Here is a 228,234-nt window from a genome sequence, read left to right as displayed (position 1 = left end):
TCTGCCGGCTCCAGCGCTCGGCAAAACGATGCAGCGGCAGGAAGGTCTCAAACAGCTCGCGCCCCAATGGCGTCAGCTCGTAGCCGCTGTCGCCCAGCACGATGAAGCCCGCCTCGCGCAGCTCGTCCAGCCGCGCCTGCAACACGGTCGGCGAGGCCTCGTCGCAGGCCGCGCGCAGCGCCCGGGAGGTCAGGGCGTCGTCGCGCAGCTCCCAGACGATGCGCAGGCACCAGCGCCGGCCCAACAGATCGAGCAGCGCCATGACCGGCCGGCCCGAGCGCGAGCCGCGCACCCGGCGCGGTTGAACGTCTTTCGGCACGAAAACTCTCCAACAGCTTGCCAAGCGCTACGGAAAGCGTAGCATACTGCTACAGTAAATGTAGCGCCGCACAGGAGGAACCGCCATGCCCCGGATCGCCCCGCTGCAGCCGCCCTACCCGGCCGACATCCAGGCGCAATTCGACCAGATCATGCGCGGGGCGCCGCCCTTGATGCTGTTCCGGGTGATGGCCGGCCATGCGCGCGCCTGGACCAAATTTCGCGGCGGCAGCCTGCTCGACCGCGGCCCGCTGTCCCTGCGTCAGCGCGAAATCGTCATCGATCGGACCTGCGCGCTGAATGCGTGCGAGTACGAATGGGGGGTGCACGTCCGCATCTTCGGCTCAGACGCCGGCCTGACGGCGCAGCAGATCGACGCCACCGTGAATGCACCGGCCGACGCGGCGTGCTGGTCGCCCCCCGAACAAGCCCTGATCGCTGCGGTCGATGCCTTGCACCAGCGGTCGACCTTGAGCGACGACGAATTCACCCGCCTCCGCCTGCATCACGATGAGGATCAGGTGCTGGAAATCATCCTGCTGTGCGGCTTCTATCGCACCGTGGCGTATGTCGCGAACGCACTGCAGCTGCCGCTGGAGGCCAATGCGGCACGATTCAACGCAGGCTGACCGGTCTTCCCAAGCGCGCGGCAGCCGGGCGCCCGCAAACGACGCTTCGAGCTAGGCCACCCCTGCCCGCAGCAGATCGTGCATGTGCAGGATGCCGACCGGCCTGGCGCCGTCGGTGACGATCAGCGTGGTGATCTTGGCGGAGTTCAGGATCTCCAGCGCCTCGGAGGCCAGCGCCTCGCGGCGCACGGTGCGCGGGTTCGCGGTCATGATCTCGTCGACCGATGCGGACAACAGATCGGCACGCATCTTCCGCCGGAGGTCGCCGTCGGTGATGATGCCGGCGACGTGGCCGCGAGCATCGACGATGACGACGCAGCCGAGTCCCTTGGCCGACATCTCGGCCAGCGCATCCGGCATGCCCGTGCCCAGCGGCTTCAGCGGCACCGCGTCGCCCGAGCGCATCAGGTCCGAGATGTGCTTGAGCATGGCGCCAAGCTTGCCGCCCGGATGGAAATTGGCGAATTCGAGCGCGGTGAAGCCGCGGCCTTCCAGCAGCGCGATCGCGAGCGCATCGCCGATCGCCGCCTGCATCAGCGTCGAGGTGGTCGGCGCCAGATTGTGCGGACAGGCCTCGCGCGCCTTCGGCAGCTCCAGCACGATGCGCGCCGCCTGCCCCAGCGACGATTGCGCATTGGAGGTGATCGCGATCAGCGGGATGGCGAAGCGCTTGGTGTAGTTGACCAGCGTCTTCATCTCCGGCTGCTCGCCGGACCACGACAGCGCGATGACGACGTCGTCGGAGGTGATCATGCCGAGATCACCATGGCCGGCCTCGGCGGAATGGACGAAGAAGGCGGGCGTTCCGGTCGAGGCGAGGGTCGCGGCCATCTTGCGGGCGACGTGGCCGGACTTGCCGAGACCGGTGAGGATCGCCCGGCCCTTGGCCTGGCGGATCAGCTCGACGGCGGCGGCGAAGGCCGGCCCCAGAGGACCGCGCAGTGCAGCGGAGATCGCGGCAATGCCATTGCTGCCGGCGTCGAGCGTGCGCAGCGCCGACTGGATATCTGCGTTTGCGGGAGCGGCTTCGGGCAACGGCTTCGATCTCGGCATGCGGACTTCCAGGGCTGAACAGTCAGGCGCCGCTCTTTAGCATGGGTAAGGCAGCAAGGCGCCATCAACAGCCCATTAACCATATTTGTTTTTACTCCCTTAACGAGGCGGTTTGCCGGCGGCGCGGGTGTCCCGACGACGCAATTGATTTTGTTGGAGTATTTTTCATCGTGGGATGGAGGCCTGACAGCGGCCGCGCAGGACGCGCGATAAGGCGCGCGATGTGGCGCGGCGCCTCCGCCGCATGCCTGCTGCTCCGCGCGCTCGGCCCCGATGCGGCCCATTCCCAGACCATCGACGCGTTCCGGCCGGTGCGCGACGGCTTCCTCGCCCCGCAGGACTCCCCGCTGCGGCGGACCGTGGTCAGCGGCCTGACCGATGCCGTACCGACGCCAGGGCTGCCCGCGACGCCTGCGCCGACCAGCTCGGCCGCACGACGAAATCTGGTTCCCCTGCCCGGTGTGCCCGCGGCGAGCGGCGCTGCCGAATTCGGCTATGATTCGCTGAACCGCAATCGGAAGAAGCCGAAATACTATCCCGCCCAGGCGCGGCCCAAGCCGCCGCCGGGCCCCGGCACGCGACCTTCCGGCGAGCTGACCGGGCAGTTGCGTCCGACTTTGCCGCCGTCGGCCACAGCCAACAGGCAGCCGGTCCCGGCCGCCATGGCGGGCACCGTGCCCGGCCAGCCGCCGCGCAAGCGTCTCAAGATCGATGACGACCCGTTCGGCGCAGTCGGCGATTACGCCGGCCCGTTCCTGATCAAGGGCGCGGTGGAGCTCTCGGCCGGGTATGACAGCAACCCGGCCCGCCTCGCCAGGCCGCGCGGCATGCCGGCTTGGATGATCGCGCCGGAATTTTTGGCGGTGTCGAACTGGGAGCGTCACGCCCTCGTCGCCGACCTGCGGGGCTCCTTCACCGGCTATGGCAGCACCCTGCCGGCTATCATGGATGGCGGCATCAATTCGGCGCCGACCACGCTCGACCGCCCCGACTTCACCGGCCATGTCGACGGCCGCCTCGACGTCAGCCGCGACACCTCGGTCGGCGCCCAGCTGCGGCTGCGTGCCGCGACCGACAATCCCGGCAGTCCCAGCGTGCAGGCCGGATTGGCGCGCTATCCGGTCTACACCACGCTCGGCACCACCGTCGGCATCGACCAGCGCTTCAACCGGCTGCAGATTTCGGCGGGCGCCACCGCCGACCGCACCAGCTATCAGCTGAGCAAGCTGACCGACGGCACGATGACGTCGAACGACGACCGCAACTACAACCAGTTCGGCGGCATCGGCCGGGTGTCCTACGAGGTCATGCCGGGCCTGAAGCCGTTCGCGGAGGTGCAGGGCGACAGCCGCGTGCACGACCAGCGGGTCGACCGTTCGGGCTATCAGCGCGACTCCTCGGGCGGCTACGCCAAGGCCGGCACCTCGTTCGAGTTCACCCGGCTTGTGACCGGCGAGGTTTCGCTCGGCTATGCCACGCGCAGCTATGTCGACCCGCGGCTGAACCGGCTGCAGGGCTTCCTCACCACGGCCTCGCTGGTGTGGTCGGCGACGCCGCTGACCACCGCGCGCTTTCTCTCCGACACGCAGCTCGCAGAGACCACGGTGGCCGGCGCCTCCGGCGTGCTGGTGCGCACCTACACGGTGCAGGTCGACCACGACTTCCGGCGCTGGCTGACCGGCATCGGCAAGTTCAGCCTCGGCACGCTCGACTATCAGGGCTACGGCCGCAGCGACCGCACCTATTCGGCCGAAGGCAACCTCGTCTACAAGATGTCGCGGAACGTCTGGGTCAAGGGCACGCTGCGCTACGACAAGCTCGACTCCAACATCACGGGTGCTGGGTCGTCCGGCACGGTGGTGATGCTGGGCGTAAGACTGCAGAATTGAGCAGGAATCGTAGGGTGGGCAAAGGCGCGCAGGCTCCGCTCTCTCCGCATATTCCCTATGAGTTGGCGCGACGTGCCCACCGTCTTGCGCGCGATGCAGATGGTGGGCACGGCACGACACGGCTATCGCCGCGTCGTTCCTTTGCCCACCCTACGGCACCTACGCCGCAGCCACCGTGAGCTGGGCGCCGTCGGCCTGCACGATGCGGACGCGGCTGCCGGCGGGGGTGTCGGGGCCCGCGACGCGCCACACCGTGTCGTCGATGCGGACGGTGCCATTGCCGCCGACGATCGGCTTCTCCAAGGTGAACTCGCGGCCGACCAGGGCCGCCGAGCGGCGGTTGAGGAACGGATTGTCCCGCGACGGCGCCGCACTCGCCCGCGCGAAGCGCCGCCACAGCGGCACGGCGGCGACCGCGAACAGCGCAAACAGCAGGATCTGCAGTTGCCATCCCGGCGCGAACGCAAACGACAGCAGCCCGACCAGCAGGGCGGCGAGGCCGAGCCAGAACAGGAAGATGCCCGGCGCGAGCAGCTCCAGCGCCATCAGGATGATGCCGAAGATCAGCCAGTTCCAGGTGCCGAGCGTCACGAACATGTCGCTCATCAGTGTCCTCCCCTGCGTCAAGCCTGCGGCGGCGTCGGCGGTTTCGGCGCCGTCCCCGCTGACGGCACCGAGCCGCCGCGGCGCGCGGCTGCCACGGCCGAAGCCGCGCTCTCGCCGAACGTCGCCTTGGCGATCTCACCGATGCCGACGAGCGAGGCCAGCATGCCCGTTGCCTCCAGCGGCAGCATGATCACCTTCTGGTTCGGCGAGTCGGCGAGCTGGCCGAACGCCTTGATGTATTTGTCGGCGATGAAGTAGTTGAGCGCGGCGACGTCGCCCTTGGAGATCGCGTCCGACACCATCTGCGTCGCCTTGGCCTCGGCCTCCGCGGCGCGCTCGCGCGCCTGGGCATCGAGGAAGGCCGACTCGCGGCGGCCCTCGGCCTGCAGGATCTGGCTCTGCTTGGCGCCCTCCGCGCGCAGGATCTCCGACTGCCGCTGGCCCTCGGCCTGCAGGATGTCGGCGCGCTTGACGCGCTCGGCCTTCATCTGCCGGCCCATCGCCTCGACCAGGTCGGCCGGCGGCACGATGTCCTTGATCTCGATGCGGTTGACCTTGAGGCCCCACGGCGACACCGCGGCGTCGACGACGCGCAGCAGCCGCTCGTTGATCTCGTCGCGATGCGACAGCACCTGGTCGAGATCCATCGCGCCCATCACCGAGCGGATGTTGGTCATGGTCAGCGTGACGATCGCCTGGTTGAGGTTCGACACCTCGTAGCTCGCCTTGGCGGCGTCGAACACCTGGTAGAAGGCGACGCCGTCGACCGTCACGGTGGCGTTGTCCTTGGTGATGACCTCCTGCTCGGGGATGTCGATCACCTGCTCCATCATGTTGATCTTGCGCCCGATGCGATCGAAGAAGGGCACGATGATGTTGAGGCCCGGCGACAAGGTGCGGGTGTATTTGCCGAACCGCTCGACGGTCCAGTCGAACCCCTGTGGCACGGTCTTCACGCCGGAATACAGCGTGAAGATGACCAGCAGCACCAGCGCTATGGCGAAAATGTCGAAACCGCTCATGGATCCTCCAAGGGAGGAGACGATCGTCCCCTCACCAGCCTCTGCAGCCATCACAATCTAGGGATTACTGCATGATTTTGTCGGGGATCCGCTAGGGGCGGTTCAGGAAAGTATTTTCGAGGCGCGGACGGTCGTCCGACTTGCGCCGGCGGGCGGCTCAACCTAGCGGGCCGGCAATACCGCCGACGGCTCAGAGCCAGCCTTTTACAACCAGCCCTGCAGCTCGCGCAGCACGAGCTGCCGCAGCACCTCCATGCCGGGCGCGCTGTCGTTCAGGCACGGCACGGCGGAGAATTCCTCGCCGCCATTGTGCTTGAAGATCTCGCAATTCTCGCCGGAGATCTCCTCCAGCGTCTCCAGGCAGTCGGCGGAGAAGCCCGGCATCACCACGGCGATGCGCTTGACTCCGTCCTTGGCGAGCTTCTCGATGGTCTTGTCGGTATAAGGCTGCAGCCACTCCGAGAAGCCGAAGCGCGACTGGAAGGTCAGCAGCAGCTTGGTGTCGTCCATGCCGAGCCGGCTGCGCAGCAGCTCGGTGGTGGCGACGCACTGCTCGCGATAGGGATCGCCCTTGTCGACATATTCCTTGGGCATGCCGTGGAACGAGGCCACGATCAGCTCGGGCTTGTACGCCAGCGTCTTCAGATGATCCTCGATCGAGACCGCCAGCGCCTCGATGTAGAAGTCGTCGTTGTAATAAGGCGGCGTCACCCGCAGCGTCGGCTGCGCGCGCAGCTCAGTCAGCACGCGGAACGCCTCGTCGCACACGGTCGCCGAGGTCGCGGCTGAATATTGCGGATAGAGCGGCACCACCAGGATGCGGTCGCAGCCCTTGGCCATGAGACCATCGACGCCAGCCTTGATCGACGGATTGCCGTAGCGCATTGCCCAGTCGACGATGACGTGGCTGCGATCGGCGATGCTGGCGGCGAGCTTCTCGCTCTGCGCGCGCGTGATCGTCTTCAGCGGCGATTCGTTCTTCTCGGTGTTCCAGATCGATTGGTAGTCTTTCGCCTTCTTGCGCGGCCGGACATTGAGGATGATCCCGTTGAGGATGATCTTCCACAACAGGCCCTGGTCCTCGATGACGCGGCGGTCGGACAGGAACTCCTTCAGATACACCCGCACGCCGGCGGCGTCCGCCGTATCCGGCGTCCCGAGATTGACCAGCAGCACGCCGACACGTGACGTGCTCGCGGCCGGCAACGGCCTGACGTCGACAGGCCTGGCATTGTCCAGAGAGATGGCGGCGGTCATGATGCCCGTGACTGCTGAAGGGCGTGGCTTGGCGGCTTGTTTCGACATTGTCAAGATAAGGGCCATTTCACCGATGTCATCGGGCTGGAGGAGCCATGACGATTGCCGAATTGTGCATTTTCGCCAGCGTGATGCTCTACCTCTTAACGATCCTGCCGGCGAAATGGATCAGCGTCGACGGTGCCGGGCGCTACGACAACGCCCGGCCGCGAGATCCCGCCTTCTATGCCGGCGGCATCCGCGAGCGGGCGCTGGGCGCCCATCAGAACGGCATCGAGGCGTTCCCGTTCTTTGCCGCGGCGGTGCTGCTGGCCGAGTTCCGCGGCGCGCCGCAGAACCTGATCAACGAGCTGTCGGTGCTGTTCGTGATCGTGCGCACCGCCTATGTGCTGACTTACGTCGGCAACCGGCCGTCGCTGCGCTCGATCCTGTGGACGATCGGGTTTCTGATCACCGTCGCGATCTTCTTCCTGCCCCTGCTGCGCCAATACCTGCCGGTTTGAGTGGGCCAGTTTCCGGACGTGAGACGCGTCACATCTCCGTGTCCGCCGGGATGCTAACCACAACGGCCATGGGGGCTCCGTCTGTACGCCTTTCGTTTCTCCTTTGATCCGGTCCGCTGCGGCCAGTTGATTGGATTTGACGGCGAAATTCCCTATAGGGCGGAGTGAATTCGACTGCCGCAGCGGCACTGTGAGGCCGCCAGAGGGATCGTGATGACTTTGACCAGCTCGGCCCCCGCGCGCGCGCCGCGCGACCCGGGAAATTACCAGACCGCCCTGCAATCGACGGTGCGGGCGGCAGCGGACTGGCTGATCGCCAACCAGAAGCCCGACGGTCATTGGGTCGGCCGCGCCGAATCCAACGCCTGCATGGAGGCGCAATGGTGCCTGGCGCTGTGGTTCATGGGGCTCGAGGAGCATCCGCTGCGCAAGCGCCTGGGCCAGTCGCTGCTCGACAGCCAGCGCCCGGACGGCGCCTGGCAGGTCTATTTCGGCGCCCCCAATGGTGACATCAACGCGACCGTCGAGGCCTATGCCGCGCTGCGCTCGCTCGGCTTCCGCGACGACGAGCCGCCGGTGCGCCGCGCCCGCGAATGGATCGAGGCCAAGGGGGGCTTGCGCAACATTCGCGTGTTCACGCGCTATTGGCTGGCGCTGATCGGCGAATGGCCGTGGGAGAAGACCCCCAACATCCCGCCCGAGGTGATCTGGTTTCCGCTCTGGTTTCCGTTCTCGATCTACAACTTCGCGCAATGGGCGCGCGCCACCCTGATGCCGATCGCGGTGCTGTCGGCGCGGCGGCCGAGCCGGCCGCTGCCGCCCGAGAACCGGCTGGACGCGCTGTTTCCGCATGGGCGCAGCGCGTTCGACTACGAGCTGCCGGTGAAGGCCAATGCCGGCGGCTGGGACAAGTTCTTCCGCGGCGCCGACAAGGTGCTGCATGCCCTGCAGAACCTCGGCAACAAGCTCAATCTCGGCCTGTTCCGGCCCGCGGCCACCAGCCGCGTACTCGAATGGATGATCCGCCACCAGGATTTCGACGGCGCCTGGGGCGGCATCCAGCCGCCCTGGATCTACGGCCTGATGGCGCTCTACGCCGAGGGCTATCCGCTCAATCACCCCGTTCTCGCCAAGGGCCTCGATGCCCTGAACGATCCCGGCTGGCGAGTCGATGCCGGCGACGCCACCTACATCCAGGCCACCAACAGCCCGGTGTGGGACACGATCCTGACCCTGCTCGCCTTCGACGATGCCGGCGTGCTCGGCGATTACCCCGAGGCCGTCGACAAGGCGGTCGACTGGGTGCTCGACCGCCAGGTCCGCATGCCCGGCGACTGGTCGATGAAGCTGCCGCACGTCAAGCCGGGCGGCTGGGCGTTCGAATACGCCAACAACTATTATCCCGACACGGACGACACCGCCGTGGCGCTGATCGCGTTGGCGCCGCTGCGCCGTGATCCGAAGTGGCAGGCCAAGGGCATCGACGAGGCGATTCAGCTCGGCGTCGACTGGCTGATCGGCATGCAGAGCGAGGGGGGCGGCTGGGGCGCGTTCGACAAGGACAACAACCAGAAGATCCTGACCAAGATTCCGTTCTGCGACTATGGCGAGGCGCTCGATCCGCCGTCGGTCGACGTCACCGCCCACATCGTCGAGGCGTTCGGCAAGCTTGGCATCTCGCGCAATCATCCGGCCATGGTGCGCGCGCTCGACTACATCCGACGGGAGCAGGAGCCGAGCGGCCCGTGGTTCGGCCGCTGGGGCGTCAACTACGTCTACGGCACCGGCGCGGTGCTGCCGGCGCTGGCGGCGATCGGCGAGGACATGACGCAACTCTATATCGGCCGCGCTTGCGACTGGCTCGTCGCGCATCAGCAGCCGGACGGCGGCTGGGGCGAGAGCTGCGCCTCCTACATGGATGTCAGCGCGGTCGGCCGCGGCACCACCACGGCGTCGCAGACCGCCTGGGCGCTGATGGCGCTGCTCGCCGTCAACCGCCCTGAGGACAAGGAGGCGATCGAGCGCGGCTGCATGTGGCTGGTCGAGCGCCAGTCGGCCGGCACCTGGGACGAGCCGGAATTCACCGGCACCGGCTTCCCCGGCTATGGCGTCGGCCAGACCATCAAGCTGACCGATCCCTCTTTGCAGGAGCGGCTGATGCAGGGCCCGGAGCTGTCCCGCGCCTTCATGCTCCGCTACGGCATGTACCGTCACTACTTCCCACTGATGGCCTTGGGCCGCGCGCTGCGGCCGCAGGGGCATGGCCACACTGCAGCTACGCCTTCGCCGCCGTTCCGGCCTCGTTGACGAAGGAGCCTGGCATGAGCGTTACGAACGATCGTGCCAGCCCGGCGCGTCGAAGCGCTGAAGCCAATTCTCTGGGAGATTCATCGTAACCTTCGTCGGTCAGACGAAACGTACCCCAGTGATGACCAACCGCTTGCCGCGCGCCGCACAGCCGGAACGCTTCGACCGCCTCGGCCGGGTTCATGTGTTGGTCTTTCATGAACCAGCGCGGCGCGTGGGCGCCGACGGGCAGCAATGCCAACCGCAACTGCGGATGCGCCCGGGCCACCTCTCTGAAGGTGCTTCCGTCACCGAAGCCCGTGTCGCCTACGAAGTAGGTACCCCCACCCGGCGCCTCAATCATACAGAGACGACGCTCGCGCGACGTTCGCCCCGATGGGCGGACGAACTGGCGAGCTTGGACTCAGGCTGCTGCATCGCGGCCAACCCTTCGTCCATGGTGATCCGGGGCGCATAGCCCAGCTCGGTCTGAGCCTTGCGGGTGCTGATAGTGAACGGCTTGCCGATAAGGCGCAGCATCTGGCGCGTGATCGGCGGCTCGCCCTTGAGGCGCATTGCACGCCACGCTGCCCCCATGAGGCCGGCCATGGTCCAGGCTATTCCGAAACGAACGGACTTGTCCGCAGCGATTATCCCACGAGTGGCAAGCAGAGACGAGATGAAGCTTTTCAAGGTGCTCTGCTCGGCATCGGCGATGAAATACGCTTCGCCCCCCCGGCCCCGATCTGCGGCGAGAATCAGCGCGTCGCACAAATTATCGACATGGCAGCTCGACATGGCCTGCGTGCCTCCAGCGACCCACTGCCACCGGCCTGCGTTCACGGTCTCTACCATGTGATCGAGAGTTGGCATTTTGCCTCCCCAGATAAATGGCGGCCGCAGCGCGATGGTCTCCAGGCCGGGACGCATGCCGTTAGCTGCCAGCAACACGCGCTCGCCTTCGGCCTTCGAAGATCCGTAGGGCGAGAAGGCACGGATCTGCAGCGGCAGGCTCTCGTCGACATTCAACATCGGTTCGGGATCGCCCATGACCACGGCCGCAGCGCTCACCGCAACCAAGCGGCGCACGCTGGCCGTCGCTGCGGCCGCGTTCACGACGGCGCGCGTGCCCTCGACGTTGATCCGGTCGAAAATCTCCTGGCTGCCCCAAAGCTTGAAGTGCGCGGCGACATGAAACACGACCTCGCATCCTGTCATCGCCTTTCGCAACGCTTGGTCGTCGTTGAGTTCGCCGCGTACGGGCGTTGCTCCGAGTGTCTTGACTTGTGCCTCGCTCTCCGCGCTTCGGGCCAGCGCCCGCACCTGCCAACCCCGCACGAGGAGATGCGTAATCAGGCGGCCGCCAACAAAGCCGGAGCCACCAGTCACGAGAGCGACGCGGTGCTGGTCGGATGGCGTGGCGGGAGAAGTCATGGCGAACCTCCTTGAGCTGGATGACCCAACCTTGTGGCCGCCCTGTTCAAAAGTCAACGAACATATTTCATAATCTGTTCGTTTGCATGCACCGGAGAGTTCTAGTATCCTCTCTGAACGATGAAATCGAAGACATCCATGCCCGCAACCCTCTCTCCTACCGAGGAAACTTCGTTTCGGGCGCAGATCCTCGACACCGCGCGCGCCCAAGTGCGCCGCCATGGTGAGGCCAAGACCAACGTGGTCGACATCGCCCGCGCTCTCGGCACTTCGCACACGACGATCTATCGCCACTTCCGCTCCAAGGCTGACATTTTCGATGCCCTGGTCGTCGAGGCGATGCGTGATGAGGAGGAGATGGCAAGCCGCTTCGTCGAGGCGGAAGGACCTTTCGCGGAGCGTCTGGAGGGCATGGTGCTCGCGCTGCATGCCCGCAAGCGGGAGCGGTTCACTGCGGATGCCGAGGTTTACGGCCTATACCGCCGAATTGTGGAAGAGCGGCCGGAGATCATCGCCGCTTACTCACGAGCAATGACTGCTCTTATCGCCCGCATTCTGGCTGATGCAAAGAAGCGCGGCGAGATTCGAGTTGATGATATCGAGGCTGCCGCGGGCGTTGTGCGCGACGCAGTCACCGTGTTTGTCCACCCCGCTCATGTGGCAGCCGCCGTCGCGGCCAATCTGCCAAGCGAAAAAATGGCCCGCAACGTCGTGCGCACGCTTTGCGCCGGCTTCCGCGCAGGAGCCGAATTGACCTGAAGCAGACCTTCGCGCGGGGCGTGTGTCAAACAGGCGCTGGCTTCTATCGCCTTTGACAATGCCGAGGTGGGCCTCATCTGCCCTGGGGACTACCTCCAATCGCCTATCAAACCCCGCGGCGGAAGGTATGGGTCCCGAGTCGACGCCACCACCGCGCTATCGCGCGCTCGTGGCTCGCCCGGGACGACACAATTGTTGCTGCGCGATCGCGGCCAACCTTCACCGCTGTCATGCCTCGCGCAAGCGGGGCATCCAGCACGCAGTGACCAATGCGTGGCCAGGAGCGGAGCCCGCGCCGCTCAGAAGCAGGTCGTGCGTTCCGCCGCGATGTAGCCCAGCAACAAGCCCGCGCCGAACAGCAGCACGAGGCCGGCGGCACCGAATTCGAGGCCGCGCATGATCAGTGCGCCGCCGCCCTCGCGGCCGGCACTGAGCCTGCGGGCGACGTCCTTGGCGGCGACGGCGAGCACCGCGATGGTCGCGACGGTCACCGCCGTGCCCATGCCCATCACGAAGGTCGCGGCGACGCCGGCCCAGAACATGCCCTGGGCCAGGGAGAACACCAGCACCAGGATCGCGCCCGAGCAGGGGCGGATGCCGGCGGCGAAGATTGCCTGGAAGCCGCGCTGCCAGCCGCCGGGGCCTGCGAGCTCGCTCGGCGCGGGCCCGTGGGAATGGCCGCAACCGCAATCATCGCCATGGACGTGATCGTGGTGGACGTGATCGTGGTGGGCATGAGCCGCCGCATGCGCATGATCGTGGTGATGATGATCGTGGCCGTGGTGGTCGTGGTCATGATGGTGATCGTGACCGTGATGCTCACGATGCTGGTGATCATGCGCGTGGCCATGATCATGGGCTGACGGCGCCACGGCAGCCGCGGGCGCACCGGCCAGCGCAAGAGCCGGCGCCGCCGGCTGCCAGGTGCGCAGGAACGCCGCGCCCTTGACCCAGACCAGGCGCGCGCCGAGCAGCGCGATCAGGCCGTAGCTCGCGATCTCCACCACCTTTTCGGCGCTGCACATCGTGGCCGCGGTGGCATTGAGCACCACCGCACCGATGCCGACGATGACGACCGCGACCAGCGCCTGCATCAGGCCCGAGGCGAACGACAGCACGATGCCGCGCTTCGCCGTTTCCTGGTTGGCGACGAGATAGGACGCGATCACCGCCTTGCCGTGGCCGGGGCCCGCAGCATGAAAGATGCCGTAGGCAAACGAGATCGCGAGCAGCCACCACACCGCCGAGCCATCTTGCTTGGCCGCGCGGATCGCCCCCGACATCTGGCGGTAGAACTCCGACTGCTTGGCGAGCAGCCAGCCGACGATGCCGCCGACCTGTGGCTCGGCCGGTGCGCCGAACGGCGGCTTGGCGAGCAGCGCATGCGAGGCGGCGTCGGCGGCCAAGAGCGCGGAAATGAGCGCAACGAGGATCGCGGCGCAGGTCAGGAGCGGTCGAGCGAAGCTGGGGCGAGGCGTCATGGACATTCCACTGAGATCTTGTTGGCGAAGTTCATTCCGAAATTGGCGTTCGCCCCGCCGCTCAGGAATGTCTGTTCGTTCATGGTCTGCGCGACGGATCCGCCGTCGCTCGGTCTCACCAGGCCGAATTTGCAGCCGGCCGGTGCGCTGACCAGGCTGACGGGATCCTTCTCCGCCATCTGGAAATCGATGAAATAGCTGGGATCGTAGACCTCGACCTGGAGCTGCTTCGTCTTCACCGGCGCCTTCAGCGGCAGGGTGAAGTGCAGGGTCAGCTTGGTGTCCTTGTATTCGAGATAGTAGTCGACGGGGTCCTCGAGCTTCTGCTTGCGCCCGTCGGCCTTGAGGAAGGTGAAGTAGGCATATTCCTTCAGCGACTCGGCGTTGGTCTGCGCCAGCGGCGCCAGCTCCTCGCGGGTGTAGACGCCCTTCTGCTTGGTCTCGAGGCCCTGCAGCGCGTAGGTCGCGAACATGTCGTCGAAGGTCCAGGCGTGGCGCACGCCGGTCACCGAGCCATCGGCCGCATAGAGCAGCTCGCTGGTCGCGGTGACCCAGACATGCGGGTGGGCGCTCGCCGCGCTCGCGCCGAATACGAGCGTCAGCGCAGCGAGGACGAACCGGACCAGTGCCATCCTCTTCACCTCAAGCCGCCTTGGCAACGTCGAGCAGACCGCGCCGGCGCAGCAGCGCGTCGGGCTCGGGCTCGCGGCCGCGGAAGGCGATGTAGGCCGCTTCCGGATCGAGCGAGCCGCCCGAGGCGTAGACATTGTCGTGGAGCCGCTTGGCGACCGCGGGATCGAAGATGTTGCCGGCTTCCTCGAAGGCACCGAAGGCATCCGCATCCATCACCTCCGACCACATGTAGCTGTAATAGCCCGCCGCATAATGGTCTCCCGAGAAGATATGGCCGAATTGAGTCGGCCTGTGGCGCAGCGCGATTTCGGGCGGCATGCCGATCTTCTCCATCTCGGCCTTTTCGAACGCACGCACGTCCTTCGACGCCGCCGCCGGCTGGGTGTGGAATTCGAGATCGATCAGCGCCGAGGACACGAACTCGACGGTGGCAAAGCCCTGGTTGAAGCGGCGCGCGGCCAGGAAGCGCTCGAGCAGGTCCTGCGGCAGCGGCTCGCCCGTCTGGTAGTGGCGCGCGAAGGTCTGCAGCACCTCGGGACGCTCCTGCCAGTGCTCGTAGAGCTGCGACGGCAGCTCGACGAAATCGGTGAAAACCGCAGTGCCCGACAGCGACGGATAGGTCACGTTGGACAGGATGCCGTGCAGGCCGTGGCCGAACTCGTGGAACAAGGTGCGAGCGTCGTCCGGCGACAGCAGCGACGGCTGGCCGTCGGCGCCTTTCGCAAAGTTGCAGACGTTGATGATCAAGGGCGCAGTGTCGCCGTCGAGCTTCTGCTGGTCGCGCAGCGAGGTCATCCAGGCGCCGGAGCGCTTCGACGAGCGGGCAAAGTAGTCGCCATAGAACAGCGCCTTGTGGCGGCCTCCCGCGTCCTTGATCTCCCAGACCCGGACGTCCGGATGCCAGACCGGGATGTCCTTGCGCTCGGCGAAGGTGATGCCGAACAGCCGCGTGGCGCAGTCGAAGGCGGCTGCGATCATGTTGTCGAGCGAAAGATACGGCTTGATCGCCGCGTCGTCGAAATTCGCCTTCGCCTGGCGCAGCTTCTCGGCGTAATAGCGCCAGTCCCAGGCCGCGAGCTTGAAGTTGCCGCCCTCCGCCGTGATCATCTCCTGCAGCTGGTCGCGGTCGGCCAGCGCCTTGGCGCGCGCCGGCCTCCAGACGCGCTCCAGCAGCCCGCGCACGGCCTCCGGCGTCTTCGCCATGGAATCCTCGAGGCGATAGGCGGCGAAGTTCGGAAAGCCCATGATCCTGGCGGCCTGCTCGCGCAAGGACAGGATCTCGCCGATGACGGCGTTGTTGTCGTTGGAATTGCCATTGTCGCCGCGCGCGGTGAAGGCCTTGAACACCTTCTCGCGCAGGTCGCGGCGGGCAGAGCTCTGCAGGAACGGCTCGACCGAGGAGCGTGACAGGGTCACGATCGCCTTGCCGGGCATGCCGCGCTCGTCCGCCGCTGCCTTGGCGGCAGCCACGAAGCTCTCGGACAGTCCGGCGCGATCGTCCTCGCCGAGCTCGAGGTACCAGTCCTGCTCGTCGCCGAGCACGTGGTGGCTGAAGGTGGTGCCGAGCTGGGCGAGCTTCTCGTTGATCTCGGCCATCCGCACCTTGTCATCGTCCGACAGGCCGGCGCCGGCACGGCGGAAGCGGGTGTAGGTGCGCTCCAGGAGCCGCTGCTCCTCACCGGTGAGCTTGAGGTCCTTGCGGTTGTCGTAGAGCAGCGCGATGCGGCCAAACAGCACGGCATTCATCATGATCGGGTTCCAGTGCCGCGCCATCCGCAGCGACACGTCCTTGTCGATCTCCAGAATCGCCGGGTTCGAATGCGCCGACACCAGATCGTAGAACACAGCCGCGACCTTCGACAGCAGCTTGCCCGACCGCTCCAGCGCCGTGATGGTGTTGGCGAAGTCCGGCTCGGCCGGATCATGGGTAATCGCGGTGATTTCGGCGGCGTGGTCGGCGAAGGCGCGCTCGAAGGCCGGCAGGAAGTGCTCGGGCCTGATCGCGTCGAACGGCGGTGTCTGGTGCGGGGTCTCCCAGGCCACGAGCAGCGGATTGGTCTGGGCGTCGATCACAGCGGTGGTGTCTGACATCGGCTGGGGTCCGTCCTCTCCCGGAAGTTCGATGCGCCCCTCATACCACGGAGCCGGCTCTTTTTGGGTCATTTCCCCTTGAAGGGCCGGGCCTTTTCGGAGAGATTGCGGCCCGCAACAGGACCCTGGACCATGAACGCAGAGACCACCTCCAAAGCCGGCCGCCAGATCGCCTGGCCGACCGTGATCACCGTCATCTCGGCGGCGATCCTGATCGGTGCCGAAGTGTTCGGTGCGGCCTTCGCCGGCGGCTGGGCGCTCGCGATTCTGTTCGGGCTCGGCGATGGCGGCGCGCACATCGTTCAGGCCGTGCTGTTCGCGATCGGCGTGTTCGTGATGATCGGCTTCATCCGTGGCGCGCAGCGCATCGAGCCGTTCACCAGGCGCGCGTGAGTCACGCGAAAACACTGTCCTGCAAGGGTGAACGCGTTACGAAACTTTAAGCTCGCTTAACGTTCGTTCAGACATCTGCGCAGCATGTGTGTCGCGTAAGCACAGATTAGGGAAATCTTTCCCGGCGCCCAAAAATTCCTTGCGAACGAAATTCAAAACGCTTATTTCCGCTTCTGCCCAATTTCGCACGTGCCTGTGGTCGTGTGTCAGTCGGTAGGTATCCGGACAAGAGGCCGGACAGCCGCCAAGGGATGAGGAACCGAGGGGCCCTCGGATCGTTGCGATCAAGATCACCATGATCGAGATCGTCATGCTCCAGAGCCCAGCATCTCTCTCAAGAGATGCCGCTGAAGGTCACCCCATCTCTTGCAACCGTGACTGGCAGCCGGAGGCGAACCGGCGCACCCCGCTCTCAACGGGGGACGCGACTTAAAGCAACGACGGATCGGGCTTTTTTGGTCTCTACCGGCAGTCCAAAGCCGGCGCGGGCTACTGAAAAGGCTTGTCCTTCATTGCCAGGTGTGCGGGCGGGAAATTCCCAACCAATCCACGGCAGCACAATTCGGCTACGGGTTCGAGGTTTTGTCGCCTTTCCATCGGGCGGCAACGCCAAGGCACCCGTGTCGGGATCATTTTGAACGGGTCTCGTCGCTGGGACCGTTTGGAGGGTGCTATGACCGAACGTATCCGGGAATTCCTGCGCAACCGCCGCGAGGAAGGTCTGGACCACGAGCCCTGTCTCGTCGTCGACCTCGACATCGTGCGCGACAACTACATGAACTTCGCTCGCGCGCTGCCGGACAGCCGCGTGTTCTACGCGGTCAAGGCCAACCCGGCGCCGGAAGTGCTGTCGCTGCTCGCCTCGCTGGGCTCGTCGTTCGACACGGCGACCGTCGCCGAGATCGAGATGGCGCTGGCCGCCGGTGCGACGCCGGACCGCATCTCCTATGGCAACACGATCAAGAAGGAGCGGGACATCGCGCGCGCCTATGCGCTCGGCATCCGCCTGTTCGCGGTCGACTGCGCCGCCGAGGTCGAGAAGATCGCGCGCGCAGCGCCCGGCGCCAAGGTGTTCTGCCGCATCCTGTACGATTGCGCCGGCGCCGAGTGGCCGCTGTCGCGCAAGTTCGGCTGTGATCCGGAGATGGCGGTCGACGTGCTGGACCTGGCCAAGCGGCTCGGCCTGGAGCCGTGCGGCATCTCGTTCCATGTCGGCTCGCAGCAGCGCAAGGTGAAGGCGTGGGACCGCGCGCTGGCGATGGCCTCGACGGTGTTCCGCGACTGCGCCGAGCGCGGCATCAACCTGACCATGGTGAACATGGGCGGGGGCTTCCCGACCAAGTACCTGAAGGACGTGCCGCCGGTCGTGCAGTACGGCCGCTCGATCTTCCGTGCGCTGCGCAAGCATTTCGGCAACCAGATCCCGGAGACGATCATCGAGCCGGGCCGCGGCATGGTCGGCAATGCCGGGATCATCGAGTCGGAAGTGGTGCTGATCTCGAAGAAGAGCGACGAGGACGAGCTGCGCTGGGTCTATCTCGACATCGGCAAGTTCGGCGGTCTCGCCGAGACGATGGACGAGTCGATCCGCTACGCCATCCGCACCCCGCATGAGGGCGCGGAGATGACCCCGTGCGTGCTCGCCGGCCCGACCTGCGATTCGGCCGACGTGATGTACGAGAAGCTGCCGTATCCGCTGCCGGTGACGCTCTCGATCGGCGACAAGGTGCTGATCGAGGGGACCGGAGCCTATACGTCGACCTACGCGTCGGTGGCCTTCAACGGCATCCCCCCGCTGAAGACCTATCACATCTGATCCGGCTTGCTTCGCCACCCGCTTGCGGGTGAGACGACGCGAAGCTTCGGGTGGGGCTGCCCCCACCCCGACCCTCCCCCGCAAGCGGGGGAGGGAGCGATAGACCGTCACCTTCAACCTGACATCACGTGTTTGCGCGCGGGCGGTGGCTCGCGGCGCAGGCCGGGGACTGACGTGCCATGACCGCTTTTCGCTCCGTTACCACTGCGCCCCATCGGACTGCCGCTTCGTTCGCGATCCGCAGCGAACGAGCCTCCGACGTCGCGGCGCGCGAGACGCTGCTCGACGTGTGCTTTGGCGAGAATCGCCATGAGCGCACCTGCCAGCGCCTGCGCGACGGGCGCGCGCCCGCCGCAGGCCTCGCCTTGTCGGCGGTGCGCGGCGGCGCGCTGGTGGGAACGCTGCGGTTGTGGCACGTCAGCGCCGGCGGACGCGATGCGCTGATGCTGGGACCGCTGGCGGTCGCCGCTGACGCGCGCAGCCTCGGCGTTGGCGCTGCGCTGATGAACGCCGCGCTGATGATCGCGGCGTCGCGCGGCCATGGCGCCGTGATCCTGCTCGGCGATGCGCCCTATTGCGCCCGCTTCGGCTTCTCGGTCGCGCAGACCGCTGAGCTGGAGCTGCCCGGCCCGTTCGCGCACGAGCGCCTGCTCGGGCTCGAGCTGGTCGACGGCGCGCTCGATGGCGCCGCAGGCCCGATCCTCGCCACCGGCGCCCGGGAGCGGAAGGCTCGCCGCAGCCGCAAGGAGCGGCAGGTATCATGCGCGGCGTAACCGCCCGCGACGGGCACGCGCCGCGGCGGCGGACATTGCTGCCGACGCTCCTGCTGATCCTGCTCGGGATCATGATCGTCCGCGACATCGTGGTGCGGCGCTGGAGCAGCACGCCGCCCGCCGGACCTGACGTCACCCGCCTGCGTTAGGCATGCCGGCAACGGACGCCGCAGCAGCCCCTCAGGGGTTGCGCAGGTGCAGCAAAAGCTCTTTAACCCCCGAAAATCCCACCACGAGGTCCGCCATGTCCCGCCGTCTGATCTCTACCGGATCACCGTTCGAGAAGAGCTTCGGCTACAGCCGCGCCGTCGTCGATGGCGACTTCGCCTTCGTCGCCGGCACCACCGGCTACGACTACACCACCATGACGATGCCGGCCGATGTCACGAGCCAGTCACGCAACTGCTTCAAGACCATCGCCGCCGCCCTGCAGGAGGGCGGCTTCGAGATGGCCGATATCGTCCGCGCGACCTACTACCTCACCGACGTCAACGACGCGGATGCCCATTTCGCGGTCTGCGGCGACGTGCTCGGCGACATCCGTCCGGCAGCCACGATGGTGGTCGTCGCAGGCCTGCTCAAGCCCGAGATGAAGGTCGAGATCGAGGTCACGGCCAAGCGGCGCAGCACCTAAAAGCGGCGCAGCGTCTGAAGGCGGCGCGCCGCCTGAATCCATCCATCCCACGCACCTTTCGCGGAGAACCATTCATGAGCTCGCAGATCCACGCGAAGATCACCGGCCCCATCGTGATGATTGGCTTCGGCTCGATCGGCAAGGGCACCCTGCCCCTGATCGAACGCCATTTCGACTACGACAAGAGCCGCTTCGTCATCATCGATCCGCATGACGACGGCGCGCTGGCGAAGAAGCATGGCGTCCGCTTCATCCAGCAGGGCGTGACCCGCGACAACTACCGCGATCTGCTGGTGCCGCTGCTCACCGAAGGCGGCGGCCAGGGCTTCTGCGTCAACCTGTCGGTCGACACCTCCTCGGTCGACCTCATGACGATGTGCCGGGAGATCGGTGCGCTCTACATCGACACCGTCGTCGAGCCGTGGGCCGGCTTCTATTTCGACAAGCAGATGGGAGTCGAGCAGCGCTCCAACTACGCGCTGCGCGAGACGCTGCTCGCCGCCCGGCGCAAGAACCCGGGCGGCACCACCGCCGTCTCCACCTGCGGCGCCAATCCCGGCATGGTCTCCTGGTTCGTCAAGCAGGCGCTGCTCGACATCGCCAAGGACACCAAGACCGAGATCGTCGAGCCGAAGAGCCGCGAGGGCTGGGCGCAGCTGATGCAGAAACTCGGCGTCAAGGGCGTCCACATCGCCGAGCGTGACACCCAGCGCTCCAGGAATCCGAAGCCGATGGACGTGTTCGTCAACACCTGGTCGGTCGAGGGCTTCGTCTCGGAGGGCATGCAGCCGGCCGAGCTCGGCTGGGGCACGCACGAGACATGGATGCCGGAGAACGGCCGCCGCCACACCGAGGGCTGCGGCGCCGCGATCTATCTGCTGCAGCCGGGCGCCAACACCCGCGTGCGCTCGTGGTGTCCGACGCCGGGCGCGCAATACGGCTTCCTGGTGACCCACAACGAGTCGATCTCGATCGCCGACTACTACACCGTGCGCGACGGCGACAAGGTCGTCTATCGCCCGACCTGCCACTACGCCTATCACCCGGCGAATGACGCCGTGCTGTCGCTGCACGAGATCTTCGGCGCCACCGGCAAGATGCAGGGGAAGTGGCACATCCTCGACGAGAACGAGATCGTCGACGGCATCGACGAGCTCGGCGTGCTGCTCTACGGCCACGGCAAGAACGCCTATTGGTACGGCTCGCAGCTCTCGATCGAGGAGACCCGCCGCATCGCGCCCTACCAGAACGCGACCGGCATGCAGGTCTCGTCAGCGGTGCTCGCCGGCATGGTGTGGGCGCTGGAAAACCCGACCGCCGGCATCGTCGAAGCCGACGAGATGGACTTCCGCCGCTGCCTCGAAATCCAGTCCCCCTATCTCGGCCCGGTGAAGGGCTACTACACCGACTGGACGCCGCTGAACGATCGCCCGGGCCTGTTCCCGGAGGATATCGACACGTCGGATCCGTGGCAGTTCCGCAACATCCTGGTGCGGTAAACCTCCACTATCGTCCCGGACAAGCCACGACGGCAACGCCGTCGTGGCGCCGACCCGGGACCCATACTCCCCGGCGGGTATGAGACGGGAGATGGAGCTAACAGCCTGCCTCGAACGACGTCCTGAGGTTATGGGTCCCGGCGTTCGCCGGGACGACAGCGGAATTTGTGGCCGCGTTTGGGCCTCTCCGGCTACTTCCGCTCCATCGTCGGCGCGATCTTCTCTGCCGGGGCTGGCGGCAGCGCCGGCTTCGCGCCTTCCTTTTGAGCTTCCACGTCAGGGCGCGCGGGCTCTGGCGCTGGCGTGGTCGGGCGGGTGCCGCCGGGCTTGGACTCGGCCGGTGTCGCTGACGGCTCAGGCGAGGCTGAGGGCGTCGCCTGCGCGATCTGGTCGAGATGATTGGCCTTGATCTCGGTCAGCGAGATGATGGCCACCAGCGCGCCCAGGCCGAGCAGGCTGCCTGCCAGCAGCAGGTCCCGGCGCAACGTCTGTTTGCTGTTGATCAAGGCCATGGCTTGTCATCCGCATCCTGTGATGTGCGGAACAACAATCCGAAGGCCGCGAGGTTCCCGATGGGGCCTGCGCCCCAGTGCCCCATCAGAGCCGCAGCAGGCCGGCCTCGCCGCTTTCGTCCGAGAATGCGAGCCACGTTCCCGCAGCATTCCAGCCCAGCGCCACGATCGGCGGCGTCTCGTTCCGCCGCACCAGGATCTCGGCGCCGTCCTGCATCCGCACCATCAGCACGGTGCCGTCCTCGTAGCCGCAGGCCAGGATGTCCTGCTTAGGATGGCAGGCGACCGCAGTGACCTTGGCCTTCATCGGCGCCAGCATTGCCGGCTCCTTGCCCATCGGGCCGTCCTTGCCGACGAACGGCCAGAGGATGACCATGTCGGCGCCGGAGGTCGCGAGAAAACGCCCGCCGCTGCCCCAGGACATCGACTTCACCCGCGACGGATAGCCGGTCATGCGCATGTGGCGGCTGTCGGCCAAGCGCCAGCCATGCAGCGCCGGCTCATGCATCGCGGTGACCAGGAACTTGTTGTCCGGGCTGAAAGTGACGGCGTGATGCGAGCCGGCCCATCCTAAAAATTCCGGCTCGCCCGCCATGTTGGGAAACCACAAGGTCGCGCCGTTGTAATGCGCGATCGCGAGCCGCAGGCCCTTCGGCGCAAACGCAAGTCCGCCCGCGGTCGACGGCACCTCGAGCGACTTCTCCTCGCCCTTGGGCTGACGCACGAACGCGGTCTTGCCGACCGACCAGGCGATCGCACCGTCCGGATGAAGCGCGACGTTGTCGATCCAGCGCCGCTTCGGATCGGTCACGAGCACACTGACGCTGCCCGCCTTGTCGAGCGAGGAAACCTTGCCGTCATCGCCGCCGATCACGATCCGCGATCCGTCCGACACCGCCGACAGGATGCCGCCGCCGGTGACATCCACCTTGCTGATCTCGCCGTCGCCGTCGACGACAGCGACGCTCTCCTCGGTGCCGACGAAGGCGGCACGATCGCCGAGATAGTGCACGGCCGTGACGGCCATGCCGAGCGAGACCGGCTTCACCTTGTCGGTGACGGACACGATCGATGCGGCCTCGCCGCCCTGGTCGAACGACGTCATCAGGTCACGATGCAGCGTTCGAAGCCTTCGCGGATGGCGTCTTCCGGCAGCTCGCGGCCGATGAAGACGACGCGGCTCTCGCGCGCCTCATCCGGCTTCCATTTCCGCTGATGATCGCCTTCGAGCATCATGTGCACGCCCTGGAAGACGTAGCGGTCGTCATCGTCCTGAAACGACAGGATGCCCTTGGAGCGCAGGATCTTGCCGCCCTCGGTCTGCACCAGGTTCTGCAGCCACGGCATGAACTTCGACGGATCGAGCGGCTTGTCGGAGCGCAGCGACAGCGACTGCATCTCCTCGTCGTGATAGTGCTTCAGGCCGTGATCGTGATGATGATGGTGATCATGGCCGTGGTCGTGATCATGGTGGTGATGATCGTGATCGTCGCCGGCTTCGAGGAATTGCGGCTCGATCTCCAGAATGCGGTCGAGATCGAACGCGCCGCGCTCCAGCACATCCGAGATCGCGATCTGGCAGCGCTCGGTGCGATGCAGCTTTGCGTAGGGGTTGATGGCGCGGATGCGCGCCTCGACCTCGGCGAGCTCCGGCTTGGTGACGAGATCGGTCTTGTTGAGCACGATGACGTCGGCAAACGCGATCTGGTTCTTGGCCTCGGGCGCGTCCTTGAGCCGGTCCGACAGCCACTTCGCGTCGGCCACCGTCACGACCGCGTCGAGCCGCGCGTTCTTCTGCACGTCCTCGTCGACGAAGAAGGTCTGCGCCACCGGCGCCGGATCGGCCAGCCCCGTGGTCTCGACGATGATGGCGTCGAACTTGCCCTTGCGCCGCATCAGGCCAGAGATGATGCGCACGAGATCGCCGCGCACGGTGCAGCAGATGCAGCCATTGTTCATCTCGAACACTTCCTCATCGGCGCCGACGATGAGGTCGTTATCGATGCCGATCTCGCCGAATTCGTTGACGATGACGGCGTATTTCTTGCCGTGGTCTTCCGAGAGGATGCGGTTCAGAAGCGTGGTCTTGCCGGCCCCGAGATAGCCGGTCAGGACCGTCACTGGTGTCTTGCTCGCGTCGGACATGCTCACTCCGAAAACCTCAGATCGCGTCGAAAATGGCTCAAAAGCGCACCGCCGCGAGGGCTCGAAAACCCTAACGGACCAGCGCGCTCGTCAGGGCCCTTATATTGTGCCTGACCATGGCAATGTAAGTGGGAACGGGGCCCTTTTCATCGCTCAGGGCGTCGGAATACAGCGTGCCGCCGATCTTCGCCCCGGTCTCGGCGGCGATCCGGCCGACCAGCCGGTCGTCGTTGAAATTCTCCAGGAAGACGGCCGGAATCCCCGCTTTTTTCACTTGGCGGATGATCTCGGCAACGTCGCGGGCCGACGGCTCGGTCTCGGTGGAGACGCCGAGCGGGGCGATGAACTGGATGCCATAGGCATCGGCGAAATAACCGAAGGCGTCATGGGTCGAGATCACCTTGCGCCGCTCGGCCGGGATCTTGTCGATCTCGGCGCGGACCTCGCGGTCGAGCGCATCGAGCTCGCCGAGATAGCGCTCCGCATTGGCCTTGAAGACCTCCGCGTCTGCGGGGGCGGCCGCGACCAGCGCATCGCGGATGTTCTTCACATAGGCCTTGGCATTGCCGACCGACTGCCAGGCATGCGGATCGGCATCCGAGCCGCGCTTGCGCGGGGTGATGCCCCGGGTGGCGACGACGATCGGCGCCTTGCTGCCGGAAGCCTGCTGCAGCCGCGGCAGCCAGCCCTCCAGCCCGAGGCCGTTGACGATCAGGAGCTGCGCGGCGCCGACATCCTTCGCATCATGCGGCGTCGGCGTGTAGACGTGCACGTCGCTGTCCGGCCCGACCAGCGAGGCGACATTGACCTTGTCGCCGCCGACCTGGCGGACGAAATCGGCGAGGATCGAGAAGCTGGTGACGACGTTCAGCCGGGTCTCGGCCGATGCGGGGACAATCAGAACAAGGCCGAAGAGCAGGCTCAGCGCGGACAGCAGGCGTTTCATGGGCATCGACTTCAAGCTTCGAGATGGCGTCCCGGAAACAGTTGCGGAAGCACGCCGCCCACGCGTCCGAACAGTACCGAGCCGAGATAGAGCAAGGACGCGACCAGGATGATCGCAGGCCCCGAGGGAATGCGGGTCTGGAACGACAGCACCAGACCGACATAGCCGGAGACGATCGCAGAGGCGACCGCGATGCAGATCATCGGCGTGACGTCGCGCGACCAGAACCGGGCGATCCCCGCCGGCAGGATCATCAGGCCGACCGCAAGCAAGGTGCCCAGCGCCTGGAATCCATTGACGAGATTGACCACGATCAGGCCGAGGAAGATCAGATGCGCCGGCGCACCGGCGCGGCTCACGGTGCGCAGGAACAAAGGATCGACGCTCTCCACCACCAGCGGGCGGTAGATCACGGCGAGCACGACGAGCGTGATGGTGGCGTTGGTCGCGACCATCAGCAGGGTCGGATCGTCCATCGCCAGGATGTTGCCGAACAGCACGTGCAAGAGATCGACGTTGGTGCCCTTGACCGAGACGATGGTGACGCCGATCGCGAGTGACGCCAGATAGAAGGTCGCGAGCGACGCGTCCTCCTTCAGCCCGGTCGAGCGCGACACGAGGCCCGATAGCAGCGCCACGGCGAAGCCGGCGATCAGGCCGCCGGTCGTCATCGCGAACAAATTGAGCCCCGACAGCAGGAAACCGATCGCCGCGCCGGGAAGAATCGCATGTGCCATGGCGTCGCCGACCAGGCTCATGCGCCTGAGCATCAGGAATACGCCGATCGGTCCGGAGCCGAGCGACAGCGCGATGACCGCGGCGAGCGCGCGGCGCATGAACTCGAAATCCGAGAACGGAGCGAACAGCACCTCGCGCAGCATCATGCCGCCTTGGAGGCTTGCGCGGGCACGCAGGGCGCGGCGGCATCGTCGAACGCCTCGCACATCCGACGCGCCTGCGACAGATTGTCGGCGGTCAGCACCTCCGCCGTCGGTCCCCAGGCCACGGCCTCGCGCGCCAGCAGCAGGGTCTGCGGGAAATGCGCGCGCACCATGTCCATGTCGTGCAGCGCCGCCAGCACGGTGCGCCGCTCGCCATGCCAGTGCTCGATCAGTTGCAACAGGTCGGCCGAGGTCTTCGTATCCATCGCATTGAACGGCTCGTCGAGCACGATCACCCGGGCATCCTGCAGCAGCACGCGCGCGAACAGCATGCGCTGCATCTGGCCGCCCGACAGCGTGCCGATGCCGCGCCCCTCGAAGCCGGTCAGCCCGACGGCTGCGATCGCCTGCGCGATCTTCTCGCGCGCGACCGCGCCGATGCCGCCGAACATGCCGGTGCTGCGCCACAGTCCGGTGCTGACGAAATCGAACACCGAGATCGGGAAGGAGCGGTCGATATCGGCAATCTGCGGCAGATAGGCGATCTCGCGCGGCTTTAGGCCGGCGGCCGTGATGGTACCGGCGAGCGGCTTGAGCAGGCCGACAAGGCCGCGGAACAGGGTCGACTTGCCGGCGCCGTTGGGACCGACCACGGCGAGCAGCGCGCCCGTCGCGACCTCACCGGTGAGGTGATGCACGGCGGGGTGGCGGTCGTAGCCCAGAGTCACGTCGCGGAATTGCAGCTGGACCATGGCCGTCATCACCGCATCGCCAGCCAGACGATCAGCCAGAGCACCGCGCTCGCCGCCAGCGCCGCGCCGAGCCGGGTGGTGACCGGCATGCGCAGGATCGACCACGGCGCCGGCTGCGCCGGATGCGGCGCCGCGGGACCGTGGCTGTGGGCATGGCTGTGGCCATGCCCGTGGGCATGGGAATGGCCGTGGCTATGGAGGGCAGGCTGCGTCATTTCGTCATGATGTTACATTATAACATCACCCCTGTCCACCGGCCGGCTGGGCGGTGTTTCTGAGGCCGAAGGTCATCGCCTCATCCGTCATTGCGAGCGCAGCGCGCTGCGCTCGCAATGACGGATGAGAGATCATGCCTCGCTCTGCCCGCCGATCCGTCAGCTCAGATACCGCATCAGAGCGAGGCCGCCGAACAGGCCGGCGATGGAGATGCCGACCGAGCCGAGCACATACAGTGCGGCCAGCCCAAGCGCGCCGCGCTCATAGAGCAGCGCGGTGTCGAGCGAGAACGCCGAGAACGTGGTGTAGCCGCCGAGGATGCCGGTCATCAGGAACAGCCGCCAATGCTGGGTCGCTTCGCCCTTGAAGGCGAGGTAGCCGGCGATCAGGCCCATCACGGTGGAGCCGGTGATATTGATGATGAAGGTGCCGTACGGGAAGTCCGTCCCGAATGCCCTGGCGCTGGCCATGTTGATCGCGTGCCGTAGCGAGGCGCCGCAGCCGCCGCCGAAGAAGACGAGAAAATATCCGACCAGCTGATTCACGGGACCTTACCTGCAGACCGCATCGAGAGAAGGGATGCCCTGCCCTCGTCGCGAATGGAGCAAAACTTTTGCCGCAAGGGCGCCGCTCTTGCAAGGATCGCCCTCGTCAAAAGCCCTTGCCATGAAAAAGGGCGGCGAGCCGAAGCCGCCGCCCGCACCTCGCATGCGAGGAATCAGATCGCCTTGCCGTAGAGCTCGTCGACGTAGTCCCAGTTGATCAGGTTCTCGACGAACGCCTTCAGATAGTCGGGACGGCGGTTGCGATAGTCGATGTAGTAGGAGTGCTCCCAGACGTCGCAGCCGAGGATCGGGGTCGCGCCATGCACCAGCGGGTTCTCGCCGTTCGGAGTCTTGGAGATTTCGAGCTTGCCGTTCTTGACCGAGAGCCAGCACCAGCCGGAGCCGAACTGGCCGACGCCGGCGGCGGCGAAGTCGGCCTTGAACTTCTCGAAGCCGCCGAGATCCTCCTCGATCTTCTTCTCGAGCCGGCCGGGCAGCTTGGAGCCGCCGCCGTTCGGCTTCATCCAGGACCAGAAATGGATGTGGTTGAAATGCTGGCCGGCATTGTTGAACACGGCGGGGTTCTTGCCGAACGAGCCCTTGACGATCTCCTCGAGGGACTTGCCTTCGAATTCGGTCCCCTTGATCGCATTGTTGCCGTTGGTCACATAGGCCTGATGATGCTTGTCGTGATGGTACTCGAGCGTCTCCTTGGACATGTAGGGTCCGAGGGCTTCATAGGCGTAAGGCAGGGGGGGAAGCGTAAAGGTCATGGGGGCGGTTCCGCAACTTGTGGAAGACGGGATTTAACGGGACCTTCTTATAGAAGGTTCCGACACCGTAAAACACCGTGAATTTGGAAAAAGCGAGCCGCTTTGATGAGCATCGAGATCGACATATTGAATGGTGACGCCGCCTGGCCGCTGGTCAAGCCGCTTTACGACGCGGTTTGGCCGCCGGAGGTGGTCGTCGGATTACCGTGGGCAGGTATCACATTTGCGCATGCCGACCTGCGGGTGCTGGTACAGGACGAGAGCGGCGAGGTGCTCTGCCATGTCGGCATCTATCGCCGACTCGTGAAATGGAACGGTCAGAACGTCAATGTCGGCGGCATCGGCGGCGTTTTGACGCGCGCCGACATGCGCAACCGCGGTCTCGCCACGGTGGGACTGAACGCGGCGATCCAGACTCTGCGGCACGAGGACTCGATCAACTACGCCGTCCTGTTCTGTGCGGCGGATCGCATCCCCTTCTATACGGCACGCGGCTTCATTCCGTTCGACGGCGACGTCTACGCCGAGCAGCCCGAGCAGGGCCGCATCCGCTTCGACACGCTGTCTGCGCTCGTGCACGACGTCAAGCGCACCGCGCCGACGCGCGGCACCATCGACCTCTGCGGCCTGCCGTGGTGAGGCCGCTCTCCCCTGTCGTCCCGGACAAGCGCGCGGCACGCGCGCGCAGATCCGGGACCCATACCCGCAGGGAGATGTTTGAGGCACGCTGGTCATTGGCGCTTTGCCCATGATGTCCGCTGCGGAGTATGGGTCCCGGCTCAAGGCCGGGACGACAGCGGAGCACATGGCAGTCTTCCGAAAAAAATAATCCTATTGCGCTTTTTAAGAAATCATGATTGTATCCCGGCATCCCGCCTCACCGCAGAGGGGCGTTGCGCGCGATCGTCACGACACGCGAGGTGGGGATGCGATGGCCGCGTTGCTGCCGCAGCATGCTTATCGGCGTGCGGACGAACGGCAGCTTGCGGACGTGAAGTCGCAGCGTCCTGATACCCCGATGCTGGTATCAACCTGGCGCAATGCGAACGCATTGCGCTGGGGATGGTGGCCAACAAGCCCGGCGCACCAGGGAGACTGCGTATAAGCGTGAAGACCGTCGCGCAGGGAATGCCGGAGTGTTCGGCTTTGCCTGTGGTACCTGCCGCCTGCATTTTTTCAGCAGGCGGGCCATGGGTGAGGCCTTCACCCGGCATTCCCTGCGCCCTCTGCATTTTTGCAGGGGCCACGATGATCGCAGACCTCGGGCGTGAAGGGCCGCGAGACTGCAAAGCTATGTCCATCGCTGTTTGAACCGTGAAACCGCCTCACCCGCCGTCGTCGTCCCGGACAAGCCGTGACGCGCGCCAGCGCAGCATGGCGCCGATCCGGGACCCATACGCCGCGGCGGACGTGAGATGCGAAAAGCCAATGGCCGGCGTGCCTCAAACCGCTCCCTGGGGGTATGGGTCCCGCTCAAGGGCCGGGACGACAGCGGAGTTTGTTGCGGCAGTCAAAACCATTTCCCGGCACATGCCATGAGACAATCGAACAACGGATTGAGACGGCCCGTCGGCAATGCACCTGATCGTGATGATCATGCCTTGGACAACCGCACCTCGACGATTGCAACTGCGCCGTTTGCTGTTATGGAAACGCGGCTTCAACGGGGGGTAAGATGATTTGGAAATTGCGTTTGGCTGGTCTTGCGCTGGCGACCGTCGTGATGGCGCAGCCCGCTTTGGCCGCCGATGATCCGACCGGCACCTGGCTGACCCAGGCGGGCGACGCCAGGATCAAGGTCGCCAAATGCGGCGCCAATCTCTGCGGCACCGTCGTGTGGCTGAAGGAGCCGATGGACACCGACACCGGCAAGCCGGCCGTCGACAACAAGAATCCGAATCGCTCGCTGGCCAACCGCCCGATCATCGGGCTGCAACTGTTCGAAGGCGTTCACCCGGAGGGGCCGAACAAATGGTCCGGCAAGATCTACAACGCCGATGACGGCCAGAGCTACACCAGCCACATCTCCGTTTCCGGCCCGGATACGCTGAAGGTGGAAGGCTGCGTCGGATCGCTCTGCGGCGGCGAGACCTGGACCCGTTCCCGCTGATCCGCGCTCAGGCGACCGCGGCTTTCAACGCGGTCGCAGCCGACGCGTAGCCGCCTCGTGCGCCGTCGATGAAGTGGACGTGATCGGGCCGGATCGCGGACGGCGTGAAGCAGGTCATCATCGCGGCATCCTGCCGATGCAGCCCGTAGCGGACGATGCCGCGCGAGGCCGCCGCGCCGAGCCGGCGCTCCAGCTCCTGCGCGAGCTCGTCGGTGCAGTCGAGGATCATGCGCAGCGCATCGTCATATTTGCGGAAGTCGGAATTCTCGACCACCTGCTGCTTGTAGAGATCCGGCACGAAGCCGCCGATGCTGATGTTGAACCGCATCACGGCATAGACGAACAGCGTACGTCCGAGCACGCGGGCCCAGCGCGAAAACAGCGGCCCGCGCGCGGCGCGGACCTCGTAGCCAAATCCCTGCGGCGGCCATCGCAACGCCGGCGCACCGGCTGGCACCGGCCGCCCGGCATCGGGGCTGCGCTCGGTGAGCGTGATGATCTCCTCGATCACCTTGCGATAGGCCTGCGCATCCGCGCCCGGGGCCGGCAGCACCAGCACCGACAGAATGACCCCACGCGCCGCCGGAATCTCCTCGAAGCGGCACGAGAGTCCGGACAGATCGGGCTGCGCACCGGACGGCGCCGGGGGAATCGCGAACTCGCCCCGCTTCATCGCGGCCTCGGCCCAGCCCAATCCGCCGCCCGCGAACATCGCGTAGGACAGATTGGCCGATGGACCGTAGCGCGCCACGCGGACGTCGAGCCCCTGCGCGCGGATGGCCGTCACGGGGACCAGCGCGACGCGCATCGCGAGAGCGAGATCCTCCCTGACCCAGGTCGCGGTGGAGGCGAGGGCCTCGCGCGCGGCCGCTTCGTCATCCGGGCTGACGGCGAAGCTGGCGCCGTCACCGCCGAACACGAACGGGAATTCGCGCCCCTCCAAGGCATTGGTGACTGCGGCGATGACCGCCGCCCCGGCCATGTTGACCGCCTTGTAGCGCTTGTCGGCGATCGCCTTGGTCGACTCGACGATGTCGGCCGTGCCGATCAGCCAATCATCCGGCACCGGCTGGTAGAGCTGCGGCTCCATCAGGCGCGCAAAGCCGCGAAACACCGGAATCGAGGCATAGTAGTCCGCAGCGCTGGTCTTCGACATCGAGAGGCATCCGTCCGGGGTGCGCGTCCAATGAGGAGCTACGTTCATTCCTGTCAAGCGGGTTCACGCAACGATATTCGGCAGCGGACGTGTCGCCAGGCTTGCGCCGCGTTATCGTTCTGTCGGGTTCGACGTGCTAGCCTTTCGCCATGATGGCCGACAGCTCCCCCGTTCCACAACTCGCCGCCCGCGCGCTCCAGATCGCGGACCGCATCAATACCGCCGGCTTCGAAGGCCAGGTGCTGTCGGCGACGCCGCTTGCGGTCCGCATCGGCGAGACGGGAGTCGCCGTGGTCTTCCGCTACGGCGTCGTCGTCTTCATCGGCCTGTCGGTGGCCGAGGAGATCAACTTCCTCGACCGGCTGAGCGCGCGGCTGTTCGGCCCGATCGCGCCGCACGAGGAAGAGACGGCCAGGGTCCAGGTCGCGCGCGAATCCGACGAGCCGATCCCGGTCGGCGGCCCGGTCCTGGTCAAGGAATTGTCGCTGGAGCGACTGCTCATCGTCGCCGATGCGCTGGCGAAAAGCGTCGTGCTCGGCCGCAGCGAGCGCGAGATCGCCAACGTGTTCGACACCATCGAGCCGTTCGCGCGCGAATTGGCTATGCTGGGGCGAACCTCGAAGAGCCGGGTAGCGATGCTCAAGCTGCTCGGCGAGGCGCTGCTGGTGCAGCACCGGGTCTCCGGCCGCGTGGCGGTCGGCGAGAAGCCGGACGTGTTGTGGGACCGGCCCGATCTGGAGCGGCTCTATGCGCGGCTCGAGGACGAGTATGAGCTGAAGGAGCGGGAGGAAACCCTCAACCGCAAGCTCGCGGTGATCGCCGAGACGGCGACCACGCTCGCCGACATCATCGACACCAAGCGCTCGCTGCGGCTCGAGGTGATCGTCGTCATCCTGATTGCCAGCGAGATCGTGCTCGGCTTCTACGAGATCTTCGCCCGCGGCGGGCACTGACGATGGAGCTGCCGCACGCCGGGCGACCGAGGGCGTTGCATTCAGCGATGGTTCAGGCGCGACATGGAACTTTCGCATGGGCGCGATGAGCGATGCGGGGGATGTCGAACCATGACGTGGGTGGGGAGCTTGCGACGACCGCCGGCGGCAGGCAGCCACGAGGTGTGGCGAGCGCCCCGCCGCCGGTGCGGCGATGCTGGTCGGCCAATGCCGTCACACCAGCGCTCTGACGTTCCAGGTCGCATGACGGACCCCGGCGAGCTTCGCCAGCTCGGACACGACGCGGTCGAGATCGACCGTATCGACCGCGAGCGGCACCAGCGTCGCGACGATCTCGACGATGTCCTCCGACCGATAGACGACCTCGGTCTCCCGCACCGGGTATTTGGCCGCCTCCAGCCGCTCGTCGAGCGCCTCGCGCAGCTCGGCGGCGCGCAGCCCGTCGGTGGTCAGGACGATCTCGTAGTGCGCCTCCGAGGTCTGCGCATTGAGCGGGATGCGATCGATCGCGTTGACCAGCGGCCGCAGCAGCGTGTTGCCGGCCAGCACGAACACGGTCAGCGCCACCGATTGCGCGATCAGGTCGGCGCCGGCGCAGGCGCCGACCGCGGCGGACGCCCACAGCGTCGCGGCGGTGTTGAGCCCGCGGACGTTCATACCCTCCTTCATGATCGTGCCGGCGCCGAGGAAGCCGATCCCCGACACCACATAGGCGATGATCCGCACCGCGCCGTCGGCGCCGGTGAGGCGGTTGCCGAGGTCGACGAAGGCGGCCGCGCCGACGGCCACCAGCACATTGGTGCGCAGCCCGGCGCTGCGCTGCCGGTATTGCCGCTCGGCGCCGATCAGCGTCCCCAGCACGAAAGCTGCGAACAGGCTGACGAGCGTGTCGAGGAAATCATAGACCTGGAAGGTGTGGAGGAATCGCATGGGCTTGCCGACTGTCTGCGGTATTGTGCTCCGTGGCCCGCCTGGCGGCAGCGACACGCGTGGCATCCGGCGGCGGAACCGCCGCGAGAAGCCGCTTTCTTAGGACGTCCTTGATCGAAATCAAATCCCAGTCCCTCCCGCATATTTTAGGCTAATATGATCAACAGGCAGATGACGTCCGGCAAACACATGACGCCATTCTCCGACGTCCGCAGGGATCACAGCCCGGCCGTCCGGCTGGGGCATGATGCGGTGAGTGCGGTGAAGCTGTCCCAGGAGCTCACCGCCGAGATCGACGCCTGGGCGGAGGCCCACCAGATGACACGCTCCGACGCCATCGGCCAATTGCTCACGATCGGCCTGCATGCATCGCGGCCGGCAGCAACAGGGCAGCTCACGTCGCAGGATCCTGTCGCCATCGAGCAGAATGCGATCCGGCTGATCGATCGGATGCTCGACCCGAACCTGTCGGCCGACGAGCGCCAGCGGCGGATTCGCCGCCTGATCGAAGGTCCTGCGGAATTTGCCAACGAGCGGATCGACCTGCCGCGACATCCGGGCTGACGCGAACGGCTCAGGCGGCCGAGCGCGCCACCACGGCCTCGTAGATGTCGTCCTCCTGCGCCGTGTGCATGCGCACCAGCGTCTCGATCGCCTCGATCACCCGTTGCGCATCGCGGATCAGATAGCGGTCCACATGCTCGGACGGCAGATCCTCGACCAGCCGGCCGAGCAGCCGCGCCAGATGCAGGATCTCGCGATGCGCCCGGCTCATCGCCGACAGGCCATGGCTCTCCTGCAGGAGCCGCGCGAGCTTCGGATAGACCGAGCCTTCGTCGTCGCGCTCATGCGCCACGACCTTGTCCTGCACCAGGCCGTTTGCCTCCATGATCAGCGCCACGGCGCCGTCGGGCGAGGCCTCGTCGAGCGCATCGACGATCGAGCGCAGGCGGTCGAGGCCGCGCAGCAGCGCCTGGTGATCATGCCTGAGCCCGCGGCCGTCTTCGGCCGTGATCCGGCCGGCCTTGCTGCGGCCAGCCGGGAACAAAGCGCGGAGCGCGTTCAGGATGACGGCGACGTCGATGGCCTCCTGGGCCAGGGCGGCAGGCACCGGCTGCAGCAGGCCGAAGGCGGCGGCCCCCATCGCGACAAACGACAGGCCCATGCCGACGAAGATGCTCTCCAGGGCGATGCGCCGGGCGCGATGCGCGATCACGATCGCCTCGCCGACCCGATCGAGCCGGTCGGCAAGAATGACCACGTCGGCTGCTTCCGACGAGGCGCTGGCACCACGGGCGCCGAGCGCGATGCCGACATCGGCGGAGGCCAGCGCAGGGGCATCGTTGATGCCGTCGCCGACCATGATCGTGGGATGCAGCCGCTGCTCGGTCTTGACCGCCTCCACCTTGTCGGAGGGGACACGGTCCGCCAGCACGGCGTCGAGGTCGAGCGCCGCACCGATCGCCTGCGCGGCCGCGGCGCGGTCCCCGGTCACCATGACCATGCGCGCGATGCCGGCCTCGCGCAGCCAGCGGATCGCCCGCGGCGTATCCGCACGCAGCTCGTCGGCCAGCAGCAGCGCCCCGATCGGGCGCCCCTCGACGGCAACGAAGACGATCAGGGCTGAACGCCATGACGCCCGGCGGATCGCGCGCGCCGCCCAAGCCGGCGGCGTGCGGCTGCCGAGCACGAGGTCGCGCGAGCCGGCCATCACAGGGCGGCCATCGATCAGCCCTTCGAGGCCCGAGCCCATGGTCTCCCTGACCTGTTCGGGCACCTTCAGCTTCAGCCCGCGGGCCTGGCCGGCCTGAACGATCGCGTGCGCCACCACGTGGTGCGAGGCCTGCTCGAGCGATGCGCAGAGCAGCAGTACCGCATCGGCGTCCTCGCCCGGTGCCGCGTCGACCGAGAGCAGCCGCGCGCCGCCGACGGTCAGCGTGCCCGTCTTGTCGAACAGCACGGTATGGGCACGCGCGAGCGCCTCCAGCTTGCCGCCGCCCTTGACCAGGATGCCGCTGCGCGCGGCCTGCGCGACCCCCGCGATGAAGGCCACGGGTGCGGCGAGGATCAACGGGCAGGGCGTCGCGGCGACCAGCACCGCGAGGCTCCGGATCAGATCGCCCGAGACGAACCAGGCGGCCGCCGCAATGGCGAGGCTGACGGGCAGAAAGATCAGGGCATAGCGGTCGGCAAGCCGCACGAACGGCGCCTTCGCGGTCTGGGCCGTCGTCACCAGCTTGACGATGCCGGCATAGGTGCTTTCTCCCGCGGTGGCCGTGACCACCATTTCGAACGTGTCGCCGGCGTTCACCGATCCCGAAAGGATCGCCATCCCGCGCGTCTTCGTCACCGGGATCGGCTCACCCGTGAGCGCCGACTCGTCGACGACGGCGATCGTCGCTTCGACCATGCCATCGACCGGGATGATTTCGCCGGCGCGGACCATCAGGCGATCACCGACCGCGACGCTGGCGATCGGAACGTTGTCGATGTCGTCGCCACGGCGGCGATGCGCCTCGCGCGGCGCGCGATCGACCAGCGCGCGCAGATCGTGCTCAGCGCGGGCGACGGCAATGTCTTCCAGCACGTTGCCGCCAGCATACATCAGCGCCACGACAGCGCCGGCCAGCGGCTCGCCGAGGATGATTGCCGCGCTCATCGACACCAGAGCAATCGCGTCGACGCCGATGCGGCCGGCCAGGAAATCGCGGACGATCGAGACGATCAGCCCGAGGATAACAGGAACGGTCGAGGCCGTGAACGCGATCCCGGCAAGATCGGGGCGACCGACCACATGCGCGAGCCCGCCCGCGGCGAGGCCCGCGATTGCGATTGCGACGAGGCTCCACCGCAGAATGCGCTCGAACATGGATACCGGTTCCGGATTGCGCCGGCACTATCGCTGCTGCCGCCCGTCGGACGCTTGAGCGAAATCAACGGCAAGAGCGACCGATCGCCGCAAATGGCCTCAGGCGGTATTGCCTGCGTCGACCGTCAGCACGGTGCCGGTGACATTGCGCCCGCCGTCGCCGAGCAGGAATTCAACCATCGCGGCCACGTCATCGGTTTCCGGCAGCCGCCGCAACGCGCTCCGGCCGGCGATGCGCCGCTGTTGCTCCTCGTCCATGCTCTGCGTCAGCTCGGTGGCGATGAAGCCCGGCGCGATCGCGTTCACGGTGATGCCGACCTTGCCGACCTCGCGCGCCAGCGAGCGCGTGAAGCCGTTGGCGGCCGCCTTGGTCGCGCCATAGACGGACAGGCCGTTGTAGCCGGTAGAGGCGATGATCGAGGAGATGTTGATCACCCGCCCTTCGCCCGCGGCCATCATGTGGCGAACGACGTATTTCGTCAGGATCATCGGCGCCAGCACGTTGAGCCGCACCAGCGCCTCGATCTCCGAATTGTGCATGGTCGCGAGCAGCCCTTCAGTGCCGAGACCGGCATTGTTGACGAGACCATAGAGCGGACCGAACTCGTCGCGGACCGACTTCACGAAGGCCGGAAGGTCGTCAACGACGCTGAGGTCGCAGGCGCGGAAATGAATGCCGGCGCTGCTGGCGCTGAACTCGGCCATCGCGGCGCGCAGTTCGTCGCTCTCCCGGCGGGCCACCGCGATGACGTCATAGCCCGCTCCCGCGAGCCTGCGCGCGATGGCGAGCCCGATGCCACGGCTGCCGCCGGTGACGAGAACATTATGCATCGGCGCGCGCCAGCTTGCCGGCCGGTGTGACGTCGAGCGCTGGCACGACGCGGATCATCGCCGGCACCTTGTGAGCCGCGAGACGCGCGCGACACGCGGCGAGGATCTCATTGCGAACCGTCTCACTCCGCGCCGGATCGGCATCCGCCGTCAGCACGACCTCGGCGACGACGATGCCGCCGGTGATCGGGCTGCGTCGCGACTTGGCGCGCGACATCCGCACCTCGGGATGGCCATTGATCACGGCTTCGATCTCTTCGGGATGGACCTTGAGCCCGCCGACATTGATGATGCCGTTGCGGCGCCCGACGAAGTAGTAGCGATCGCCGCGCAGCTCGACCATGTCGCCGGTGTCGACATAGCCGTCCGTATCGGTCAGGGCAGCCGCAGCGCGTCCGACATAGGCGTGCGCCGCGCGCCTGGAGCGGATGCGCAGCGAGCCGTCGACGACCTTCATGTCGACGGCACCGCGGCCTTCGCCGAGCAGCGTCGCAGGAAAACCCTCCAGCCCATCATTGACCGCGAAGCCGACGCCGGCCTCCGTCGAGGCGTAGGCATGACCGATCGAAGCGTCGGGAAATGCCTGCTTCAATCCGTCGAGCACGGCCTGGTCGGCGATCTCGCCTGAGAGACGCACATAGCGCGGCGCAAAGCCGTCGACCGATCCGCTCATCAGCAGCTTGCGCCAATGCGACGGCGTTCCGGACATGTGAGTGACGCCGCGTGCGTTGAGACGCGCGATGTGGTCCGTGAGCCCCTCGCCCGGATCCGACAGCACCATCGAGCCGCCGCCGACGATGGCACGCAGGAAGATCTGCAGGCCGCCATAGCGGCGAATGTCGTAGAAGGTCGCCCACACCGGCATCGCTTCGCCAGGACCTGGACGGTCGCCGATGATCGCGCCGCACAGGCCCTCGAGCGTATGCCCGACAATCTTCGGCACGCCCGATGTGCCTGATGTCAGCATCAGCCATTCGGTGGCGCGCACCGTCTGCACCACCTCGACAGAAGGTTGCGGCAGGGCGACCTCGATCACGAGATCCACGCCGCAGGCGTCGAAACGCTGGACCTCATCGGTCACGATGACGTCGATGTCCGCATCGGCGATGATGCTGGCGAGATGCTCGCCCTTGAGATCCGGCGGACACAACAGCAGGCGCCGCGCGACGCCGTCGATCTCGATCAGCGCGAGGCCGGCGAGCAACTGACCGGAGGTCGCCAGCAGAACCGAACGTCCGTTGAGCTCTTTGGTGCGGCCGCCGAGGCAGCTTCCACGCGAGAGCTCGGCGAGCGATAGGACGTGACGCGGATCGGAGATCGTCCGCTCGGTCAGCGCGGTCCCGAGATGGTCGCGAAGGGCGAAGATCTCACGCGGGGACATTCTCATAGGCCCCGATGAAGTCGCCTATCGTGTTGGGGAACGTCACGTCCTCGGACAGTGTGAATGGATCGACGCCGAGATCGTCCTCGAGACGGGCGACAAGGATGGCAAAAGCGAGCGAGTCGAAGCCGGTCTCGTGCAACGTCAGTTCGTCGGTCAGCGGCGGCAGCTTGACCTTCTGCTCGTCCGCAATCTGCTTGATCGCTGCAATGATTCTTAACCGTACCGACATGGGCCAATCCGCTCACTGTTCAAACGATGAAACCGACCATAGGACGAGAAGGTGAAGGAAGCCGGACTTCCCAGCCATCTTTCGGGACCGTTGGTAAATACCCATCACGGCCTATGATTAAAATCATCTACAAACGAACCTCGCCGGCGAGGATCCGCGCATGGAGATGCCGATCGAGCGGGCAATAGGCACCCGTCCCGGCGTCCCGCACGTAGAGCGGCTCGTGCACGATCGACGGATCGAAGCCGTCGCGCATCAGCTCCTGCTTCTTCTGCTTGAATGTTTCGGTCGACTGCAGCGACGACGTGATGCGGAGCGCCACCGGCCGCGCATAGGGCGGCAACCGGCGGGCAAGTTCTAAAGAGAGGCGATCGAGATCGAAGCTGTCGCCGACGACGAGCGCAGCCATGCCGGCACGTCCGTCCCTGCCGGGCACGACGACACCATAGGTCGATGCTTCCAACACGCCGGGACATTGCAGGATCGCCTCGTTCACCTCGCTGGTCGCGACGTTCTCGCCCTTCCAGCGGAAGGTGTCGCCGACGCGATCGACGAAATAGAAGAAGCCTTGGTCATCCTGGCGCATCAGGTCGCCGGTGCGGAACCAGGCATCGCCCTTCGCGAAGACGTCGCGCAGGATCTTCTTCTCCGTCTCGCCCGTGTCGGTATAGCCCTCGAAGCGGCCGCCTCCCTGGTCCGCCGTACCGATGCGGCCAATGGCCTCGCCGATCTCGCCGCGCGCGCAGACCAGGCACCGCCCATCGGGTCCGCGCAAGGGTGCGCGCTGGTCGGCGTCCAGCTTGATGATTTCGGCGGGGAAGCGATGCGCAAGCAGCGACGGCACGCGCCCGATCGATCCCACCCTGCCCTCGACATTGTAGAGTGAGAAGTTGCCTTCGGTCGCGGCATAGAATTCCAGCACCTGGGGGATGGCGAAGCGCGCCTGGAACGCCTCCCAGACGTCACCGCGCATTCCGTTGCCGCAGGCGAGCCGCAGCCGATGGGCGCGGTCGAAATCGGACGGCGCGGCGGCCAGCAGATAGCGGCAGAGCTCGCCGATATATTGCACCAGCGTGCAATCGTGACGAACGATGTCGCGCCAGAACTTGCTCGCCGAGAATTTCTCGGCGAGCACCGCCGCACCGCCGGCGCGCAGCATGCTGCAGGGCGCGACGATGCCGCCGACGGAATGATAGACAGGCAGACAGTCATAAAGGCGATCGTCGGGACCTGCACCGGTGAGGCCAGCAAACCAGCCGCCCCAGTTCATGATGCGGCGATGGCTGATGCTGGCGGCCTTGGGCAGGCCCGTCGTGCCGGAGGTGTAGATCAGCAGCGCGCGGTCGTTGATCGTCACGGCGCGGCGCTCAGTTGCGTCGAGCGCGTGCGTATCCATCGCGGCGACCGCGACGTCGAGATCGCCGCCGTCGGCAACCCAGACACGCGGCCCGCCCGCGATCACCGGCGCAACCTCCGTATAGGCTTCGTGGAAGTCCTTGGAGACGATCACATGGACTGGCCGAGCCACATTGATGCAATGCGCGAGCGACGGTCCGATGAGATTGGTGTTGATGAGGGCAACCACGCCGCCGACGCGGCTGACCCCAAGCCAGGCGGCCAGGTAGTCGGGCCGGCTCGGCATCATCAAAGCGACCGTGTGACCAGGCCCGATGCCGTTGGCCAGCGCCCAGCGGGCGTATTGGTTGATGCGCGCAGACAGGGCGGAATAGCCCAGCGTCTCGCGATCGGAGACGAGCGCCGGCCGCTCGGGCTGCTTCGCAGCCCAGTCGTCCACCACGTCGGCGAACAGCCGCGCCGGCTCTGCCTCGATGCGCGAGGTCAGCTCGATCGCCTTCAGCCAGATCTTTGCTGCCGACGGCCTTCGAGGGGACGTGCTGAGTTCCACAGACCGGTCCGCCCGCTCGGAGTTCATGACTGCCCCCACCTCAATCCGGGGCGCTTATAGGCCCACCGGCCTGACCAGCCGTTAACCGGGAGGGTTAACCGGCCGAGAGTGCGTCGCTGTTGATGCGAATGCGATCCTTTACGAAGTTCTCGGAAATGCCGGTTAGCGTACCGCTCCCAGAACATGCCAACGCGAAGGCCGGCATGCCCAAGGACACGATGACACGACGCGCATTGCTGCACTGCGCCGCCTGGAGCAGCGTTGCAGCCATGACTTCGACCACGGCGTTCGCCGGGGAGGATTCGCCCTACCCGACGCACCCTGTCACCTGGGTCATTCCGTTTGCCCCGGGTGGGGCCACCGGCCGGCTGTCGCTCTTGATCTGCGACCGGCTGACCCGCCGACTGGGCCAGCCCTTCGTGCTCGATCACCGGCCGGGTGCGGGCGGCGCGACCGCCACCAAGAACGTCGCGAGCGCCCCGCCGGACGGTTACACGATCCTTGCGACCTCGACCGCCAACGTCATCACGGCCTCGACCGACGGCCCGCCCGGCGCCGACGGCGATCTCATCCCCGTCGCCGGCATGGCGCGCATGCCGCTGCTGCTGTTGGTCAGCCGGCAGCTGCCGGTCAAGACGCTGCCCGAATTCCTGGCCTATGCCAAGGCCAACCCGGGCACGCTCAGCGTCGGCTCCGCCGGCCCCAGCACCGTGCAACTGCTGTCGGCCGAGCTGTTCCGGACCCTCGGCGGCATCACCTGGTCCACCGTGCACTATCGTGGCTCGGGGCCGGCCCTGACCGACCTCGCCTCCGGCCACATCCACGCGATGTTCGACAACGCCGCTTCCGCCGTCGACCTGTTGCGCAGCGGCAAGGTCCGGGCGCTGGCCGTCTCGACCCGCGAGCGCGCCGCCGCCTTCCCCGATCTGCCGCCGGTCGCCGACGTGCTGCCGGCGTTCGAAACCTCCGGCTTCTATGGCGTCGCAGTGCCGCACGGCACGCCGGAAGCCATCGTTGAGCTGCTCAACCGCGAGATCAACGCCGCGCTGTCCGATCCCGACATCAGCAGGCAGTTCGCGGAGGTCGGCGCCACGCCGCTCACCGGCGACGTCGGCGTCTATGCCGCGACCTACCGCGCCGAGATCATGCACTGGCGCAAGCTGGTCCCACAGGTGAGCGCGAAGAACTGACCTCCGCGCCCGGCGACCCGCCTGCCTCAGGCCGCCGCGACGCCCTGCAGCACCAGCCGGTTGAGCCGGGCCGCGAACGCGGCCGGATCCTCCGGCAGTTCGCCGTCGAGAATCTGCGCCTGCTCGAGCAGCAGGAACGACAGGTCGTCGACCTTGGCCTTGTCGGCGGCGGCCTTCGCGACCGCGACGACCAGCGGATGGCGCAGATTGATCTCCAGAATCGGCTTGGTGCGGGCGCCGCGCGCCTGCTGCGACAGGATGCGCTCCAGCTCGCGATCGGGACCATGGCTGCCGGCGACCAGACACGAGGCACTGGTGGTAAGCCGGGTCGAGACCTTCACGTCGGTGACGTGGTCGCCGAGGCTTGCCTTGATCAGCGCGATCGTGTTGGCCTCGTCGGCGGCCGGCTGTGCCTCGTCCTCGGGCTTCGGCTCGGTCACCGGGATCGGATCGAAGTTGATGTCGCCCTGGCTCAGCGACTTCAGTGGCTTGCCGTCGTACTCCAGCCGTGCCGAGGTCCAGAACGCATCGACCGGATCGGTGAGCAGCAGCACCTCGACGCCGCGCGCCTTGGCGGCCTCGAGCCGCGGATTGGACTTCAGCCGCTCGATGCTGTCACCAACCAGGAAATAGATCTCGGTCTGGTTCTCCTTGAGACCCTCGACATATTGCTTCAGCGATCGCCGCTCGCCCGATGTCGTGGTGAAGCGCGACAGCGCCAGCAGCTTGTCGCGGCGCTCGAAATCCTCGTACAGGCCTTCCTTGACGACGGCGCCGAACGAATCCCAGATCTTGTCGAAGTTCTCGGCGTCCTTGTCGGCGAGCTGCTCCAATTCGCTGATCACCCGCGTCGTCACCGCCTTGCGGATCTGGGCGAGCTGCGGATTGTTCTGCAGCATCTCGCGCGACAAATTGAGCGGCAGGTCCTCGCTGTCGATCACGCCGCGGATGAAGCGCAGATAGGCCGGCATCAGGTCGGCGTCGTCGGTGATGAAGACGCGCCGGACATAGAGCTTGACCTTGCCCTTGCGCGCCGGCTCGAACAGGTCGAACGGCTTGGTCGACGGCGCGAACAGCAGCACCGCATAGGAATAGCGGCCCTCGGCGCGGTAGTGCAGCGTCATTGCCGGCTCGTCGAACGCGTGCGCAATCGACTTGTAGGCCTTGCTGTAATCCTCGGACGTCAGCTCGGACTTCGAGCGCTGCCATAGGGCGCTGGCGGAGTTGATCTGGCGCGGCTCGCCCTCCTCCGGCACCAGCATGATCGGGAACTGGATGTTGTCGGAATAGGCGGTGACGATGCGCTCGATCTCATAAGCTTCGAGATACTTCCTGGCGTCGTCCTTGAGGTGCAACACGATCTCCGTGCCGCGCGCCACCCGCTTGGCGTCCTCCTCGGACGCGGGTGCGACCTCGAAGCCGGCGCCGCCGGAGGAGGTCCAGGTCCAGACGTCGTTCTCGCCGGCGCGCCGGCTGATGACGACGATGCGGTCGGCGACCATGAAGGCCGAGTAGAAGCCGACGCCGAACTGGCCGATCAGGCCGGTGCCGTCCTTGGCCTCGGCCAGCTTCTGCACGAACGCCTTGGTGCCGGAGCGGGCGATGGTGCCGAGATGGTCGATCAGTTCCTGGCGCTCCATGCCGATGCCGCTGTCGGCGATGGTCAGCGTATCCGCCGCCTTGTTCGGAATGATGCGGATCTGCGGCGGCTCGCCCTCGCCGATCAGGTCGGGCCTGGCGATCGCCTCGTAACGCAGCTTGTCACAGGCGTCGGAGGCGTTCGAAATCAGCTCGCGCAAGAAAATGTCGGTCTCGGAATAGACCGAATGCACCATCAGATGGAGCAGCTCGGAGACTTCGGCCTGGAAGGAATGGCTAACGGTCGCGGTGTCGGTCATCGTCGTGCGTTGGCCCATGCTATCAAGGGTGGAGAGAGACCGTCGATATAGCGCGGCGGCGGCACCGATCAAGCCTTCCGACCGGGGGGATCACCGGCCGATCGTTCGGCGGCCGCGAGCAGCTTGTCGATGACCGCGTCCAGGGTGGCGATCTCGGCGGCCGAAAGCACGCTCAGCAGATCGGCCTCGCGCGCCAGCGCATGGGGCACGATTCTGCGGTACAGCGCCCTGCCGGCGGCCGTCAGCGCTACGATCCGCTCCCGTCCATCCGCGAGATCGCGGCTGCGGCTGACGATGCCGCGTGCCTCCAGGCTCTGCATGGCGCGGCTGACGTTCATCTTGTCGAGCGTCGTCAGCCGGCCAATCTCCTTGGTCGGCAACCGCGGCTGCTCGCCGAGCGCCGCCAGGATCCGCCATTCCTGGCGCGACAGCGCGAAGCGGTCGGCATAGACCTCCGCCACCGCCAGCGACACCTGTTCGGCGAGCCGGGCCAGCCGGTAGGGAAAATAGCGCTGCAGCCGGAGCTCGCGCTCCGTGGCCGCTTCGCCTTGCTTGCGGTCGCGAATGTCGGTGACCGGCTTTGTCATTGCGTCCTCTGCCCCTCGTTCCTTCCAACGATCCCGGCGACCTCGATCCGATCCTGATCCGGTTGATCTGGATCAAAGCCAAACGATCGTATCATTCGTTACTATTCTGCCAACAACGATCATGGGAGGACAATCATGCAGATCGAGAAGATCCATCACGTCGCCTATCGCTGCGTCGACGCCAAGGCCACCGTCGAGTTCTACAAGAAGGTCCTCAACATGGACCTGCTCGGCGCCATCGCCGAGGACAAGGTGCCCTCCACCAAGGCGCCCGATCCGTACATGCACATCTTCCTGGATGCGGGAAACGGTAATATCCTCGCCTTCTTCGAGCTGCCGAACTCGCCGCCGATGGGACGCGATCCCAACACCCCGGAATGGACCCAGCACATCGCCTTCCAGGTCAAGGACATGGAGGAGCTCGAGGAAGCGAAGGCACGCGCGGAGGCCGCCGGCCTCGACGTCGTCGGGATCACCGACCACACCATCTTCAAGTCGATCTATTTCCACGATCCGAGCGGCCACCGGCTGGAGATCGCGGCCTGGACCGCGACGCCCGACCAGATCGCACGGATGAAGTCGGTCGCCCACGCCATGGTGGACGAATGGGCGACCACCAAGAAGCCGCCGCGGCACACCGCCTGGATGCACGAGAAGGAATTCGCAGGCAGCGACTGAGCGATTGCTCGTCCCGACAGTCCCGACCGCAACGCGCCAGGCGAGGCAGCCATGAGCAACTATGTCTATCCGCGATTTCCCTATGTCTGCTCGGCGGAGCAGCGCAGCGGCGAGACCCGCCGCCATCCGATCGTCGTGATCGGCGCCGGGCCGATCGGCCTGACGGCGGCGCTCGATCTCGCCGCCCGCGGCCAGCCCGTCGTCGTGCTCGATGACAACGATACCGTCAGCATCGGCTCCCGCGCCGTGTGCTACGCCAAACGCCCGCTCGAGATCTGGGATCGGCTCGGTTGCGCCGCGCCGATGGTCGAGAAGGGCGTCAGTTGGAACATCGGCAAGGTCTTCTTCCGCGACCAGCTCTCTTATCAATTCGATTTGCTGCCCGAGCCCGACCATCGCTGGCCGGCAATGATCAACCTGCAACAATACTATCTCGAGGAGATTCTGGTCGATGCCTGCAACAGGACTCCGCTGATCGATCTGCGCTGGAAGCATCGGCTGGTCAGCCTCAAGCAGACCGACGACTTCGCGCAGCTCGCGGTGGAGACGCCGGACGGCATCTTCACCATGGAGGCGCAATGGGTGATCGCCTGCGACGGCGCCAATTCTGACACCCGGCGCATGGTCGGCGCTGAGTTCAAGGGCCAGTTCTTCCAGGACCGCTTTTTGATCGCCGATGTCAGGATGAAGGCGGAGTATCCGACCGAGCGCTGGTTCTGGTTCGATCCGCCGTTCCATCCGGGACAGTCGGTGCTGCTGCATCGCCAGTCCGACAACATCTGGCGCATCGACTTCCAGCTCGGCTGGGACGCCAATCCGGACGAAGAGAAAAAGCCCGAGCGCGTGATCCCACGCATCCGGGCGATGCTCGGCGAGACCACCGAATTCGAGCTGGAATGGGTGTCGATCTATCAGTTCGCCTGCCGCCGGATCGACAATTTCCGTCACGGCCGCGTCCTCTTCGCCGGCGACGCGGCGCACCAGGTGTCGCCGTTCGGCGCCCGCGGCGCCAACACCGGCGTGCAGGACATCGACAACCTCGCCTGGAAGCTGGCGCTGGTGCTGCGCGGCGAGGCGCCGGAGAGCCTGATCGACAGCTATCACGAGGAGCGCGCCTTTGCCGCCGACGACAATATCCTGAACTCGACACGGGCAACCGACTTCATCACGCCGAAGACGCAAGCTAGCCGCCTTTATCGCGACGCCGTGCTCGACCTCGCACAGAACCACAGCTTTGCGCGGCCGCTGGTCAACAGCGGCCGGCTGTCGACGCCGACACCCTATGTCGCGTCGTTGCTGAACACGCCTGACGGCGGGAGCGTCCCCGGGGCGATGACGCCTGGCACCAATGCCGCCGATGCGCCGGTGACGATCGCGGGACAGCCCGGCTGGTTGCTGAACTGCCTCGGCTCGGGCTTCACGGTGGTCACCTTCGACAACGCCGTCACGGCCGAGCAGCTCAGCATCGACGGCATCACGGCGCGGGTGATCGTCGTCGGCCGCGACATCGCTGATGCCAAGAGCCTGCTCGCGGCACGATACGGTGCCTCGCCCGGCACGACCTATCTGTTCCGTCCCGATCAATATGTCACCGCCCGCTGGCCGCAGTTCGACGAGAACGCGATCACGGACGCGGTCCGGCGCGCCTGCGGCAGGCGCGGCGCGGTCCAGCAGGAGCTTGCGGCATGAGCCTGACCCTCACCCCGAATATCAGCGATCCCGACGACTTCTATGCCGAGCTGATCGGCGGCCAGCGCGACCTCAGCGAGGACGAAGCCCTGCGCATGAACGCCAGGTTGGTGCTGCTGCTCGCCAACCATATCGGTGACCGCGCGATCCTGAGCGAGGCGATCCGGCTGGCGAGGTCGCCCGCCGGCTGATGCAGGCCGCGACACGCCACATCGGCAGCCGGCTTTGATCCGGATCAAAGCCGTTTCTCCGCATTTTGCGGCAGACAGAGAGACCAGCCTGCGAGTCGTGCGCCGGCACAGAGTCCGCTCGCTTGCGCACATTGCGGCTCCCGATCCGCTCCCGGTCGGTTTCATTGTGACAACATCATAATGTCACGCCACCTTCACTGAAGGCCTCTACGTCTTCGCCTCGTTCCACAACGGCACGGGGATTCGCATGTCGCGCTACTACAAGACGCTGCAGACGCAGCGCTTCGACGACTATCGCTACTATCATCAGAGCCGGATCAATCAGACGCTGCACCTGATCAGCGCCGTGATCTTCCTCGTGTGCTATGCGCTGCTGTTCAAGGATCCGGCGATGGCCGGCCTGGTCGGCTGGCTCGCGATGCTGACGCGGCAGACCGGGCACTTCTTCTTCGAACCGAACGGCTATGACCACGTCAACGGCGTCAGCAACGACTACAAGGAGGCGGTCAAGGTCGGCTACAATCAGACTCGCAAGATCGTGCTGCTGACGGTGTGGGGCCTGGTGCCGGTGGCGCTGTTCGCGTTTCCGACGCTGTTCGGCCTGTTCGCCGAGCCGGCCGGCCGGATGGACTTCGTCCGCCACGTCGGCCTGCTCTGGCTTGCGGTCGGCATCGGCGGCGGTATGTTTCGCGTCATCCAGCTGTTTGCAATGCAGGATGTCTCGACGGGCCTGATCTGGGCCTTCAAGGTGCTGACCGACCCGTTCCACAACATCGCGCTGTATTGGAAGTCGCCGCTGGCGCTGCTGCGCGGCGAGCTCATCGATCCGACCATCAAGGACGCCTCGCATTGGGGCGCCGCCGAGGACGAGGCCGAAGAAGCTGCGCATCTCACCTGATCGCGAGTTCCCGCCGCCGGCCGGTCCTGCGGCGGGAGTTCTCGAACAGAGGGGCTGCAACAACATGGAACAACTCTCCTGCTACGCCGTTGCGGCCTCAGTGCTGGCGGCCTTCAGGAGCTCCCCATGTGTGACTACAGCCTCCATACTGTTGCTTCCCGCGATGCCAAAACTGCCGACGTGCTGGTCTCCTGTCGATTTCCCGGCACGGAGACCCGCGGCTTCTGCACCAAGGACGACCCGTTGACCGCCGTGTGCCTGCGGCCGGGCACGGAGCTCGCCTTCGAAGACGATGTCCGCATCAAGGGCTTCTTCTTCCGCCGCAAGGTCGGCGCCCATCTCGCCCGCTTCCGCCAGGTCGACACCAACAAGCCGACCGAACATCACGATGCGCTCGAATTCTCCAATGGCCGAATCGTCAAGGTCACCGACCTCGCCGCCGGCCAGCGCGCCCGCGTGCTGCAGATGCCGGCCGATCCGGCCGCCAAGCGCACGACGGCGCCGCTCACGATCGAGCTGCGCGCCACGCAGCTCTGAAGGCTTCGACATTGACTTCGACATGGACGATGTCGGCGCCGCGGCGCTGGCGTCGCCCATGGCCAATCGAAATGCTCGGCTCATCGAACGCGATGCGTTGCGGGAGTGAGGTCTTGCTGCGGATATCATCGACATGCGTCGTCGCGTTCCCGCGGCCCGTCGGACCCGAGTGATGCGGCAGTCGTCCCTCTGAAAATGAGAGGGCGCGGGGAAGGCTGGGTGCTGACCGCGGCCCATGGCCCGCCTGCAACAAGAAAAGCAGGCGGCAGTTACCACAGGTCGGGCCTGACAACCGGCCTCCCCCGCGCGATCGGTTTTAACGGTGTCCTTCGTGCTCTCCCTGGGGATCGGCGTTCTTGCCCCCATCGCCCGCGCGAGCCGTCACAGCATCGGCAGCGGACTTGACCTCAGCGTCGAGAGGCCAGGACCACACGACTTCGCCGTCCGCGCCGGACTGCGCTCGTCTGGCACAGCCGTCACGTCCATCGCAGCCCACCTCCACGTTCGTGACGACGCGTACGTCCCTCTGCACGAGGCGGGATGGGAGGAGATAAGCATTATTTCGGAAAAATAGCAAGAGCAATTTCGCGAAATCCGCAAGCGCCCCCCCCTCGAGCAGGGGCGGTGCGCTCCCCTTCCCCTTGCGGGGAGGGGAGCGCACGACGGGGCCGGCGCAGAAGGCGGAGGCTCGGGAAGCGCAGTCCGACGAATGCCTGGTTCAATCCGGCAGGTTCGTGAACCGCGGCCGCCAGACGCCGAGGATGACGTTCACGGTGGCGACGCCGAGCATGACCCAGATCGCGCCTTGCTCGGTGCCGAAGTTGGGCTGCAGCGTCGCCGGATCGATCTGGCCGGCGACGGCGCGCGCGGCCTCGTCGGCCGCTTCCTGCATCGGTCCCTGTACGGCGGCAAAGCCCCATTCGAAGACGAGGATAGCGAGCTTGGCGAGCGCCCAGCCGGCGCTCTCCGGCCTCAGGACGGTGAGGCCGTCCGCGGAGCAGGCTCCGGCTTCTGCACCGCCGTGGTGCCGGTGCCGCCCTGCCCGACGCGGAACAGTTGGATGTAGCTGCCGAGATAGAGCGGTGTGAGGCCGGCGACCGGCTGCTCAGGGAGCGGCGGGTCGAGCAGCAGAACGGCATCGAAGTGCGACCGCCAGCCGGCCAGATAGCGCGCGAGCTGCAACACGTCGGCCGACGGCGTGTCCGGCTGCAGCCAGCGCCACGCGGCGGGCTCGGCCAGCGGCTGCGCAAGGCGCGCGAAAGAGGGACGGACCGCCACGGGCTGCTGGCTCGGATGGGCGAACATCAGCGGCCAGAACGCCCGTCGCTCGATCACGAGCAGCGCCGCCATATGGGAATCGACATAGCGGAATCCGGGCAGGATCCGCTCGCGCCGGCTGGAGACGGGCTGCTCATGGCCATGCGCGGCGATGACGCGCGCGCCGGGCTGCACATGCGCGATCGCCGCGCGCAGTTCGGCGAGGTCGACCCTGTGATCGATCCATGCCGATGCGATGTCCACGGTACGAATCAGCGTCAGGCCCGCGAGGACGATGCCGACGAGCGCCGCCTTCCTGCCGGACACGACCGGCTGCAGGCCGGCGAACAGCAGCAGGCCGCACATCGCGGCAAAGCGCATATCGATGAACGTTCCGCCCAGCGCGCTCCATGGCGCCGCGACGAAGGCGACGAACAGCGCCGCCAGCGCCAGCGGCATGCCCGGCGCGACGACGATCTGGCGCCGGACGAGGATCAACACCGACAGCACCGCGACGGTCGTTATGACCGTCAGCTCGGCACTGGTGGTCAGGAACGGCGTCATGATGCGCCACAGCTTCGGCGGTCCGATCCAGGCGCCGAGTTGCAGCCCGCCCTCACCCAGCGGACAGAGCCCGTAGAGCAGCACGGCCGGGCTGAGCGTGATGCCGAGCGCGCAGGCGACGACCACCAGCTCCCGTGCAAGGCCGGGCGACCGGCGCAGCCGCCACAGCCGATCGGCCTCTCCAGCGCCGATCAGGACCGCGAAGAACAGCAGGCCGAAGATGTGGCAGAGGAAGGCGGCCGCCGCGGCGATGGCTCCCCACGCGATCGCGGGCAGCCAGCCGCGACGGCGCAGCGCCACCCAGCCGGCGGCGCCGCCGAGCGCGAGACCAAGCGAGAGCTGGAAATTCATGAAGCCGAGCAGGAAGACGCCGTCATAGGCGATGATGCCGGCCGCCAGCGGCCACAACGACAAGCGGCCGAACACCGCGCGGTGATAGGCGATCACGCCAAAGAGCGGCGCGAACAGGCTGAGCGCGAGCAGGATGCGGCCGCCGACATGAACGTCGGTGAAGCGCAGCAGCGCCACGCCGATCACATCCATGCCGAGATTGGGCAGGACGCGCCAGTTCGGCGCGTACATCTGCGACAGCACGGGATCGTCGGGATGCGCCAGCACGAACAGGCGCGCGAGGTGGTTCGGATAGTCGAGCACCGGCGGCACATCGACCAGCAGGAACGGCAGCGCGAGCACGATGGCGAGCACGAGCGCCAGCACGGCCCAGAGCCGCTGCATGTGGCTGGCGGTGGACGCGAACGCCGGATCGTGCAGACCCGGGAGAGTATCTGAATGCAGGATGAGGCCGGCCGGCGCGATGGCGCCGGTCATCGACGAGCACGATTGCGAACGCATTGAGGTACCCCACTCCGCCCGGGATACTTCGATACCATCCGACCAAAGACTGCAAGACGCTCAAATACAACCTTATGGTTGTGCCTAATGCCCCGTTACTTTACGGGGGTTCGTGGAACCAGCGGCTCAGGCGATCGCCTGGAGATAACGCCGCACCGAGCGATCGAACGCCGCCTTCGCATCGTCGCCGATGTTCTTCTGCCACCACGCGCCGTAGATGCGGTCGAAGGCGAGCGGCGCGACCGCATCGGCGATGCGGCGCACGGCGGCGGCGCCGAGCGGGATGTAGTTCGGATAGGAGTACATGAAGCTGACGTGGCGGCGATCCATCGCCACCATCGCGATGTCACCGGTCAACAGCGCGCCCTTGCCACCGGCACCTTTGCGCCAATGCAGGATGGTGGCGCCGGCGAAATGCCCGCCGGTCCGCAGCAGCACGACGTCATCCGAGATGGCGAGGCGATCGCCCGTCCATGGCACGATGGCCGGATGCGGCCGGGTGACGAAGGCGCGGTCGTCGCCATGGAGATAGACCGGCGCGTTGCCGAATGCCTCGCTCCAATCGGCGACCGCGCCATAGTAGTGCGGATGCGACACCGCGATGGCCTTCAGGCCGCCCAATGAGCGGACGCGGGCAATGGCTGCCTCCGTCGCCAAGGGAATGCAGTCCCACATCACGCAGCCGTCCGGCTCGGGAACGAGCAGCGCGCGCTGGCCGATCGCAAAGCTGGGATCCAAAGCGAGGCCGGTCAGGCCGTCATCCTCGCGCCAGATGACCTGATGCCGGCCAGCAAGGTCGTCGCGGCTGAGGAAGCTCTGTCCCTTCCAGTTCACATATTGCCGCTCGTCCTCGCAGACGACGCAATGGCCGGGCGGCGCCTTCGTATCGGGAAACTGCGCGCCGCATTGAAAGCAGGTCCAGAGAGGCATGGATCACCGGTCGTCGAGATGGGATTGCGGAGGATAGCACGCGGACCATCCCGGAACACCGTCGCGCGCGGCTTCGTGATTGCCTAGTGTCGCCGGACGCCCGACAGGAGTTCTCGACATGCCGACCACGCTGCGCCGCGCCTACGTTCACCGCCTGCCGATGCGCAGCCCGGACGATGTCGGCGCGCTCGAGGCCGGAATCGCGCAAGGCGCCATCGATCCCGCCGGCATCGTCGCCATTCTCGGCAAGACCGAGGGCAATGGCTGCGTCAACGACTTCACCCGCGCCTTCGCCGTGCGCTCGCTGGAGGCGCTGCTCGGCCGATATCTCGCGGCCGACGCCGTGCGGCAGATCGCGATGGTGATGTCCGGCGGCACCGAGGGCGCGCTGTCGCCGCACATGATCGTGTTCGAGGCACGCGACGGCGGCGACGCCGTGGCGCCGCGCGCTTTCCCGGCATCGCTGGCGCTCGGGCGCGCGCGCACGGCGGCGCTGGCGGGCGAGCATCTCGGCCGCATGCCGCAGGTCGAGCTCGTGGCGGCCGGCGTGCGCGCGGCGATGGCTGACGCCGGCATCAGCGATCCCGCCGACGTCCATTACGTGCAGGTGAAATGCCCGCTGCTGACGATGGAGCGGATCGAGGCGGTGGAGGCGCGGGGAGAGCGCACCGCCGTGCGCGATACGCTGAAGTCGATGGGCTTTTCCCGCGGCGCCTCGGCGCTCGGTGTCGCCGTCGCGCTCGGCGAGGTCGCCGCTGCCGATCTCTCCGATGCGACGATCTGCACGGATGTCTCGCGCTACAGCGAGCGCGCGGCGACATCGGGCGGCGTCGAGCTGCTCGACCACGAGATCATGGTCGCCGGCATGTCGGCCAAGTGGAGCGGGCCGCTGGCGATCGATCATGCGGTCATGGGCGATGCCATCGACATCGAGCCGGCGCGGCAGGCGCTCGCCCGACTCGGCCTGAACGTGCCGGGCCAGGTGCCGGCCGCCGATCGCAGCCGCATCGCCGCGGTGCTCGCCAAGGCGGAGGCGGCGCAGAGCGGCCGGCTGCGCGGCCAGCGGCATACCATGCTCGACGACAGCGACGTCTCTTCGACCCGCCACGCCCGCGCCTTCGTCGGCGGCGCGCTGGCCGGGCTGTTCGGCTTCACCGACCTGTTCGTCTCGGGCGGCGCCGAGCATCAGGGCCCCGACGGCGGCGGACCGGTCGCGATCATCGCCGAGCGCCGCTGAACTCACGGTCGAAATCCCGGGCCACGCGTTCTACCTGATCACCACGGCGAAGTTCTGAGCCGCACACGCGTCCCGATCAGGAAACAGATTCGCCAGAATCCCGCCGCATCTCGCGACGCGGCGGGGAGCAGCTCGAGCCGAAGATCGACCGAAGTGATCGTCAAGCGCACGATTCACCTCGCGAGACGACGTGAAAGACCATCAACTCTCTCATCAGCAATTGAATGACGGAGATCAGCTCAACCAGGAGGTTTCAACTGTTGCCGTGAGGCGACACTTTGCGAACAAGTCTCATTTTCAGAAATGGATGGAAACTTTTCGCATTCCAGCCTCCAGCGGAACCAGCTTTGGACCGCTTTCGCTCGCTTCTTGACTTGCATTCGCAACAGGCACGCGCCCGTTGCGGGCGTTCAAACGAACCCAAGTCAAAGTTTTGCGTAACGAATGGGGTGGTCGAGTATGGGTAAGGCAATCTTTCCAAGGAGCTTGCGAGGGGCAAGCGGGCACGAGTGGGATCCATCTCCCGAGATTTCCGGTGTGAAAGTCTCGGCGGTCGCGAGCCTGATCGCGGTTGCCTCGTTCTCCAGTGCCGAAGCCCAGCAGGCGCCGCTGCCGTCCGTCAACGTCGAAGCCCCGGTGGCGCGCCCCAAGCCGGCCGCCTCGCGCCCGACCGCGGACCAGGTCCGCGCCCGCGACGCAATGCGCCGCGCCGCCCGCCAGCAACAGCAGCAGCAGGCCGCGGCGCCGAAGAGCAATCTGCCGCCCGACCGCAACCCCTATTCCAGCCCCGCCTCCGACTACAAGGGCGAGCGGCTGCAGGCCTCCGGCAAGTTTCCGGAGAAGCTGCTCAACACGCCGAAGACCGTCACCGTCCTGAGCAAGGAGATCCTGGCGGACAAGAACTCCACCAGCCTCAAATCCGCGGTGCTCTCCACCGCCGGCGTGACGCTCGGCACCGGCGAAGGCGGCAACGCGTTCGGCGACCGCTTCTTCATCCGCGGCTTCGACGCCCGCAACGACGTCTTCATCGACGGCGTGCGTGACGCCGGCGTCTCCGTGCGCGAGAACTTCTTCACCGAGCAGGTCGAGATCCTGCGCGGCCCTGCGTCGTCATTCGCCGGCCGCGGCACCACCGGCGGCGCGATCAACATCGTGACCAAGCAGGCCACGACCGAGAACAGCTTCTACAACATGGACACCACGCTCGGCACCGACAGGACCAAGCGCGTGGTGATCGACGTCAACCAGAAGATCACGCCGACCTTCGCTGCCCGCGTCGGCGGCCTGTTCCAGGATGCCGGCGTTGCCGGCCGCGACTACGTCACCGACAACCGCAACGGCGGCTTCATCGCCACCAAGTGGACGCCGCTCGACACCGTCACCCTGTCCGCCAACTACATCCACAACGAGGTGACCGGCCGTCCGGACTTCGGCGTGCCGTATTATCGGCCGAGCACGCTCACCGCCGGCGCGCCGTTCCCCGAGGTCGGCTCGCCGCGCAACGCCTGGTACGGCTTCGTCAACCGCGACTTCTCGCGTGTCGGACAGGACATCGGCTCGTTCAATGCCGAGGTGAAGGTCACGCCCGACCTGACGATCTCCGACAAGGTCCGGGTGTCGCGCTCGACCTTGAACTACATCGGCACGCTGCCGGAAGGCCCGACCAACATCAATCCGCCGTCCGGCGCGCTCATCAGGGCCAACCCGCAGAGCCGCTTCCAGCAGACGGACGTGCTCGCCAACCAGCTCGAGGCGACCTACAAGTTCGACACCGGCAACTTCAGGCACACCGTGCTCGCCGGCCTCGAGGTCTCGCAGGAAAAGGCGCGCATCAACAGCTACACCGGCCTGACCTCCGAGCAGCAGGGCCTGGCGTTCGCGGGCAGCGGTTCGCTCTCGGGCGTGAGCGTGTTCAACCCGCAATTCACGAACCTGCCGTTCGGCATTCCGTCGCTGGGGCAATTCCCGACCAACGTGAAGATCGACTCGGCGAGCGTCTACGCTCTCGACAGCGTCAACTACCGCGATCTCGTCATCCTCAACGGCGGCGTGCGCTATGACAAATACGACGTCCGGGTCGACGGCTTCGGCACCGTCAACGGCGTCGCCAACACGCCGGGCTCGACGGCGGCCTCCAGCGGCATGCCGAACTTCAACGTCGGCATGACATTGAAGCCGGTGCCCTACGCCAGCTTCTATGCGGCCTACGCCACCTCGTCGAATCCGGTCGGCGCCGAGTTCGACGGTCTCAGCCCGCAATATGGCGGCCTCTCCGCGGTCACCAATGGCGGCGCAAACCAGATCTTCGGGCCCGAGAAGAACACCTCGATCGAGATCGGCACCAAATGGGAGCTGCTCGACGGTCGCCTGCTGGTCACGGGAGCCCTGTTCCAGACCGAGAAGGAGAATGCCCGCGAGTCGCGCAACATCACCAGCGCCGCGCAGGCCACCGCGGACTGCCCGTATCCGGCAGGCACCATCGGCTCCGTGCCGTGTCTCTCGGCCGGTGCCGCCTACCGCATCCGCGGCATCGACCTGCAGGCCGGCGGCAAGCTGACCGACAAATGGAGCATCTTCGGCGGCATCGTGCTGATGCAGTCCGAGGTGACGAAGTCGAACATCCCGCCGGCGAACACCGCGCTGTTCACCAGCAATGTCGGCCTGCAGCTCGCCAACACCGCGCACCAGTCGTTCAGCCTGCTGACGAAGTACCAGATCAACGACACCTGGGAGATCGGCGGCCAGGCCGTGTACCGCTCGAAGATCTTCGGCGGCACCTGGCTGGCGGCGAACCAGGGCACGGAGTTGCCGAGCTACTGGCGCTTCGATGCGTTCGCGGAAGCCAAGCTCGACAAGAACTGGACGGCAAAGGTGTTTGTTGCCAACATCTTCGACAAGCTCTACTACGACGCTCTCTATCAGAGTGCCACGCCGTTCGTGCTCGTCGGTCCGGGACGAAGCGCATCGATCGTCCTGTCCGGGCGGTTCTGATCGCAGACCACCCAGCCGGGGGCACACATCAAGTGATGAGTTCATGCTGATCTGTGTCCCCGGAATTCTGAGCAAAGATGATGTGGCGGAGTTTCGCCGCATCATGGACTCCAGCGACTGGGAGGACGGCCGCTCGACGGCCGGCGCCCAGTCCGCCATGGTCAAGCGCAACGAGCAGTTGCCGCCCGACAGCGAAGTGGCGCGCAAGCTCGGCCACCGCATCATTTCGGCGATGACCGCCAATCCGCGCTTTCTCGCCGCCGCCATCCCGCAGCAGATCTTCCCGCCGCTGTTCAACCGCTACAGCGCGGAGTCGGGTCATCATTTCGGCATCCACGTCGACAACGCCGTGCGCGGCGACAAGCTCACGGGCCTGCGCATCCGCACCGACCTCTCGGTCACGCTGTTTCTCTCCGAGCCGGAGGATTACGACGGCGGCGAGCTGGTGATCGAGGATCTCTACGGCTCGCACGAGGTGAAGCTGCCGGCCGGCGACCTCGTGCTGTATCCCTCCTCGAGCCTGCACATGGTCACCCCGGTGACGCGCGGCGTCCGCGTCGCCTCGTTCTTCTGGCTGCAGAGCATGATCCGCGATCCCCTCGCGCGCAGCATGATCTTCGATCTCGATACGACGATCCAGGGATTGTCGCAGCGGATGGGGCGCGACGATCCGGAAATGGTGCGGCTGACCGGCCTCTATCACAACCTGATCCGCTACTGGGCCGAGAACTAGAGGTTCTCCTTCGGTCGCAACGATCTGGTTGAGTTCGATCGTTTACGAGCCGGGTTGCACGCGATGCAGCCCGGCTCATTCGTTTTGGTGATGATCCCATCGTTCAGGCGCTTTCCCCAGCGCTCGCGATAGACCGCCATCCGTGCTCACATGCAGTCGGCTGGTCCGTTTCTCGGAGCTGTCGATCCATGTCTTTGACCGCTGGCGGATCGTCGTTGGCGAGCTCTGCGATTTTCCGTGGCGGTGAGCGCGTGCGCTTCGCGAGCCCCCATCGCGACCGCGATGGCCGTTGATCACGACGTGATCAGGGGCGTGCGGCGCGTGCTTCTTGAACGACGCCGATCTCATCGGCATTCTGATTCGGACATCGACGCCCTCAAGCTCCTTTCGGACGGCATCCCGTCCCGAAAGCCGCGCGGCATGCCCTCGTACCAGCCGAACAGGATCATCACGGCGGTGCCGACTAATTAGAATCGATGGAAGACCGAACGGAGGCAATTGCGTGACGCGCGGCCGCATCGGCGGCGTCATGCACGGCTAGCTCCGTCTCGCATCAGGACTTTCAGGGAGTTAGGACGTCACGTGCGGCATCGACGGCCGATGAACAGGCCGCACGATTCGATTTTTCATTTGGCATCGCACTCACCGGAGTGACTGCCGACCTTGATGTTCCCGCTTTGAGTCAACGGGCCGTCTCAAAACAGCCGGGTTACGACTAGAAACATTACAGAGAAGATAACTACCAAGGGGTATGCAGCAACATGTTCAGGATCGTTCTTCATGTAGGAGCGGTGATCGCAGCCGTTTCGGCCGGCGCCATGGCGCATGCCGAGCAGCCGGCCACATCGCCGAGACCTGGCCAGGCTGCAACCGCCCCGCAGACCACAGCACCAAATCCGGCGAATGCGACCGGAGCGAAATCCGTTCAGCCTCTGGCTACAGCGGCCGCCACGCAGGCGCCTGCCGTTGCGCCCGTCAACGCCGCCGCGGCCAGCGCGCCGGCTCCCGTTGCGCACGCAGCTCAAACTCAGAGCGCGGCGCCGAAGCCAGTGACCATCGGACAGGCGCAGACGGCCCCCGCTGTTGCCCAGCCCGCGCCGCAGACGGCCGCGCCTGCTCCCACGGCAACGGCTCCGGCCACCGGCGGCGCCGCCACGGCGGCCGCACCGGCACCGGCTGTCACCACGCCGCAGGCTGCCGCAACGAGCCAGGCGCCGGCAGCCGCAACGAACGACGCCCAGCCGTCGACCGCTGCCGAAACCGTTACTGACGCGTCGGTGGGCGACAAGGCGAAGGATCAGGCAGAGAAGCCGACGCAAGGCGGTGCGCAGGCGGCATCACACGTGCCGCACGATCTGTCGCCATGGTCGATGTTCCTGGCCGCCGACATTCTCGTGAAGTCGGTGATGATGGGGCTGGCGCTCGCCTCGCTTGCGACCTGGACCGTCTTCATCGCCAAGACCATCGAGTTCTCCATCCTGCGCCGGAAGCTGAGCAGCGCGCTGCGCAAGGTCGACGACGTACGCTGGCTGTCGGAAGCCAAGCTCGCGCTGGGATCACGCCAGAACGTGCTGACAGCACTGATCGATGCCGCCATGCACGAGATCAGGATGTCGTCCGAACTGCCGTCTCACGGCGTCAACGAGCGCGCGGCGTCGAGTTTCTCCGAGATCGTGCGTGCCGAAGGCCGGCGTTGCCGGACCGGCATGGGCCTGCTCGCCACGATCGGCTCGATCTCGCCCTTCGTCGGCCTGTTCGGCACGGTCTGGGGCATCATGAACAGCTTCATCGGCATCTCGAAGTCGCAGACCACGAACCTCGCCGTGGTCGCGCCCGGCATCGCCGAGGCGCTGCTCGCGACCGCCATCGGCCTCGTCGCCGCGATCCCGGCAGTAATCATCTACAATCACTTCACGCGGGTGACGAAGGGCTACATGGAGCTCGTCAACCGGTCCTCCGGCGCCACCGCCCGCATGCTGTCGCGCGATCTCGACCGCGGCCAGAGCCACCACAGCCATCACGGCGAGCGCTTCGAGCCGATCCACGTCCACTCCGCGCCTCCGATGGCGCTCGCAGCGGAGTAGGTCATGGCCGTTTCTCTGTCTGAAGGTGATGGTGACGACGATCTCGGCGAGACCAGCGACATCAACGTCACCCCGTTCATCGACGTGATCCTGGTGCTGCTGATCATCTTCATGGTCGCGGCACCGCTCTCCACGGTCGACGTGCCGGTCGATCTTCCGACCTCGACCGCCACGCCGCAGAAAAAGCCGGACAAGCCGATCTATGTCAGCATCAAGCCGGATCTGACGCTGTTCGTCGGCGAGGAGCAGGTGAAGCGGGCGAGCCTGGTCAGCACGCTCGAGCACATTCCCGAGGCCGCCAAGGACAAGTTCATCTTCCTGCGCGCCGACCGCGGCGTGGCCTATGGCGAGCTGATGGACGTGATGGAGCTGCTGCGGACCGGCGGCTATCCGAAGATCAAGCTCGTGACTGTCGAAGGCGTCTCACAGGCCGCCGCCCAGGCTGCACATTGAAACCAGTGAAACGACGGAAGTGAAGAATGGTCGAACACAAGTATCAAGGAGCGTCGCGCCGCTTGTGGATCTCAGCCGCGATTGGCGCCGTGATGTTGCACGGTGGCGGCGCCGCACTCGCGGTCGTCCATCTCAGCGGCAATGATGCGGAAGGTGGCCTCGGCGCCGCCGGCGCTGAATTCGCGCTCGAGATGGCCTCGCCCCAGGTCGAGGACAACGATCTTCCGCCGGGCCCCGACAGCGACGCGGCCGAAGCTGCGCCGGAGCAGATGCAGCAGACCGCCGAAGTCCAGGAGTCCGACGCCGTCAAGGACAAGCCGACCGAGACCGAGGAAGAGGCCGATCGGGTCGTCACGCAGAACGACCCCAAGAAGCCGGAGAAGGAGGAACAGCAGCAGGCGACCCAGCAGGCCGAGGCGTCGGTCGCGTCTGCCGCGCAGGAAGAATCGGCCCGCAAGGCGCTGGACGAGGCCGCGCCGCCGGCGGAGACGGCCAAGGCCCCCAATCCGGGAATGGGCAAGGACAAGCAGAAGCTGACCAACGATTGGGGTCGCAAGATCAGCGCCTATTTCGAGCTGCACAAGCGCTATCCGGAAGGCAAGAAGCACAATGGCACGGTCAAGGTCGCGCTGGTGCTGAGCCGGGCCGGCAAGGTGGTGTCTGCGTCCGTCATGCAGTCGTGCGGCGACTCGATGTTCGACGATGCCGCGCTTGCGATGATCCGTCGCTCCGACCCGGTGCCCGCGCCGCCGTCCGGACTGACGGACGATCAGTTCAGCTTCAGCCTCGACGTGAACTTCAACCAGAAGAAGTAGTCGTGGCCGAACTGACACGCAGATCCGGAGTTGGCAGCGCTCACCTCGTGGGCGCTGCATTTCGTTTTGGAGACTGGAGCCAGCCACTCCCGCCGCGCGTCCACCCGTCGCTGGGTGGCTATACTACATGGCGAAGCCGGCGCGAAACTCCAGCTTCCAGGCTTGCGGCCCTGCCCCGGAATGACTGTGGCCGCGTCACGACAGCAGGCGTGATCTCCAGGCACGCGCTCAGAAGACCGCAGATGCGGCGCGCGGGCGCCTGCCGGGCAGCCGATCAGTACTGTACCCGCGCGCCGACCTGCACCACGGTCGCCGACAGATTGTTTTCGCGGAAGTTGGAGCGCGTCTCCTCGCGCCGGACGCTGGCCCTGAGCTGCAGCAGGCGTGAGAACTTGTAGAGCATGCCGAGCTCGACCAGGTAGCGGTCGTCGACCCGCGTCGTGCCCGTGAAGGCGTCCTGACCAAAGCCGGCGAGGAAGGTGCCGATCAGCCACGGCTCGAACTGGTGCTCGACGCCGACCGTGACGTCGCGCTTGAGCACGCCGGAGATTCCGGGCTCGGTGATCTCCACGACCTGCGACTTGGCGCCGAACATCACCGCCGTCTCCTTGGCATACTGCCAGGTCAGGTTGGCGTCGGCGATGAAGCCGTTGACCGGTTTCAACATCGGATCCTGATAGCGGCGCGTGAGATAACCCACCGCAACATCGCCGGTCAGCTTGTCGGCATAGTTGAAGGTCACGCCCGCCTCGACCGCGGTGCCGGTGGAGTCGCGGCGAAAGCCCTCGGCATCGACCGCGATGTCGTGAACGCGGCGGTCGACGGCGACGTCGACGAAGGGCCGGATCTCCGGGGTCAGGTTGTAGGTCACGCGGCTCTGCGAGCCGTATTGGACGAAGTTGCGATCGGCGTTGCTGACGATCTGGCCGTCCATCAGCGGCGCGTTCTGGAAGGCGACACGGTCGATGGCGGCCTTGGTCGAGATTTCGACCTCCTCGAACCGCTTGGTGACGCCGGCCGAGCCGCCGACGGTGGAGGCCAGCGGAATCTTGGCGAACCGGCCGGCGAAGCGCGGCGTGCCGGGATCATCGGCATCGACGGCAACGTGCCCCTCGCCGTTGAGCGCAAACGTATCGGTGATGTCGTAGCGTCCATTCACCTTGGCGTCGACGGTAGGCCTGCTGAGCTGCCGGAGCTTCGCATAGTCGATGTAGCCGACGCGCACATCGGCGTTGAGCAGATGCCGCTCGAACTGAGAGCGCACGAGCAGGACCGGCGCAACGCTGACGAACGCCGAGCCCTTGCCTTGTGGTACACGGCCGGGATTGCTGTCGAAGCCTGATGACATTTCGAACGCAGGCTTCAGGATGAAGTTTCCCACCGTGATGCCCTTGGGCTCATAGGGGTCCTCCTCCATCATCGGCGGCTGCGCCGGCGGCTCCTGCGGCTTCTGCCCCTTGTTCACCGGCGGCAGCCGCATCTTCGGCTTATCGGCCAGAACGGGCGGAATCGGCTGCGCATCCTGTCGCGGAATCGGCGGCAGGTTGCGCGGCAGCACGCCACGGGTGGCCGGCGGCGGACTGACGGCGAAGGCCAGCGCATCCAGACAGCGATTGGGGACGTTCGTCGTCGACAGCCGGCCGGGCGTCGACAAGCAGCCGCCAACCAGGAGGCCGGCGGACGGAGCACCGAAAAAGCCGTTTCGAACCGGAGCCAGACGCGGCGCCGGTTCGCGGCGCGCGGCCTGAGGGAGCGCGCCCGCGCCGGCATCGATCGGAGACCGCGGCCGCGGCGGTGCAGCCCCATCCACCTGCGTTGCCGCCTTGGGCTCCGGCTCGACGCCGCCAGGCGAAACGATCACCTGCGGAATGACCAGCGGTCCATTGCCATTCGCGGGCCGCGCCGGCTGGCGGCGGCGGTTGGGCACGACCACCACCGGCCCACCCTCGGCGGCCCCGGGATCTGCATAGGCTCTGACCTGGCTCCCCGGAACGACGGTCTGACCGTAGGACGGCGCGGCTCCAAACAGCGTCACGAGCAGCACGGTGATCGCAACCGACTCCTCCTGGCACCATGAGACGTCGCGACCGATGCCACGTCTGGAAGCGACCGTCTCTCGTGCTGCCCGTTCCAAAAAGCCTCGTCTCCGTCGAGTTCGGCAACCTGCGAAGCGCGGCCCCCCCCCCGCGGCGTGACACGTTCCGGCATCACGGCGCCGCGGGGGCCGAAGGCCGGATCACTCGATGATCAGCGTGCCCTTGTTGCCCTGATGGAAGTCGTCGAAGAATTCGTAGCGTCCCGGCTTCTGCGCCTTGACCTTCACGACGCCTTCCATGTTCGGCTTGATCACCGTCTCGAACTCCAGGGGCTCGCTCTCGAACTCGACCGGCGCGCCATCCAGATTCTTGACCTTGAACACGATCGGCGTGTCGGCCGGCGCCTTCATCTCCGTCGGCTGAAACTTGTTGTCCTTGACCGATATCTCGATCGTGGTCTCCGCCGCGCCCGCCGGAAGCGCGAGCGCCGCGATCAACAGCGCGGCGGCTCCTGCTGCCTGTACCTTCCCAAAGAGATTCATGGTGTATGTCCCTGTCCCGAATTCACCCAAATGTGCCGGACGGCTTCCAGACGCTCGCCTGTTTCGACGAGTCTCCGACACTTCATAGAACGACTATAAAGTCCCGAATGCGGCAATTTGCCGTGTCCAAATTTGACAACATCGTTGTGTGCGACAAAGCGCGCGACTTTATTAGTTGCGTAGCGTCGCGGCGCCGCGCAGATGCATCGGCTTGAGCATCGCCGACGCGCGGCACCGAATGACAGCGACGAAAATCAGCGGTTTCTGCGGTCGAGAGCAGCATGATCGCCTTGGTTCGCATCGCGGCTGTGCTGATATGAGACACGACAGGTCATGCAGCGTGGTCGCACACCCCGCGAACCACACGAGACTCACGATCGACCGCGCGCGCTGCGCGCAGCACATGCATGATCCTCATGCGCCGGCTCGTCGAGGCGACTGCGAGCGAGATACACGCATAGGAACGCGCTCGCGCTGGTCCCGCGCGGCATGGGCCGAAATGTGCGTGCGCGTCCATCCAGCTCGAGCCGTGCGCGGACAAGCCTTGCGCGCACCAGAAATGAAATCAGACGCGAGCCCGCCCGCCCATATCGGCGGCGAGCGCACACGACCGATGCCCGCCGCCTCACCTGCCGACCCCCAGCCGCTTGTCGTGAATGCTGAGGGACCGCGGCATGCGTGCGGGCTTCGCGGCGCCAAGCGTCGGATTCACGCGCAGGGGCGGCAGATCGGGCACGACGGATACGTGCTCCTCGTTCGCCATCGGCTCGGGCTCCGGGTTCTGCCGTGCGACGCTGCGCGCCGCCGCCGCACGCACGATTCCGGGCACGCGCTTGCGTCCCGTGACCATCGCGCGCATCAGGTTCTCCCGCTGCAGCACGCTCATCCACACCGTGCCGAGCACATGCACGGCGATCAGGGCGATGATGGCATTGGACGACAGCGCATGCGCCTGTTCGATCCAGCCGACGCCGAAGAACCGGACCGAGACCTGCATGACGCCGCTGATGGTCGAGACGATCAGAAGCGCGAGCATCACGACCAGCATCGCGGCGCCTGCCGGGTTCAGCCCGAGATAGCGTCCCGTCTCTCCGCGCAGCATGCCCACGATGTATTGAGGCGCCGCCCGCAGCTTGAGGCTGATCCGCGCGAACAGCGAATGGCGGCTGCCGATCAATCCCCAGATCAGCCTGAAGGCGAGCAGACCGATGACGGCGTAGCCCGCCAGCCGATGCAGGCGGTCGAACGTGTTGGGCGTGACGCAGGCGACGAGCACGAAGGCCGCGAGCGACCAGTGCCAGACGCGCAGCGGAAAATCCCAGACCGCCACGGTCCCCGAACTTGAGTTCGCCGGCGTCTCGGAGGAGACGCTCCGCTGCGCCCGGCCTGCGTCACGCATGACCATCAGATCACTTCGCCTTCGTATGCTTCAGTGCGAGGTCCTCGGGGCTGTAGAACAGCTCATAGAGCTTGCCGCCCTTGACGCCGTAGACCTCGTAGCAGGTGCCCTCGATCTTGGTCTGGCGGACCTCGTAGCCGGCAGCCTTCGCCTTCGCTTCGGCCTCGGCCGTCGTCTTCCACGACGCCTTGTCGAGCTTGGTGCAATCCTTGTAGCCGTCGGCGAGCGCAGCGGAGCCCGACGCAAGACCCGCCGCCAATGCCACAACCATTATCTTGATGACCTTCATTATCAAATCCCTCCTCGAAGACTGCGCCATCGGCGCCAACAGCGCTCGATGCGCGGGCTACAAAGGGGAGGGAGATTTCAACGAAACTTGGACATCGCATTCCGCGGCGGACGGCCTCGAACACGCATGCGCGGCTCGAAACAATCCGCATCCGGCCGCAATGTCGCTGAGATGCGAACTCATATACGTTCCAGTCAGGATCGAACCGTGTCGGCAGGCTGCTGATCTTTTTCCGGAATCGGCAACGTGCGTAGTTCCCCGTACGTTGCAACTGATATTGATTCGCAAGGATGTAGCAGCACTGGCGCGAGGCGCACGCGCCTTCCTCGCGCATAAGGCGTCACTGGCGATGCGTGCGGGACCACACTCCTGCCCGATTGCGGCTGTGACCAGGGTGAGGCGAGAAAGGAACAGACAGCTACACGGCTGCGACCTTAAGCCTCAGAAAAAAATATTCTGAGCGCTGCGATCGTTCACTCGACCGGAGCGATATCGGTACCGGACGATGACAATGCGGCTGTGCGCACGCATCTACCAACCGTCAAGCGCACATGCGTGCGAACAGCGGTATACCGAAGAAGCGATCCTGATCTCAGGCGCGGGCGATGCCCTTGCCGACACGGACCACCGGCCAGGATGGCGGATCGCTGCAGGGAAACGACTTGTCGGATGCCTCGGCAACGACGTCCCAGCTCGCGTCGGGATCTGCCATGGAATCGCGCCCGGACGAGCGGCCACGGCCGGGTGAGCTGCCCTTGCTCTCGCCGCCGCTGCGGACCGCGACGTCGGCACGCCTCGCGAGCCTTGGCGCGAATTTCGACATGCTTCATTCCATCGCTGCGGCAGGCAGGATGATGATGGATCGCCCTTGCCGCTATGGAGCGACAAGCGCCGCCCTCGGCGATGGTTCCACAAGGAGCGACCGAGCTTGCGTCCCACGGTCGCGCGTAAGCCGACGCACATCAACGCGCTCGGCCACCGGGAATGGAGAGATCGTCACTTCGTCCCGGAGAAGACGCGGCTGATGAAGTCGGAGCTCTCGGGCGACTTCGTCGTCTCCGGCGGCGGCTCGGGCTGGGCCGGCGGCTCGGCTGGTACGGATCGGATCTGCGGTCTGTTTCGGGCGCTGGCGCTGCGCGTCGCACGCGCCTCCTGCTCGCCTCCGTTCGGCTTGCTCACCGTGATCATGATCTTCTCGGAGATCACCGGCGGATCGAAGTTGAGATGCCTGGTGTCGCCCAGCACGAGCTGCAGCGTGTGCTTGCCGGGCGACAATTCGATCCGCGCCTCCGTCTCCCCCGCTGCGTAATGAACGTGTTTCTTGTCACGCGGAATCTCCTCGCCGGCCTGCATCGTCTCGTCGACGTCGACCAGAAGATGATGATGGCCACTGCCGGCGAAATCGTCACCCGCATGGGTAACGCCCATGTTGCGAAGTCCGAAGCGAGCGATGACTGGCCCGGTCACCGTCTCCCCGTCCGCAGGGGAGATGAAATAGACGCGGGCATCCTTCGCAGCCTTCGTTCCCTTGGCCGGCGCCAATGACGGCGCGAGCACGAGCGATGCGGTCAGGATGAGGCAGAGTCGCGCAGACCTCGGCAGCATGCAAATCCCCTATGGTGAGAGCGCGACGCGGAAACCCAGGGTCGGATGCCGGATGCGGCCGTCATAGCGGTCGCGGCTGCCGGCCCGCGCATCGGCGGCGCCGTTCTTCCACGATCCCGAGCGGATGACGCGGGCATAGCTGCTCTCCTCGAGCCAGGCCGATCCGTCCGCCGGCGCGCCCTTGTAGTTCTTGTGCCAATTGTCGGCGACCCACTGGCCGACGCCGCCGCCCATGTCGAACAGGCCGTAAGGATTGGCCTGGACGCTGCCGATTTTCGGCGGCTGATCCGTCTCGGCCTCGCCGGCGCCGTTGCACCCCCTGCAACTGGCCATGCCCGGGCGCATGCGATCGCCCCACCAATAGCGGGTGCGCTGGCCGCCGCGCGCGGCGTATTCCCACTCGGCCTCGGTCGGCAGCCGGAACGACTTGCCGGTCGCCTTCGACAGCCAGCCGAGATAGGCCTGGGTGTCGTCGTAGCTCAGGTTGGTGACCGGACGATCATCCGCACCGGTCGCGATGTCGGCGCAGCTTGCCGCCGCGACACACTGCCTCCACTCGCCGATCGTGACGGGATACTTGCCGAGCGAGAACGGCCGCACGCTGACCTGATGCGCCGGCTGCTCGGACTCGTCGTCGCCACCCATCGCAAAACTGCCGCCGGCGATCGCGACCAGCTCAGGCACGCGCAACTTCGACTCGGCTTCCGGCGCGGGCCGCGAGATGGCTGCGGTGTCGGATGATCGCGCCAGCGTCGCCTCGAGGGGCGGAGCCGCCTGGCGCGGCGCGATGAAGGCGCTGGACGGCGATCGCGAGGCGTCCTGGGGCGCGCTGGCGGCTTCCAACAGGATCCGGCGCGGCGAAGGCAGCGGCGCGGCAGACTGCGCCTCCCGCTGCGAGCTCGACGATCCGGCCGACCCAGGCGGCGCCTGAATCAGCAGCCCGATCTCGCGTAGCGGCAGCAGCACGCCGCCGAGGAAGACGATGCCGAGGACCACGACGCCGAGCGCTCCACGGATCAGCTTCTTGCGAGCTCCTGCAGCCGGTGCGAACAGGGCCTTCAGCCGGCCGCCCTCACCCGTCTCCTCCTGATCATCGTCGCCGCCGTCGTCCCATCTGTCCGGAAGGGACGCCGCCGGCGCGAGCGACGGGCGCGGACGCACCGGAGAGATAGCTGCAGGTTCTCGTCGAGCCGCACTCTCCGGCTCTGCGATCTCCCATTCGGCGTCGAGCGACTGCTCGAGCGCGCCGCACATCATCAGCAGCAGCCCGCCTTCGCTCTTGCCGGTCCAGCGCTCCTGCACCTCGGGACACTCGACCTGATCCTCGACGCGCAGGAAGCTCGGCGGACGCATCGGGCTGAGCGAGACCTGCACCGTACGGCCGCAGCGCCGGCAGGCCACCGCGCGGGAATCCTCCGGCAGCGCATCCTCGGCAAGCTTGGGAGCCCGCAGCCATTGCAACGCTGAACTCTCGCTCATGCTGTCCTCGCTCGTGATGCCCGCCAACCCCGTCACTGACCCCAGCTGGCGAACACGTCCTTGAACACGCGGTCGCCGTCGGATCCCTTCTCGATCGACAGCAGCGCCCGGTTGCCGCCCTCGTAGACGATCGGAATGTCGAACCACTGCTTGCCCTTGAGAAGCATCAAATTGCGCTTGGTATCGACCTCGTTGGCAGACAGCGCGACCATGAAGTATTTCGGTGTCACCCTGGCGGTCTGGATCACCAGCGCCGTCCCGCGCTCGGCCTCCTCGCCCTTCAGGCCGATGCCCCTCAGGCTGTTGAGGCCGCTCACCGACTGATCCGGCCAGTCGAACTTGAGCTCCATGACGTGGCTCGCCGGCATCTCCATGTCGGCGTTCCGCCGCAGCGAGATCGTGGCCTTGGTGCCGTTCTCGATCTCGATCTCACCCTTGATCGCCGGCGCCGCATCGAGTCGCGGCCCCTTGCTCTGCTCGATCGACCAGGTGACCTTGCCCGGATAACGCTTGCCCTTCGGATCCTGCGGATCCTCATGATAGAGGAACGCCTGCGCCGGTATGCTAACCGGCACGCTCATGCCGACCGTGGCATGCTCCTCGGCCGCGGCGACAACCACCGGCTTGGCCTCCGGCGTGATCCGCTCTGCATTGACCTTATGGGCGCCCGGTTCGCTCGGCAGAGCCGACGCTGCCGTGGCACCGCTCAGGGACAGCTGGACCCATTCCGACGCGCGCTCCCAGGACACCGCCGCACCGACGACTGCAAGCAGTCCGGCCGCGGCAAATGCCATCACCCGCCGGCTCGGCCGACGGCGGCGTGGTGCCGCGGCGTTCTCCGTCGACTTGAACGCCATCTCGACGAGGGAGGGATGAATCTTGATCTCTGTCGCCGGCGCTGCAGAAGTCGCAGCAGAGGCTGGAGCCGCAGCAGCGGCGGCGGGCTCAGTGGTGGCAGAAGCCGCTGCCGCAGCGGGTATCGCAACGACGCCAGGCTTCACGGGCTCTGCCGGCGCGGCGCTCGTGGACTCCGCCTCGATCTCCGCCGTGACCACCTTCTTTTCGGCAGGGCGCTGCGGCACCGCAAACCGATCGGCGACAATGACCGGCGCTTCAGTGACGGCGGCCGCGCGCGGTTGGGTCTGCTCGGCCGTGGCCGGCTGCGCGACGGCCGGAAGCTCGGGCGGAGCCGGAGTCACAACCGGCGTCACCATGTCCGCGGCCGGCTCGCGCGGCGGACGCCGGCGCAGAACGCGAACCTCCGGCGAGGGCTTGGGCGCAGCCGCGCGGCTCTCGGCCCGCTGCGGTATCGCGGGCGCGCTGGGCTTGGCCGCGGCAGCCGTGACGATGTCCGTCCCCGAGCGGCGGGCCATCGACAGATATTTCGCGACGGTGGCGATCTCCTCTTCGAGCGAGTGCGTCGTGATGACCTGCCGTGGCTGCGGCCGCTGCTTCGGCGCCGGCGCGCGGGCCGGCCGCGGCAGCTCGGCGGCCGGTGCATCGGCCGGCCTGGACGTATCAGCGGGCAGCAGCGGAGCTGGGACCGAGGCTGCCCCGACGCCGGCAGGGCGCGCACGCAGCTCGATCCTGCGATCGGGAAAGAGGATCTCGGCGAGATCGCGCAGCGAGGCACCCGGCATCAGCAGCCGCCGCAGCGCCGGCGGAACGCGGCGCTGCGTGTTCGTCTCGGTGCGTTTGACAACAGTATCGTTGCGGCCGGCTTCGACCACGGCCCCGTCGTCGTGAAGCTCGTCGCTGATCAGAACCTTGCGGGCCCGCAGCATCGCCGTCAGTTCGCGCAGATCGGAGCGGGAGGCGTGGTCGATGACCAGAAGATCGAAGGTGCCGATCCGGGCCGGCAGCAACTCGGCGACACGCCAGGCCGGCATCACGTGACAGGGAATCTCCTCGAGCCAGCCGTCCAGAGACCTGCGCGCGGCAAACCGAAGTCGGCGCGCGGTCGGGCCGGAGCAGGCCGACGCCATCTTCTGCATCGAGTCCCTGAACCGCTTCACCGCTTGCCTGACGGCGCCGCCCGCATTCTGCGCGATGCCCAGCGACATGCGGGCGCCGATCACCGCTTCGAACAGGGCCAGCGACCGCGTCTCCAGCCGCGCGCGCTGAGCCGCGAGGTCATGCAGCAGCTGCCGCTCCTCCGCACTTTCGATCCGCATCAGCACGGCCCAATTCCAGGCCGCCACCCATTCCGCGAGCGTCGCCGCATCCTTCGCCTCGCCCGCGGCCGGCGCGGACCGCAGCCGCTGCGCCAGACTCGGCGCGCCCGCTGCAGTCGCCATCCGGCAGGCGGTCCTGACGAGTTCGTAGTCCGCGCTGGCCTCGCGGATCTTCTCCATGGTCGCGAGAATGCCTGTCCACCGCGTCTCGAGCTCCTCGGGCTCCGTCTCGGCGTCACCGACCCGCGACAGCACGTCATCCTGAACGGAGACGGCAAGCTCTCCCGCCCGGGCGAACAATTCGCCCAGCCGCGCAAGCTCGACCAGCGGTCCCGATACGCGCGTCATGACGGTCCGGATCGCCGCGCCGAACGCGGCCAGCCGCTGCGCATCCGCCAGCATCGCCCTGACCTCGCCGTCCGGCATCGACAGCTTGCAGCAGGCATCGGCCACGTTGCGGACGGCGAGCGCGGCCGTCACGATGGCGGCCTCGACGCTCTTGACGATGTGCTCGAGGTCATCGAACGTCCGCGCCGATTCCAATTGAAGCGCGGGTGCATCGATCTGCGCCGCGATCGACGTCCAGCGCGCGCGCAACGCATGCAGGTCGTGGCGCCACAGCAGGAAGCGCCCGACATATTGCCAGTCCGCCGGCTTCGACGGCGCGGCACCGTCCACCGTGATCGCTTCGACGGCGGCCTTCAGCGCGCGGCGCGAGGGCGAGAAGCGCGCGAACGGCTTCTCGCCGGCCGCAAGCCGCTCGACCACTCGGATCGCGTCCTTCCTGGTGAACGCCTCGACCGGCGCCTGCACCTGGCGCCTTGCGAATTCGGCGCTCCGCGACAGTTGGAACGAGGCATCACGCGCCCAACCCACGACCTTGTCGAGACCTGCGGGAGCGTCAGCCTTTGCGGCACCGAGCGGCGACAGCCGCGCGAGCCAGGTCTCCTCGGCGATGGCGCGATGGCCGGCTACCAGCGCATCGAGGTCGGCCGCCAGGCGGGTGGTTGCGTCAAGCCCGAAGGTCGCGATGGCGTCGAGCGCGAGATCCTCGTCGCGGCCTGCGTCCGACGTCAGCCCTGCCTGGTGCTGCAGCTCCGCGTGCAGACGCAGGATCGCGGCGGTATCGGGAAGCGCCGCGAGCTCCGGCAACTCGTCATCGATATGCTTGAGATCAGTGGCAAGCCGCAGCCGCGCTTCGCGCGCCTTGTCGACCGCCGTGACGAGCGGGTCCGTAGCCGCGAGCAGGCGCTTCGGCCGGTCGGTGAACCAGGCATGAATGGCCTGCTCGCCGATCAGCGCATCGAACAGATCGAACGGCAGCTCCGGCAAGCCGCCGCCGAGCCGCAGATTGCGCCCGACGATCTCGGCGATCTCGTCGTCCAGCGATGCGATCTGCGTGCGCTTCGAGATGATGTCGCGCTCGAGCCGGCCGATCTGACCGACATGGTCGCGCAGATTGGTCGCGTCCAGGATCGATTGCAGCCGGCCGGCCAGGGCTTCGGCCTTCCTGAGCACGTCCTTGTCGGAGCCCGTCGAGCTGACGGTCAGCTCGCGAATGGCCGGCGGCAGCTTCTGATGCAGCAGGGAAAGTGCAGCCTCGTCCCTGGACACGACGAGGACGCGCGAGCCGAGCGCGAGGTGATGGCAGACGACGTTGGCGAGCGCCGTGATCCGATCGTCCCGTGCGACGGACTGGACCATCAGGCCATCCGACCGGGACAGCTCGCGCACGATTTCGACATCCTCCACGACCGCCGGCAACGGGAAGAACAGATCTCCCTGCTCGATGGCGGCAGGCTTGGGCGCAGGCGCAAGGTCGATCGGGCCACCGACGACACTGGACAGATGCCGGCGCAAATTGGCGTGCCCTCGTCCATCCGGCTGCGACAGCAGCGCGCTCACGGCTTCCGACAGACAGCACTCGCTTTGCGGCGCATGCACGATCGCGTTCTTGAGGCAGTCGATGTCGCGCAGGGCGAGGCTCTCCGGCCGACGCCGCGCGGAGATGGCCCAGCGTCCCGACGTGAGCGTGGCCTCCGCGGCCTCCATCGCCGGCGCGCCGTCCGAAGGCACAGGATTGCGCGACGGCTTGTGACCGGATTGCACGCCTGCGGCGCTCAGGATCTGATCGAGGCCGATCGGCGTGAATGGCGACAGCTCTGCGCGCTGCTCCAGCACCTCGACCAGGCGGTCCGACCTGTCGCGCACGGCAAGCGCCGCGTCCGGTGCCACGGCATCGAGCGCCCTCAAATTGACGGTTGCGCCGACGAAGCGCGGCCGGACCCTGACCTCGGCATCCGGACGCGCGATGATCTCGATCTCGACCGCGCGCTCGAACAGCGGCAACTCGAATTCGCGCCCGCCCTGCCGCCACGATGACAGCGCGATGCCCCACAGGACCTCCATCGCCTGATCGGCGCGGATCGCGGCGGCCATGTCGCGCAGCTGCTGGTGGATCGCCATGGTACGGCGGCGCATGCGCTCGGTGTCGGCCCAGACGGTCCATGGCCCGCTGATATAGCGCTCGATCCGCTGCACGAGGTCAGGGCGCTGCTCCAGGCGCAGCCGTCCAGTCCAGGCGCCCAGCGCCGGGGCCGGCGAAAAATCCTCGGGCCGTGCGTGGCGGGCAAAGGTGAGGCGGTTCTTCTCGATCTCGTCGACCGTGACCAGGATGCTCTCGTGCTGCGATGGACGACGGTCGGGGTCGGACGACGGCTCGACCCAGGTTTTGAGATCGTCGTCGATGGCGGGCGACTCCGTCGCGGCGAGCGCCTCGACGGCGAGCCACACCGGGCCGTCGACATCGAAGGTATTGAGCACCACGCCCGGCAAACCCGCCAGCTCCTCCTGGTCGAGCGTGAAGCCGTGATCGTCGGCGAATGGATGATCCGGCTGCCGCTCCGCCGGGGAGCCCTCGGCACGAATGATCTCGGTCAGACTGCCGAGCACGTCCTGCAACGGCTCGACGGCCGATCCCGTGCCGAGCACTTCGCTCGTCGAGAACGCCCAGGCGTCGGTCGGCGACTGCGGCTCCAGGGCCGCCGCGCCGATAACACCAAGCAGCCGCATGCCGTGATCGGCTGCACTGTTCTGCGCCTTGCGATCGCCCGCGCCGGCCTCGTTGGGCCGCACATTCACCAGCTGGCTCATCGCGCAGATCCTTCTCTGAAGTCGGCCGCGACGTCGGCACGAGCGCGGCGAGAGGCTGACCGACAAGGATGGCCCTGCGCGTGATCACGGTGCGCCGGGCGATCGGAGAGTGGGTTCAGAGTGGACAAGCTTGCCTCGCTGCAACGTCGACGGAACTCCCGACTCGTTGCGGAGGGGTATGGCGAAGTGAGGTCACATCAATGACCCGACAGGTAGATGAATGTGACGATTCTCGCTCCCGTAGGAGAATCGGGAAAAAATCCCGGGTCGTTCGATGAGGAAAATCGTGCCTAAGAAGTTTGTTGGTCTTGGCTTTTCGTGTAGCGCGGCGCGTGTGGCCGGCAACAAGCTTGGGTTGCGGACGAATACGCTGGAATGTGTCTAAGAATACTTCTAACACTCAAGAAGAAATATCGGGACGCATGCCGAACGCCCGATCTTCCCGCCGCAGCGCGGCTGCGGTCCAGGTTCGGCCACTTGCCTGCCGCGCATGCGGCTCGCTTGCGAGACAGGCGCCACAAGCATCGGTGCCGGCGTGCATTGCACTGCGTCGCTCCCTCCGCAGGTACCGTGATCGCATCGACGGAAGCGGCGCGGACAGGACGCGCGCGATGGCCCGACGAAGTCCGGGGATGTCGCTGGGTCCTATGCGGCGGCTCCCGGCCGGCGCTGCTTGAAACACCCTCGAAGCTGAAGTAGCTGTTGTCGCAATGACATCGACGTCGTCCAGACGTTTCCCCGATCGATGGGCCGGGACTGCATGGTGAGGCAACGGACGAGAGCTGCGGCCGCATGCGGTGCCATGCTGTTCACGCTGGTTTCCCTGTCGTCGCGCGCGCAGGCGCAGTCTGACGGCGCGGCAGGCCGTGAACCGGCAACGGTCAGGCTTTCTGCAACGCAACAGAAGCAGATCGGACTCCAGACCGCCGTGCTGGCTGCGGAATCCCATCCCGAGCAGTTTCGCGCCTACGGCACGGTGCTGGACGTCGGCAGGCTGACCGACCTGACCAACAACTACGCCAATGCCCAGGCGCAGCTGCAGACTGCGCAAGCGAAACTCGACGTCGCAAGGCTCGCATTCGAGCGCGCCCGCGACCTCGTGCAATCGGCAGCAATGCCGCGCAAGGACGCCGAAGCGGCGGAGGGCACCTTCCGGACCGATCAGGCCACCCTGGCTGCCGCGGAATCGCAAGTGAAGACCCTGATGGCGACGGCGCGGCAGGAATGGGGCGCGGTCATCGGAAAGGGCATCATCGAGCGCTCGCCGCAGGTCGTGCAATTGATCGAACGCGAGCAGCTGCTGGTGCAGGTCACGCTGCCGCCCGGCGTGACCTTGGCCGGGCCGCCGCGCGGCGCGCTGGCGCAGGCGCCCACCCGCAGCGCCAACATCGATCTGCGCTATTTGTCGGCTGCGCCGCGAACGGATCCGCGCATCCAGGGCGTGAGCTATTACTTCGTCGCCGCCGGCGACAGCGGGCTGCTGCCGGGGATGAACACCACCGCCTACGTGCCCTCGGGCAAGTCGTTCGACGGCGTCTTCGTCGAGGACACCGCGATCGTGCAATGGCAGGGCCGCTCGTGGGTCTATCTGCGCGCCGGTCCCGAGCTCTTCAAGCGCCATCCGATCCGCACCGACCAGCCGGTGTCCGACGACGACTATGTCGTGCAGGACATTCCGTCGGGCTCCGAGATCGTCCTGCGCGGCGCGCAGGTGCTGTTGTCGGAGGAGGCCAAGAGCGAGCTTCGCGGCGGCGGCGATGATGATTGACGGCGTTCGCGGCGCCGCAGCCGGCCCCCAGGCGGCGCTGATCTCGTTTGCCATCCGCTTCCGCGGCATCGTGCTGGCGCTGGCCTGCACTGTTCTGGCGTATGGCATCTTCTCGCTGGGCGGCGCGAATTATGCGGTCTTTCCCGAATTCGCCCCGCCGCAGGTCTCGATCCAGACCGAGGCCCCCGGGCTCAGTCCGGAACAGGTCGAGGTGCTGGTCACGCAGCCGATCGAAATCGCGATCAACGGTCTCGCCGGCGTCGAGAGCATGAGGTCGTCGTCGATCCAGGGCCTGTCCGTCATCTCGGTCATTTTCCAGCCCGGCACCGAGGTCTTCCGGGCGCGGCAACTGGTAACCGAGCGGCTCGCGGTCGTCGCCGGCAGCCTGCCACAGGGCGTGCGGGCGCCATCGATGACGCCGCTGGTGCCGGCGGCCGGCACCGTGCTGGCGATCGGGCTGACCTCCGAGCAGCGCTCGCTGATGGATCTGCGCACGATCGCCGATTGGACCGTGAGCCGACGGCTGCTGGCCGTCGCGGGCGTGGCGCAGGTCACGACCTATGGCCGGGACATCCGATCGCTGCAGGTGCAGGTGCGGTCCGACGACCTTGTCCGCTTCGGCGTCGGCATGAACGACGTCGTCGCCGCCGCGCGCAAGGCCACCGGCGTGCGCGGTGCCGGCTTCGTCGACACCGCCAATCAACGGGTCATCCTGCAGACACAGGGCCAGTCGCTCACACCCGAGCAGCTGGCCCGGACGGTCCTGCTGCACCAGGGCGGCGCCAGCGTGGTGCTCGGCGACGTCGCGACGGTCGTGAACGCGCCGGAGCCGCCGATCGGGGGCGCGCTGATCAACGGCCAGCCCGGCATCATGATGATGATCAGCCAGCAGTTCGGCGCCAACACCCGCAACGTCGCGGCGCGCGTCGAGGCCGCGCTGCGGGAGCTGCGCCCGGCGCTCGACAGCGAGAAGGTCAGGCTGCACGCTGATCTGTTCCGCCCGGCGACCTTCATCGATGCAGCGACGCAGAACGTGCTGTACGCGCTGCTGATCGGCGGCGCCCTGGTCATCATCGTGCTGTTGCTGTTCCTCTACGACTGGCGCACCTCCGTCATCAGTTGCACCGCGATCCCGCTGTCGCTGTTCTCGGCCGTGCTGGCCCTGCAGTGGATGGGACAGAGCCTGGACACGATGACCCTCGGCGGCCTCGCCATCGCGATCGGCGAGGTGGTCGATGATGCCGTGATCGGCGTCGAGAACGTGGTCCGCCGGCTGCGCGAGAACCGCGGCCTGCCGTCGCCGCGCAGCGAAGCGCGCGTGGTCTACGATGCCATGCTCGAGGTACGCAGCGCGGTCGCCTATGCGACTTTCGCCGTGCTCCTGGTGTTCGTGCCGATCCTTGCGCTGCCGGGCCTCGCCGGCCGGCTGTTCGGGCCGCTCGGCATCGCCTACATCCTCGCCGTGGTGGCCTCGCTGATCGTCGCGCTGACGGTCACACCGGCGCTGTCGATGCTGCTGCTGGCCGGCCGGAAGCCGCGCGAGGAACGCGAGCCGCCGCTGGTGCGCTGGTCGCGCGGCTCCTACGAGACGCTGTTGCGGCGGCTCGGCCGCTTTCCCAAATCGGTCATGGCGACGGCCGTGCTGGTGACCGCCGCCGGCGCAAGCCTGGTGCCGTTCTTCGGCGGCACCTTCCTGCCGGACCTGAAGGAGGGTCATCTGATCCTCCATGTCTCGACGCTGCCAGGCACCTCACTCGACGAATCGCTGCGGCTGGGCACGCTGATCGCCGAGGCCCTGCAGGGCGTGCCGGAGGTCCGCAGCGTGGCGCAGCATGCCGGCCGCGCCGAAGCCGGCGTCGATACCGCGGGCACGCATTCGAGCGAGATCGAGGTCGACCTGAAGCCGGGCCTGTCCGGCGAACAGCAGGAGCTGGCGCAACAGCGCATCCGCGCCGCGCTCGCCAACTTCGCCGGTATCAACCTGTCGATCAAGACCTACCTGACCGAGCGCATCGAGGAGACCCTGTCCGGCTTCAACGCCGCCGTGGTCATCAACGTGTTCGGCCCCGATCTCGACGATCTCGAGCGCGCGGCGCGCGACATCGCGCGCGAGCTCGGCGAGGTCTGGGGCGCGATCGACATTCAGCAGCAGTCGCCGCCGGGCATGCCGCAGGTCAACGTGACCCTGCGCCCGACCGACCTGCAATCCTGGGGCCTGGATGCGGTGGAGGTGCTGGAATTGATCCGCACCGCCTATCAGGGCGACGTCGTCGGACAGGCCTATGAAGGCAACGTGGTCTTCAACGTCATCGTCAAGCTCGACCCCGATGCGAGCGCCCGCCCGACCGAGATCGGCAACATGCCGATCCGCGCGCCGAGCGGCGCCTACATTCTCCTGAAGCAGGTCGCGGACATCTACGGCACCGCGGGGCGCTACGTCGTGCTTCATCGCAATGGGCAGCGCGTTCAGACCGTGACCGCCAATGTCGCCGAGCGCGATCTCGAATCCTTCGTGGCCGCGGCCAAACGGAAGATCGCCAAGGAGGTCAAGCTGCCGCCGGGCGCGCATGTCGAGTTCACCGGCGCGGCCGAGGCGCAGGCCAAGTCGCGGCGCGACCTGCTGGTGAATTCGCTGCTGGCGACGATCGGCATCGTGCTGCTGCTGTCCTTCGTCACCGGGCACTGGCGCAACCTGGTGCTGGTGCTGATCAACCTGCCGTTCGCCTTCGTCGGCGGCGTCATCGCCGTCGCATTGACCGGCGGCGTGCTGTCGCTGGGCTCGATGGTGGGCTTCGTGACGCTGTTCGGGATCGCGCTGCGCAACTCGATCCTGATGATCTCGCATTACGAGCATCTGGTCGTCGCCGAAGGCCGCGCCTGGAATCTGGAGACCGCGATCACCGGGGCCGCCGACCGCCTGGTGCCGATCCTGATGACCTCGCTGGTGACCGGCCTCGGCCTGCTGCCGCTCGCCCTCGGCGCCGGCGAGCCGGGCCGCGAGATCGAGGGGCCGATGGCCGTGGTCATCCTCGGCGGACTCCTGACCTCGATGGCCCTCAACCTGCTGGTGCTGCCGACGCTGGCGCTGCGCTTCGGGCGGTTCGCGCGCGATCCGCACAGCGTCCTGAAGGAGGTTGCAGCAGGCTGAGCACAGCGGCTGTCAGGCGTTCAGCCTGTCGATGTGCACCTTGCCCGCCTTCATCACCAGCGGAATGTGCTCGCCCTGGCCGAGCAGACATGAGACGTCGCGCAGCGGATTGCCTGCGACCACGAGCAGATCGGCGAAGGCGCCGGGCACGATCCGGCCGAGCTTGCCCTCCATGCCCAGCACCTCGGCGCCGATCACGGTCGCGCTGGCGATGACCTCGCGGGGACCAAGGATCTCTGCGCGTATCCGGAATTCATCGCTCTGCAGGCGCTGCGATGGACCGAGCAGGTCGCTGCCGAAGCCCATCTTGACGCCGGCGTCGCGGTAGATGCCGAGCGAGCGCAGGCCGGCATCGCGCACATCGGCGATCTTGGCGACGCTCTCCGGCGGCAGGCCATACTGCGCGCCCTCATTGGCGAGCGCCTCATAGGTGACGAGCGTCGGGATGACATAGACGCCCTTCTCGGCCATCAGGCGCGCGGTCGGAAGGTCGACCAGATTGCCATGCTCGATGGTGCGCACGCCGCAATGGACGGCGCGGGCGATGGCTTCCGCCGTGTAGGCATGCGCCAGGACGTAGGTCTGCCGCGCGCGAGCCTCGGCGACGATGGCGCGGATCTCGTCCTCCGAGTAGCCGAACGCACCGACGGGATCGGTCGGCGAGGCCACGCCGCCGGACGCCATGATCTTGATCTGGTCGGCGCCCATCTGCAGCTCCTCGCGCACCGCCTTGCGCACCGCATCGACGCCATCCGCCACCCGGGCCAACGCACCGACGCGCACGCAGCAGGGACAGGGTGCGTTGTCGGACAGGAAATCCGTCCGCGACCGCATGTCGCCATGGCCGCCGGTCTGGCTGAGCGCCCGGCCGGAGACGAACAGCCGCGGACCTTCGGTGAGGCCGGTATCGACCGCCTGCTTCAGCGGATAGCCCGCGCCGCCGGCATCACGCACCGTGGTAAAACCCCGCCGCAGCATGCCCTTCAGCAGCAGCGCCGAGCGCAGGGTGACCAGCACGTTCGGCATCTGCACCTGTTGTGCGAGATTGAGCTCGACCGCGATCGCATGCACGTGCAGATCGATCAGGCCCGGCATCAGCGTCTTGCCGTCGAGATCGATGGTCTGATCGGCGCTCGCCCGTAGCGGCCGGTCCGACACCTCCTTGATCAGATTGTCCTCGACCAGCACGTCATGGCCCTCGCGCAAGTCGGGCTGCAGCGGGTCGAGCAGCGCGGCATTCTTGAACAGGATGGTCGACATCAAGGTGTCCTCGATCAGAACGAACAGGGCATCAGCAGAGCTGAGCTCTTCATCCCCTATCCTGTCCCGCGGCCCTGAGCCAGCTCAAGACGGAATAGCTGCGTCCGCTCATCCGATCGACATCAGGCTGGCATTGCCGCCGGCCGCCGCCGTGTTGGTCGAGAGGCTGCTCTCCGTCACCAGCCGATCGATGTCGTAGCCCCCGTCCGCGGCGCGCCTGGCGACGAGCGGGATGATCGGCCCGGCGCGCGCCGCCAGCTCCCTTGCAAGTGCGATGAGCTCCGGCGCATCGCCGTCGGAGAGAACTGCGTCGAGAGCCTCGACCGCCCGCCAGCTCTCCACGACTGCGATGCGGCCGCGCGCCTGATCGGCGAGACCATCCAGAGCGGCGCGCGCGGGGTTCGATGCCTCGATGATCGCCTGGTTGCCTGTGGCCAGAATGGCGCCGAGCTGGATCAGCAGCGCATCCTCCGTGCGCGCCAGCGCGGCCGCTGCACCGCGCGGCCTGATGCAGTAGATGTTCTGCTCGCCGACCGGACCCGCCAGCTCGATTTCGACGCCGGCGAGCGTGCGTGACAGATGGGCCTCGCAATCACGCGCCGCGTTCGCATGCCCCCTTGCGCGCAACCACCCGAGATAGGCGCGCACGGCCTCGTCGGGGCGACCGGACAATCCGGGCGTCTGGCGCGGCGGCGACGCAAACAGCCGTCGAAGATACAGCGGACCGCCCGCCTTCGGCCCCGTCCCGGACAGGCCGGAGCCGCCGAACGGCTGCACGCCGACCACCGCCCCGATGACGTTGCGGTTGACATAGATGTTGCCGGCCGCAATGCGGCTCGAGGCGCGGGCAATCGTCTCCGCGATGCGCGAATGGACGCCGAAGGTCAGTCCGTAGCCGGTTGCATTGATTGCATCGATGAGCTCGGTGAGTCGCTCCCGCCGGTAGCGCAGGACATGGAGCACGGGCCCGAACACCTCGCGTTCGACATCGGAGATCCTGGCGATCTCGATGATGGTCGGAGCAACGAAGGTCCCGTGAGCGGCCTGCGGCGGCAGGGGCAGCTGCTCCACGGCATGACCGCGGGCGCGCATCGCCGCCACGTGGGCGGAGAGGGTGTCGCGCGCCTCCTCGCTGATCACCGGTCCGACGTCGACCGACAGCAAAGCCGGGTTGCCCAGCTCGAGCTCGCGCATGGCGCCGCGCAGCATCGACAGGATGCGATCGACGACATCGTCCTGCAGGCACAGGATGCGCAGCGCCGAGCAGCGCTGGCCTGCGGAGTCGAAGGCCGAGGCGATGACGTCGCCGACGACCTGCTCGGCAAGCGCGGAGGAATCCACGACGAGCGCGTTCTGGCCCCCGGTCTCCGCGATCAGCGGCACGGGCTGTCCATGCACCGTCAGGCGTTCGGCGAGCTGCTTCTGGATCAGCCGCGCGACGGCGGTCGATCCCGTGAACATCACGGCCTGCACGCTGTGATCGCCGACCAGCGCGGCGCCGACGCGGCCGTCGCCCGGCAGCAATTGCAGGACATCCGCCGGCACGCCCGCCTCGTTGATGATGCGAACCGCTTGGGCGGCGATCAGCGGCGTCTCCTCGGCAGGTTTCGCCAGCACCGGATTGCCGGCCGCGAGTGCGGCTGCGACCTGGCCGGTGAAGATCGCGAGCGGAAAATTCCACGGGCTGATGCAGACCACGGGACCGAGCGGCCTGGGAATGTCCCCGTCGGGCAGCGCTTCGATCTCGCTCGCATAATAGCGCAGGAAATCGACGGCTTCGCGCACCTCGCCGACGGCGTTTGCAAAGGTCTTGCCGGCCTCGCGGACGATCAAGCCGATGAGGACGAGACGACGCGCCTCCATCGCCTCGGCCGCGGCACGCAGGCATGCGGCGCGCGCGTGGGGGCTGGTCGCGGCCCAGGCCGGCGCGGCGTTCGCCGCACGCGACAGCGCCGCCTCGATCTCGGCAGGCGCGGCATCCCTGACCGCGCCGACGACGTCACGGCGGTCGGCGGGATTGCGAATGCGGCGCGCGCCTTCGCTGGTCGTCGCTCCCGGCGCCGCAGCCGTCCAATCGAGGCTCGCGCTCGTGACCAGACCTTCGCCGAGACGCGCCAGCGCGCGCTGATCGGAGAGATCGAATCCGGCCGAGTTCACGCGGCCCGGGCCAAACAGCTCAGGCGGACGCCTGATCTTGTCGTGCGGCGAGCCCATGCGTTCCGACATGCGAACGACGGCGACCGGATCTGCGATCAGATCGTCGACGGACACGGCCGGATCGGCGATGCGGTTGACGAAGGAGGTGTTGGCGCCGTTCTCCAGCAGCCGGCGCACCAGATAGGCCAGCAGCGTCTCATGCGAGCCGACGGGGGCGTAGATGCGGCACGGGCGGCCGAGCCGTGCCGGCCCGACGACCTCCTCATAGAGCGGCTCGCCCATGCCGTGCAGGCACTGGAATTCGTACTGGCCGCGCTCGTAGGTGGGGCCGGCCATCTCCACGATCGATGCCAGCGTTCGCGCATTATGCGTCGCAAACTGTGGGAACACGGCGTCCGGCGCGCGCAACAGCTTGCGGGCGCAGGCGAGGTACGACACGTCGGTATGGTGCTTGCGCGTGAAGACCGGAAAGTCCTCCAGGCCATCGACCTGGGCGCGCTTGATCTCGCTGTCCCAATAGGCGCCCTTGACGAGGCGCACCATCAGCCGGCGCTGCGAGCGCCGCGCGAGGTCGATGAGCCAATCGACGACGAAGGCGCAGCGCTTCTGATAGGCCTGGATGACGAAGCCGATGCCGTTCCAGCCGGCGAGATCCGGATCGAGGCAGAGCGCCTCGAGCAGATCGAGCGACAGGTCGAGACGGTCCGCTTCCTCGGCGTCGATGTTGAGGCCGATGTCGTAGCGCCGCGCGAGCAGCACCAGCTGCTTCAGTCGCGGCAGCAGCTCGCCCATGACGCGGCCGCGCTTGATGCTGACATAGCGCGGATGCAGCGCCGAGAGCTTGATCGAGATGCCCGGTCCTTCGTAGATGCCGGCACCGGCCGAATGACGCCCGATCGCATGGATCGCCGTCTCGTAGGCCGCGAAGTAGCGCGCGGCGTCGTCCGCCGTCGTCGCCGCCTCCCCGAGCATGTCGTAGGAGTAGCGGAAGCCCAGCGCTTCCCACGGCCGGCCGTTGGACAACGCCGCGTCGATGGTCTGCCCGGCAACGAACTGCTCGCCCATCAGGCGCATGGCGAGCGTCACGCCCTTGCGGATGATCGGCTCGCCGCCGCGGGCGATGAGCCGCGTGACGGCCGAGGCCAGGCTATCCTCACTTGCCGCGGCCGTCAGCCTGCCGGTGACGATCAGGCCCCAGGTCGCGGCGTTCACCAGCAGCGACGGGCTGTGCCCGATATGGGCGCGCCAATCGCCGGTCGCGATCTTGTCGCGGATCAGCGCATCGCGCGTCGCGGTGTCCGGAATCCGCAGCAGCGCCTCGGCCAGGCACATCAGGGCGACGCCCTCCTGGCTCGACAGCGAATATTCGTGGATCAGTCCCTCGACGCCGCCGGATTGCGCCTTCCCGCGCAGACGCAGGACGAGATCGCGCGCGAGATCGGCCGCTCGCGCCGACGATTCCTCCGGAAGCGCGGCGAGATCGAGCAGCGGCCCGATGCACTCCGGCTCGGCGCGGCGATAGGCCGAGGTGATCGCAGCGCGCAGCCCGTTCTGGCGCTGGACCCGGGTAACGAACGCGGCGAACGGTCGTGGCGGCGACTGCGACATGACCCGTCTCCTCTGAAGCGATCCCCGTCACTCGCCATGCCTGCGCGGCGTTGGCGCACGTCGCGAGCGACGGATAGCGCTACCGCCCGATCAACTGATCGGCGTAGTAGCCGATGGTCTTGCGGTAGATCACCGCCCTGTTCCACTCGCGCATCGCCTCGAAATTGGCCGAGCCCTCGTCATAGGGCGCGCCCATCTTGAAGCCGTTGCTGTGCAGCAGGTTCGCGGTCGAGGCCAGCACGTCGGCGGTGGAGTGGCGCAGATCGACGCGGCCGTCGCCATCGAAATCGACGCCGTATTTGATGTAGGACGACGGCAGGAACTGGGTCTGCCCGATCTCGCCGGCGAACGCGCCGACGAGGTCGCGCAGAGTGAGATCGCCGCGCTGGACGATCTTCAGCGCCGCCAGCAACTCGCCCTGGAACAATTCGGTGCGGCGGCAGTCATGCGCCAAGGTCGCGAGCGTGCGGATCACCGGCAGCTTGCCCATGTCGCCCTTGCCGAAATCAGTCTCCAGCCCCCAGATCGCGACCAGGATCTGGCGCGGCACGCCATATTGCTGCTCGATGCGCGACAGCAGCGCGGCGTGCCGCTGCAGCATGGCACGGCCGCCATTGATACGGCCCGCGCCGACGCGGGTCGAGACGTACTGCTCGAAGCTCTTGTTGAAGGTGTAGCGCTGGCGGCGGTCAAAGGCGAGCACGGCCGGATCGAGCGTCACGCCCGACAGTGCCTGGCTGATCGTGCCGCCCGAGACACCAGCGCTCTGCGCCTCCGCCGAGACGCCCGCGATGAAGGTATTGAAATCGCCACCGCAGCGCGCCGCGTGCGCGGTGCTTGCCGCTGAGAGGGCCGAGAACGAGGCCGCGAGCAGCACGGCAAGACGACGCAAGAGCATGCGGGATCCTTCGTCAGTTCAGAGCTTCGTGATTCCAGGTGCAGCGCGATCATGGCACGGGCGAAATGCTCGCGTCAAAACTGCGGCGGCGTGCCGCAAAGCGCCGATCACGGAGCCGGTGCGCTCCCTCTCCCGCCTGCGGGGGAGGGTTGGGGTGGGGCAGCCGCAACGGCGGTGCACGCGGAGGGAAATCCCCCACCCGCATTGCATCTTCCGATGCGATGCGACCTCCCCACAAGCGGGGAGGCGTACACTGCGCACGCGGCAAGATGCATGATCACCCCCTGCCTGCAGCTTCCATCGCCCCCGCTTGATCCTCGTCAACACCGCGCCATCATGCCTCCCTAAGATCCACGGCCGGAATGGAGACGACGCCATGATCGGGATTACGCTGTCTGCCGACCAGATCCGCTCGGCGCCACCGGAGGTGCGGCGCTGGATCGAGCATCAGGTGCTGTCGGGCCTCGGGCTCGGCCCGGAGGCGCCGCCGACGCCTGCCCTCCCCGCCCAGAGCACGCATCTCGTCGCCTGCAGCGTCGAGGATGCGGCGAAGGTCCTGGCGCAGATCCAGAGCGCGCTGCCGGCGGTGAACGTGTTCTTCGAGTTCGGCCGGCCGGGCATTGCGATGGGCCAGCCGCCGATCATGATGTTCCGCCTGATCGACATCCTGCATCACACGCGGCTGCAGAACATCGGCCAGGTGATGGCGTCGCTGGAGATGATCAACAAGGCGCTGATCGAGGTGAGGCACGATCCCTCGGTGCGCCTCTGCGGCTTCGACAATGAGGGCCACTGCCTGATCGCCCCGGAGACGCAACGTGCCATCGCCAGCGTCTGGCAGAGCGTGATCGCCAGGCAGCATGGCGTGGCGGAGGGCGAGGCGGCGTGAGGGCTGCGGTGGGCCGAGGTTTACGCGACAGAGGCGGCCGTCGATTTGAGTCTGTGGTGTTGAGCATGGCGCCTTGTTCCGTCATTCCGGGGCGCTCGCGTAGCAGCAAATCAGCAAAGCTGATTTGCCGCGGAGAGAGCGAGCCTGGAATCTGGAGCTGAGGAACGCATCTGCATACCAAGCTCGAGATTCCGGGCTCGCTCGCTGGCGCGAGCGTCCCGGATTGACGGCGTGAGGTGAGATCACGGCTCGTATCCCGACGAGGTCAGCAGGCAACCACGGCAAGCAGCCCCCTCTCCGCACCTCACGTTCGATCCAGCCTGTCCCGAAACGACGCGCCCTCGCCGCGACGCAGCCATGTCCGTCCCGGGCGGCTCGGGCCTTGAGCCTGCCGCCGTCGATGCTACGATATCATTGTCGTTCACGATCCCTCGGGAGATCGCCGATGCAGCACAATCAACGCCAGCGCCGATTGCTCCAGATCCCTCTGTTCCGCCTGCTCGCGATCAACCTCGCGCTCGGCCTCGGCATGGCCGTGGTGCTGGTCGGCGGATTGCTGCTGCTCGATCCCTGGGGCCTGCGTCACCTGATCTTCGCCGACCACTCGCCCGGCGTCGCCATCGGCCTCTTGCTCGGCTCGTTCTTCGTCACCTTCGGCTCGACCGCGATGGGCACCGCGATCATGGCGCTCGGCCGCAGTGATGATGAGGACGGTCCGAGCGGCGGCACGCGGGTGCATGCCCAGGTCAAGGTGCGGCGGCGTTAGAGTCGAACTGTTGCTGCACAGACGGTGCGCTCCCTCGCCCCGCTTGCGGGGAGAGGTGAAAGGCTGAGCTCGGCGCGAGATCCTCTCAATCGTCGCCTCACCAATGCCCCCTGCGCTTGTTCCAGGCGAACAGCACATCCGCAAACCGGTCGTAGCCGAAGCGCGTCAGCGGGCGCACCAGGCGGTTGCCGAACAGCGTGGCGAGCCAGCCCTCGCCGGGCGTCAGCGCCCACAGCAGCAGCGCCACGTCGGCGCCGGTGATCAGCTCCCCCTCCTCGTCGGTGGCGTGCAGGCGGCGGCGGACGTCGTCGACGTCGACACCGAACTCAGCCAGCGCCTGCGGCTCCTCGTTGATGTCCTTGAACACGACCCGCCCCGACTTCACCAGCGCCAGGAGCTTGTTGCGCTGCCAGTCGATGCCGGCGTCGCAGACCGGGCAGCGCGTGTTGTACCAGATGGTGAGTTGGGGCATCGACATGGGCTGCATTCGCGGCGGGGTGAGACGTCCACGATGAACGCACTTTCATCCGGCAAAATCGAGGAGTTTCGGGACCCCGCCGGCCGGTCCGTGATCGCTCTGGCTGCCCCGCCGATTCCGCGAAAACCATATGACAAAAAAGTCAAATTCGGGCAGCGGATAAGCATTTTCTGGCATTGACCGGACCGGCCCCGCCGCCGTAAAGCGCCATCCATGGCGAAAAAACCCGGCTCCAATCCCAAAGGCGAATTCGCCTTCTTCAACGTGACCTACGAGGACGGCTCGCAGCGCTCCAACCGCCGCGTCCCGGCCGAGCTGCTCGGCGGCCTCGACGGCGACGAGCCCGCGCGCGGCTTCATCATGGAGCAGGACCGCGACATCGCCGAAAAATCCGGCCGCCCGCCGCTTCAGATCAAGTCGCTGGAACGCGTCGGGGCGAAGAAGAAGTAGCTCAGCCGCGCTGCCGTAGGGTGGGCAAAGCACGCAGCGCGTGCCCACCATCAGGTGCCTGCCGCGACACTCGGTGGGCACGGCGCGCCACACTGTCCCCAGCCTAACCACCGTACCAGCGCCTTTGCCCACCCTACGGCAGTGCGCTATGCCGCTTGCTTCTCGCGCTCCGGCAACAGAGCGCTGTCGCCAGCGTCCATCTCCCTCGGCCGGTCGATCAGGCTGACCAGCGTGTAGCTGATGATCAGCAGCAGAAACCACGAGCCGAGCTTGGCCGGCGACACCATGGTCCAGCCATGCGCCTGCTGCGGATAGAGCCAGACCCGCGTGAAGGTGCCGACGTTCTCCGACAGCCAGATGAACAGCGACACCAGGAAAAGCCCGAGCAGCAGCGGCATCGCGCGGTGCACGCGCCAGACCTTGAAGTGAACCGTCGCGGGCGCGAACAAAAGCGTAGCCCAACCGAACAGCACAAATCTCAGATCGAGCCCATAGTGGTCAGTGAAGAAGTTGAGGTAGATCGCCGCGCTCAAGCCGATCAGCCAACGCCGTGACGGATGGCCGGTGAAGCGGAAGTCGAACAGGCGCCAGACGCGGCAGAGATAGCTGCCGATGCAGGAATACATGAAGCCGGAGAACAGCGGCACACCGCCGAGCCGGATGAGGCTCGGCTCGGGATAGATCCAGGAGCCGGTCGCGGTCTTGAACAGCTCCATCACTGTCCCGACGAGGTGATAGATCAGGATGATCTTCGCCTCCTCCCAGGTCTCGAGCCTTGTGGCGAGCAATGCGGCCTGCACCGCGAGCATGCAGAGAAAGAGGAAATCATAGCGCGCGAGCGGCGCGGTCGCCGGATAGAACTGCCACGTCAGCAGCATCAGCGCCACCGCGATGCCGCCGAACAAGCAGGCCCAGCCCTGCTTCACGCCGAAGCGGAGGAATTCGTAGAGGGCTGCGGTCCAGGGCGTCTCCGCCGCGCGCGCAGCGAGCCGAGCTTCGGCGGCAATGAAGGGACGCAGCGGCGCCCAGATCGCGGCGGCGCTAGCGTGCGCTGCGGCCGATGAGAACTCGTCATCATGCATGGGAATAGACGTCCGGTGAGAAGCCGATTCCTAGCAGTCGATCGCCCAACGCCGTGTGCGCAAAGTTCGGCCAATTGCGGCAAGGATCCGGACATTTGCGGACACGACGTCGTGTCGGCCCAACCGTGACACCTCGACGCCGCCCTTCGTCATTGCGAGCGAAGCGAAGCAATCCAGAGTCGTGCGCGCAGCCCTGGATTGCTTCGCTTCGCTCGCAATGACCGACAACTAAAGTATGCAACACGAACTACGCGGGCACCGCGTCCAGTGATCCTTGGATGCGCATGCTTACTCCGCTTGAGATTGCAAAAAGAGCATCAGCTCCTCGTAGCCACTTTCGACGCTCTCGTCGCCGCGGAAACGGCCAAATTCAAGATGATCGTCTTCGAAGACGTCGATCTCGATCCTTTCTCCGACCAGTGTCGCGGACAGCCGGATCGTATCGGGGCGCGTTCGTTCGATGAAAAAGTGAAGCCCGAGTTTGTCGAGCAGGCGCATTGTCGCGAAGAGAGTCGAGGACATGGGAAGCTCTTCTTTCGTGCGCTGGAGCCATGTGCAGAACAAACAAAAAGACGGGCCCTTCGGCCCGCCGTTGATGTCTCGATGGATTGCCGGGTCAAGCCCGGCAATGACGACAAAGATCGAACGTCAATCAGTTATCCAAGAAGCTCCGCAGCTTCCGCGACCGGCTCGGATGCTTCAGCTTCCGCAGCGCCTTCGCTTCGATCTGGCGGATGCGCTCTCTGGTCACCGAGAACTGCTGGCCGACTTCTTCCAGCGTGTGGTCAGTGTTCATGCCGATGCCGAAGCGCATGCGGAGGACGCGCTCCTCGCGCGGGGTGAGCGAGGCCAGCACGCGGGTGGTGGTTTCGCGCAAGTTCGACTGGATCGCGGCGTCGATCGGCAGGATCGCGTTCTTGTCCTCGATGAAGTCGCCGAGATGAGAGTCCTCCTCGTCACCCACGGGGGTTTCGAGCGAGAGCGGCTCCTTGGCGATCTTCAGGACCTTGCGCACCTTCTCGAGCGGCATGCCGAGCTTCTCGGCGAGCTCCTCCGGGGTCGGCTCGCGGCCGATCTCGTTCAGCATCTGGCGCGAGGTGCGGACGATCTTGTTGATCGTCTCGATCATGTGCACGGGGATGCGGATGGTGCGGGCCTGGTCGGCGATCGAGCGGGTGATCGCCTGCCGGATCCACCAGGTGGCGTAGGTCGAGAACTTGTAGCCGCGGCGATACTCGAACTTGTCGACCGCCTTCATCAGGCCGATGTTGCCTTCCTGGATCAGGTCGAGGAACTGCAGGCCGCGGTTGGTGTACTTCTTGGCGATCGAGATCACCAGACGGAGGTTGGCTTCCACCATCTCCTTCTTGGCCTGACGGGCCTCGCGCTCGCCCTTCTGCACCGAGTGCACGATCTTGCGGAACTCGCCGATCTCGAGACCGGTGAGCGCGGCCATCGCCTGCACCTCCTGACGCAGATCCTTGATGCGGTCCTTCTCGTAATGGACGAAGTTCTTCCAGCCTTTTGCGGAAAGCTTCGAGACGCGGTTGAGCCAGCGCGGATCGAGCTCCGAGCCCTGGTAGTTGCGCAGAAAGTCCTCGCGCGCCACGCCGTGGGAGTCGGCCAGGCGCATCAGCCGGCTCTCGAACGAGACCAGCTTCTTGTTGATGTCGTAGAGCTGCTCGACCAGCGAGTCGATGCGGGCCTGGTTGAGGCGCAGCGACTTCACCTCGACGATGATCTCGTCCTTGAGCTTCTTGTACTTGCGCTCCTGCGACGGCGACAGCGACTCGCTCTGCAGCTGGTTGGCGATGTCCTGCTCCTGCAGGCGGCGCAGCTTCTTGTACTCGGACGCGATCTTGTCGAAGGTCTCGACGACCTTCGGCTTCAGCTCGGCCTCGATGGCCGCGAGCGACATCTGGTTCTCGAATTCGTCGTCGTCCATGTCGGCTTCGGCCGCCGCCTCGCCGGGGTCCTTCTCCTCGGCGGGCGCGCCGTTCGGCGCGGCACGGAACGGGGTCGGCTGCTGCGGGGCGGCCGGCGGCGCCACCGCGGCCTGGACGTCGCCGCCCTCGGCCGGAGCGCCCTCGCCATTCACGGGCGCGGCGATCTGCGGATTCATGCCGCCCTTGGCCTCAGGGCCGGCATAGGTGGCTTCGAGATCGATGATGTCGCGAAGGAAGATCTTGCCTTCGTTGAGCTCGTCGCGCCAGATGATGATGGCCTGGAACGTCAGCGGGCTTTCGCAGAGGCCCGCGATCATCGCCTCGCGGCCGGCCTCGATGCGCTTGGCGATGGCGATTTCGCCCTCGCGCGACAGCAGCTCGACGGTGCCCATCTCGCGCAGATACATGCGCACGGGATCGTCGGTGCGCTCGCCGGGCTCCGACTTCTTGACCTCGGTGACGGCCTTCTGGGTGATCTCGACGAGCTCGTTGTCGGTCTCGTCCTCGCCGTCGTCCTTCTCGTCGGAGTCGTCGGCCTCCTCGGCCTCGGTCACGTTGATGCCCATGTCGGAGAGCATCGACATGATGTCTTCGATCTGTTCCGGCGAGGTGGTGTCGGAAGGCAGGACCTCGTTGAGCTGATCAAAGGTCACGAAGCCGCGCTTCTTGGCCTGCTTGATCATCTTCTTGACGGCGGCGTCCGACAGGTCGAGCAACGGCGAAGGCGCATCGGCGGCGTCCTTCTCGGGAGCGTCGGCCGCCTTGTCGTCCTTTTCCTTGTCCTTCACCTGCAGCGTCTTTGCCTTCGTGGCCATTCATTGCTCCCGAAACGCGCCCGCTCCGCCCATGGCATCTTCGCCCTTGGCATTGCGGCGCCCGCCTGCTCTACTCAAACTGTTCTCGACGCGGAAAGGGCGGCGCACTTTTAACGTCGCCACCCCCTGAAGTCTGTCGCTGGTGTCGTCCCGTTTTCGGACCGGCGCGCGTTTCTTGCAAAAGCGATACCGGTTTTGCAATCGAATCCGGCGCCCGACATGCAGGCGCGGTGTCCGACAGCGAAACCAACCCATCTGCTGCAGAAAATGCCCCGGACCTCTTAAACTTCGATTAACCCTATTTTTGCAGCCAAACCATGGATTTGGCGAGTCTTTTCGCGCGGACCTGATACCGCGCGGGCGGACCGGGCCGAAATGTGCTCAACTGGCGACTGGGCGCCGGGCGTCCAGTCTACACGTTGCGGTTGGTCCGTCCGGACAGTTCCCCGAAGCCTTCGATCAGCGCTTCGGTACCGTCCATCTCGGCCATCCTGGCCTTCACGTCCCTCAACCAGCCCATGTTCGGCTCGCTCGGCTCCTCGCCCAGCGCCAGCTCGGCATCCTTCAATTCCCTAAGTAAGGAGTGCCATTGCCGATGCAAGGCAACAAGCTGATGCCAGGTCGCAAGAACGTCATCGCGCGCCGCCCCCGACTTGGTCGCCCACACCGCCGCGGTCGTGATCGCCCGCTCAACCCGTTGAAGAAGCTCAGAAAAGCCAGACTTCTCCAGATCGGCCCGCATCTTCTCGGCCTGCTCGTCCGGGTCCGGCGAATGGTGGTGGTCGTGGGCGAAGGCGGCGATGACGGCAGCGCGGAGCTTGTGCGCCTCGGGATGGGCCAGCTCCAGCGCGGCGACCTCCTCCAGGTGATCGTGCAGGAGCCAAGGGTGGTTGATCAGGCACTGCAGGATCAGGGCCTCCCGGCGCGAGATCGCCGAGCGCTGGCCGCGCATGATCGGGCTCATGGCGAGCTGCGGGCTGGCCGCCTGGTAGGGGCCGCGGGCCATCACCGGGCCTGTGGATGGCGGTCCGCCGCGGCGGCCGCCCCCTGTGGATAACCGCCCCGATTGTCCGGAACCGGGACTGCGGGGGCCAAACCGCCGTCCTGATTCGGCACCGTAGCCGCGGCCAAAGCCCCGGCCGCCGTCCGGGGCGAAGGCCCGGTACAGCCGGTCGCTGAGGTCCTGCTTGTAGTAGCGCCGTACCACCTCGTCGGCGATGCCGCCGGTGAGCTGGCCGATCCGCGCCTCCAGCGCGGCACGGCGCTCCGGCGTGTTGAAGCTGCCGCCCTCGACCTCGCGCGACCAGATCACCTCGGCCAGCGGCTTTGCGACTTTGAGCACCTCCTCGACCGCGCCGCGGCCGCCGGAGCGGACGAGGTCGTCGGGATCCTGTCCTTCCGGCAGCAGCGCGAAGCGGAGACTCTTGCCGGGCTTGAGATGCGGCAAAGCAAGGTCCGCGGCGCGATAGGCCGCCTTCTGCCCGGCGCGGTCGCCGTCGAAACAGAGGATCGGCTCGTCGACCATCTTCCAGATCAGCGAAAGCTGGCTCTCGGTCAGCGCGGTGCCGAGCGGCGCCACGGCGCCGGCAAAGCCGGCCGCCACCAGCGCGATGACGTCGACATAGCCCTCGACGACGATCATCGGCGCGCCATTATGCGCGGCCTGGCGGGCGCTGGGGAGATTGTAGAGGTTGTCGCCCTTGTGGAAGAGCGGCGTCTCCGGCGAGTTGAGATATTTCGCCGGCACGTCCTTCTGCAGCGCGCGGCCGCCGAAGGCGATGACGCGGCCGCGGAGGTCTGTGATCGGGAACATCACGCGGTCGCGGAAGCGGTCGTAGGGCACCGGAATGTCGTCGCCACCGACCAGCAATCCCGCCTCGACCATGTCGGCCACCGGCACGCCCTGGGCGCCGAGATATTCCTTCAAGCCGAACCGATCCGGCGGCGCGTAGCCAAGCCGGAATTGGAGCTGCGTCTGCGGCAGGATCGCGCGATCGGCAAGATAGCCGCGGGCGCGCGCGCCATGACGGGACGCCAGCGTGTCAGAAAAGAACTTCGCCGCCAGCTCCATCACGTCGTACAGCGTCTTGCGCTGCCGCTCCTGGCGCGCCGCATCGGGCGTGACCGCGGGCAGCGCCAGGCCGGCGATTCCCGCCAGCCGCTCGACGGCTTCGGGGAAGCTGCAGCCCTCAGTCTCCATCACGAAGTCGAAGATGTTGCCGTGCTTGCCGGAGGAGAAGTCGTGATAAAAACCCTTCTGGTCGTTGACGTAGAAGGACGGCGTCTTCTCCTGCTGGAACGGCGACAGGCCCTTCCACTCGCGCCCCGCCTTCTTGAGCTTGACGCGCTTGCCGACGACGTCCGAGACCGGAAGCCGGGCGCGCAGCTCATCGAGAAATTCCGGCGTGAAGCGGGCCATGAGCGGGGCGGAGGTCCTGTGGTGATGGCCTAGGCATATAGGCACCCGTGTACGAAATGTGAACTTCCTCCGGCTTGTCCGGGCTATTCACAGGCCAGCTCGATCCTCCGGTCATTCCGGGGCGCCCGCAGGGCGAGCCCGGAATGACCGCGTGGAGAGACCGGGTCACGGCGCCAGGAAGCGCCCCGAGACGATGCGGCCGGCTTCGTCCACCGGCCAGTTGTAGACATAGGTCCAGGCTTGGCTGACGCTGCCGTCGGCCAGCGTCACGGCGAGGCGCTGGCGCAGATATTCGGTCGGCTGCTCAAAACCCTCGCCGCAGGCCTCGTACATGTCGAACTCGCGCAGCATGGGCCCGGGCTGGCGCAGCCGGAACAGCTCGCCATGCACGATATCGGCGGCATTGTCCGACAGCACCAGGCCGGGATAGTGCTGGATGCGGTAGAGCCGGCCGCGGCAGCTGGCCTCGGCGACGAAATCGGCATTGGCCGACAGCAGCCGCGCCATCGGATGGTCGAAGCCACGCATCAGAGTGCCGTAGACGAAGAGCAGATCGGTGGTCATGGCCCGTCTATAGCGGCGATCGCCGGTGATGCGAAGCGCCCGGCCGCGCCCTGCTCCGCTCAGGCAGCCATGATCTCGTCGCTGACGACGTGAAATTTGGTCAGGGTCATCAGGCCAAACGAGGTCGACAGCGCGACGTCGGCGGCGTCCCGTCCGGTCGCCATCAGGATGCGACCAATGCGCGGGACGTTGTGGCGGGCATCGAACGTGTACCACCGGCCCGAGAGATAGACCTCGAACCAGCCCGAGAAATCCATCGGGACCGGATCCGGCGGCACGCCGATGTCGCCGAGATAACCGGTGCAATAGCGCGCCGGAATGCCCATGCAGCGGCAGAAGGTCAGCGCGAGGTGGGCGAAGTCGCGGCAGACGCCGGCGCGCTGCTGATAGACGTCGTGCGCCGACTTCATGGCGTGGGCGTGCTCATAGCCGAAGGTGACGTGGCTGTGCACGAAGTCGCAGATCGCCTGCACGCGCGCCCATCCCGCCGGCGCACGGCCGAACAACGACCACGCGACCTCGGCCAGCTTGTCGGTCTCGCAATAGCGGCTCGGCATCAGATACAGCAGAAGCTCATCGGGCAATTGTTCGATCGGCAGTTGCTGGGCGCCGGGATCGATGGCGTCCGGCCGCCCACTGTCGCGGACGATGGCGCTGCCATGGAAGGTGACCCCGCCGGCCGGCGCCACCAGGCGTCCACAGAGATTGCCGAAGCTGTCGTTGTAGAACTTGATCGGCACCTTCGGCTCTGTCGTGATCGTCTCGGTGCCGACGATGTCCGGAAAGCGCGACGGATGGATCGACAGCATGATCACCATCGGCGTCGCCGCCGGGGCCGCATAGGCGATCTCGAATCCAACCTTGATCAGCATGAAGCCTCCCTGCCTCGTTCGGGCGGCACGATGCGCCAGCCTCATCCAGCCCGGACCGTAGGCCCATTGCGAACTTCTGTCTTGTGAATGATCGCCAGAATCAGCATCGTTTGGGCGACCATCATGATGTCCGCCGGCCAAATCCTCATCTGTCTGCCCAATCCGAGATCGGTCTGCCGCTTCATGAAGCAACGAGAGGCAGCATGACCGTGTCCGGCACGAGCAACACTCATCTACTCCTTCAGCCAGACGAAGTTCCGCCTGTGCTCGAGCGCAACGCCGGTGGCGCGTCGGCCTTGTTCTTCACGTGCGATCACTACGGCCGCCTGCTGCCGCGCGCACTCGGCGATCTCGGCCTGCCCGAAAGCGAGCTCGAGCGGCACATCGCCTGGGACATCGGCATTGCCGAGGTCGCGGAGCAAGTATCGCGGGCACTCGATGCGCATCTGGTGGCGCAGCGCTATTCGCGTCTGGTGATCGACTGCAACAGGTCACCGAAGGCGCCGAACTCGATTCCGATGATCAGCGAGCGCACCACGATCCCCGGCAATGAGGGCCTGACGCATGAGGACGCCGACCTGCGGCGGCGCGTCGTCTTCGATCCCTATCACGACCGGATCACTGACGTGCTCGATGCGCGCAAGGCCGCCGGCCGGCCGACCATCCTCGTCTCGCTGCACAGCTTCACGCCTGTCTATGCCGGCATCGCGCGGCCCTGGCACATCGGCACGCTGTACCAGCACGACCGGGTGCTGCCGCCGCTGCTGTTGAAGGCGCTGCGGGCCGAGCCCGATCTCGTGGTGGGCGACAACCAGCCCTATGCGGTCGGCGACGGCACCGACTACACCATCCCCGTGCATGGCGAGGCGCGCGGGCTGATCAATTCCGGCATCGAGATTCGTCAGAACGAAATCGCCGAGCCCGAGGGCCAGCAGCGCTGGGCCGAGCGGCTGATCCGCATTCTCGGCGAGATCGAGGTCGAACTGCGCAGCAAGGGTCTCGCGTAGTCCGCTACTCCGTCATGTCGGAGGCGTCGTGATGCGCGAGCAGGCCCGCGAGCCGCCACAGCGCCGTGCGCAGATCGTCATGGCTCGGCAGGCCGAGCGCGAGCCGCACCGCATTCGGTGAATGGCCATGCGCCACCGCAAACGCGCTCGCCGGCGTGATCGCGATGCCGGCGCGGGCCGTAGCGGCCGTCAAGGCTTCGGCGCGCCAGCCCTCCGGCAGATGCAGCCAGACATGATAGGAGCGCGGATCAGCCTCGATGTGATGACCGGCGAGGCACTCGGCGACGATCGCCTGGCGCACCAGCGCATCGGCACGCTTGCGCCTGGTGATCTCGGCCGCCGTGCCGTCGGCGAGCAGCCCCATGCCGGCGGCCAGGGCCAGCGACGTCACCGACCACGCCCCGGTGCGCACCGTGGCGGCGAATTTTTCGCGCATGGTCGAGGGGACGTACAGGAAGCCGACGGCGATGCCCGGCGCCAGCCGCTTGGCAAGGCTGTCGACCACGACGACGCGCTCCTCGGCCTGCGTCGCCAGCGAGACCTGATCGCTGAGGAAGCCGTAGACCAGATCCTCGATGATCATCAGCTCGTGCTTGCGCACCAGACGCACGATCTCCTCGCGCCTCGCCTCGCTCATCGTCAGGCCGAGCGGATTCTGCATCACCGGCTGGATGTAGATCGCGTTGAGCGCACTGCTGCGATGCGCCTTGGTCAGCGCGTCCGGGCGGACGCCCTCGCCGTCCATCGCGAGCGGCACCAGGGTCACGCCGAGCCGCGCCGCGATGCCCTTGATCATCGGATAGGTCACGGCCTCGACGCCGAGCCGGCCACCGACCGGCACCAGCGCCGAGATCGCCGCAGCCAGCGACTGCCGTCCGCTGCCGGCGAAGACAAAGTTCTCCGCACGCGGGCGCCAGCGCTCGCTCGCGAAGAAGGCCGCAGCGGTGCGCCCGGCCTCGGCCAGCCGGCGCTGCGTGATCGGCGCCAGCACCGGCGCGAGCTTCTCCGGCCGCTGCCAGACCGCCATCGATTTCGCGATCATGGCCGCCTGGTCGGGCAGTGTCGGAAAATTGAACTCGAGATCGATGCGGCCGTCGAACGGCTCCAGCCGCAGCGAGGGCGGCACCGGCACCGCCTCTCCTGCGACGAAAGTGCCGCGCCCGACCTCGCCCACGACCAGGCCCCTGCGCAACAATTCGGCATAGACACGGGCTGCCGTGGAGGCGGCAATTCCTCGCTCGTAGGCAAACTGGCGCTGCGGCGGCAGCCGGTCGCCGGCCTTCAGCCTGCCGTTGGCGATGTCCTCGGCGATGTCGTCCACCAGGACCGTATACGAAGCATTCATGCTATATTGCACCGAGAGCAATGTTTCGATTGCACCGAGATATGTACTGCGCGATTGCTCTTCGAACAACGCAATTGAAGAGCAATAGGTGACTCATGGCATATTCCCTGGCGCAGCGTTGGGCAACTCCGCAAGTTGCCCATGGAAAGAGCAATTTGCTCGGGGTGCCGCAACTCTGGCTGCAGCGCCTGTTCTGGCGGTCCGAACTGGCGATGCTCGATCGCGAACAGATGCGTGATTGCGGCCTTGATCCGGCGATCGTCCAGGAAGAGGCCAACAAGCCGTTCTGGCGCGACTGACAACGAGACCTGGGAGGACACAGCCATGCCGATGCTTCCGTTCCATCAAGTCGACGTGTTCTCCAAGGTCGCCTTCAAGGGCAACCCGCTTGCCGTGATCGCCGAGGCCGACGGCCTCGACGATGCGGCGATGCGGGCGATCGCCAACTGGACCAACCTGTCCGAGACGACCTTCCTGTCACGCGCTCAGAATCCGGGCGCCGATTATCGCGTGCGCATCTTCACCCCGCAGCGCGAGCTGCCTTTTGCGGGCCATCCGACGCTCGGCTCGTGCCACGTATGGCTCGCGCTCGGCGGCCGGCCGAAGGGCGAGCATGTGGTGCAGGAATGCGGCGCGGGTCTCGTGCGCATCAAGCGTGACGGAGACCGGCTCGCCTTCGCAGCCCCGCCGCTCAGGCGCTCCGGCGCCGTCGATGCCGAGCTGACGAGCAAGATCGCAGCAGCGCTCGGCATCCAATCGAGCACAGTGCGCGCCGTGCAGTGGGTCGACAACGGCCCGGGCTGGATCGGCGTGCTGATCGACTCGCGCCGCGCGCTGCTCGACATCCGCTTCAATCCGGCGGCGCTGCCGCAACAGCCGATCGGCGTGGTTGCGCCATGGGATCGGGCGCAGGATGGACCGGAGGCCGACTACGAGGTACGCGGCTTCATGTGGGGTGGCGGCGAGGACCCGGTGACGGGCAGCCTCAATGCAAGTCTGGCGCAATGGCTGATCGGAACCGGAATTGCTCCGAAGCAATATGTCGCTTCCCAGGGCACGGTTCTCGGCCGCGCCGGCCGCGTCCATGTCGCGCAGGACGGCGAGACGATCTGGATCGGCGGTGACGTCGCGCCGGTGGTGAAGGGAACGATCAGCCTGTAAGGCGACCGCCGCAGAATCTCGAGTCGGTCGCAGACCGGTCTGGTGTCAGCGCGGCCTCATTGTTCTCCCGGCGATGCGAAGCATCGTCCGGAGACGCGCCACGCGCGGCGCTCCTCACCAGGAGTTTTTTTGACTGCGCGGCGAATTTGCCCTCATCCTGAGGAGCCCGCCGAGGGCCGGCGCCTCGAAGGATGATGGAAGGGAGGCTGGGGCTGCGGAGGCGAGCTCGTCAGCGCGCCCGCGTCAGCGCCAGCCACACGCCGCCGCCGATCATGAAGCCGCCGGAGATGCGCGACACCAGCCGGGTCCGCCTGGCCGAGAACAGTTTTCGCGCACGGCCCGCGAGCAGCGCATAGATCGCGTCGGTGAGACCCGCAATCAACATGAAGGTGACGCCGAGCAAACCGACCTGCGGCACGTGATCCCGGCTCATGTCCATGAACTGCGGCAGGAACGCGCCGAAGAACACCATCACCTTCGGGTTCGAGAGCAGCACCAGCAGCCCCTGCAGGAAAAAGCCGCCGCGCGGCGGCGGTGGCGGCGCCTCGCCCGCAGAGATCCCCTCGATCGGCGAGCGGATGAGCTGAATGCCGAGCCACACCAGATAGGCCGCACCGATCAGCCGCACCCATTCGAACCAATAGCCCATCGTGGCCATCAGCGACGTCAGGCCGACGGCGACGATGCCGATCGCGATCGCCAGCCCGGTCTGCACACCGGCGATATTGATGAGCGCGGCGCGGGTCCCGTGGCGCAGACCGTTGGCGATCAGCAGCGTCACGACGGGACCCGGCAGCAGCGCGAGCCCGATGCAGGCGGCGACGAAGGCGAGATAGACTTGCAGGGACATGAGGCGCCTCGATGCGAATGAGGCGCTCACTAATGCACGACATGTCTGCAGAGGGAAGCCCGCTTTTCCTCGCGCGATCCACACCGCAGCGCTCTTGACATGCAACCATTTTGTTGCCTATTCTTTCTCACATGGATGATGTCTTCAAGGCGCTTGCGGACGGCTCACGACGCGCCCTGCTCGACAGGCTCCACGCGCGGAACGGGCAAACCCTGACCGAACTCTGCGACGGCCTCGCGATGACGCGACAGGCCGTGACCAAGCACCTTGCCATTCTGGAAGCGGCCAATCTGGTCGCGACGATCCGGCATGGCCGCGAGAAGCTGCACTATCTCAATCCGGTGCCGATCCATCACATCGGGGAGCGCTGGATCAAGAAATTCGAGCGCGGCAAGCTCGCCGCGCTCAGCGAGTTGAAGCGGCAATTGGAGGAGCGCGATGAGTAAGCCCGAATTCGTCTACGTCACGTATATCGCGACGACGCCCGAGAAATTGTGGGAAGCGCTGACATCAAACGAATTCGCGAAGCGCTACTGGTTCGGCACCGAACTGCATTCCGATTGGCGCGTCGGCTCGCCGTTCACGCTGGTGACCGACGGGATGACGACGGATGTCGGCCAGATTCTGGAGTTCGATCCGCCACGCCGGCTCTCCTACACTTTCCAGCACGTCCTGAAAGACGAGTTTCGCAACGAGCAGCCGACCAAGGTCGTGTTCGCGATCGAACAGCACGGCAACTCCGTCAAGCTGACCCTGACGCATGAAGGCTTCGAAGGAGCGGGGAGATTGCTCGATGCGGTTTCCAACGGCTGGCCCGCGATCCTGTCCGGCCTAAAAAGTCTGCTGGAGACCGGAACGGCGCTGGCGATCCCGATGTCAGCGCTCGGCAAAGGAGTCTGAGCGATGGATCTTGCAAAGTTCAGGCCCGCCACCGTCTACACGATCTACATCGCCGCCAGCCCTGAGAAGGTGTGGCAGGCGCTGACCTCGGCCGAGTTCAGCCGGCAATATTTCTTCGGCTTCGCGGTTGAAGCCGAGCTGAGGGCGGGTGGCGCCTTCATCGTGCGCGCGCCGGACGGCTCCGAACACATCAGCGGCCAGGTGATCGTCTGCGAGCCGCCGCACCGGCTGATCGTCACGTGGGACGTCAACTGGCCCGGCCTCGTCGAGGCACTGGGCCGCACGCTCGTGACCTATGAGATCGAACCGGCCGGCGACGCCGTCCGTCTCACGATGACTGAAGCGCACGAGCGGCCGCTCTCCGACGACATCCTGTCCGGCGGACGCCAGGGCTGGCCGGCCATCCTGTCGAGCCTCAAGAGCGTGCTCGAGACGGGCAAGCCGCTCGCGGTGAAGATGACACCGCCGACGCGCATGCTGGCGGCCCTGAAGGCGATGGGGATTGCAGTGCCTTAAACGACAAGGCCTGCTACGACACCGCGGCGATCTGTGGGATGCTGGCGAGGACGGCGCCGACCTGGACCGCATTGCCCAGCATGCCCCCCCAATGCAGCCACCGCAGCCGGCGCACGGCCGTCGTATCGCCGGAATCCCTGTCGCGGATGCGCGCGTCCATCTGCTGCAGAAACCAGCGGCGCGAGACCAGCGCGAACGCCGCGATCAAGCCAATGCCCAGCCCCAGAACGGGACGGCCGTCGGCCAGCACGGCGAGTGTGCCGATGCCGCCGGCGATCGAAAGCGCCACGAAGTAGGAGTCGAACATGCCGCGCAGGAGCCGGGTGACCGGCACGATGTCGAGCCGCACCAGCAGGAACGCCGGCGCGGCCAGCAGCAGATAGAACATCGGCAGCAATAGGACGATCGCGGCAAACAAGGCGACGTTATCCGGCATCATCCTTCTCCGACATTGGGACCGGCCGACCATTGGCGAGCCGCGGTTCGAACCAAACCCGTGCGATCGTCGCGGCAGTCCTGGCCTTACGCCGGAGCTACGATCCGGCGGTACAGATGCCAGCTCGCATGGCCCAGCACCGGCACAGTGACCAGCAGCCCCAGGAAGTACGGCAATGCCGAGATGATCAGCAGCACGGTGATGACGGCGGCCCAGCCGATCATCGGGCCGGGACTGGTCACGACCGCGCGCACGCTGGTGATCATCGCCGTCACGAAATCGACGTCGCGCTCCAGCAGCAGCGGAAACGATACGACCGTGAGCGAGAACAGCACCAGCGACAGGGCGGCGCCGTCGAGATTGCCGATCGCCAGGAAGAGCAGACCCTCGTTGGTCGTCAGCACCACCGTCATGAACTCCTTGATGCTGGAGAACGAGGCATTGAGCCCGAGCAGCAGCGCGATCAGGAGGCGCACCTGGTACATCCAGATAATGAAGAAAAATAGCGTCACGAACGCCATCCAGGCAATCTCGCCGCGTGACGTGATCGTGCGCCAGATCGCGCCATAGGTGATCGGCTGGCCGAGCTCGCGGCGGCGACTGACCTCGTAGAGACCGATCGCGACGAACGGGCCGATCAGCGCAAAGCCCGCGGCCAGCGGATAGGCCAGGTAGACCATGCCGAACGCGGTGACGCACAGCACGATGCTGATGCCGCCGAGCACGTAGATCAGCCCGAAAGCAAGGCCGAACATGGGCTGAGCCTGAAAATCACGGAGGCCTTGCGTCAAGGCTTCGGCGATATCGGCCGTCGTGATGCGGCGCACCACGGGATCGGATCGTCCCGAGACGGATGCGGTCATCGGCGTACCCTCCTGACTGTTCTTGTTGGCGATGATGCTAACAGCGGTAGGGCGAGGATTTCAATTTCAACTTGTAGGCAGCGGACAGGGTCTAAGCCCTGGCGTCCCGTGAGGCGAGATGCGAAGCCGCGCGGCGCCGCAGGTCCTCTCCCCCGTCCTTACGGGGCGAGAGCTAGGGTCAGGCGCGGCCGCATCCGACGCATGTTGTTGGACCCGTGCTCGTCACCAAGCGGGGGGAGCCTCGCAAGCCGCGCCATCGGGCTCGCACGGCAGCAAGCTCGCCCTACCCCCGCGCCCGCAACTCGCGCCTCAGCACCTTGCCGGTCGCCGTCATCGGCAGGGTATCGGTGAATTCAACGTGGCGTGGGTATTCATGCGCAGCGAGCTTGACCTTGACGAAGTCCTGGATGTCGCGCGACAGAGTGTCATTTGCAACGAAGCCGGGCCGCAGCACGATCCACGCCTTGATGGCCTCGGTGCGCACCGGGTCGGGAATGCCGACGACGGCCGCCAACGCGACTGCCGGGTGCTTGAGCAGCGTGTCCTCGATCTCGGCCGGGCCGATGCGATAGCCGGCCGACGTGATGACGTCGTCCTCGCGGCTCGCATACCAGAAATAGCCGTCGTCATCCTGGGTGCCGAGATCGCCGGTCAGCAGCACGTCACGAGCGAACTTCTTCTGCGTCGCCTCCGGATTGCGCCAGTATTCGATCATGGTACAGGGATTGGGCTGGCGCACGCCGATGATGCCCCTCTCTCCGCGCGGCAGCTCCTCGCCCTTGTCGTTAACGATCAGAACCTCGAAGCCCGGCGTCGCCTTGCCCATCGAGCCCGGCCGGATCGGAAACAGCCTCGCATTGTTGCCGACGACGAGATTGCATTCGGTCTGGCCGTAGATCTCGTGCGCATCGATGCCGAAGGTCGCGCGCACCCAGTCGAGCAGCTCGGCGCCGAGCGACTCGCCGCCGGTGAGGATGCTGCGCAGCTTGACGCCCTCGTGCTTGACATTGGCCTGGCGCATCAACTTCAGCGCGGTCGGGGGCAGGAACACGTTGCGGACGCCGTAGTCCGCCATCAGTTGCATTGCGGCCTGCGGCTCGAATTTCCTGGCGCGATAACCGATCACCGGGATCGCGTGATACCATGCGGGAAACAGCGCGTCGAACAGGCCGCCGATCCACGCCCAATCCGCCGGCGTCCACATGACGTCGCCGGGCTTCGGCAGGAAGCCGTGCACCATCTCGACATTGGGCAGGTGGCCGAGCAGTACGCGATGGGCGTGCAGCGCGCCCTTGGGATTTCCGGTCGTACCCGACGTGTAGATGATGATGGCAGGGTCGTCGCTCGACGTGGCGACGGTCGGGAATTGATCCGAGGCGCGCTCCAGCGTCGGCCAGAAGGCTCGGGCGCCGAGGCCGTCGCCGTCAGTGACATAGATCGTCTTGAGCTCCGGCAGGTGGTCGCGAATGCGCGCAAGCTTCGCAAGGCCCGTGGCGTCGGTGACGACGACCTTGGCGCCGGAATTCTGCAGCCGGAATTGCAGCGCGTCCTCGCCGAACAGCGTGAACAGCGGCACGGAGACGAGACCGGCGCGGAACGCCGCCAGATGGACGATCGGCAGCTCCAGCGACTGCGACAGGAACACCGCGACGCGGTCGCCCTGCGCGAGACCATCGGCCTTCAATACGTTGGCGAAGCGACAGGAGTAATCGCGCAGCTCATCGAATGAGACGCGCCGGGCGGCGCCGTCCTCCTCGACGACGACCAGCGCGAGGCGGGCGGAGCCGTCGGCGTGGCGATCGCAGGTCGCGACCGCGATGTTGAACTGCGCCGGAATGTCCCAGCGGAAGTCGCGAGTGAGCTGGTCGTAGTCGGACGTTTCCTTGAGCATTGTTCTCTCCGTCATGGCCGAGCGAAGACCCGCCTGCGGGGCCGAAGCCCCTTCGGCGCGGCGACGGCCCGGCCATCCACGTCTTTACTCTTGATGATAGTCTTAAAGACGTGGATGCCCGGGACAAGCCCGGGCACGACGATGTGGGGCGGCTCGGCGCTTCGCGCGGCCTAGCCCGACAGCGCCGCCTTCACCAGCGCGCTCGCCTTGGCAAAATCCATCTGTCCCGTGTACTTCGCCTTCAGCACGCCGATCACCTTGCCCATGTCCTTCATGCCGGCGGCGCCGGTCTCAGCGACGGCGGAGGAGATGGCCGACTTCACCTCATCGTCGCTCATCTGCTTCGGCAGATAGGCCGAGATGACCGCGATCTCCTCGCGCTCGCCCGCGGCGAGTTCGGCGCGGCCGCCCTTTTCATACAGCTCGACCGACTCCTGACGCTGCTTGATCATCTTCTGCAGCACGGCGAGCACGTCGGCGTCGGTCAAGGGCGGCTTGCCTTCGCCGCGCGCCGCGATGTCGGCATTCTTCAAGGTCGAGTTCACCATGCGAAGGGTGGACAGCTTGCGCTCGTCCTTGGCCTTCATCGCCTCCTTGACCGCATTGTTGATGTCGTCACGCAGCATGATCTCGCCCTCTCAAAATCCATTGGCGCTGGTCTAGGCGGTTCGCCCACCCGAAACAACACGGTTCCGCATCCGTTCCGGTCGGATGCCTCGAAACTCCAGCCAAATTGACCGATATCGCGTGTGAATCGGCCGCTTCCCGCTTTGACGCCGCGCGCCAGGGGCACTATGTAGAGGCCTCATGACACACATCGATACTGACGCCGCCTGGCCGGACCATAAACCGACCGCGCTCCTCGTGCTCGCCGATGGAACGGTGCTGGAAGGCTACGGCCTCGGCGCCGAAGGCCACGCCGTGGGCGAGGTCTGCTTCAACACCGCAATGACCGGCTACGAGGAGATCCTCACCGATCCTTCCTATGCCGGCCAGCTCATCACCTTCACTTTCCCGCATATCGGCAATGTCGGCACCAACGACGAGGATATCGAGACGGTGAACATGGCGGCGACGCCGGGCGCGCGCGGGGTGATCCTGCGCACCGCGATCACCGACCCCTCAAATTATCGCGCGACGCGCCATCTCGACCAGTGGCTGCGCGCGCGCGGCATCATCGGGCTGTCCGGCATCGACACAAGGGCGCTGACTGCGCTGATCCGCTCCAAGGGCATGCCGAACGCTGTGATCGCGCATGCCAGGGACGGCAATTTCGACCTCGACGCCCTGAAGAAGGAAGCGCGGGAGTGGCCGGGGCTGGAGGGCATGGACCTGGTGCCGATGGTGACCTCCGCCCAGCGCTTCACCTGGGACGAGACCCCCTGGGTGTGGAACGTGGGCTTCGGCCAACAGACCAATCCGGAATTCAACGTCGTCGCGATCGACTACGGCATCAAGCGCAACATCCTGCGCCTGCTCGCCGGCGTCGGCTGCAAGGTGACCGTGGTGCCGGCCACGACGTCCGCCGAGGACATCCTCGCGATGAAGCCGGACGGCGTGTTCCTGTCGAACGGACCGGGTGATCCCGCGGCGACCGGCAAATATGCCGTGCCGGTCATTCAGCAAGTGATTTCGTCGGGCACGCCGACCTTCGGCATCTGCCTCGGCCATCAGATGCTCGGGCTTGCGGTCGGCGCCAAGACCAAGAAGATGCATCAGGGCCATCACGGCGCCAATCATCCGGTCAAGGACGAGACCACCGGCAAGGTCGAGATCACCTCGATGAACCATGGCTTCGCGGTCGACCAGGACACGCTGCCATCGGGCGCGACGCAGACCCACATCTCGCTGTTCGACGGCTCGAATTGCGGCATCCAGCTCGAGGGCAAGCCGGTGTTCTCCGTGCAGTACCACCCGGAAGCGTCGCCCGGCCCGCGCGACTCGCACTATCTGTTTCAGCGCTTCGCCGAGCTGATGCGCGAAAAGAAGCGCAGCGCGGCCTGAGGTCGGCAGCTGGACACGATTCGAAATGCCCGGGCTGGTCCCGGGCATTTTTCTGTCCGCAATCTTGTGATCGCCGGCATCTGTTTTGCCCTCGATCTTTTCGCACCACATTCATATGATGATCATCATACATTGGAGATCGACGATATGAGCGAGATGGATTCGCGCGCTGAATTCGGCGTGGTGCCCCTGGCGGCGCTGGCCTCGATGCCCGGGCTCGATTTCGTGCGCGGCATCTTTGCCGGGACTTTGCCGCAGCCGCCGATCATGCAGACGGTCGCGCCGTTCGACTGCAGCGCCGAGCCCGGCCAGGTCGTCATGCACAGCGTGCCGGCCTTGCGGCATTATAATCCGATCGGTTCGGTGCATGGCGGCTACGCCGCGATCCTGCTGGATTCCGCGATGGGGCTCGCCGTCCACACGATGTGCCCGCAGGGCAGCGGTTACACCACGCTGGAATTCAAGGTCTCCTTCATCAAGGCAATGACCGAGGCCACCGGCATCGTGAGAACGGAGGGCAGGACGCTATCGTTCGGACGCCGCGCCGCGACCGCCGAGGCACGCATCGTCGATTCGCAAGAACGCCTGCTGGCGCATGCCACCACGACTTGCCTGGTGTTCGAACTGCCCAAGGTGTGAGCTGGAACGGCGGCCGCGCGGGCCGGTTGATAGGGCGAGGCCCCATCCGTTTGTTCCGAGGTCGCCATGCCTGCCGCCCCCTCGCCCCGCGTCAAGTCGATCGAACCGCTCAGCATCGTGTTCGCGGATGACGGCCTGGTGCCCAATAATCCGATGCCGTTCCTGGTCTACAAGGCCGTCATCGATCTGGACGGCGCCGATCCGGCGGCCGACATCGAGGGCGTGTTCGCCGCCAATGGCTGGGGCGACATGTGGCGCAACGGCGTCTACGACTATGTGCACTATCATGCGACCGTGCATGAGGCGCTGGGTGTCGCCGGCGGAACGGCGCGGGTCCGCTTCGGCGGCGATCAGGGCCAGGAGCTGGAGCTCAGGCCCGGCGACGTCGCCATCCTGCCGGCCGGCACTGGGCATCAATGCATCGCTGCCAGCAGCGATTTCTGCATCGTCGGCGCCTATCCGCCCGGACCGAAGATGCAGGTCACGCGGCCGACGCCGGAAAACCGCGCGCGCATTGAAGACGATCCCGGAGGTGCCGATGCCCGCGACCGATCCCGTGCTCGGCGCGGGTGGCCCACTCACGCGCCTGTGGCAGCAGGCGCGCTGATCAGGCGCAATACAGCCGATACAGCGTCTGCAGGATCTCGCGGACCTCGCGGCTCGCCAGCCGATAGTAGATGGTCTGGCCATCGCGCCGGGTGGCGACGAGATCGAGCGCGCGCATCTTGGCGAGATGCTGCGACAGCGCCGCCTGTCGCAACCCGACCTGCTCGGCGAGATCGCCGACTGCGCGCTCGCCGTCGATGAGGTTGCAGAGCACCATGAGGCGCTTCGAATTCGCCATGGCAGCGAGCAGGCCGGCCGCCTCCTCCGCCTTGTCGTCGAGCGCCGCCACCATGGTCTCGCGGGTTTTGCGCCTGGCCTGTGTTGTCATCATTGTTACTTCTTCAATTTCGTATATATGCAATAATGCACATGACAGCCGATTGCAACATGCCCCCGACGAGGGAATCAAGGACGATATGATCACGGAGTATACGGCGGTTACGGCGCTCGCAGGCGGCGCCCTCATCGGCGCTGCAGCCGTCATGCTGATGGGCCTGACCGGCCGCATCGCCGGCGTCAGCGGCATTGCCGCGCGGCTGTTGCCGCCCTGGGACGGCGCGCTCGCTGGTCGGCTCGCCTTCGTAGGAGGGCTGGTCGCGGCCGCCCTTGCAGTCCGCATCGTCAGCGGGAGCCTGCCGCCGCTGAAGCTGGAGGTCGGTCCGATAGATATGGTTGCAGCCGGACTGCTGGTCGGCTTCGGGGCGGTCTGGGGCAACGGCTGCACCTCGGGTCATGGCGTCTGCGGCATCGCCAGCCTGTCGCCGCGCTCGATCGTCGCCACGCTGATATTCATGGCCACCGCGGTCGCGACCACCTTCCTCGTTCGCCACGTGCTGTGAGACGCCATGATCATCTTCATCCAGTTCATCGTCGGCCTCGTCTTCGGTCTCGGGTTGCTGCTCTCAGGCATGTCCAATCCGGAGAAGGTGCTCAACTTTCTCGATGTCGCGGCGATCCGCTCCGGCGGCTGGGATCCGAGCCTGATCCTCGTGATGGCTGGAGCGGTCGGGGTCACCTTCGCCGGCTTTCGACTGGTTTTCCGGCGCCGGCGTCCCGTCCTCGGTGACCAATTCCACCTGCCATCCTCGCAGACGCTGGATTGGCGGATCGCAACCGGCCCTGCCGTCTTTGGCATCGGCTGGGGCCTCGCCGGCATCTGCCCGGGCCCGGCCTTCGTGGCGCTCGGCTACGGCTCGCCTGCCATCGTCCTGTTCGTCACGGCCATGATGATCGGAATGGCCGCAGCCCGCATGCTCGCGAGCCGCCGGCCCTCGCTCGCCGCGGTCGCTTCAGAATGAGGGAGGCTTGAATGTCCGGCATTCCACATCCGGTCGACCTGTCGGTGAAACCCGAGGTCACACCGTTCTTCGATCCCGCCACCAACACCGTCAGCTACGTGGTCAAGGACCCAGGCTCGCGGGCCTGTGCCGTGATCGATTCGGTCATGGACATCGACTATGCCTCGGGTCGCATCGCGCCCCATTCCGCCGACAAGATCATTCGCCTGATCGAGGATCGCGGCTGGCAACTGGACTGGCTGATCGAGACCCATGTCCATGCCGACCATCTGTCGGCGGCGCCCTACATCCAATCAAGGCTGGGCGGCAGGATCGGCATCGGCGCCAATATCAGGATGGTGCAGGAGACGTTCGGAAAGATCTTCAACGAAGGCACCGAGTTTCAGCGCGACGGCAGCCAGTTCGACCGCCTGTTCCATGATGGCGATACCTACCGGATCGGCGCAATGACTGCCTTCGCCATGCACACGCCGGGGCACACGCCGGCCTGCATGACTCATGTAATCGGAGACGCCGCCTTCGTCGGCGACACGCTGTTCATGCCGGACGGCGGCTCGGCACGTGCCGACTTTCCCGGCGGCGATGCCCGCACCCTGTATCGCTCGATCCGCCGGGTGCTGGAGCTGCCTGACGCGACGCGGCTGTTCATGTGCCACGACTACGGTCCAAACGGCCGCGACATTCGCTGGGAAACGACAGTGGCCGAGCAGCGCGCGCACAACATCCACGTCCGCGACGGCATCACCGAGGATCAGTTCGTCGCCGCCCGCGAGGCGCGCGACCGCACCTTGGACATGCCCAAGCTGATCATCCCGTCGTTGCAGGTGAACATGAAGGCGGGACGGCTGCCGACGCCCGATCAGGACGGCCGGCGCTTCCTGAAAGTGCCGCTCAACACGCTCTAAGACCCCCCTCCGCCCCGCCGAGCACGCGGCAGACGTCGCGGCTCGGCTTTCCCATTTGGCCGCGTCCACGCACCCCGGCGCGGCATGCCACGCCGGAGCATCACAGGATGACGTTGTCCGCTGCCGAGCTTGCGCTCGGCTCGCTGTCCGGCTCTTTCGTCGGATTCACGCTCGGCCTGATCGGCGGGGGCGGATCGGTGCTGGCCGTGCCGCTCATGGTGTATCTGGTGGGCGTCGGCAATCCCCACGTGGCGATCGGCACGAGCGCGGTCGCCGTGGCAATCAACGCGGCGGCCAATCTCGCCAATCATGCCCGCTCCGGCAACGTCAAATGGCGTTGCGCGCTGGTGTTTGCTGCAACGGGCGTGGTCGGCGCCTTCGCGGGCTCGACGCTCGGCAAGATGGTTGACGGCCAGAAGCTGCTGCTGCTGTTCGCCCTGGTCATGATCGTGATCGGCCTCTTGATGCTGCGCAAGCGCGGCACGGACAGCCAGCTGGACGTCAAGCTTTCGCGCGACAATCTGTTGCCGCTATTGGCATTCGGCTTCGGCACGGGAATGCTGTCCGGCTTCTTCGGCATCGGCGGCGGCTTCCTGATCGTTCCGGCTCTGATGTTTGCGACAGGCATGCCGATCCTCTACGCGATCGGCTCCTCGCTCGTGTCCGTCACGGCGTTCGGACTGACGACCGCAGCGAACTACGCGCTGTCGGGACTGGTCGACTGGGCGCTGGCGGCGACCTTTCTCGTCGCCGGCATCGCCGGTGGCCTGGTCGGTGCGAAGCTGGCCGCTCGCCTGTCCAGTACGCGCGGCACCCTGAACAAGGTGTTTGCCACCGTGGTGTTCGTGGTGGCGGCTTACATGATCTATCGGAGTTGGTCGGCACTCGGCCACTCCGGATAGTGCGGCGTGGATATGAGCCGGAGCCGGCATCGAGGCCGGACGGGCGCCCCACGTCCTCGCAGCGCGCCCGGAGCTCAACTCAACGCGGGCCCGCTTATGCCGCGTTGCTGCCTTCCTGGCGGCTCGCTTCGAACAAGAACCAAGTGCGGCGTTCGGTCTCGTCGATGAAGGTCTCCAGCAATCCCGCGGTGGCCGGATCGTCATTGTGGTCGCACAGCCCGTGCGCCTTCCGCATCGCAGCCGCGACGTGCTTGTTGTCCTCCATCAACTCCCGCAACATCTCGCGCGGCGGCACATACTCCTCGTTGTTGTCCTTGATGGTCTGCAGCTTGCTGATCTGGCTGATCGATTTCAGCGTCGTGCCGCCGAGCTTCCGCACCCGCTCGGCCAGTTGGTCCGTGGTGGCAAAGATCGCGTCCGACTGCTCGTCCAGCATCTCATGGTAGTCATGGAAATGCCGTCCGCTGACGTGCCAGTGGAAGTTCTTGGTCTTCAGATAGAGCGCAAAGGCGTCGGCAAGCAGCGTGTTCAAAGCTGTCGAGATCTTGTTTACGGCGTCCGGCGACAGATCGGTCGGGGTATCGAGCTCGGGGGCGGTCTTGTCGGTCTTTGCTTTACTCACGGCCTAACCTTCCTGTTAGAAGCAGCGATGGACACGGGTGATCGGACCCGTTAACGCTCGCTGACCCCTCCAGTTCCGATCAAGGAACTGTGTTTGCCGGAACACGCCATGGACGACTGGATCGACTATTACGATTCCACGCACACGATCTATGCGAGCAAGCTGCATCGCGACCTGCACTTCCAGGGGATTGCGCGCGACATCGTCAGGTATATTCCCTCGCCCGACGCGGTCGTTCTCGACTATTCCTGCGGAGAGGCCTTATCGGCCGCCAAGGTCGCCGACGCATGCATGACGCTGATCCTGGCCGAGCCGGCGCCGGGCGTGCGCGGCCGGCTGATCGCGCGTTTCGCGCCCAACACCAAGATCCGCGTGCGCTCGCTGGACGAGCTGCGCAACATGCAGGAAGGCTCGATCGACCTCGTCGTCATGAACTCCGTGGCGCAGTACATGAGCGAGGCGGAATTCGACGCGGCCCTGGCCGTGATCAGGCGGCTGCTGAAGCCGTCGGGAAAGTTCATCCTCGGCGACGTCCTGCGTCCGGACGTTGGCATGGGCCGTGACGTGCTCGCGCTGCTGATGTTCGCCGCACGGGACGGCTTCCTCAAGGATGCCCTGGTCGGGCTGGTCGCCACGGCGCTGTCGGATTACCGGCAACTGCGCACCAAGGTCGGCCTGCAGCACTACAGCGAGGCCGAGATCCTGGCGAGACTGAAGAAGGCCGACCTCAGCGCCGTCCGGGCGCCCAAGAATATCGGCCACAATCCCTGGCGGATGACCTTCGTGGCTCGGCCGATGACGGGAACCGGGTGACCGCGTGGGCCGACCAGCCCGCCGCAACTGCCAACATCAAGCAACTGGATTAGGGTTAACTGAAACACGGGCTGGCTCACGCGGCCGTGAGAGGTAAGATCACCCTCGGCCCGGTGGCGGAAGCTACGACGCGAAGAGCGGTGCAACGCTCTTGAACCTGGTTCAAGTCCAGGCCGGGCCTCCAGCCTTCGCTGCTGCGCAGCTTCGGCTCGGCGAGCCAGCGACGGCAGGGCGCCCCTCCGCCTCTCTCCGGCCAAATTGGCCGTTGATTTCGGCCCAAAACCCTTTCCGCTCAGAGGAAACTGGTCTAAAGACCGCTCGCGCGCGAGCACTGGTCGCGCCTTGGCCTTCGGGGACGCGCGGCACGCGCGCCCTTTTTTTGTGCCCAATTCCTGCCCGTTCCTTGCCCGTGAGCTTGAATGCCGAAACGAACCGACATCTCGACCATCCTGATCATTGGCGCCGGTCCGATCGTGATCGGCCAGGCCTGCGAATTCGACTATTCCGGTACGCAGGCGGTGAAGGCGCTGAAGGAGGAGGGCTATCGCGTCGTCCTCGTCAACTCCAATCCGGCCACGATCATGACCGATCCGGAGCTGGCCGATGCGACCTATATCGAGCCGATCACGCCCGAGATCGTCGCCAAGATCATCGAGAAGGAACGCCACGTCATCCCTGGCGGCTTCGCACTGCTGCCGACCATGGGCGGGCAGACCGCGCTGAACTGCGCGCTGTCGTTGCGCCGGCAGGGGACACTGGAGAAGTTCGACGTCGAGATGATCGGCGCCACGGCTGACGCGATCGACAAGGCCGAGGACCGCCAGCTATTCCGCAACGCGATGGAGAAGATCGGGCTGCAGACGCCGAAGTCGCGGCTCGCCAACGCCTCCGCGCTGAAGAAGCAGTACCGCGACAAATATCTCGCCGAGCGCGAGAAGCTGTCCGGCGCCGAGCGCGACGAGCTCGACCGGCAGTGGACGCTGGGCGAGAACGAGCGCCGCAAGCGCTACCAGGAGCATGCGCTGGGACAGGCGCTGATGGCGCTGTCCGAGATCGGCCTGCCCGCGATCATCCGTCCCTCCTTCACGATGGGCGGCACTGGTGGCGGCATCGCCTACAACAAGGAAGAATATCTCGACATCATCGAGCGCGGTCTCGACGCCTCCCCCACCAACGAAGTGCTGATCGAGGAATCGGTGCTCGGGTGGAAGGAGTACGAGATGGAGGTGGTCCGCGACAAGAAGGACAACTGCATCATCGTCTGCTCGATCGAGAACCTCGATCCGATGGGCGTGCACACCGGCGACTCGATCACCGTCGCGCCGGCGCTGACGCTGACCGACAAGGAATACCAGATCATGCGCGACGCCTCGCTGGCGGTGCTGCGCGAGATCGGCGTCGAGACCGGCGGCTCCAACGTGCAGTTCGGCGTCAACCCGGCCGACGGCCGCATGGTCGTGATCGAGATGAATCCGCGCGTATCGCGCTCCTCGGCGCTGGCCTCCAAGGCGACCGGCTTCCCGATCGCCAAGGTCGCGGCCAAGCTCGCGGTCGGCTACACGCTGGACGAGATCGCCAACGACATCACCGGCGGCGCGACCCCGGCCTCGTTCGAGCCAACCATCGACTACGTCGTCACCAAGATCCCGCGCTTCGCATTCGAGAAATTCCCGGGGGCTTCGACCACGCTGACGACCTCGATGAAGTCCGTCGGCGAGGTCATGGCGATCGGCCGCACCTTCCAGGAAAGCCTGCAGAAGGCGCTGCGCGGGCTGGAGACCGGTCTCACCGGCCTCGACGAGATCGAGATCGAAGGTCTCGGGCGCGGCGACGACAAGAACGCGATCCGGGCTGCGCTCGGCACGCCCACGCCGAACCGTCTCCTGCAGGTCGCGCAGGCGATGCGGCTGGGCTGGTCGAACGAGGACATCTTCAACTCCTGCAAGATCGACCCGTGGTTCCTGGCGCAGATGCGCGGCATCGTCGAGATGGAGGACAAGGTCCGCCGGCACGGCCTGCCGCCGAACGCGAGCGGCATGCGCACGCTGAAGGCGATGGGCTTCTCGGATGCACGGCTCGCGGTGCTGACCAACACCACCGAAGCCGACGTCGCGGCCAAGCGGCAGGCGCTGGGCGTCCGTCCGGCGTTCAAGCGCATCGATACCTGCGCGGCGGAGTTCGCTTCGCCCACCGCCTACATGTATTCGAGCTACGAAACGCTGTTCGCAGGCCAACTCGCCGACGAGAGCGCGCCGTCCGACAAGAAGAAGGTGATCATTCTCGGCGGCGGTCCGAACCGGATCGGCCAGGGCATCGAGTTCGACTATTGCTGCTGCCACGCCTGTTTCGCGCTGTCCGACGCCGGCTTTGAGACCATCATGGTCAACTGCAATCCGGAGACGGTCTCGACCGACTACGACACCGCCGACAGGCTCTATTTCGAGCCGCTGACCTCCGAGGACGTGCTGGAGATCATCGCGACCGAGCGCAAGAACGGCACCGTGCATGGCGTCATCGTGCAGTTCGGCGGCCAGACGCCGCTGAAGCTGGCGCGTGCGCTGGAGGCGGCCGACGTGCCGATCCTCGGCACCTCGCCGGAGGCCATCGACCTCGCCGAGGACCGCGACCGCTTCAAGCGCGTCCTCGACAAGCTGCATCTGAAGCAGCCGAAGAACGGCATCGCCTATTCGGTCGAGCAGGCCCGCCTGGTGGCTGCCGATCTCGGGCTGCCGCTGGTGGTGCGCCCCTCCTACGTGCTCGGCGGCCGCGCGATGCAGATCATCCGCGAGGACAACCAGCTCAGCGACTACCTGCTCGGCACCCTGCCCGAGCTGGTGCCGGCCGACGTCAAGGCGCGCTACCCGAACGACAAGACCGGCCAGATCAACACGGTGCTGGGCAAGAACCCGCTGCTGTTCGATCGCTATCTGTCGGACGCGACCGAGATCGACGTGGACTGCCTTTCCGACGGCAAGGACACCTTCATCGTCGGCATCATGGAGCACATCGAGGAGGCCGGCATCCACTCCGGCGATTCGGCCTGCTCGCTGCCGCCGCATTCGCTCGACGAGGCGACCATCGCCGAGCTGGAGCGGCAGACCCGCGAGCTGGCGCTCGGGCTCGACGTCGTCGGCCTGATGAACGTGCAATATGCGATCAAGGACGGCACGATCTACGTGCTCGAGGTCAATCCGCGTGCCTCGCGCACGGTGCCCTTCGTCGCCAAGGTGGTCGGCACGCCAGTCGCCAAGATCGCCGCCCGAATCATGGCCGGCGAGAAGCTCGCCGATTTCGGCCTGAAGAAGCGCGCGCTCAGGCATGTCGGCGTCAAGGAATCGGTCTTCCCGTTCGCCCGTTTCCCGGGCGTCGACACCGTGCTCGGCCCGGAGATGCGCTCGACCGGCGAGGTGATGGGCATCGACCGCTCGTTCGCCGTGGCGTTCGCCAAGAGCCAGCTCGGCGGCGGCACACGCGTGCCGCGCAAAGGCACGGTGTTCGTGTCAGTACGTGAAAGCGACAAGGCGCGCATCACCGAGGTGGTGCGGATGCTGCACGAGCTCGGCTTCAAGGTGGTGGCGACATCCGGGACCCAGCGCTTCCTGACCGACCAGGGCGTGCCGACCGAGAAGATCAACAAGGTGCTGGAGGGACGGCCGCACATCGTGGACGCCATCACCAACGGCGACATCCAGCTGGTCTTCAACACCACCGAAGGCCCGCAGGCGCTGGCCGACAGCCGTTCGCTGCGGCGCGCTGCCCTCTTGCATAAAGTGCCGTATTACACCACTCTTTCGGGTGCCGTGGCGGCCGCGCAAGGCATCCGTGCCTATCTCGGGGGAGACCTTGAGGTCCGCACCCTGCAGAGTTACTTTTCCGAAAACTAATCGCAGCGCGCGGGCGAACGCCCGCTAAGCGGTTGGCAACAATCGGCAATAGAAGCTTTCAGGAACCCGCCGCCCCGTTCGATGTTGTACCGGCCTTTGACGGGACGGTCTTGCCGGGCCTTCAGGCTTTGCTTTGAGCCGCAAAGGCCTATTCTGAAGCTGCTGATCGTGCGCGCCCCCGCCCGCACGACTGAAGGACGAGAAGAGATGGTGGAAAAGGTTCCCATGACTTCGATGGGCTACGCCGCGTTGGAGAACGAGCTCAAGCAGCGCCAATCGGTGGACCGTCCGCGCATCATCGAACATATCGCGGAAGCGCGTTCGCATGGCGACCTGTCCGAGAACGCGGAATATCACGCCGCCAAGGAAGAGCAGTCTCACAACGAGGGCCGCATCGCCGAGCTCGAGGACAAGCTCGCGCGCGCCGACATCATCGATGTGACCAAGCTCTCCGGCGACACGATCAAGTTCGGCGCGACGGTGACCCTGATCGACGAGGACACCGAGAAGAAGGCGGTCTGGCAGATCGTCGGCGAGGTCGAGGCGGACGCCAAGAAGGGCAAGATCTCGATCACCTCGCCGCTGGCGCGCGCGCTGATCGGCAAGAAGATGGGCACCACCGTCGAGGTCATGGCGCCCGGCGGCGCCAAGTCCTACGAGATCGCCAAGGTCGAGTGGCGCTGAGGACCCGAGGCATCGGAGCGGTGCCTGTGACCGTTCGGACGAAACCAAGGGCTGCGCGAAGGCGCGGCCCTTCGTCGTTTGGCCGGCCGCACTGCGGCACAATGGCGTTCGGCAGCACACGGTCAATTCATCGGACTGCAGGCCACACGCCGGTGACGGGCTTTCGGGAATGAGCTAGTGCAGAACCGACGAGCCGTGCCGGGAGGATGGGTCCGGTCCGTCGCATCATGATGGCTTTGATTGGGGGATGATCGACATGGAGCAGATGTTCTCGAAATGGCAACCGGCTGTGCTCAGCCTGTTTCGCGTCGTCACGGGCCTGTTGTTGTTTCAATACGGCGTGGCGAAGATCTTCAAGTTTCCGGCCGTGGACATGTTTGCCAAAGTTGAGCTGCTGTCGCTGTACGGTGCGGCCGGCTCGCTCGAACTGGTGCTCGGCGGATTGCTGATCCTTGGGCTGTTCACGCGCCCGGTCGCCTTTATCCTGTCCGGCGAGATGGCCTTCGCCTATTTCATTGGCCACTTCCCGAGAGGTTTCTTCCCGGTCGTCAACAACGGCTCGCTGGCGATCGCCCTCTGCTTTGCCTGCCTCTATCTGACGACCTCAGGCGGGGGTTCGATCAGTCTGGACGCGCTGCTGCGCAAAAAGAACTGAACTCTCTCGCGTCCTGTTCGCTTCGCGACCTCGAGCTTCCGGGTTCAGCCTTCGCGAGGCTGGCCCGGAAGGACAGCCGGGCCTAGCTGCGCCCCTTGACCTCGAGCGGCACCGCCGCCTCGTATTTCGAGTTGTGCAGCACCAGGGACGTCCGCACGTTGCGGACGTGGGGCGCCGCCGTGAGGTGCGTGACGAACTCCTGAAACGTCGCCATGTCCGGTGCGACGCATTTCAGGATGAAGTCCACCTCGCCGGACAGCATCCAGCATTCCCGCACCAGCGGCTCGGACCGCACGAACTCTTCGAACGCCTTCAGGTCGGCGTCCGCCTGGCTCGACAGGTGGACCGAGGCGAACACGGTCACGTCGAAGCCGAGCTTGCGCGGGTCGAGCAGGCCCCGGTAGCCGGTGATGTAGCCTTCCTCCTCCAGGGTCCGCACCCGGCGCAAGCAAGGCGGCGGCGAGATGCCGACCCGCTTGGCGAGCTCGACATTGGTGATCCTGCCGTCGGCCTGAATTTCACTCAGGATTTTGAGATCGATCTCATCAAGATTCTTGGACACGGGGATTGTGGGCTCTGGCGGAACAGGAGGAGGCGCAGGGGCGCCGGGAGACGATGGGCAACTCTCTTAGCGCAAGCCGGTCAATTCGCGCAATTTTATTACTTTAGATTTCCCCTGTTGACCGGGTCGTGAAGGGAAAATTCGCCGAGATGCGTTGCAATTCTTGCATAGCTTGCCAGATGGCTTAGACTTGGATTTGACATTTTCGATGGGGCTTCGGAGCGTTTCTTCCGCGCATTCCGCTCGCTGCGTCGTTAATCCTCCCTTTTCCAGCGAGTCTTCGGCCACATGCAAGCTCCGATCCATGCCAAAGTCGTCATCATCGGTTCCGGCCCTGCCGGCTATACGGCGGCGATCTACGCGGCACGAGCTATGCTGGAGCCGGTGCTGATCCAGGGCATCCAGCCCGGCGGCCAGCTCACCATCACCACCGACGTGGAAAACTATCCGGGATTTGCCGACGTCATCCAGGGTCCCTGGCTGATGGAGCAGATGGAGAAGCAGGCGACGCATGTCGGGGCCCAGATCAAGACGGACCTCGTGACCAAGCTGGAGCTGGGGCAGCGTCCGTTCCGCCTGACCTGCGACTCCGGTGACGTCTACCTCGCCGAGACCGTCATCCTGGCGACCGGCGCCCAGGCGCGCTGGCTCGGGCTGCCGTCGGAGGAGACGTTCAAGGGCTTCGGTGTCTCGGCCTGCGCGACCTGTGACGGCTTCTTCTATCGCGGCAAGGAAGTCATCGTCGTCGGCGGCGGCAACACCGCGGTCGAGGAAGCGCTGTTCCTGACCAATTTCGCCTCGACCGTCACCGTCGTGCACCGGCGCGACCATTTCCGCGCCGAGCGCATCCTGCAGGAGCGGCTGTTCAAGCATCCCAAGATCAAGGTCGTGTGGGACAGCGCCCTCGATGAGATCTGCGGCGCCAGCTCGCCATCCAAGGTCACGCATGTCCGACTCAAGAACGTCAAGACCGGCGCGCTCACCGAGCTGCCCGCCGACGGCGTCTTCGTCGCGATCGGCCACGCGCCAGCAACCGAGCTGGTCGCGGGGCAACTGAAACTGAAACCGTCCGGTTATGTCGAGGTGATGCCGGGCTCGACCGCGACCTCCGTTCCCGGCGTGTTTGCAGCCGGCGACGTTGCCGATGAAACCTATCGGCAGGCGATCACCGCAGCCGGCATGGGCTGCATGGCCGCCCTGGAGGCCGAACGCTTCCTCGCCCACGCCGCGAGCGAACGCGCCGCGGCGGAATGAACTGACGATGCCACGATCACGGGATGGATTTACGGATATGGATTGGGACAAGCTGAAGGTGTTTCACGCAGCGGCGGAAGCAGGCAGCTTCACGCATGCCGGGGAGCAGCTCGGGCTGTCGCAATCGGCGGTGTCGCGCCAGGTCAGCGCGCTCGAGCAGGAGCTCGCAGTCTCGCTGTTCCACCGGCACGCCCGCGGACTGATCCTGACGGAGCAAGGCGACCTCCTGTTCCGAACCGCGCATGACGTCTTCATGCAGCTGCAGGCGGCGCGCGCCAAGCTGACCGACAGCCGCGAGCGCCCGAGCGGCGACCTGAAGATCACGACCACGCCGGGCGTCGGCATCAACTGGCTGATCCCGCGACTCGGCGAATTCACCGCGCTCTATCCGGAGATCCGGATCTCGCTGATCGTCACCGACGAGGAGCTCGATCTGTCGATGCGCGAGGCCGACGTGGCGATCCGCACCCGCAAGCCGACACAGCCGGACCTGATCCAGCGCAAGCTATTCGCGATCAGCTTCCACGCCTATTGCTCGCCGGAATATGTCAAGCGCTTCGGCACGCCGCGCACCCTCGACGAGCTCGATGATCATCGCATCATCATGCTGGCCGACGGCCAAGTCGCCCCGCATCTCCAGAACCGCAGCTGGCTGGTCGATGCCGGCCGCAACGGGTCCGGTCCGCGCGAGGCCTATTTCAGGGTCAACAACATCCTCGGCCTGGTCCGCGCCTGCCAGCAAGGCCTCGGCATCGCCGCGCTGCCGGACTACCTCGTCGAGGAAAACAGCCGTCTCGTGCAATTGTTCGGAGAGTCGGATTCGATCCAGCTCGACACCTACTTCGTCTATCCCGAGGAATTGAAAACGGTCGCACGCGTTCAAGTGTTCCGTGACTTCGTCGTGAGCAAAGCGCAGCGCTGGCCGGCGTGAGATTGTGCATGTCTGACATGCGGCTTGCATGGTTGCTGCGACGCCATTGAGCCCATAGTGAAGTTGTGCTGAGCGTTGGCGTTGCGCATTGTCCCCCTCCTCCAGTGGCGCGAGCGTTCAGAAATCCCTCTTGGAAGGTGATTGTGTCGGCCTCGTTGGCCAGTACCTCCAGCCGGGCTCATTTGGGCCCGGCTATTTTTTTTGCCGAATGTTTCCGTGTCGTGCCCGATGCGGCGTTGACAGCATCGCCTGCACCGCGCATCTAGATCGCATGTCCACGTCTTCGCACGCCAAGCTGTCGTCGAAAAAAGCTCCCCTCCCGGGGACATGTGGACGCGCGCGCTAGAATCTCTCGAATTCACCGCCGCATCACCAGCCCCGCCGCGAGGACGGGGCTTTTTTGCGTGTCCCGTCTCCGGCTCCTGCCACCCAAGGAGATGGACCATGACCAACATTACGACCCGACTGCAGGGCCTCTGGCTACCCCTGATCACGCCGTTCCGCGATGGCGCGCTCGACGAGCCATCGTTACGCAATCTGGTTCGGCACTACGCCGCCGAGCCGATCGATGGACTGGTGCTCGGTGCCACGTCAGGCGAAGGACTGGCGCTGTCTTGGGACGAGCGCGCCCGCCTGATCAGCGTGGTCCGGGACGAGCTCGACGCCACCGGCCGGTCGCTGCCGATCTGTCTCGGTGTCGGCGGCGTGGCGACGGCCGAGGTGAGCGAATCGCTCGACCGAACCGCGGAATGGCCGATCGACTTCTATCTGATCTCGAGTCCGCCTTACGTGCGCCCGTCGCAGCGCGGCCTGCTGGCGCATTTCACCGCATTGGCTGACCGCACCACCCATCCGATCGTGCTCTACAACATTCCCTATCGCTCGGCGGTCGGCCTCGACAACGAGACGCTGCTGCGGCTCGCGCAACATCCGGCTGTCGCAGGCCTCAAGGATTGCTGCGCCAATCGCATGCAGACGCGCGACTTGATCGCACGCCGACCGCCCGGATTTCGCATCCTCACCGGCGAGGACGCCCAGAGCTTCGATGCGCTGCAGGCCGGTGCCGACGGCGCCATCCTGCTCTCGGCGCATCTGGAGACCGAGACGTTTGCCGCAATCCTGCAGCACGTAAAGGCCGGCCGTCACGACGCGGCAGCAGCGTGCTGGGCGCAGGTCGAGGATCTCACGCGGCTGCTGTTCACCGAGCCGAGCCCGGCCCCGGCCAAGTACTGGCTGGCGCGAACCGGAATCATCGCGAGCCCCGACGTGCGACTACCGATGGTGGAGATCGGCGCCGGCCTTGCCGTACGCCTCGACCAGGAGATCGAGCGCCGCACGGCGACAAGGACGCAGAGCTGCGTCGCCTGAACGCTCCCGAAACAATCGTCGGACCGAGAGACGAAGCTGCAGCGCGGCCGCGGGCCACATCGGAGACCGCGGAGGCCGACACCTCCGTGGTTAATCCGAGCTAACAAACGCGATCAAAAGCGGCGCAGTCCGCAACCTCGTGTTTAAAGATGTTCCGCTATGGATGTTGAAAACGTCAAAGAGCGCGGGGACGTCGTGGCTTTGCAGGATCATCCATACCCTGAGCATCAGGGATTCAGCGTCGAAGACATTCTCTGGGCGGTCGGGATCTGGTCCGTGATCCTGACCCTGACGCCGGCTATCGCCTTCTATTTCCTGATGGTCGCCTGACCTCGCCGCGCCCTCTCGCGCGGCGCGAAATCGGCACTCACGCGAGATCGTGTGACCCGACGCAAAAAACGCGCGGAAGACCGCGCGTCGATGCCTCATCTGATGCCGCGATCAGGCCGCCTGCTTGTGCATGGCGCCGTTGGCCGACACGGTCCCGCGAATCGCCCGCACCGAGCGCTCGATCGCAGCCCAGAGGCGCGCGATCTCGGCTGCGGCACGCCCCTCCGCATAATATTCACGCACGCCTTCGCCCTGGCCCAGCGCCATCAGCAGATCGGCGCGGTTGGTGATCTGGCCGCCCCACACCGGCGCCTTGAACTTCGCCAGCGCCTCCCGGGCGATGGTCACGATCGGGCTTTCGGCATCGTCACGGCGCGCCGGCGCGCCATTGAGAACGACCGCGTAGGGCTTGCGCGCGGCGCGGCAGGTCTGGATCGTCTCCTGCACCGCGTTGACGTCGAACACTCCGGGGCGGGCCGGGATGATCACCATGGTCGCGTTCTTGATCGCATCCTCGACGACGGCCGAGATGGTCGGCGGCGTATCGATCAGCACCCACTCGACGCCGTCACGGCGGGCGGCGGACACGATCGCGCTCACCGAGTTCACAGCCGTCTTGATCGGCGGCTCGTTGGTGCCGCGCAGCTTGTGCCAAAGCGTCAGCGACCCCTGAGGGTCCGCATCGATGAGCAGACTAGACTTGCTCGACTTGATCTGCGCAGCGAGATGGGCGGCCAGGGTGCTCTTGCCTGAGCCGCCCTTACGCGATGCGAAAACAATGACGTTCATACCTTGGCCTCCAGATTGACCCCGGCAGCGAAAATGAATCAGCGGACTGATTCGCGGAAGAAAAATTTAGCGATTAATAAGACGTAACTCCTGATTGCCGAAACGGATTGGTTTTTGAGTCACACCAAAGCAGGCAAAACAGCAGATCCGGCCGCGATGTTCGACAACATCCGGTCATGCCCCATCGCATTTGCATGTTGAGGCTGCGCACCGAGGTGCGCATCCAAGGACCTCGGTCATTCCGAGTGCCGCCAAATGCGGCCATCGGCATCGCTCAAGTCGCGTCCGGTCGCGTCCACTTCTTCGCTTTGCCGGCGCGCGCAGTGACCGGCTTGGTGACAGGACGAATGCTCATCGGCCGTTCCGCGCGGCCAGATGACGCTGCCTGGCGCTGCGGTGGCCCGAATTGGGCGCGGCATGGCGGCGACAGCTCGGCCTTGCGGCGGACCATGCAGGCGGTGACACGATCGACGTCGGGAATGTCGGAACTACAAAGCCGGAACGCATCGCCCGTGCACGCCTGCTCCTGCTCGGGGGTATAGGCCCGTGCGGTTACGGGGACTAACAGCGCGGCTACTACGATCAGTACGGCAGAGATGCATGGATCGAGATCAATCCCTCTCATCGTCCCCTCCCCCTCGTTGCCGCAAAGTGTGATTGAAGGAGACAGGATTCGCAAGCAACAGCGCCACGCCGTGCTTCTGATCCGGCGCAGCAAACCGCAAGCGAGGGCACGCCCCGGCGATATATCCGTCGAAATACGGAGACCGGGCTCAGGCTTCCGCACAGCTCTGCGCACACGCCCAGTCTACAGCCGTACGCGAGAGGTCGCGACAGGGCTACAAGTCACGGCGCACGATCAATGGGGCGCGGAGCACGGATAGAGGTGAGCTAGCGAACGGCACAGCGATGGTCCTGGCCATGGTACAGTTGGGTGGGCTCGAACCACCGACCTCCTGTTCCACAGACAGGCGCTCTAACCAACTGAGCTACAACTGCATCCGCCATGGACTGCCCGCGAGGGGGCGTCCGAACGGGCCGGAAACTAGGTGCAACGGGCCAATTTGGCAAGGCCGAGAACGGATAAAGTCCCCGGCCATGCCGGCGTTTTTTGACGCTGTTTCGGCCCGAGTGAGCCCCCGTTCAAGCGGGAGCCCAGAAAGCATCGAACCCGGTCGCAACGCGTCCGGGTCCTGGATCTTCCGCTGGCCTCACCGGCGCACGGCCGTACCGCGCACCTGGCTCGAATCAGGCCGGCCTCAGGCCGCCGTCTTGAACAGCTTGCTGGCGCTTTCCTTGATCGGCTCGACCGTCTCGGCCGCAACCTTCTGGCCGAGCTCGCCGAGCTCCTTGGCCTGGGACGTGAAGGTCTCGAACTGCTTGCGCGCGAAACCGGTCCACAGCTCCATCGCCTCCGACGGCGACTTCACGCCGAACAGCTCCTGGGCGAAGTCGAGCGAAGCCGTCGTATTGGCCTTCGTAAATTCCATGACCTTGGACGAGTAGACGCCGGCGCCCTTGCTGGCGTTGGCGAAGAAGGCCTCGATGGCCGAATTGTGCGTTTCCGCAGCGTCCTTGAACTTGGCGTAGTTCTCACGGGCCTGCGACACGCCTTTTTCGGCGAGCGCGCGCACCTGCTCGGGAACCTCAAACGGGATGATGGACGCGGAGAACGGATCGGTGGCATTGGTCATGGCATGTATCCTTCGAAACATTGAGACTGGACCGTCCCGGCAATCGGGAAGTCACTTCGGATCACGCAGAGGAACCGCCCCTGGGAGGTAACAACCTCGCGTAGAGCTATATCGTGTCGTTTTTGTGCAACGCAATGGAAATTCCATTATCAGGAACTCTTTGTCGCGCCCGCCTCCAGAATTTACGGGAGCGGAGAACGTCCCCTCAGGCCTTGGGCTTGGTAGTGTCGATCGCAGCCTTGCCGATGGCTTGGCCCATTTCGCTTGCCTGTTCGGCGAGCGACCGCATCTGGCCCTGAACAAATTCGCTGTGAAGCCGCAGCACCTCGGGCAGGTCCTTGGCGTGCACCAGCGATTGGGCGTAGTCGAGCGATGATTGGAAGTTCTTTTCGGCATAGGACAAGACCTTGGCGCCGATGTCCTTGGTCCCGGCCCGCACCGTCGCGCTGCGCTGTTCGAGCGAACCGGCCGTCGCCTCCGCCGTGGTCCCCAACGGGGGGATTGCAACGGGCCATGCCCGGGTTCGCCGCAATTCCGTGCGCTGCGCTCACGAGGAACACATTAAGGTTATCCAAGCTTTAGCAGGACAGGGGTACGGCCCCGCCGTGGACCTTGGCCCTCAAAACGCGCGATAGTAACGAATTCTTAACGCCACCAGTTCCGGCCGCCGATCAACATCACAAGAGCCGTTCGCCGTCGTCGCCCATGACCTACGCCGATCTCGAATTGCAGGCCCTCAGCGACCCCCGGCTGGCTGTCCACGCCGCCGGCAGTCTGCCGGCCTGGCTATGGTCGGCCGATGGCAGCCGTGTGTTGTGGGCCAATGCGGCCGGTGCACGCGCCCTCGGCGCGGCGAGCGCAACGGCGCTGATCGCGAAGGCGCTCGGCCCCGCCGACGCGCATCGCCGCCAGGTCGCTCAATTGGGACGGCGTCTGCCCGAGACCGGCGCCTTGCGACTCGAACGCCTCCGTGGCTTCGGCGCGCCGCTCGGCACGCTCGCGACCTGCGGCTGCACCAGGATCGATCTGCCGGATGGCACGCGCGCGGTGCTGATCACCAGCACCGACGGGGGCGGACGCAGCGTCCCGCTGGCGGAACGCCTGAAGCGGCTCGTGGAAGCCAGCGGACATGCGCTGATCGCATTCACCCAGGATGGCCAGTTCGCCGGCATCAGTGCAGCCGGACGGCGCCTGTTTGGCACGCGCGACCTGAGCGAGCCGGATTTCGCCGAGATCCGCAGAGCGGCGCTTATCGACGGCATGGCCGAGGTGACGTTCGGCACCGAGCGCGCAGCGCTCTACCGCATCGGCAGCGGCAACCAGGTCGGGCTGGTGGCCGTCCCGATGCCGGCCCTAGCCGACGGGATGGAGGCGCCAGGCTCGGCGCAGACATCAGAGCCAACCGCAGATGCCGCCCCCGCATCACCAGCCCCCGTGCACGTTGCCGCTGGGCCCGTGGTCGTGATTTCGCCTCCTCTTCCGGTGGATGCAATGACTGAACGCCGAACCGATTACGAATCCCCCGCGCTGTCGAACGAAGCGCCGGCCGAGTTCCTGCTGATCGACGATCAGGCCAAGGCCGACCTGTTCGAGGCGCCGGTGCCGGTGCCGCAAACGACGGATGAGACGCATCCTGCCGAGTCCGGCGCGGCGGACCCTTCAGTTGGCCGCCGCCACCCACTCCGATTTTCCTGGCAGATGGATGCCGAGGGACGATTCTCGATCGGCTCCGACGAATTCACCCGCCTGATCGGGCGGCACAGCGCCGCCAAGCTCGGCCGTCCCTGGCATGAGCTCACTGCATCGCTAGGCCTCGATCCAGACGGGCGGGTCAGTGCGGCGATCGAAACGAAAGAGACCTGGAGCGGGCTCGTCGTCAGTTGGCCCGCGGACGGCGAGCGGCTTGCGGTCGAATTGTCGGGACTGCCTGTCCTGACGGAGGACAGGACCGATGCCGGCTATCGCGGCTTCGGCGTCTGTCGCGACCTCGACGCTCTGGACCGGCTGGCCGCACTGCGTCGTCCCGCATTGGCCGATGCAGACGCGGCCGATGCTCCGGACGCCGACGAAACCGATCCTGCCCAATCCGACCATGTGCAGGCCGCAGATGTGCCGCCGCAGCAGGACAACGTCACGACGTCATCTCGTGAGGCTTCCATTGCGGCGGACGTACACCACATCGACGGCATCGGGCTCGAAACGACCGGGAACGTGGTCCCGTTCCGCGCTCCGGGCGAGTCCAAGCATCCGGTGCTCACGCCGGTGGAGAACAGTGCGTTTCATGAACTCGCTCGTCAGCTGTCGGCCCGGCTCGAAGGCGAGATCCGCAACTCAGCCGCGGACGTCGCGAGTACGGCGTTCGAGCCGGGATCGCGCGTGAGCGATCCGTTGGTCTCGCCGCAGCAGCAGACCCCGTCGGCGACGGAGACGGCGACCGATCATGGCGCGGGGCTGCAGACCGAATGGCTCATCCCCGAGGACCCGCCGGCCCAGGGCGACAGCCAGCGCGACCGCATCCTGCTCGACCTGCTGCCAACGGGCATGCTGATCTACCGGCTCGATCGCCTGCTCTATGGCAATCCGGCCTTCTTCAGGCAGATGGGCTACGCCGACCTTGCGGCCCTGGAGCAGGCGGGTGGGCTCGATGCGCTCTATGTCGAGCCGGGCGTGTCGTCAGCGTCGAACAAATCCGAGGCCGGCACCCCCGTCACGATCTCGGCAGCCGACGGCTCCTCCAGCGAGGAGGTGAAGGCGGAAGCCCGCCTGTTCACGATCACCTGGGACGGCGATACCGCCCATGCCCTGATCTTCGCTCCGGTGCCCGGAACCGCGGCCGCGGTTCCGACGGCGACCGACGCTGCGCCGATGCCAGTGCCGGCCTCGGCTGCACCAGCCCCCCTGGTCGTGGCCCCGCCTCCGGCCGCCGGCCACGCCGAAGCCGAAGATCTTGCGGCGATCCTCGACGTCACAGCCGAGGGCATCCTGATGTTCGACGCCGGCGGCAACATCCACGCCTGCAACCGCAGCGCCGAGGCGCTGTTCGGTCACGACGGCGCGGCGCTGGTGCGCCGTAACCTGATCGAGCTGTTCGCGCCGGAAAGCGCCCGCCTCGTGCTCGATTACCTCGACAGTGTGCAGCAGGCCGGCGCGTCGAGCGGGTTCGATCAGGGCCGCGAGGTGCTCGGGAAGATCGCTCAGGGCGGCCTCATTCCGTTGTCGATGGCAATTGGCCGGACCAGGCCCGACGGTCCGAACTTCTTTGCCGTGTTCCGCGATCTGTCGCAGCTCCACCGCGGCGAAAGCGAGTTGCTGCAGGCTCGTCGCGTGGCCGATCGGGCCGCCAACGCCAAGGCCGACATGCTGGCCCGGATCAGCCACGAAGTGCGCGCGCCGCTGAACGCGATCATCGGCTTTGCCGAGGTGATGATCGGCGAACGGTTCGGCACGATCGGCAACACCCGCTACGCCGAATACATGAAGGACATCCGCACCTCGGGCGAGCGCGTCGTCTCCCTGATCGACGATCTGCTGGAGCTGTCGCGCATCGAGACCGGCAAGCTCGAGCTCGCTTTCACCAGCCAGAATCTCAACGAACTGGTGGAGAGCTGCGTCGCAGCGATGCAGCCGCAGGCCAACCGCGCCCGCATCATCATCCGCACCTCGCTGTCGCAACTGCTGCCGCCGGTCATCGCCGACGCCAGGGCGCTGCGCCAGATCGCGATGAACGTGATCTCGGCTTCGATCTCGCTGGCCAATCCCGGCGGCCAGGTCATCGTCTCAACCGCGCTGACCGATTTCGGCGAGGTCGCGCTGCGCGTCCGCGACACCGGTCATGGCCTGAACGATCAGGAGGTGGCTGCGGCGCTCGAACCGTTCCGTGCGCCCTCGGCTTCCGAGCAAGGCTCCGATGGCGCCGGTCTCAGCCTGTCGCTCACCAAGGCGCTTGTCGAAGCCAACCGGGCGCAGTTCCATATCAAGGCCGCGCCGAAATCCGGCACGCTGATCGAGGTGGTGTTCTCGCGCGCCATGGCGCGCAATCAGAGCACCGGCTGAACCGATCCTGCCCGGCGTACGGCCAGCGCACGCCGCTTGAGACCGAGCAGCAGCGGACCGAACGCCAGAACGAAGCCGGCGAATGCGACCACCCAGGCAAGCGCCGCGACGTGCAGCAGCACCTCGGTATGCGCCGGCGCCAACACGGCGCAGACCCGCGTGACCGCTGCGACGATGATCGCCAGATAGATCACCTGGGTCGCGGGCGCGGCCGTCAGCGCCTGGCCGGTGTGGCCGAGCGTGGCCCGCGTCATCACTGCAAGCGTCGTGATGCCGGCGGCCCCGACCATCCAGGCGTGCAGCCCGGCGCTTGGCAGAACCCATCCGAGGCTGGCGACCGCCGTGAGCAGGAAGCCGAGCGGGACGAACACGTAGCCGACATGCAGGATGACCAGCAGCCGTTCGCGCAAGGTGCGATCGCCGGCCCAGCGCGCGAGCCTCACCACATGCAACAATCCGGCCGCCGTGAGCGCAAGCGCGGTCGGCGCGCTCTCAGGAACGAGAATCCAGCCGAGCAGGCTCAGCGCACTGAACAGCACGACGGCGATGTCGAAGCGGCCGAACGGCGCCGGCAGCCGGCCGGGATTGTGCTTGACCAGCCAGTTGCGGGTGAAGCTCGGCGTGATGCGGCCGCCGATCAGTGCGAGCAGCAGCACGATCACGGCAACACCGACGCGAATGGCGTAGTCGGCCGAGCCACGCAGATGAGCCTCGACGTGGAACGCGATGTTGCCGGCGCACAGCACCGCGACGATTGCGACCACCGGCAAATTCCGCCAATTGCGCCCGGCGACGATCTCGCGCGCGGCGGCCAGAACGACAAGCGTGAGGAAGCTCGCATCGATCAGCAGCGCGGCCCACCAGGGGCCCAGCGCGGACATCGTGACGGCCAGTCGCCCGGCCATCCACACGATCACGAGGGTGAGCAGCGGCAGGCCCCGGATCGGCAGACGTCCGGTCCAGTTCGGGATCGCCGTGAACAGGAAGCCAGTGACGACGGCCGGCAAATAGCCGTAGAGCATTTCGTGCACATGCCAGTCGCGGGGAGCGAAGCCGGAGCTCAGCTTCAGCTCGCCGTAGAAAGCCGGGACCCAGATCAGGATCGCCAGCGCGGCCTGGAGCGCGCCCAGCAGAAAGAACGGCCTGAACCCGTTGGCGAGAACGGTCCAGCCCTGATAGTTGCGTGGAATCGCCATGTGCATGCTCGCTCGATGAAGGACGGGAACCGCACCGATCGCGGCGTTGTGCTTAACATGTAGTTGCGCGTCGCCCACTATGACTTGCGCCAGCACAAACTTCCGACAGATCGCAAAAACGTGCTATTGAGCGCCGCAAAATTAGGCCGAATCCGGCCCCGGAGAACACCATGGCTTCCATCGACCGTTCGCTGGTCGCGCATCTGCCGCTGTTTGCGGGGCTGTCCGCGGAGGATCTCACGGACGTGCTGCGGGAAGCCCGCTCCCTTCGCGTCCCCCGCAACGGCGCAGTGTTCGAGCAGGGCGCCGATGCGACCTCGTTCTTCCTGCTGCTCCACGGTCATGTCCGCGCCAGCAAGACGACGCCGACCGGCGACCAGATCGTGGTGCGCTATGTCGTGCCAGGGGACACGTTCGGCGTCGCCCCCGCCATCGGTCTCCAACATTATCCGGCGACAGCGACCGCCGTCGACGACAGCATCGTGCTGGCCTGGCCGTCCGCCTCATGGCCGCGGCTGGTCGCGAAGTTCCCGTCGCTGGCGGCGAACACGCTGCAGACGGTCGGCCAGCGGCTGCAGGAAACCCATGCGCGCGTGATCGAAATGTCGACGCAGCAGGTGGAGCAGCGCATCGCGCATGCCCTACTCCGGCTCGCCAACCAGGCCGGCCGCAAGCTCGATCACGGCGTTCAGATCGACTTCCCGATCAGCCGGCAGGATATCGCCCAGATGACCGGAACGACCCTGCATACGGTAAGCCGCATCCTCTCGGGCTGGGAGCAGCTCGGCCTCGTCGAAAGCGGGCGTCAGAAGATCGTCCTGCGCGAGCCGCACAAGATCGTCCTGCTGGCGCAGCAGAGCGCCGGCGACGCGGCCGCATCGCGGACCTGATCAGGCGCAGGCACACAGGGCCGCGAGGAACGCGTCGGGATCGATGCCATGCTCGTGGCAGGCATCCGCGACGTTGTGAAAACAGGCGATCGGGCAACCGACGCAACGCATCTGGAAAGCAAGAAAGACGCGGATCGTCTCCGGCCTTCGCCGCATGACGTCGTCGACCAGTTCATCGAAGGAGATTGGCATGCGCGCCTCCATTCCCGCGCGAATGGTAGCGGGCATGCCCTTGGCGGTCTTTGTCGCGGCACAAGCACCGCGGCAGCTGGCCGGTCAGACCGCCCGGCTGTGCAGCTGCTTCGACGCGTCGAGATGCGCATCGAACGCCGCAGCGACGCTGCGCACCAGGAACCGGGAATGCTCGGTCACCGCGAGCGCACCGCCGTTGAGCTCGACCACACCGTCGGAGATCAGCGATTGCAGCCGCGGCGCCGATCTCAGCATGTCGTCGGTGTCCGTGCCATGGCGGGTGCAGATGACGTCGAGGTCCACGCCGTAGTCGCACATGATGCGCTCGATGATGTCGGCCCGTAGGCGGTCGTCATCCGTCAGTCCATAGCCTTTCACGGTCGCGAGGCTGCCGGACGCGATCTTCTGCTCATAGGCCCGGACCTGCGGCGCGTTCTGGACATAACCTTGCGGCAGTTGCCCGATCGCCGAGGCGCCGAACCCGAGCAGCAGATCGTTGGCATCGGTCGTGTAGCCCTGGAAATTGCGATGCAGCCGGCCTTCGCGGAACGCGATGGTCATCGGGTCGGTGGGCAAGGCGAAATGATCGAGCCCGATCTGGACGTAGCCTGCGTTCTTCAGCGCATCAGCGATCGCACAGGCCTGATCGTAGCGTTCCAGACTGTCCGGCAGCGCCGAGTCCTGAATCTTGCGTTGGTGCGTCTTGAACGATGGCACATGAGCGTAGCCGAACACGGAGAGCCGGTCGGGGCGCAGGTCGATGGCGCGCCGGACGGTGTCGAGACAGGACGCCACGCTCTGATGCGGCAGCCCGTAGATCAGGTCGAAATTGATGCCGGCAACGCCGGCCTGGCGCAATCCATTCGTGGCCGCCGCAGTCTGCTCGAAGCTCTGTACCCGGTTGATGGCCTGCTGCACCCGCGGATCGAAGCTCTGCACGCCCAGGCTGGCGCGATTGACCCCGCTCACCCCCAGCGCGGCGATCATCTCCGGCGTCAGCGTGCGGGGATCTATCTCGATGGCGATCTCCGCCGATGGCAGCACGAAAAATGAATGACGCAGCGATCCGACGAGATCCACAAAGGACTCCGGCGCCATGATGGTGGGCGTGCCGCCGCCGAAATGAATGTGCCCGACCTGCAGACGCCGGCCAATCTGGCGCGCCACCATGTCGATCTCGCAGCGCAGTGCCGATTCGTAGACCGCAATCGGCTCGTCGCGCTTGGCGACCATGGTGTTGCAGCCGCAATACCAGCACATCGAGCGGCAGAAGGGCACATGCAGGTAAAGTGATGCCGTCGCGCTCGCCGGTATCGCGCGCAGCCATTCTGCGTAGGTGGACGGGCCGACCGCGGCGGAGAAATGAGGCGCCGTGGGATAGCTGGTGTAGCGCGGAAGGCGCTCCTGTCCGTAGCATGCCGCAAGATCTGGTCTCATGTCCTGCCTGTCACCTGAGCGTGTCGACCTGGGGTTCGGAGGTCCTTGACATAAGGCAAGAGGGGCGGCCTTGAGCTTTCTCAAGGCGCGGCCGGCAGATGCCCCGTTGGACAACCAGTAGAACGCCGGTTATCGCCTCGGACTTTGCGCTTCCTCAAAGTGGCCGGCTCATTTCACATCATCATTGATTCATTGACGATTCGAGGAAAACCGCAATGGAAGCTCTGCAACTTCTGATCCGTTCATTTGCTCTCCTCGCCGGCATCCGCGGCCATATCCCCCAGTCCGACGGATTCGAATCGTTCCGCGACGAGTCGGGACCGACAGGCCTGCTCGGCAATATCGCCATGTTCATGACCACGATGTTTTGCCTCGCGGCGGCAGTGGCCTTCGCCGCGTTGCTGGCGGTGCGCTGGCTGAGCTGACGAGTTTGGTAGCCCATCGTCGATCGGTACAATGCCTTGAACCTCGCATCTTGGTGCACGTGACTGTCCTGCGGTCTCGGCAAACGGACGGATCATTTCTCGGCGCGTAGTTGCGCGGGGACAGTCCAGCCCCCTTTGCTCCGCGCCCGGACTCCCCAAGAACTACTCGCCGATGCAACTCATTCGCGCGCTGCGCTGGCGCGGCCGCGCCAATTTCGCTCCGAACCCGCCGTCGTATTCCGCAAATGCGAAGTTGCTTGTTGCAGCACAAACAAGCGGGGTTCCAACGAGAGCATGATGATTGCGGCACTACAACAGATCCAATGAAGGAGCGATCCATGTTGACCCGCCGCACCGCCATGTTCAGTGCAGCCATCGCCGCGATGATGCTTGCGGCTCCCGCGATGGCCGAGGACCTCAAGCTGCCGCGCCAGAAGGTCGATCTGGTGGCTCCGCCGTTCGTGCATGCGCACGAGCAGGCGACGAAGCAGGGGCCCAAGATCATGGAGTTCAAGCTCGTGGTCCAGGAGAAGAAGATGGTGATCGACGAGAAGGGCACCACCTTCCAGGCCATGACGTTCAACGGCTCGATGCCGGGCCCGCTGATGGTGGTCCATGAGGGTGACTATGTCGAGGTGACCCTCGTCAATCCCGCGACCAACAGCATGCCGCATAACATCGATTTCCACTCCGCGACCGGAGCGCTGGGTGGCGGCGCGCTGACCCTGGTCAATCCCGGCGAGCAGGTCGTGCTGCGCTGGAAGGCGACGCGGACCGGCGTGTTCGTCTATCACTGCGCCCCAGGCGGACCGATGATCCCCTGGCATGTCGTCTCCGGCATGAACGGCGCCGTGATGGTGCTGCCGCGCGACGGTCTCAATGACGGCCGCGGACACGCGTTGCGCTACGATCGCGTCTACTACATCGGCGAGCAGGACCTCTACGTCCCGCGCGACGACAAGGGCAACTTCAAATCCTATGACTCGCCCGGCGAGGCCTATAGCGACACCGAGGAGGTCATGCGCAAGCTCACGCCGACCCATGTGGTGTTCAACGGCAAGGCCGGCGCGCTCACCGGAAAGAATGCGCTCACGGCCAATGTCGGCGAGAACGTGCTGATCGTGCACTCGCAGGCGAACCGCGACAGTCGTCCGCATCTGATCGGCGGCCACGGCGATTATGTCTGGGAGACCGGCAAGTTCTCCAACGCGCCGGAGACCGGGCTCGAGACCTGGTTCATCCGCGGCGGCTCCGCGGGTGCCGCGCTCTACAAATTCCTGCAGCCCGGCATCTACGCCTACGTCACCCACAACCTGATCGAGGCGGCCAATCTCGGCGCAACGGCCCATTTCAAGGTCGAAGGCAAGTGGAATGACGACCTGATGATGCAGGTGAAGGCCCCGGCCGACATTCCGACCGGCACGACGAACTGATCGGCCCAGGGGGCCGGCATGTCCGGCCCCCCACTCTTCTCAGTGTGCTGCCATGCTGCTCGCTTTCAAGATCAAGCTCACCCTCGCCTGCGTCGTCGGATTGGCTGGCCCGACCACAATGGCCCCGATCCTTGCAGGGCTGCCAGACCGCGCCGCCGGTCTCGACGGCCCCGCCCTCACCGAGATCGCACCTGGGACGATCAGCTACCGCGACTCCGGCGACCATCTCCGCAACGGCCGCCAAGCCGAAGCTCCCATCACGACGGTCCGCTTTGATCATCCGCTGACCATGATGACGAACCAGGTCAGCGCCGCCGACTACCACGCCTGCGTCGAAGCCCATGCATGCCGCGCGCTCGATCGCGACGTCCCCATCGCCATCGATCGTCCGGCGGTGCAGGTGAGCTGGCACGACGCCGTTGCCTACGCCGCGTGGCTCTCGCACAAGACCGGCGAGAGCTATCGGCTGCCGACCGATACCGAGTGGGCCTATGCGGCCGGGAGACGATTCAAGGACGATGGCATCTCGATCGACGACGCCGATCCCTCGCGGCGCTGGATCGCCCGCTACGAACGGGAAGCCACCCTGCAAGACGATCCCAAGACGCGCGGCTTCGGCGGCTTCGGCATCAACGAGCACGGCATCGCCGACCTCGCGGGCAATGTCTGGGAATGGACCTCGACCTGCTTCACACGCAAGCTGCAGGATAGTGCCGGTCGCGTCATCAAGACCGTCAGCAATTGCGGCGTCCGTTTGGCCGAAGGCGCGCATCGAGCCTACGTGACCGACTTCATCCGCGATGCGCGTGCCGGCGGCTGCGCCTCCGGCACGCCACCTGCCAATCTCGGTTTCCGGCTTGTCCGCGATCAACCCTCATGGAGCCGCAGCATGACGCGGCGCCTGGGCCGGCTACTCGGCGCCATCCGCGCCTGACATGCTCGGCCTCCATAAGTCCGCTCGAAAAGTACGCTCGAAGCACGCTTGCCTGCAACCTACGCCGGCGCCGGATCGACGGTGCCCTGACACTGGCACAAATGACAGTCACGCAAAAACAACTTTCGGTTGCGAAATCTGAGTTGCAAACGTTAGACAATTGCCGTTGAGCGACGCGATGAGCGGACCAGGAGGCGAGTGTGATTTCTCGACATCCGCCGGTCTTCTTCACGTCCGACCTGCATGGTTACGGGATCGGCAACACCAGCTGGTTCGACGACGATTCGCCGAGCGCACTGGCTGGACGCTGCCTCATCGACGCGCTCGAATATCTGCGGACGTCGCCTAAATTCGCCGCCAAGGACTGGCACGTGGTGAATGCGGGCGCGGCGCGTCTCGTGCACCAATGTCTCACGGACGGCGCGCTGGCGCGCAGCGATATTCTCGATCGCGTGGCTCCCGCCATCGAACGGGTTTGCGCACGGATCGTCGCGAGCCGCCAATATCGCATTCCGTTCTATGGCGACGACTTCTGGGACTGGGCCAGTGTGGTCGACGGTTTGTGCGAGGTACAGCAGGTTTCGGTGACCGCGGCCCAGGTCGCAAGACGCGAGCTCGACCAGTTTCGTAGGACCGTCCACATCCGCATGCCGAGCGGTCTCTCGGTCGGCGACCTCGAGCACGAATGGTTCGGACCGGCGATCGCAACACGCGCCTATCGTGTGCTGGATTCCCGCGCATCGGGAATAGATCCCGACCTGCGCAACGAGTTGCAGGCGCAATCGCTCGAACGCATCGAGCGCGGCAGGTATCGCGGACGGCAGGTGACGCCGTGGCAATTGAGCTGGCACTACGGTCAGGTCGTCGGCGAATTCCAGCGCGCCGCAAGCGAGCAGGCGGCCGAGCTGGCTGATTTTGCCTGGCTCGCCGTTCCCCTCGAACTCAGCAAGCGCGCCCAGGTTCTCGCGCGCATCCTGCAAGGCGCCTGCGCGGTGAAGGACCGCAGGACCGTCCTGCAGGCCTTCGAAGAGCTCTATCGCTGCGAGACACCCGGCCGGCCGCTCGGCCAGGGCGTGATCGGCGCCGACATCGAGGCCTCCCTGGACGTGCTCGAAGCGCTGTGGCAGCAGCTCGACGGTCGTGAGAAGGCCAGCATCAACGCGATGCTCGACGCGCTGCGATTTCTCCATGCCAAAGCCAACACGATCGGTTTCGTGGTCGAAACGCCGGAGGATATCGAAGCCCTGGTCCAGGCGATGGGCCCGGGCACGCTGATCGAACAGCGCAACGCGGCGCGCGCCATCATCAGGCATTCCTGCTTCCATGCAGTCGTGTGCCTCGGGCGATCGATCGCCGAGGTGGCGAGCGCGGCCGCAGTGGCGATCGAAGAGCATGGGGCGCAGTGGCTGATCATGCCGGGACGGGCCGACGCCCTGGGAGCGAATCTCCCGCAAGTGGCCCGCGGCCCGCGATTCGTCGGCGCCGGCCCCGGCGATCTCGTCATCGCCACCTCGGTCGCGCCATTCCGGATTCAGATCAAGCTGCGCGACGCGCTCAGCATGGCCGAGCCGCCCTCGGTCGATGACAGCGGAATGATCATTCCGGCCGATCCCGAGCTTTGCCGCCTCGCGCACGAGGCCGCAAATGGCATGCTGGACGACATCGACGTGTTCTTCGAAGGAATGACAGTGACGTGCGATGGCGACGGCACCGACGCCGAAATCTCGGCGGCGTTTCCAGGCGCGCTTGCGACGGATGACACGGCCTATGCGATGGGACTGATCTGCCTCAGCCGCAGTGTGCCGTGCCTGATCATTCAGGGGTTGGCGGAGACGGCGCCGCCCGCTGCTGCGAGCCGGGCGCAGCATGCGGCATGCCGGCTCGCCGTCAAGGTCGCGGAGATGCTCTGCCGGCGCTGGTAGTCGCGCCCTCAGGCATTCTTCAGCGCGACCCGGAACTCGGCTTCGGTCTTGGCCTTGACCTCGTCGAGCGTCACGCCATCGGCGAGCTCGATCAGGGCCATGCCGTCATTGCCGTGCTTGTCGATCGTGAACACCGCCAGATCGGTCACCACCATGTCCACGACGCGCTCGCCGGTCAGCGGCAGCGTGCACTGCTTGAGCAGCTTCGGACCGTCCTTGGCGCTATGCTCCATGACCACGACGACGCGCTTGACGCCGGCGACGAGATCCATCGCGCCGCCCATGCCCTTGACCATCTTGCCAGGGATCATCCAGTTGGCGAGGTCACCGTTCTGGGCGACTTGCATGGCGCCGAGGATCGACAGGTCGATGTGGCCGCCGCGGACCATGGCGAAGGAATCGGCTGACGAGAAATAGCTGGTGATCGGCAGCTCGGTGACGGTCTGCTTGCCGGCATTGATGAGGTCGGGATCCTCCTCGCCCTCATAGGGGAACGGACCCATGCCGAGCATGCCGTTCTCGCTCTGCAGCGCCACGTCGACGCCCGGCGGGATGTAGTTTGAGACGAGCGTTGGGATGCCGATGCCGAGATTGACGTAGTAGCCGTCCCGCAGCTCCTTGGCGGCGCGCGCCGCCATCTGCTCTCGCGTCCAGGCCATCAGACTTCCTCCCCGGCTGCAGCGGCGGCTTCACGTTTGCGCACGGTGCGCTGCTCGATGCGCTTCAGTTCGGTTCCGACCTGGATGATGCGTTTGACGAAGATGCCGGGCGTATGGATGTGGTCGGGATCGATCTGGCCGGCCGGCAGCAGATGCTCGACCTCCGCGACCGTCACCTTGGCCGCAGTTGCCATCATCGGATTGAAGTTGCGCGCAGTCTTGCGGTAGACGAGGTTGCCGGCGGTGTCGCCCTTCCAGGCGTGCACGATCGCCAGATCGGCAAACAGGCCGCGCTCCATCAGATATTTCTCGCCGTCGAACTCCCGCACCTCCTTGCCCTCCGCGACCAGCGTGCCGACGCCGGTCTTGGTGAAGAAGGCCGGGATGCCGGCGCCGCCGGCGCGGATGCGCTCGGCCAGGGTGCCCTGCGGGCAGAATTCGAGCTCCAGCTCGCCGGCCAGATATTGCTGGGCAAACAGCTTATTCTCGCCGACATAGGACGAGATCATCTTCTTGATCTGCCGCGTCTCCAGCAGCCGGCTGAGGCCGATGCCGTCGACCCCGGCATTGTTGGAGATGACGGTGAGGTCCTTCACCCCGGACTCGCGAATGGCGTCGGACAGGGTTTCTGCGATGCCACAAAGACCAAACCCACCCGACATGATGGTCATGCCGTCCTTGAGGAGGCCAGCAAGGGCGGATTTGGCGTCCGGATAGACCTTGTTCATACGGGAATGACCTGCTGCAGAGCGGCGATCGCGCGGATATCGACCGGATTATTAGGCGAAATCTTCGCAATGCGTCAATGATGCCTTCCCAAGGCGCACATCCTGCTTTAGCTGTCGCACCAGCCTGCGCCTCCGAGGCGATCCGGAGTCCGGGATATCAGGGCTCCGCCGCAATCCGGCCACACCGGCGGCATGGCCTTGAAAGCGTCAAGAAAGCGCATCAAGTTGTTGATGTTGGCAGGGGTTTTCGGCGCACCCTGCCCATCCCGAGTAACCAGCGATCCGACGATCCCAGGACATGTCCGTGACCATGGCCCAAGGAATGAGGCGCCTCGGCACACCGATCGCGGTGCTGCTGGGCATCGCGTTCGTGGGCCTGCTGGCGAGCTCCTGGCTGGTCAATCGCGAGGCATTGCGGCAGGCGGTGGAGAGCCAGATCCGCGCCGTGACCGGGCTCGAGCTCGTTGTCAAGGGACATATCGACGTCTCCTTGTTTCCGGGCAGCTATGTCTCGTTCCACGATGTCGGTCTGAAGGGCAGCGGCACCGAGGATCCGGCTCTGCGCGTCGACGTGCTGACCGCCAATCTGCAATTGCTGCCGCTGCTGTTGCAGCGGTTCGAAATCGCCGACGTCATGATGCTGCGGCCGCAGATCAACGTCAGCCGCGAGGCCGACGGCAACAGCAACTGGACCCCCTTCATCGAGACCATCGCGCGCACGATGCGCCCGGGGCCCGACAGCCAGATGTCGTTCTCCGAGATCCGCATCCAGGATGGCATCCTGGTCTACGAGGACACCGGCCATCATGCTTCCGAGCGGCTCGACGATATCGACCTGTCGCTCGCCTGGCCGTCGATCTCGCGCTCGTTCGCGGCGACCGGACAGTTCGATTGGCGCGGTCAGCGCATCGAGGGCTCCATCAGCGTCAGCGACTTCCTGGCTGCGCTGTCGGGAGACCGGTCCGGCTTGAAGATGCGGCTCGCCAGCCCGCCGCTGAAGGTCGCCTTTGACGGCACGGTCGCGAATCGCACCAGCGCGCTGATGGAAGGTACGCTGACGGTGGACAGCCCGTCGCTTCGCGACGCGCTGCGCTGGACGGGGCAGACGCCGCTCGGCGGCGGCGGCTTCGGGCGCTTCGCCTTGCGTGCGCGCGCCAACGTGGTCGGCGCCTCGATCGCACTCACCAATGTCAATGTCGAGCTCGACGGCAACACCGCCGAGGGCGTCATGACCTACGCCAATAACGGCCGGCAGACGCTGCAGGCGACGCTGGCGGCCGACGCGCTCGACTTCACCCCCTACATCTCGACGATCCGGCTGCTGGCCAATGGGGCCCGCGACTGGAATCGGCAGCTCTTCGACCTCAAGGCCTTGTCCACCACCGACCTCGACATGCGGCTATCGGCCGCAAAGGTCACGGTCGGCTCCTCGAAAATCGGACGCACGGCGTTCGGCGCCAACCTGCGCAACGGCGTACTCGCCCTCTCGGTCGGCGAGGCGCAGATGTATGGCGGCATCGTGCGCGGCTCGTTTGGGATCGCCCGTGCCGACACCGTGGCCGACGTGAAGGCCGAGCTGCAATTCAACGACGTCGATCTGCAGGCCTGCGCCAACGAGATGTTCGGCGTGTCGTCGCTGTCGGGACGCGGCAATCTCAACGTCTCGCTGACGGCTTCGGGCTCGAGCCCGTTTGGGCTCGCCCAGTCGCTCGATGGCAGCGCCAACCTGCAGGGCCGCGATGGCGCGATCTCCGGCTTCAACGTCGAGCAGCTCCTGAAGCGCCTCGAGCGCAGCCCGCTGTCGCGCGGCGGCAATTTCCGCTCCGGTTCGACGCCTTACGACTCGCTGACGATCGCGGTCAAATTCTCCGAGGGCATCGCGACCGCCGAGGACATCCGCGTCGAGAGCCCGACCGCGCGCATCACCATGACCGGCACGGCCTCGGTGCCGACACGGGAATACGATTTCAAGGGCGTCGCGAGCCTGCTGTCGTCAGGCAATGGCAGCAACGGCTTCGAGCTGCCTTTCGTCGTCCAGGGCCCCTGGGAAGATCCGCTGATCTTTCCCGATCCGGAAAGCCTGATCCGCCGCGCCCCGGCCGCCGCCCCTCTGCTCGATGCGGTCAAGGACCGCAAGACGAGGGATGCGGTGCGCTCGGTGCTGGAACGATTCACCGGCGGCGGATTGCGCCCGGCCCAGCCGGACAACGTGCCGCAGGCTGACGCTCCGACAGGCGACACTCCCACCAAGCAGAACTGACCAACGCGGCTTGCTTCGCGTGCCGATACACGGCCGCCGCCACGACCTATGTCTGATATATTACTTCTGGATCACGTCGGGTCCCTGGGCTAGTGTCCCGCCACAACCGATCAAGCAAGATCGGCGGATCAGGGAGAGACACGTGAAATCCAGGGGAATGGGTGCGCTTTCAATCGCAGTCGCAGCCGCCGGGCTTTTTTGCGCTGCAGCACCAGCCATCGCTCAGGACACCATCACGATCTGGTGGAGCAAGGGCTTCTACAAGTCCGAGGACGATGCGCTGCTCAACGTCGTCAAGAAGTTCGAGGCCAAGACCGGCATCAAGGTCGAGCTGTCGCAATACGCGATCCAGGACATGATTCCGAAGACGGTCGCCGCGCTCGATTCGGGCACCGTGCCCGACGTGGCCTACGCCGACACCTACGACGTTCAGGCCCAGGGCAAGTGGGCCTACGAAGGCAAGCTCGAGGATCTCACCGACATCCTGGAGCCGATGAAGTCGGCGTTCGCTCCGAACACGCTCGAGACCGCCTACCTCTACAACAACGTCACCAAGAAGAAAGCCTATTACGGCTTCCCGCTGAAGCAGCAGAGCATGCACGTCCAGATCTGGGGCGACCTGCTGAGCAAGGCCGGCTTCAAGCAGAGCGACATCCCCACCAAGTGGGAAGACTACTGGACGTTCTGGTGCGACAAGGTGCAGCCGGCGGTCCGCAAGGCCACCGGCCAGCGCATGTATGGCGTCGGTCAGCCGATGGGCGTGGAATCCACCGACTCGTTCCAGTCGTTCTACACCTTCATGGACGCCTACAACGTCAAGCTGGTCGACGACGACGGCAAGCTGCTGGTCGACGACCCCAAGGTGCGCGACGGCCTCGTCAAGGCGATGAAGGATTATACCGACACCTACATCAAGGGCTGCACGCCGCCCTCGTCCACGACCTGGAAGGATCCGGACAACAACGTCGCGTTCCACAACAAGACGATCGTGATGACCCACAATTTCACGATCTCGATCGCGGCCAAGTGGTTCGAGGACTCCACCAACCCGGCGCTGACGCCCGAGCAGCGCGCGGCCGGCAAGAAGGCCTATGAGGAGGACATCATCACCGCGTCCTTCCCCAACAAGCCGGACGGCACGCCGATCAAGTACCGCTCCGACGTCAAGACCGGCCTGATCTTCGCCAATGCTCCTCACAAGGCGCAGGCCAAGGAATTCATCAAGTTCCTGATGCAGGAGGAGAACCTCGGCCCCTACATCGAGGGCGCGCTGGGCCGCTGGTTCCCGGTGACGACCGCAGGCCAGAAGAGCCCGTTCTGGCAGGCCGACCGCCATCGCAAGGCCGTGTACACCCAGTTCACCGGCGGCACCACGCCGTTCGACTTCACCAAGAACTACAAGTTCACGATCCTCAACAATGAGAACGTCTGGGCCAAGGCGATGAACCGCGTGGTCAGCGAGAAGGTGCCGGTCGAAAAGGCCGTCGACGAGCTGATCGCGCGGCTGAAGGAGGTCGCCGGCTAGTCTCTCGCCTCGCGAGGCACTAGCTTGAGATCCTGACAACGACAACAAGTGCCGGCCGCAGTGTCTGCGGCCGGTTCGGTAATAGGCGGGAACAGACGACCATGGCGATCACGCTCTCAGCTTCCGATTCCGCGCTCGCGGAAGCGCCGCGCCCGGTGCTGCTGACACCGTCACAGGTATGGGGCATCGTCATGCTTGCCCCCTATTTGCTCGTCTTCCTTGCCTTCGTCGTCTATCCCGTCGGCTACGGCCTGTGGCTCGCCCGCGAGCCGGCCAGCTACGTCGCGCTGTACAACGACCCCATCTTCGCGCGCGCCGCCGTCAACACGCTGATCTTCCTCCTGGTCGGCATCAATCTGAAGATGGTGATCGCGCTGTTCCTGTCCGGCTTCTTCGTGCAGCAGCGCGGCTGGATCAAATGGCTGTCGGTCATCTTCATCCTGCCCTGGGCGGTGCCTTCGATCCCGACCATCCTGTCGGTGCGCTTCATGCTCAATCCCGAATGGGGCGTGGTGAACCAGCTGATCTTCAAGTTCACCGGCGAAGATGGCCCGAACTGGCTGAACGACCCGACGGTCGCGCTGTCGATGGCGATCGGCATGCACATCTGGAAGTCGCTGCCGTTCTGGACCTTGATCCTGATGACCGGGCGGCTGGCGATTTCGCACGATTTGTTCGAGGCGGCCGAGGTCGACGGCGCCACCTGGTGGCAGAAGTTCCGCTACATCACCTGGCCGTCGATGCAGACGCTCTACATCACCTGCACGCTGCTCTCGATGATCTGGACGCTCGGAGACTTCAACAGCGTCTATCTCCTGACCGGCGGCGGTCCGGCCGATCTCACCCACGTGCTGGCGACGCTCGGCATCCGCTATCTCCGGCTCGATCAGCTCAGCCTCGCCATGGCCTCGATCGTCTGCGCGATGCCGCTGGTGCTGCCCCTGGTCTATTTCATGATGAAGCGGTTGTCGCGATGAAGCTCCCCACCCTCCGCGAAGTCGGCACCGAGGCCCGGCTGCTGCTGATCGGCATTCCCGTCTTCATCTGGACGATGATCCCGATCTACCACATGTTCCTGTTCGCGATCTCGCCGAAGGAGGACGCGTTCTCGGGCAAGCTGTGGCCGGACCATCCGACGCTGCACAATTTCTCGATCGTGTTCCACCAGCAGCATTACTTCCTGCGCGATTTCTGGGTCCAGTTCGGCAACTCGGTCGTGATCGCCATGGCCGTGGGCGCGCTGACACTGATCATTGCGACCTGTGCGGCCTATGCCATCTCGCGCCTGCGCGTGCCTGGCAGCCGGGTGGTGATGAACCTCGCGCTGTTCACCTATTTCATCCCCGCCGCGTTCCTCGCGGTACCGATGTATCGCACCATGGGCAAATACGGCCTGCTCAACAACGACTGGTCGCTGATCCTGGCGATGGTGACGATTGCCTCGCCCTACGCGATCTGGGTGCTGAAGCAGGCCTCCGACAAGCTGCCGGTCGAGCTGGACGAGGCTGCCGTCATGGACGGCGCCAGCCCGCTGCAGATCTTCCGCCTCGTCTATGTACCGCTGATGATGCCGTCGCTGGTCGCGATCGGAACGTATGCGGTGCTGCTGGCCTGGAACGAATACCTCTACGCGTTCCTGCTGCTTTCGAACGACAAGGATATCACGCTGCCCGTGGCGCTCGGCAACTTCCTGGCCGCCGACGATTCGCCGTGGGAGCTCCTGATGACCACCGGCTTCATCTACGCGTTGCCGCCGGCGGCGGTCTATTACGCCTTCAAGCGCTACATGGTGGGCGGCCTCACCGCCGGCGCCGTGAAGTCGTGACGGAGCGATGAGGGTCGGATTTCGTCAGGGACGGTTCGAGGACGCTTCGCGGCCGAACTGGGATGGCGACGGGCCGCGCCCGATCGACTGGTTCGCTTGGTATCCAGCCGCCAACGGCGCCGTGGAAACGGCGCTCCCTATCGCACCATGGCCGCAGGGCTGGTTCAAAGCGGGACCAGCGGCTTTGAATGCGCCGCTCGCTGCAAGCGCGGGCGCCTGTCCTCTCGTCGTGTACTCTCACGGCACCGGCTGCAACGGCCTGCAGTCCGAATGGCTGGCGCGCGAGCTGGCAAGCCGCGGCTTTGTCGCGGTCGCCGTCAATCATCATGGCAACAGCAATGCCGAGCCGTACCGAGCAGAGGGCTTCCTCTGCTCATGGGAACGCCCGCGCGACGTGTCCTTGCTGATCGACCACATCGTCGCCCATCCCGATTTCGAAGGCCGCATCAACCTCGGCCGCATCTACGCCGTCGGCTATTCGCTCGGCGGCGTCACGGCCACCGCCCTGCTCGGCGCCATCATGATCCGCTCGCCGTTCGAGCCAGGCGCCAATCACGGCCGCGGCCCTCGCGAGTTTCCCGATCTCGTCGATCATCTGCCGCGGCTGATGGAGAAGAGCTCAATCTTCCGCGACTCCTGGGCGCGCATGTCCGCATCCTATCGCGATCCCCGCATCAAGGCGGCGCTGCTACTGGCGCCGGGGCGCTCGGTGCAGGGCTTCTCCGAGGACAGCATCGCCGCGATCAACGTCCCGACGCGCATCATGGTCGGCGGCGCCGATGCGCTGCTGCCGGCCTCACGCTGGCTGCATGAGCGACTGAGCGGTAGCGCATTCGAGATCGTCGCCGACGACGCCGGGCACTACGTCTTCCTGCCGGAGAGTACCGAGCTCGGCAGACAGAGCGATCCGGCTTGCTGCGTCGATCCGCCATCGGTCGACCGCGGCACGATCCATCGCGCGGTCGTCACCGCCGCCTTGCGGCTGTTCTTGCGTTGATCAATGCTGTCTCAGCATTCTCCGTCATTATAGCGGAGCTGCGCTCTCGCCGCGATCACTCGACAGCTTCGAGGCCAGCGACGCGATGATGATCACCACGGCAATCAGCCCGATCACCAGCGTGCAGATCGCATTGATCTCCGGCTTCACCCCGAGCCGAACCTCGGAATAGATCCGAATCGGCAGCGTCGCCGAACCGGGGCCGGTGGTAAAGCTCGCGATCACGAGATCGTCGAGCGACAGCGTGAAGGCCAACATCCAGCCCGCGACCACCGCCGGCGCGATCAGCGGCAATGTCACCATCACGAACGCGTGCAGCGGATCGCAGCCGAGATCCATCGCGGCTTCCTCCAGGCTGCGGTCGAGCGAGACCAGCCGCGACTGCACGACCACCGCGACGAAGCACATCGTGAGGGTGGTGTGGGCGACCGTCACCGTCCAGAAGCCGCGCTCGGCGTCCAGCGCCACGAACAGCAGCAGCAGCGACAGGCCGGTGATCACCTCGGGCATCACCAGCGGCGCATACAACATGCCGGAGAACAGCATGCGGCCGCGAAATCCCTGGCCACGCGACAGCGCCACCGCGGCCAGCGTGCCGAGCACCGTCGCCGCGGTGGCCGCGGTGGCGCCGACGCGCAGGCTCATCCAGGCCGCATCGATCATGGCGCGATCGCTGAAGAACTCGTGATACCAGCGCAGCGACCAGCCGCCCCACACCGTGACCAGGCGGGAGGCGTTGAACGAGTAGATCGCCAGGATCAGGATCGGGAGGTAAAGAAACGCGAGTCCAAGCGTCAGCGACGCGACGTTGAAGCGCGACAGGCGGGAGGGATTAGGCACGATCTCCTCCTCCCTCAATCCCAGTGAAACCCTCTCCGTTCCCTCCCCCCTTGTGGGGGAGGGTCAGGGAGGGGGGCACCCAGCAAAGACCGCCAATGCGGACCCCCACCCCCAACCCCTCTCCGCAAGGGGGAGGGGAGCGAGAGAGCGTGCCTTGCTGTGCGCCATCCATCACCTGCTCTCCTCCAACTGCCGGCGCTGCAGCCGGTCGTAGAGCAGAAGCGGCAGCAGCAGCACGACCAAGAGGACCACGGCGATGCTGGAGGCCACCGGCCAATCCTTGTTGGTGAAGAATTCGAGCCAGAGCGTCTGGCCGATCATCAGCGATTTCGACCCGGCGAGCAGATCGGGAATGACGAACTCGCCGACCACCGGGATGAAGCACAGCAGCGCGCCCGCGCCGACGCCGGGCAGCGACAGCGGAAACGTCACCAGCCAGAAGATCTCGCGCGGCGAGGCGCCGAGATCGGCGGCGGCTTCTTCCAAGGCCGGCTCCAGCTTGGTCAGCGTCGCGAACAGCGGCAGGATCATGAACGGCAGATAGGAATAGACGATGCCGACATACATCGCGCTGTCGGTCGACAGCCACACCACCGGCGTGGACACCAGATGCAGCGCGAGCAGGATCTGGTTCAGGAGGCCGTCATGCTGCAGGATGTTGACCCAGGCGTAGATGCGGATCAGGAACGAGGTCCAGAACGGCACGATCACCAGCATCATCGCGATGCCCTGCCAGCGCCTGGGGAGCCGCGCCATGCCATAGGCGATGGGGTAGCCGATCAAGAGCAGGATCGCGGTCGACGTCGCCGCGACGACGACGCTGCGCAGATAGGATGAAAGATACAGATCGTCAGACAGCAGCAGACGGAAATTGTCGAGCGACAGCGCCGCAAAGGCGTCGCGGAGCGACGACAAACCATCAGCCAGCGAGAACACCGGCGTATAGGGGGGCTGCGCGATCGCAGTCTGCGACAGGCTGATCTTGGCGACGAAGGCGAACGGCACCAGGAAGAACAGCACCATCCAGATGTAAGGCGCGATCGCCGCAAAGCGGGCCGGGCGCGAGAAGATGCGGCGCGCGCTCATCGCTCCAGCACCAGGCAATCGTCGGGCGTGAACCAGGCCACCACGCGCTGGTTCAGGCCATAGCCGTCGGCATCGAGCCGGGCGGTGTTGGCCTGCGCAGCGTGAAGCACGGCGCCGCCGTCGAGCTTGATCTTGTAGACGGTCCTGCCACCGAGATAGCTCGCATCGGTGATGGCGCCCTCGACACAATTGATCGCAGCAGCATCGCCGGCCGGTCGACGGAGCGCGAGGCGGATCTTCTCCGGACGGATCGCGACCGCGACCTTGCTCTCGCTGATCGGAGCCATCGGCTGCGCCACGACCAGCTCACCCGCAGTGTGGGTCACGACCCTGAGCCGGAGCGGCTCCCGCGCGGTCACCTCGCCCTCGAACAGATTGATGTCGCCGACGAACTCCGCGACCCACCGCGACGCGGGCTCCTCATACAGACGTCGGGGGACCGCGACCTGCTCGAGCCTTCCCGCGTTCATCACCCCGATCCGGCTCGCCACCGTCATCGCCTCCTCCTGGTCGTGGGTGACGATGATGAAGGTCATGCCGAGCTTGTGCTGCAGCTCCATCAGCTCGACCTGCGTGCTCTCGCGCAGCTTCTTGTCGAGCGCAGCCATCGGCTCGTCGAGCAGCAGCACCTGCGGCCGGCGCGCCAGTGAGCGCGCCAGGGCGACGCGCTGCTTCTGCCCGCCCGAGAGCTGATCCGGCTTGCGCTTCTCCAGCCCTTCGAGCCGCACCAGCGCCACCATCTCGGCAACGCGCGTGGCGATCTCGGCGCGCGGCATGCCGGCGCGCTTCAGGCCGAAGGCGATGTTGTCGCGCACGTTCAGATGCGGGAACAGCGCGTAGTTCTGGAACATCATGTTGACGGGCCGCTGATGCGGCAGCACCTGCGCGATGTCCTCGCCCGAAAGCAGGATGCGCCCTTCATCCGGCGTCTCGAAGCCGGCCAGCATGCGCAGCAAGGTCGTCTTGCCGCAGCCGCTGGGGCCGAGCAGCGCGAAGAACTCGCCGGCGCGGATGTCGAGCGAGACGCCGTCGACGGCGCGGAAGCTGCCGAATGTCTTGACGAGGTTCTCGATCCGCAGGATCGGCGGCTGAGCATCGGGACGCGGTTCCGGCGCTGGTGATGCTGCCGGCTCTCCGGCAGGCGCTGGGTTTGCGATGTCGTCAGCCATGTCCCGATCAAATCACCCTGCCCGGCCACAACGGCCGACCGGTCGGCAAGCTAGCCGCCCACGGATTGCAGCTCAACCGCGCGGGCCGGACTATCCCCGCTCGCGTCAACGGCCTGCGGCGTGCCCCGGCCACAGGCCGCAGTGGTCATGAACGCAGCGAGCGCATCGCGTTCGGCAGCGGGAAGCGTCAGACCCAGCTTGGTCCGCCGCCACAGCACGTCGTCGGGAAACCGCGCCCATTCGCGCGCCATGAGGTAGCGGACCTCCGCCTCGGTCAGCTGCGGCCCGAACGCCTGCCCGAGATCGGCCCGGCACCTCGCCTCGCCAAGGATCTCCGCCAGCCGGGTGCCGTAGGCGCCGAGCAGCCGCCGGGCCTCGGCTTCGCTGAGAAAGCGCCAGCGCTCCCGTGCGTCATCGACGAGATCCTCGAACCGGTCCCAGGCGAAGTCGCCACCCGGAAGCGGCGCTCTCGCAGTCCAGCGTGGCGACATCGGATAAAAGCGCGCGAGGCGGGAGACCGCCTGCTCGGCCCGGTGCCGGGCTGTCGTGACGTCGCCGCCGCACATGGTCAGGAGCGGCGCCTTGGCGCGGCCAGCATCGAGGCTCACGACCGTTTCCAGCCGCCCGCTGTCGGCGGCGCGCAGCACCATCATGTTGGCGCCGGCCACGCTCCGGACCACGTCCGCAGGCTGGATGTCCGAGCGGAAATAGCGGTTCGCCGCCTTGCAGAGATAGGCCACGTCTGCCGCCGGCACCGCCACCACGGCTGGGTCGCCCTTGAAGCCGTGGACCACCGTGCCGATCAGGGTGAAATCCTGCTCGTAGGGCTGGGCAAAGATCAGCCGTCCATCCGAATTCTGAAACACGTAGACCGCTTCGACATCGAACAGCCGCGGCACGATGATCTGGCTGACCTGCCGCGCGGTGACCCGCGGCGGCGGCTGACGCAGCACGGTCTCCGCCGTCGAGACGCTCCACGCGCCGGTGGCGTTGGCGAGCGCGCGCGAGGTGACGATGCGTCGATAGCCGCGGTCGATGATGGCGAGACGCCATATATGGTCGCGGTCGGCCCGCACGCAGCGGGCGCCGGTGCGGATCGACGCGCCGCGCTCGGCAGCATCCATCGCGGTCAGGACCACCAGGCGGGAATCGTCGACCACGCAATCGGAATAGTCGAATGCCGTCCCGATCGGACGCTTCAGGGCATCTCCGATCGGATGATGCGTGACGTCGAGCGCCGACGCTGACGGCAGCCGGTTGCGCGCAGCGAGGCGGTCGTAGAGCCAGAGTCCTGCGCGCAGTTGCCATGGCGGCCGCTCATTGGCGTGAGCTGGAATAGCAAAGCGGATCGGTCGGACCAGATGCGGCGCGACCGTGAGCCAGACGTCGCGCTCGGCGAGCGCGCGGCGCACGCGCAGAAAGCTGCGGCGCTCCAGCGCTGCGAGATCCCCATGCACCAGCCGCGACGTGGCCGACGAGGCGCCGCCGCCGAGATCGCCCTGCTCGACAAGGAGCACGCGCAGACCGCGGCCAGCCGCATCACGCGCCAGGCTGACGCCGTTCAGACCTCCGCCGATGATCGCAAGATCGTAGTCCGCCATACGCAAGGTCTTCGAGCGTGCCAGGACGAACGATCGTAGACCGGCGGAGATGATTCTCGTAGCGGCTTAGCTGTCATGCGCGCGGATAAATTCGCGCTGTTGCGCAACGGCCTCTGACCACGAGTGCCCGGTCAGCCGGTCTTGCGAACGGACGCGTCGTCGTCGTCGTGAGCGCGACCGACGATGCCGTCGTATTTGTCGATCGGCAGGGGCTTGCCGAGCAGATAGCCCTGAACCGAGTCGCAGCCCTGCTCGGCGAGGAAGCCGAGCTGCTCGGGCGTCTCGACGCCTTCCGCCACGATCGACATGTTCATGCCGTGACCCAGACCGATGACCGCACGAATGATCGCCGCCGATTGCGGGTTGCGGCCGATATTCATGACGAAGGCGCGGTCGATCTTGATCTTGTCGAACGGGAAGGCCTGCAGGTAGCTCAGCGACGAGTAGCCGCTGCCGAAATCGTCCATCGAGACGCGAACGCCGAGCGCCTTCAGCCGGCGCAGCAGCGCGACACCACGATCGAAATCCTCGATCAGCACACCCTCGGTGATTTCGAGCTCGAGCCTGCCGGGCGCGAGCCCCGTCTCGAGCAGGATCGAATGGACCAGTGCGACAAGGTCGCCATGAACGAACTGGGCCGGAGACAGGTTGACCGCGACCTGCAGCGGCTTCGGCCACGACGCCGCCTCGCGGCAGGCCTCGCGCAGGATCCACTCGCCCATCTCGACGATGAGGCCGCTCTCTTCCGCGAGCGGAATAAAGTCGCTCGGCGGCACGAAGCCGCGGACCGGGTGCTGCCAGCGCGCCAGCGCCTCGAAGCCGATGATCTCGCTGGCGTCGACCGTGCGGCCGGAGGCGGCCTGCGGCTGGAAGTACAGCGAAAGTTCGCCATGCTTGATCGCGACAGACAGCTCCTGATGCAGAACGCGGCGGTCGCGGATCTGCTGATCCATTTCAGGCTCGTAGAAGGTGATGCTGCCGCGCGATTTGGCCTTGGCGCGGAACAGAGCGGCACCCGCATTGGCGAGCAGCGACGCCGGATCCGAACCATTGTGCGGGAACACCGAGATGCCCGTCGTCAGCGCTGTGCGAATCGACTTGCCGTCGATCTGGAAGTCCACCGCGATCGCCGCCGCCAACTGCTCGGCCAGCGCCCTGCCCATCTCCGGTTGCTTGCCGTCGATGATCAGCCCGAACTCATCGCCGGAGAGACGCGCGACCACCCCGCCCCGGGCAACGGCATGGACGCGGCGGGCGACCTCGATCAACAGCTTGTCGCCGATGGCGTGGCCGAAGACGTCGTTGACGTCCTTCAGGCCCTTGAGATCGACGTTCAGGACCGCGAACTCCTCATCCGTGTCCGCGCAGGCCTCGATCATCTGGCTCAAGGCCTGCAGGAACGCGGCGCGGTTAGGCAGATCGGTCAGGCCGTCGTGATAGGCCATGTGCGCCATCCGCGATTCGGTCTGGCGCCGGTCGGTGACGTCCTCATAGGTCTTGATCAGATATTGCGGCTCGCCGGTCTCGCCCAGCACGGTTGCCCGTCGGGTCAGGAACAGCCGCAGACCGTCTTTGGTCGAGATCGGATGTTCCTCGGTCAGAAGGCTGCGCTTCTTGATGGCGGCTTCGTCGCGCGCCATGATCAGTCTGGCCTCGCGCGGATTGAAGATGTCGGCGGCGGTCAGGCCCGTGGCATCCTCGCGCTTGCGGTTGAGGATGATCTCAGCGCTGCGGTTGGCGAGCAGATAGCGGCCGTCGCTGACGCTCTCGACGATGAGCGAGACCGGAATGTTGTCGACGACCAGCTCCAGGAACTTCTTGCTGTTCTCCAGCTCGCGGCTCAGCGATCGCCGCTCCGTGGCATCGTCGAACAGCGCGATGAGGAACTGCGGCTCGTTCTTGTCGTTGCGTGCAACGACCCGATGGGCTTCGAGGATGCGCTTGTCGTTGCCGCGTTGAACGACCAGCTCGCTGCAATAGGTGGTGCCGGGCGCCAGCATCGCTTCGCGGTCGGCAGCCGCGATGTCGGCCGCGGTCGCGTCGCCGAAGAGGTCGCTTGGGCGCCGTCCGATGATCTGATCCCGCGGCATCCGAGAGAACTGCTCGAATGCTCGGTTGGCGAAGATGTAGCGGCCGTCGTCGATGTTCTTGGCGGCGACGCAGACGGGAACCTGATCGACCACCGATTCCAGGAACTGCTTGGTCGAGGCGAGCTCGCGCTCCAGCCGGCACTGCACCGTGCAGTCTTCGTGGATGCCGATCGATCCGCCGGTCGGAAGACGGAATATCTGGGCTCGCACCACACGTCCGCCGGGCAGCTCGGTCAGGCACCCGTCCGGCTCCCGCGCCTGGCGCGCATAGTCTTCGACCGTCAGATTGAGCAGGCCGCGCTGCCGCCGCAACTCGACCAGATCCCGGCCGGTGCAACCGGGCGGAATGTCGGCCCGGCTCATGCCGTAGATTTCGAGGAAGCGATGGTTGTAGAAGACGACGCGGTTGGCGGCGTCCGTCAGCATCAATCCCTGGCTCAGATTGTTGAGCGCGGAGCTGATGAAAACATTACGCCGCAGTTGTGCCCGCTTGGCGCGCCGCAAGGCCGAATGGATCCAGATCACGACCGAGGCGAGGAAGGCGCAGACGACGACCCCGGCGATCAACACTTCCCAGAGCACGTCCGGCTCGATGGTGCCCAGGTAGCCGGAGGGCGAGAAATCGGACGACGCAGCCCAGGCGCGCGTCGGCGCAGCCGCCCACGCTGCCATGGCGGCCATCGAGGCCGCAACGACGCACGCAGAAAACGCGTTTCGGTCGCTCGCCTGCCAATTCTTGCCAGCCATCAATCACCCGCGGTATTCGGCGACAGTATCTGGCTTCACCTATTGGGATCGGGTAAACGGGTTCGGCAAACTTCGAAAAAGACGAAGCAAATTTGGTCAATGGCCTCCCTATGATGAACGGTTTGCTAAGGGCGTGCGCACTCCGGACCGAGGCTCCACCCACCAGGGGTTGCAGCAAGCCATGATTTCTCCGAATCGTCTCAGGACCGCGCATGGATAGAGTGGATTGCGTCGTCGTGGGCGCCGGCGTCGTCGGACTTGCCGTCGCACGACAGCTGGCCCGCGCCGGACGCGAGGTCATCGTTCTCGAGGCGGCCGAGGGCATCGGCACCGTCACTTCGTCTCGCAACAGCGAAGTGATCCACGCCGGCATCTACTACAAGGCCGGGAGCCTGATGGCCCGCTTCTGCGTGGCCGGCAAGCGCATGCTTTACCGCTATTGCGACGAGCATGGCGTGCCCTACCGCAATTGCGGCAAACTGATCGTTGCAACCAATCCGGCCGAGACCGAGAAGCTGCAGGGCATCCGCGCGCACGCCGAAGCCAACGGCGTCGAAGGAATGCGGCTGCTGGCTGGATCCGAAGCGCTGGCGCTGGAGCCGGCCCTGGCCTGCGAGGCGGCCCTAATGTCGCCGTCGACCGGCATCATCGACAGCCATGCCTTCATGCTGTCGCTGCGCGGCGAGATCGAGGACGCCGGCGGCGCCTTCGCCTTCCACACGCCGCTGCTGCGGGCCAAGGCAGCCGGAGAATCAATCGAGGTCGACGCGGGCGGCGCGCAGCCGATGACGCTGAGCTGCCGGCTGCTGGTGAACGCTGCCGGCCTCGACGCGCCCGCGGTGGCCCGGCGGATCGACGGCATGCCGTCGCCGCTGGTGCCGACGACCTATCTCGCCAAGGGCAACTATTTCAGCTGCAGCGCCCGGGCACCGTTCAGCCGGCTCATCTACCCGGTGCCGGAACCGGGCGGGCTCGGCGTTCACCTCACGCTCGACATGGCAGGCCAGGCCAGATTCGGCCCCGACGTCGAGTGGATCGACCGGATCGACTACACGGTCGATCCGGCGCGCGCCGAGCGCTTCTACCCGGCGATCCGCAAATACTGGCCGTCGCTGCCGGATGGGGCGCTGATGCCGAGCTATTCCGGCATCAGGCCGAAGATCGTACCGCCGGCCGTGGCGTCGCAGGATTTCGTCATTCAGGGCCCGCGCGATCACGGCGTGCCCGGACTCATCAATCTGTTCGGAATCGAATCGCCTGGATTGACGTCATCGCTCGCGATCGCGGCTCACGTCGGCGATCTCGCTTCGAGCTGAAGACCCTCGATATCGCGATGAACAGCCTGTCGCGATAGACACGCTGGGAGACAACGCAGGCAGATGCGTTCGCGTCGTCGCGTATCGAAACTAAGTCGTGTATCGCAACTAATGCGATTGAAGTTGCGTCTGGGATGGACTCGTCGCCATCCCAGGCGCACGGTCTTGCGATCAGATGATACGGCGGATGATGGTCACATGTCAGTGAAGTGTTTCGCTGGTTACCTGTCTCAAGCGCTCGATCTCATCCTTCACCATCAGTTTGCGTCGCTTCAGTTCGGCAATTCGCAGGTCGTCCGTCGATGGATGCAGGAGAGCTTGATGCAATTCGTTTTCAAGAACTTTATGCTTACGCTCCAGTTCAACGAGATGCGCCTGAATAGCCATTCGAAACCTCCTCGGTAGGTGAACCTGAGATTCGACCAGGGCTAATGAGTGTACACTAGTCGCTTGACCTGTCGATGGGGCCAAAAGACCGCACATGCAAATTTGAGCGCCGTGTGTAACGAAGCGTGAGCTGATCCGGGCGAATCTAACGCCGGCGCCAACCTGAAATTCACGGGACAGCTGCACGGATCTTGAGGGGTGCGACTTGCTTATCAGCTTCGCAGGCGCAATATTTGCGCCCGCCTTCGCAAGGCTTTCCACTTCCTTCCGCTTTTTTGCTATCATAGATCATGGCTGACCAAGACGAGCGCGAACTGCAGGCCGAACTCGCGCGCCTGCAGCAGGAGCACCGCGACCTCGACGCGGCGATCGACGCTTTGCATCAATCGCCCGCCCCCGATTTGTTGCGGCTGCAACGACTGAAGAAGCGGAAGCTTCTGCTACGCGATCGGATCGCCTTCATCGAAGACCAGATCACGCCCGACATCATCGCCTGAAAGCGAAGCGTCAGCACGGCTGACCGTATGCCCACAGGCGATGCAGGATTTGCCGAAGCGCCTTGACAAGGAGAACAAAAAGGGAACAATTAGACCATCCCTCGTAGTCCCCGGACAACAACAAGGATGGTTGTGATGCCCGCCTCCTTCTCCCCACAGGATCGCCTCTACGAACAGGCATGTGACCAAGCCATCGCGATGTGCGACGGCAATCTGCGCTCCACGATCAAGGCGCTGATCATGGCGAACGAGTATCTCGAGCTGGAGCTGCAGGAGCTGCGGGCCGCGATCTCCTGCGGCTGCATGCCCAACACCGCCTCGGACGCCGCGCAGAGCGATGCGGCCTGAGCCCGACGGTCTTTGAGGCTCTCCAGGCGATGAGCCATGCACTCGCTCGGAGCTTCGGCGAGAGGTCAGGAGGAGCGTGCAATGCCCGATATCACCTACTACGTCGCGATGCCGTTCAGGCGGGACGAGGGTGGCATGCTGGTCGCGGGAACGGCTGAGGAATGCCAGAGCTCGTCGGCCGCGCTGCGTCGCGCGGAGGCCATGTCGCGCTTATCAGACAATATCGGCGCCATTGCCTTCAGCCGCAGCGGCGATCCATTGAAGGGGGAATTCAGCGACGCCCGGCTGCTGCACAAGTTCGGCGAGTTGCCTGACGATCTCGGCGAGTTGTGAGCGCCGTGTTCCGCCAGCTCGGTCATCGGCGCGGATGGCCGGCGAGCGCCACCGCTTGTCGCCCGGCAGGGTCGTTCGTTACGCGGGGCTCTCGTACCTTCGCTGGGCCTTGCGCATGTACATCGCGCGGTCGGCTTCCTCCAACGCACGTACTGGGTTGACGCGCTTGTCGAGAAGGGCAACCCCGGCCGACGCGCCGGCACGCACGGTCTGATCGCCGAAGGTGAAGGTCAGGCTGTCGATGGCCTGCTCCAGCTCCGCCGCCTTGGCATGCGCCTCCGTCGCGCTGAGGTGCCAAAGCAGCACGCCGAACTCGTCGCCGCCGAGCCGACCGATCACGTCGGAGGATCGGACCCGCTCGCCGAGGACACGCGCAACCGCCTTCAGGACCTCGTCACCGGCCGCATGGCCGAAGGTGTCATTGATGGGTTTCAACCGATCGACGTCGAGCACGACCAGGGCACCGGTCGCATCGTAACGCTTGATGAACGCGATGGAGCGATGGAGCTCGCGGGCGAAGCCGCGACGATTGAAGATGTCGAGCAGGAAATCGCGCTCGGCGGAGGCCGTGAGCTCGGCGATCCGCGCCTGCGCTGCCCTCAGCTCGGCCTTCAGGCGTCGGATCGTCTGCCGCGTGCCCGCCGGTGCGGAACCGGGTTCATGAGAGCGCGCGCCCCGAAGAACCCGATGACGGTATCGGGTTCTTCGCTTCCCGGCCCGCCACGCGGCCGCCATGCGCTTCTTTTTCATCGGACACCTGCCGCGCCGTCGTTTGGGCTTGCCGGGCTTAACCAAGACAGGATAGTCCATTCGGGCCTCCATGCCATGGCTTGCCGCTGTCGGGACCGATCCTATACTCCGGCCCATGCTGATGGATTCCCGAGAAGATTTGAGGTTATGACCGCCCCGATCGCCATTATCATGGGAAGCCAGTCGGACTGGGATACCATGCGCCATGCCGCCGACACACTCGGAGCGTTGGGCGTGAGCTACGACGCCCGTATCATCTCGGCGCACCGCACCCCGGACCGACTGTATGCCTTTGCCAAGGGCGCCAAGGCGGCCGGCTACAAGGTCGTCATCGCCGGTGCAGGCGGCGCCGCCCATCTACCGGGCATGACGGCCTCGCTGACAGAGCTGCCCGTGTTCGGCGTTCCCGTCGAGTCGAAGGCGCTGTCGGGGGTCGATTCGCTGTATTCCATCGTCCAGATGCCGGCCGGAATTCCGGTGGGAACGCTCGCCATCGGCAAATCCGGCGCCATCAACGCAGCGCTGCTGGCGGCGAGCGTGCTCGCTCTCTCCGATCCCGCGCTCGCCGGCCGTCTGTCGGCCTGGCGCCAGGCGCAGACTAATGCGATCGCCGAACGTCCGGAGGGCACGGCGTGACCGACTCCAATCGGGTGAAGCTCAAGCCCGGCGACACCATCGGTATTCTCGGCGGCGGCCAGCTCGGCCGCATGCTGGCGCTTGCTGCGGCGCGGCTCGGGCTGCGCTGCCAGGTGTTCTCGCCGGACCCGGACTCCCCCGCCTTCGACGTGGTGCTGAACGCAACCTGCGCCGAATATGCCGACGTCGAGGCGCTCGAGCTGTTCGCCAATGACGTCGACGTCGTCACCTACGAGTTCGAAAACGTCCCCTCGGCCGCGGCCATGGTGCTGGCGGCGAGGCGCCCGGTGCTGCCGCGCCGCTCGGCGCTCGAGACGACTCAGGATCGCCTCACCGAGAAGGATTTCGTCACCTCGCTGGGCATCAGCACCGCGACCTATGCCGACGTGTCCTCGGTCGCCACCTTGCGCGAAGCCGCGTTCCGGATCGGCTTGCCGGCCGTGCTGAAGACGCGTCGGTTCGGCTATGACGGCAAGGGCCAGATCAAGATCCGCCCGGGTGACGATCTCGAGCGGATCTGGGCCGAACTCGGCACCAAGTCGGCGATCCTTGAGGCGTTCGTTCCGTTCGAGCGCGAGATCTCGGTCGTGGCGGCCCGAGCGGCCGATGGACAGGTCGAGTGCTTCGACGTCACCGAGAACGAGCATCGCGATCACATCCTGAAGGTGTCGCGGGCGCCGGCGCGCATCCCGGATGCGCTCGCCGACGAGGCCAGGGACATTGCGAGCCGGATCGCCACCGCCCTCGATTACGTCGGGGTGCTGGCCGTGGAGATGTTCGTGGTATCGGATGGTCCCACTCCAGGCGTCCTGGTCAACGAGATTGCCCCGCGGGTGCATAATTCCGGCCACTGGACCCTCGATGGCGCCTCGATTTCCCAGTTCGAACAGCACATCCGGGCGATCGCCGGTTGGCCGCTTGGCAAGCCGCTGCGCCACGGCCACGTCACGATGACGAACCTGATCGGGGACGAGATCGACAGCTACGAGCAGTGGCTCACGGTTCCCGGCGCGACCGTGCATCTCTACGGCAAGGGCGCCGCTCGTCCGGGCCGCAAAATGGGGCATGTGACCCAGGTCTCGCCACTGCCGCCGAGGCAGGGCTGAAATAAACCGCTCCGGCGAGGTTAAACTTGCGGTCAAGAGCCCGTCAGCGGGTGGACAGCGACGGTGTCCTCTGATACACGGGCGCGCTCAAGGTTAAGGGCGCGGGCATTTGCCAGCCCTGGCTTCACCAGATTTCAAACCGATAGACTGAGAAAGAGGATGCCGCGTGCAGGTTCTCGTTCGCGATAACAATGTCGATCAAGCCCTCAAGGCGCTCAAGAAGAAGATGCAGCGTGAGGGCATTTTCCGCGAGATGAAGCTTCGCGGCCATTACGAGAAGCCGTCCGAGAAGAAAGCCCGCGAGAAGGCCGAAGCCGTGCGCCGTGCGCGCAAGCTGGCCCGCAAGAAGTTGCAGCGTGAAGGCCTGCTGCCGATGAAGCCGAAGCCGGTGTTCGGCGCTGGCCCCGGCGGTGACCGTGGTGCTGGTCGTGGTCCGGGCGCAGGTGCCCGTCCCGGCGCGCCGCGCTGATCTGGCCACTTCAATCTGACGTCGTCTGAAGCGCGGGCCTTTGGCTCGCGTTTTTGTTTTGGACGCTCCTTTTTGATTTTGCGCCTCTGGCCATCCGGCGACCGGATTCAATCCGGGTTGCTGCGCCCGCCCCTCGCATCGCTGCAGAGCTCGCCACTCCAAAGAAAAAGCGGCAGACCGGCCAGGCCCACCGCCTCGATCACGTCCGCGAACGATTCGACCGGCTATTTCGGCAGCACTGAGTGGAACACCGATTTCGCCGCCGACATCATGTCCTGCGCCACGCTGGACATCTGGTCCTTGATCGATGGATCAGTCTTGTCGGCGCGCAGGTCGAGCGGACGCAACTGCTGGACAGGGATCTCCGCCGGCGGGGTCGGGCGCCCGTCCGGCTGCAATGATCCCGTGTAGGTCGGGCTCGAGGCCGACGGCAAGGCAAAGCCCTGCTCGGCCGGTGGCGCAGAGACCGTCACGGGAGGCGGCAGCGGACGGACCGGCGACACCTGTGGCGCGACGGTCGCGATGCGCGGGGTCTCGCCAGCGCCCCGGGCTGCATCGCTCGACGGCTTCTCGGCAGCCGTCTTGCCGGCACCTTCGCTCGCGCGCAACCGCTCGATCGCCGCGCGGGCGAGATCAGCAGCATCCCGGCGATCGTCCTGCTGGGCCGCCGGGGCCTCGGCCGGAGTACCGCGCGCAATCAGCTTTTCCCGCGGCGACCCGGGATGGCGCGCGGCCTGCACATCGGTCGGGAGGCTCGCTGTTTCGGTCGGCTTCACTTCGACGGCCTTCTCCGCAGCCTTGTCGGCGAGCGACTTCTCCGAGACCCCCTTGGCCTTGATGCCAGGAGCGGGAATGCTGGAGACCTCCGTCGACGTTTCCGCCGGCTTGGCGTCGGACTTGGGATCGGCCTTCGCTTCCAGCTTGGCGGGGTCGGTCCCCTTGCCCGTGGATTTCGGAGCGTCGCTCTTTGAGCCGGTGAGCTTGGCGTAGGCAGCCGACGCCACCGCCGCCACGGTCGATGGCGGCGAGTCGGGCTTGGTATTGATGTAGTGGTTGACGATGTAGGCCCCGATGATGGTGGCAACCACCGACGGGACGATCTCCATGGCGAACTTTGTGAGATATTTCAGCATGCTGACCACTCCCGCGCGGTATTTGCGGGAACTTTGAGGCACAATTAAGGGACCATCCCAGTACCTTCCGGAGCCCGCAACCTGCGATCCCTGCAGGCGCAACCGCCGAAAAGTCGTTCTCCTGAAGCCCTTTGAGACCGAAGCCGTGCTGCAATCCAAGATCGTATGGGCGCTGCCAACTGCTTCCGGATCGCCGGCTCAAGATACCACAATCAGCGGCATCCCGGTAAACAAATGGTTACGGCTTCAATTCAACCTCGAGGAAAACGATCTCGGAGCCGGTCTCATTCAGTACATCGTGTTCGACACCGGCTTTGCGGAAATAGGATTTGCCGACCGCGAGCTGCGCCTTCGAGCGCTCGCCGGACGGCGCCACGATCGTCATCTCGCCCGCGGTGACCGGCACGATCACGTAATCCATCTCATGAACGTGGCGCCCCGTGGCACTGCCGGGCAATAGCCGCCACTCCGTGACGCGGACTTCGGGCGTATCGACCTGGACGTCGGACTGGGCGCTGAGCATCGGGGATCTCTTGAATCAGGGGACGAAGAGCAGAAACAGGAATATCGCGAACACCACCATGTGCACCAGCCCGAACAGGATGTTCGTCCGTCCCGTGCCGAAGGTCAGCATGCTCAGAACGAAGGTCAGGACCAGCAGCACTATTCCCTGCGGGTCCAGCCCGAGGACGAGCTGCTTGTCGAGCACATGGGCGGCGACCGCCACTGCCGGGATGGTCAGCCCTATGGTGGCGAGCGAGGAGCCAAGCGCGAGATTGATGCTCTTCTGAAGGTCGTTGGCGCGGGCGGCCGAGAGGGCGGCGATACTCTCCGGCAGCAGGATCAACAGCGCCACGAGCACGCCTGCGACCGCCTGCGGCGCACCCGTTGCGGCAACGCCGGCGTCGACCACCAGCGAGAACTTCTTGGCAAGCAGGACCACAGCGAGCAGTGCGACCAGCAGCAGCCCGACACTGAGCAACAGCTTCGCACGCGGCAGCCGGACATCGTCATCGGCGAACCCAGCCGAGCCGCCGACGAAATAGTCTCGATGGCGGGTGGTCTGCGTATACAGGAACACCGCGTAGAGCAGGATCGTCACGACGCTGACGAAGGCGATCTGCACGGCAGAATACACCGGACCAGGCGACGTCAAGGTATAATTCGGCAGCACCAGTGTGATGGTTGCCATCGTGAACAGTACGCTGAGATACAGATTGGCACCGGAGACCAGCACGTCCTGCTCGCGATAGCGCAGGCCGCCGATGAAGATGCAGATGCCGGCCAGGCCGTTGCACACGATCATGACGACCGCGAACACGGTGTCGCGGGCCAGCGCGGGCGCAGCCTTGTCGCCGAGCATGATGGTGGCGATCAGCGCCACCTCGATCACCGTCACCGCCAGGGTCAGGAGCAGTGTACCGAACGGCTCGCCGAGCTCATGCGCGATGACCTCGGCGTGATGCACGGCCGCGAACACCGTGCCGAACAGGATTACCAGCAGCACCGCGGCGAAGACCACGCCGGCGGCCGAAGGCGTGAAGTCATAATGCGTCGCCGTGACGATCGCGACGAGCGCGACCGCCAGGCCGGGAAAGATCACCGATGATGCGGGCGTTGCGCCCTTCACGCTCATGATTCGCGTCCTTCGATCCGTTCTGTCCGACTATGCGCGACAGCGAGGCGATCGTCACGCGGTCCGGCCGTGACAGGGTCAACCAGGACGGTCTCTGAAAGTGCCGTCGATCAGGTCAATGCGGGCTGAGCAGCGGATGGATCGGAAGCACGGTCAGCAGCACGAACAGCGGAACGAGGACGGCACCTGCCCGCAGCATGTAGCCGAAGAAACTCGGCATCTTGATGCCGCGCTCATTGGCGATCGCTGCGACCATGAAGTTCGGCGCGTTTCCAATGTAGGTCAGCGCACCCATGTAGACGGCGCCCATCGAGATCGCCGCCAGCGTGCCCGAGAGTTCGCCCATCAGCACCTTGGGATCGCCGCCCGCCAATTCGAAGAACAAGAGATAGGTCGGGGCATTGTCGAGGAAGGCCGACATCAGCCCGGTGAACCAGAAATAGGCGACCTCTCTCGGCGCGCCGGCGGGTGTCGTCACGGCATCCAAGAGCCAGCCGAACGAGCCACTGCGACCCGCGTTCAGCATGGCGATGACCGGGACGATCGCGGTGAAGATCGCCGCGAACAGCTTGGCGACCTCTCGGATCGGCTCCCAGTTGAACCCGTTCGCCTCGCGGTGCTCGTCCGGCGTGAGCCAGAGCGACAGGCCGGCGATCGCCACGAGGATGGCATCGCGCACGAGGTTCTGAAGCTCGACATGCGTGCCGAAGACGTCGAAGGAGATGCCTGGCTTCCAGGTCGCCGAGAGCAGCGTATTGGCAACGATCGCGGCGATCAGAACGACATTGATGAGGCCGCGAATGCGCACCGGCTCCTTCGTTACGAACGCCTGCGACGCAAGCTTCTCCGCGCGGAAGCGCCACCAGTCGATAGCGGCAAAGACGATGAGCAGCAATCCGGCGACGATCGCGGTCTGCAGCCAGAGGTGTTGCGTCGTCCAGAAGAAATCGACGCCGCGCAGAAAGCCGACGAACAGCGGTGGATCGCCCAGAGGGCTGAGCGCGCCACCGACATTGGCAGCCAGGATGATGAAGAAGACCAGCACGTGCACGTTGTGCGGCCGCGTCAGATTGGCGCGGATCAGCGGACGTACCAGGATCATCGCGGCACCCGTCGTGCCGACCACGCTCGCGATGATCGTGCCGAGTGCCAGGATGGCCGTATTGGTCGCCGGCGTACCTCTGATGTCGCCGGTCACCAGGATGCCGCCGGCGACGGTGTAGAGCGCAAACAGCAGCACGATGAAGCTGAGATACTCCGCGAGCAGCGCGTGGATGAAGGACGCGAGCGAGGCCGCCAGTCCCGCCTGCCAGGTCAGCGCCGCCAGCGTCACCACGGCCCATGCCAAGGCGATCTTGCCGTAATGGTGATGCCAGAGGCGGGCAAACAGCAGCGGGCCGAGCGCGATCGATAGCAGCAATCCCGCAAACGGCAGCGCGAACGGCCAGGTCATCGCAGCGCCATCGAGGCCGGCGGCGGCATACGCGGGGATCGGCAGACCTGCGACGATCGCGACTACAAGCAGAGCTGGCCACCGACCGAGGACATTACGGGCTGTCGATGAAACTCTTGGCCGTACCTGTCGCACCATAGAAATCCAGATCATTATGTCCGCCGTCGGGAAACCGTACGAAGCGCTTGGGGTCATGCGCAAGCGCGAACAATCGTTCCCCGAAGCGGATCGGAATCCCCGGATCTTTGGCGCCATGCATGATCAGCAGCGGCACATGCACCTTGGCAATGCGCTGATCGGATTGGAAGCGGTCGCGCATCAGCAGGCTGACGGGAACCACTTTGAGCATGTCGGAGGCGACGTCGACCGTGGACGTATAGGGCGCCTCCAGGATCAGCCTGGCGATGGGACGCTCAGCGGCGATCGCGGCGGCCACGCCGCTGCCCAGTGAAAAGCCCCAAGCCACGATGCGCTCCGCCGCGTAGCGCTCGCGCGTGAAGGCATAGGCGGCTGCGGCATCCTGAAGCAGCCCCTGCTCACTGGGGTTGCCGCTCGAGCCTGCATAACCGCGATAGGACAGCGCGACGAGGCCGGTCCCGTCGGAGGTCAGCGCCTTGAAGCGCGAGACCACGCCGGCGAGGAAGTCGCCATTGCCTGGGAAATACAGCACGACCTTGCGGCCGGGCTGCGCCGGCACATGCCAGGCGATGACCTTCTCGCCGTCGGCCGAGGTCAGCACGTGCTCTTCAGCCTGCGGAAAACCGGCCGCGTCCGGCGCGGTGCGACCGACCGGCGGGATCGGAAACAGCATCGCGCGCTGGCGCATGAACAGCACAGCAAGCACGGTGGCGTAGATCGCCACCACGACGATAAGGAGCCATTTCAGGACCGCCATGGCTCCCAATAATGCCAGCTACATGCCCTTGACGATGTTCTCGGTCATCTTCTTGGCGTCGCCGAGCAGCATCATCGTGTTGTCGCGGTAGAACAGCGGATTGTCGATGCCGGCATAGCCCGAGGCGAGCGAGCGCTTGATGAACATCACGGTGCCGGCCTTCCAGACCTGCAGCACGGGCATGCCGTAGATCGGCGAGGACTTGTCCTCCTCAGCGGCCGGGTTGGTGACGTCGTTGGCGCCGATCACGAAGGCGACGTCGGCCTGGGCGAACTCGGAGTTGATGTCCTCGAGCTCGAACACCTCGTCATAGGGGACGTTGGCCTCGGCGAGCAACACGTTCATGTGGCCGGGCATGCGGCCCGCGACCGGATGAATGGCGTACTTCACCTCGACGCCTTCCTTCTTCAGCGTGTCGGCCATCTCGCGCAGCGCGTGCTGGGCCTGGGCCACGGCCATGCCGTAGCCGGGCACGATGATCACCTTCGAGGCGTTCTTCATGATGAAGGCCGCGTCGTCAGCCGAGCCGAGCTTGGCCGGCTTCTGCTCACCGGTACCACCGCCGGCCGCTGCGGTCTCGCCGCCGAAGCCGCCGAGGATGACCGAGATGAAGGACCGGTTCATCGCATGGCACATGATGTAGGACAGGATCGCACCGGACGAGCCGACCAGCGCGCCGGTGATGATCAGCGCCGAATTGCCGAGCGTGAAGCCGATACCCGCCGCGGCCCAGCCCGAATAGGAGTTCAGCATCGAGATCACGACCGGCATGTCGGCGCCGCCGATCGGGATGATCATGAGCACGCCGAGCGCCAGCGCCAGCAGCGTCACCATCAGGAAGTCGAACCCGCCGCCCGTCATCACCAGGCGGACCACGAAGAAGACGAGCGCAACGGCGAGCGCAATGTTGATGATGTGGCGCGCCGGCAGGATGATCGGCGCGCCACTCATCCGTGCCGAGAGCTTCAGGAAGGCGATGACCGAGCCGGTGAAGGTCAGCGCGCCGATGGCGACGCCGAGCGACATTTCGACCAGGCTCTGCGGATGGATGTTGCCGGGCGTACCGATGTCGAAGGCTTCGGGCGCAAAGAACGCGCCGGCGGCGACCAGCACCGCGGCCATGCCGACCAGCGAGTGGAACGCCGCCACGAGCTCGGGCATCGACGTCATCGGCACCCGGCGCGCGATCACCGCACCGATGCCGCCGCCGATCGCAACGCCGAGGATCACGAGGATCCAGGCGATCGCATCTGCCGGGGGATGCCCGGCCAGCGTGGTGGCGACCGCAATCGCCATGCCGGCCATGCCGAAGAAATTGCCTTGCCGGCTGGAGGCCGGACTCGACAGCCCGCGAAGAGACAGGATGAACAGCACACCTGCCACGAGATAAAGGAGTGCCGACAGATTGGCGTTCATTGCAGATGCCCCGTTGTGCCTGTCATCCCGCGTCGTGCGGCGTTGTTACTTGGACTTCTTCTTGTACATCGCCAGCATGCGCTGGGTGACGAGGAAGCCGCCGAAGATGTTCACACAGGCGAAGATCAGCGCGATGAAGCCGAAGGCCCGCGCCAGACCGCTGCCGCTCGACAGCATGGGAACGCCAACCGCGAGCAGCGCGCCGACCACGATCACCGAGGAGATCGCGTTGGTCACCGACATCAGCGGCGTGTGCAGGGCCGGCGTCACCGACCACACCACGAAGTAGCCGACGAACACCGCCAGCACGAAGATCGACAGCCGGAAAACGAAGGGGTCGACGGCTTGGACGACATGTTCCATGGCTCTGCTCCTTAGGCCTTCGGCTGGAAGTTCGGGTGGACGATGGCGCCATCCTTTGTCAAAGCCGTGGCCTTGACCAGCTCGTCGTCCCAGTTGACCGCGAGCGCCTTCTCCTTCTTGTCGACCATGGTCTCGATGAAGGAGAACAGGTTGCGGGCGTAGAGGCTGGAGGCGGAAGCTGCGACCCGGCCGGCGAGATTGGGGTAGCCGATGATCTTGACGCCGTCGATCTCGACGGTCTCGCCGAGCTTGACGCCCTCGACATTGCCGCCACGCTCGACCGCGAGGTCGACCAGCACCGAGCCCGGGCGCATCGACTTCACCATCTCCATGGTGACGAGGCGCGGCGCCGGACGGCCGGGAATCAGCGCCGTGGTGATGATGACGTCCTGCTTCTTGATGTGTTCCGCCGTCAGCGCCGCCTGCTTGGCCTGGTACTCCTTGGACATCTCCTTGGCGTAGCCGCCGGCCGTCTGGGCGTTCTTGAACTCCTCGTCCTCGACCGCGAGGAACTTGGCGCCGAGGCTCTCCACCTGCTCCTTGGTGGCCGGCCGCACGTCGGTCGCAGAGACCATGGCGCCGAGCCGGCGCGCGGTCGCGATCGCCTGCAGGCCGGCGACGCCGACGCCCATCACGAACACCTTGGTCGCCGGCACGGTGCCGGCCGCGGTCATCATCATCGGGAAGGCGCGGCCGAAGGCCTCGGCGCCCTCGATCACGGCGCGGTAGCCGGCAAGGTTGGCCTGGCTCGACAGCACGTCCATCACCTGGGCGCGGGTGATGCGCGGCATCAGCTCCATCGCGAAGGAGGCAATGCCGGCATCGGCCATGGCCTTGAGCGCCGCGTCATTGCCGTAAGGATCCATGATCGCGAACACCAAGGCGCCGCGCCGGTAGTTGGCGAGTTCGGAGGCTTCCGGCCGCTTCACCTTGATGATGATGTCGGCATCCTTGAGCGCGTCCGCGCTCACGGTTGCGCCCGCCGCCGTGAATTCCGAGTCCGGCAGGCCGGATTTGATGCCGGCGCCGGGCTCGACCGCGATCTCGGCACCCAACGCCTTGAACTTCTTCACCGTGTCGGGAGAGGCGGCAACCCGCGGCTCCAACGGGTCGATTTCCTTGGCGACGGCAATCTTCATGAGGCCTCCGGCGCGAATGCGCGCGCGAGCTTTAAGAGGGCGGGACGTCCATGGGCTACAGCATGACGCCAAGTTAGCACTTGGCTTCGGCAGTCAGCTGAAGGCCCGCCGGCGGGGATGCCGGCGGGCCGAGAGCGACATTAAGCGAGGAAAATAGCCATCAAGATGACGATGAGAGCGACGCTGATCGTGCCGTACTTCACCAGCTTGATGAAGCCCTCGTAGGTGGCCTCATGCGCCACATAGTCGTTGCCGTCAGCCGTCGAGTAGGCGATCTCGCCATGGTTTGCCATCGGGGTCCCCCAGAGAAATATGCTTTGTTAAGGTCGCATACCCCAAAGCCGATGCAAGGGCAACGGCTGGCATGCAAGGCAGTTTTATCGCGTTTTCCGATCGCCCTATTGGCGAGGCCAATTGTCACGGATCCAGCGCGTCAGGCTGGCCTCGCTGACCTCGCCGGCAGCGAGGGCGAGGATCATGGCGGTGGCCTGAGCCGGCTCGGGCGCGAACGCGATTTCGTTTCTCCGCAGAAACGTCATCATCGCCATGAAGGCGATCCGCCTATTGCCGTCTACGAAAGCGTGGTTCTTGGCCAGTCCGAATGCATAGGCTGCGGCAAGCTCGGGAAGCGTCGCCTGCTCATAGCTCCATTTGTTAATGGGCCGCTCCAGGGCCGAGCGGAGCATGCCCTCGTCGCGCGGCCCGGGCGCGCCGCCGAAGCGGCGCAACTGTCGGGCGTGGATCGCGACGGCCTGCTCGTAGGTGATCCAAAGCGGCCCCTGCTGCTCGCTCATTTGGCGAGCGCGGCCAGGGTGTCGCGATACTCATCCATGATCTCGTCCGCGATCTCCATCGTCCGCTCGAAATCCGGATCATAGGGCAGCGCCTGGAAGCCGCCGCCGGGCAATTCGACGATGTGCAGTTGCTGACCGCGTTTGAGATCGAGCCGCTGCATCAGTTCGCGCGGCAACAGCAGGCCGTCGGAATTGCCGATCTTCTTGATTTCGATCTTCATAGCAGGCCGCTCCGAAAAAGAGGCGCGTTATACAAATGTATAACGCACCTCTTCAATCCGTTCAACAAATGTTTTACGCCCCTACCCCATCGCCTCCAGCTCGTCGATCATGCCGGCGATGACTGAGAGACCGCCGTCCCAGAATTTGGGGTCCTTGGCGTCCAGGCCGAACGGCTTGAGCAGTTCGGAATAATGCTTGGTGCCGCCGGCCGCGAGCATCGCCAGATAGCGCTCGGCAAACCCCTCGGCGGCGTGCTCGTAGACCGCATAGAGCGAGTTCACGAGGCAGTCGCCGAACGCATAGGCGTAGACGTAGAACGGCGAATGGATGAAGTGCGGGATGTACATCCAGAAGTTTTCGTAGCCCGGCTTGATCTCGATCGCCTCGCCGAGACTCTCGGTCTGCACCGAGAGCCAGAGCTGCCCGAGCCGCTCGGCGGTCAGCTCGCCGTTCTTGCGCTCGGTATGCACCGCGCGCTCGAACGAATAGAACGCGATCTGCCGCACCACGGTGTTGATCATGTCCTCGACCTTGCCGGCGAGCAGCGCCTGACGCTGCCTGGCGTCCTTGGTCTCGGATAGCAGCCGCTTGAACGTCAGCATCTCGCCGAACACGCTCGCGGTCTCCGCCAAGGTCAGCGGCGTCGGCGCCATCAGCGCGCCTTGCCTCGCCGCCAGCACCTGGTGCACGCCGTGGCCGAGCTCATGCGCGAGCGTCATGACGTCACGCGGCTTGCCCTGATAGTTCATCAGCACATAGGGATGCGCCGACGGCGTGGTCGGATGCGAGAACGCTCCCGGCGCCTTGCCGGGCCGCACCGGCGCATCGATCCAGCTCTGGTCGAAGAAGCGCTGCGCGATGTCGGCCATCTCCGGCGAGAAGCCGCGATAGGCCGTCAGCACCATGCTCTTGGCCTCCGGCCACGCAATGGTGGCATTGGCGGCGAAGGGCAGCGGCGCATTGCGGTCCCAATGCGCCAGCTTCTTCTTTTTGAACCAGCGCGCCTTGAGCTGGTAGTAGCGATGCGACAGCTTCGGATAGGCCGCGCGCACCGAGGCCACCAGTGCATCGACCACCTCGCGCTCGACGCGATTGTTCAAGTGGCGGGAGTCGGCGACATCCTGGAAACCGCGCCAGCGGTCCGAGATGTCCTTGTCCTTGGCGAGCGTGTTGGTGATCAGCGCGAAGGTGCGCTCATTGGCCTTGAAGGTTTTTGCCAGCGCCTCGGCGGCCGCCTTGCGCTTGGCGCCGTCGCGGTCCTGCAGGAAATTCAGCGTCGGCTCGATCGCGAGCTCCTTACCTCCGACCTGAAACCGCAGGCCAGCGATGGTCTGGTCGAACAACCTGTTCCAAGCCGAATAGCCGGTCTGCGATTTTTCGTGGAACAGCTGCTCGACGCGGTCCTCGAGCTGATACGGCTTGTCCTTGCGCAGGTCCTCGATCCACGGCCGGTAATGGCCGAGCGCGGGCGTCTCCATCGCGCGCTCGATAACGCCGTCGTCGATGCGGTTGAGCTCGAGCGGAAAGAACAGCAGATGCGTCGACGCCGCCGTCAGCCGCTCCGAGATGTCGCCGTAGAATTTGGAGATCGCCGGATCGACGCTGTCGCCGGCATGCGCAAGACCGGCGAACGAACCGAGCCTCCCGGCGAGATCGTCGATCGCCTCGTAGCGCCGCACGGCTTCTGCGAGCCATTCGCCGCCATCCTCGCGCGCGACATGCTCGGCGAGCTTGCCCTTGTAGTCGGTCTCAAACGCGACGCATTCGGAATCCATCTTCGCGAGATCGTGAGCGATCTCAGGGGCGTCGATGCCCATATAAAGGTCGCCGAGATTCCATTCGGGCAGCACGCCGATGCCGGCCTTTGCCGCGACGGCCTTCTTTGCCGGTTTGGCCGATGATTTGGCCGTCGCACCGCGCGCAGCCTTGACCTCTACCGGCTTCGGCTTTGACGCGGGCTTCTTGGCCGGCTTGGCCTTGTTGGATTTGGTCTTGGCGGATTTGGTCTGGGGGGCGGATCTGGTCGGCTTGCGAAGGGCAGAAGAAGCGCGCGAGGTCATCGGATGGGTAACCTGTTGTTCGAACGTGTATCCCGATCAGCGAGGTTTAAGGTTGCGTTAATCGGCGTCGGCGAGAGTGCCCCGATTCGAGACAGATAGTCGTAGCGTGCAAGGAAAGCCATGGCTGCCAGCATTTTGATTGCCGATGATGATCCGGTCCAGCGCCGGCTGGTGGAGAACATGGTGCAGAAATGCGGCTACGAGGCGGTCGTCGTCGAGACCGGCGATGCCGTCATCGAGAAGCTGACGAATCCTGACGCCGGCCCCATCGACGCCATCGTGCTCGATCTCGTGATGCCCGGCCTCGACGGCATGGGTGTCCTCTCCAAGATGCGCGAGATGGGGATCTCGATACCCGTGATCGTGCAGACCGCGCATGGCGGCATCGACAACGTCGTCTCCGCAATGCGCGCCGGCGCGCAGGACTTCGTCGTCAAGCCGGTCGGCATCGAGCGGCTCCAGGTCTCGTTGCGTAATGCGCTCAATACCTCGGCCTTGAAGGGCGAGTTGCAGCGCATCCGGCACAGCCGCGAAGGGCGCCTGACCTTCGCCGACATCATCACCCGCGCGGAGGCGATGGCGCCGATCCTGCGCATCGCCGAGAAGGCCGCGGCCTCGTCGATCCCGGTGCTGATCGAAGGCGAATCAGGCGTCGGCAAGGAGCTGTTCGCCCGCGCCATCCACGGCACCAGCGAGCGCAAGACGAAACCGTTCGTTGCCGTCAATTGCGGCGCGATCCCGGACAATCTGGTGGAATCGATCCTGTTCGGTCACGAGAAGGGCGCATTCACCGGCGCGACCGAGCGTCACATGGGCAAGTTCGTCGAAGCCCATGGCGGCACGCTGTTCCTCGATGAGGTCTCGGAGCTGCCGCTTACCGCCCAGGTCAAGCTGCTGCGCGCCCTGCAGGAGGGCGCCGTGGAAGCCGTCGGCGGCCGCAAGCCGGTCAAGGTCGACGTCCGCATCATCTCGGCGACCAATCGCAGGCTGCTTGACCGCGTCAAGGAGGGCCACTTCCGCGAGGATCTGTTCTACCGGCTGCATGTGCTACCGCTCACCGTTCCGCCGCTGCGCACCCGCCGCGAGGACATCCCGCATCTGTTGCGGCATTTCCTCGCGCGGTTTGCGGCTGAGGAGAACCGCGCCATTTCGGGCATCGCCGGCGAGGCCGTCGCCTATCTGACCAAGCTCGACTGGCCCGGCAATATCCGCCAGTTGGAAAACGCGGTCTACCGCGCCGTCGTCATGGGCGAGAGTGACCAGCTCGGCGTGGCCGATTTTCCGCTGATTCCCACCCACGCACCGCCGGTGGAGCCTGCGCCGGCCCTCACCGTGGAGCGGCCTGTTCCGGCGCTGCCTGCGATGGTGCCGGGAAGTGAAGTCCCCATTGCCCCTCTGCCCTCGCACGGGTTCCTGCCGCTGCTCACCGCAAGCGGCGAGGTGCGGCCGCTCGAGGAGATGGAGCATGAGATCATCCGCTTCGCCATCGCCCATTACCGCGGCCAGATGTCGGAGGTGGCGCGCCGCCTCAAAATCGGACGCTCGACGCTCTACCGCAAGCTCGACGAAGCCAATGACGAGACCCCCACGACGGAAAGCCCGCCGCTCGGCTGAGCCGCTCGGATCCGCACCATGGTTGCGCTTGGCTGTCGTCCGAAAAAGGCCGCAAGTCTTGGCAACACTGGAACATCTGAACCGTTGCCTTGCGGTGACAGACAAAGGAAATAACGCGTGGCACAAACGCACGATCGGTTTGGCCGGGGTTTCCCAAGAGTCAGTTTGTCGTGAGTTGTCCCGTGTGGCGCTGGCCGCAGAAATGGGGCTTGAGTATCGTTTGGGCGTGAATCATTGCGTGCAGATGTGAACCATCCTCACAGGCGGTACCCGCGCCGAAGCTGGCGGATCGACCTTGTTACCCCTGTTCCAGCCGGGACAGATCATCCGAGGGATTGATGATGCGAGATTGTGTGACCACCCGTGGCGGATATGACCGCGTGCTCATGGCTGTCGCGGCGACCTTCCTCGCGGTGTCCTCGACCTCTGCTTTCGCCCAGAGCGGTCCGCCCCGCAACAGCGCGGCCGAGCTCGCCATCGATGCGGCGATCCCGTTCCCCGAGCCGGCCAACGTGCCGCCGCCGACCGCCAGTGACTTCAAACTCGACACCACCGCCACCGTGTCGCCCGACCAGGCCAAGTCGCCCGAGACGACGACCAAGCCGCTCGACTCTGCCGCGGCGCCTGCGGCCGATCCCGCCAAAACCGTCGCCACGCCGCCGGCAGCGGCCCCTGCGACCGCGACGGTCCCAGACCCGGTCAAGGCCGCCAGCACCGTTCCCGCCGCCGACCAGCCCGTTGCCGACCGTCTGCGCGACCTGATGGCGAGCAAGGCGACAAGGTATTTCGACCGCAAGGCCGAACGCGCCGCCGTCGAGAAATTCTACACTGGCCGCGACTACGCGCCGATCTGGACCCAGGGCGGCAATCTGACAGCCGCCGCGAAGGGCGTCATCGCCCGTCTCAGGGATGCAGCAGCCGATGGCCTCAATCCCGGCGACTATCCGGTGCCGGATTTCGCAGCCGCAGCCTCCGCACCGGACGCGCTGGCGGAGGCGGATCTCAGACTCACCGAGAGCATGATGGACTACGCGCGCCAGGCGCAGAGCGGCCGCATGCACTGGTCGCAGGTCTCAGCGGATATCCAATATCCCGAGCATCCGGTCGATCCGAACGAGGTGCTGGCCAACGTCACCGGCGCAAAGGATGCCTCCGCGGCGCTGGAGAGCTACAACCCGCCGCACAAGCTCTACAAGCTGCTGAAGGCCAAGCTCGCCGAGCTGCGCGGCGTCAGCGACGGCGCGCCTGTTATCATCGACGACGGCCAGCCGCTGAAATACGCCCCTGCCCGCGGCAAGAATGCGCCGGAGGCCGAGGCGCAGATGTCCGACCCGCGCGTGCCCAAGCTGCGCGCCAAGCTCGGCATCACCGAGAACGCCGACGACATCCGCTATGACGCCAAGGTCGCCGCCGCCGTCCGCAAGTTCCAGGAAAGCGTCGACCTCAAGCCGACCGGGGTGCTCGACGACCGCACCGTGAAGGCGCTCAACACGCCCAAGCGCGACAAGCAGATCGATACGGTCCTCGTCAACATGGAGCGCTGGCGCTGGCTGCCGCGCGACCTCGGAGCGCCCGCGATCGGCGACGCTTATGTGATCCTCAACATCCCCGACTACACGCTGAAGGTGATGCAGCACGGCGCGCAGGTGTGGACCACCCGCGTGGTGACCGGCAAGCCGGGGCAGCATGCGACGCCGTTGCTCAGCGAGACGATGAAGTTCATCACGGTCAATCCGACCTGGAACGTGCCGCCGTCGATCATCTACAACGAGTATCTGCCGGCGTTGCAGCAGGATCCGACCGTGCTCGACCGCATGGGCCTGCGGCTGGAGCGCGCGCGCGACGGCTCGATCCACATCTCGCAGCCGCCGGGCGAGGCCAACGCGCTCGGCCGCATCCGCTTCAACTTCCCGAACAAGTTCCTGGTCTATCAGCACGACACGCCGGACAAGAACCTGTTCGCCCGTGACGAGCGCGCCTTCAGCCATGGCTGCATGCGCGTGCAGTATCCGGATCAGTACGCGTCGGTCCTGCTCAACATCACCATGCCGAACGAGCGCTACACGCCCGAGCGCATCCGCAGCATGTACGGCCGCAGCGAGATCGACCTGAAATTCCCGACGCCGATCCCGGTCAACATCACCTACCAGACCGCCTTCGTCGACGATGCCGGCAAGCTGCAATTCCGCAAGGACATCTATGGCCGCGACGCGACCATGATCTCGATCCTGAAGAACAACCGCGGCAAGGATCTCGAGAACGTCGTCGCCCACGCCCAACCGAGCTACGCGCGTCCGAAGGGGCCGCTGCCGAACTCGGTCAACATCAGCGACAACAGCTTCTCCTCCGGCCCGAACTTCTTCGAGCGCCTGTTCGGCGGCGGTGGCCTGCCGACGCCGCCGGCGCCGGTCGGCCGCCCTGCCCGGCGGGTCTTCACCCGCTGATCAGGCCGCCGATCACGGTCAAAATTTCCATCTTGAGATCAAAGGCCTCGCCGATCGGCGGGGCCTTTGCTTTAGGTTAACCACAATGATCAACCAAGATTCGATGGCTCTTTTTCGCCACACTCAAGAGTATATGTTAAGGGTAATTGGGGGGCGGGTCGGTCAGTATCCCTTAACCATCCCGCCTTAGGTAAGCGTTTCCTCTCTCTTCCGCCGGACGGGCCGCAAGAGGGTCATCGAGTAAACGCTCGTCGACGGGGTGGCTGCATCTTGCTGTCTGTTTTCGCGCGCCAATCTGTTTCGCTCACGAGGGCGGGTTGGAAGGCTGGATGCCAATGCGGGCTGGCGGCGCTGCTGCTACTCATCGGCGCCGGCTCGGTGCATGACGCGGCGGCGCTGAATGAAACCCACACCCTCTCCTTCCACCACACCCATTCCGGCGAGGACCTGACGGTCACCTTCAAGCGCGAGGGCCGCTATGACGAAGACGCGCTGAAGAAGCTCAATCACTTCCTCCGCGACTGGCGTACCCAGGACGAGACGGTCATGGACCGCCGCCTGTTCGACATCCTCTGGGAGGTCTATCGCGACGTCGACGCCAAGCAGCCGATCCAGATCATCTCGTCGTACCGGTCGCCCGCCACCAACTCGATGCTGCGCCGTCGCTCGGCGCATTCCGGGGTGGCGCGGCACAGCCAGCACATGCTGGGCCACGCGATGGATTTCTACATTCCGAACGTGCCGCTGGAGCAGATCCGCTTCGCTGGCCTGCGCCTGCAGCGCGGCGGCGTCGGCTTCTACCCGACTTCCGGCTCGCCCTTCGTGCACCTCGACACCGGCAACATCCGGCACTGGCCGCGGATGACGGCTGACCAGCTCGCCCGCGTGTTCCCGGACGGCAAGACCGTTCACGTGCCGAGCAACGGCGTTCCGCTCAAGGGCTATGAGCTGGCCAAGGCCGAGATCGAGAAACGCGGCAATGGCGATGACGCGTCGTCCAGCCGCCCCAACCTGTTTGCAAGGCTGTTCCGCGGTCGTCCGAGCGAGGATGACGAGGAGTCTGGCGAGAGCGAGAGCAAGGCCGACGCCAAGCCGGTCCAGACCGCGGCACTCGCCGCGAAGCCGGCTGACAAGAGCTCCGACAAGGACGGCCGGACCGTCGAGCGATCGGTGGACAGCAAAGCCGCCACCACGCGCGGCAAGATCGCCAATGCCCTGCAATTGGCCTCCGCGGATGCGCAATCTGCCGCTCAGCCCGCGGCGACCAAGCCCGAGACGAAGTCCGAAACGACAAGCGCCGTCGGCAGCAAATCCAGGGACGGCGCGCCGCAGAGCGTCGCCGACATCATCAATTCGCGCGGCTTCTGGGGTGACAATCCCGGCACGCCGAAGCAGGCCACCCCCGAGCAGGTTGCCGCGATCACGGCACGCCGTGCGCTGTCATCGATCGATCAGCAGCAGACCGCAAGCCTGATGCAGGCCATGGCCTTCGCACCCCCGGCCTCCTCTCCGCTCGATCGCGCCAATGTCGCCTCCACGGCCCCCATCCCGGTGCGAAACTCCCGCCCGGCGACCCGCAGCGTCGCGCCGGTGCCTGAGGCCGCCCCCGCGGCCGCGAAGAACGGCCAAGGTCAGGACGGCGCCATCACGATGGCGACGCGAATCTCGGCGGCCAAGGCCCCCGATTCGACCTGGATGCGGGCCATCATGCTGACGCCGAGCGCATCGTCATCGATGTCCGTGACGAAAATGGGCGACGTGGACCTCACCGTGATGCGCAGCTATTTCGTCAAACCGCAGGTCGCGCTGGCGATGAGCTTCACCGCCGAGCCGACGCCGGGACTGAGCTACGATCAGTTCACAGGGCCGGCGATCATCAAGCTCGAAACCAAATCCTTCGCCATGCGCGCGGCAGCCTTGCGCTGACGCCGCGACAGCCGGTTCGTCGTTCTCCTCGGCATTGACGAGCTGGAGTGCAGCGTCGATGGCCGCATGCCGCCGGCGCGCCGAGGCGAACCGGGAGAAAGCGAATGCCCCGTCAGGGGCAGCCGAGGTCTGCTCCAGGTGAGCGAGGCCGGCTGCTCAGATCATTCCGAGCGCCTGCATATAGGTCTCGAGGATGCTTTCCTCTTCCTGGCGCTCGTTCGGGTCCTGCTTGCGCAGCCGGATGATCGTGCGCAGCGCCTTAACGTCGAAGCCATTGCCCTTGCTCTCGGCGTAGACGTCCTTGATGTCTTCGGAGATCGCCTTCTTCTCCTCCTCGAGACGCTCGATCCGCTCGATAATCGACTTGAGCTGGTCTACGGCAAAGCGGGTCGCGGGCGAGTCGTCGTCCTTCGCGGCGGCGGAGGTGGCCATCTGATACTCCTGAGTGGAACTCGTGTGTCCAAGGAAGGCGCCAAAGGGCGCTACATGTTCGCCGCGACCCTCAAATCTGGCGTGCCCCGCGTCAAGGCGACATCGCCCTCATCCACAGAGCGGCCCACATCTTGTTGGCCTGCGCAGCGTGAAGCCCACGCAAGCCGGCCGCGCCACTTGTGTTTCGTCACCATCCTGCGCAGGACCCGATTCGCCTTCGAAGCCCCTGCCAAGTCTGGGCTCGCGCGCGAACGGCAGTAAAGCGCGTCTCCTGCGCGCTCGTTTCGGAATCAGTGGCCCGGATGCGCCTTCTTGAAGGCTTCGCGCTGCTCGGCGCTGGCCTCGCGCTGGTACTTCGCCTTCCATTCCTCGTAAGGCATGCCATAGACCGCCTCGCGGCTCTCGTCCTTGGTCATCGGCGCCCCCTGGGCGTCGGCGGCGTCCTTCAGCCAGTTGGAGAGGCAGTTGCGGCAGAACCCCGCCAGATTCATCAGATCGATGTTCTGAACGTCGGTTCTGGTCCGCAGATGCTCGACGAGCCGGCGAAAGGCGGCGGCTTCGAGTTCGGTCCGGGTGGTGCTGTCCATCGTCATCTCTTTGTTCCCTGTTCCGCGCCATGACGGATGTCTGCTATATAATGAGGCTTCGTCGCAGATTTGGCCATATCGCAGCGCGGTCAGGAGGAGCGAGGCGCTGGATCGCAGCGGCTTCGCACGAGATCGTCATGGCGTTGACAGCCGCAGCCAAGCCCAGCGACATCGTTCAACGGTTGATATAGCGTCGCGCAATGATCCCCAAAATCTCCTCTCTCCTGCATCGCAATCCCTTCCGCCCTGGCTACGGACTGCTTTCGCTGCTTGGGCTGGCCGCGCTCTGTCTGTCGTCCACTCCGGCGGCCGCCGATTTCCGGCTCTGCAACAACACCTCCAGCCGGGTCGGGATCGCCCTCGGCTACAAGGACGCCGAAGGCTGGACCACGGAGGGCTGGTGGAACGTGTCGTCACGCAGCTGCGAGACCCTTCTCAAGGGCACGCTGGTGGCACGCTATTATTACATCTACGCGCTCGACTATGACCGCGGCGGTGAATGGTCGGGACAGGCCTTCATGTGCTCGCGCGACAAGGAATTCACCATCAAGGGCACCGACAATTGCCTGGCGCGTGGCTTCGACCGCACCGGCTTCTTCGAGGTCGACACCGGCGACCAGCGCGCCTGGACGGTGCAGCTCACGGAGGCCAATGAGCAGCCGGCGCAGCAGCGCGTGCCCGGAATTCCCGGTACGTTGGGACCCGGAGGCAACGTTCCAGGTCTGCCCAATGGGCCGCAAGGTGCGCCGCCGGCAGCCGCACCGGCCCTGCCGCCAGGGCAAGCACCCAAGCCATGAGGCGGCTGCGACGCATCAAGATCCTCGCGACGCTCGGCCCCGCCTCCTCGGACAGCGCGATGATTCGCAAGCTGTTCGAGGCCGGGGCCGACATATTCAGGATCAACATGAGCCACACCCCGCACGACAAGCTGCGGGAGCTGGTGACGACGATCCGCAGCGTCGAAGCGAGCTACGGCCGCCCGATCGGCATTCTGGTCGATCTTCAGGGTCCGAAGCTCAGGCTCGGCACCTTCGCCGACGGCCCGGTTCAGCTCAACAACGGCCAGAGCTTCGTGCTCGATTCCGACAAGACACCGGGCGATGCGACGCGGGTCCATCTGCCGCATCCGGAAATCCTGGCCGCCCTGCAGCCGGGACATGCGCTGCTGCTGGATGACGGCAAGGTGCGGCTGATCGCCGAGGAGACCTCGCCAACCCGCGCCGTCACCCGGGTCGTGATCGGCGGCAAGATGTCCGACCGCAAGGGCGTGAGCCTACCGGACACCGACCTGCCGGTCTCGGCGATGACGCCGAAGGACCGGGCCGACCTCGATGCAGCCTTGAACATCGGCATCGACTGGATCGCGCTGTCCTTCGTGCAGCGCGCCGACGACGTGCTGGAAGCCAAGAAGATCATCCGCGGCCGCGCCGCCGTGATGTCGAAGATCGAGAAGCCGCAGGCGATCGACCGGCTCAACGACATCGTCGACGTCTCCGATGCTTTGATGGTGGCGCGCGGCGACCTTGGTGTCGAGCTGCCGCTGGAACGCGTGCCCGGCCTGCAGAAGCAGATGACGCGGCTGGCGCGCCGCGCCGGCAAGCCGGTGGTGGTCGCGACACAGATGCTGGAATCGATGATCCAGTCGCCGGTGCCGACGCGCGCCGAGGTCTCCGACGTCGCCACTGCGGTCTATGAAGGCGCCGACGCGATCATGCTGTCGGCCGAGTCGGCCGCCGGCAAATACCCGGTCGAGGCGGTCTCGACCATGAACCGCATTGGCGAGGAGGTCGAGCGCGACGTGGTCTATCGCTCGGTGATCGCGGCGCAGCGTCCCGAGCCGGAATCGACCGCGGGCGATGCGATCGCCGAGGCCGCACGGCGGATCGCCGAGAATCTCGATCTTCCTACGATCATCTGCTGGACCTCGTCCGGCTCCACCGCGATCCGCGTCGCGCGCGAGCGGCCAAAGCCGCCGGTGGTCGCGATCACCCCGAACCTGGCAACCGGACGCCGCCTGTCGGTCGTGTGGGGCGTGCACTGCGTGGTGGCCGAGGACGCGCGCGACCAGGACGACATGGTCGAGCGCGCCGGCTCGATTGCCTTCCGCGACGGCTTCGTCCGCGCCGGACAGCGCGTCATCATCGTCGCCGGCGTGCCGCTCGGCACACCCGGCACCACGAACATGGTGCGCATCGCCTATGTCGGGCCGTCGAGCGACGCCCATATCTGAGACGACCTATTGGGTCCTATCGATCGCGCCCAGTCCGGCCGTGGACGGGGGCTTGGCCCGCGCGATCACCGGACAGGCCTCGATGGCAATGCCGGCGGCGCCGGGGATGCGCTCGCAGCCACGCGACGCATCGATCTGGAGATCATAGTCCGCAAGCACCTCGAGCCGCGGCGGGTTGTCGGCCGGGCTCTTGGAGAAATACAGCGCCCACACGCCTCCCGGCAGCGGATTGGCCAGGCCGTTGCGAACCCGGCGGTCCAGCACGCCGCCGGACACGATCGGCACCACGAGCTCGGACAACTGATAGACGCGCGAGCCCTGTGGCAGGAACGACGTGACGTAGCCGAGCGGCTTCTGCAGCAGCAGGAACGTCGCGGGACGTTGCAGGTCCGCCGCGAGCTGCGGCCGGTAGGGATCGGACCATGGCCGCCGCATCCAGTCGGTCGGCTGCGACGCCAGCGCGATGCCGAGCGCGGCCATCACCGTGACGGCCTGCGTCATCCGCCGCGATGGTGACGCGACCGGCCCAGCGTCTGCACGCCAAGCATCGACCAGGCGGATGAGCAGCAGCACGATCAGCGGCGCCGACAACAGCTCGAGCGGCATCAGATAGCGCTGGATCGAGAAGGCCAGCATCCACAGGACGTAGCTGAGCCAGAAGAAGATCAGGAGGCGCCGGTCGCGCAGCGGCAGCACCTCGCGCCGCTGCCACAGGCCGGTGACGATCAGCGCGATGAGCAGCACGATCACGACGGCGAAACGCGGATCGCGGAACGGCCATTCCGACGAGGGATGCTTGCCGATCACCCAGTAGAACGGATAGGCGAGCGCATCGAGCAGTCCCTGCGGCATGAAGCGCGTATCGACGATCGAGGCCTGCGGCGCTTCGGGCGAGCGGAAGATCGTGTTGTAGAATGGAAACAGCGGGCTGCCGTAGTCGCGCGCCATCTTCAATGCCCACGGCCCCGCGGTCACGATCACGCCGGCCGAACTGCCCGCGCCGAATGCGACGATCGCGCGCCACGGCCGCGCCACCAGCAGCAGCGACACGCCGGCTCCGGCCAGAAACGTCGCATTGGTGAGCTTCAGTCCCGTGGCCGCGCCGATCAGCAGGCCAGCGGCGACGAAACGTCGGCCGCGCTCATCGTCCTCCCCGAAGATCAGCGCGATGCCGGCGAGGATCGGAATGGTCGTGAGAATGTCGGCGAAGCTGGTGCCGACCTCGGACAGCGCCATCGGACTGAGGGCAGCGATGATGAGCGCGGCGCTGAGCGTGAACGCGTCAGCCGCGCGCCGGAGCAGCACGCGCGCAACCCAATAGACCAGCGCGAGATTGAGGCCGTGCAGCGCGCCCAGCGCGACGCCCCACCACGGCGCATCGAGCCCGTGGCGGACCGCGTAAGGCAGCAGGTAGATCAGCGGATTGAGGAAGCTCTGAAAGCCGCCAGGCGCGACGTCGATGTCGAAGCGGCCATGCAGCAGCGCGAAGCCGGCATAGTCGTGATAGTTCTGCCAGTCCCAGTTGATGTCCTCGCCGGCGAGATATGCATAGACAGCGCCGGCGGCGGCCGATCCGGCGATGACGAGGCGCGTCGCCAGAGGGTTGCGTGCAATCGACATCGTCTGAGGAGGCACCTGGAGTGGGGCAAGGCGGTGCTCTCGCGGCACGCCAGCCTCACCATCGCCGCGACGGGTGAATCCTTGCTTAAGCGCGGCCTTGCGTCCGAAGGGTAAGGCATGGTGGCGCTGACTACGCGCCGACCAGGCTCCTGACCGGCAGCACGGCCTGCACGACGAGACCGCGCGCACGCGCATCCATGACGCCGACCGCGCGCAGCGCCAGCAGGGTGACCGCCTGAACCGTGTCGCGGAGCTTGGCAGGGTCGTCGGGATTCTCGGTCGCCAGCGGCCCCACCAGCGCCTCGTGCAGCGCGCCGAGCAGCGCGGTCGCGGCCAACTGGGTGTCCTGCGCCGGAAGATGGCCAGCACGGACGGCCGCGTCGATCCGCGAGGCGATCTCGCCGACGATCTCGCGGCGGCTCGCGATCCGCGACGCCGTCACGTCGACGTCGACGGGCTCGGCCAGGATGCCCCAGGCGAGCTTGCGCTGCGACAGGATGTGCACTGCGACCGTGGACACCGCGGCAGCCAGCGCCGAGGATGGACCGGGAGCGGCATCGGCGGCGCGCCGGGCGGCGGCAAGCTCATCGCGCGAGACTTCCGCGATCAGCTCCGAGATCAGATCCGCCTTGGAGGGAAAGTAGCGATAGACGGTGCCGGCTGCGACATTGGCCCGGATCGCCACCGGGGCGATCTGGACGGCAGACATGCCGCCTTCCGCGGCGGTTTCGCGGGCGGCAGCCAGAATCGCGCTGCGGCGGGCCGCCAGCCGCTTCACGACCTGATGGGTTCGCCGATAGACCATGGCGTTTCTCGTCCCGGACGCGCTCGTCCAGGGCACCCGGCGAACGCTGGTTCAGTGTTTTTGGAGGATCGACCTCACAAATGGCTAGGAAGAACTGAACACTTGTTCACGAAGGAAGACAAGGGAAATCATGACCCTGCCCGGCCCCAACCAGTGTGTCAGGCGCTCGCGAGCGCCGCCGCGGCGGGCGCCGGCTGCCGACGCCACCACGAGCCGGCGCGCGCCAGCACCAGGCCGGCCAGGATCAGATTGGCCGCAAGCCCGAGCGGAATCCCGGACAGCATGAACGTGATCTGAAGCGCCGCGATGCCGCCGAGCGCGGGCAGCTCGTAGCGGCGAAAGCCCTCGGCGAGGCCGATCCGCACCAGCCATGCCACCGCGATGGCCTGAACCATCATGTCGTACATGAACAAATAGGGCGTCGTCAGCAGCAGCCCGACGGCCAGCGCCGCCGCCTTCAGCGCGTAGCGCACCGGGCTGCGCCACAGCGTCACCAGCACGACCGCAACGGCTGCGGTCAGCACCCATTGGAAGGTCCAGCCAAGCGCTTCCGAGCCGCCGAAATAGCGCACGAGCGAAAACAGGCTCTGCAGCTTCCACCAGGTCGCCTTGCCCTCGGTCAGGAACGCCTGCGAGAACATCGGCAGCCAATGCAAGAAGGCCTGCCAGCTCTCCAGCCCGAAGGCGAGCCATGACAGCAGCGCCAGAACGATGGCGGTGACGCTCGCAGAGACGAAGGCTGTCCAGCGCTGGGTGGCGATCAGCACGATCGGGAAGAGCAGGCCATATTGCGGCTTGTAGGTCAGGAGCCCGAGACAGATCCCCGCCAGCACCGGCCGCACCGGCAGCAGATAGAGCGTGCCGCCGACGAGCGCGGCAGTGAGGCATCCGTTCTGCCCGACCAGCGCGTTCGAGAACAGGGCCGGAAAGCCGGCTGCGAGCAGCAGGCCGAAGCCGCGGCCGACGATCGCGCGCATCGCGAGCGCATAGGGAACGAAGCTGGCATAGACCCAGCCGACGAAGGCGAGCGTGTAGGGAAACTGCGCCAGGAACGCTGCGACGAACAGGAACGGCGGCGGATAGTGCCAGGCAAAGTAGCCCGGGAAATCCTGCCGCAGCAGGTCGAGCTCGACCTGGCGCTGCACGTCCCAGTCCCAGGCCAGCGCCGGATGTCCCTGCAGCGCCAGCTTGCCGGCCGCCCAGACATTAACGAAATCGGTGGGAATGCCGAGACCCGCCTGGTCCCAGATCCAGGTGCCCGACCACAGCCCGGCCGGGAAGAACGAGGCGTTGATGCAGGCGAGCGCGAAGCAGGCCGCGAACAGGCCGAGCGGAACGTCACGACGCTGCGATGGGATCGCGGCGGCATCAGGATTGTCAGCCATCTGGACCTCGCCCCGCGCCTGCATGGGCGCCTCCCGATCGAGACATAGGCGGGGACGCTTGAAGAAGGCTTAAGCGTGGGCGACGGCGCGCGACCGCCGGCGCCGCACCGATTGTTTACGCGCGATCTGTATCGCAGGGGTTCGAATGCAACCAGCGGCGGCAGGCCGGGGGGATCCCATGTTCGTTTATCGCGCTCTCATCGCGCTACTCGTTTGCGCCATTTGGCCGGCCGCAAGCCGCGCCCAGGACAAGAGTCCGGTCCGCGTCTCCTCCGACGTCAGCTATGAATATCTGGCCCGCTGGGACGTCGCCCGGCTGAACACCATCCTCGCTGTCGATACGCCGAAATTCGCCGGCGTCTCGGTGACCTACACCCCGGCGCGCAATGCCGTCCGGCTCTATCGCGTAACCTATGCCTCAGTCGTGCCCGAGCGCGGCAACAAGCCGATCACGGCGAGCGGCCTGCTCGCGGTGCCCGAGACCGGCGAGACCAGCCTGCCGATGGTGTCCTATCAGCACGGCACGGTGTACGGAAAGCAGGAGGTGCCGTCGTTTCCGGAGCAGTCGCCCGAGACGCAGCTGATGATCGCGCAGTTCGCAGGACAAGGCTATCTGCTGATCGGCGCCGACTATTTCGGAATGGGCATCTCGACCGAGCCGGAAGGCTACATGGTGAAGGCCAGCCATCAGCAGGCCACCTACGACATGCTGCGGGCGAGCCGCGCCGTGCTCGACCAGATGAAGCTGACGAGCGCCAGGCTCGACATCGCCGGCTGGTCGCAGGGCGGCTTCGTGACCATGGCCTATCTCGAGAAGCTCGAAAGCGCCGGCGTGCCGGTCGCGGCAGCGGCGACCGCGAGCGCGCCGGTCGACGTGTTCGTCGCGCTGAACGGCTTTCTGAACTTCCCGCGCAGCAACGATGCCTCCTGGACGAACTCGCTGTTCATTCTGTCGGCCTTCGCGTTCGAGAACTATTACAGCGTACCCGGACTGGCGCGCTCGGTGATCAGCGACAGCTACTACGACGTCGCCCGCAAGGCCTATGAGCGCGAGCCCTTCAACGTCGCCGACGTCCCGACCGATCTGCACAAGCTGCTCAAGCCCGACTATTTCGATGCGCAGTATTTCGCTGCGTCGGCCTACGGCCGCCTGATCGCGCAGACGCAAGCCTATCGCTGGATCATCAAGACGCCGGTGCGCAACTATTACGGCGAGACCGACGAGGCGATCTCGACCGGTCTCGGCCGGCTGGCGATGACCTACCAGCAGGCGATCGGGGCCGGCAACAGCAAGGTCGAGGCGGTGTCGACGGGACCGACCAGCCATCGCGGCACGTTCGCGACCGCCGTCCCGCAGTGGAAGGCCTGGTTCGACAAGCCGTGATGCGCGCGGCGCCGCTGGATGCGGTCCGCGGCGCGGCACCCCGTCAACGAAAGACGTGACAAACAGAACGCGCGCCCACCGCGCGCGAATCGGACTGCCGCCGGCACGACTCCAAACAAACGAAAAGCCCGGCTGTAAGCCGGGCCTGTCGTCTCTCTCGATCTTCCGGATCAGATAGGCTGACCCGTCGGAAGTTCGTTGCATATCAACCCTGGCTCACGCCTGGGGCTGCGGCTCCAGGCCTGGATCGGGCCGCGGCCGCGGCTTGCCGGCCGGCGGCACGGCCGACGCGCGCGGCGTCGACGGCTCGATCGCCGATTCGCGGTTCGGCTTCTTGCCCTTCAGGAGGTCGTTGATCTCCTCGCCGGTCAGCGTCTCGTATTCGAGCAGCGCCTGGGCGATCGCTTCCCAGTCGTCGCGCTTCTCGGTGATGATGCGGCGCGCCTCCTGCTCGCCGGCCTCGATCAGGCCGCGAATTTCGGAGTCGATCAGGCGGGCGGTATCGTCGGAGATGTTGGTCGAGCGCGCCACCGAATGACCCAGGAAGACCTCCTGCTCATTGCTCTGGTAGCGCACGCGGCCGAGCTTGTCCGACATGCCCCATTCCATGACCATCGCGCGGGCGAGGTTGGTGGCCTGCTGGATGTCGCCGGTGGCGCCATTGGTCACCTTCTCCGCACCGAACTTCTGCACCTCGGCCTCGCGGCCGCCGAACATCATCGCGAGCTTCGAGACGCACCACTCACGCGTATGCGAGTGACGGTCGGCCTCGGGCAGCGACTGCACCATGCCGAGCGCGCGGCCGCGCGGAATGATGGTGGCCTTGTGGATCGGGTCGTGGCTCGGGACGTTGAGGCCGACGATCGCATGTCCCGCCTCGTGATAGGCGGTCAGCATCTTCTCTTCCTCGGTCATCACCATCGAGCGGCGCTCGGCGCCCATCAGCACCTTGTCCTTGGCCTCCTCGAACTCGGACTGCGTTACCATCCGCTTGTTGCGACGAGCGGCGGTCAGAGCAGCCTCGTTGACGAGGTTCATCAGGTCGGCGCCGGAGAAGCCGGGCGTGCCGCGGGCGATGGTCTTGAGGTTGACGTCCGGCGCCAGCGGCACCTTGCGGACATGAACCTTGAGAATCTGCTCGCGGCCGATGATGTCCGGGTTCGAGACCACGACCTGGCGGTCGAAGCGGCCGGGACGCATCAGGGCAGGATCGAGCACGTCGGGCCGGTTGGTGGCCGCGATCAGGATCACGCCCTCGTTGGCCTCGAAGCCGTCCATCTCGACCAGCAACTGATTGAGGGTCTGCTCGCGCTCGTCATTGCCGCCGCCGAGACCGGCGCCGCGATGGCGGCCGACGGCGTCGATTTCGTCGATGAAGATGATGCAGGGCGCGTTCTTCTTGGCCTGCTCGAACATGTCGCGGACGCGGCTGGCGCCGACGCCGACGAACATCTCGACGAAGTCAGAACCCGAAATGGTGAAGAACGGCACGTTGGCTTCGCCGGCCACCGCACGTGCGATCAGCGTCTTGCCGGTGCCGGGGGGGCCGACCAGCAGCACGCCGCGCGGAATGCGGCCGCCGAGCCGCTGGAATTTGCCGGGATCGCGCAGGAATTCGACGATCTCCTGCAGGTCCTGCTTGGCCTCGTCGACGCCGGCGACGTCCTCGAACGTCACCCGGCCGTGCGCCTCGGTCAGCATCTTGGCGCGCGACTTGCCGAAGCCCATCGCCTTGCCGGCGCCGCCCTGCATCTGCCGGGAGAGGAAGATCCAGACGCCGATCAGCGCGATGAAGGGCAGCCACGACACCAGCAGCGACACGAACCACGGCACGTTGTCGCCGGGCGGCTTGGCCTGGATGTTGACCTTGGCGTCGTACAGGCGCTTCACGAGGTTCGGATCGCTCGGCGCGTAGGTCTGGAACGACGAGCCGTTCTTGAAGGTGCCGTGAATCTCCGGCCCCTGGATCACAACGTCGCGCACATTGCCCTGATCGACCTCGGTCAACAACTGCGAGAAGTTGATGTCGGTCGAGGACGCGCGTTGCCCCGGGTTCTGGAAGAGTGTGAACAGCGCCAACAGCAACAGGACAATAATGACCCAAAGGGCGAAATTGCGCAGATTGGCGTTCATCGATTTTCCTTCGTGGTCGCGCGGATCGCGGCCGTTCGTCCTCGGACTCATCCCTGGGTAGCCACGAGGGAATCCCCCGGTCGACCGTCTCGTAATCTAGGTACCACTCGCGGCAATGCCAAGGGAACTAGAAAGGACTATTTATCGCATCCTAGCCCGATTCCCGCTCAAAAAAAGGCGCGGGAAACCGCTGCCAGGGCCGGTGGTTAAGGGTCCGCGAAAGCGACGAGCCGCTTCAAGTCGCGCCCGACCGCCGCGGCGGCGCGGGCGTGATGCGGATCGCGCCTCGCGTCATGCTTACCAGTGCACCAGCCAGGGTCTGTTTTAGCCTGCCCGGAGCAGACGTACCGCCATCTGCGTTCCCCGCAAGAGTCCGGTCCAGCCGCGCCAGCAGCGCCTCGGCCTTGCCGAGTTCCACGGGACCTTCAGTGCCAATGCGATTGATGGCGCGCATCAGCAGCCTCAGTTTGATTTCTGCCGGGAGTGCGACAAAGGCGCGCGCCTCGAAGGTCTCGCCGTGATCCGCCTGTCCGGGCCCGGTGCCGGCCGCTCGCAATGCGAGATAGCGTTCGGCGCCATCCGCCATCAATTCGATCGCGGCATTGGCCCGTCCGAGCCGGTCGGCCAGCGCCGCCAGCGTCCGGGCATCGCCGCCCTCGGCGGCCAGAGCCGGCATCAGGGCGCGCAGCCGCGGCCGGGTGAAGGCGGGATCTTGATTGGTCGGATCATCTGCGAAGGGGATCCCGGCCGAGCGCAGCGTCGCCACCAGCCTGGCCTTGGTAACGTCGAGCAGAGGCCGCGCCAGCAACAGCCCTTCACGCTCGCTGAGCGGTGCCATCGCCGCGAGCCCCGCAATACCGCTGCCACGCAAGAGCCGCATCAGCACGGTCTCGGCCTGGTCGTCACGGGTGTGGGCGGTGACGACGTGTCCGGCGCCCGCCTGCCGCGCCGCGCGCGCCAGCAGGCGGTATCTTGCCAGGCGCGCCGCTTCGGGAATCCCGGTGTCCGGCTTCTCATCGTTCCAGCGCAAGGTCCGATGTGGAATTGCGAGCCGCCGCGCGGTCTCCTTCACCATGCGGGCTTCACGGGCGGAGTCGCGCCGCAGAGCATGGTCGACCGTCACAGCCACAAGGCGCGGCCCCTGCGCAAGCCCCGCGCGCCACCGCGCCGCGAGCCACATCAGAGCCATCGAATCCGGACCGCCCGATACGGCGAGCACCAGCACGGGCGCCGCCGAAAGCGGCGCGAACAGGCGCTCCGCTTCGGCGGCGGAGATCGCAAGATCATCTTCGGAACCGGCCTTCGACATGGCGCCGCAGCCTACCCGCCCCGTCGGTCGTAGGCGAGAGGCCTACCCTCGCCCGGGGGCGTTCAGCACTTCACCCGCTTCTGCTCGCGATCGACCGTCGCCTTCACGCCCGCCGACGCGCGCGGATATTTGCGCGTCACTTCGCCGAACGCGGCGCAGGCCGCCTCCTTCTCCTTCAGCGCGGCCAGCGACTGGCCGAGCCGGAGCAGCGCATCCGCCGCCTTGCCCGACTTCTCGTATTTCGTCGTCACGGCGAGGAAGACCTCGGCGGCATCGCGATATTGCTGACGCTGGTAGAAGCTCTCGCCGAGCCAATATTGCGCGTCGCCGACCATCGGATCGTTCGGATATTTCTGGGTGAAGTTGCGCATCGTCTGCTCGGCCAGCGCGTAGTCGCGGCGCTGCATGTAGCCGATGCCGAGGTCGTATTCGTCGCGCGGCGTCTGCCGCGGCGGCGCGGTCTCCAGTCCGCCAGCGCCGGGAGCGGCGGCCGGCGGCGCACCCTGGGGATAGCGACCGCCCGTGGCATTCGCGAGATTCGAGGGATCGCCGACGGGCCGACCAGCAGGCTGGCCGCCACCCGGCTGGATCGGCAACTGGCCGCCGCCGAGCGCTTGCGGGGCGCCGGGAGCCGTCGGATTCTGGCTCGGATCGAACGCATCGCCGCGGCGGCCCCGGCCAGGGGCCGCGGGCTCCTGGACGATTTGCACCGGCGCGCCGGCCTGCGGCTGCGCATAGCCCGGCTGCTGCTGGGGAGAGGCCTGTTGCGGCTGGCCGTACTGCTGCTGGCCATATTGCTGCTGCCCGTAGGCCGGCTGTGGAGGCTGGCCGTAGGCGGGATTGGCCTGCGCCGGCGCGGCCGCGCTCGGCTGCGCCGCGGGGGCGCCGCCGGGCGCTGCGCTCTGCAGTTGCCGCAGCCGCTCCTCGAGCTGGCGATTGCGATATTGCAGCTCCTCGTTCTGACCGGTCAGTTGCCGGAGCTGATTTTCGAGCCGCTGAATCCGGATCTCGGGATCATCGTCGGTCTGGGCGAGCGCCCGCGACGAAAATGCCTGGCACGAGAAAACGACGAGCGCTGCGAGGATCGCGGCGGCGCTCCGTGGAAGAAACATGAATGACATGCTGCCCTGACGACCGGATCGGCGAGACATTGAAAACAGGCCTGTGAGCGAGGCTGTAAAGCAGAAATGCGATAGAGACAATTGACGTTCAAGCGAAGACAAGACCAAGCCCGGACAAGACCCGCCGATCACATACAATGAAGCCGGCGTCGATGGGCGACGCCGGCTTCATCAGCAACGGATTCGTTCAGCTTTATGAACTGGCGTTCAGGACCGTCACCGCACGACGGTTCTGCGACCAGCACGAGATATCGTTACAAACCGCCACCGGCCGCTCCTTGCCGTAGGAGATCGTGCGCATGCGGCCCTGGTCGATGCCGCGCGACACCAGGAAGTTGCGGACCGACTGCGCGCGCCTCGCGCCCAGTGCGATGTTGTACTCGCGGGTGCCGCGCTCGTCGGCATGGCCCTCGATCGTGAAGGAGTAGCGCGGATAGCTCTGCAGCCACTGCGCCTGCTTCTCCAAAGTCGCGATCGCCTGCGGCGTGAGATCGGTCTGATCGCTCTCAAAGAAGACGCGATCGCCGACATTCACGACGAAGTCCTGCTGGCTGCCTGGAGTCGCAGCGCTGGCCATCGCCCCGTCGGCCCCGGTGAGATTCTTGTTGGCGCAGGCGCCCATCGACAGCGCCACGGCCAGCACGGCGGCCAACTTCAATCCCTGGAGGATACGCATCTGATATTTCATTCCCGGAGCCTCCACGCTCACGTTCTTAGACTGCCATCCGGTCTACAGGGCGATGGTTAAGCGAACGTTCCGTCAACCTTGATGGGGTCTTGCCGAACCCCGTCAAATGCTAACGAAACCCGAAAAGCGACCGCGATGGTTAATGGGTTGTAAATGTGGCGCCAGGGTGAAGGCAAGCGGCGCGACGCCTGCAGCAGGGCGCTTTTTCGCTGAATTTTGCATCAGTGCCACGGTGTGAACCGGCCAGACGGCCGAACTGGCCCCGATATCGGCCGATGATCAGCCGGCCTTCGCGACCGCCTGAATCCTGAACGAATCAGTGAAGGCGTCCGGCGCGGGACGATCGAACAGCATCCGCCGTTCGAACGCGCTCGAGCGCATGAACGGAAAGCGCTGGAACACGCGATCGCGGATCGAAGGGTAATGCGCCGCCACCAGGCCGACCGGCTTGGTGAGGCCGGAGTAGAGCCGCGGCTCACCCCATGGTTCCTGCAGGAACACCTTCTTGTAGAAGGCGCGATGCTCGGGGCGGACGTTGGCGAGACCGATGTCCGCATTGAAGTGGGCGCAGGCGACGTAGCCGAGCCGGACCGTCACATAGGGAAGCGCCGGAAACAGCCGCGCCTTCTCATGGTCGGCGACGAACCGTGTCGGGTCGATGATGACCTTCCCGCGATCAAGCTCGGGATGCAGCAAGTCGGCGAACATGTCCGAGGACAACGATCGGCGCCATTGCGAGTTCACGACGCTGATGCGGATCGAGCTGTAGAGCTCGCCATTGACGTAGACGCCGAAGATGAAGCTGTTGGGAAGATCGTCATATTCGTCGGTGACGCGTTCGCTGGGCGACGGCAGGATGGCGCCTTCACGCAGATAGGCGCGGTAGCGCAGCCGATAGATCTCGTCCTTGTCCTCAACAGTCAGCGCCAGTCGATAGTCCACGTTCTCCAGCACATCCGACTTCTGTTCAGCAACGGCACTTACTCTAGCCGCCGACTTCATCCGCAACCCCTTCTCACACAACTCCTACGAGCAGTATGAGCTTAACAGCGGGTTAATGCCGACGCAAAGCTTTCGGCGGTACAAAGTTAACGGCTCGCAGAATCCCGGAGGCGCAACCGTGACTTACGGGATTGGACGCTGCACCGGACGGATTGCTTCGGATCACTTGCGTGTCAAATCGAAACGGATTCGCTTGGTAGACGCGCGCAATGTTTCCGAATGGTGCGACGTGGGGTTGTCACATCGCCATTCACATGCGAGCCACGCTCGTAGAGAGGACCGGCGGGATGCTACGCACAGAGCTCGCCTCCAGCGCCGGTCGATCTTCGCGGCACGTCCGCATCAAGGCGGAGGTCGGGCGATCAAGCGATCGAACGTGTCCCGCCGGCGGCCGCGATCGCCCCGTCGCTCGAACGGCGCCCATGCGAGGCATTCAGGAGCTGTCGGATGCGGATTGCGGGGACGGGCCGGCTGAACAGATAGCCCTGCGCCTCGGTGACCGTGCCGTCGGCGCTGACCAGTTCGAGCTGCTCGTTGGTCTCGATGCCCTCTACCACCACCGACATGCCGAGATCGGCGGACAATCTTGCGACACCGCGCAACAGGGTCAGCGGCCGATCGCTGTCGATGCCTTCGAGGAAAGAGCGATCGATCTTGACCTTCTCCAACGGGAAGTTGTGCAAATAGCTGAGGCTCGAATAGCCGGTGCCGAAATCGTCGAGCGAAATACGAACCCCGAGCATGTGCAGTTGCGACAGCACATCGTGCGTGAGCTGGGTGTTGCGCAACAGCGAGGATTCGGTGATCTCGATCTCGAGCCGATGCGGCGGCAGCCCGGACACTTCGAGCGCGTAGCGGACCTCACTGAGCACATCGCGCTGATGGAACTGCTGCGGCGAGAAGTTGACGGCGACGCTGACCGCATCCGGCCATTTCATGCATTCGAGGCAGGCCTTGCGCAGGATCCAGCGGCCGAGATCGACGATCAGGCCCATGTCCTCGGCGACGGGAATGATGTCGACCGGCGAGACCGTGCCGCGCACCGGGTGGTTCCAGCGCAGCAGCGCCTCGCAGGTCGAGATCTTGCCGGACTTCAGATTGACCAGCGGCTGATAGAACAGCTCGAACTCCTCGTTCGCCAGCGCCTTGCGCAGATCGAGCTCGAGGATGCGGCGCGCCTCGACCGTCTGGGCGAGTTCGTCGCGGAAGAAGCAGAAGGTGCCCCGTCCCTCGGCCTTGGCGCGGTACAGCGCCATGTCGGCGTTCTTCAGTAGCGTGTCGGCGCTGATCCCCGGCCCAGTCATGGCGATGCCGACGCTGGCGCCGATCTCGACCAGATGATTGTCGATCTTGTAGCGCTCGCTGAGCTGGTCGACGATCCGGCGCGCCAGCATGGCCGCGTCATCGTTGGAGCGGATGTTGCGCTGGAACACCACGAACTCGTCGCCGCCGAAGCGCGCGACGAAGTCTTCCGGACGCAGCATGTCGCGCAGCCGCTCGGAGACCGCGCAGAGCAGTTGATCGCCGCAGGGGTGGCCGAGCGTGTCGTTGACCTGCTTGAAGCGGTCGAGATCGACGAACAGCAGCGCGGACAATTCGCCGTGCCGCTGCGGAATCCTGAGCAGCCGTTCGATCTCGTCGCGGAAGCTGACGCGGTTCGGCAAGGTCGTGAGCTCGTCATAGCGCGCCAGATGCGAGATGCGCGCCTCCGCATGCCGGCGCTCTGTGATGTCCTCGAGCAGGACCACGGCGCCGCCGTCGGCCATCGGCTGGAAGGTCCAGGACAGCGACCGGTCGCGCGCGACGTCGGGATCGCTGGTAATGACGTTATGGGTCTTGGTGTGCTCGATCTCGGCCAGGATCAGCCGGCCGCTCGAAGCGGAGATCGAGCCTGCGATCACGCAGGCGTTGATGATGTCGGCCGCCTTGCCGCCACGCTGCAGGATGTCATCCGGCAGGCTCATCATGTGGCCGAAGCGGTGGTTCATCACGGCCAGACGCCCGTCGGAGCGGAACATGCACAGGCCGTGCGGCATGTTGTTCAGGGCCGTATCGAACTGCTTGGCCAGCGCAGCCTCGCTTTCGCGCGCCACGAAGGCCTGGACGAAGATCCTCTGCAGATTGGTCGAGATATGTTTCAGCGACACGAAGAACAGGACGCAGAACGCCGCCATGCCCAGGTAATAAGGGCTGCCGTGGATCGCGAGAGCCACTGCAAGCGGTCCGCAGGCGAGCAGGATCTGGACATGGAATATCCAAGGCCGCCCGTAGGTCCGGCCGGCGCCCGCCGACATGTAGCAGAGCGTCACCGTGATCGCGATCAGGTGCACCACCGGGTCGCTGTTGTCGACAAGGGCGACTACGCACCACACGCCGAGCACCAGCGCATAGATCATGGCGCCGATCTGGTAGCGAACCTCCCAGCGCTCGACCGCCTCCTGCGTGAGGCGACCGTTGTCGCAGAGGCTCCGATAGTAGCGCATGTCGAGCGAACGGAACGCCCCTGCGATGATCAGCATCGCGGCACACGGCCACAGATTGACGTCGCCGCTCTTGATCGCGGTCATGACGGCGGCGACGGCGGCGCAGAGTGCGCCGGCGAACATCGGGCCGGGATCCTGGAAGAGGGAGTCGACGAGAGCCGCCTGGATCGCAGGCGACAACTTTCGATCGTCTTCTCCATTCTGAGTGGCAAGCTGCATTCGTGCGCACGCGTCCTGTTCGGTGCACAAACATTACCGCTCGCAGGTGAAGTCTTTCTGAGGGAACATCGTTAGCGGAGCGTTTCCGCGCTCGCGAAATGCACGAATTCGCTCGAAAATTCAGAGAACTAGGCAAACACTACCCGGCTACTACAACTAATAGTTCCACCTTTCCACAGAACACGCCTCGCGCGACTCGAAAAATCGCGTCCACCACGACGTGAGCGGGCCCAGAGCCTCGCTCACCGTCACGACAACAGCGGCGACCAGGCCGGATCCGAGGCGAAGCCCGGCGTCGGCACCTTCTGCTCGAAGCGGCCGGAGACGTCGATCGAGTACAGCGACGGACCGGCGGTGCCGCCGGGGTCACGGAAGAACATCAGCACGCGGCCGTTGGGCGAGAAGGTCGGCCCTTCGTTGTGGAAGCCGGCGGTGAGGATGCGCTCGCCCGAGCCGTCCGTCTTCATGATGCCGATCGCGAACTGGCCGCCGCCCTGCTTGGTGAAGGCGATGAAGTCGCCGCGCGGCGACCACACCGGCGTCGAGTAGCTGCCCTCGCCGAACGAGATGCGCTGCGCTGCCCCGCCACTGGAGGACATCACGTAGATCTGCGGCTTGCCGCCGCGATCGGACTCGAAGCAGATCTGGCTGCCGTCCGGCGAGTAGCACGGCGAGGTATCGATCGCCGGCGTGTCGGTGAGCCGCGTGGTCGTGCGCGAGCGCAGGTCCATCACGAACAGGTTGGAGTTGCCGCCCTGCTGCAGGCTCAGGATGATGCGCTGGCCGTCCGGCGAGAAGCGCGGCGAGAACGACATGCCGGGGAAGTTGCCGACGATCTCGCGCTGGCCGGTCTCGATGTTGAACAGATAGACCTTCGGGTCGCCCTGCCCGAACTCCATGTAGGTGATTTCCTGGCTCGACGGCGAAAACCGCGGCGTCAGCACGAGGTCGGCGCCGCGGGTGAGATAGCGGACGTTGGCGCCGTCCTGGTCCATCAGCGCGAGCCGCTTGACGCGGCGGTCCGACGGGCCGCTCTCGTCGACGAACACGACGCGGCTGTCGAAATAGCCCTTCTCGCCGGTCATCTGCGTGTAGATCTGGTCCGAGATGATATGCGCGATGCGCCGCCAATATTCCGGCGCCGTCACATATTGCTGGCCGGTGAGCTGCTGGCCCGAGTTCGGGTCCCACAGCCGAAACTCCGCCTTCAGGCGCCCGTCCGGCTGCCGCGTCGCGCGGCCCGTCACCAGCCCGCGCAGGTCGAGCGGACGCCAGCTCGCGAATTGCGGCGGCGCCTCGAAATTGCTGATGCGCTCGGGAAACGCAGCCGGGTCGACCGGCACGAACAGCCCGCTGCGCTTCAGATTGTTGGTGATCACCTGCGCAACGCCATTGCCGACATCGGCATCCCCTGCCCCGCCGGGCACGAAGGGCGGAACGGCGATCGGGATCGGCTTGAACTCGCCGCCCGGGATGATCTCCAGGCGTTTTTGCTGGGCGAGCGCGGGCCCAGCGCCCAGCGCTGCCATCGCGGCGCCTCCGGTCAGCAACAGCTGGCGCCGCGTGAAAAATCCGGTCGTGCGCTTCGGAGGTGTCGTCAAGTTCGGCCTCGCATCGAATTCATCATTTTGAGATTGAATGTCGTCGGTACGAGCTTCCACTCATTGTACCGGTTCTTCGGCAGGAACGAATAGGGCTGGCAATTCTCCACCGCGCGCTTGGCATTCTCCGCCATGGCTACGCTGACCCGCGACGGTCCTCGCGTCCCAACGACGGCCGGCACGGCGGCCAGCGATCCATCCGGACGCAGCTGGATGTCGATATCGACCTCGATCTTGTCCTCATCGACGCCGGTATAGGGAAGATTGAAGCAGCGACCGACCGCTTGTTGAAATGCGATCTGCCAGCTCGCAACGTTGGCTTCGGCCGTTCCCTGCGTTGCGCCGAGCGCCGCATTGGCATTGAGCTCCGCCCCCGTCGCCGCCTGCCGCGTCGGGTCCTTCTGATTGATCAGGCTCGCGATCTTCTCAGAGTCGTATTTGCGCTCGCTCTTGTGCTTCGGCGGCTCCGGAGGCGCGGCGGCGGCCTGCTGCGGCTTCGGCGGCTGCTTCGCCTTGTCCTTGTTGAGCACGCTGGCGATCTGGTCCGGATTGAAGGGATCGGGCTTCTTCTCTTCCGGCTTCGGCTTCTCGGCCGGCGCGGGCTTCGGCGGCTCCGGCTTCTTTTCGGCCACGGGCTTGGGCGTATCCGGCTGCTTCTCGACCGGCTTCGGCGGGTCGGGCTTCTTCTCGACCGGCTTCTCCGGCTTGGGCTGCGGCGTCGGCGCGGCGTCGGTCTCGGTGACCTGCTTGGTGTCAACCTTGCCGACGATGTCCTCGGTCGGCTTCTTCTCGCCGATCTTGTCGGCCAGCAGCTTCTGGGATTCCTTCTTGCCCGTCAGCGCGCCGGCCTTGGCCTTGGACGAGTTGTCCTCCGAGATCACGTCGACGGGCACCAGGTCCTCCGCCGGCACCACCATCGAGCGCGCGGAGAAGCTGAACAGACCCCAGCACAGCACGAGCACGTGCAGGGCGACGGACAGCACCGTCCCCTTGCGCGTGCGAACGAACCGGATGAGGTCTGCTGACGTCATGAGCCCTGATCCGGCAGCACGACGATGCTGGCGCGATAGCCGGCATCGCGCGCCAGGCCCAGCACCTTCATCATGTCGGAGTAGCAGGCGTCGCGATCGCCGCGGATCTTGACGACGTTGTCGCCGCCGCCGGCGCCCGCCTCCTTCATCGCCTTGATCTTCGGCCCAAGCTCGTTGATCGCGATCGGGGAGTCACCGAGATACACGTCCACCTTCGACGCGCAGCCGCCGCCGGTCTTCTTCACGGTGACCTCGAGCGGCGGCTTGGCGTCGGCCGTCGAGGCCGAGCCGCCTTGCGCCTGGGGCAGGTCGACCTGGATGTTGACGGTGAGCAGCGGCGCCGCGACCATGAAGATGATCAGCAGCACCAGCATGACGTCGACCATCGGCGTGACGTTGATCTCCGCCATCACGGCCGCCTTGCGCCGACCGCGGCGACCACCGCCGCCGGACGCGCTGCCCATGCTCATGCCCATGCTGTGGTACTCACGATCCGGATGCCACTATACCTGCCCTCATCCCCGCTCGTCGATCTGACGGGACAAGATGGCCGAAAATTCATCTGCGAAGCCTTCCAGCCGCTGCGCCTGCCGGTTCACCTCCGAAGAGAACTTGTTGTAGAAAATCGTCGCCGGGATGGCCGCGATCAGGCCGATGGCAGTGGCGAACAGCGCCTCCGCGATGCCCGGCGCGACCACCGCCAGCGAGGTGTTCTTGGAGGCCGCGATCGCCTGGAAGCTGGTCATGATGCCCCAGACCGTGCCGAACAGACCAACGAACGGGCCGGCGGAACCGACCGTGGCGAGCACCAGGAGACGGCGTTCCAGCCGCTCGACCTCGCGCGCGATCGACACGTTCATCACCTTCTCGATGCGCATCTGCAGCCCGGCGAAGGAGCGCGCGTGGCCCTCGAACGAGCGTTTCCATTCGCGCATCGCCGCCACGAAACACGCCGCCATCGACTGCGTCGGCTTCGCCGACAGCACCCGATACAATTCCTCGATCGATTCCCCGGACCAGAAGGCCTGCTCGAACCGATCCATCGAGCGGCGGGTCCGCGAGAACAGGAACATCTTGTCGATCGCAATCGCCCAGACCCAGATCGAGCAGGAGATCAGGCCGAGCATGATGATCCGAACCACCCAGCCGGCATTGCCGAACAGATCGATCAGGGACAGGCCGCCGCTATCGACAGACATCTGCAGTATCCTCTCAACCAATCATCCCGGGACGCCGGGACCATGCAGCCGCCGTTCCATGCCGGATGCCGTCGCGGCGGAAAGCGCCTGCGCGAGAAACCCCTGAACTGATCGCTTTAAGAGGCCCGCCGAAGCCATAAGCGGCCTGCTTCCTCTGCCAACGTGTCAAAACAAGGGCTCTTGGCGCGCGTAAGCGCCCCTTAACCAAACCCCCTCCGGGGTTAAGGCGGGGTTACCGCGGAGTATTGCCGAGGTCAAAGGTCCAACCGGACCAGCCAGATAGAGCCTTTGTGATCAGCAGCTTGACCATTTTGGCCGCCAGCGGGCAGCGGCCAGCCGCCGCAGGCGGGCGGTACCCCGAAACGCAAAACGCCCGCCGGCGGGGAACCGCAAGCGGGCGTCTTATGCCGTCAGGGCGGGGGCTGAAAGCCCTGCGCCGTCAGGTGAGAGGCGATCAGCTTTGCGGCTGGTCGTTCGGCGGGGTCGGACGCGGCTTGTGCTGGGCCATGAACGCGTCGAACTCCTCCTTGTCCTTGGCGTGGCGCAGCCGGGTCAGGAAGTCGCGGAACTCCTGCTGCTCCTCCTCGAGCCGCCGCAGGGTCTCCATGCGGTACTCATCGAAGGCGCGATTGCCGCTCGAAGCCGGCTGCGAGAACCCGAACCCGAAGCCGCGGCGCTCCATCTTGTCGCGCATGCGGTCCATCTTCCACTGCATCCGCTCCATCTTGTTCGACCAGCGATCACCGCCGTTCCAGCACGCCATCTTTCTGCTCCCGAGTGTAAAAAAGAGAAGGGCAAGTCCGATCGGCCACCAGATGATGAAGCCGAGCACGGTCACGGCGATCCAGCCGGGATGCCAGGGCGACTCCATCATGCGGGGCCGGTACCTCTGCTCCTCCTCCGAACCGCGCCATCGATTGACATCTGCGGTGTAGGCCATCTCCCTCTCCATTCGCGGCGCCATGCCGTGTGAATGTAAATAACATTTACATAGCTAGCTCAACCCGGGATTTTGTCAAGGCGACCGCCTGACGCGTCGCTCGAATTATTTTTCGGCGTTCTTTGAACCTTATTTCGGGCGGCCCCAGGGCCCTGCCGGCTTGTCATCGTCCGGCAGCGGCGACGGCTCGGCAGCGGAGGACGGCGCAGGCCGGCGGTCGGTCGGGAAGCCGAGCCCGCGCAGATAGATCAACACCTCGGCCTCCAGCAGCTCCTCGGGCGACATCGGCAGCTTGCGCCGGGCGGCATCGCCGCGCGCGAACAGCGAGGCGATGCCATGCGCCATCGACCAGATGTGCAGCGCCATCATCAGGGCCGGCGGCCGCGGCACCCCTGGGGGCGCCAGCGCCGCCAGCCGCTCCGCCGCAGCCCGGATGACGCCGAAAGCGCGCTCCCCCGCCGCCAGCAGACCCGCGGTGGAGTCGGCCGGCACACCGGATTCGAACATCGCCGAATAGAACGCAGGCTCCGAACGGGCAAATGCGAGATACGCCTTGCCGACGCGCTCGAACGCCGTGACGGTGTCGGGCCGGCCGTCGTCCCACGCCGCCGAGAGCTGCGCCTCGAACTGCTCGAAGCCGCGCTGGGCGATGCTCGACAGCAGTTCGTCGCGGTCGCGGAAGTGGCGATAGGGCGCGGCCGGGCTGACGCCGGCCATGCGGGCCGCATCGGCAAAGGTGAAGCCGGCAGCCCCCTTCTGCGCGATCAGGTCGAGCGCCGCCTGCAGCAGCGCCTCCTTGAGGTTACCGTGATGATAGCCGCGCTCGGCGCGGCGCTCTTCCTTGCGCCAGCTCATGTAAAAGGCTTTTACATGAGCCGGGTCAAAGGAAGCCAGCGACTTTTGGGCGGGGTCAGCCGCCGATGTGCGCGGGGGGCCGTCCCGTCGTCCCGTTAAGCCCCCAGCGAAACAGGCGCCACCCTCGCCTGGAGGGTCGCGCAAGGGGCAGGCTGGCACCGAAGTCGCCGCGAGATCAGCGCGCTCGGCACAAACGCCGGGCGCCGCAGCAAGCGCGATGTTCACCTCAGCCGACGTTCCGCCCTGCAGGCCGCTCAACTAACCGCCCGGAATCGGCAGCACCGGCATGATCTCGACCCGCTCGCCCGGGAAGATCGCAAAATGCGGATGGTTGACGAACATCTTCGCGGCATCCTCGTGCGACGCGGCGCGGACCACGGTGAACGCGCCCATCTCGTTGGCGATGTCGTTGACGCCGCCCTTGTCGACCCGCTTGGTCTTGCCGAGCGGCCCGCCCATCGCGACGATCGCGTCCTTGTATTGATCCGCCCAGGCATGCCAGGCCGCCATGCCCTGCTGCCCCCTGGCATTGCGCTCCGTTTCGGACAGCGCCTCCCAGGCTTTCCAGGCCGGACTGGTCTTGCTGCCGAGAAAGACGGCGAGATAGGTGTTGCTGTTGTCGCTCATTGCACTTCCCTCTCCTGCTGTGAAACGGATCGATCAGACACGGCCGGCATGCGGCAGCTCGCCGAAGCCGGCCGCGGCCTGCTGCACCTCCTCGGAAAAGTCGGCCATCTCCTGGACCTGGCGAATCTCGATGATCTCGTTGTCCGAGGCCGGGCACTGCTTGGCCCAGGCGATCGCCTCGTCGCGCGAGGCGACCTCGATCATCCAATAGCCGCCGAGCACCTCCTTGGCCTCCGCGAACGGGCCGTCGGTCACCACAGGCGTGCCGCCCGCGAACGAGACCCGCGCCCCCATCGACAGCGGATGCAAGCCCTCCAGCGTGATCAGCACGCCGGCGTCCTTCAGGGCCTCGTTGTAGCGCATCATCGCTTTGACGCGCTCGGGATCGAGCTGCACGTCCGGCGGCGCGCTCTCATAGCCGAGCGGGATCATCAGCATCATGAATCGCATGGCGTTCCTCCTCTCCTGATCAGGGTCGGTTCAGCTCTTGGCGGCCTGCGCACGCAGCCGTTCGACCCGCTCACGCAATTCGGGCGTGAACGTCTCGCCGAAATCCTCCGCGGCATAGACCTGGCGGATCTCGATCTGGCCGCTCGGGAACGGCGCCCGCTTCATATGCTCGATCACCTCGTCGAGCGAGCCGGCCTTGAGCATCCAGAAGCCCGCCGCGAGATCGCGGGAGAGATCGAACGGACCGCGCGCGACGCTCGGCGTCCCGTTCGAGAAGTCGATGCGCGCCCCCTTTGCGGTCGGATGCAGGCCCTCACCCGCCTCCATCATGCCGGCCTTGACCAGTCCCTCGTTGAACCGGCCCATCGCCGCGAACTCCTCGGTCGTCGGCAGGATTCCGGCTTCGGTGTCCCTGGTCGCCTTCACGATCACCATGAACCGCATGGCGCCTCTCCCCTGATGCTGTCCGGCAGGACTGCCCTGCCCTCATCAGCAAGACGATCCGGCCCTGGTGCCGCCGACACGCTCCCGCAATTATTTTGGCCGGGTTCCCGATTCAGCCCGGCTCCTGCGGGAACATGTGGAAATAAGGCTCGGCCTCTGCGAGCACCCGCGCCACGGATGGCCTCGCCTTGAGCCGGTCGAGATAGGCTGTGACCCGGGGGAGCCCATCACCAAGCGGCTCCACTCTGTCGGCGTAGAACAGCGCCGGCAGGGCCGCGCAATCGGCCAGGGTGAACACGTCTCCCATCGCCCAGCCACGCGGCGGCAGCTCGGTCTCGAGCATGGCGTAGGACATGCGCAGCCGGCTTCGAGCGTCGGCAACGCCGAGCGGATCGCGGGCATCGGCCGGACGCAGCCGGTCGAACACGACGGTCTGCGTCGGCATGTGCAGATAGAGGTCGAGAAAGCGATCGCGCAGACGTGTCCGCAAAGCGAGATCTGGATCATCGGGAATGAAGCGCGTCCTGCCCGCATAGTGCTGGTCGAGATACTCGATGATGATGCTCGATTCCGGAATCGTGCGCTGCTCGTCGCGCAGCACGGGAAATTTACCGACCGGCCAAAGCTTCAAGAACGCCGCGCGCTCATCCGCGTCACCGAGATTGATCAGCTTCGGCGTGAACGAAACGTCGTTCTCATACAGCGCGATCAGCACCTTCCAGCAGAACGACGACAGCGGATGATAGTAGAGGGTCAGCGACATCCTACGCTCCTGATGAGTTGAGTGAGAACAAGTTGTTTGGTCCCGAACGCGCGGCCGCAGGGATGGTGCGCTCCCTCGCCCCGTTCTTCACGGAGAGAGGGTTGAGGTGAGGGGCTAGACGCACCGGCGGTGTGGTTTATAGACCTGCACTCCCCCGGGACACGGAGCGCGCCCGCGAGATCTGGACTCACACGTCCCGAACGGGGGCATAGCGCGCGATGACAACGCCGTTGGACAGCGCCCGGCTATCGATCAGGCGGAGCTTCACGGCCTGACCCGGCTTGAACAGCGGCCGTCCGGCGCCGAGCACGCGCGGATTGATCGCGATACGAAACTCATCGATCAGATCGTGCGCGACGAGCGTCGACGCGAAGTCCGCGCTGCCGAACAGGAACAGGTCCTTGGCATTCTCCTGCTTGAGCTTGTCGACCTCGGCCGCGAGCTGCTGACCCAGCAGATGCGCGTTCGACCATGCCAGGCGAGACAGCGTGCGCGACGCGACATATTTGGGGATGCTGTTCATGAAGTCGGCGATCACGCCCTTCTCGGTCGGCCAATAGCCGGCCATCAGATCGTAGGTCACCCGGCCGAACAGCAGTACGCCCGCCTCGTGCAGTTGCGTCTCGGAGATCTGCTCCAGCTCCGGGCCCCACACGTCCTCGTGCCAGGAGATGTCGCCGTTCGGGCCCGCAACCATGCCGTCCAGCGTCATCATGTTCCACATCACCAGTCTCGCCATCGACGGCCTCTCCCTGACTGCTTTCATTTTGCAAGCAGTTGGAGAATGCCCCAGACCGGTGCAATATTGCAAGCGGTTTATACGCGATCCCTGCTCACGAGACTTCGATGTCCGACCCTCAGCGCTCCGGCTGCCCGATCAACCTGTCGCTCGAAGTGGTGGGAGACAAATGGAGCCTCTTGATCATCCGCGACATGATGTTCGGAAATCGCCGGCACTATCGCGAGCTGCTCGGCGGCTCGGAGGAAGGCATCTCCTCGAACATTCTCGCCGACCGGCTGAAGACGCTGCTCGCGGCCGGCATCATCAGCCGTGAGGACGATCCGAGCCACAAGCAGAAGGGCATCTATTCCCTGACCGAGCAGGGCATCGAGCTGTTGCCGATCCTCGCGCAGATGGCGGGCTGGGGTTACAAATATCTCCCCGTCTCGGAGGAGCTCGGCATCCGCGCCAAGCTGTTGATGGAAGGCGGCCCGAAAATGTGGGCCGAATTCATGGACGAGCTGCGCGAGACCCATCTCGGCGCGAAACGGCGCAGGAAGGCTGGACCGAGCGTCGGCGAGCGGCTGCAGGCGGCTTACCAGAAGGTCGTCGCTGCCAAGAAGGCCGAGGCAGGCGGCAGGTGATCGCGCGCCTCGCAACGCGCACGGATCGTGCGCGCCGCTTCCCGCATCAGAACCGCGTGTTGTCGGCCCTGTAGCGCGATGATTTGCGCGGGGCGCGTTCGGGGGCCTGCTCGAGCTGCGCGATCGGGCGGCGATAGGTCTCCGCGCGACGCAGCCAGCCCGCCTCCCACACGCGGTTCGAGGGCAGATTGCGAACCCGCTGCTGCAGCACGACCTGCACCGCGTCGGAATATTCGGCGAGCACGGCCTTGGACTCGGTGGTAGTGCCGTTCATCTTGAGCAGCACCTGCTTGAGACCCCAGCCCTGGCGCTGGCCCGTCTCCTTGTCCACCGCCGTCTCGGACGGATTGGTGCCCTCGCCCTTGAAGTTGATGTAGTCGATCAGCGGATAGAGATCGTTGGAGGCGCGCACGACCCGCGAATACTGCGCGACGATGTGCTCGCGTTCGGCGCTGTCGGGCGTGTTGGCGAGGATCTTGTCCATCGCGCCTTGCGCACGCGCAACCAGGAACTGCGTCTGCTCCGCAATCGTGTCGAGCAGGAACTGCCGCAATTGCCGCATTTGCGGCGAGTTGAAATTCCGCTTGAAGTCGGCCCGGCTGGTCCACGGGCATGCCGGAATCGGCGTCTTGTCGAGCCATGCAGGCAACGGCGTCCTACCCTTGCGCAGAAACGCGATCAGCCCCGGAAAGCCCTCCTCATAAGGCGGCTTCGCGGTGGACGGGTACCAGATGAAATGCCCGATTCCCAGCGAGGCGAATTCTTCACCCGCATTCCACGACGTGATCGCGTCGCGCCGTCCCCCGGCCTCGTTGAGCCAGATCTTGCGGCCGATCATCTGCGCAACGTCGGCCGGGAGCGCACGTTGAGGCACCGACAGATTCTTCGTCGTCTTGGTGTCGCTCCGCGGGTCGGCCTTGCGCTCGGCCGCGACCGGCTTCGCGGGCTCGGTCGATGGCACGGCCACCTTCAGAGCCGGCGTCGGCACGTCCGACGGCCGCCCCACCGTCTCGGGCTCCGCCGTCTGCGGCTGCTGCGGCGGCGCGACATCGTGCGCAGCCTGCTCGGTCTCTGCCGGTTTCGCGGCAACGCTGCCATCCGCTCCGGCGGCGCCGGACGCCGCGAGCCCGAGGACAATGCACGACAACAGCAACGCGCCGCACACGCGCCTCAGATCATTCGGCCCGCGCGACGAAGCGTGCAGCTCCGTGGTTCTGACGAGAGTGATTCGCCGGCTGATGAATTGATCGCCCATGTCGATTCTACCGAGACTCTTAAACTCTACGCTACCGGTTCAGATTCGTCCCAGACACGTCCGAGAGCGACCCGACGACGGGCAAATCAGCCGACGGCGGGACTGTCCAATTCCACGGGGGAATGCGCCTTTGGAGGCTGCGGCGCGGCCGCGAAACCGCCGGCGCCGCGGAGCTTTTTCGTGAAGACTTTCAAGTCGATCACCCTTACCCTTGTCCAGTCCTTCCCGTAAGAATGTTCCTCTTTCTCCTTTCCAGAATTCATGCTCTTTTAGCCACGTCCTGTTCCCGATCGAGAGGGACGTTTCGCGGTCGTCACGAACGTGGGGAGCGGGACGCGGTGGAAGCGTCGATGTTGCAGCGTGGGGCATGATTCGGAACCGGAGGATGTTGACGCGCATTGCGCCACAGCTTTCCGACAAGATCATGCTCATATGAGGACACGCAGACGAACAACGCGGCGCGTACGGCGAAATCGTGTGGTCCCGGCACGCCGATGCTGATGCCGTGTCCGATGCGTGAGCGCATTGTGGCGGAAACGGGGGCAAGACAGCCGTCCCCGGGGAGCGTGTTATAGGCCGTCAGACCGTCGCGCAGGGAGGGCCGGGATGTCTCAGCCGAACCTGGGGTTCCGGCCCCGTGCATTTTTCCCGCACGGGGCCAATGGGGCGCCAAGCTCCCGGTCTTCCCTGCTCCCTCCGATCGAGCGGGAGGCCAAGGCGAGCATGACTCGGATGGCTTCTCCACCGCGAGGACGCGAGCTGATGCGACCGCTACCACCGCTGGCTGTTTGACAACGCCCACGAACTTCGCTGGCTATGCGCATCGCGCGGAGCTGGATTGAACGTACACTGACAGATGTGACGGCCTTCACAGCTGATCCGCGCAGCGCATGTTAGGACTCAACGAAGAGAAAAGCCGGGCTGCCGGCCCGAGGAGTCGACCGCCGTGACGGAAACATCGACGACGACGCAGACCGACAAAGTCGCCCTGATCACCGGGGCGGCGCGCGGCATCGGGCTGGCGACAGCAAAGAGATTTCTGCACGAGGGCTGGCGTGTGGCCCTGCTCGACATCGAGAAGAAGCTGCTCGACGACGCCACGGCCGCACTCGAATCTCCCGATCGAACGCTCGCCCTGCATTGCGACGTCGCGGAAGCCGCGATGGTCGCCGATGCGTTGGCGCGCCTCGCCGACCGGTTCGGCCGTCTCGATGCGCTGGTCAACAATGCCGGTGTCGCACGCTTCGCTCCGATCATGGAAACCAGCGAAGCCGACTGGCAACGCATCCTCGACGTCAATCTGACCGGGCCGTTTCTGTGCACGCGGGCCGCGGTCCCGCTGATGCGCGAGCGCGGCGGCACCATCGTCAACATCACCTCGATTTCCGCCGTCCGCGCCTCCACGCTGCGCTCCGCCTACGGCACCAGCAAGGCGGCGCTGGCGCATCTGACCAAGCAGCTCGCGGTCGAGCTCGCATCCGCCGGCATCCGCGTCAACGCGGTGGCGCCGGGCCCGGTGGAGACCGCGATGGCCAAGGACGTGCATACGCCGGAGATCCGCGCCGACTATCACGACGCCATTCCGCTCAACCGTTACGGCCTCGAGGACGAGCTCGCCGAGGCCATCTTGTTTCTCAGCTCCGAACGCTCCAGCTATATCACCGGACAGATCCTGGCCGTCGATGGCGGCTTCGACGCCGCGGGAATCGGATTGCCGACCTTGCGCGGCCAACGCAGGAACACGTGAAACGATGCCGAGCCGGATGCGCATCATCCTGACCTTGCTGCTGGCGGTCGTCCTGTGGGGAATCGCGACGATGCTGGCGCGCGCCGACGTCCGCATCATCTCCTCGCCCGGCGGCGAGGTGGGGCCGTTCATCGATCTGTTCGAGAAGGTTCGCGCCTCCGGCGAGCGTGTCATCATCGACGGTCCCTGCCTGTCGGCCTGCACGCTGGTGCTCAGCGTGGTGCCCGAGGACCGCATCTGCGTGACGCGGCGAGCCACCCTCGGCTTCCACGCCGCACGCTCGGTCGACCGGCGCGGCCGCGCTTATGCGGAACCCGAGGCTTCCAAGCTGGTGCTGCAGACCTATCCCACGCCGGTGCGCGGCTGGATCGAGCGCCGCGGCGGCCTGACGTCGCGGCTTCTGTTGTTGCGCGGGCGCGAGCTCAAGGCGATGTACGCCTCGTGCCGCTAGCGGCGTCACGCCTCGTAGCCATCCGCCGGGGAATTGATCATCCACGGAATGCCGAAGCGATCGACGCCCATGCCGAAGCCCTTCGACCAGAAGGTCTTGCCGAACGGCATGGTGACGGCACCGCCTTCGAGCAGGGCGTGGAACTTGCGCTCCGCCTCGGCCGGGTCTGCGATCTGGAGCGAGACCGAGATTCCGTGCGGCTTGCCTTGATAATATTCGGGCGGCGAATCCGAGGCCATCAGGACGCCGCCGCCGATCGAGAAGCGGACATGCATGATCCTGTCCTTGTGCTCCGGCGCACACGGCATCTCCGGTGGCGCCTCGCCATAACGCATCATCATGTCGACCTTGGCGCCGAGCACCTCGCCGTAGTGCTTGAGCGCCTGCGCGCAATCGCCATTGAACGTCAGATAGGGACAGATCATCGTCATCCTCCTTGGTTGAAAGATCATTTGTCAGCGCGGCAGCGGCAGAAGCGCGCGCAGGCGGCGGTCGCGCAGCCACAAGCCGCCCCACAGCAGGAGTCCGAGATAGAGGCCGAACAGGACGTGGCTGAACAGCGGACTGCCGATGCGGACATGCGAGGCGATGGCGCCGCCGAGATAGCCGGTGAGCAGGATCGCGCCGACGAACGATGTCGGCGGCAGGATATAGAGCACGGTGCAGAGAAGCGTGATGAGGCCGAGCGCCCGCGCCATGGCGTCGCCTGCTCCATAGCCCATCTGATCCAGCGTCTGGGTGACGACGGGCAGAGGGATGAGCTTGACCGCGCCGTCGAACAGCAGGAACAGCGTCACCAGACCGCTCAGGATGCGGCCGCCCCACAATTCGGCGCGCGAGACCGGCTCTTCCATCGTCGTCATCTGCAGCTCCTTCCCGTGATGCTGCTCCCAGGACGAATGAAGGATCGTGCCGCCGACAGCCCGGTGCAGAATTTTAGATCGAATCTCGGCAGTATTTCACTGGCCGACCCGAGCCTGAGCCGTCGCGCTGTCGCGCATCAGGCGATCGAGCTGCATGCGGATATGCGCGGCCTCCGCCGAGCTGTGCGCCAGCGCGATGGCGCGGTCGAAGGCGGTCCGCGCCTCGTCATTGCGCCCGAGCTGCATCAGCAGCGCGCCGCGCACGCCGAAGAAATAGAAATAATTGGCAAGCCGCCCTTCGAGCGGCGCAATCAAATCGAGCGCCGCCTCGGCCCCGCGCACCTTGGAGACGGCGACGGCGCGATTGAGCGTCACCACCGGCGAGGGCTGCACCACTTCCAGCGCGCCATAGAGAAGATCGATCTGCGTCCAGTCGGTGTCCTCCGGGCGCGCGGCGCGCGAATGCAGCGCCGCGATCGCCGCCTGGATCTGGTACGGGCCGCTGTGGCGGTGGCGGATCGCCTTGTCGATCAGGGCCACGCCTTCCGCGATCATCGGCTGGTTCCACAGCGAGCGATCCTGTTCGTCGAGAAGGATCAGCGTCCCCTCCGCATCGAAGCGGGCGGCGCTGCGCGCGTGTTGCAGCAGCAGCAGCGCCGTCAGCCCCATGATTTCGGGCTCGCTCGAAAACAGCCGCAGCAGCAGCCGCGCCAGCCGGATGGCCTCCTCGGACAGCGGCTGGCGCAGCGCCGCGGTCTCGCCGCTGGCCGAATAGCCCTCGTTGAAGATCAGGTAGATCATGGCCGCGACCGCGGTCAGGCGCTCGGCGCGCTCGATCGCGCCCGGCGTCTCGAACGGCACGTCCGCCTGCGCGACGCGCGCCTTGGCGCGGGTGATGCGCTGCTCCATCGCCGCCTCGCTGACCAGGAAGGCGCGGGCGATCTGCTTCACCGTCAGGCCGGACACCACCCGCAGCGCCAGCGCGATCTGCTGCGTCGCCGGCAGGTCCTTGTGACAGCAGATGAACAGCAGGCGGAGGATGTCGTCGCGGTAGTGCGAGCCGTCGAGCCGCTCGGCGAGCGCGCTCTCGGCGTCGTCGAGATCGGAGATCGCCTCGTCATCCGGCAGCGGCTGCTCGCGGCGGACCCGGCGGACATCGTCGATGGCCGCGTTGCGTCCGACCATGATCAGCCAGGCCGCCGGATCGCGCGGCGGACCGTTCTGCGGCCAGCTCTTCAGGGCGCGCAGGCAGGCGTTCTGGAACGCCTCCTCCGCCGTGTCGAGGTCGCGGAAATAGCGCAGCAGCGCGCCGACGGCCTGGGGTCGTGCTGATGTCAGGGCCGCATCGATCCAGGCCGTATCGGTCATGCCAGCGCTCCACCCGGCCTGAACGTGCCGACGGGACGGATCTCGTAGGAGCCGCCGGGATTGGCCTCGCCGAGCTCGCGCGCGACCTCCAGCGCCTCATCGAGATTGGCGCAGTCGACGAGATAGAAGCCGAGCAGTTGCTCCTTGGTCTCGGCATAGGGGCCGTCGATGACGAGCGGCGGATCCTCCTTCCGGAGCGTCGTCGCAGCCGTGGTCGGCAGCAGCCGCGCCACCGGCCCGAGCCGCCCCTGCTTGGCGAGCTTCTCCTGGATGACGGCAAGCTTGGCCATGACCGCGGCATCCTGGTCCTTGCTCCAGGCGCAGACGACATCCTCGTCGTGATAGCAGAGCAGCGCGTACAACATCGGCAGGCATCTCCCTTCGTCTTCAAGACGGTGGAGTATGCCTCCGGCCGACAGTCCCACGAAGTATTTTCGCGGGGTTCCGCCTACAGGAACAAGCCGCCTACCAGGAGATGCCGTACTTGGCCGCGATGTTGCGCGCCCGGGTCTCCTGCGCGCTCTCGCGCGGCTGCCTGGCGCGCGCGGCCTGCCGCTGCGAGTTGGCCGGGCCCTGCCCTTGCCCTGCGGCGCTCGGTCCACCTTGGCTGCCCGCGTTCGGGGACATACCGTCCTGCGTCTGGCCGCCGGCCTGCGGCTGACTGCCCTTGCCGATCGAGATGCCGTTGGCCGACAGGATCGACCCGACATCGATGGTCTGGGCCTGGACCGAGGCAGACGCGACGACGAAAGCAGTGGCGAGAAGCAATTTGCGCATGACGATTGTCTCCATGTTGATGGGCGGAGATTGGCGTGCCCGCGCGATCTGGTATGTGGAACACGTCACATAAGCTCGAGGACCCTCCGATGACCAAAGGCGCGCTGGCGCTCCTGATCCATGGCGGCACCGACAACTGGTCGCCACAGCGCTGGAAGGCGCGTTTCGACGATGTCTGCGGCGACCGCCCTGTGGTGCTGCTGCCCGATCCCGGGCTCGATCCAGCCGAGGTGCATTACGCCGCGGTCTGGAAGCCGGTCCCCGGCGAGCTCGCCGGCTTTCCGAACCTGCGCGTGATCTTCAACCTCGGCGCCGGCGTCGACGCGCTGATGGCGGACAAGACGCTGCCCAGCGTGCCCCTGGTCCGCGTCGCGGTGGACGATCTCACCGCGCGAATGACCGAATATGTCGTGCTGCACGTGCTGATGCATCATCGCCAGGAGCTGTATCTGCGCGAGTCGCAGCGCGTGAAGCGCTGGGCGCCGAAATACCAGTGGCCGGCGGCCGCGATCGGCGTCGGCGTTCTCGGACTGGGCACGCTCGGGATCGACGCAGCCGAGGTGCTCAAGCGATTGGGCTTCCAGGTCGCCGGCTGGAGCCGCAGCGCCAAGCAGGCTGACGGCATCGAATGCTTCCATGGCGCGGCGCAGCTCGACGCGTTCCTGGCGCGGACCGACATCCTGGTGTCGCTGCTGCCGCTGACGCCGGATACGCGCGGCATTCTCGACCGCAAGATGTTCGCCAAGCTCAGGCGCTCATCACCGCTCGGCGCCCCCGTCATGATCAATGCCGGCCGCGGCGGGCTGCAGAACGAGGCCGACATCCTCGCCTGCCTCGACGACGGCACGCTTGGTTCGGTCTCGCTCGACGTGTTCGGCCAGGAGCCGCTGCCGGCCGACAGCCCGTTCTGGACCCACCCGAAGGTGGTGCTGACGCCGCACAATGCAGCCGACACCGACGCCGACGCGATCTCCCGCTACGTCGCCGAGCAGATCGCGACCTTCGAGGCCGGCGGGGCGCTGCGCAACCTGGTCGATCGCGTCAGGGGATATTGAAACGCTATCCTTTGCCGACCATCACATCGATTGCGCCGGCGACGATCGCCTCCAGCTCCTGACGCGACGCCCGCGCGCGAGCGCGGACCGCGATCGAGTGGATCGTCGCCGACGCCAGCCGCGCCAGCACGGCGGGGTCGGCGTCCGCAGGCAGCTCGCCCTGCTCCTTGGCGCGGCGGAAGCAGCGCGCAAACGCCATGTCGAGCTCGGTCAGGGCGTTCTGCACCATGGCGCGGATGTCGGGATCGGCGACCGCTTCCGAGCCCGCCGTCATCACCGTGAAGCAGCCGCGCGGCCCCTCCTCGCCCGAGAGATAGATGTCGAGTGCGGCGGCGAAGATCTTCTGCAGCTGCTCGCGCACCGGCCAGTCGTGACGGAAGATCTCGCCCATCACGGCGCGGGCGTTGTCGCGGTAGCGCTGATAGCTCTTGATGTAGAGCTCGCGCTTGTCGCCGAACGCGCCATAGAGGCTCGGCCGGTTCATGCCGGTGGCGGCGCTGAGATCGTCGAGCGAGGTCGCGGCGAATCCGGTCGACCGGAACAGGTCGAGCGCCTTGCCGAGCGCGACATCCGGCTCATACGCCCGCGGCCTCCCGCGCCGCTTCGGCTCGACCGGGGCGGTTGCCTTTTTTAGGGGATGGTCGCCCTGCGGCGGCCCTTTCTTTTTTTGTACCATTTCGCAATAAATTCCTTGACCGGCCTTATATTATGCGAGACAGTATAAAAATCAATCAACGCTCCGGTCCGGAGCCCGAGGGAGACGTCCATGGACCTGTATTTCTCGCCACTCGCCTGCTCGCTCGCCACCCGCATCGCGCTGTATGAAGCTGGCGCTGCGGCGAATTATCTCGAGGTCGACCCGAAGACGAAGATCGTCCTCAACGACGGCTCCGATTTCCGCGCCGTCAATCCGCTCGGGCTCGTCCCGACGCTCCGCACCGATGACGGCGACCTGCTGACCGAGAATGCCGCGATCCTGCAATATGTCGCCGATCGCTTCCCCGAGGCGAAGCTCGGCACCGGCCCCGGCATGGACCGCAGCCGGCTGCATCAATGGCTCTGCTTCATCGGCACCGAGCTGCACAAGGGATTGTTCATCCCGATCCTCGACAAGACCGCGCCCGAGGAGATGAAGGCCCATGTCCTGAAGAAGAACCTGTCGCGGCTCGATCATCTCGAGAACCACCTGCGGGATCGCGACTATCTGCTTGATCATTTCACGGTCGCCGACGCGTATCTCGTCACCGTGATCAACTGGACCATGGCAACGCCGCCGGTCCAGCTCGCGAAATGGCCGGCCGTGAAGGCGTACTACGAGCGCCTGCGCGTGCGGCCGTCGATCGCCCGTGCCATCGCCGAGGAGTTCGAGCTCTACAAGGCGGAACTGGCGCGGCATAAGGCGGCGGCGTAGGCCGCATACGAGTTTCATCTCCCTCTTATGGGGAGATGAAATTCTGCGAGGAGATTAAACATTGCTCAATGAGCACATCTCCATCGTGCCGAACGCTTGACCGAGATGACTTCGGGTTGCAATCCTCGAATCGCAGGAGGATTGCACGTGGCAACCACATCCGTAAGAGACCGATTGCTGGCGGACCGGCGCGCGCTGCTCGATCTGGGCACGCGCAACCGGCTCGTGCACATCCCGCTCAAGACCAAGACCATCCGCACCATTGACATCGTCGGCGCGCGCTCTGCTGCGCTCTTCGAGCTTCTCGGCGAAGGCAAACGCTTCACGTTCCTTCCGACGAAGGCTGAGACTGCGGAGACGGACGGCACCCTGCCCTTGAGCGAGCCGGCGCCGCGATCCGACACGCCGACCACCAAGGGGGACCAGGGAGGTGATGATTCGGAGTCGCAGACGCGGCAGCCGGACACCCGGCTCAAGACCCGGCTGTCATCGGAGGCGCTGCAGAAGCGCCTGCTGGATATCTGGTACGACGCACGAACGCTCGAGGAAGAACAGGGCGTCAATATCCTTTATCTCGCCTTCGGGCTGCTGAAATGGTTCGAGGACGACAAATCCGACGTCGAGCGCTTCGCGCCGCTCGTCCTGCTGCCCGTTCGCCTCGAACGCAGCAGCGCCGCCGATCGGTTTCACCTGGTCTCGCGCGCTGAGCCGCCGTCGCCGAACCTCTCGCTCCAGGCCAAGCTCGACGCCGAGTTCGGACTCAAGATCGAGGATTTTGGCGACGAGGACGACGTCGATATCGCGACCTATCTCGCCGGCGTCGCGGAGACGGTCGCCAACAAGCAGAGGTGGGAGGTCAGGGCGGACGCGATCGTCCTCGGCTTCTTCTCGTTCTCCAAGTTCCTGATGTATCGCGATCTGGACCCCGACAACTGGCCCGCAGATGGCAGCCTTGATCGTCATCCCCTGATCTCAGCGCTGCTTCAGGACGGCTTCGAGGGCGCGGAGCCGATCGTGGCCGACGACGGCAAGATCGATTCCGTCATCCAGCCGGTGGCGATGAACCATGTCGTCGATGCCGATTCATCCCAGGCCGTGGTGATCGAGGAAGTGGTCCGTGGACGCGACCTCGTCGTCAAGGGACCGCCTGGGACCGGCAAATCGCAGACCATCACCAACATCATCGCGTCGGCGGCCGCCGAGGGAAAAACGGTGCTGTTCGTGGCCGAGAAGATGGCGGCGCTCGAGGTCGTGCACCGGCGGCTGAAGCATGTCGGTCTCGGCGCGCTCGCGCTGGAGCTGCACTCCAACAAGGCCAACAAGCGCGTTCTGCTCGAAGAGCTGAAACGCTGCAAATCGGCTGAGGTCCCGGTCCCGCGCGGCGAAGCCACCCTGGTCCAGCGCCTGACTGACAGCCGTGACGGCCTCAACCGGCATGCGGACATGATGCACCAGCCGCAGCAGCCGAGCGAGCTGACGCCATTCAGGCTGCTCGGTCACCTCGTGCGCTGCGGGGACATCTCCGCGCAGCCGCCCTACCCGTTGCAGGGCGCGCCCTCCTGGTCTCCCCTGGATCTGGAGCGGCGGCGTGAGCTGATCGCCGAGCTCGCCGAACGAATTGCAGCCGACGGCGCGCCGCACCTGCATCCCTGGCGCGGCGTCGGCCGCGACGCGCTCGATCCAGCCGAAATGACCGAGCTGCGGAGATCGCTGGGCGACATTTCGAACGTTGTCAGCAACGCATCCTCAGGCGCCGCCCGCCTCGGCACGCTGCTCGATCTCCCGCCGCCGGCCACCTTGGCCGATGCCGCGGGGATACTCGCCTTTGCGGAGGTCGCGGCCGCGATGCCGGAGTGCGATCGGACTGCCTTCCGCGAGGCCGTCTGGAGCCAGGCCGGACTCATCACGGACATCGTCGACAAGGGACTGCGCTACGCGAAATTAAGGACGGCCTTCGAGAGCGCCTTCGTCGAGGCCGCCTGGGATGCACCGATCGCCAATTGCCGCAAGGTCATCGCCGAGAAGGGCCGCTCCTGGCTGCGCCTGCTCAGCCCGCGTTATCGCCAACAGGTGGCGCTGCTGGCCTCGTACCTGAAGGTGCCGATGCCGAAAACGCTCGAGCAGCGGCTTCTGCTGATCGACGGCCTGATCGCGGCGCAAGCCGCTCGCCGGTCCTTCGAGGAGGTCGAAGCCGCCGGCAGCACCGCCTTCGGGACCGCGTGGCAGAAGGAACGGTCGGATTGGGATGCGCTTTCCAAATTGGCGACCTGGTGGACTGCATTCCCCAAACCGTTTGCAAGCGATGAAACGCGCCAGCGGCTGACGCAGCTGACGCTGTCGGCCGATGATCGGCGATCGATCGAACAGCTCAACCACAGCCTCGCAAGTCTGATGTCCGGCCTCCGCGGGCTGATCGTCTCTCTCCAGTTGGAGCCCGCCCGCATCCCACTCGACGCCGGCGACCAGATCCGGCTGGACGAGCTGTCGCAGACTTTGTCGGAGTGGCAGAACGCGACCGAGCGCCTCACCCGCTGGATCGCGTTCATGGGCCGGGTCCGCCTTGCGCGCGCGCAAGGTCTCGCCGCGCTGGTCGATCGCGCGCTCGATGGCTCCTTGCCGGGCGAAGCGCTCGAAGCCGCTTTCGACCGATCCTATTACGATGCCATGCGCAGCGTGATCTTCGCTAACCATCCTGAACTGAAACGTTTCGACGGCGAATCGCACGATCGGCTGGTCGACGGCTTCCGCAAGCTCGACGTCGCGCGGATGCAACTGGCCCGCGATCAGATCGCCCACGAGCATGCCGCGGCGCTGCCGCGCAACGCCGGCGGCATCGGGCCGCTCGGCGTGCTGAACGGCGAACTTGCCAAGAAGCGCAACCATCTGCCGATCCGTCAACTCCTGGAGCGCGCCGGCCCGGTCGTCCAGCAGATCAAGCCGATCTTCCTGATGAGTCCGCTGTCGGTGGCGCAGTTCCTGAAGCCCGGCGCGATCGCCTTCGATCTGCTGGTCGTCGACGAGGCCTCGCAGATCGAGCCGGTCGATGCGCTCGGCGCCGTCGCGCGCTGCCGGCAGATGGTGGTGGTCGGCGACGAGCGGCAACTGCCGCCGACGCGCTTCTTCGCGAAGCTGACAGGCAATGATGACGAGGACAACGACGACGAGGATCAGCCGACATTCCAGGTCAAGGATGCGGAAAGCATTCTCGACCTCTGCCTTGCCAAGGGCCTCTCGCATCGGATGCTGAACTGGCACTATCGCAGCAAGCATCAGTCGCTGATCGCCGTGTCCAACAAGCAGTTCTACGACAACCGGTTGTTCATCGTGCCGAGCCCGTACGACGCCGTCGCGGGAATGGGGTTGAAGTTCAACTACAACCCCGATGCACACTACGAACGTGGAAGCAGCCGGACCAACCCCAGGGAAGCGCGGCTCGTCGCCGAGGCCGTCATGCGCCATGCGCGCGAGACGCCGGACCGAAGCCTTGGCGTCGCGACCTTCTCGGTGGCGCAGCGCCAGGCGATTCAGGATCAGCTCGAAATCTTGCGTAAAGAGAACCCGGAAACGGAGACGTTCTTCGTCCGCGGTGCCAGCGAGCCGTTCTTCGTGAAGAACCTCGAGAACATCCAGGGCGACGAACGCGACGTCATCTTCATCTCCATAGGCTATGGGAGAACGAAGGAAGGCTTCGTCTCGATGAGCTTCGGTCCCCTCAACTCCGACGGAGGCGAGCGCCGGCTGAACGTGCTGATCTCGCGCGCCAAGCTCCGTTGCGAGGTCTTCTCCTCGATCACCGGCGACGACATCGACCTGTCGCGCGCCAAGGGCCGCGGCATCGCGGCGCTGAAGACGTTCCTGACCTTCGCGCAGACGGGGCAGCTCGGCATCGCGCAGGAGACCGGGCGCGATCCCGACTCGGTGTTCGAGGAGCAGGTCGCCGCCAGGCTCCGGGCGCTTGGTCACGACGTGAAGACCCAGATCGGCACCGCCGGATTCTTCGTCGATCTCGCTATCGTCGACCCCGACAAGCCCGGCCGCTTCCTGCTGGGGATCGAATGCGACGGCGCCCAGTACCATGCGTCTCGTTCGGCGCGGGACCGCGACCGCCTGCGACAGAACGTGCTGGAAGCGCATGGCTGGGTGCTGCATCGCATCTGGTCGACGGACTGGTTTCTCCGACCCAAGGAGGAAACCGAGAAGGTCCTCCGCGCGATCGACGCTGCGAAGGCGCATTGGCGGGACATCGACCAAGGGACTGCTCGAGCTGAACCCGAGCCTCCGGCAAACCCCGATGTGCCGGCGCCGGAGCAGACCGAGCAGCGCCCTCTGGAGATCCTCGCACAGGCACCAACGGTGGCCCCCTATGAAGAGGCGAAGCTGCGCGTCCGTCGGGAGATCGAGCCGCACGAGACGCCGCTCGCCGACATGACGCGGCACGTCGTCGAGATCGTCGCCATCGAGGGACCGGTGCATGAATCGGAAATCATCGTCCGGATCAGATCGGCCTGGGGCCTTGCCCGCGCCGGCAATCGCATCCGCGATGCCGTGCGAACGGCGCTGAAATCGGCAGTCGCGAAGGGACAGATCGCTGGAGGCCCGTTCTACGCCGTGCCCGGCCAGGCGATCGTCGTTCGAAGCCGCGAGGACGTGCAATCGCAGTCTTTGCGCAAGCCCGAGATGCTGCCGCCGGAGGAGATCAAGGCGGCCATCGTGCAGGTCGTGGAGCAAAACTACGGCGCCGAGGAAGACCAGTTGATCCAGGCGGTCGCCCGGCTGTTCGGTTTCGGTTCGACCAGCGCCCAGTTGCGCGAGGCGTTGCAAGGCAGCCTCGAGGATCTTCTCGCCGCAGGAAACCTGCGCCGCGAGGGAGAGCTGCTGATCAAGCCGCAGGAGGTCTCGCCGGCTGCGCAGGACTGACCGGCTGAATTGGTGCTAGGAGCTCACAGCCCGAACGCCGCTTGCCAGCCGCCGAAATCAGCGATCCGGCCGCGCCCCTCCCCGCCAAGGCATCGGACCAGGATTGCACGGGTCCGTCCCTGCCACTATCCTTGGACGGACACGCGCTGGCCCGCATCCAATAGGAGCGCCCCATGCCGACCGCGACCCTGGCTCCCCTGGACGAGACCATCACGATCGCGGAGCTGACGCGCGATCCCTATCCGATCTACCGGCGGCTGCGACGCGAAGCGCCGGTGCTGCGGGTCAAGTCGGTGGGCCGGACGTTCCTCACCAAGGCGGCCGATACCAAATATGTGAAGGACAATGCGGCGCTGTTCTCGTCCAACGATCCGAACACGCCGATGAAGCGCGCCTTCCTCGCGCATACCTTGATGCGCAAGGATCACGACGAGCACCGGACCGAGCGCATGGCGATGATGCCCGCCCTGATGCCGAAGACGATCGAAGCCGTCTGGGAGCCGCTCTACGCCAAATTCGCCACTGATTATCTCGACCGCCTGCCGCGCGGCGAGGTCGTCGATCTCTTCCCCGCCCTCGCAGGCCCCTTGGCCGCGCGCATTCTCGCTGAAGTGATGGGCATTCCCGACGCCGGCGATGCCGACATGCAGCGCTGGTCGCAGGCCCTGATCGACGGCGCCGGCAATTTCGGCTGGACGCCGGGGCCGTTCGACGCGTCTGATATCGCCAACGCGGAGATGGACCGCTGCATCCGCGCCAACATGGAGCGCGTGCGCGCCGAGCCGGATTCGTCCGCGCTCTCCTTCATGGTGAACGCGAAGAACCCGATCCCGGACAGCCAGATCATCGCCAACATCAAGATCGCGATCGGCGGCGGCATCAACGAGCCGCGCGACGCCCTGCTGACGATCCTCTATGGCCTGCTGACCAACCCGGAGCAGCTCGAAGCCGTGCGCGCTCAGGACAAATGGCGCTCCGCCTTCGAGGAAGGGGTGCGCTGGGTGGCGCCGATCCAGGCGAGCTCACGCCTCGTGATGGAAGACACCGAGATTCGCAGCTGCCTGATCCCGAAGGGCGACACCGTGATGACGATCCAGGCCTCCGCCAACCGCGACGAGGACCTCTTCGACAATGGCGAAACCTACAACGCGCTGCGCGACCCCAACCCCCACCAGGCCTTCGGCAACGGCCCGCATCATTGCGCCGGCGCGCACCTCTCGCGGCGCACCGTCGGCGCCATCCTGCTGCCGATGCTGTTCGAGCGCTTCCCCGACATGACGCTGCCCGATCCCGCGAGCGTGCGCTGGCACGGCTTCGGCTTCCGCGGCCCGCTCAATCTGCCGGTTCGGCTGCAGTAGGACCGGCCCGCGGGGCCTGCGGATGGAGCGGCGTCGCGCGAGGAGACGAGTTCGGGCGATGCTGGACTGATCGGCGACGACGTCACGATCGGCTGACGGTCCGCGATCCGGCCGCGGATCCTGCCCTGGATTCGGCCCTGGATCGGATCGCGGGAGCGGACGGCACGCTTGCTCCGGTCAAGTCGTCGCATGTCGCCACGGCGGCGTGACGCACCGAGACGGTCGTGCCGGGCCGGCCGGCCACGGTCGTGACCTCGGCACCGAGCTGCTTCGCCAGGGCCATGATGATGCCGGTGCCCAGGCCCCCCTTCGGCCGGCCGTTCACCTGCAATTTCCCCGTTCCATTGTCCGAGACGGACAGGGTCCAGCCGGCTCCTGAGGACTCGTAGATCACGGTGATCAGCCCATTCGCGGTGTCCTCGGGAAAGGCGTGCTTGAGGGAGTTGATGACGAGCTCGGTGACGATCAGCCCGAGACTTTCAGCTTCGCTCGTCGTCGCCTGACCGTCACCGCGGGTTTCGATCCTGGTCCGCTGCTGGTCGGCGATCATCGATTGCGAGATCGCCTGGCAGAGCCTCGCGAAATGCGGTCCGAGCGCGATCACGCCGCTGCGCGCGGAGGTGTGGAGACTCTGCTGGATGTTCGCGAACGAGATGACCCGATCGCGGGCGTCGTCCAGGTGGCGTCGCGCCTCCTCGGAGCCGACGGACCGTGCCTTCAACGAGATGATGCTGGCGATGATCGCCAGGCTGTTGCCGACCCGGTGCTGAAACTCCTCGAGCAGCATGTCCTTCTGACGCAGCAGCTCCTCGTTCCGGCGCGCCATCGCGCGCTCGCTGGTGACGTCCTCGAGGCCGAGCAGGATGGTCGTATGGGACCCGACCGTGTAGGACACCTGCCGGGCGTTCAGCCGCATCGCCCGGGGGCCGACGGCGGGAAAAACGTGCTCCACCTCGAAATCATGCAGCGCGCCGGTGTTGGAGAAGATCTGGCCCAGCCACGACTTCAGCGCCGGAATATTCCAGGCGCCGTCATCCAGCTCATAGAAGAGTTGTCCCAGCACATCCTCGGGCGCCGCGGAGAAGGTGAGATAGAACGAACGGCTGGCGGCAATCACGCGGAGATCGTGGTCGAGGACGAGCAGCGGCTCCCGGACCGTGTCCACAATGGCTTCGGCAAGTGCGCACGCGTCAGACGCGTCGGAAAACTGCTGCTTGAACATGTGGTCCCCTCCCTACGCAACACTTCACCCCGTCACGAACGCTTCGCGCGTCCCGCCTTCAAGCGGCGAAACGAAACGCGGAGCCCGGCGGCGAGTTATGGGCAGCTAGCGATGCGGACAGAACCGTCTGTGCAAGACAGACCACCCGCGCGCTGCACACCCGCAGCTAGTTCTGCTGCTCCGCCTGCAGGTTGTCGTTCAGGACGGCTTGCAGCAGCGCCGGATAGACGACGATCTCGCCGTCATATTCGATCAGGCCCGCCCTTCTGAACTTGTTCATGAAATGACTGACGCGCGACCGCGTCGTGCCGATCATCTCGGCCAGCGTTTCCTGGCTGATTCTTGGAATGACCGGCAGCGGCGTTTCGTCACGGCCGTAATTGGCCATCGTCAGAAGCAGCCGCGCCAGCCGCTTTTCGCTGCTATGGAAGAGCTGGTCGATCAGGTCCGCTTCGAACCGGTCGATCCTGGCCAGCAGAAACGCGATGAACATCTCCGCAAGCTCAGGGTAGAGGCGAAGCGCTGCGATCATCGTCTTCTTGGCGATGGCGGTGACCACGCAATCCTGCAGCGCGAATGCCGAGCCGGTATGCACCGCCTGCCGCGTCAGACAGCCTTCGCCAAGAAACTGCCCGGCATCGACGATGCCGATGACCGCTTCCTTACCGACGTCGTTGACGACGGTCAGCTTGATCTTTCCCTGTTGGAGAAAGAACAGGACGTCGGCCGGATCGCCCTGGGCGAACACGCTTCCCCCCTTGGGAACCTTCAGGACCTTCTGGCCCGGGCAAACCTTGTCGAGAAAGGCCTTCGGATCAAATCTGGCGAGGTTCGAACTCGGCACAGCCCCCATCCCGCTCGATGGACATGTTGATGGACATGCCGAACTTTACGGTGGAAACCTCCTCTCGCTTTGCGCTAGATCAATCTGCTTATCATCCTCCGATTGAGCTTTCGGCGAGGCCGGGGCGCCGCGAGCGCCATTCTGCAATCGATGCGAGACCTTCCATGCGATGTCGCCACTCACACGATGGAGGATGCTCACGGCGGAGCCGCCTCGAACGAGAGACCGACGTGCACCAGACCCCGCGCGTTCGACCATCTCCTCAGCGCGAACCGGCCGAGCGAATGAGGCCTCACCGCATCCTCGCGGTCGTTCATCCGTGGTGATCGACCACCTGTTTGGGTTGCACGGACCAGGCCGCGGGCGTGTCGTCGCGGTCGGCTGCGGCCGCAGCCGCCGTCGCCCGCACCTTGCCGGGCGCGTGATGCGCCGGCGCATAGATCGCATGGACCTGCATCGGCGTCGGGCCGATGTTGGTGATGTTGTGCCAGGTCCCGGCCGGAACGAGCACGCACCAGCCGTTCGACACCGTCTGGTCGAATGTCAGCCTGTCCTTCGCGGGCCCATCTGCACCCGGCCGCGGCCGGCATCGAGCCGCAGGAACTGATCGGTTTCCGGATGCGCCTCCAGGCCGATGTCGCCGCCGACCGGAATCGACATCAGCGTCACCTGCAGATTAGCGCCCGCTCCAGGCGACCGACCGATAATTGGCATTGTCCCGGGTCGCCCGCTCGATGTCGAACGCCTGCGGCTGCGGCCCGATGTCGGTGATCTCATCAGCAAGCACATCCATCACGGATCTCCCACCCGGCGGCCTTGCCGGCAAACCGTCCCGCCACGGGTCTAGCGATGATCCCGAAGCTGATCGGACACCGCCTCCTTGCCGAAGGCGTGGTCGAGCGCGCGCTTCAGCTTGTGGACCGCGCCACGCACGGCCTGCTCCATGAAGCTGTCCTGATGCGTCGCGACGATCGGCTCGCCGCCGTCACGGTGCACCTCGATCTTGCAGCTCTTGTCGTCGTGACCGGGCTTGTGGCTCACCGCGTCGCTGAGCTGCACGTCGATACGTCTGACCTGATCCTCGTAGCGATGGAGCACCGCATGAAGCGACGCCTTCACGTCCTGCGACAACTGCTCACCGCCCTCGACGTTTCCATCGACCCTGACGTCGATCAACATCCGTGTCTCCATCAGGTGAAGCGTCAAACGTCGCAGGATGGAATTCGCGATCATGATCGGCTCCCCAGCCTGGTCGTCATCCAGGCTTCGACGTCGCCGCACGGCACGCGACGCCATGACACGTCGTTCGCGGGCAGCGGCAAGGAATGAACGCCCCGTGATACAGCCGACGGTCTGAAGCGCCGCCTGATCCGCCTCGGGGCCTCTCGGGCGGGGCGAAGCGGCCGTTCAAGCGCGTCTCCCGATGTCTCCCGCGACCAGACTGCCAGAGGCGAACGCGAGCGGCTGATCAATATTGCGCAGTCAACCCCGGAGAATCAGGCGCAACCTGCGGCGACCCAACGTTCGAGTCTGCATCGGAGATGGGACGATGGATTGTCCGATCACATTTCGCTGCCCCCAGACCGGGTCCGAGGTCGATGCCATCCTGCACCAGCCGAAAGACGACTGTCGGTTCGAGACCGTGACCTTCGAGACCGTGAGCTGCCCGGCCTGCACGAGATTTCACTTCATCCACGCCATGACCGGCGCGCTCATTCCTCCGACCCTGCTCGGCCCGGCGAATTGGACGCCGTAGCGGCGGGCGACGCCGACGCGCAGCAACAAAGTAGACTGTACCCTCACCGCAGTCCATTGAAGCGGCAGGGATGTCCGCAAGCGTCTACATCACAATGCCGAAAGATAGGAGCGGCCATCTTCATGGCATCAATTGCTGCTCACCTTAACATCTACAGCTTGCTTGATATTAAGGTCATATTTGCAGATGACCGTACTGTGCACCATCGCGCCGAATCCATTTTGGAACTGGGCTTCCTTCTCGACTAGGGTCACAATGCCGCTCTTTACGTAGTTGTCTCCCTTGTAGAAAGTGCTGAAAGCGAGGAATGGAAATTTCGGTTCGCCAAACTTTGCAAGCTTCTGTGCTTCAGTCTTGCATGACGCCTGACCGTACGAAATGTCTCGGAAGTTATTCACGAGATCAGCATTGTCTGAACATCGGCGCCAATCTGATTTGCAGGTAGGATTGGCCTTCTCTTTTTCGTCATCGCGATCTCCTATGATCGCGCCTACACCGATAAAAACGAGCAAGAGCACGAAAACGCTGGCGCATCCTCGGTTCGCCTTCTTGGGTAACGGGCGTTCGGCCTCGTGAGCGGATTCGCTCTTGAGCCATCGCTGCGCACGTGCGGCGGTCAGCGGATCGGACGACGGATATTCCGCGATCGGGTGGCCGCATTGCGGGCAGGCAGATGCGCGGACGCTCACGCGAGCGCCGCACTCAGGACACTCAATAAGAGCCATAGCTGGCTCCGTTCAACAAATTTGAATCGCCGTAGCCGTCCTTTGGTGGCCCCACATCTTCAACCCCTCCGCGAGTTACTCAACTTAGACAGGCTCTCTCACTCCGGCAAGTCGAATGCCAATTCCATAGATTTGATCCACGGGAGCAGGCGCCGTGGCGGGCTTTTCGGTCTGGTTTCGCTGTCAGCGCCAAACGCAAGATGCATAGGCCTGTCCAGCTCAACAAAAATTTCTGTTTCTCTTTTTCGGAAATCATGTTATGTACAACGCCGTCTCGCGCTCACTGAAGGGGCGTTTCGCGATCGTCACGGGCCGTGGAGCGTGGGATGCGGTGGCCGCCTGGGGTCGCAGTGCGCGTTTCGCGTGCGGACGAACGAGCCCGAGGCGGACGGTCAAGCCGTGTGGTCCCGACACCCCGACGCTGGTGTCTTGGTCGGCGACATCCCGATGACGGGGGCAAGCAAGCCCGGTCCCCTGGGAGAGCACGGAGCAGCCGTTCAACCCATCGCGCAGGGAAGGCCGGTTGTTCGGCCAATCCTGTGGTGACTGCCGCCTGCTTTTCTTTCTGCAGGCGGGCCATGGGTGCGGCCTGCACCCGGCCTTCCCTGCGCCCTTCTCTTGGAAGGGCGTGCCTGAGAGCAAAGCTCGGACGCGAACGCGCGCCGCGAGGCTGCGAAGCCGCGCTTACAGGTCGGGGATGTCAGGTTGAGCGCCGGGAATGGCGCTCCCTAGGGGAATCGAACCCCTGTTTCAGCCTTGAGAGTTGGAGTTTTTCCCGCTCGGCCAGTTCGCATCCATTCGCCACAATCCAATATTATCATATACTTAGCCATTAGCGGTTCGCGGTCGGCCGCCTCCGTACGCCCTCGCTTATTCGACGGATATTCGACGCTTTCGAGAAGGTTGTCATGGCGAAAACACTCGCAGAAGAACAGATCACAACGGCCAGGGCGCGCTCCAGGTTGGATCTAGGCGTACATTGGCGTCGCCTCGATGCCGAGGCGCATCTTGGCTATCGCAAGGGCAAGCGAAGTGGGAAATGGCTGTTACGCTGGCGTAATCACCATGACGGGGCCAATTACAAGCAGGCGCCGATCGGCGTCGCCAACGACGTCAACGACAAACCAGCCGAAGGCACGCTGACCTTTGAACAGGCCGTGACACAAGCGCGAGAACTCGTAATCCGGTCAAGAGCAGAAGCGGCGGCGCTAGCTGCCGGACCGCCGCCCACGGTGCAAGCGGCAATTGAGACATACGTTCGGGAGCGCAACGCCCGTGACAGCCGGAGGGTCGGTCGCGAGATTCGCTCCGATGCTGGCCACCGACTGCGGCGTTATCTCCTTGGTCAGGAGCGCCGCGGTCGTCAGGAAGCCGTTAAGGCTGCTCCCCTCGTCGCTGTCCGCCTGTACGCGTTGACAGAAAATCACCTTTTAACTTGGCGTGAGAGCCTGCCAGCAAGATTGAAGGTCACGACTAGGCGCCGGCTCGCCGCCGACCTGAAGGCTGCCCTAAATGCAGCATGGCTCCGCCTGCCCTCGGAACAAAAGAAGTTGAACCCGACATTCCCCTCGATCGTTAAAGATGGGCTCAAGGCTGAGCGCATCGACGATGACGACGAGACATCTGTCGCTCGAGATAACCAAATCCTCACGGATACACAGGTCAGTACTCTCCTCCGAGCCGCGCGCCAGATCGACGAGGAGCAAGAGTTTGAAGGCGACCTATATCGCATTGTCGTGTGCCTTGCGGCCACGGGTGCGCGATTTGCGCAACTACGGCGGATGCGCGTGAGCGATGCGCAGCAGATAGAGCGACGTTTGATGGTGCCAGGGTCATACAAGGGGCGCGGCGGCAACAGCGGCTATGTCCCGGTACCCGTGGGTGAAGATGTCATTGACGTTCTGTTGCCGGCAATTTCAGGCCGCCCGAAAGAAGCGCCATTGTTCGAGCGCTGGAGGTACGAGCAGGCCGGTAGCTTCGGGTGGAAAAAGTCAGAGCGCGGTCCGTGGAGGACAGCCGAACTCACTCGCCCGTGGCAAGACATCCGCAAGCGCGCCGGGCTCCCGAAGGTCATCCCTTATGCATTCCGGCATTCCAGCATCGTACGCGGCCTCCGCAATCTACTGCCTATCCAGCACGTTGCTAAACTGCACAACACGTCGGTGCAAATGATTGAACGCCATTATGCGAAATACATTGCAACCGCCCTCGAAGATCTCGCCAGGGCAGCTGTCATCCGCCTTATTCACCCGGAAAGGCGAGGCAAGCAAGTCGCCGATGACGAGGTCCAAGCAGAAGCTCTCGTTGCAGACCTATAATGCTTTAGATCGAACAGCCCTGCTGGGCTCTGTGTCGCAACGCCAAAAGCCCGCAGCTGTGCAGCCACTTCAGTGGTGATACAAGAAGCTGATATTGCCTACCTTCTTGACTACCTTTCAGGCCAAACGTCTATCTAGTGTTGACGTGTGACGTATTTATGCCAACCAGAGACAGCAACGATTGCACAACGACGAGCCTACGACGACCGATCGTCGTCGTCGCAATTCGACCATTCCTGATTAGTTCATAGATTTTAGTTCGCCCAAGACCGGTCGCTTCGCACGCTTCCGCCACGGTACAGGTCAGCCGCTGCGCAAATGGGATGAAATCGGACGGGTGACGCTTTAGCTCATCTGGCGCCGAAATGGGCTCTGTTTCAGTAGTGTATTCGATATCTCGGCTACGCTGCGTCAAGGCCGTGCTTCCTCCGTGATCGAAGAAATGCATCGTGAGGCCGATTGCACCCGACGTCAATTGAACCGAAATAGCAGAGTGTCCTGGCGTACACCAGAAGGCTGCGGAGGATCAGCCTCAAAACGCGAGCCACGATTTCAAACCGCACCCTTGCGCTCGAGTCGCCCCTTATCGTCTGCGCGAATCACCCAATTTCTAATCCAAATCATAAGCGCGTAGAGCGATCGTCAATCAACTGTAACCGATCGAGCGGTACGTCCCAGATGAATAGATCTATCACTTCCCCAAATGCTCAGAAAATGGCTCGAACTTACAAGCTGGCCGGCTTGCGAATGAAATAGCCAGGTCTTCGATCAATGAAAACACTCGGTTCACGCCGCGTCCATCTGAACGCGTCACTCAGCACCCCCCTATTTCCCAACTCAGTCTTCAAGAGGTTAATGAGGTGATCCCCGGCAGCGGCGGCTCGGCTAGCATCACCAAGGGCCGCGTAAGTCGCACCTATTGTATGAAGGATCCCTATCTCCACCTCTTTCGTTATGTCGTCATGGGGAACAAGCAAAGCAAGCAATCGGCGCAGATCTGGCTCTTCAATTCCAAGCTTACGGAAGCCATCCGGACCGGGATGAATCTCTAATACAAGACTCGCGTAGTAAAGCACGTTATTTATTCGACGTCTTGCCTCCAGCGAGTACAGATAATCGGTGTCCGGTAATTTCTCGGCAACAGGATAGACACTATGGAAAGCGCTCAACAATTTCTGCTCATAACCCTCAAGTTGTTCTATCAAGTATGCTCCCGCCTCGAGTCCTTCGATAAGCTTACTTCGTTGTTGCGAAATCTCCTCGGAAAAGCGCGCAGCGATCCGGCGCTGCATGGTACTGTGCACCCAGTGCCCTGGCGTTCTAAGGAAGGGATCTCGCTCGACAAGCTCACGCGCCTTGGTAAGCTCTTCGAAGGCCCTGTCCTCGCGGCCAAGCTCCGTAAAGATCCAGTCCAGGCGGAAGTGCGGAATCGACGCTTCGGGGTAATCCTCTATGATGTCTTGATAGTCCTCTACCAAGGCTGCCAGCTGTGCTTTGCTGTCCGACTCCTCGATTACTGCGAGTAGGAGCCGAGCATAGCACGCCTCCATTCGCGCATAGAAACGCGCCTTCTTCGCACGTATGCTGTCTCGACACGTTGATTGCAGCCTCTCCGCGACCTTATCGAATTTACACCGAATATCTTCGAGTACGTGCCGTTCGCGGGCGGATACCGCTGCTTGCTGAGAGCCCCCTGCGATATCAGTAAGCTGCTTGTAGGCCGATTGCATTAATTCAGCCACTTGCCCATCGTCAACCAACGCAACAATGCCATCTGTTGGATGAGATGCCCATATCGGTGCAGAGACGAGATCACGCCTGCCTAAACTGACCGAACCGAGAGCATGTTCGATCAATTTAGCAGATTGATCGACACTCTGACGGATCTCGGCACGCAAATCGCGGGCGAACGCAAGCAGGCTGTCAGATGGCTCAGCGCCTTGCAGGAGATGAAAGCCAATTATCTCCAAGGCCAGTGCGCGCCTCGAAATCTCCTCAGGCCTCAACTCCTTGCGCTGGCGCATCAGTAACTCTTGAAGACGCCGATGCCATCCTCGGGCCACCGCCACGTCGGCTTCACTGCGCTCCGGCCAGATGTCGTAGTATTTAGCTGCTAGATGAAACGTTAAACCGACCTCATAGACGCGCGGCAACATTACTGTGTCGCCAGCCGACCATTCGATAGCCCTCTCGATCCAAACGATTCCCTCCGCCACATCGGAGCCCTGAGGAATGTCAAGCGATTTAAATCCATCTTGCTGCTTCAACTCGAGCTGTAATTCAAGGATCAGCGCTGCATGTTCTCGCGCCCAACGCGGATCTCTTTCCGCCTTGACTTTTTTCAGATGAGCCACGCCAAGACTATAGCGATGTAGTACGCTGTCACTCTTTGAGCTCTCGTCAGATTGGTGCCGACTACCCGACGGAACTTTGCCGAGTCGCTGAATCTGGGCAAGTAACAGGTGCGCCTCATCCACCGGCGACCAGGCCTTGTCTCGTCCTACTCTGCCATCATCCAATTTACCTATTGAGATCGCACTGTTCGCATAGATTTCGGCCAGCTCCCATCGTCGCTCCGCCTGCTGTTGATCATTGGCTTCTTTTTCGTGGCGCTCCTGGCATGCGAACATCAGCGCCCAGCCTAAATAGCGTTCTACGGACGAAGTATTCATACTTGCAAATTCCGCAAGCACATCCGCTCCTTCTCTGACGCTCGGAAGGGCCTCCGCACTGAGTTCGACTGGTCCCGGAGCGCCTGCGATGGTAGGAATGAGGCGCAAGCGTTTGGATGAACTGGACCGTGTCACCTGAATCGGGATCGGAGCCTTCACGCTTTTTTCCAACGCAAACGTGGCTTGTCCGAAACGCCCCACAGCGCGTCGCAACTCTGCGTTGATCAGCTCGGTGACGTTAATCTCGCCGAACCATCGCAGGAGATCTCGAAACTCGCTATCGCTGAGTTCGCTGTCGTAGTCAGGCGTAAGACTGTCCGCTTGCGCATGCAACTCGACGGTCAAACGGGCGCGCTCGAAATCCTGCCATGCTTCCACTAGAGCGGCGATTGCCGCTGATGACCTTTCGTCGTCAGCCTTGGCATCCGGCGGGAGCGTCTCAAGCTGTCGTCGATATGTTTGCAGCGCCACGATGAATGCTCGCTCAATCTCGACGTCGCTCCTGCGATTGCCTGGGCTGAGACGACGCGCCAGCATGCGCGGATGACGCACGAATTCGGCCTTACCGACGGTGCGGTTTTGCTTCAGTTCGGCCACGCAACTGATCAGAGTCATAGCGCGCGTCGCAAGTCGCCCGCGCACCCTCGGAACACCTAGGTCCGAGAGAGTTTCGTTGAGCGCTTGCAAATACGCTATAGCTTCACCGTCTATCCGATTAGACCGCGGCGAATTGTGCTGGCGCTCCGAACGACCAGCCAAGAATTCGCGCCAGAGTCTCATCTTCTCGCTTGACGGTCGCAGTTTGGCAAGACGCTCGCATGTATCCCGCTCGAATCCGAACTTGCTCCAGTCGAGGTCCTGCGCACGAACGAGATTGCTTTTGCCTCCGAGAGCTTCGAGCCGCTTCTGCGTGTCGTCCGGGATGCGACGCATTAGCGTCATTAAGGATGGCGCCAGCTTCCGAAAATAGGCAATGAGATCGCGTTTGGCCGTGCCATCATCCGGATTATTGACCCGTGCACGCAGCAGGCGCGTCTGCTCCTGATTGCTGAGTCGGCGTACCTGTTCGCGCGCACGCCGCAACAGCGCAATCTCCTTCCGAAGACCTTTCTCTGCATGGAACGCCAGATCTTCCTCCACCTCCGCAAGATGCGAAGGCAAGATGCCGACCTGGTGGCCAGGGTCGAAAAGTAGCGAGTGGAGAATCTGTTCGTTGCGGAGTCTTACTTGATCAATGAGGTGCGGCTCGATTGACTGCGCGCGCTCGGCTTCGAGGATGAATCCTTGCAGATGAGCATCATTATCGGGATCGATGTAGGATTTTAGCTCATGCGCGTCTACGAAGTACAATATCTCGTTGGACTGATTGGCGAGGAATTCTTGGTCAAACAAATAATTCTGTAGTAAATATTGAAGAGTCCGCGCCTCAAAGCGTAGAGTGGACCGATCCGGCTTCCGTTCCGTTCGTGTCAACTCGCTCATAACGCGCGCGCCTGGCCGGCACTCTGAGCGCGGCGTGCAAGCAGGCTGCCAAGCATTCCGCTCGGCTCATCTGACCAAGCATCGGCCGACATCATCTGCGAAAGCCTGTCGCAAGCGCTTTCCTTGATGCGAAGCGGCACCTCACGCATTGCCACGCCGAGCGATTCCGCTACCCTCGGACGAGCCTCAACCAAAAAGGGGGAAGGCAGGCCGCTTTGATTAGAGTCGATGATCTTAAGCGATCCAAACTTCGCGGCGCGCAGCCTCGACAGCAAAAGAAGGCCGCAATCATCACGCTCAATAAGATCGTCGATTTGCTGTTGTAGCGGAGCAAAATCATCACGCGCAAGGACCATACCGAGATTGCGTACCATCGACCCGAGACTGCAAAGTGGTCTTGCCATCGCGCCTCCAATGCCATGTAGCAAGGAGTAGGCGTCAACGTGCGGCGCCAGAAGCGCAGCTGTCGCCAGGATCGGGAAGTCAGCAACGTCGTCCACTTGAGCAAGTAGAAAATGACACGCTGCAGCGGCGACGCTAGTATTGCGCGCCTGGCCCGGTCGAGCAAATCGAGCGAGGGCACAGCGGCAGACGGTTCGCCATTCCGGGCTCAAACTGTGAGCTCGCCGTCGGCTCAAGAGCAACTCAGTGAGCGGCTCCACAGCTTCGTAGACGTCGAATGACGCCATGGCAGCCGCCAGTGAAGTGAGTACCAGGTCATTATCCGCAGCCTTCGAACTCCCGAGCCGATCCATAATACCTGCCGCGAACTCTGAGTGGGTTACGTCGTCCCAACCGGTCTTGTAGTGCAACATCGCAATTGCAGGGGCGAATGCCGCGTCTGAACCGGCCTCCCGCGACGCGGCATGTAGCGCCATGTCCAAGAGGCCCAACGCGCCATGCTTCTTTAGCTGATCTCGAGCAACCTCCTCGTCGAGCGCCGATACATTCTCGTCTAGCGCGGACAGCTCCATTCGTCTCGTCCAATCGCCTAAGATCATTCCGAATTCAGAGCGCAAGGTCTGACTCGGCCGAAAGAACTCCAGAAAGGTCCGCGGCAGCGTGTCAATCTTACGCAGCAGCCTTATTGTCTTTCCTGCTTCGGCGACGATCCGCTGCTCCTGGGATGCCAGCGGAAGAGATAACGCAATACGATCGCGCAACTCCATCTCCGAGGATGCGAGATACATTTCAGCCCGACGCAAGATCCTCCGGCGCTGATCGTCGGTCGAGGACAATTCCTCGAGCTGCGAAAGCGTGGCGACCAGGAGCTCCCACGTCTTCGGACTGTCCTCCGCGGGCGAGGGCGACCAACCGATAACGCGGGAAACATCGGCAACCCGCGCCGCCACGTGCATGCTCCGGTCAGGACGCAACCGCCATATTTTCTTTCGGCGACCACGCCCCTCTGGCGCTGCTACCGCGATCTGCTCGAAGTCTGGGTGACGGCGCAGAAAGCTACGGGTCAACTCCGGCCCCAAACCGGCATGCTGAGCGAGCTCGTCAATAGTGAATTGTTTGAGCCGACTTGCAGCCGTTAGGAGCCGCAGATCGCTCCCAAGCAGAGCCGAGGCCCGCTCTATAGAATTCATATTGTCAGCCCGAGCTTCACATAACTTGAATATACGGTCAAATGACCGGAAAACAAGGCAGACGCCGCCTTATGCTTAATTTTCCGCAGACTGTTGCCGTAACAGCACTATCGATTCCATTGACATGTCCCTGATTTTCTTGAGATTCGCCAATAGGTTGAATACCGAGCCATCGGTAAGGAACTCGGAGCAACTGTGGAGGGCAGCTTCGGCTCGGAACGGCTCCGCATCCTGACCCAATAGCGAGCCGAGCAGGATGGCCACATCCTCGCGGTCTTCATTGTCGGCATCACTTGCA

208 protein-coding genes, 2 tRNA genes and 2 pseudogenes (2 of these 212 only partly in view) are annotated in these 228,234 nt (G+C 65.5%); 87 read left to right on the top strand and 125 right to left on the bottom strand.

From position 1 onward, the window contains the following. Positions 1-262: the 5' portion of a winged helix-turn-helix transcriptional regulator gene (locus tag QX039_RS22500; RefSeq protein ID WP_315772421.1), read on the bottom strand. 8 nt of this gene lie to the left of the window's left edge; 262 of the gene's 270 nt are visible here — the first part of the coding sequence; its start codon is at positions 260-262; the stop codon falls past the left edge of the window. A gap of 142 nt (positions 263-404) precedes the next feature. On the opposite strand from QX039_RS22500, the gene QX039_RS22495 reads away from it, so the two are divergent. After that, the gene (locus tag QX039_RS22495; RefSeq protein ID WP_315772405.1) at positions 405-947 is read left to right on the top strand and encodes a carboxymuconolactone decarboxylase family protein; all 543 of its coding nucleotides are present in this window, start codon (positions 405-407) and stop codon (positions 945-947) included. Between the two features lie 51 nt (positions 948-998). Here QX039_RS22495 and QX039_RS22490 read toward each other — a convergent pair whose 3' ends face one another. Continuing rightward, complete coding sequence (locus QX039_RS22490; RefSeq protein WP_315772403.1) at positions 999-2,000, bottom strand: KpsF/GutQ family sugar-phosphate isomerase; 1,002 nt, start codon at positions 1,998-2,000, stop codon at positions 999-1,001. A 170-nt stretch (positions 2,001-2,170) separates the two neighbouring features. Between QX039_RS22490 and QX039_RS22485 the strand changes: the two genes are divergently transcribed. Beyond that, positions 2,171-3,889: an outer membrane beta-barrel protein gene (locus tag QX039_RS22485; RefSeq protein ID WP_409998879.1), complete on the top strand. Its 1,719-nt coding sequence runs from the start codon at positions 2,171-2,173 to the stop codon at positions 3,887-3,889. 159 nt (positions 3,890-4,048) lie between these two features. Here the strand turns inward: QX039_RS22485 and QX039_RS22480 are convergent, their stop codons facing one another. The 3 genes from QX039_RS22480 to hemH all read right to left on the bottom strand — a co-directional run bounded on the left by QX039_RS22480 (position 4,049) and on the right by hemH (position 6,774). Further along, positions 4,049-4,495 (bottom strand): NfeD family protein, encoded by a 447-nt coding sequence (locus QX039_RS22480; RefSeq protein WP_315772400.1) that lies wholly within the window; start codon positions 4,493-4,495, stop codon positions 4,049-4,051. A gap of 17 nt (positions 4,496-4,512) precedes the next feature. Beyond that, on the bottom strand, positions 4,513-5,517 hold the full coding sequence (locus tag QX039_RS22475; RefSeq protein ID WP_315772398.1) for an SPFH domain-containing protein: 1,005 nt from the start codon (positions 5,515-5,517) through the stop codon (positions 4,513-4,515). A 204-nt stretch (positions 5,518-5,721) separates the two neighbouring features. After that, positions 5,722-6,774, bottom strand: coding sequence for a ferrochelatase (gene hemH / locus QX039_RS22470; RefSeq protein WP_315772396.1), 1,053 nt, complete (start codon positions 6,772-6,774; stop codon positions 5,722-5,724). A gap of 95 nt (positions 6,775-6,869) precedes the next feature. Between hemH and QX039_RS22465 the strand changes: the two genes are divergently transcribed. Together QX039_RS22465 and shc are read left to right on the top strand one after the other, a co-directional pair. Then, positions 6,870-7,277, top strand: coding sequence for an MAPEG family protein (locus tag QX039_RS22465; RefSeq protein ID WP_315772395.1), 408 nt, complete (start codon positions 6,870-6,872; stop codon positions 7,275-7,277). 213 nt (positions 7,278-7,490) lie between these two features. Beyond that, positions 7,491-9,584 (top strand): squalene--hopene cyclase, encoded by a 2,094-nt coding sequence (gene shc, locus QX039_RS22460; RefSeq protein ID WP_315772394.1) that lies wholly within the window; start codon positions 7,491-7,493, stop codon positions 9,582-9,584. On the opposite strand, the gene QX039_RS22455 is transcribed toward shc, so the two are convergent. Both QX039_RS22455 and QX039_RS22450 read right to left on the bottom strand, forming a co-directional pair. Continuing rightward, on the bottom strand, positions 9,553-9,927 hold the full coding sequence (locus QX039_RS22455) for an MBL fold metallo-hydrolase (protein ID WP_315772392.1): 375 nt from the start codon (positions 9,925-9,927) through the stop codon (positions 9,553-9,555). The two genes, shc and QX039_RS22455, sit on opposite strands and share 32 nt — an antisense overlap. Beyond that, positions 9,924-10,997, bottom strand: coding sequence for an NAD-dependent epimerase/dehydratase family protein (locus tag QX039_RS22450; protein ID WP_315772391.1), 1,074 nt, complete (start codon positions 10,995-10,997; stop codon positions 9,924-9,926). The genes QX039_RS22455 and QX039_RS22450 overlap by 4 nt, the downstream gene beginning before the upstream one ends. A gap of 138 nt (positions 10,998-11,135) precedes the next feature. On the opposite strand from QX039_RS22450, the gene QX039_RS22445 reads away from it, so the two are divergent. Continuing rightward, on the top strand, positions 11,136-11,756 hold the full coding sequence (locus QX039_RS22445; RefSeq protein WP_315772389.1) for a TetR/AcrR family transcriptional regulator: 621 nt from the start codon (positions 11,136-11,138) through the stop codon (positions 11,754-11,756). A 299-nt stretch (positions 11,757-12,055) separates the two neighbouring features. Here the strand turns inward: QX039_RS22445 and QX039_RS22440 are convergent, their stop codons facing one another. Genes QX039_RS22440 through QX039_RS22430 form a run of 3 tightly spaced genes read right to left on the bottom strand, consistent with a single transcriptional unit; the run spans position 12,056 to position 15,961 of the window. Next, positions 12,056-13,237 (bottom strand): nickel/cobalt transporter, encoded by a 1,182-nt coding sequence (locus QX039_RS22440; RefSeq protein WP_315772388.1) that lies wholly within the window; start codon positions 13,235-13,237, stop codon positions 12,056-12,058. Beyond that, on the bottom strand, positions 13,234-13,869 hold the full coding sequence (locus QX039_RS22435; protein WP_315772387.1) for a DUF1007 family protein: 636 nt from the start codon (positions 13,867-13,869) through the stop codon (positions 13,234-13,236). Before QX039_RS22435 ends, QX039_RS22440 begins: the two co-directional genes overlap by 4 nt. Positions 13,870-13,879: 10 nt before the next feature. Further along, the gene (locus tag QX039_RS22430) at positions 13,880-15,961 is read right to left on the bottom strand and encodes a M3 family metallopeptidase (protein WP_315772385.1); all 2,082 of its coding nucleotides are present in this window, start codon (positions 15,959-15,961) and stop codon (positions 13,880-13,882) included. Positions 15,962-16,093: 132 nt separating this feature from the next. On the opposite strand from QX039_RS22430, the gene QX039_RS22425 reads away from it, so the two are divergent. The 6 genes from QX039_RS22425 (at position 16,094) to QX039_RS22400 (ending at position 21,076) form a co-directional block, all read left to right on the top strand. Then, positions 16,094-16,354: a hypothetical protein gene (locus QX039_RS22425; protein ID WP_315716541.1), complete on the top strand. Its 261-nt coding sequence runs from the start codon at positions 16,094-16,096 to the stop codon at positions 16,352-16,354. 673 nt (positions 16,355-17,027) lie between these two features. After that, a complete protein-coding gene (locus QX039_RS22420; protein WP_315772384.1) occupies positions 17,028-18,170 on the top strand; it encodes a type III PLP-dependent enzyme in 1,143 nt (380 codons plus the stop codon). 179 nt (positions 18,171-18,349) lie between these two features. Further along, entirely contained in the window at positions 18,350-18,943 is a 594-nt protein-coding gene (locus QX039_RS22415; protein ID WP_315772383.1) for an N-acetyltransferase, read from the top strand. After that, positions 18,931-19,092, top strand: coding sequence for a hypothetical protein (locus tag QX039_RS22410; protein WP_315772381.1), 162 nt, complete (start codon positions 18,931-18,933; stop codon positions 19,090-19,092). Before QX039_RS22415 ends, QX039_RS22410 begins: the two co-directional genes overlap by 13 nt. A gap of 95 nt (positions 19,093-19,187) precedes the next feature. Further along, positions 19,188-19,577, top strand: a complete 390-nt coding sequence (locus QX039_RS22405) for a RidA family protein (protein WP_315772379.1) — start codon at positions 19,188-19,190, stop codon at positions 19,575-19,577. 74 nt (positions 19,578-19,651) lie between these two features. Further along, on the top strand, positions 19,652-21,076 hold the full coding sequence (locus QX039_RS22400) for a homospermidine synthase (protein ID WP_315736447.1): 1,425 nt from the start codon (positions 19,652-19,654) through the stop codon (positions 21,074-21,076). Between the two features lie 191 nt (positions 21,077-21,267). Here the strand turns inward: QX039_RS22400 and QX039_RS22395 are convergent, their stop codons facing one another. The 9 genes from QX039_RS22395 to QX039_RS22355 form a co-directional block, all read right to left on the bottom strand. After that, the gene (locus QX039_RS22395) at positions 21,268-21,588 is read right to left on the bottom strand and encodes a hypothetical protein (RefSeq protein WP_315736446.1); all 321 of its coding nucleotides are present in this window, start codon (positions 21,586-21,588) and stop codon (positions 21,268-21,270) included. Between the two features lie 85 nt (positions 21,589-21,673). Next, positions 21,674-22,693 (bottom strand): WD40 repeat domain-containing protein, encoded by a 1,020-nt coding sequence (locus tag QX039_RS22390; protein ID WP_315736445.1) that lies wholly within the window; start codon positions 22,691-22,693, stop codon positions 21,674-21,676. Further along, on the bottom strand, positions 22,693-23,733 hold the full coding sequence (locus QX039_RS22385; RefSeq protein WP_409998878.1) for a CobW family GTP-binding protein: 1,041 nt from the start codon (positions 23,731-23,733) through the stop codon (positions 22,693-22,695). The genes QX039_RS22390 and QX039_RS22385 overlap by 1 nt, the downstream gene beginning before the upstream one ends. Before the next feature lie 70 nt (positions 23,734-23,803). Continuing rightward, on the bottom strand, positions 23,804-24,679 hold the full coding sequence (locus tag QX039_RS22380; protein ID WP_315772378.1) for a metal ABC transporter substrate-binding protein: 876 nt from the start codon (positions 24,677-24,679) through the stop codon (positions 23,804-23,806). Between the two features lie 11 nt (positions 24,680-24,690). Beyond that, on the bottom strand, positions 24,691-25,563 hold the full coding sequence (locus QX039_RS22375; RefSeq protein WP_409998128.1) for a metal ABC transporter permease: 873 nt from the start codon (positions 25,561-25,563) through the stop codon (positions 24,691-24,693). Continuing rightward, the gene (locus QX039_RS22370) at positions 25,560-26,321 is read right to left on the bottom strand and encodes an ABC transporter ATP-binding protein (RefSeq protein WP_315772377.1); all 762 of its coding nucleotides are present in this window, start codon (positions 26,319-26,321) and stop codon (positions 25,560-25,562) included. The genes QX039_RS22375 and QX039_RS22370 overlap by 4 nt, the downstream gene beginning before the upstream one ends. Continuing rightward, complete coding sequence (locus QX039_RS22365; RefSeq protein WP_315759471.1) at positions 26,321-26,527, bottom strand: hypothetical protein; 207 nt, start codon at positions 26,525-26,527, stop codon at positions 26,321-26,323. The genes QX039_RS22370 and QX039_RS22365 overlap by 1 nt, the downstream gene beginning before the upstream one ends. Positions 26,528-26,686: 159 nt before the next feature. Further along, positions 26,687-27,073, bottom strand: a complete 387-nt coding sequence (gene crcB, locus QX039_RS22360; RefSeq protein ID WP_315772376.1) for a fluoride efflux transporter CrcB — start codon at positions 27,071-27,073, stop codon at positions 26,687-26,689. 173 nt (positions 27,074-27,246) lie between these two features. Continuing rightward, positions 27,247-27,846, bottom strand: coding sequence for a superoxide dismutase (locus QX039_RS22355; protein ID WP_315772374.1), 600 nt, complete (start codon positions 27,844-27,846; stop codon positions 27,247-27,249). A 105-nt stretch (positions 27,847-27,951) separates the two neighbouring features. Here QX039_RS22355 and QX039_RS22350 point away from each other — a divergent pair, with 105 nt between their 5' ends. Both QX039_RS22350 and QX039_RS22345 read left to right on the top strand, forming a co-directional pair. Further along, positions 27,952-28,485 (top strand): GNAT family N-acetyltransferase, encoded by a 534-nt coding sequence (locus QX039_RS22350; protein ID WP_315772373.1) that lies wholly within the window; start codon positions 27,952-27,954, stop codon positions 28,483-28,485. A 1,036-nt stretch (positions 28,486-29,521) separates the two neighbouring features. Beyond that, entirely contained in the window at positions 29,522-29,956 is a 435-nt protein-coding gene (locus QX039_RS22345) for a DUF2147 domain-containing protein (RefSeq protein ID WP_315736438.1), read from the top strand. Positions 29,957-29,963: 7 nt separating this feature from the next. Here the strand turns inward: QX039_RS22345 and QX039_RS22340 are convergent, their stop codons facing one another. Then, positions 29,964-31,112 carry a DUF3095 domain-containing protein gene (locus QX039_RS22340; protein ID WP_315772371.1) on the bottom strand — a complete coding sequence of 383 codons (1,149 nt, stop codon included), beginning with the start codon at positions 31,110-31,112 and terminating at the stop codon, positions 29,964-29,966. 149 nt (positions 31,113-31,261) lie between these two features. On the opposite strand from QX039_RS22340, the gene QX039_RS22335 reads away from it, so the two are divergent. Further along, a complete protein-coding gene (locus QX039_RS22335) occupies positions 31,262-32,065 on the top strand; it encodes an RMD1 family protein (RefSeq protein ID WP_315772369.1) in 804 nt (267 codons plus the stop codon). Between the two features lie 213 nt (positions 32,066-32,278). Here QX039_RS22335 and QX039_RS22330 read toward each other — a convergent pair whose 3' ends face one another. Then, positions 32,279-32,995 carry an MgtC/SapB family protein gene (locus QX039_RS22330; RefSeq protein WP_315772367.1) on the bottom strand — a complete coding sequence of 239 codons (717 nt, stop codon included), beginning with the start codon at positions 32,993-32,995 and terminating at the stop codon, positions 32,279-32,281. Positions 32,996-33,151: 156 nt separating this feature from the next. Between QX039_RS22330 and QX039_RS22325 the strand changes: the two genes are divergently transcribed. Then, on the top strand, positions 33,152-33,559 hold the full coding sequence (locus QX039_RS22325; protein WP_315772365.1) for a hypothetical protein: 408 nt from the start codon (positions 33,152-33,154) through the stop codon (positions 33,557-33,559). Between the two features lie 10 nt (positions 33,560-33,569). On the opposite strand, the gene QX039_RS22320 is transcribed toward QX039_RS22325, so the two are convergent. The 5 genes from QX039_RS22320 to QX039_RS22300 form a co-directional block, all read right to left on the bottom strand. Then, positions 33,570-35,864 (bottom strand): heavy metal translocating P-type ATPase, encoded by a 2,295-nt coding sequence (locus QX039_RS22320; RefSeq protein WP_315772363.1) that lies wholly within the window; start codon positions 35,862-35,864, stop codon positions 33,570-33,572. 99 nt (positions 35,865-35,963) lie between these two features. Further along, positions 35,964-36,695: an SDR family NAD(P)-dependent oxidoreductase gene (locus QX039_RS22315; protein ID WP_315736432.1), complete on the bottom strand. Its 732-nt coding sequence runs from the start codon at positions 36,693-36,695 to the stop codon at positions 35,964-35,966. Next, complete coding sequence (locus QX039_RS22310) at positions 36,688-38,076, bottom strand: AMP-binding protein (protein ID WP_315772362.1); 1,389 nt, start codon at positions 38,074-38,076, stop codon at positions 36,688-36,690. Before QX039_RS22310 ends, QX039_RS22315 begins: the two co-directional genes overlap by 8 nt. Further along, positions 38,063-38,308, bottom strand: coding sequence for an acyl carrier protein (locus QX039_RS22305; protein WP_315716519.1), 246 nt, complete (start codon positions 38,306-38,308; stop codon positions 38,063-38,065). The genes QX039_RS22310 and QX039_RS22305 overlap by 14 nt, the downstream gene beginning before the upstream one ends. A gap of 127 nt (positions 38,309-38,435) precedes the next feature. Beyond that, positions 38,436-40,241 carry a long-chain-acyl-CoA synthetase gene (locus QX039_RS22300; protein WP_315772361.1) on the bottom strand — a complete coding sequence of 602 codons (1,806 nt, stop codon included), beginning with the start codon at positions 40,239-40,241 and terminating at the stop codon, positions 38,436-38,438. A 176-nt stretch (positions 40,242-40,417) separates the two neighbouring features. Here QX039_RS22300 and QX039_RS22295 point away from each other — a divergent pair, with 176 nt between their 5' ends. After that, positions 40,418-41,404, top strand: coding sequence for a tripartite tricarboxylate transporter substrate binding protein (locus QX039_RS22295; protein ID WP_315736429.1), 987 nt, complete (start codon positions 40,418-40,420; stop codon positions 41,402-41,404). A 26-nt stretch (positions 41,405-41,430) separates the two neighbouring features. Here QX039_RS22295 and htpG read toward each other — a convergent pair whose 3' ends face one another. Next, positions 41,431-43,302, bottom strand: coding sequence for a molecular chaperone HtpG (gene htpG / locus QX039_RS22290; RefSeq protein WP_315736428.1), 1,872 nt, complete (start codon positions 43,300-43,302; stop codon positions 41,431-41,433). Between the two features lie 68 nt (positions 43,303-43,370). Further along, entirely contained in the window at positions 43,371-43,889 is a 519-nt protein-coding gene (locus tag QX039_RS22285) for a MarR family winged helix-turn-helix transcriptional regulator (RefSeq protein ID WP_315736427.1), read from the bottom strand. Positions 43,890-44,024: 135 nt separating this feature from the next. Between QX039_RS22285 and QX039_RS22280 the strand changes: the two genes are divergently transcribed. From QX039_RS22280 to QX039_RS22260, 5 genes are all read left to right on the top strand, one after another. Next, complete coding sequence (locus QX039_RS22280) at positions 44,025-44,567, top strand: VOC family protein (protein ID WP_315736426.1); 543 nt, start codon at positions 44,025-44,027, stop codon at positions 44,565-44,567. 51 nt (positions 44,568-44,618) lie between these two features. Further along, a complete protein-coding gene (locus tag QX039_RS22275; RefSeq protein ID WP_315736425.1) occupies positions 44,619-46,256 on the top strand; it encodes an FAD-dependent oxidoreductase in 1,638 nt (545 codons plus the stop codon). Next, positions 46,253-46,447 (top strand): DUF2783 domain-containing protein, encoded by a 195-nt coding sequence (locus QX039_RS22270; RefSeq protein WP_315736424.1) that lies wholly within the window; start codon positions 46,253-46,255, stop codon positions 46,445-46,447. Before QX039_RS22275 ends, QX039_RS22270 begins: the two co-directional genes overlap by 4 nt. 247 nt (positions 46,448-46,694) lie before the next feature. Beyond that, on the top strand, positions 46,695-47,345 hold the full coding sequence (locus QX039_RS22265; RefSeq protein WP_315736423.1) for an Mpo1-like protein: 651 nt from the start codon (positions 46,695-46,697) through the stop codon (positions 47,343-47,345). 126 nt (positions 47,346-47,471) lie between these two features. Then, entirely contained in the window at positions 47,472-47,882 is a 411-nt protein-coding gene (locus QX039_RS22260) for a hypothetical protein (RefSeq protein WP_315736422.1), read from the top strand. A gap of 718 nt (positions 47,883-48,600) precedes the next feature. Here QX039_RS22260 and QX039_RS22255 read toward each other — a convergent pair. From QX039_RS22255 to QX039_RS22245, 3 genes are all read right to left on the bottom strand, one after another. Next, complete coding sequence (locus tag QX039_RS22255) at positions 48,601-48,774, bottom strand: hypothetical protein (protein WP_315736421.1); 174 nt, start codon at positions 48,772-48,774, stop codon at positions 48,601-48,603. A gap of 80 nt (positions 48,775-48,854) precedes the next feature. After that, positions 48,855-50,555: a hypothetical protein gene (locus QX039_RS22250; protein WP_315736420.1), complete on the bottom strand. Its 1,701-nt coding sequence runs from the start codon at positions 50,553-50,555 to the stop codon at positions 48,855-48,857. Between the two features lie 126 nt (positions 50,556-50,681). Next, positions 50,682-51,485 carry an MBL fold metallo-hydrolase gene (locus QX039_RS22245; protein ID WP_315736419.1) on the bottom strand — a complete coding sequence of 268 codons (804 nt, stop codon included), beginning with the start codon at positions 51,483-51,485 and terminating at the stop codon, positions 50,682-50,684. Positions 51,486-51,603: 118 nt separating this feature from the next. Here QX039_RS22245 and QX039_RS22240 point away from each other — a divergent pair, with 118 nt between their 5' ends. The 6 genes from QX039_RS22240 (at position 51,604) to QX039_RS22215 (ending at position 59,798) form a co-directional block, all read left to right on the top strand. After that, a complete protein-coding gene (locus QX039_RS22240; RefSeq protein WP_315736418.1) occupies positions 51,604-52,722 on the top strand; it encodes a ring-opening amidohydrolase in 1,119 nt (372 codons plus the stop codon). Between the two features lie 459 nt (positions 52,723-53,181). Beyond that, positions 53,182-55,713: a TonB-dependent receptor gene (locus QX039_RS22235; protein WP_315736417.1), complete on the top strand. Its 2,532-nt coding sequence runs from the start codon at positions 53,182-53,184 to the stop codon at positions 55,711-55,713. Between the two features lie 43 nt (positions 55,714-55,756). Next, the gene (locus QX039_RS22230; RefSeq protein WP_315758759.1) at positions 55,757-56,446 is read left to right on the top strand and encodes a Fe2+-dependent dioxygenase; all 690 of its coding nucleotides are present in this window, start codon (positions 55,757-55,759) and stop codon (positions 56,444-56,446) included. Between the two features lie 1,049 nt (positions 56,447-57,495). Then, on the top strand, positions 57,496-58,530 hold the full coding sequence (exbB, locus tag QX039_RS22225; RefSeq protein WP_315736415.1) for a tonB-system energizer ExbB: 1,035 nt from the start codon (positions 57,496-57,498) through the stop codon (positions 58,528-58,530). 3 nt (positions 58,531-58,533) lie between these two features. Then, complete coding sequence (gene exbD, locus QX039_RS22220) at positions 58,534-58,983, top strand: TonB system transport protein ExbD (RefSeq protein ID WP_315736414.1); 450 nt, start codon at positions 58,534-58,536, stop codon at positions 58,981-58,983. Between the two features lie 26 nt (positions 58,984-59,009). Next, complete coding sequence (locus QX039_RS22215) at positions 59,010-59,798, top strand: TonB family protein (RefSeq protein WP_315736413.1); 789 nt, start codon at positions 59,010-59,012, stop codon at positions 59,796-59,798. A 274-nt stretch (positions 59,799-60,072) separates the two neighbouring features. On the opposite strand, the gene QX039_RS22210 is transcribed toward QX039_RS22215, so the two are convergent. From QX039_RS22210 to QX039_RS22175, 8 genes are all read right to left on the bottom strand, one after another. Continuing rightward, on the bottom strand, positions 60,073-61,932 hold the full coding sequence (locus tag QX039_RS22210) for an outer membrane beta-barrel protein (protein WP_315736412.1): 1,860 nt from the start codon (positions 61,930-61,932) through the stop codon (positions 60,073-60,075). A gap of 102 nt (positions 61,933-62,034) precedes the next feature. Then, entirely contained in the window at positions 62,035-62,376 is a 342-nt protein-coding gene (locus QX039_RS22205) for a cupredoxin domain-containing protein (protein WP_315736411.1), read from the bottom strand. Between the two features lie 625 nt (positions 62,377-63,001). Further along, positions 63,002-63,775, bottom strand: coding sequence for a cytochrome b/b6 domain-containing protein (locus tag QX039_RS22200; RefSeq protein ID WP_315772417.1), 774 nt, complete (start codon positions 63,773-63,775; stop codon positions 63,002-63,004). A gap of 10 nt (positions 63,776-63,785) precedes the next feature. Next, complete coding sequence (locus QX039_RS22195; protein WP_315736410.1) at positions 63,786-64,064, bottom strand: PepSY domain-containing protein; 279 nt, start codon at positions 64,062-64,064, stop codon at positions 63,786-63,788. A 592-nt stretch (positions 64,065-64,656) separates the two neighbouring features. Then, the gene (locus tag QX039_RS22190) at positions 64,657-64,887 is read right to left on the bottom strand and encodes a hypothetical protein (protein ID WP_315772360.1); all 231 of its coding nucleotides are present in this window, start codon (positions 64,885-64,887) and stop codon (positions 64,657-64,659) included. 173 nt (positions 64,888-65,060) lie between these two features. Further along, positions 65,061-65,669, bottom strand: coding sequence for a DUF4399 domain-containing protein (locus QX039_RS22185; protein ID WP_315772359.1), 609 nt, complete (start codon positions 65,667-65,669; stop codon positions 65,061-65,063). Between the two features lie 9 nt (positions 65,670-65,678). Further along, complete coding sequence (locus tag QX039_RS22180) at positions 65,679-67,148, bottom strand: formylglycine-generating enzyme family protein (RefSeq protein ID WP_315772358.1); 1,470 nt, start codon at positions 67,146-67,148, stop codon at positions 65,679-65,681. 32 nt (positions 67,149-67,180) lie between these two features. Then, positions 67,181-72,475 carry an AAA family ATPase gene (locus QX039_RS22175; RefSeq protein ID WP_315772356.1) on the bottom strand — a complete coding sequence of 1,765 codons (5,295 nt, stop codon included), beginning with the start codon at positions 72,473-72,475 and terminating at the stop codon, positions 67,181-67,183. 760 nt (positions 72,476-73,235) lie between these two features. Between QX039_RS22175 and QX039_RS22170 the strand changes: the two genes are divergently transcribed. Both QX039_RS22170 and QX039_RS22165 read left to right on the top strand, forming a co-directional pair. Then, complete coding sequence (locus QX039_RS22170) at positions 73,236-74,243, top strand: efflux RND transporter periplasmic adaptor subunit (protein WP_409998877.1); 1,008 nt, start codon at positions 73,236-73,238, stop codon at positions 74,241-74,243. Further along, entirely contained in the window at positions 74,236-77,391 is a 3,156-nt protein-coding gene (locus QX039_RS22165) for an efflux RND transporter permease subunit (RefSeq protein WP_315736404.1), read from the top strand. The genes QX039_RS22170 and QX039_RS22165 overlap by 8 nt, the downstream gene beginning before the upstream one ends. A gap of 12 nt (positions 77,392-77,403) precedes the next feature. Here QX039_RS22165 and QX039_RS22160 read toward each other — a convergent pair whose 3' ends face one another. The 3 genes from QX039_RS22160 to QX039_RS22150 all read right to left on the bottom strand — a co-directional run bounded on the left by QX039_RS22160 (position 77,404) and on the right by QX039_RS22150 (position 83,314). Continuing rightward, complete coding sequence (locus tag QX039_RS22160) at positions 77,404-78,651, bottom strand: amidohydrolase family protein (RefSeq protein ID WP_315736403.1); 1,248 nt, start codon at positions 78,649-78,651, stop codon at positions 77,404-77,406. Between the two features lie 108 nt (positions 78,652-78,759). After that, positions 78,760-82,416, bottom strand: a complete 3,657-nt coding sequence (gene putA / locus QX039_RS22155) for a trifunctional transcriptional regulator/proline dehydrogenase/L-glutamate gamma-semialdehyde dehydrogenase (RefSeq protein WP_315736402.1) — start codon at positions 82,414-82,416, stop codon at positions 78,760-78,762. Positions 82,417-82,495: 79 nt separating this feature from the next. Next, entirely contained in the window at positions 82,496-83,314 is an 819-nt protein-coding gene (locus QX039_RS22150; RefSeq protein ID WP_315736401.1) for a lytic murein transglycosylase, read from the bottom strand. 376 nt (positions 83,315-83,690) lie between these two features. Between QX039_RS22150 and QX039_RS22145 the strand changes: the two genes are divergently transcribed. Both QX039_RS22145 and QX039_RS22140 read left to right on the top strand, forming a co-directional pair. Then, complete coding sequence (locus tag QX039_RS22145; protein WP_315736400.1) at positions 83,691-84,203, top strand: hypothetical protein; 513 nt, start codon at positions 83,691-83,693, stop codon at positions 84,201-84,203. A gap of 445 nt (positions 84,204-84,648) precedes the next feature. Next, positions 84,649-84,969 (top strand): hypothetical protein, encoded by a 321-nt coding sequence (locus QX039_RS22140; protein ID WP_315736399.1) that lies wholly within the window; start codon positions 84,649-84,651, stop codon positions 84,967-84,969. Positions 84,970-85,066: 97 nt separating this feature from the next. On the opposite strand, the gene QX039_RS22135 is transcribed toward QX039_RS22140, so the two are convergent. Then, positions 85,067-85,441: a thiol-disulfide oxidoreductase DCC family protein gene (locus QX039_RS22135; RefSeq protein WP_315737048.1), complete on the bottom strand. Its 375-nt coding sequence runs from the start codon at positions 85,439-85,441 to the stop codon at positions 85,067-85,069. A gap of 219 nt (positions 85,442-85,660) precedes the next feature. On the opposite strand from QX039_RS22135, the gene QX039_RS22130 reads away from it, so the two are divergent. Beyond that, positions 85,661-85,897, top strand: a complete 237-nt coding sequence (locus QX039_RS22130) for a hypothetical protein (protein WP_008963614.1) — start codon at positions 85,661-85,663, stop codon at positions 85,895-85,897. Positions 85,898-86,043: 146 nt separating this feature from the next. Here QX039_RS22130 and QX039_RS22125 read toward each other — a convergent pair whose 3' ends face one another. From QX039_RS22125 to QX039_RS22100, 6 genes are all read right to left on the bottom strand, one after another. Then, a complete protein-coding gene (locus tag QX039_RS22125) occupies positions 86,044-86,979 on the bottom strand; it encodes a DUF817 domain-containing protein (RefSeq protein WP_315736398.1) in 936 nt (311 codons plus the stop codon). A 288-nt stretch (positions 86,980-87,267) separates the two neighbouring features. After that, complete coding sequence (locus QX039_RS22120; RefSeq protein ID WP_315736397.1) at positions 87,268-87,501, bottom strand: hypothetical protein; 234 nt, start codon at positions 87,499-87,501, stop codon at positions 87,268-87,270. A 130-nt stretch (positions 87,502-87,631) separates the two neighbouring features. Continuing rightward, positions 87,632-89,740: an RNA polymerase sigma factor RpoD gene (gene rpoD, locus QX039_RS22115; protein ID WP_315736396.1), complete on the bottom strand. Its 2,109-nt coding sequence runs from the start codon at positions 89,738-89,740 to the stop codon at positions 87,632-87,634. A gap of 412 nt (positions 89,741-90,152) precedes the next feature. After that, the gene (dnaG, locus tag QX039_RS22110) at positions 90,153-92,159 is read right to left on the bottom strand and encodes a DNA primase (RefSeq protein ID WP_315736395.1); all 2,007 of its coding nucleotides are present in this window, start codon (positions 92,157-92,159) and stop codon (positions 90,153-90,155) included. A 165-nt stretch (positions 92,160-92,324) separates the two neighbouring features. Further along, positions 92,325-92,723 carry a gamma-glutamylcyclotransferase family protein gene (locus QX039_RS22105; protein ID WP_315736394.1) on the bottom strand — a complete coding sequence of 133 codons (399 nt, stop codon included), beginning with the start codon at positions 92,721-92,723 and terminating at the stop codon, positions 92,325-92,327. 59 nt (positions 92,724-92,782) lie between these two features. After that, positions 92,783-93,595 carry a transglutaminase family protein gene (locus QX039_RS22100; protein WP_315736393.1) on the bottom strand — a complete coding sequence of 271 codons (813 nt, stop codon included), beginning with the start codon at positions 93,593-93,595 and terminating at the stop codon, positions 92,783-92,785. A gap of 203 nt (positions 93,596-93,798) precedes the next feature. On the opposite strand from QX039_RS22100, the gene QX039_RS22095 reads away from it, so the two are divergent. After that, positions 93,799-94,602 carry an N-formylglutamate amidohydrolase gene (locus QX039_RS22095; RefSeq protein ID WP_315736392.1) on the top strand — a complete coding sequence of 268 codons (804 nt, stop codon included), beginning with the start codon at positions 93,799-93,801 and terminating at the stop codon, positions 94,600-94,602. 4 nt (positions 94,603-94,606) lie between these two features. On the opposite strand, the gene QX039_RS22090 is transcribed toward QX039_RS22095, so the two are convergent. Next, entirely contained in the window at positions 94,607-96,016 is a 1,410-nt protein-coding gene (locus QX039_RS22090; RefSeq protein WP_315736391.1) for a PLP-dependent aminotransferase family protein, read from the bottom strand. Positions 96,017-96,102: 86 nt separating this feature from the next. Here QX039_RS22090 and QX039_RS22085 point away from each other — a divergent pair, with 86 nt between their 5' ends. Further along, positions 96,103-96,246 carry a hypothetical protein gene (locus QX039_RS22085; protein WP_315737087.1) on the top strand — a complete coding sequence of 48 codons (144 nt, stop codon included), beginning with the start codon at positions 96,103-96,105 and terminating at the stop codon, positions 96,244-96,246. Positions 96,247-96,271: 25 nt separating this feature from the next. Then, complete coding sequence (locus tag QX039_RS22080; protein WP_315736390.1) at positions 96,272-97,108, top strand: PhzF family phenazine biosynthesis protein; 837 nt, start codon at positions 96,272-96,274, stop codon at positions 97,106-97,108. Between the two features lie 229 nt (positions 97,109-97,337). On the opposite strand, the gene QX039_RS22075 is transcribed toward QX039_RS22080, so the two are convergent. Further along, complete coding sequence (locus QX039_RS22075) at positions 97,338-97,958, bottom strand: LysE family translocator (RefSeq protein ID WP_315736389.1); 621 nt, start codon at positions 97,956-97,958, stop codon at positions 97,338-97,340. A 131-nt stretch (positions 97,959-98,089) separates the two neighbouring features. Between QX039_RS22075 and QX039_RS22070 the strand changes: the two genes are divergently transcribed. The 3 genes from QX039_RS22070 to QX039_RS22060 are packed head-to-tail and all read left to right on the top strand — an operon-like array spanning position 98,090 to position 99,374. Then, positions 98,090-98,404, top strand: a complete 315-nt coding sequence (locus QX039_RS22070) for a helix-turn-helix domain-containing protein (RefSeq protein WP_315717502.1) — start codon at positions 98,090-98,092, stop codon at positions 98,402-98,404. Beyond that, positions 98,397-98,858: an SRPBCC family protein gene (locus QX039_RS22065; protein ID WP_315736388.1), complete on the top strand. Its 462-nt coding sequence runs from the start codon at positions 98,397-98,399 to the stop codon at positions 98,856-98,858. The genes QX039_RS22070 and QX039_RS22065 overlap by 8 nt, the downstream gene beginning before the upstream one ends. A 3-nt stretch (positions 98,859-98,861) precedes the next feature. Further along, positions 98,862-99,374, top strand: coding sequence for an SRPBCC family protein (locus QX039_RS22060; RefSeq protein ID WP_315736387.1), 513 nt, complete (start codon positions 98,862-98,864; stop codon positions 99,372-99,374). A 13-nt stretch (positions 99,375-99,387) separates the two neighbouring features. On the opposite strand, the gene QX039_RS22055 is transcribed toward QX039_RS22060, so the two are convergent. The 4 genes from QX039_RS22055 to QX039_RS22040 form a co-directional block, all read right to left on the bottom strand. Further along, positions 99,388-99,810, bottom strand: coding sequence for a hypothetical protein (locus QX039_RS22055; protein ID WP_315736386.1), 423 nt, complete (start codon positions 99,808-99,810; stop codon positions 99,388-99,390). Positions 99,811-99,896: 86 nt separating this feature from the next. Beyond that, on the bottom strand, positions 99,897-100,673 hold the full coding sequence (locus tag QX039_RS22050) for a DUF2189 domain-containing protein (protein WP_315736385.1): 777 nt from the start codon (positions 100,671-100,673) through the stop codon (positions 99,897-99,899). Positions 100,674-100,956: 283 nt separating this feature from the next. Further along, a complete protein-coding gene (locus tag QX039_RS22045; RefSeq protein WP_315772352.1) occupies positions 100,957-102,564 on the bottom strand; it encodes an acyl-CoA synthetase in 1,608 nt (535 codons plus the stop codon). A 170-nt stretch (positions 102,565-102,734) separates the two neighbouring features. Beyond that, on the bottom strand, positions 102,735-103,190 hold the full coding sequence (locus QX039_RS22040) for a GatB/YqeY domain-containing protein (RefSeq protein WP_315736383.1): 456 nt from the start codon (positions 103,188-103,190) through the stop codon (positions 102,735-102,737). Positions 103,191-103,371: 181 nt separating this feature from the next. On the opposite strand from QX039_RS22040, the gene carA reads away from it, so the two are divergent. The 3 genes and pseudogenes from carA (at position 103,372) to QX039_RS22025 (ending at position 105,814) form a co-directional block, all read left to right on the top strand. Then, complete coding sequence (gene carA, locus QX039_RS22035; RefSeq protein ID WP_315772351.1) at positions 103,372-104,568, top strand: glutamine-hydrolyzing carbamoyl-phosphate synthase small subunit; 1,197 nt, start codon at positions 103,372-103,374, stop codon at positions 104,566-104,568. Between the two features lie 147 nt (positions 104,569-104,715). Beyond that, on the top strand, positions 104,716-105,207 hold the full coding sequence (locus QX039_RS22030; RefSeq protein WP_315772416.1) for a PaaI family thioesterase: 492 nt from the start codon (positions 104,716-104,718) through the stop codon (positions 105,205-105,207). A gap of 66 nt (positions 105,208-105,273) precedes the next feature. Further along, a pseudogene (locus QX039_RS22025) lies at positions 105,274-105,814 on the top strand (cupin domain-containing protein). Here the strand turns inward: QX039_RS22025 and QX039_RS22020 are convergent. Beyond that, entirely contained in the window at positions 105,815-106,141 is a 327-nt protein-coding gene (locus tag QX039_RS22020) for a metalloregulator ArsR/SmtB family transcription factor (RefSeq protein WP_315758820.1), read from the bottom strand. It lies immediately after the preceding pseudogene. Between QX039_RS22020 and QX039_RS22015 the strand changes: the two genes are divergently transcribed. The 4 genes from QX039_RS22015 (at position 106,029) to QX039_RS22000 (ending at position 108,918) form a co-directional block, all read left to right on the top strand. Beyond that, a complete protein-coding gene (locus QX039_RS22015; RefSeq protein WP_315772350.1) occupies positions 106,029-106,652 on the top strand; it encodes a YeeE/YedE family protein in 624 nt (207 codons plus the stop codon). The two genes, QX039_RS22020 and QX039_RS22015, sit on opposite strands and share 113 nt — an antisense overlap. A 6-nt stretch (positions 106,653-106,658) precedes the next feature. Continuing rightward, the gene (locus tag QX039_RS22010; protein ID WP_315772349.1) at positions 106,659-107,111 is read left to right on the top strand and encodes a DUF6691 family protein; all 453 of its coding nucleotides are present in this window, start codon (positions 106,659-106,661) and stop codon (positions 107,109-107,111) included. 11 nt (positions 107,112-107,122) lie between these two features. Beyond that, positions 107,123-108,016, top strand: a complete 894-nt coding sequence (locus QX039_RS22005) for an MBL fold metallo-hydrolase (RefSeq protein ID WP_315772347.1) — start codon at positions 107,123-107,125, stop codon at positions 108,014-108,016. A gap of 107 nt (positions 108,017-108,123) precedes the next feature. Continuing rightward, positions 108,124-108,918, top strand: coding sequence for a sulfite exporter TauE/SafE family protein (locus QX039_RS22000; RefSeq protein WP_315772345.1), 795 nt, complete (start codon positions 108,124-108,126; stop codon positions 108,916-108,918). Between the two features lie 94 nt (positions 108,919-109,012). Here QX039_RS22000 and QX039_RS21995 read toward each other — a convergent pair whose 3' ends face one another. Further along, positions 109,013-109,540 (bottom strand): DNA starvation/stationary phase protection protein, encoded by a 528-nt coding sequence (locus QX039_RS21995; RefSeq protein WP_315736375.1) that lies wholly within the window; start codon positions 109,538-109,540, stop codon positions 109,013-109,015. 108 nt (positions 109,541-109,648) lie between these two features. Here QX039_RS21995 and QX039_RS21990 point away from each other — a divergent pair, with 108 nt between their 5' ends. From QX039_RS21990 to QX039_RS21970, 5 genes are all read left to right on the top strand, one after another. Beyond that, complete coding sequence (locus tag QX039_RS21990; protein WP_315772343.1) at positions 109,649-110,353, top strand: class I SAM-dependent methyltransferase; 705 nt, start codon at positions 109,649-109,651, stop codon at positions 110,351-110,353. Between the two features lie 107 nt (positions 110,354-110,460). Next, positions 110,461-110,537 (top strand) — tRNA-OTHER (locus QX039_RS21985). Between the two features lie 235 nt (positions 110,538-110,772). Next, complete coding sequence (carB, locus tag QX039_RS21980) at positions 110,773-114,237, top strand: carbamoyl-phosphate synthase large subunit (RefSeq protein ID WP_315772342.1); 3,465 nt, start codon at positions 110,773-110,775, stop codon at positions 114,235-114,237. Between the two features lie 207 nt (positions 114,238-114,444). Then, positions 114,445-114,921, top strand: coding sequence for a transcription elongation factor GreA (gene greA / locus QX039_RS21975; protein ID WP_315736372.1), 477 nt, complete (start codon positions 114,445-114,447; stop codon positions 114,919-114,921). Between the two features lie 256 nt (positions 114,922-115,177). After that, positions 115,178-115,576, top strand: coding sequence for a DoxX family protein (locus QX039_RS21970; RefSeq protein ID WP_315736371.1), 399 nt, complete (start codon positions 115,178-115,180; stop codon positions 115,574-115,576). A gap of 82 nt (positions 115,577-115,658) precedes the next feature. On the opposite strand, the gene QX039_RS21965 is transcribed toward QX039_RS21970, so the two are convergent. Then, positions 115,659-116,138 (bottom strand): Lrp/AsnC family transcriptional regulator, encoded by a 480-nt coding sequence (locus QX039_RS21965; protein WP_015664493.1) that lies wholly within the window; start codon positions 116,136-116,138, stop codon positions 115,659-115,661. Positions 116,139-116,426: 288 nt separating this feature from the next. Here QX039_RS21965 and trxB point away from each other — a divergent pair, with 288 nt between their 5' ends. From trxB to QX039_RS21945, 4 genes are all read left to right on the top strand, one after another. Next, a complete protein-coding gene (trxB, locus tag QX039_RS21960; protein ID WP_315736370.1) occupies positions 116,427-117,392 on the top strand; it encodes a thioredoxin-disulfide reductase in 966 nt (321 codons plus the stop codon). 7 nt (positions 117,393-117,399) lie between these two features. After that, complete coding sequence (locus QX039_RS21955) at positions 117,400-118,323, top strand: LysR family transcriptional regulator (RefSeq protein WP_315717522.1); 924 nt, start codon at positions 117,400-117,402, stop codon at positions 118,321-118,323. Between the two features lie 444 nt (positions 118,324-118,767). After that, positions 118,768-119,691 (top strand): 4-hydroxy-tetrahydrodipicolinate synthase, encoded by a 924-nt coding sequence (locus tag QX039_RS21950; RefSeq protein WP_315736369.1) that lies wholly within the window; start codon positions 118,768-118,770, stop codon positions 119,689-119,691. A gap of 159 nt (positions 119,692-119,850) precedes the next feature. Continuing rightward, a complete protein-coding gene (locus QX039_RS21945; protein WP_315736368.1) occupies positions 119,851-120,021 on the top strand; it encodes a hypothetical protein in 171 nt (56 codons plus the stop codon). Between the two features lie 111 nt (positions 120,022-120,132). Here QX039_RS21945 and QX039_RS21940 read toward each other — a convergent pair whose 3' ends face one another. The 5 genes and pseudogenes from QX039_RS21940 to QX039_RS21920 all read right to left on the bottom strand — a co-directional run. Beyond that, positions 120,133-120,810 (bottom strand): ParA family protein, encoded by a 678-nt coding sequence (locus QX039_RS21940; protein ID WP_315736367.1) that lies wholly within the window; start codon positions 120,808-120,810, stop codon positions 120,133-120,135. Positions 120,811-121,084: 274 nt separating this feature from the next. Then, entirely contained in the window at positions 121,085-121,435 is a 351-nt protein-coding gene (locus tag QX039_RS21935) for a hypothetical protein (protein ID WP_315736366.1), read from the bottom strand. A gap of 297 nt (positions 121,436-121,732) precedes the next feature. Further along, a tRNA-His gene (locus QX039_RS21930) sits at positions 121,733-121,809 on the bottom strand. 260 nt (positions 121,810-122,069) lie between these two features. Beyond that, positions 122,070-122,504: a phasin gene (locus tag QX039_RS21925; protein WP_315736365.1), complete on the bottom strand. Its 435-nt coding sequence runs from the start codon at positions 122,502-122,504 to the stop codon at positions 122,070-122,072. A gap of 205 nt (positions 122,505-122,709) precedes the next feature. Beyond that, positions 122,710-122,985 (bottom strand): annotated as a pseudogene (locus QX039_RS21920) (phasin family protein); the annotation flags it as partial. A 224-nt stretch (positions 122,986-123,209) separates the two neighbouring features. Here QX039_RS21920 and QX039_RS21915 point away from each other — a divergent pair. Next, positions 123,210-126,557: a PAS domain-containing sensor histidine kinase gene (locus QX039_RS21915; RefSeq protein ID WP_315736364.1), complete on the top strand. Its 3,348-nt coding sequence runs from the start codon at positions 123,210-123,212 to the stop codon at positions 126,555-126,557. On the opposite strand, the gene QX039_RS21910 is transcribed toward QX039_RS21915, so the two are convergent. Next, entirely contained in the window at positions 126,542-127,753 is a 1,212-nt protein-coding gene (locus QX039_RS21910) for an NnrS family protein (protein WP_315736363.1), read from the bottom strand. The two genes, QX039_RS21915 and QX039_RS21910, sit on opposite strands and share 16 nt — an antisense overlap. Positions 127,754-127,923: 170 nt before the next feature. Here QX039_RS21910 and QX039_RS21905 point away from each other — a divergent pair, with 170 nt between their 5' ends. Beyond that, the gene (locus QX039_RS21905) at positions 127,924-128,643 is read left to right on the top strand and encodes a Crp/Fnr family transcriptional regulator (RefSeq protein WP_315736362.1); all 720 of its coding nucleotides are present in this window, start codon (positions 127,924-127,926) and stop codon (positions 128,641-128,643) included. Here QX039_RS21905 and QX039_RS21900 read toward each other — a convergent pair whose 3' ends face one another. Both QX039_RS21900 and hemN read right to left on the bottom strand, forming a co-directional pair. Continuing rightward, entirely contained in the window at positions 128,644-128,835 is a 192-nt protein-coding gene (locus QX039_RS21900; protein ID WP_315737044.1) for a DUF1858 domain-containing protein, read from the bottom strand. An 84-nt stretch (positions 128,836-128,919) separates the two neighbouring features. After that, the gene (hemN, locus tag QX039_RS21895; protein ID WP_315736361.1) at positions 128,920-130,272 is read right to left on the bottom strand and encodes an oxygen-independent coproporphyrinogen III oxidase; all 1,353 of its coding nucleotides are present in this window, start codon (positions 130,270-130,272) and stop codon (positions 128,920-128,922) included. Positions 130,273-130,487: 215 nt separating this feature from the next. Between hemN and QX039_RS21890 the strand changes: the two genes are divergently transcribed. The 4 genes from QX039_RS21890 (at position 130,488) to QX039_RS21875 (ending at position 134,986) form a co-directional block, all read left to right on the top strand. Beyond that, positions 130,488-130,697, top strand: coding sequence for a hypothetical protein (locus tag QX039_RS21890; protein WP_315736360.1), 210 nt, complete (start codon positions 130,488-130,490; stop codon positions 130,695-130,697). 338 nt (positions 130,698-131,035) lie between these two features. Continuing rightward, positions 131,036-132,130 (top strand): copper-containing nitrite reductase, encoded by a 1,095-nt coding sequence (gene nirK / locus QX039_RS21885; RefSeq protein ID WP_315736359.1) that lies wholly within the window; start codon positions 131,036-131,038, stop codon positions 132,128-132,130. 52 nt (positions 132,131-132,182) lie between these two features. Then, entirely contained in the window at positions 132,183-133,064 is an 882-nt protein-coding gene (locus tag QX039_RS21880) for a formylglycine-generating enzyme family protein (RefSeq protein WP_315736358.1), read from the top strand. A 200-nt stretch (positions 133,065-133,264) separates the two neighbouring features. Next, a complete protein-coding gene (locus QX039_RS21875; RefSeq protein WP_315736357.1) occupies positions 133,265-134,986 on the top strand; it encodes a hypothetical protein in 1,722 nt (573 codons plus the stop codon). Positions 134,987-134,994: 8 nt separating this feature from the next. On the opposite strand, the gene QX039_RS21870 is transcribed toward QX039_RS21875, so the two are convergent. After that, entirely contained in the window at positions 134,995-135,645 is a 651-nt protein-coding gene (locus QX039_RS21870) for a CoA transferase subunit B (RefSeq protein ID WP_315736356.1), read from the bottom strand. Continuing rightward, the gene (locus QX039_RS21865) at positions 135,645-136,373 is read right to left on the bottom strand and encodes a CoA transferase subunit A (protein ID WP_315736355.1); all 729 of its coding nucleotides are present in this window, start codon (positions 136,371-136,373) and stop codon (positions 135,645-135,647) included. Before QX039_RS21865 ends, QX039_RS21870 begins: the two co-directional genes overlap by 1 nt. A 310-nt stretch (positions 136,374-136,683) precedes the next feature. Between QX039_RS21865 and QX039_RS21860 the strand changes: the two genes are divergently transcribed. The 5 genes from QX039_RS21860 (at position 136,684) to QX039_RS21840 (ending at position 142,980) form a co-directional block, all read left to right on the top strand. Next, on the top strand, positions 136,684-138,633 hold the full coding sequence (locus QX039_RS21860; RefSeq protein ID WP_315737042.1) for an AsmA family protein: 1,950 nt from the start codon (positions 136,684-136,686) through the stop codon (positions 138,631-138,633). A gap of 142 nt (positions 138,634-138,775) precedes the next feature. Then, positions 138,776-140,158 (top strand): ABC transporter substrate-binding protein, encoded by a 1,383-nt coding sequence (locus QX039_RS21855; protein ID WP_315717541.1) that lies wholly within the window; start codon positions 138,776-138,778, stop codon positions 140,156-140,158. A gap of 101 nt (positions 140,159-140,259) precedes the next feature. Further along, entirely contained in the window at positions 140,260-141,135 is an 876-nt protein-coding gene (locus QX039_RS21850) for a sugar ABC transporter permease (protein ID WP_315736354.1), read from the top strand. Next, complete coding sequence (locus QX039_RS21845; RefSeq protein ID WP_172109925.1) at positions 141,132-141,983, top strand: carbohydrate ABC transporter permease; 852 nt, start codon at positions 141,132-141,134, stop codon at positions 141,981-141,983. Before QX039_RS21850 ends, QX039_RS21845 begins: the two co-directional genes overlap by 4 nt. 7 nt (positions 141,984-141,990) lie before the next feature. Further along, entirely contained in the window at positions 141,991-142,980 is a 990-nt protein-coding gene (locus tag QX039_RS21840; RefSeq protein ID WP_315772340.1) for an alpha/beta hydrolase family protein, read from the top strand. A 27-nt stretch (positions 142,981-143,007) separates the two neighbouring features. Here QX039_RS21840 and QX039_RS21835 read toward each other — a convergent pair whose 3' ends face one another. The 5 genes from QX039_RS21835 to QX039_RS21815 form a co-directional block, all read right to left on the bottom strand. Next, positions 143,008-143,820, bottom strand: coding sequence for an ABC transporter permease (locus QX039_RS21835; RefSeq protein ID WP_315736352.1), 813 nt, complete (start codon positions 143,818-143,820; stop codon positions 143,008-143,010). 171 nt (positions 143,821-143,991) lie between these two features. Then, complete coding sequence (locus tag QX039_RS21830) at positions 143,992-144,906, bottom strand: ABC transporter permease (RefSeq protein WP_315736351.1); 915 nt, start codon at positions 144,904-144,906, stop codon at positions 143,992-143,994. Further along, a complete protein-coding gene (locus tag QX039_RS21825; RefSeq protein ID WP_315736350.1) occupies positions 144,903-146,075 on the bottom strand; it encodes an ABC transporter ATP-binding protein in 1,173 nt (390 codons plus the stop codon). The genes QX039_RS21830 and QX039_RS21825 overlap by 4 nt, the downstream gene beginning before the upstream one ends. 50 nt (positions 146,076-146,125) lie before the next feature. Further along, a complete protein-coding gene (locus QX039_RS21820) occupies positions 146,126-147,676 on the bottom strand; it encodes a glycerol-3-phosphate dehydrogenase (protein WP_315736349.1) in 1,551 nt (516 codons plus the stop codon). 131 nt (positions 147,677-147,807) lie between these two features. Next, positions 147,808-150,513 (bottom strand): EAL domain-containing protein, encoded by a 2,706-nt coding sequence (locus QX039_RS21815; RefSeq protein WP_315736348.1) that lies wholly within the window; start codon positions 150,511-150,513, stop codon positions 147,808-147,810. A 212-nt stretch (positions 150,514-150,725) separates the two neighbouring features. Between QX039_RS21815 and QX039_RS21810 the strand changes: the two genes are divergently transcribed. Beyond that, entirely contained in the window at positions 150,726-151,829 is a 1,104-nt protein-coding gene (locus QX039_RS21810) for an NAD(P)/FAD-dependent oxidoreductase (protein WP_315736347.1), read from the top strand. A 201-nt stretch (positions 151,830-152,030) separates the two neighbouring features. Here the strand turns inward: QX039_RS21810 and QX039_RS21805 are convergent, their stop codons facing one another. Further along, positions 152,031-152,216, bottom strand: coding sequence for a YdcH family protein (locus tag QX039_RS21805; protein ID WP_315736346.1), 186 nt, complete (start codon positions 152,214-152,216; stop codon positions 152,031-152,033). Positions 152,217-152,506: 290 nt separating this feature from the next. Here QX039_RS21805 and QX039_RS21800 point away from each other — a divergent pair, with 290 nt between their 5' ends. The 3 genes from QX039_RS21800 (at position 152,507) to QX039_RS21790 (ending at position 153,394) form a co-directional block, all read left to right on the top strand. Beyond that, complete coding sequence (locus QX039_RS21800; RefSeq protein WP_009028242.1) at positions 152,507-152,713, top strand: YdcH family protein; 207 nt, start codon at positions 152,507-152,509, stop codon at positions 152,711-152,713. A gap of 135 nt (positions 152,714-152,848) precedes the next feature. After that, entirely contained in the window at positions 152,849-153,061 is a 213-nt protein-coding gene (locus tag QX039_RS21795) for a hypothetical protein (protein WP_315736345.1), read from the top strand. Between the two features lie 81 nt (positions 153,062-153,142). Further along, positions 153,143-153,394, top strand: a complete 252-nt coding sequence (locus QX039_RS21790) for a hypothetical protein (protein ID WP_315736344.1) — start codon at positions 153,143-153,145, stop codon at positions 153,392-153,394. Between the two features lie 78 nt (positions 153,395-153,472). Here the strand turns inward: QX039_RS21790 and QX039_RS21785 are convergent, their stop codons facing one another. After that, positions 153,473-154,204 (bottom strand): GGDEF domain-containing protein, encoded by a 732-nt coding sequence (locus tag QX039_RS21785; protein ID WP_315772338.1) that lies wholly within the window; start codon positions 154,202-154,204, stop codon positions 153,473-153,475. Positions 154,205-154,291: 87 nt separating this feature from the next. On the opposite strand from QX039_RS21785, the gene purE reads away from it, so the two are divergent. From purE to rpsU, 3 genes are all read left to right on the top strand, one after another. Beyond that, a complete protein-coding gene (purE, locus tag QX039_RS21780; RefSeq protein ID WP_315756071.1) occupies positions 154,292-154,780 on the top strand; it encodes a 5-(carboxyamino)imidazole ribonucleotide mutase in 489 nt (162 codons plus the stop codon). Then, on the top strand, positions 154,777-155,886 hold the full coding sequence (locus QX039_RS21775) for a 5-(carboxyamino)imidazole ribonucleotide synthase (protein ID WP_315756070.1): 1,110 nt from the start codon (positions 154,777-154,779) through the stop codon (positions 155,884-155,886). The genes purE and QX039_RS21775 overlap by 4 nt, the downstream gene beginning before the upstream one ends. A 166-nt stretch (positions 155,887-156,052) precedes the next feature. Further along, positions 156,053-156,355 (top strand): 30S ribosomal protein S21, encoded by a 303-nt coding sequence (gene rpsU, locus QX039_RS21770; RefSeq protein ID WP_011924350.1) that lies wholly within the window; start codon positions 156,053-156,055, stop codon positions 156,353-156,355. A gap of 224 nt (positions 156,356-156,579) precedes the next feature. Here rpsU and QX039_RS21765 read toward each other — a convergent pair whose 3' ends face one another. The 12 genes from QX039_RS21765 to QX039_RS21710 form a co-directional block, all read right to left on the bottom strand. Next, complete coding sequence (locus tag QX039_RS21765) at positions 156,580-157,488, bottom strand: hypothetical protein (RefSeq protein ID WP_315736340.1); 909 nt, start codon at positions 157,486-157,488, stop codon at positions 156,580-156,582. A gap of 238 nt (positions 157,489-157,726) precedes the next feature. Then, a complete protein-coding gene (locus QX039_RS21760; RefSeq protein ID WP_315717559.1) occupies positions 157,727-158,011 on the bottom strand; it encodes a cupin domain-containing protein in 285 nt (94 codons plus the stop codon). 15 nt (positions 158,012-158,026) lie between these two features. Beyond that, a complete protein-coding gene (locus QX039_RS21755; protein ID WP_315736339.1) occupies positions 158,027-159,124 on the bottom strand; it encodes an ionic transporter y4hA in 1,098 nt (365 codons plus the stop codon). 115 nt (positions 159,125-159,239) lie between these two features. Then, positions 159,240-160,577, bottom strand: coding sequence for a sodium:proton antiporter (locus tag QX039_RS21750; protein ID WP_315736338.1), 1,338 nt, complete (start codon positions 160,575-160,577; stop codon positions 159,240-159,242). A gap of 94 nt (positions 160,578-160,671) precedes the next feature. Beyond that, complete coding sequence (locus QX039_RS21745) at positions 160,672-161,472, bottom strand: alpha/beta hydrolase (RefSeq protein WP_315736337.1); 801 nt, start codon at positions 161,470-161,472, stop codon at positions 160,672-160,674. Positions 161,473-161,490: 18 nt separating this feature from the next. Next, positions 161,491-162,888 (bottom strand): NAD(P)(+) transhydrogenase (Re/Si-specific) subunit beta, encoded by a 1,398-nt coding sequence (locus QX039_RS21740; RefSeq protein WP_315736336.1) that lies wholly within the window; start codon positions 162,886-162,888, stop codon positions 161,491-161,493. 45 nt (positions 162,889-162,933) lie between these two features. Further along, the gene (locus QX039_RS21735; protein ID WP_284420324.1) at positions 162,934-163,251 is read right to left on the bottom strand and encodes a proton-translocating transhydrogenase family protein; all 318 of its coding nucleotides are present in this window, start codon (positions 163,249-163,251) and stop codon (positions 162,934-162,936) included. A gap of 11 nt (positions 163,252-163,262) precedes the next feature. Next, the gene (locus QX039_RS21730; protein WP_315736335.1) at positions 163,263-164,390 is read right to left on the bottom strand and encodes a Re/Si-specific NAD(P)(+) transhydrogenase subunit alpha; all 1,128 of its coding nucleotides are present in this window, start codon (positions 164,388-164,390) and stop codon (positions 163,263-163,265) included. Between the two features lie 140 nt (positions 164,391-164,530). After that, positions 164,531-164,683, bottom strand: coding sequence for an aa3-type cytochrome c oxidase subunit IV (locus QX039_RS21725; protein WP_315736334.1), 153 nt, complete (start codon positions 164,681-164,683; stop codon positions 164,531-164,533). Positions 164,684-164,788: 105 nt separating this feature from the next. Then, complete coding sequence (locus tag QX039_RS21720; RefSeq protein ID WP_315736333.1) at positions 164,789-165,184, bottom strand: type II toxin-antitoxin system death-on-curing family toxin; 396 nt, start codon at positions 165,182-165,184, stop codon at positions 164,789-164,791. Next, positions 165,181-165,405, bottom strand: coding sequence for a MazE family transcriptional regulator (locus QX039_RS21715; RefSeq protein WP_015664446.1), 225 nt, complete (start codon positions 165,403-165,405; stop codon positions 165,181-165,183). The genes QX039_RS21720 and QX039_RS21715 overlap by 4 nt, the downstream gene beginning before the upstream one ends. An 81-nt stretch (positions 165,406-165,486) precedes the next feature. Next, the gene (locus QX039_RS21710; protein WP_315736332.1) at positions 165,487-167,466 is read right to left on the bottom strand and encodes a M3 family oligoendopeptidase; all 1,980 of its coding nucleotides are present in this window, start codon (positions 167,464-167,466) and stop codon (positions 165,487-165,489) included. A gap of 120 nt (positions 167,467-167,586) precedes the next feature. On the opposite strand from QX039_RS21710, the gene QX039_RS21705 reads away from it, so the two are divergent. The 3 genes from QX039_RS21705 (at position 167,587) to QX039_RS21695 (ending at position 173,450) form a co-directional block, all read left to right on the top strand. Further along, positions 167,587-169,080, top strand: coding sequence for a sigma-54 dependent transcriptional regulator (locus tag QX039_RS21705; protein ID WP_315736331.1), 1,494 nt, complete (start codon positions 167,587-167,589; stop codon positions 169,078-169,080). A gap of 386 nt (positions 169,081-169,466) precedes the next feature. Further along, positions 169,467-171,524 carry a murein L,D-transpeptidase gene (locus QX039_RS21700; RefSeq protein ID WP_315737040.1) on the top strand — a complete coding sequence of 686 codons (2,058 nt, stop codon included), beginning with the start codon at positions 169,467-169,469 and terminating at the stop codon, positions 171,522-171,524. Positions 171,525-171,794: 270 nt separating this feature from the next. Next, positions 171,795-173,450 (top strand): DUF882 domain-containing protein, encoded by a 1,656-nt coding sequence (locus QX039_RS21695; protein ID WP_315736330.1) that lies wholly within the window; start codon positions 171,795-171,797, stop codon positions 173,448-173,450. Positions 173,451-173,606: 156 nt separating this feature from the next. On the opposite strand, the gene QX039_RS21690 is transcribed toward QX039_RS21695, so the two are convergent. Together QX039_RS21690 and QX039_RS21685 are read right to left on the bottom strand one after the other, a co-directional pair. Then, positions 173,607-173,882, bottom strand: a complete 276-nt coding sequence (locus QX039_RS21690) for a DUF2312 domain-containing protein (RefSeq protein ID WP_008961835.1) — start codon at positions 173,880-173,882, stop codon at positions 173,607-173,609. Between the two features lie 290 nt (positions 173,883-174,172). Beyond that, positions 174,173-174,469: a DUF1244 domain-containing protein gene (locus QX039_RS21685; protein WP_315736329.1), complete on the bottom strand. Its 297-nt coding sequence runs from the start codon at positions 174,467-174,469 to the stop codon at positions 174,173-174,175. 200 nt (positions 174,470-174,669) lie between these two features. On the opposite strand from QX039_RS21685, the gene QX039_RS21680 reads away from it, so the two are divergent. Beyond that, positions 174,670-175,266 (top strand): DUF1036 domain-containing protein, encoded by a 597-nt coding sequence (locus QX039_RS21680; protein ID WP_315736328.1) that lies wholly within the window; start codon positions 174,670-174,672, stop codon positions 175,264-175,266. After that, entirely contained in the window at positions 175,263-176,699 is a 1,437-nt protein-coding gene (gene pyk / locus QX039_RS21675) for a pyruvate kinase (protein ID WP_315736327.1), read from the top strand. The genes QX039_RS21680 and pyk overlap by 4 nt, the downstream gene beginning before the upstream one ends. Positions 176,700-176,705: 6 nt before the next feature. Here the strand turns inward: pyk and QX039_RS21670 are convergent, their stop codons facing one another. The 3 genes from QX039_RS21670 to QX039_RS21660 all read right to left on the bottom strand — a co-directional run bounded on the left by QX039_RS21670 (position 176,706) and on the right by QX039_RS21660 (position 180,509). Next, positions 176,706-178,319: a glycosyltransferase family 87 protein gene (locus tag QX039_RS21670; protein WP_315736326.1), complete on the bottom strand. Its 1,614-nt coding sequence runs from the start codon at positions 178,317-178,319 to the stop codon at positions 176,706-176,708. Positions 178,320-178,449: 130 nt separating this feature from the next. Next, entirely contained in the window at positions 178,450-179,124 is a 675-nt protein-coding gene (locus QX039_RS21665) for a helix-turn-helix domain-containing protein (RefSeq protein WP_315736325.1), read from the bottom strand. 158 nt (positions 179,125-179,282) lie between these two features. Continuing rightward, entirely contained in the window at positions 179,283-180,509 is a 1,227-nt protein-coding gene (locus tag QX039_RS21660) for a glycosyltransferase family 87 protein (protein WP_315736324.1), read from the bottom strand. Between the two features lie 178 nt (positions 180,510-180,687). On the opposite strand from QX039_RS21660, the gene QX039_RS21655 reads away from it, so the two are divergent. Then, the gene (locus tag QX039_RS21655) at positions 180,688-181,893 is read left to right on the top strand and encodes an acetylxylan esterase (protein ID WP_315736323.1); all 1,206 of its coding nucleotides are present in this window, start codon (positions 180,688-180,690) and stop codon (positions 181,891-181,893) included. A gap of 216 nt (positions 181,894-182,109) precedes the next feature. Here the strand turns inward: QX039_RS21655 and ftsH are convergent, their stop codons facing one another. From ftsH to QX039_RS21570, 17 genes are all read right to left on the bottom strand, one after another. Continuing rightward, on the bottom strand, positions 182,110-184,026 hold the full coding sequence (gene ftsH / locus QX039_RS21650) for an ATP-dependent zinc metalloprotease FtsH (protein ID WP_315736322.1): 1,917 nt from the start codon (positions 184,024-184,026) through the stop codon (positions 182,110-182,112). A gap of 235 nt (positions 184,027-184,261) precedes the next feature. Next, positions 184,262-185,335 (bottom strand): tRNA lysidine(34) synthetase TilS, encoded by a 1,074-nt coding sequence (gene tilS, locus QX039_RS21645; RefSeq protein ID WP_315736321.1) that lies wholly within the window; start codon positions 185,333-185,335, stop codon positions 184,262-184,264. A gap of 62 nt (positions 185,336-185,397) precedes the next feature. Next, positions 185,398-186,447 (bottom strand): tol-pal system protein YbgF, encoded by a 1,050-nt coding sequence (ybgF, locus tag QX039_RS21640; RefSeq protein WP_315736320.1) that lies wholly within the window; start codon positions 186,445-186,447, stop codon positions 185,398-185,400. Between the two features lie 202 nt (positions 186,448-186,649). Then, on the bottom strand, positions 186,650-187,144 hold the full coding sequence (gene pal / locus QX039_RS21635; protein WP_315736319.1) for a peptidoglycan-associated lipoprotein Pal: 495 nt from the start codon (positions 187,142-187,144) through the stop codon (positions 186,650-186,652). 279 nt (positions 187,145-187,423) lie between these two features. Next, entirely contained in the window at positions 187,424-188,146 is a 723-nt protein-coding gene (locus QX039_RS21630) for an N-acyl amino acid synthase FeeM domain-containing protein (protein ID WP_315736318.1), read from the bottom strand. Between the two features lie 362 nt (positions 188,147-188,508). Next, positions 188,509-190,848 (bottom strand): putative bifunctional diguanylate cyclase/phosphodiesterase, encoded by a 2,340-nt coding sequence (locus QX039_RS21625; protein WP_315736317.1) that lies wholly within the window; start codon positions 190,846-190,848, stop codon positions 188,509-188,511. Between the two features lie 248 nt (positions 190,849-191,096). Beyond that, positions 191,097-192,377: a Tol-Pal system beta propeller repeat protein TolB gene (gene tolB, locus QX039_RS21620; RefSeq protein ID WP_315772414.1), complete on the bottom strand. Its 1,281-nt coding sequence runs from the start codon at positions 192,375-192,377 to the stop codon at positions 191,097-191,099. Between the two features lie 68 nt (positions 192,378-192,445). Next, positions 192,446-193,480 carry a protein TolA gene (locus QX039_RS21615; protein ID WP_315772336.1) on the bottom strand — a complete coding sequence of 345 codons (1,035 nt, stop codon included), beginning with the start codon at positions 193,478-193,480 and terminating at the stop codon, positions 192,446-192,448. Then, the gene (locus tag QX039_RS21610) at positions 193,477-193,956 is read right to left on the bottom strand and encodes a biopolymer transporter ExbD (RefSeq protein WP_315717583.1); all 480 of its coding nucleotides are present in this window, start codon (positions 193,954-193,956) and stop codon (positions 193,477-193,479) included. Before QX039_RS21610 ends, QX039_RS21615 begins: the two co-directional genes overlap by 4 nt. 39 nt (positions 193,957-193,995) lie before the next feature. After that, entirely contained in the window at positions 193,996-194,679 is a 684-nt protein-coding gene (gene tolQ / locus QX039_RS21605; RefSeq protein ID WP_315717584.1) for a protein TolQ, read from the bottom strand. Positions 194,680-195,133: 454 nt separating this feature from the next. Then, positions 195,134-195,619 carry a DUF2852 domain-containing protein gene (locus QX039_RS21600; RefSeq protein ID WP_315736314.1) on the bottom strand — a complete coding sequence of 162 codons (486 nt, stop codon included), beginning with the start codon at positions 195,617-195,619 and terminating at the stop codon, positions 195,134-195,136. A gap of 129 nt (positions 195,620-195,748) precedes the next feature. Then, positions 195,749-196,474 carry a TetR/AcrR family transcriptional regulator gene (locus QX039_RS21595; RefSeq protein WP_315772334.1) on the bottom strand — a complete coding sequence of 242 codons (726 nt, stop codon included), beginning with the start codon at positions 196,472-196,474 and terminating at the stop codon, positions 195,749-195,751. 258 nt (positions 196,475-196,732) lie between these two features. Beyond that, positions 196,733-197,101 carry a hypothetical protein gene (locus QX039_RS21590; protein ID WP_315772332.1) on the bottom strand — a complete coding sequence of 123 codons (369 nt, stop codon included), beginning with the start codon at positions 197,099-197,101 and terminating at the stop codon, positions 196,733-196,735. A gap of 33 nt (positions 197,102-197,134) precedes the next feature. Continuing rightward, positions 197,135-197,551, bottom strand: coding sequence for a YciI family protein (locus QX039_RS21585; RefSeq protein WP_315772330.1), 417 nt, complete (start codon positions 197,549-197,551; stop codon positions 197,135-197,137). 30 nt (positions 197,552-197,581) lie between these two features. Continuing rightward, on the bottom strand, positions 197,582-197,995 hold the full coding sequence (locus QX039_RS21580) for a YciI family protein (RefSeq protein WP_315772328.1): 414 nt from the start codon (positions 197,993-197,995) through the stop codon (positions 197,582-197,584). A 112-nt stretch (positions 197,996-198,107) separates the two neighbouring features. After that, positions 198,108-198,758: a glutathione S-transferase family protein gene (locus QX039_RS21575; RefSeq protein WP_315772326.1), complete on the bottom strand. Its 651-nt coding sequence runs from the start codon at positions 198,756-198,758 to the stop codon at positions 198,108-198,110. A 187-nt stretch (positions 198,759-198,945) separates the two neighbouring features. Beyond that, on the bottom strand, positions 198,946-199,497 hold the full coding sequence (locus tag QX039_RS21570) for a dihydrofolate reductase family protein (protein ID WP_315772324.1): 552 nt from the start codon (positions 199,495-199,497) through the stop codon (positions 198,946-198,948). A gap of 107 nt (positions 199,498-199,604) precedes the next feature. Here QX039_RS21570 and QX039_RS21565 point away from each other — a divergent pair, with 107 nt between their 5' ends. Continuing rightward, positions 199,605-200,123, top strand: coding sequence for a helix-turn-helix domain-containing protein (locus QX039_RS21565; protein ID WP_315772322.1), 519 nt, complete (start codon positions 199,605-199,607; stop codon positions 200,121-200,123). A 46-nt stretch (positions 200,124-200,169) separates the two neighbouring features. Here the strand turns inward: QX039_RS21565 and QX039_RS21560 are convergent, their stop codons facing one another. Continuing rightward, entirely contained in the window at positions 200,170-201,378 is a 1,209-nt protein-coding gene (locus QX039_RS21560) for a hypothetical protein (protein WP_315772320.1), read from the bottom strand. A gap of 946 nt (positions 201,379-202,324) precedes the next feature. Between QX039_RS21560 and QX039_RS21555 the strand changes: the two genes are divergently transcribed. Together QX039_RS21555 and QX039_RS21550 are read left to right on the top strand one after the other, a co-directional pair. Further along, positions 202,325-203,125 carry an SDR family oxidoreductase gene (locus QX039_RS21555; protein WP_315736305.1) on the top strand — a complete coding sequence of 267 codons (801 nt, stop codon included), beginning with the start codon at positions 202,325-202,327 and terminating at the stop codon, positions 203,123-203,125. A gap of 4 nt (positions 203,126-203,129) precedes the next feature. Next, on the top strand, positions 203,130-203,576 hold the full coding sequence (locus QX039_RS21550; protein ID WP_315736304.1) for a hypothetical protein: 447 nt from the start codon (positions 203,130-203,132) through the stop codon (positions 203,574-203,576). Between the two features lie 5 nt (positions 203,577-203,581). Here QX039_RS21550 and QX039_RS21545 read toward each other — a convergent pair whose 3' ends face one another. From QX039_RS21545 to QX039_RS21525, 5 genes are all read right to left on the bottom strand, one after another. Beyond that, complete coding sequence (locus QX039_RS21545) at positions 203,582-204,001, bottom strand: VOC family protein (RefSeq protein WP_315756040.1); 420 nt, start codon at positions 203,999-204,001, stop codon at positions 203,582-203,584. Between the two features lie 30 nt (positions 204,002-204,031). Then, positions 204,032-204,403 (bottom strand): DoxX family protein, encoded by a 372-nt coding sequence (locus tag QX039_RS21540; RefSeq protein ID WP_315772413.1) that lies wholly within the window; start codon positions 204,401-204,403, stop codon positions 204,032-204,034. A 132-nt stretch (positions 204,404-204,535) separates the two neighbouring features. Then, entirely contained in the window at positions 204,536-205,807 is a 1,272-nt protein-coding gene (locus QX039_RS21535; RefSeq protein WP_315772319.1) for an RNA polymerase sigma factor, read from the bottom strand. After that, the gene (locus QX039_RS21530; protein WP_315717600.1) at positions 205,804-206,172 is read right to left on the bottom strand and encodes a YciI family protein; all 369 of its coding nucleotides are present in this window, start codon (positions 206,170-206,172) and stop codon (positions 205,804-205,806) included. The genes QX039_RS21535 and QX039_RS21530 overlap by 4 nt, the downstream gene beginning before the upstream one ends. Before the next feature lie 100 nt (positions 206,173-206,272). Further along, positions 206,273-206,584, bottom strand: coding sequence for a hypothetical protein (locus QX039_RS21525; protein ID WP_315772317.1), 312 nt, complete (start codon positions 206,582-206,584; stop codon positions 206,273-206,275). Positions 206,585-206,673: 89 nt separating this feature from the next. Between QX039_RS21525 and QX039_RS21520 the strand changes: the two genes are divergently transcribed. After that, positions 206,674-207,639 (top strand): glyoxylate/hydroxypyruvate reductase A, encoded by a 966-nt coding sequence (locus tag QX039_RS21520; protein ID WP_315736300.1) that lies wholly within the window; start codon positions 206,674-206,676, stop codon positions 207,637-207,639. Between the two features lie 4 nt (positions 207,640-207,643). Here the strand turns inward: QX039_RS21520 and QX039_RS21515 are convergent, their stop codons facing one another. Further along, positions 207,644-208,315, bottom strand: a complete 672-nt coding sequence (locus QX039_RS21515; RefSeq protein WP_315736299.1) for a TetR/AcrR family transcriptional regulator — start codon at positions 208,313-208,315, stop codon at positions 207,644-207,646. A gap of 90 nt (positions 208,316-208,405) precedes the next feature. On the opposite strand from QX039_RS21515, the gene QX039_RS21510 reads away from it, so the two are divergent. The 3 genes from QX039_RS21510 to QX039_RS21500 all read left to right on the top strand — a co-directional run bounded on the left by QX039_RS21510 (position 208,406) and on the right by QX039_RS21500 (position 215,325). Beyond that, the gene (locus tag QX039_RS21510; RefSeq protein ID WP_315736298.1) at positions 208,406-209,050 is read left to right on the top strand and encodes a glutathione binding-like protein; all 645 of its coding nucleotides are present in this window, start codon (positions 208,406-208,408) and stop codon (positions 209,048-209,050) included. A 96-nt stretch (positions 209,051-209,146) separates the two neighbouring features. Then, on the top strand, positions 209,147-213,967 hold the full coding sequence (locus tag QX039_RS21505) for a DUF3320 domain-containing protein (RefSeq protein ID WP_315736297.1): 4,821 nt from the start codon (positions 209,147-209,149) through the stop codon (positions 213,965-213,967). A 173-nt stretch (positions 213,968-214,140) separates the two neighbouring features. Beyond that, positions 214,141-215,325: a cytochrome P450 gene (locus tag QX039_RS21500; RefSeq protein WP_315736296.1), complete on the top strand. Its 1,185-nt coding sequence runs from the start codon at positions 214,141-214,143 to the stop codon at positions 215,323-215,325. Positions 215,326-215,407: 82 nt separating this feature from the next. Here the strand turns inward: QX039_RS21500 and QX039_RS21495 are convergent, their stop codons facing one another. From QX039_RS21495 to QX039_RS21480, 4 genes are all read right to left on the bottom strand, one after another. Next, positions 215,408-216,547, bottom strand: coding sequence for a sensor histidine kinase (locus tag QX039_RS21495; RefSeq protein WP_315736295.1), 1,140 nt, complete (start codon positions 216,545-216,547; stop codon positions 215,408-215,410). A gap of 166 nt (positions 216,548-216,713) precedes the next feature. After that, positions 216,714-217,400 carry a Crp/Fnr family transcriptional regulator gene (locus QX039_RS21490; RefSeq protein WP_315736294.1) on the bottom strand — a complete coding sequence of 229 codons (687 nt, stop codon included), beginning with the start codon at positions 217,398-217,400 and terminating at the stop codon, positions 216,714-216,716. A gap of 304 nt (positions 217,401-217,704) precedes the next feature. Next, on the bottom strand, positions 217,705-217,920 hold the full coding sequence (locus QX039_RS21485; RefSeq protein ID WP_315736293.1) for a hypothetical protein: 216 nt from the start codon (positions 217,918-217,920) through the stop codon (positions 217,705-217,707). 314 nt (positions 217,921-218,234) lie between these two features. Continuing rightward, positions 218,235-218,624: an HPF/RaiA family ribosome-associated protein gene (locus QX039_RS21480; RefSeq protein ID WP_315736292.1), complete on the bottom strand. Its 390-nt coding sequence runs from the start codon at positions 218,622-218,624 to the stop codon at positions 218,235-218,237. A 316-nt stretch (positions 218,625-218,940) separates the two neighbouring features. Here QX039_RS21480 and QX039_RS21475 point away from each other — a divergent pair, with 316 nt between their 5' ends. Beyond that, positions 218,941-219,147 carry a hypothetical protein gene (locus QX039_RS21475; protein ID WP_315736291.1) on the top strand — a complete coding sequence of 69 codons (207 nt, stop codon included), beginning with the start codon at positions 218,941-218,943 and terminating at the stop codon, positions 219,145-219,147. A 128-nt stretch (positions 219,148-219,275) separates the two neighbouring features. Here QX039_RS21475 and QX039_RS21470 read toward each other — a convergent pair whose 3' ends face one another. Then, complete coding sequence (locus QX039_RS21470) at positions 219,276-219,872, bottom strand: zinc ribbon domain-containing protein (RefSeq protein ID WP_315736290.1); 597 nt, start codon at positions 219,870-219,872, stop codon at positions 219,276-219,278. Between the two features lie 908 nt (positions 219,873-220,780). Between QX039_RS21470 and QX039_RS21465 the strand changes: the two genes are divergently transcribed. After that, positions 220,781-222,190, top strand: a complete 1,410-nt coding sequence (locus tag QX039_RS21465) for a tyrosine-type recombinase/integrase (RefSeq protein WP_315772316.1) — start codon at positions 220,781-220,783, stop codon at positions 222,188-222,190. Positions 222,191-222,320: 130 nt separating this feature from the next. On the opposite strand, the gene QX039_RS33090 is transcribed toward QX039_RS21465, so the two are convergent. The 4 genes from QX039_RS33090 to QX039_RS21450 form a co-directional block, all read right to left on the bottom strand. Then, positions 222,321-222,638: a helix-turn-helix domain-containing protein gene (locus QX039_RS33090; protein ID WP_409998876.1), complete on the bottom strand. Its 318-nt coding sequence runs from the start codon at positions 222,636-222,638 to the stop codon at positions 222,321-222,323. A 277-nt stretch (positions 222,639-222,915) separates the two neighbouring features. After that, positions 222,916-226,344 (bottom strand): hypothetical protein, encoded by a 3,429-nt coding sequence (locus QX039_RS21460; RefSeq protein WP_315772315.1) that lies wholly within the window; start codon positions 226,342-226,344, stop codon positions 222,916-222,918. Continuing rightward, a complete protein-coding gene (locus QX039_RS21455; RefSeq protein ID WP_315772314.1) occupies positions 226,341-227,696 on the bottom strand; it encodes a hypothetical protein in 1,356 nt (451 codons plus the stop codon). The genes QX039_RS21460 and QX039_RS21455 overlap by 4 nt, the downstream gene beginning before the upstream one ends. Positions 227,697-228,011: 315 nt before the next feature. After that, a protein-coding gene (locus QX039_RS21450; RefSeq protein ID WP_315772313.1) for a hypothetical protein crosses the window boundary here: on the bottom strand, positions 228,012-228,234 show its end. 1,034 nt of this gene lie beyond the right edge of the window; 223 of the gene's 1,257 nt are visible here — the last part of the coding sequence; the start codon falls outside the window, past its right edge — the gene reads right to left on this strand; it ends in the stop codon at positions 228,012-228,014.

Origin of the sequence: Bradyrhizobium sp. SZCCHNR1043 (genome assembly GCF_032489675.1) — a bacterium.
Classification (GTDB): Bacteria; Pseudomonadota; Alphaproteobacteria; order Rhizobiales; family Xanthobacteraceae; genus Bradyrhizobium.
Note: the sequence above shows the minus strand (reverse complement) of the source record. Positions and strands in the feature narration are given on the sequence as shown.

Coding starts and splice junctions, on each gene's coding strand:
- QX039_RS22495 (WP_315772405.1), top strand. CDS start 405: ATGCCCCGGATCGCCCCGCTGCAGCCGCCCTACCCGGCCGACATCCAG.
- QX039_RS22490 (WP_315772403.1), bottom strand. CDS start 2,000: ATGCCGAGATCGAAGCCGTTGCCCGAAGCCGCTCCCGCAAACGCAGAT.
- QX039_RS22480 (WP_315772400.1), bottom strand. CDS start 4,495: ATGAGCGACATGTTCGTGACGCTCGGCACCTGGAACTGGCTGATCTTC.
- QX039_RS22475 (WP_315772398.1), bottom strand. CDS start 5,517: ATGAGCGGTTTCGACATTTTCGCCATAGCGCTGGTGCTGCTGGTCATC.
- hemH (WP_315772396.1), bottom strand. CDS start 6,774: ATGACCGCCGCCATCTCTCTGGACAATGCCAGGCCTGTCGACGTCAGG.
- QX039_RS22465 (WP_315772395.1), top strand. CDS start 6,870: ATGACGATTGCCGAATTGTGCATTTTCGCCAGCGTGATGCTCTACCTC.
- shc (WP_315772394.1), top strand. CDS start 7,491: ATGACTTTGACCAGCTCGGCCCCCGCGCGCGCGCCGCGCGACCCGGGA.
- QX039_RS22455 (WP_315772392.1), bottom strand. CDS start 9,927: ATGATTGAGGCGCCGGGTGGGGGTACCTACTTCGTAGGCGACACGGGC.
- QX039_RS22450 (WP_315772391.1), bottom strand. CDS start 10,997: ATGACTTCTCCCGCCACGCCATCCGACCAGCACCGCGTCGCTCTCGTG.
- QX039_RS22445 (WP_315772389.1), top strand. CDS start 11,136: ATGCCCGCAACCCTCTCTCCTACCGAGGAAACTTCGTTTCGGGCGCAG.
- QX039_RS22440 (WP_315772388.1), bottom strand. CDS start 13,237: ATGACGCCTCGCCCCAGCTTCGCTCGACCGCTCCTGACCTGCGCCGCG.
- QX039_RS22435 (WP_315772387.1), bottom strand. CDS start 13,869: ATGGCACTGGTCCGGTTCGTCCTCGCTGCGCTGACGCTCGTATTCGGC.
- QX039_RS22430 (WP_315772385.1), bottom strand. CDS start 15,961: ATGTCAGACACCACCGCTGTGATCGACGCCCAGACCAATCCGCTGCTC.
- QX039_RS22425 (WP_315716541.1), top strand. CDS start 16,094: ATGAACGCAGAGACCACCTCCAAAGCCGGCCGCCAGATCGCCTGGCCG.
- QX039_RS22420 (WP_315772384.1), top strand. CDS start 17,028: ATGACCGAACGTATCCGGGAATTCCTGCGCAACCGCCGCGAGGAAGGT.
- QX039_RS22415 (WP_315772383.1), top strand. CDS start 18,350: ATGACCGCTTTTCGCTCCGTTACCACTGCGCCCCATCGGACTGCCGCT.
- QX039_RS22410 (WP_315772381.1), top strand. CDS start 18,931: ATGCGCGGCGTAACCGCCCGCGACGGGCACGCGCCGCGGCGGCGGACA.
- QX039_RS22405 (WP_315772379.1), top strand. CDS start 19,188: ATGTCCCGCCGTCTGATCTCTACCGGATCACCGTTCGAGAAGAGCTTC.
- QX039_RS22400 (WP_315736447.1), top strand. CDS start 19,652: ATGAGCTCGCAGATCCACGCGAAGATCACCGGCCCCATCGTGATGATT.
- QX039_RS22395 (WP_315736446.1), bottom strand. CDS start 21,588: ATGGCCTTGATCAACAGCAAACAGACGTTGCGCCGGGACCTGCTGCTG.
- QX039_RS22390 (WP_315736445.1), bottom strand. CDS start 22,693: ATGACGTCGTTCGACCAGGGCGGCGAGGCCGCATCGATCGTGTCCGTC.
- QX039_RS22385 (WP_409998878.1), bottom strand. CDS start 23,733: ATGTCCGACGCGAGCAAGACACCAGTGACGGTCCTGACCGGCTATCTC.
- QX039_RS22380 (WP_315772378.1), bottom strand. CDS start 24,679: ATGAAACGCCTGCTGTCCGCGCTGAGCCTGCTCTTCGGCCTTGTTCTG.
- QX039_RS22375 (WP_409998128.1), bottom strand. CDS start 25,563: ATGATGCTGCGCGAGGTGCTGTTCGCTCCGTTCTCGGATTTCGAGTTC.
- QX039_RS22370 (WP_315772377.1), bottom strand. CDS start 26,321: ATGACGGCCATGGTCCAGCTGCAATTCCGCGACGTGACTCTGGGCTAC.
- QX039_RS22365 (WP_315759471.1), bottom strand. CDS start 26,527: ATGACGCAGCCTGCCCTCCATAGCCACGGCCATTCCCATGCCCACGGG.
- QX039_RS22355 (WP_315772374.1), bottom strand. CDS start 27,846: ATGACCTTTACGCTTCCCCCCCTGCCTTACGCCTATGAAGCCCTCGGA.
- QX039_RS22350 (WP_315772373.1), top strand. CDS start 27,952: ATGAGCATCGAGATCGACATATTGAATGGTGACGCCGCCTGGCCGCTG.
- QX039_RS22345 (WP_315736438.1), top strand. CDS start 29,522: ATGATTTGGAAATTGCGTTTGGCTGGTCTTGCGCTGGCGACCGTCGTG.
- QX039_RS22340 (WP_315772371.1), bottom strand. CDS start 31,112: ATGTCGAAGACCAGCGCTGCGGACTACTATGCCTCGATTCCGGTGTTT.
- QX039_RS22335 (WP_315772369.1), top strand. CDS start 31,262: ATGATGGCCGACAGCTCCCCCGTTCCACAACTCGCCGCCCGCGCGCTC.
- QX039_RS22330 (WP_315772367.1), bottom strand. CDS start 32,995: ATGCGATTCCTCCACACCTTCCAGGTCTATGATTTCCTCGACACGCTC.
- QX039_RS22325 (WP_315772365.1), top strand. CDS start 33,152: ATGATCAACAGGCAGATGACGTCCGGCAAACACATGACGCCATTCTCC.
- QX039_RS22320 (WP_315772363.1), bottom strand. CDS start 35,864: ATGTTCGAGCGCATTCTGCGGTGGAGCCTCGTCGCAATCGCAATCGCG.
- QX039_RS22315 (WP_315736432.1), bottom strand. CDS start 36,695: ATGCATAATGTTCTCGTCACCGGCGGCAGCCGTGGCATCGGGCTCGCC.
- QX039_RS22310 (WP_315772362.1), bottom strand. CDS start 38,076: ATGTCCCCGCGTGAGATCTTCGCCCTTCGCGACCATCTCGGGACCGCG.
- QX039_RS22305 (WP_315716519.1), bottom strand. CDS start 38,308: ATGTCGGTACGGTTAAGAATCATTGCAGCGATCAAGCAGATTGCGGAC.
- QX039_RS22300 (WP_315772361.1), bottom strand. CDS start 40,241: ATGAACTCCGAGCGGGCGGACCGGTCTGTGGAACTCAGCACGTCCCCT.
- QX039_RS22295 (WP_315736429.1), top strand. CDS start 40,418: ATGCCCAAGGACACGATGACACGACGCGCATTGCTGCACTGCGCCGCC.
- htpG (WP_315736428.1), bottom strand. CDS start 43,302: ATGACCGACACCGCGACCGTTAGCCATTCCTTCCAGGCCGAAGTCTCC.
- QX039_RS22285 (WP_315736427.1), bottom strand. CDS start 43,889: ATGACAAAGCCGGTCACCGACATTCGCGACCGCAAGCAAGGCGAAGCG.
- QX039_RS22280 (WP_315736426.1), top strand. CDS start 44,025: ATGCAGATCGAGAAGATCCATCACGTCGCCTATCGCTGCGTCGACGCC.
- QX039_RS22275 (WP_315736425.1), top strand. CDS start 44,619: ATGAGCAACTATGTCTATCCGCGATTTCCCTATGTCTGCTCGGCGGAG.
- QX039_RS22270 (WP_315736424.1), top strand. CDS start 46,253: ATGAGCCTGACCCTCACCCCGAATATCAGCGATCCCGACGACTTCTAT.
- QX039_RS22265 (WP_315736423.1), top strand. CDS start 46,695: ATGTCGCGCTACTACAAGACGCTGCAGACGCAGCGCTTCGACGACTAT.
- QX039_RS22260 (WP_315736422.1), top strand. CDS start 47,472: ATGTGTGACTACAGCCTCCATACTGTTGCTTCCCGCGATGCCAAAACT.
- QX039_RS22255 (WP_315736421.1), bottom strand. CDS start 48,774: ATGCAGGAAGCGGCCGACGAGGCCGCGCGCGCCGTCGCCGGCCAGATC.
- QX039_RS22250 (WP_315736420.1), bottom strand. CDS start 50,555: ATGCGTTCGCAATCGTGCTCGTCGATGACCGGCGCCATCGCGCCGGCC.
- QX039_RS22245 (WP_315736419.1), bottom strand. CDS start 51,485: ATGCCTCTCTGGACCTGCTTTCAATGCGGCGCGCAGTTTCCCGATACG.
- QX039_RS22240 (WP_315736418.1), top strand. CDS start 51,604: ATGCCGACCACGCTGCGCCGCGCCTACGTTCACCGCCTGCCGATGCGC.
- QX039_RS22235 (WP_315736417.1), top strand. CDS start 53,182: ATGGGTAAGGCAATCTTTCCAAGGAGCTTGCGAGGGGCAAGCGGGCAC.
- QX039_RS22230 (WP_315758759.1), top strand. CDS start 55,757: ATGCTGATCTGTGTCCCCGGAATTCTGAGCAAAGATGATGTGGCGGAG.
- exbD (WP_315736414.1), top strand. CDS start 58,534: ATGGCCGTTTCTCTGTCTGAAGGTGATGGTGACGACGATCTCGGCGAG.
- QX039_RS22215 (WP_315736413.1), top strand. CDS start 59,010: ATGGTCGAACACAAGTATCAAGGAGCGTCGCGCCGCTTGTGGATCTCA.
- QX039_RS22205 (WP_315736411.1), bottom strand. CDS start 62,376: ATGAATCTCTTTGGGAAGGTACAGGCAGCAGGAGCCGCCGCGCTGTTG.
- QX039_RS22200 (WP_315772417.1), bottom strand. CDS start 63,775: ATGCGTGACGCAGGCCGGGCGCAGCGGAGCGTCTCCTCCGAGACGCCG.
- QX039_RS22195 (WP_315736410.1), bottom strand. CDS start 64,064: ATGAAGGTCATCAAGATAATGGTTGTGGCATTGGCGGCGGGTCTTGCG.
- QX039_RS22190 (WP_315772360.1), bottom strand. CDS start 64,887: ATGTCGAAATTCGCGCCAAGGCTCGCGAGGCGTGCCGACGTCGCGGTC.
- QX039_RS22185 (WP_315772359.1), bottom strand. CDS start 65,669: ATGCTGCCGAGGTCTGCGCGACTCTGCCTCATCCTGACCGCATCGCTC.
- QX039_RS22180 (WP_315772358.1), bottom strand. CDS start 67,148: ATGAGCGAGAGTTCAGCGTTGCAATGGCTGCGGGCTCCCAAGCTTGCC.
- QX039_RS22175 (WP_315772356.1), bottom strand. CDS start 72,475: ATGAGCCAGCTGGTGAATGTGCGGCCCAACGAGGCCGGCGCGGGCGAT.
- QX039_RS22170 (WP_409998877.1), top strand. CDS start 73,236: ATGGTGAGGCAACGGACGAGAGCTGCGGCCGCATGCGGTGCCATGCTG.
- QX039_RS22165 (WP_315736404.1), top strand. CDS start 74,236: ATGATTGACGGCGTTCGCGGCGCCGCAGCCGGCCCCCAGGCGGCGCTG.
- QX039_RS22160 (WP_315736403.1), bottom strand. CDS start 78,651: ATGTCGACCATCCTGTTCAAGAATGCCGCGCTGCTCGACCCGCTGCAG.
- putA (WP_315736402.1), bottom strand. CDS start 82,416: ATGTCGCAGTCGCCGCCACGACCGTTCGCCGCGTTCGTTACCCGGGTC.
- QX039_RS22150 (WP_315736401.1), bottom strand. CDS start 83,314: ATGCTCTTGCGTCGTCTTGCCGTGCTGCTCGCGGCCTCGTTCTCGGCC.
- QX039_RS22145 (WP_315736400.1), top strand. CDS start 83,691: ATGATCGGGATTACGCTGTCTGCCGACCAGATCCGCTCGGCGCCACCG.
- QX039_RS22140 (WP_315736399.1), top strand. CDS start 84,649: ATGCAGCACAATCAACGCCAGCGCCGATTGCTCCAGATCCCTCTGTTC.
- QX039_RS22135 (WP_315737048.1), bottom strand. CDS start 85,441: ATGCCCCAACTCACCATCTGGTACAACACGCGCTGCCCGGTCTGCGAC.
- QX039_RS22130 (WP_008963614.1), top strand. CDS start 85,661: ATGGCGAAAAAACCCGGCTCCAATCCCAAAGGCGAATTCGCCTTCTTC.
- QX039_RS22125 (WP_315736398.1), bottom strand. CDS start 86,979: ATGCATGATGACGAGTTCTCATCGGCCGCAGCGCACGCTAGCGCCGCC.
- QX039_RS22120 (WP_315736397.1), bottom strand. CDS start 87,501: ATGTCCTCGACTCTCTTCGCGACAATGCGCCTGCTCGACAAACTCGGG.
- rpoD (WP_315736396.1), bottom strand. CDS start 89,740: ATGGCCACGAAGGCAAAGACGCTGCAGGTGAAGGACAAGGAAAAGGAC.
- dnaG (WP_315736395.1), bottom strand. CDS start 92,159: ATGGCCCGCTTCACGCCGGAATTTCTCGATGAGCTGCGCGCCCGGCTT.
- QX039_RS22105 (WP_315736394.1), bottom strand. CDS start 92,723: ATGACCACCGATCTGCTCTTCGTCTACGGCACTCTGATGCGTGGCTTC.
- QX039_RS22100 (WP_315736393.1), bottom strand. CDS start 93,595: ATGCTGATCAAGGTTGGATTCGAGATCGCCTATGCGGCCCCGGCGGCG.
- QX039_RS22095 (WP_315736392.1), top strand. CDS start 93,799: ATGACCGTGTCCGGCACGAGCAACACTCATCTACTCCTTCAGCCAGAC.
- QX039_RS22080 (WP_315736390.1), top strand. CDS start 96,272: ATGCCGATGCTTCCGTTCCATCAAGTCGACGTGTTCTCCAAGGTCGCC.
- QX039_RS22075 (WP_315736389.1), bottom strand. CDS start 97,958: ATGTCCCTGCAAGTCTATCTCGCCTTCGTCGCCGCCTGCATCGGGCTC.
- QX039_RS22070 (WP_315717502.1), top strand. CDS start 98,090: ATGGATGATGTCTTCAAGGCGCTTGCGGACGGCTCACGACGCGCCCTG.
- QX039_RS22065 (WP_315736388.1), top strand. CDS start 98,397: ATGAGTAAGCCCGAATTCGTCTACGTCACGTATATCGCGACGACGCCC.
- QX039_RS22060 (WP_315736387.1), top strand. CDS start 98,862: ATGGATCTTGCAAAGTTCAGGCCCGCCACCGTCTACACGATCTACATC.
- QX039_RS22055 (WP_315736386.1), bottom strand. CDS start 99,810: ATGCCGGATAACGTCGCCTTGTTTGCCGCGATCGTCCTATTGCTGCCG.
- QX039_RS22050 (WP_315736385.1), bottom strand. CDS start 100,673: ATGACCGCATCCGTCTCGGGACGATCCGATCCCGTGGTGCGCCGCATC.
- QX039_RS22045 (WP_315772352.1), bottom strand. CDS start 102,564: ATGCTCAAGGAAACGTCCGACTACGACCAGCTCACTCGCGACTTCCGC.
- QX039_RS22040 (WP_315736383.1), bottom strand. CDS start 103,190: ATGCTGCGTGACGACATCAACAATGCGGTCAAGGAGGCGATGAAGGCC.
- carA (WP_315772351.1), top strand. CDS start 103,372: ATGACACACATCGATACTGACGCCGCCTGGCCGGACCATAAACCGACC.
- QX039_RS22030 (WP_315772416.1), top strand. CDS start 104,716: ATGAGCGAGATGGATTCGCGCGCTGAATTCGGCGTGGTGCCCCTGGCG.
- QX039_RS22015 (WP_315772350.1), top strand. CDS start 106,029: ATGAGGCGCTTCGAATTCGCCATGGCAGCGAGCAGGCCGGCCGCCTCC.
- QX039_RS22020 (WP_315758820.1), bottom strand. CDS start 106,141: ATGACAACACAGGCCAGGCGCAAAACCCGCGAGACCATGGTGGCGGCG.
- QX039_RS22010 (WP_315772349.1), top strand. CDS start 106,659: ATGATCATCTTCATCCAGTTCATCGTCGGCCTCGTCTTCGGTCTCGGG.
- QX039_RS22005 (WP_315772347.1), top strand. CDS start 107,123: ATGTCCGGCATTCCACATCCGGTCGACCTGTCGGTGAAACCCGAGGTC.
- QX039_RS22000 (WP_315772345.1), top strand. CDS start 108,124: ATGACGTTGTCCGCTGCCGAGCTTGCGCTCGGCTCGCTGTCCGGCTCT.
- QX039_RS21990 (WP_315772343.1), top strand. CDS start 109,649: ATGGACGACTGGATCGACTATTACGATTCCACGCACACGATCTATGCG.
- carB (WP_315772342.1), top strand. CDS start 110,773: ATGCCGAAACGAACCGACATCTCGACCATCCTGATCATTGGCGCCGGT.
- greA (WP_315736372.1), top strand. CDS start 114,445: ATGGTGGAAAAGGTTCCCATGACTTCGATGGGCTACGCCGCGTTGGAG.
- QX039_RS21970 (WP_315736371.1), top strand. CDS start 115,178: ATGGAGCAGATGTTCTCGAAATGGCAACCGGCTGTGCTCAGCCTGTTT.
- trxB (WP_315736370.1), top strand. CDS start 116,427: ATGCAAGCTCCGATCCATGCCAAAGTCGTCATCATCGGTTCCGGCCCT.
- QX039_RS21955 (WP_315717522.1), top strand. CDS start 117,400: ATGCCACGATCACGGGATGGATTTACGGATATGGATTGGGACAAGCTG.
- QX039_RS21950 (WP_315736369.1), top strand. CDS start 118,768: ATGACCAACATTACGACCCGACTGCAGGGCCTCTGGCTACCCCTGATC.
- QX039_RS21945 (WP_315736368.1), top strand. CDS start 119,851: ATGGATGTTGAAAACGTCAAAGAGCGCGGGGACGTCGTGGCTTTGCAG.
- QX039_RS21940 (WP_315736367.1), bottom strand. CDS start 120,810: ATGAACGTCATTGTTTTCGCATCGCGTAAGGGCGGCTCAGGCAAGAGC.
- QX039_RS21935 (WP_315736366.1), bottom strand. CDS start 121,435: ATGAGAGGGATTGATCTCGATCCATGCATCTCTGCCGTACTGATCGTA.
- QX039_RS21925 (WP_315736365.1), bottom strand. CDS start 122,504: ATGACCAATGCCACCGATCCGTTCTCCGCGTCCATCATCCCGTTTGAG.
- QX039_RS21915 (WP_315736364.1), top strand. CDS start 123,210: ATGACCTACGCCGATCTCGAATTGCAGGCCCTCAGCGACCCCCGGCTG.
- QX039_RS21910 (WP_315736363.1), bottom strand. CDS start 127,753: ATGGCGATTCCACGCAACTATCAGGGCTGGACCGTTCTCGCCAACGGG.
- QX039_RS21905 (WP_315736362.1), top strand. CDS start 127,924: ATGGCTTCCATCGACCGTTCGCTGGTCGCGCATCTGCCGCTGTTTGCG.
- QX039_RS21900 (WP_315737044.1), bottom strand. CDS start 128,835: ATGCCAATCTCCTTCGATGAACTGGTCGACGACGTCATGCGGCGAAGG.
- hemN (WP_315736361.1), bottom strand. CDS start 130,272: ATGAGACCAGATCTTGCGGCATGCTACGGACAGGAGCGCCTTCCGCGC.
- QX039_RS21890 (WP_315736360.1), top strand. CDS start 130,488: ATGGAAGCTCTGCAACTTCTGATCCGTTCATTTGCTCTCCTCGCCGGC.
- nirK (WP_315736359.1), top strand. CDS start 131,036: ATGTTGACCCGCCGCACCGCCATGTTCAGTGCAGCCATCGCCGCGATG.
- QX039_RS21880 (WP_315736358.1), top strand. CDS start 132,183: ATGCTGCTCGCTTTCAAGATCAAGCTCACCCTCGCCTGCGTCGTCGGA.
- QX039_RS21870 (WP_315736356.1), bottom strand. CDS start 135,645: ATGGCCTGGACGCGAGAGCAGATGGCGGCGCGCGCCGCCAAGGAGCTG.
- QX039_RS21865 (WP_315736355.1), bottom strand. CDS start 136,373: ATGAACAAGGTCTATCCGGACGCCAAATCCGCCCTTGCTGGCCTCCTC.
- QX039_RS21860 (WP_315737042.1), top strand. CDS start 136,684: ATGGCCCAAGGAATGAGGCGCCTCGGCACACCGATCGCGGTGCTGCTG.
- QX039_RS21850 (WP_315736354.1), top strand. CDS start 140,260: ATGGCGATCACGCTCTCAGCTTCCGATTCCGCGCTCGCGGAAGCGCCG.
- QX039_RS21845 (WP_172109925.1), top strand. CDS start 141,132: ATGAAGCTCCCCACCCTCCGCGAAGTCGGCACCGAGGCCCGGCTGCTG.
- QX039_RS21840 (WP_315772340.1), top strand. CDS start 141,991: ATGAGGGTCGGATTTCGTCAGGGACGGTTCGAGGACGCTTCGCGGCCG.
- QX039_RS21830 (WP_315736351.1), bottom strand. CDS start 144,906: ATGAGCGCGCGCCGCATCTTCTCGCGCCCGGCCCGCTTTGCGGCGATC.
- QX039_RS21825 (WP_315736350.1), bottom strand. CDS start 146,075: ATGGCTGACGACATCGCAAACCCAGCGCCTGCCGGAGAGCCGGCAGCA.
- QX039_RS21820 (WP_315736349.1), bottom strand. CDS start 147,676: ATGGCGGACTACGATCTTGCGATCATCGGCGGAGGTCTGAACGGCGTC.
- QX039_RS21815 (WP_315736348.1), bottom strand. CDS start 150,513: ATGGCTGGCAAGAATTGGCAGGCGAGCGACCGAAACGCGTTTTCTGCG.
- QX039_RS21810 (WP_315736347.1), top strand. CDS start 150,726: ATGGATAGAGTGGATTGCGTCGTCGTGGGCGCCGGCGTCGTCGGACTT.
- QX039_RS21805 (WP_315736346.1), bottom strand. CDS start 152,216: ATGGCTATTCAGGCGCATCTCGTTGAACTGGAGCGTAAGCATAAAGTT.
- QX039_RS21800 (WP_009028242.1), top strand. CDS start 152,507: ATGGCTGACCAAGACGAGCGCGAACTGCAGGCCGAACTCGCGCGCCTG.
- QX039_RS21795 (WP_315736345.1), top strand. CDS start 152,849: ATGCCCGCCTCCTTCTCCCCACAGGATCGCCTCTACGAACAGGCATGT.
- QX039_RS21790 (WP_315736344.1), top strand. CDS start 153,143: ATGCCCGATATCACCTACTACGTCGCGATGCCGTTCAGGCGGGACGAG.
- QX039_RS21785 (WP_315772338.1), bottom strand. CDS start 154,204: ATGGACTATCCTGTCTTGGTTAAGCCCGGCAAGCCCAAACGACGGCGC.
- purE (WP_315756071.1), top strand. CDS start 154,292: ATGACCGCCCCGATCGCCATTATCATGGGAAGCCAGTCGGACTGGGAT.
- QX039_RS21765 (WP_315736340.1), bottom strand. CDS start 157,488: ATGCTGAAATATCTCACAAAGTTCGCCATGGAGATCGTCCCGTCGGTG.
- QX039_RS21760 (WP_315717559.1), bottom strand. CDS start 158,011: ATGCTCAGCGCCCAGTCCGACGTCCAGGTCGATACGCCCGAAGTCCGC.
- QX039_RS21755 (WP_315736339.1), bottom strand. CDS start 159,124: ATGAGCGTGAAGGGCGCAACGCCCGCATCATCGGTGATCTTTCCCGGC.
- QX039_RS21750 (WP_315736338.1), bottom strand. CDS start 160,577: ATGACCTGGCCGTTCGCGCTGCCGTTTGCGGGATTGCTGCTATCGATC.
- QX039_RS21745 (WP_315736337.1), bottom strand. CDS start 161,472: ATGGCGGTCCTGAAATGGCTCCTTATCGTCGTGGTGGCGATCTACGCC.
- QX039_RS21740 (WP_315736336.1), bottom strand. CDS start 162,888: ATGAACGCCAATCTGTCGGCACTCCTTTATCTCGTGGCAGGTGTGCTG.
- QX039_RS21735 (WP_284420324.1), bottom strand. CDS start 163,251: ATGGAACATGTCGTCCAAGCCGTCGACCCCTTCGTTTTCCGGCTGTCG.
- QX039_RS21730 (WP_315736335.1), bottom strand. CDS start 164,390: ATGAAGATTGCCGTCGCCAAGGAAATCGACCCGTTGGAGCCGCGGGTT.
- QX039_RS21725 (WP_315736334.1), bottom strand. CDS start 164,683: ATGGCAAACCATGGCGAGATCGCCTACTCGACGGCTGACGGCAACGAC.
- QX039_RS21720 (WP_315736333.1), bottom strand. CDS start 165,184: ATGAGCGAGCAGCAGGGGCCGCTTTGGATCACCTACGAGCAGGCCGTC.
- QX039_RS21715 (WP_015664446.1), bottom strand. CDS start 165,405: ATGAAGATCGAAATCAAGAAGATCGGCAATTCCGACGGCCTGCTGTTG.
- QX039_RS21710 (WP_315736332.1), bottom strand. CDS start 167,466: ATGACCTCGCGCGCTTCTTCTGCCCTTCGCAAGCCGACCAGATCCGCC.
- QX039_RS21705 (WP_315736331.1), top strand. CDS start 167,587: ATGGCTGCCAGCATTTTGATTGCCGATGATGATCCGGTCCAGCGCCGG.
- QX039_RS21700 (WP_315737040.1), top strand. CDS start 169,467: ATGGCTGTCGCGGCGACCTTCCTCGCGGTGTCCTCGACCTCTGCTTTC.
- QX039_RS21690 (WP_008961835.1), bottom strand. CDS start 173,882: ATGGCCACCTCCGCCGCCGCGAAGGACGACGACTCGCCCGCGACCCGC.
- QX039_RS21685 (WP_315736329.1), bottom strand. CDS start 174,469: ATGGACAGCACCACCCGGACCGAACTCGAAGCCGCCGCCTTTCGCCGG.
- QX039_RS21680 (WP_315736328.1), top strand. CDS start 174,670: ATGATCCCCAAAATCTCCTCTCTCCTGCATCGCAATCCCTTCCGCCCT.
- pyk (WP_315736327.1), top strand. CDS start 175,263: ATGAGGCGGCTGCGACGCATCAAGATCCTCGCGACGCTCGGCCCCGCC.
- QX039_RS21670 (WP_315736326.1), bottom strand. CDS start 178,319: ATGTCGATTGCACGCAACCCTCTGGCGACGCGCCTCGTCATCGCCGGA.
- QX039_RS21665 (WP_315736325.1), bottom strand. CDS start 179,124: ATGGTCTATCGGCGAACCCATCAGGTCGTGAAGCGGCTGGCGGCCCGC.
- QX039_RS21660 (WP_315736324.1), bottom strand. CDS start 180,509: ATGGCTGACAATCCTGATGCCGCCGCGATCCCATCGCAGCGTCGTGAC.
- QX039_RS21655 (WP_315736323.1), top strand. CDS start 180,688: ATGTTCGTTTATCGCGCTCTCATCGCGCTACTCGTTTGCGCCATTTGG.
- ftsH (WP_315736322.1), bottom strand. CDS start 184,026: ATGAACGCCAATCTGCGCAATTTCGCCCTTTGGGTCATTATTGTCCTG.
- tilS (WP_315736321.1), bottom strand. CDS start 185,335: ATGTCGAAGGCCGGTTCCGAAGATGATCTTGCGATCTCCGCCGCCGAA.
- ybgF (WP_315736320.1), bottom strand. CDS start 186,447: ATGTTTCTTCCACGGAGCGCCGCCGCGATCCTCGCAGCGCTCGTCGTT.
- pal (WP_315736319.1), bottom strand. CDS start 187,144: ATGAAATATCAGATGCGTATCCTCCAGGGATTGAAGTTGGCCGCCGTG.
- QX039_RS21630 (WP_315736318.1), bottom strand. CDS start 188,146: ATGAAGTCGGCGGCTAGAGTAAGTGCCGTTGCTGAACAGAAGTCGGAT.
- QX039_RS21625 (WP_315736317.1), bottom strand. CDS start 190,848: ATGCAGCTTGCCACTCAGAATGGAGAAGACGATCGAAAGTTGTCGCCT.
- tolB (WP_315772414.1), bottom strand. CDS start 192,377: ATGGCAGCGCTGGGCGCTGGGCCCGCGCTCGCCCAGCAAAAACGCCTG.
- QX039_RS21615 (WP_315772336.1), bottom strand. CDS start 193,480: ATGACGTCAGCAGACCTCATCCGGTTCGTTCGCACGCGCAAGGGGACG.
- QX039_RS21610 (WP_315717583.1), bottom strand. CDS start 193,956: ATGGGCATGAGCATGGGCAGCGCGTCCGGCGGCGGTGGTCGCCGCGGT.
- tolQ (WP_315717584.1), bottom strand. CDS start 194,679: ATGTCTGTCGATAGCGGCGGCCTGTCCCTGATCGATCTGTTCGGCAAT.
- QX039_RS21600 (WP_315736314.1), bottom strand. CDS start 195,619: ATGGCCTACACCGCAGATGTCAATCGATGGCGCGGTTCGGAGGAGGAG.
- QX039_RS21595 (WP_315772334.1), bottom strand. CDS start 196,474: ATGAGCTGGCGCAAGGAAGAGCGCCGCGCCGAGCGCGGCTATCATCAC.
- QX039_RS21590 (WP_315772332.1), bottom strand. CDS start 197,101: ATGAGCGACAACAGCAACACCTATCTCGCCGTCTTTCTCGGCAGCAAG.
- QX039_RS21585 (WP_315772330.1), bottom strand. CDS start 197,551: ATGCGATTCATGATGCTGATGATCCCGCTCGGCTATGAGAGCGCGCCG.
- QX039_RS21580 (WP_315772328.1), bottom strand. CDS start 197,995: ATGCGGTTCATGGTGATCGTGAAGGCGACCAGGGACACCGAAGCCGGA.
- QX039_RS21575 (WP_315772326.1), bottom strand. CDS start 198,758: ATGTCGCTGACCCTCTACTATCATCCGCTGTCGTCGTTCTGCTGGAAG.
- QX039_RS21570 (WP_315772324.1), bottom strand. CDS start 199,497: ATGGCGAGACTGGTGATGTGGAACATGATGACGCTGGACGGCATGGTT.
- QX039_RS21565 (WP_315772322.1), top strand. CDS start 199,605: ATGTCCGACCCTCAGCGCTCCGGCTGCCCGATCAACCTGTCGCTCGAA.
- QX039_RS21560 (WP_315772320.1), bottom strand. CDS start 201,378: ATGGGCGATCAATTCATCAGCCGGCGAATCACTCTCGTCAGAACCACG.
- QX039_RS21550 (WP_315736304.1), top strand. CDS start 203,130: ATGCCGAGCCGGATGCGCATCATCCTGACCTTGCTGCTGGCGGTCGTC.
- QX039_RS21545 (WP_315756040.1), bottom strand. CDS start 204,001: ATGATCTGTCCCTATCTGACGTTCAATGGCGATTGCGCGCAGGCGCTC.
- QX039_RS21535 (WP_315772319.1), bottom strand. CDS start 205,807: ATGACCGATACGGCCTGGATCGATGCGGCCCTGACATCAGCACGACCC.
- QX039_RS21530 (WP_315717600.1), bottom strand. CDS start 206,172: ATGTTGTACGCGCTGCTCTGCTATCACGACGAGGATGTCGTCTGCGCC.
- QX039_RS21525 (WP_315772317.1), bottom strand. CDS start 206,584: ATGCGCAAATTGCTTCTCGCCACTGCTTTCGTCGTCGCGTCTGCCTCG.
- QX039_RS21520 (WP_315736300.1), top strand. CDS start 206,674: ATGACCAAAGGCGCGCTGGCGCTCCTGATCCATGGCGGCACCGACAAC.
- QX039_RS21515 (WP_315736299.1), bottom strand. CDS start 208,315: ATGGTACAAAAAAAGAAAGGGCCGCCGCAGGGCGACCATCCCCTAAAA.
- QX039_RS21510 (WP_315736298.1), top strand. CDS start 208,406: ATGGACCTGTATTTCTCGCCACTCGCCTGCTCGCTCGCCACCCGCATC.
- QX039_RS21500 (WP_315736296.1), top strand. CDS start 214,141: ATGCCGACCGCGACCCTGGCTCCCCTGGACGAGACCATCACGATCGCG.
- QX039_RS21495 (WP_315736295.1), bottom strand. CDS start 216,547: ATGTTCAAGCAGCAGTTTTCCGACGCGTCTGACGCGTGCGCACTTGCC.
- QX039_RS21490 (WP_315736294.1), bottom strand. CDS start 217,400: ATGGGGGCTGTGCCGAGTTCGAACCTCGCCAGATTTGATCCGAAGGCC.
- QX039_RS21480 (WP_315736292.1), bottom strand. CDS start 218,624: ATGATCGCGAATTCCATCCTGCGACGTTTGACGCTTCACCTGATGGAG.
- QX039_RS21475 (WP_315736291.1), top strand. CDS start 218,941: ATGGATTGTCCGATCACATTTCGCTGCCCCCAGACCGGGTCCGAGGTC.
- QX039_RS21470 (WP_315736290.1), bottom strand. CDS start 219,872: ATGGCTCTTATTGAGTGTCCTGAGTGCGGCGCTCGCGTGAGCGTCCGC.
- QX039_RS21465 (WP_315772316.1), top strand. CDS start 220,781: ATGGCGAAAACACTCGCAGAAGAACAGATCACAACGGCCAGGGCGCGC.
- QX039_RS33090 (WP_409998876.1), bottom strand. CDS start 222,638: ATGCATTTCTTCGATCACGGAGGAAGCACGGCCTTGACGCAGCGTAGC.
- QX039_RS21460 (WP_315772315.1), bottom strand. CDS start 226,344: ATGAGCGAGTTGACACGAACGGAACGGAAGCCGGATCGGTCCACTCTA.